This window comes from Microbacterium sp. NPDC096154 (assembly GCF_040302945.1).
In the GTDB taxonomy this organism is placed as follows: domain Bacteria; phylum Actinomycetota; class Actinomycetes; order Actinomycetales; family Microbacteriaceae; genus Microbacterium.
Window position 1 is genome coordinate 1 of the sequence record NZ_JBEOSM010000006.1, and the last position, 226,381, is coordinate 226,381.

The window sequence follows — 226,381 nt, forward strand, 5'->3', positions numbered from 1 at the left end:
CGACCGCTACGTCATCCCGCGCCTCATCCGCGAGGGGCACTGGACGCGCGACGAGGTCCTCTCGTGGCGAGCGCGGCGAAGGTATTCAGCACTCCCGGTCCCGGCACGACCGTGAAGACCCCGATCCCGCCGCCCACGCGCGCGAAGCCGTCGGCCATGTACGCGGCGGACTGCTCGTGGCGCGTCACCACGAAGCGCATGGGCGAGGCCGACCTTCCGAGTGCGTCGACGATGCCGTAGATCTGCAGCCCCGGGATGCCGAAGACCGTGTCGACGCCTTCCCGGGCCAGCTGACCGACGAGAGCGTCCGCGCCGGTCGGGCGCGCCTGCGGGTCGTCGCCCGCAGGGACACGGCCCGATGGAACGCCGCCTGGTTCGATGCCGCCCGGATCGATGTGGCCCGGTTCGATGCCGGAGTATGGGGTCACTGCTGTCCTCTCTCTGTACCTTCGGACCTGTGCCGTCGGGGTCTGTACCTTCGGACCTGTGCCGTCGTGCGACGGGGGTGTTCGCGTCCGGGCTCGCCTGAGCTCAGTGCCCGGCGGGAGTCACGATCCAGTACGCGCGGGCGACGTCCCCCGCTGCATGTGCGACCCGGTGCGGCACCTCGCTGCGGAACGTGATGGAGTCACCCGCCTCGAGCAGGTGGCGTTCGTCGCCCAGCTCGACGAGCATCGCGCCCTGCTGCACGATGAGAACCTCGTCGCTGGGGCCGTGCGCGAACGGCTCCTCGCCGGTCGACCCGCCGGGCGCGAACTCGACCTGCAGCACCTCGATGCTCTCCAGCAGACGCGGTGTGACGATCTGCTTGGTCGCGTCGTCCCCGAACGGCACGGTGGCACGCGCGTCCGCCCGGATCACGCGACCGCTGCCGTCCTCGCCACCGTGGAAGAGCTCGGTGAACCCCACGCCGAGAGCGTCCGTGATCAGGCGAAGCGAGCGCACGCTCGCCGCCGACATGCCGCGCTCGAACTGGCTCAGGAAGCTCTCCGACAGCCCCGTCGCCTCGGCGACGGCACGCAGCGTGATGCCCCGCTGCGTGCGGAACCGCCGGATCACGGGGCCCGGCTCTCGGTCGTTCGTCATGCACACTCCCGGTGGGGCCGCCGCCCGCCCACCGGATCGGTCGGTGCCTGGCGTTCTGGACGTGTCTGCTGTCTTCAGTGAATATTCACACAAGTCCTTCGCGCGCGCTACGGCCCGGGGCGCGGGAGCGCCACCGCCGGGCGCGGCGTGCCGCGGTCCCGGCCGCGTCGATGCCGATTCGAGACGATCCCGCCGGCCGCGACACTGACAGGGTGAGAGACGAGAGGAGCCCGCCCGGGCTCCGAGATCCAGGGCGAGGTGGGATGAGCGACGTCAGCGACGCGGCGCTGGTCGCGCGAGCGGCCGACGGGAGCGAGCACGCGTTCCGCCAGCTGTATCGCCGCCATGCCCGGCCGGTCTTCTGGATCGCCCACGGCCTGCTGCGTTCGGTGGCGGACGCGGAGGACGTGACGCAGGAGACGTTCGTGGTCGCGTGGCGCAAGCTGCCGGGGCTGGAGCTGGCGGGCGAGTCGCTGCTGCCGTGGCTCGCGACGATCTGCCGGTTCCAGGCGGCCAATCGGCTGCGCTCACGCCGCCGCGCCGAGACGGACGAGCTCGACGAGCACGCCCCCGATGGGGTCGACGTCGCGCAGCAGGTGATCGACGCCGACCTGGTCGATCGCATCCTGCGCGCCGTCGCGGGGCTCAGCCCGCTCGACCAGCGCATCTTCCGCCTCTGCGTGGGCGAGGGATACGCGTATCAGGCCGCGGCCGACGAACTGGGCGTCGCCCACGGCGTCGTGCGCAATCGTCTCTCCCGGATCCGCTCGAGACTGCGGATCGTCGCCCGGGACGACGAGGTGTGGGAGGAAGCGCGATGAGCGCGGATGACAGCAGGATCGAGTCGCTGCCGGATGTTCCGGAGGCGACGCTCGAGAGCATCGAGGCGCGCGTGTTCGACGCGATCGCGGCCGATCGGGCATCGCGCTCCGCCGCCGCACACCGCCGTCGCCGACTGTGGTCGACCGTGGCGGTCGCTGCGGCGATCCTGGCTGTCGCGGCCGTGATCTCGCCCTCGGTGCTGCAGGGGCTCGGCGGCGGGAGCGGCTCGACATCGGTCGGCGCCGCAGAGTCGAGCGCGGTAGCGCCCGACGCGGCCCCCGACGGGGCGGCCGATCGAGGCGCCGGCGCGGATGCCGGATGGGACGCACTGGCCGACGGCCCGACCTCCGGCAGCGCCGAGGCAGGGGTCGGGTCCGAAGCGGAGGGCTCCGACGAGGCGGCGCTGGCCGAGCGCGAGGTGATCCGCACCGGAACGGCGAGCGTCGTGGTCGATGACGCGGCGTCGGCGGCCGACGCCATCGTGCGGCTCGCGGGCGAGCACGCGGGATGGGTCGAGCAGCTCTCGATCGGCGCCGACGGCGCGCTCAGCCCCCTGGAGCGGACGGGCGACGCGGTCCCCGTCCCCGTGCCGCACGACGGCGGGTACGTGGCCATCCGCGTCCCTGCGGATGCCCTCGACGCCGTGATGGGCCGCCTCGCCGACATCGGCGAGGTCACGAGCACGCGGGTGGCGACGCAGGACGTCACGGCGCAGGCCGTCGATCTGCGGGCACGCATCGACGCCGCGCGGGCGTCGGTCGAGCGGCTCACCGAGCTGCTCGCTGCCTCGGGCAGCGTCGGCGAGCTGGTGAACGTCGAGGGCACCCTGTCGGAGCGCCAAGCGGATCTGGAATCGCTCGAACGCCAGCTCGAGTCGCTCGAGGGACAGATCGCCATGTCGACGCTCTCGATCTCGCTGCTCAGCGACGCGCCGCGCGTGGAGCCCGATCCGGCGGGCTTCGGCGACGGCCTCACGGCGGGCTGGAACGGGCTGCTCGCCACGCTGAACGGCGTCGTGGTCGGCGTGGGATTCCTGCTGCCCTGGCTCGGCGTCCTCGGCCTGACGTGGCTGATCGTGTGGGCGGTGAGACGCGCGGCGCGCCGGCGCAGAGCCGCTGAGGAGTGACCGCCTCTCGGGCCCACCGCGCCCCGCCGCAGGACGCACCCCCGGGCGGGCGACCTATCCTGATATGCCGGGTCCTCTCGGCGATGGATGCTCCTCCCCCCTCTTCGCGCATCCACACCGCCTCGGGCCCGCTGTCGCACGACCGACCGCCGATCCGAGGAGCACCCGTGGCCCCGTCTCATCCGTACGCATCGAAGCCCTGGCTGTCGGCCTATGCGGAGGGCGTGCCCGCCGACATCGATGAGGTGTCGCAGACGCTCGTCGACATGCTGGATGCGAGCGTGGCGCGATTCGGCGGCAAGCCGGCTCTCGAGTTCTTCGGCGCGGTGACGTCGTATCGCGACCTCGGCGCCGCGGTCGAGCGTGTGGCGGAGGGCCTGCGTCGGCAGGGAGTCGGTCCGGGCGACCGCGTGGCGATCATCCTGCCGAACTGTCCCCAGCACGTCGTGGCCTTCTACGCGACGCTGCGACTGGGGGCGATCGTGGTCGAGCACAACCCGCTGTACACGTCCGACGAGCTGCGCCGGCAGTTCGAGGACCACGGCGCGCGTCACGCGATCGCGTGGGACAAGGTGGCCGACACCGTGGCCGCGCTCCCGGCCGACGTGCGCCCCGGCGTGATCGTCGCCGTCGATCTGACCGAGGCGCTGCCTCTGGCGAAGCGCATCGCGCTCGCACTGCCCGTGGCGAAGGCGCGCGAGGCCCGCTCCAAGCTCACCGCACGCCCCGCCGCCGCGGGTGTGCTCCCGTGGCGGGCCCTCGCCCGGGCGGGACGACTGCCCGGCTCGACGCCCGCTCCGACGGTGCGGGACGTCGCGCTGCTGCAGTACACCAGCGGCACCACCGGCGCCCCCAAGGGCGCGATCCTCACGCACCGCAATCTGCGCGCAAACGCGATGCAGGGCGAAGCATGGGTGCCCGGACTGCGCCCGGGCGATGAGACCTTCTACGGCGTGCTGCCGCTTTTCCACGCCTACGGCCTCACGCTGTGCCTGACCTTCGCCATTGCGATCGGCGCGAGGCTCGTGCTGTTCCCGACGTTCGACCTGGGGCTCGTCGAGGACGCGGCCCGCAAGAGCCCGCCGACCTTCCTGCCGGCCGTGCCGCCGATCTACGACCAGTTGGCGCGAGCGGCCTCCCAGGGCCGCCTCGACCTGTCGACCGTGCGGTACTCGATCTCGGGGGCGATGAGTCTGCCCCTCGCCACGGTGGAGAGGTGGGAGAAGCTCACCGGAGGCCTGCTCATCGAGGGCTACGGCATGACCGAGGCCTCCCCGGTCGCCCTCGGCAACCCGTTCGGTCCCAAGCGCCGCCCCGGCGCGGTGGGGGTGCCCTTCCCGAGCACCGAGATCCGTGTCGTCGACCCCGAAGACCCGTCGGCCGACGTGCCGGTGGGCGAACGGGGCGAACTGCTCGTGCGCGGCCCGCAGGTGTTCCAGGGGTACTGGAAGCGCCCCGAGGAGACGGCTGCGACGCTGCTGCCGGGCGGCTGGCTGCGCACCGGCGACATCGTGACGGTCTCGGGCGACGGCTTCGTCACGATCGTCGACCGCCTCAAGGAGATCATCATCACGGGCGGTTTCAACGTGACGCCGAGCGAGATCGAGCAGACGCTCGAGGCGCACCCCGACGTCGCCGAGGCGGCCGTCGTCGCCGTGCCCCGAGGCGATGGCACAGAGGCGGTCGCCGCAGCGGTCGTGCTGAACGACGGCGCACTCCTCGACGTCGCGGCCCTGCGCGAGCACTGCCGCGCCACGCTGGCGGACTACAAGATCCCGCGGCGCTTCGTCGAGATGGACGACCTTCCGCGCTCGCTCATCGGCAAGGTGCTGCGGCGGGAGGTGCGCGCGCGCATCCTGGGGGGCCGCGCGAAGGGCTGACGTGCGCCGCACCGCCGGCGTTTCACGGCGGGCGCCCGCCGGGGCGCCCCGCCGTGAAACCACAAAAGCCGAGGCCCGGATCTTTCGATCCGGGCCTCGGCTGAATGTGACCCCAGCGGGATTCGAACCCGCGTTACCGGCGTGAGAGGCCAGCGTACTAGGCCGCTATACGATGGGGCCGTGCTGTGAGATCCTTTCCGGATCTCCGTTCCCGTTTCCGGCAACTCAAAGAGTATGACACGACATCCGGGCGGTGAACAAATCGGGGCGCCATCGCGACGCATCCCGCGCGTGTCGCACCCCGACGCCCGCAGGATGGGGCCGATCCGCTCGACGGAAGCCCGCGGATGGTTGACTCGAGCCATGCGCATCACGAAGCACGAACATGCCGCACTCCGCGTCGACGCCGAGGGCCGCACGCTGCTCATCGACCCGGGATCGTTCACGTCGCCGCTCTCCGACCTTCACACGCTCGACGCGATCGTCATCACCCACGAGCACGCCGACCACTGGACGCCCGAGCAGCTCGCGCGCATCTTCACCGCGGCGCCGGATGTGCCGATCTACACGACCGCCGCGGTCGCGACGGCGATCGAGGACCACCTGCCCGCCGTGGTGCTGCCGGGCGACGTGATCGAGGTCGGGCCGTTCACGCTGCGCTTCTTCGGCGGCGCGCACGAGCAGATCCACTCGAGCCTCCCGATCGTCGATAACGTCGGCGTCCTCGTCAACGACGAGCTCTACTACCCCGGCGATTCGTACGCCGTGCCGGAGGGCGTCGCGGTGGGCACGCTGGCCGTGCCTGTCGGCGGGCCCTGGCTGCGCCTGGGGGACGCGATGGACTTCGTGCTCGATGTGAAGCCCACACGCGCGTTCGGCACGCACGACATGACGCTGTCGGTGACGGGCCGCCGGATGCACCTCAGCCGGCTGCAGTGGGCGACCGAGCAGAACGGCGGCTCGTTCCATCCGCTCGATCCCGGGGACAGCCTCGAGATCTGACGGCTAGGCCGTCGGCGTCGGCTGCACGGGCTCGGCGATGCTCACATGCACCACGTCGCCCACGAGCTCGAGTCGGATGACCGTGCCGTCGGGCAGCCCGCCCATGGACTCGGACGTGAAGGGATAGCCTCCCCCGAGCCCGCTTCCCACGACGAACACGTCGAGGATCGGCGTCAGCGGATCCGGCACGCAGAACGCGTTGACGTAGTCGCGTGGGCGGTTCAGCACGCCGATGCCCAGGCACCGCTGCCCCTCGCCCTGGTCCCACGACCGCACGTCGATGCTCTCGTAGGAAGCGTGCAGACGCGCATCGCGGGGCGCCCAGTCGACCGCCTCCCGATCCTCGCTCACGACCTCGAGCCGGATCTGGTCCATCCCTCGCCCGCCTGGTGCGGACAGCGCCAAGACCGTGGCCAGGCCGCCGGCGAGCAGCGCTCCGGCCGTGAGGCCGGCCACGGCCCAGCGCCAGGGCGTCGTGCGACCATCCGTGCCGGACGGCTCACGCCCCTCATCCGGCACGGCCGCGGCCTGCACGCCCTCCCCTGCGGCCACGGCGTGAGGCTCGTCCGCAGGCCGCGGCGTCGCCGGCACGCCCACGACTCCCGCCACGGCGGGCGCCCCGTGCGCGGACGGGGCTGCCCCCGGCGCCGCCTGTCCCCGCGCCGCCTCCCCGCGCGCCGCCTCCTCCAGCGCCTGCAGTCGTGCGAAGCCCGCCGCATCGAGGTCGGCGTGCGGACCGTAGGCACGCCGACGCAGCTCGGCGAGCTCGGTGACGTCGTGCACGCGCTCATTCAAGCAGGCGCCGGGGCGCCGCGCCGGAGGCCGTGCGGCCGGCGGCTCCCAGGGAGTGGCGGATGCGAGACCGGATCGTTCCCGGCGAACGAGCGCCTGAACCGTAGGATCGCGACATGATCTCCAGCACCGTGCGCGCGACGGCGGCGCACGATGCGGCGACCACGGGCTCACACCGGCGCACGCCCGACGCGCGCACGCGCTCGATCTGGCTCACGCAGCTGGCACTCGCGGCCAGCGTCGTCGTGACGTCCCTGGTGGTGCAGGCGCTCACACCGGGTCGCATCACCAGCTGGACGTTCACCACCGGCGTGGCGGTCATCCTGGGCATCACCATGGTCGCTCTGGCGTCGCCGTGGCGGCGCCTGTCGCGAGACGTCGTGCTGGTGATCCCGCTCGTCGATCTCGTCGGCATCGGCCTGATGGCGGCGGCCGACGACCTGCGCCTCAGCTTCCTGTGGGTGTTCCCCGTCACCTGGCTGGCGACGCACTTCTCGCTGGGGGCCCTCGCGTCGGGGCTGTCGATGATCGTGGCCATCATGCTCGCGGACGCGACGCTGTCGGGCGGCAGCGACACGGTCGCGCTGCGCGTGACCATCGTGACGCTGTGCCTGACGTTCATCGGCCTCACGGCGCATGCGACGGCGCGGCAGACCCGCGCCTTCAAGCGCCTGCTGCGCGGCCAGACGGCGCGCATGCAGAACACGCTCGAGCGGGTCAGCGAGCAGGAGCGCAGCGTCTCCCTCATGCTGAACGCCATCGACGTCGGCATCGTGCGCCTGTCGGCGCACGGCGAGCTGCTCGCGGTGAACGACACGTACGCGCGGCTGTACGGCATCGATCCGGGCGACCCTTCCCATCCCGCGCGCGCCGTCGAGTACTTCGAGCGCGAGGGACGCGCTCTGCCCGAGCAGGCCCGGCCGCTCGTGCGCGCCGCGGCGGGCGAGGCGTTCGACGACGAACGCGTGTGGCTGTTCGACGCAGCGGGCAACTGGCGAGCCCTGTCGGTCGCTTCCCGCCTGGTCGACGGCGGCGAGACCGAACCGCCGTCGCGCATCCTGATCGTGCACGACGTGACGGCGCTGATCGAGTCGGAGCGGGCGCGGCAGCAGATCGCGTCGGTCGTGTCGCACGAACTGCGCAATCCCCTCACGGCCGTCATCGGCCACGCCGAGCTGGGTCTCGAGCAGTACGGCGTGCCGACCGCGATCCGCCGCAAGTTCGAGACGATCCATCGGGCGGGCGAGCGGATGGAGCGGATGCTCGCCGAGGTGCTGCAACGGCCGGCGGGACCGGCTCCCGACCGCGAGAAGGCTGCGGTCGACCTGCGTTCGATCGTCGAGAGCTCGCTCGAGTCGTTCGCCCCGGCCGCCGCCGCGCGCGGCGTCGACGTGCGACTGGAGGCGCCGGTCCCGCTGCCGGTCGCAGGTGACGGGTTCCGGCTGCGCCAGGTGATCGACAACCTCGTCAGCAACGCGATCAAGTACACGCCGCGCGACGGCCTCGTACGCGTCGTGTGCGGGGTCGACGGCGACCGCGCGACCGTCGAGCTCTCCGACACGGGCATCGGCATCGCGCCCGAGGATCTCCCCCACGTGTTCGACCCGTACTTCCGCGCCGGCACCGCACTGGAGAGCCGAGCCCCCGGCACGGGCCTGGGCATGGGCATCGCCCGCGAGATCGTCTCAGCGCACGAAGGCACCCTCGAGGTCGCGAGCGACCTCGGCACCGGCACCACCGTGACCCTGTGCTTGCCCGCGTCGAAGGTGGAGGCCCCCGCATGACGACCGTCTACACCGACTTCGGCCTCCCCCAGATCACCACGGCGACCCTGGCGTTCGTCCTGATGGTCTCGCTCGGGTTCCTGCCGCGGCCCACGCGGTCGACCCTCTTGTGGTCTCTGGCCTTCCTGGTCGCGCTCGTGTGCGCGTCACTGACGACCGCCGCGGCGCAGCTGGACCTCGAGACGCTGCGACGCGCGACGCTCGGCGCGATGCTCTCGCCGTGCGTCCTGATCTGGTCGGGCCTGCGCGCATGGCGCGGGGTGCGGCCGCATTCGTGGCTCATCATCCCGGTGGGCGGGCTGTCGGCCATCGTCCTGGCGACCGTTCCCGACGGCGATCCGTTCGCCATCGCCTTCCGCCTGGTGTATCTCGCAGCGGGCGTCTTCCCCGCCTTGACGGTGATCGAGCTGACCCGCATCCCGGAACGGCGGCAGCGGATGCTCATCCCGCTCATCGTCGTCTCGATCGCGTTCGTGCTGATCGCCGTCGTGAACACGATCGTGCTGCTGCTGCCGGCGCATGGATCGCAGGACCTCACCCTCACGCGCAACGTGAACACGGTCGGGATGATCGTCAACGTCGTCGCATCGCTCGTGACGCTGCTGTGGCTCGCCCAGCGGTCGGCATCGCACGAGCGGCACGACCCCGCCCACTGGTACCACTTCTCCATCGTCGCGCAGGACCGGCTCTCGCGCGCACGAGAACACGGCGAGCGTTCCTGGTCCCTGCTGAGCGTGCGGCTCGACGACACCGCGGATCTGCGCCAGGCGTGGGGCGAGACGGCCTTCGACGACCTCGCCGAGGCGTTCGAGCGTCGCGTGCGCCGGGCCTTTCCCGCCGAAGCGGACATCGGCCACCGCGCGCCCGGATGGCTCGTGGTGCTCGTGCCCCGGGCGACCGAGGTGCTGCGCGAACAGGTGCGCGGGCTGCTGCAAGACGTCGTGTCGATGGACAGCGATGCCGGCGCCACGGTGCAGCTCTCGGCGAGCGTCGGCTGGGCGTCGGTCTCCGACGCCGGGTACAACCTCGACCGGCTCGTCCGCGCGGCCGACGGCGCGCTCGAGGTCGCCGCGGCATCCGGCGGCGACCGCTGGGAGCGCGTCTCCGCCTGAGACCGCCCCGGCGCTCCGCTCTTTCCGCGAGTTGTCCCCTCTTACCGACACCTCGCGGCAAGCGTCGACCCCGTTTCCGCGAGTTGTCCCCTCTTGCCGACACTCGCGGCAAGCACCGGCTCTCAACGCGCCCGGCGCTGCATGCTCGCTCGTGGAGCGGGGCCCGTCAACCCTCTTCCTCGCGCTCCCGCGCGGGCACAGGCTCAAGCCCCAGCCCGTCCGTGACGCTCATGAGGAGTACCGATGTCCAGCAGTGAGATGAAGAACATGGTTCAGACCGAGATGGCGACGACCTCCCGCCTGAACCCCGTGGCGATGCTCCGGCGATGGGGGGTGCGCAGCAGCCACGCCTACCTCGGAGCCTTCCTCTCGATCGGCCTGTCGGTCGTGTCGTGGCTCCTGTCGCAGGGCAAGGACAACCCCCGCTCGCAGTCCGACCGCTGGGGCCTCTTCGTCGGCGAGTGGGCGCCGACGCTGTTCGCGCTCGGGGTCGCTCTCAAGCTCGAGGAGGAGTGAGGCTTCGCCGGCACGACGTCGGCCGCCAGTCGGCGTCCGCCCGTGGCGGGAGACGTACTGGCAATCCGCGCCGCGAACGAGAAAACCCCCGCAGGAGCGGGGGTTTTCTTCAAGCTGGGGTACCTGGACTCGAACCAAGAACAACTGAACCAGAATCAGCCGTGTTGCCAATTACACCATACCCCAAGAGGCATCCGGCCGAAGCCGTACCGAGGGTCTAGCTTACCCGACGACTCGGGAGCGGCCAAACCGGACGCCGCACCATGGCGTGTCGCGTCAGCCGGCGAGCTTCTCGACCAGCGCCTGGAGGCGGCGGATCGACGCCTCCTTGCCCAGCAGCTCCATGGACTCGAACAGCGGGGGCGAGACGCGGCGACCCGAGATCGCGACGCGCGGCGGGCCGTAGGCCACGCGCGGCTTGAGCCCGAGCCCGTCGATCAGGGCGGCCGACATCGCGCCCTGGATCTCGGCGGCACGGAACCCGTCCGCCGGCACCGGCTGCAGAGCCGCGATGCACGCGTTCAGCACCTCGGCGGCATTGTCGGGCAGGCCCGCGATCGCGTCGTCGTCGTAGGCGACCTCGTCGACGAAGAGGAAGCCGAGCAGGCCTGGCGCGTCGCCCAGCAGCGGCAGGCGCTCCTGGATGAGCGGCGCGGCGGCCGAGATCAGGGCCTTCTGCTCGTCGGTCGGGTTCTCCCCCACCACACCGGCCGTGATCAGGTACGGCGTGATGCGGGCGGCGAAGTCCTCCGGCTCGAGCATCCGGATGTGGTCGCCGTTGATCGACTCGGCCTTCTTCTGATCGAAGCGGGCCGGGTTCGGGTTGACATCGGCGATATCGAACGCCGCGACGAACTCGTCGAGCGAGAACACGTCGCGGTCGGGGCCGATCGACCAGCCGAGCAGCGCCAGGTAGTTGAGCAGGCCCTCGTGGATGAAGCCCTTCTCGCGCTGCAGGAAGAGGTCGGCGCGTGGATCGCGCTTCGACAGCTTCTTGGTGCCGTCGCCCAGCACGAGCGGCATGTGACCGAAGCGCGGGATGAAGGTCGTGATGCCCGCGTCGATCAGCGCACGATACAGGACCAGCTGGCGCGCGGTGGACGGCATCAGGTCCTCGCCGCGCAGCACGTGCGTGATGCCCATGAGCGCGTCGTCGACCGGGTTCACGAACGTGTACAGCGGCACGCCGTTCGGGCGCACGATCACGTAGTCCGGGAACGAGCCGGCCGGGAACGTCACCTCGCCGCGGATCAAGTCGACATAGGTCAGATCCTCGTCGGGCACGCGCAGGCGCAGCGCGGGCTGGCGCCCCTCGGCGCGGAAAGCGGCCTTCTGCTCGTCGGTCAGGTCGCGGTCGTGGTTGTCGTAGCCGAGCTGCTTGGCGCGCCCGTTGGCCTCGTTGCGGGCGTCGATCTCCTCCGCCGTCGAGAAGCTCTCGTACACGGCGCCGCTCGCGATCAGCTTGTCGAGCACCTCGCGGTAGATGTCGTGGCGCTGCGACTGGCGGTACGGCGCGTGCGGGCCGCCGACCTCGACGCCCTCGTCCCAGTCGATGTGCAGCCAGCGCAGCGCATCGAGCAGCTGCTGGTAGCTCTCCTCGCTGTCGCGCGCGGCGTCGGTGTCCTCGATGCGGAAGACGAGCTTGCCGCCGTGATGGCGCGCGTACGCCCAGTTGAACAGGGCGGTGCGGACGAGGCCGACGTGCGGAAGGCCGGTGGGCGACGGGCAGAACCGCACGCGCACATCGGCGCCGGTCGCGGTCGTGGTGCGGGGATCGGGTGCAGAAGACATCGGATCCAGCTTAGTTCCCGCGCCTGCGCACCACCCGCGCTCGTCTCGCGGGACGCCTCACCGGCGGCCCAGCGGAGACAGGACGATGGTGGCGAGGACGAGGGCCAGGGCGAGCAGCGCGAGCGTGCCGTAGCCGGCCCACCCGAGCACCAGGCCCGCCAGCACCGCGCCGAGCGCGGCCGATGCCGTCATCGTGGTGTCGCTCAAGCCCTGGCGCCGCGGGCGCTGGGCGACCGGCGTGCTCTCGGTGAGCAGCGCCGAGCCGGCGACCGTCGCGGCGCTCCACCCCAAGCCCAGGAGGAACAGTGCCACGACCACCGCCGCCTGCACCGTGGGCCACAGCGCCGCCGTCAGCAGCGCGGCCACCAGCAGCCCCTGGCCCACGAGCACCGTCGGGACGCGGCCGATCCTGTCGGCGAGATAGCCGAACAAGGGCGAGGCGCCGTACATCCCGAGCACGTGCAGCGCGATCGTCGTGCCGACGAGCAGCGTGACGCTCGTCGAGGCCGCCCCGTCACCGCCATGGGCGGCGTGCCCCGCAGCCGCACCGACGGCGAGGTGAGACAGGTGCACGGGGGTCATGGCCATCACGGACGCCATCACGACGTGCGACGCGGCGACCGCGAAGATCGCGTAGCGCGCCGCGACGGGCCGATCGGCCTCCGTGATCGCAGGCCCGGACGACGCCGCCGCACGGGCGAGGCGCTGCGCGAGCGTCAGGGGGTCAGGCCGCAGCGCGACCAGGTAGAGCGTCAGCGCCGCCAGCTGCGCGATGATCGAGAACAGATAGGCGCCGGTCAGCGGCGGCATGCCCACGACCGCGCCGAGCGCCTCACCGGGCGTCAGGAGCAGCGGTCCGAGGACGCCGCCGACCGTCGTCGCCCACACCACGGCGCCGAGGTCGCGACCGCGCCGCTGCGGCACTGCGAGATCGGTCGCGGCGAAGCGAGACTGCAGGTTGCCGGCGTTGCCCGCGCCGATCAGCACGACCCCGACGAGCAGCAGCGGGAACGACCGGATGGCCGCAGCCGTGATCACCGTGGCGATGCCGACGAGGGCGAAGAGGTTGCCGAGCGTGAGCGCGAAACGCCGGCCACGCGCGCCGGCCAGTCGCGCGAGCGGGATGGCGCACAGAGCGGCCCCCAGCGTCACCGACGCCGTGGCGAAGCCCGACAGCGACTCCTGTCCGGAAAGATCGGCGGCCAGGAGCGCCCCCAGCGACACCGTCGCGCCGAACGCCACGCCGCCGAGCACCTGACCGGCCGCCAGCACTCGCACGGTGCGCGCCTGGATGCGGGCGACCTCCTGGATGCCCGGCTCCGCGACGGAGCCCGCGGCGCCTGTCATGTCAGGCCACGAGAGCGTCGCGAGCGGTGTTGCGCAGCACGCCCAGGCCGGGGATCTCGACCTCGACCGTGTCGCCCGCCTGGAACGGCCCGACGCCCGCGGGCGTGCCCGTGAGCAGGACATCGCCCGGCAGCAGCGTGAACGCGGCCGAGGCGTACTCGATCAGGAAGGGGATGTCGAAGATCATGTCGGTGAACGGCGCCTGCTGGCGCACCTCGCCGTTGAGGCGCGTGATGACCTCGCCCCTCGTGTAGTCGAAGTCGGTCTCGATCACAGGGCCGAGCGGGCAGAACGTGTCGAAGCCCTTGGCGCGCGCCCACTGTCCGTCGGGCTTCTGCAGGTCGCGGGCCGTCACATCGTTCGCGGCCGTGTAGCCGAAGACGTAGTCGAGCGCGTTCTCGGCCTTGACGTTCTTGGCGATGCGGCCGATCACGACGGCCAGCTCGCCCTCCCACTGCGTGTCCTGCGTCTGGGGCGGGCGCACGATCGTGTCACCCGGGCCGATGACCGCGGTGTTGGGCTTGAAGAACAGCATGGGCTGCTGCGGCACGTCGTTGCCCAGCTCGGCGGCGTGGTCGCGGTAGTTGCGACCGACGCACACCACCTTCGACCGCGGGATGACCGGCGCCAGGAGCGCCGCATCCGCGAGGGGCACCCGCTCGCCCGTGGTCTCGAATCCCGCGAACATCGGGTCGCCCGCCAGCACCACCAGATCGGTGTCGTCGAGGATGCCGAAACGGATGGTGTCGTTGTGGCTGAACCGGGCGATCTTCACCCGCCCAGCCTAGCCACGTGCAGGGGGCGGTTCCCCTTCTCGGGGAACCGCCCCCTGCACGTGCGACGCGAGACGAAGGACGGGGAGCGGCTCAGTCGAGCTTGTGCAGCCAGCCGCGCGTGTCCTCTCGGCGGCCGTACTGGATGTCGGTGAGCTCCTCGCGCAGCGACAGCGCGAGCTCGCCGACGGGCTGCTCGTCCTCGAACCCGGCGCCCTTCAGCGCTCCGATGGGCGTGATCACGGCGGCGGTGCCGCAGGCGAACACCTCGGTGATGTCGCCCGAGGCGACGCCCTCGCGCCACTCGGCGAGCGACACCGGTCGCTGCTCGACGGTCAGCCCGCGGTCACGCGCGAGCTCGAGGATCGAGTTTCGCGTGATGCCGTCCAGGATGCTGTCGGATGCCGGCGTGACGAGCGTGCCGTCCTTCTTCACGAACAGCACGTTCATGCCGCCGAGCTCCTCGATGTTGCCGTCCGAGTCGAGGAAGACCACCTGGTCGCAGCCGTTCTCGTAGGCCTCCGACTGCGGCAGCAGGCTCGCGGCGTAGTTGCCGCCGGTCTTGGCCGCACCCGTGCCGCCCTTCGCGGCGCGCTGGTACGACTCCGACAGCCAGATCTTGACCGGCTTCACGCCGCCCGTGAAGTACGAGCCGGCGGGGCTGGCGATCACGTAGTACGCCACCTTGTTGGCCGGGCGCACGCCCAGGAACGCCTCCTTGGCGAACATGAACGGGCGCAGGTACAGGCTCTGGTCCTCGCCGGACGGCACCCACGCGCCGTCGACGGCGATCAGCTCGTGCAGCGACTGGATGAAGTACTCCACCGGCAGCTCGGGCAGGGCCAGACGGCGGGCGCTGCGCTGCAGGCGCAGGGCGTTCTGCTCGGGGCGGAACGTGTAGATGCCGCCGTCGGCGTGCCGATACGCCTTGATGCCCTCGAAGATCTCCTGCCCGTAGTGCAGCACGGCGGCCGCCGGGTCGAGGCTGATCGGACCGTAGGGCTGCACGCGCGGGCGGTGCCAGCCGCCCTTGGACGACCAGCAGATGTCGACCGTGTGGTCGGTGAAGTGCGTGCCGAAGCCCGGGTTCGCGAGGATCTGCTCGCGCTCGGCGGGCGACTTCGCGGCGAGGTTCTTCGTGACCGCGAACTCGAGCGGGGCGAGCGCGGCGTCGGTCTGGGCGAGGGTGGTGTCGGTCATGGAGAGTCCTGTCTTCGGGCGCGTGCGCCCAGGTTACGCCTGCAGTCGGGCGGCGATCGCGTCGCCGATCTGCGTGGTGGTGCGGGGCTGGGAATCCCGCTCGCTGATGTCGTCCTCGATCGCGCGCGTCACGCGATCCGCCTCTTCGCGCAGCCCGAGGTGATCGAGCAGCAGGGCGATGGAGCCGATGGCGGCCGTGGGGTCGGCCGTGCCGGTGCCCGCGATGTCGGGCGCCGATCCGTGCACGGGCTCGAACATCGAGGGGAAGGCGCCGTCGGGGTTGATGTTCCCCGAGGCGGCGAGGCCGATGCCACCGGTGACGGCGCCGGCCAGGTCGGTCAGGATGTCGCCGAAGAGGTTGTCGGTGACGATCACGTCGAAGCGAGAGGGGTTCGTGACCAGGAAGATCGTTGCCGCGTCGACGTGCAGGTAGTCTACGGCGACCTCGGGATGGCCAATCGCCACTTCCTGGACCACTCGGTGCCACAGTGCTCCGGCGTTCACGAGCACGTTGGTCTTGTGCACGAGCGTGAGCCGCTTCGAGCGGCGCTCCGCGAGCTCGAACGCGTAGCGGACGACGCGCTCGACGCCGTAGGCGGTGTTCACGCTCGTCTCGTTCGCGATCTCGTGCGGGGTGCCGCGCCGGATGGATCCGCCGTTGCCCACGTAGGGTCCCTCCGTGCCCTCGCGCACGACCACGAAGTCGACGTCGCCGGGAGCCGCGAGAGGACCGGGCTGACCCGGGTACAGCTTCGAGGGTCGCAGGTTGACGTAGTGGTCCAGCTCGAAGCGCAGCTTCAGCAGCAGGCCCCGCTCGATGTTGGCGTCCTTCAGGCGCGGGTCGCCCGGCACTCCGCCGACGGCGCCCAGCAGGATGGCGTCGTGCGCCTTGATCGCGTCGAGATCGTCGTCGGTCAGCGTGTCGCCCGTCTCCAGGTACCGCGCCGCTCCGAGTGAGAACCGCGTCTTGTCGAACGTCACCTCAGAACCGGCGGTCGCGGCGTCGAGCGCCTTCTCCGCCTCGGCGATGACCTCGGGACCGATCCCATCGCCGGGGATGACCGCCAGCTTCACGACACGCGACATCGACTCTCCTTCTGCTCGGGTGGGTGCCCGCGCACGGGCCCGATTCGGGCGCGAGAGGCGTCAGCGCTGCGCGGCCTCCCGGCGTCTGTCCAGCGTAGTGGCCGCCACGACCGCGGCGATCACCACGAGGGCCGCGCCGATCAGCGAGGTCACCACGACTCCCCCGTCGAACGCCTCGGCCGCCGCACGGCGCAGAGCGTCTCCCACCGCGCCGCCCGTGCGGTCGGCGGCGCCCATGGCCCCGGCGAGCGTCTCGCGCGCCGCGGCGGCCGCCTGCGCGCCGAGCCCGTCGGGCAGCACGAGCACCGAGCGGTACCACCAGGTGAGCACCCCGCCCAGGATGGACGTGCCTAGCACCGCCCCGAGCTCGTAGGCCGTCTCGGACACCGCGCTCGCGGCACCGGCCTTCTCCGCGGGCGAGTTGGTCAGCACGAGCTCGGTCGCCACGGTCTCGGCCGCGCCGATGCCCATCCCGAGCACGGTGAACGCCGCGATGAGCAGACCCAGGTCGTGGGCCCCTCCCCACGCGATGAGCAGATAGCCCGCGAGCGAGAACGCCAGCGCACCGGGCACCACCGCCGACGCCCGCAGGCGCCGGGCGATCGGGACGACGCCGATGCCCGCGACGATCATCGCGACCATCCCGGGCACCAGCACGAATCCCGATTCCATGGGGCTCAGGCCGACGACGAGCTGCAGGTGCTGCGCGCCGAAGTAGAGGAAACCGACCAGCGCCGTGACGCTGAGCAGGTTGACCAGGATCGCCCCTGTGAACCCGGCACGGCGGAACAGCGCCATGTCGAGCATCGGCACCTCGAGCCGCAGCTGTCGGCGCACGAACAGCCATCCGAATGCCGCGCCGATCGCGAAGAGCGCGAGCGCGGTGTGCCCGAAGCCCGCCACCGCGATCTCCTTGATGCCGTAGACGACAGGCACCATGGTGGCCATCGACAGCAGCACGCTGCGGATGTCCACGGGCCCTGGTCGCGGGTCGCGGCTCTCGGGCACGACGAGCGGAACCAGGATGAGCATGGGCACCAGCACGGGGATGGCCAGCAGGAACACCGCACCCCACCAGAAGTGCTCGAGGATGAGCCCGCCCACGATGGGGCCCAGCGCCGCACCGGCCGAGAACATCGCCGCCCACACGGCCAGGGCCAGGCGTCGTTCGTCGCGATCGAGGAAGATGCTGCGCAGCAGCGACAGGGTCGAGGGCATCAGCAGCGCCCCGAACACGCCGAGCAGCGCGCGGGCCGCGATCAGCAGCTCGGCGCTCGGCGCGAAGGCCGCGAGCACCGAGACGGCCGCGAATCCCAGCGAGCCCAGCAGCAGCATGCGGCGCCGCCCGAATCGGTCACCCAGCGATCCGGCGGTGACGAGAAGCCCCGCCAGCACCAGCGAGTACGCGTCGATGATCCACAGCTGCTGCACGCTCGTGGGCGCCAGGTCCGCCGAGATCCCTGGGAGGGCGAAGCTCAGCACGGTGTTGTCCACCGAGACCAGCAGCACCGGCAGCATGAGCGCGCACAGCGCGGTCCAACCGCGCCATCCGGCCTTCCGGACGGTGCTCTGCTGACTGATCGTCTGTGACATCGTGTGCCTCGCTCTCCGCCGGTTACTATACCGTCCAGTTGGTGCAGTAACTGGGGACCACCCGAGCAGCGCCCATGAGAGGCTGGTGCACATGAGCCGCCCCCCGCACGCCCGCGAGAAGGTGCTCGACGCGTTCGAGCGACTGCTCATCGACGAGGGTGAGCGCGCCGCAACGCTCGAGGCGGTGGCCCGCGAAGCGGGCGTGTCAAAGGGCGGGCTGCTGTATCACTTCGGTTCGAGAGAGGCACTCGAGGAGGGCATGTTCGCCCGCCTGCGCACCCTCGCCGATGCCGACATCACGGCCGTGCGCACCGCGCCGCAGGGCGCCATCGCCTACTACCTCGAGACCTCCGGCGATGTGGGCCTCCCGCTCGACCGCGCCATCACCGCGGTGGGCAGGCTCGCGCACGGCGGCAGCTCGGCGGCGTCCGCCGAGCTCGCCCGGGTGCGCGGACTGTGGGCCGACGCGCTGCGCCCGCACGTGCGCGATCAGGCCGGCCTGGACCTCGTGATGCTCGTGAGCGACGGCATCTACGTCAACTCCGCCCTCATGAACGACGTGCCGGGCCCCGTGCCACGGGGCGCCGAGCTCACCGCGCTCATCCGGCTGATCGAGTCGGCCGCACGCGACTGACGGCACCGCGCACGCGGAAGCGCCCGGATCCCACACGGATCCGGGCGCGTCCGGCCACGGCGGCGGGGCGTCAGGCCTCGCTGATCTCGATCTGCGTCACCAGCGTCGCCTCGATCTCGGCGCCGATCTGCTCGAGCACGTCCTCGGGCACGCGCTGGTCGACCGTCACGATGCTGAGCGCCAGACCGGCCTGCTCACGCGCGACCTGCATGCCCTCGATGTTGATGCCCGCGGCGCCGAACTTCGCGCCGTAGATCGCGACGATGCCGGGCGCGTCCTTGTAGATCAGCACGACGTGGTGCTTCTCGATGGGCACCTCGATCTCGTAGCCGTTGATGCCCACGATCTTCTGCACCATGCGGGTGCCGGCGAGCGTGCCCGAGACGCTGAGCGTGCTGCCGTCGGCGAGCGTGCCCCGCAGCGTCGTGACGTTGCGGTACTCGGGGCTCTCGGTCTCGACCGTCATGCGGGTCTCGATGCCGCGCTGCTCGGCGAACAGCGGCGCGTTGACGTACGAGACGTTCTCGCTCACCACGTTCGTCAGGATGCCCTTGAGCGCGGCCAGGCGGTAGACGCTGACGTCGTACGCGGCGAGCTCGCCCCGCACGTCGATGTCGAGGCTGGTGACGGCGGCCTTCGCCAGCCCGCTGAACACCTGGCCGAGCTTCTCGACCAGGGCGATGCCCGGGCGCACGAAGGGGTCGATCACGCCCCCCGCCACATTGACCGCGTCGGGCACGAGGTCGCCCTCGAGCGCGAGCTTGACCGACTTCGCGACCGAGACGCCCGCCTTCTCCTGCGCCTCCTCGGTCGACGCGCCGAGGTGCGGGGTGGCCACCACATTCGGCAGGGCCGTCAGGCGCGTGTCGGCCGGCGGCTCGCTCGAGAACACGTCGAGGCCGGCGCCCGCGATCTCGCCGTCCTTGAGCGCCTGCTCGAGCGCGGCCTCGTCGATCAGCCCGCCGCGCGCGACGTTGACCACGTACGCCGTCGGCTTCATGCGCTGCAGCTGCGGCGTCGAGATCATCCCCGTGGTCTCGGGGGTCTTCGGCATGTGGATCGTGATGAAGTCGCTCTGCTCGAGCACCTCGTCGAGCGTGCCCAGCTCGACGCCCAGCTGCTGCGCGCGCTGGGGGGTGACGTAGGGGTCGTAGGCGACCACGCGCATCCCGAACGCCTGCATGCGCGCCGCGACGAGCGCGCCGATGCGGCCGAGCCCGATCACGCCGAGGGTCTTCTCGAACAGCTCCACGCCGGTGTAGGCGCTGCGCTTCCACTCCCCCGCCGCGATCGACGCCTTGGCGGCCGGGATGCGGCGGGCGAGGCTCAGGATGTGGCCGCACGTGAGCTCGGCGGCCGAGATGATGTTCGACGTCGGCGCATTGACGACCATGACGCCGGCCGTCGTGGCCGCCTTGATGTCGACGTTGTCGAGGCCGACGCCGGCACGGGCGATCACCTTGAGCTGCGGCGCGCGTCCGATGGCCTCCTCGTCCATCCTGGTGGCCGAGCGGATCAGCACGGCCTCGGCGTCGGCGAGCGCGTCGAACAGCGCGGGACGATCGGTTCCATCCACCGTGCGGATGTCGAAGTCGGGGCCCAGCGCCTCGATCGTTGCGGGAGAGAGTTCTTCGGCGATGAGGACGACGGGCTTCGGCACGGATGGATCCTTCGGGGTGTGCGCGTGGGGATTGCGCGGGTGTGTTGGGGCTCCGTCGCGCCACGCCGTTGGAGCGCGATCGTGATCGCCACTCTATCGGAGGCCCCGGTCCGGTCTGGACGGGCAGGTGTCCGGGGAGGGCCCCGACGAGCGCTCCTCATCCCCCGTCCGGCCCATCGCCCGGGCCCGGGTGTCGGTCAGCCGAGCATGCGCTCGGGCGTGACATACGACAGCACATCCAGCCAGAACACGGCCACCAGCGAGAGGCCGGCGAGCAGGAAGAGAGTCAGGGCGGTCGCGCCGCGGCGCCACCCGAGGGAAGCCGCCAGCGCGAACACCGCGATGGGGATCGCGATGGCCAGCACCCAGACGACCCAGCCCATCGCCGACAGCGACAGCCCTGCCGTGCCGGCGGCCTGGATCCACTGCACGAGGTAGCTGATCGCGGTCCAGACGGCGTACGCGTACAGCAGGCCGAAGACGCCCGCGATGGTCGCGCTGAGCCAGGTGGGCGTCCGGGGACGACGCTCGGGGGCATCCTGTCGCGCCTCGTCGGCGCCGACGCTCTCGGCGCTCATGGGCTCCTCGCCGCTCACTGTCCCACCGCCCCCAGCATCACGAACGGCCAGGGCACGAGCAGCAGCACGCCGAGCACGAGGCCGACGACGCGCCGCCAGGTGGGCTTGCCGCGCGTCGCGTACAGCGTCACTCCGAACCAGATGGCCGGCGCCAGCGCAGCGAGCCACAGAGCCGCCTCGCTCATCGCGTCGGCGACCCCCACGCCGCCCGTGACATGGTCGCGCACCCGCGATCCGGCCAGCACCCACCCGACGATGTACAGGGCGTAGACCCCGGCGAGCACGCCGAAGGTCACGAGTGCCACGTTGCCGAGCGAGCCGGCTCCGTCGCCCGATGCGTCCTCCCGCGCGGCCCCGCCAGCCCGCGTCGCGTCATCCGGACCTGGGTCATGCTGGGGCGCGTCGTCCCGGGTCGCGTCGTCCTGGGTCGCGACGGAGCGGCTTCCACGGCCCACCGGGCGCCAGCCGCGCGGCAGCGCCCCGGCGGGCGCGTCCCCCGCGCGCGAGTCGGCCCGCTCATCGAGGGTCGGGTCGTCGTCGCCGTCCCAGGTCAGTGCGTCGTCGTCACCGGATGCCATCGCCTGCCGCCCTCGTGAGAGCTCAGTCCTCGACCTTGCGCTTGCGCCACCGGATGCCGGCGTTGATGAGACCGTCGAGGTCGCCGTCGAACACCGAGGCCGGGTTGCCGACCTCGTAGCCCGTGCGCAGATCCTTGACGAGCTGCTGCCCGTAGAGGAAGTACGAGCGCATCTGGTCGCCCCAGCTCGCCGTGATCGTGCCCGCGAGCTCCTTCTTCTTCGCGGCCTCCTCCTCCTTCTGCAGCAGCAGAAGTCGGGTCTGCAGCACGCGCATGGCCGCCGCGCGGTTCTGGATCTGCGACTTCTCGTTCTGCATCGACACGACGATGCCGGTCGGAAGGTGCGTCAGGCGCACGGCCGAGTCGGTGGTGTTCACCGACTGCCCGCCGGGGCCCGACGAGCGGAAGACGTCGACGCGCAGGTCGCTCTCGGGGATCTCGACCTCCTGCGCCTCCTCCATGATCGGGATGACCTCGACCGCGGCGAAGCTCGTCTGGCGCTTGTCGGCCGAGCCGAAGGGGCTGATGCGCGCGAGCCGGTGAGTGCCGGCCTCGACCGACAGGGTGCCGTAGGCGTACGGCGCGTCGATCTCGAAGGTGGCCGACTTGATGCCGGCGCCCTCGGCATACGACGTGTCGAGAACCTTCACGGGGTACTTGTTGCGCTCGGCATAGCGCAGATACATGCGCATGAGCATCTCGGCGAAGTCCGTGGCGTCGTCGCCGCCCGCCCCCGAACGGATCGTCACGACCGCACCGCGGTTGTCGTACTCGCCGTCGAGGAGCGTCTTGACCTCCAGATCCCCGATGACCTTCTCGAGGTCGGCGATCTCCTTGCGGGCCTCGGCGACCGAGTCCTCATCGCCCATCTCGTTGGCGAGCTCGACGAGCACCTCGAGGTCGTCGAGGCGCCGCTCGACGGCCTCCACGCGCGTCAGGGAGGCCTGGGCGTGACTGAGCGCGCTGGTCACCTTCTGCGCGTTGGCGGTGTCGTCCCACAGCCCGGGAGCCGCCGCCTCCTCTTCGAGGCGCGCGATCTCGGCGCGCAGCGAATCGACGTCGACCACCTCTCGGATGTTCGCGAACGTGGTGCGCAGCGCCTGGATCTCGGCGGAAGGATCGTATTCAAGCATGACGCTCCAGCCTATCGCGGCGAGGTGTCCCCGCGCGCGGGCTCGACGCGCGAGGGCTCCGGAGTAGCGTTGTCGCGATGACGAGCGACAGCGAACCCGCACGCGGCGCAGCCGCGGAGGCGATCCGGCGCTACGCCCCCATGGTCTACGGGCCGACGGCCCTGTACTCGCTCGGACAGGGCGCCATCCTGCCGCTGCTGCCGGTGATCGCGCGCGAGTTCGGCGCCGATCTCGCGACCGCCGCGCTGGTCACCGCGATGATCGTGGTGGGCCAGCTGTGCGGCAACCTCCCGGCGGGGTGGCTGGTGTCGCGGCTGGGCGAGCGCTACACGATGACCACCGCGGCCGCAGTGTCGCTCATAGGCATTGCCGGCATGCTGCTGTCACGGCATCTCGGCGTGCTCATGCTCTCGGTCTTCCTGATCGGCATGTGCGCGGCGGCGTTCGCGCTCGCGCGGCACACCTTCATGACGACGCGCGTCCCGGTCGCGTATCGCGCCCGTTCCCTCTCGCTGCTCGGAGGATCGTTCCGCCTGGGCTCGTTCACCGGACCGTTCGTGTCGGCGGGCCTGCTCGCCCTGTTCGGGCGGGAGCAGGCGAGCATCTGGTTCTTCGGCGCGTGCCTCGTCGTGGTCGGACTGCTGGTGACGTTCGGGCCCGATCCGGAGGAGAAGGCGGCCGCCGCCGAGCGCGCCGCGGCGCGGCGCGGCGAGGCGCGCACGCGGGGCGACGACGAGGAGGCCATCGAACCCGAGGACACGGGCGAGGCGGTCACCGGCTCGATCCCCACCCACGAGCGCGTCGGGATGTTCCGCACCATCTGGCAGCACCGCCGCGTGCTCTCGCGCCTGGGCGTGGCGGCCGCCTCGCTGTCGTTCGTGCGCGCCTCGCGCCCGGCGGTGCTGCCGCTGTGGGGCCTCTCGATCGGTCTCGACTCGTCCTCGATCGCGCTCGTCGTGGGCATCGCGGGGGCCCTCGAGTTCGCGCTGTTCTATGCGAGCGGTCAGGTGATGGACCGCTTCGGGCGCCTGTGGGCCGCGGTGCCGTCGCTCATCCTGATGGGCGGCGCGCTGATCGCGCTCGCCTTCACCCACGACCTGTCGTCCGCCTCCATGTGGTTCGGCGTGTTCGCGCTCGTGATCGCGGTCGGCAACGGACTCTCCAGCGGCATCCTCCTCACGCTCGCCGCTGACGTGGCACCCAAGCGCGAGCCCGCCGCGTTCCTCGGCGCGTGGCGCACGATGACAGACGCGGGCGGCGCGATCAGCCCCCTGATCGTGTCGGGGCTCACGGCCGTCGTGTCGCTGTCGGTGGCGACCGGCACCATCGGCGTCGTGGGGCTGCTCGGGGCGCTGGCGTTCGTGCGCTGGGTGCCGCGCTTCGTGCCGCCGCCGAACCGCGGCTGACGGCTCGGCGGCCTCGCCGCCCGTTCCCTCGCACAGCGGCATTCCCTTGCGCGCGCGGGCATTCGTGCCCCTAAGCTCGTGCCCAGTGCGTCCTGAGAGGAGCCACGTGGACGACGCCCCTGCGGTCGGCGCCGCACGCCCCCGCCGACGTGGATCGGCCGACGCGATGCTGGCCGCCGGCTTCGCGGCGCTGTTCACCGGCGCGGCGTTCCTGGGCCGCGCCACCGTGCTGGCAGACAGCGGCATCAGCATGGTGTGGCCCGCCGCCGCCGTGTCGGTGCTGTGGGTCGTCGCGCGCGCCGGGGGCCGGATGATCGTGCTCGACTACGCGCTCATGGCCGTGATCACGGCCGTCGTCGTGGCCGTGACCGGCGGCGCGCCCTGGGCCGCGGTGATGGGCGGCGTCGCGGCCGTCGTGCAGGCGTCGGTCTGCGCAGCCATCCTGCGCGCACGCTGTCCGCAGGTCTGGGCGGGACGGGCCACGGTGCCGCTGACCCGCCGGGAGCTGTGGTGGTTCTACGGCGCGGCCGCCTTCGGCCCTCTCATCTCGTCGCCGCTCGTCGAGCTCGAGCCGCTGATGCGCGGGGCGGGCTGGCACTGGGACGTCGAGCTGCTCTGGACGGCCCGCAATGCCGGCGCGATCGTCGTGCTCGTGCCGCTCGGTCTCATGATCGGCGCGTGGCTGCGCAAGCGCGTCGAAGGACGAAGCCGGCGCGCGTTCGGCGCGATCGGATGGGCGGCGCACTCGCATCCCGCCGAGTGGATCGCGGTGCTGGTGCTGTCGCCCGTCGGGCACGTGCTCTGGTTCACGGGGATGCGCGAGTTCGCCCTGGTCTTCCCGCTGCTGACGCTGACGTGCTGGGCCGGTGCACGCCTGCCCACGGGGCTGGTGATCCTCCACGGGGTGCTGGTCTCGTTCCTCACGATCCACGTCACCTCCACTGGACAGGGCCCCTTCAGCGGCGTCGGCGATCCCACCGTGGAGATCGCGGTGGCGCAGCTGTACGCGACGCTGTTCTGCGGCATCGGGCTGGCCCTCGCGCTGGCCCGCGACGAGCGCGAGCTGCTCACGGTCGAGGTGCAGGCGGCACGAGACGAGGCCGAGGCGCAGGCGGCGCTGTTCGGGACGATCGTCGACACGATGGCCGAGGGCGTCCGGGTGGTCGACCGCGAGGGACGCGTCGTGGTGCGCAACCCCGCCGCGTCGCGGCTGCTTCTGGGATCGCGCGCCGCGGCCGCCGCGGAGGGCATGGGTGACGATCTCGGGGGCCTGCGTCAGCTCGATGGCACTCCGCTCGCGCCGCAGGATGTGCCGTACCGGCGCGCGCTGGCAGGGCAGGATGTCGCGGATCTTCCGCTGCTCGTGCGCCCCGCATCGGGAGACGAGCGCATCGTCTCGTTCACGACCGCGCGACTTCCCGAGAACGCGGGCGGCGGCGTCGTGACCGTGCTGCGCGATGTCACCGTGGAGCGGCAGGAGCTGCATCGCGCCGCCCAGGTGCAGGCGGGGCTGCTGCCCACCGAGGTGCCGCACCTGCCCGGCTACGAGCTGGCTGCGCGCTTCGTGCCCGCCGGATCGGTCGGCGGCGACTTCTATGACTGGTACGGGCTCGACCACGGCGTCGTGCTGACGCTGGCCGACGTGATGGGCAAGGGCACGGGCGCCGCGATCCTGGCCGCGACCACGCGCTCGCTGCTGCGGGCGCACGGGACGACCCCTGACGTCGCGCGCACCCTGACCGAGACCGAGGCCGGCATGACCCGCGACCTCGACAACTCCAGCGCGTTCGTCACGGTGTTCCGCGCGTTCCTGCATGCCCCCACGGGGCACGTGGCGTACTCCGATGCCGGTCACGGCCTCTCGGCGGTGCTTCCCCTCGACGCCGCACCGCGGCGTCTGCAGGCGAACGGCCTGCCCCTGGGCATCGCGCCGGACGAGCGCACGGCCGAGAGCGACCGTCTGGACCCGGGCGACATCCTGCTGGTGGTGAGCGACGGCGTGCTGGACGCGCTGGGCGGCTCGCTCGACGACCTGCGCCGGGCCTGGGAGGTCGCCGGCCGCGCCGGATCGGCCGCCGAGGCGGTCGCCGCCGTCGTGGACCTGGCGCTGGCCGGCGAGCCGGACGACGACCTGACGGTGCTCGCGCTCCGGCGCGACCCGGCCTGACGGCCGGCGCGGCGGACGCGGCGGACGCGGCTGACGCGGCGGCCCGTCAGTCGAGCGCGTTGCGGCTCGTGGCGGTCGAGCGCAACGGCACCCCCTCTGGCACGAACGGCGAGAAGATCGGAGGATGCCACGCTGCGGCCACGGTCACCCGCGCGGACGATCCTTCTGCCGAACCCACGGCGACCAGCACGGCATGCCCGGGCATCGCGTCGACGACGGCCTGCGCCTGCTCGTGCGCCCGGGCGTCATCGAGCCGCGCGCGGGCGACATCGCCGTCGAGCACGAGCTCGAAACCGTCCGACGCGGCGAGCGCGGCCGCGTCGGCGAGCCCGTCGAGACGCTTCTGCGCGAGGTAGAGGGAGGTGGCGTCGGCGCACAGCAGGATGACCGCGATCGCGAGCACGGCGTAGCCGAGCACGAGCGGCAGGATGCTGCCGTGGTCATCGTGGAGGAGCGGCGCGCCCCGGGGCGGGTCGATCATCTCGACTCCCAGTACCGCGAGACCTTCTGCACGGACGTCGCCTGAACGGGCACGCTCGTGAGACGGTCGAGCCCGAGCACGGGCGGCATGAGCGGCAGCGGCACGCGCGCGGTCACGTCGACGACCACGGTGGCGCCCGGAGCGGGGCAGGTGGCCGATGCCGGCACGCACGAGACCTCGACCTGGAATCGCCCGATCCCGTACTCGCGCGTCACCGAAGCGAGCACGGCATCGGGATCTGCCGCGGCCGGTCCGCTCGCGATGGCGCGCGCCGCGAAGCGCGCCCCTGCCTCCACGCCGAGGGCGTGCGCCTGGATCTGCGCCAGGGCCAGCACGAGATAGACGAGCGGCACCAGCATCACCGTGCCTGTGACGAGGAACTCAAGCGCGGCCGAGCCCTCCTCGTCGCGCCGTCCGCGGGGAAGCAGGTCACGGCAGAGTCTCGAGCGGGGCACTCGCGCTCACCTCCATGGCCGCCGGGATGCCGGCGAGGCCGGCCACCGGCAACGGCGTGCGCACGCTGACCGTGACCGACGGCACGCCCGCCGTGCTGGTGCGCGTCGCCCGCACATCCTCTGCGTACGCGGCCCCGACGGTCCGCGTGATGACCTCGCGTGCGCGATCGGCCCCGCGCTGAAGCATGGAGTCGGCGAGCGCCGCGTGGTGTGCTCCCTCCACGGCGGCGTCGTGCACCACGTTGCGCACGTACACCGCGAGACCGAACTGCAGCACCGAGAGCGTCAGGAGGGTCAGCAGCCCGCCCACGAGCACGAACTCCGCGGGACTCGATCCGCGCTCGCCGTGCCAGGCGCGCGACCAGCGAGCCGCGTGGTCCACGGGCGTCTCGCTCACATCCCGCTGACGCGCGAGATCGCCTGCTCGAACAGACCGGAGAGGGCCGGCCCCGCAAGGGCCCAGATCAGCACGACCAGGCCCGCTGTCATCAAAGTGATCAATACCCAGCCCGGCACGTCGCCACGGTCGTCGTCGACCAGCTCTCCCCATGCCGTGCGAGCGGGGCCGGGGGTCAGGATGTGTCGCATGTGTGTTCCTCTCTCGATGCGATGGATGTCGGTGGGGCCGCCGGGGTGGATGATCACCCGATGCCGAGCCGCAGCATGAACACTCCGGGGAAGACGGCGAAGATCACGCTCAGGGGCAGCAGGCCGAACACGAGCGGCAATAGCATGGCGTTAAGGTACCTTCATGGAATGCGTCATATACGCCCGCATCAGCCTGGACCGCACGGGTGAGGGGCTGGGCGTTGCCCGGCAGGAGCAGGAGTGCCGCGCGCTGGCCAAGCAGCTAGACATGACGGTTACCCACGTCTACACAGACAACGACATCAGTGCCACCAGCGGTAAGGTGCGGCCCGCCTTCGAGGACATGCTTGCCGCCCGTCCCCCGGCGATCATCACCTGGCATCAAGACCGGCTGCTGCGCCTTACCCGCGACCTGGAACGGGTGATCGAGCTCAACGTGCCGGTCTACACCGTGACGGCGGGCACCCTCGACCTGACCACACCAGCAGGGCGGGCCGTGGCGCGCACCGTGGCCGCATGGAGTCAGTACGAGGGCGAACAGAAGGCCACGCGGCAGGTCGCAGCCAACCGACAGCGCGCCGCCAAGGGTGCGCCCGCACCGAGCGTCGGCTACGGCTACCAGCGAGGGCCGGGCGGGCTTGAGGTCGTAGACAAGGAGGCCGCGGTCATCCGCGAGGTCACCGCGCGGCTGCTCGATGGTGAGTCGCTGCGCAGTATCGCCGCCGACCTGAACCGGCGTGGCGTGGAGTCGCCCCGTCGCACGGCGGGCGCTGGCCTGTGGAGCGGCACGACGCTGCGGCAGATGATCCTCCGCGAGTCGCTGGCCGGGCTGCGCCGCTACCGTGGACAAGTCATCGGTGAAGGCGACTGGCCGCCGATCATCAGCCGTGACGAGCACGAACGGATTGTGGCCATGCTGAACGACCCCAGCCGGAAGGGGCAGTACACAGGCCGCGCGCCCGTGCACCTGCTATCCGGCCTGGCGATCTGCGGCAAGTGCGGCGGCAAGATGAAGCGGTTCCCCGGCAGGATGACCAAGACGAAGAGCGGGGCCAAGCGGCAGCCGGCGAGCTACGCATGCGTGGAGTGCTACGGGGTGCGCCGCAAGCAGTCAGACGTGGACGCTGTGGTCGAGGGCAATCTGGTGGGCCGGGGCACCGTCCTGGGCCGGTTGCAGATGCCCGACGCTGCGGGGTTGTTCACGCGAGGCAACCCGGCTGCCGTGCAGGACGCCCGCGACAGCATCGAGGCCATTGACGCCCGGCTGGCCAACGCTGCCGACATGTACGCCACGGGTGACATTGACGCCGCCCAGCTTGCGCGCATTACCGAGCGGCTGCGGGCCGACCGCGCTGCTGCCACGGCCACGATGGAGGCCGCGCTACCGGCTGCCGTGCCCGCCGACCTGATCGGCCCCAACGCGCGCCAGGTGTGGGACGGCCTGAGCATGGACACGAAGCGCGCCGTGCTGGCCGAGTTGGTGACGGTGACCATCCTGCCCAGCGGCAGCGGCAAGGACTTCGACCCCGACACGGTGCGCGTCGACTGGATCACGCCCGCGTAGCCCCGTGCACCCCGGCAGCCTGGGGTCGGTGCGGCTGGCTCTGAGCGGACGCTGAGACGCCTAACGCCCCCACCCCGGCCCTGGGTACTTGCCCCGGCACCCCAACGCGCCTGAGAGCCAAACACGCCGCGGAACCGGGATTTGGCCCCCAACTCCACGGGCTGGCATAATAGTGCACATGCAATCCAAAGTCAAGCTGGTCTGCGAGGGCGTCGGGGGCCACACACACAGCCCCCGCACCGTGGCGCAGTTCCGCCATGACGGCGACGGTTGGGCGCGCGTTCACAACGAGGGGCCGATGGACCCCCTGCTGTTTGAGCCGACCGGCGAGGTGGTCACGCGACACAGCATCAAGTGCGACCGGTGCTCGTACGACGGGTACTTCAAGCCGGAGCGCCTGTATCCTCTGCTTGACGAGGCACGCACGCGAGGCTGGATGCCAGTCCCCCGCTAACGGGCCACGCACAACTTCACAACACGGGTTCTCACGCCGCGCATGACGCGGATGGGGGTCTAACCAGGAGCTTCTCAACGGGAGTTCATCAACCGGCACGCCGCTGCGCGCGCTTCCCCCGTTGAGGAGCTTTTCCGTTGGCTACTCCCGAACTCCCTACCGTGCCCCAAGCGCTGTCCGACATCATGGTCGGGACACGCAAGAACGACCCCGAGCGTGAAGCCAAGGGCCGTCGCGACCTGGCCGAAGCGAAGATCGCTGAGGCGATCCAGCGCAACGTGGCCAAGGCACCGCCGCTGACCCCCCGCCAGATCAAGCGCCTGACCGCGCTGCTGCGGACGGCTCAGCCCGCGCCGTCCCCCATCACCCCTCCTGTCGCGGCCCGGAAGGGGACTGGGGGTGGCCGGCGATGAGCCGCCGCTGGGTCCAGGAGGACTACCCGAGCAAGCTGTGGCTCTCGGAGTCCGAGGCGATGGAAGTGCTCAGCGGTGGCCCTAAGCCTCGATGGTTCCATCCGTGGGCTGAGCATGCTCGGGTCGCGCCCCGCCGCGCGCCGCACCCGTGGGGGTACATCCACATCCACGGCGAGTGGGGCTCCGCACCCGTGTGGGAGCTGGTGGGCTACTGGTCACGCGAAGACCTCGCGTGGGGGCTGGAATCGCTCTTCAGGCCGCTGCACGGGCACGGCAGTCACGAATGGTACGTGCGCGACGTGAGCGGCTGGCTCAATGATCACGAGTGCCACGGGGTGTTCTACTGGCTCCCCACCGACCCGCGCGTGCTGCGGCTGCCGCTGGGGGTGACCCGGTGACCCGCATGCTGCGCGCCGCGCTTGACCTGGCCGAAGCCGGGTGGGCCGTGCTGCCGCTCAACGGCAAGACGCCGACCACGGGCCACACGCCCCACGGCCACCTGGACGCCACGACCGACCCGAAGCGCATCCGCGAGTGGTGGGCTGACGGTAACTGGAACATCGGCGCCCCGGTGCCTGAGAACCTGCTGGCCCTGGATATCGACCCGCGTAACGACGGCAGCCTGGAAGCCCTGGAGCAGCGCGCCGGGGTGAAGCTGCCCGACACGCTGGAGGTCATCAGCGGGCGTCGCGACGGCGGTCGGCACCTGTACTACCTGCGCCCGTTCCGGCAGCCGTACCGGGGCAACGTACCGCCCGGCATCGACGTCAAGATCAACGGCTACATGGTCATGCCGCCCAGCGTGCACCCGGACAGCCGCAAGCCCTACGAGTGGGTCTATCGCGAGGTCGCTCACCTGCCGCGCCAGGTCGCCGCGCTGATGTTGCCCCGCACGCGGGTCACGCGCCGCGACCCCAGCGCCACCGATGCCATTGCGCTGGCAGCGTTCGTCCGCACGCTGCGACCTGGCGAGCGTCACGACGGGTTGCATTGGGCTGCGCGCCGTGCCCATGAGGCCGGGGTGGATCAGCGCGGGCTGGACCGGCTCATCGACGCCGCCGAGGACATCGGCATGGACCCCCGCGAGGCCCGCCGCGTGGTCGAGTCGGCCGGGAGGGACAACGCATGACGGCCCGCGAGAAGCCCGTGCCCGTGGTGCCCGATACCGATGGGCTGCTGCCCGAGGCAGAGCAGAAGGCGATGGAGTACGCACGCATCCGCGATGAGCGCACCCTGTTCTACCGGGCCGACCGCGAGGCCCGCGCCCTGGTGGACAAGGAGACAGAACTCGAGGCCGAGTGGGCGGGCTTGCAGCGCGGGCTGACCCCTGACGACGCCAGCGGCGGCTTCCGCCTGATGACCCTGTCCAAGCTGCGCGCCCGGCCCAAGCCCGCGTGGCTGATCGACGGCCTGATCGCGCAGAGCTCCGTCTGCGTCATCGGCGGCGTCACCAACGTGGGGAAGACGTTCGTCAGCGTCGACCTGACGGCGCACATCGCGCTCGGCAAGGAGTGGGAGGGGCGCAACGTCGTCCAGGGCCGTGTGGCCTACCTGATCGCCGAGGGGGCCGAGTGGTTCCCCGACCGCGTGGCCGCGTGGGAGCAGCACAACGGACACGCCGTGCCCGAGAGCGAGTACCTGGTGCACGACGGCCAGGGCTTCCTCCTGCTGGACCCGGCAGCCGTGGCTGACATGTGCGTGACGGTCGCCCGCAACGAGATCGACGTGGTCGTGATCGACACGCTGAGCCAGCTCGGCGGCCTGACGAACGAGAACGACAACTCGCAGATGGCTGCCGCGGTGAAGGCCGCTGTGCGCATCCGGCGGGCGCGCCCCGGCTGCACGGTGATCATCGTTCACCACGCCAATGCTCAGGGGCTGCTGCGCGGGGCGAAGGCGCTGTGGGCCGACGTGGACACGGTGCTGATGGTGGCAGCCGCCAAGGGCGCGAAGGGCACCACGCCCGAAGGCACGTTCGCCCTGAGCACTGAGTACGACCGCGGCGGCAAGCAGCGCAACGCGGCGCAGGTGACGATCCCCGGCTGGCACCTGGAGGACGTCGGCCCGTCGAAGGTAGCCGTGAGGTTGGCCATGCCGCACGACCCCTATCAGGAGCGCATCTTGGCCGTGCTGGCTGACGGCGAGTGGCACGGCGCTGCGGACTTCAAGAAGGACTGGGACGACCCGAGCGGCGCATGGTCGCAGCGGCGCTACCGCACCGCGATGAGCAAGCTCGCCGGCCTCATCGAGGAACAGGGCGAAACCCGGAACAAGCAGTACCGCCGGAAGGAAGTGGCATAGGTGTTCTGGCCGTCCGTTACCGCCTCAGCGACCGAATGCGGCACCCCCGAAAACCGCGTAATTCCAGGGCTAAACACCCTGCGACCAAATGATTCGGCCCCACACGGCACACACCCTTGGGTGCCAGTGCGACCAAATCGAGCACTGGCCGAATGCCAGGGGTGTGAGTGCAAGGAAGTGCATGCGCTGCCTTCACGGCTGTACGGCGATTCACAGCAGCACGCAGGGGGACGTCCATGACGCCTGACGCCGCGTGGGACGCGCTGAACGCTGCGCTGCTGCGGTACGCGCCGCCGTGCACGGGCCATGCAGTGTTCACCGCCGACCAGCGCACCGCGCTTGAGCGGGCCGTGTGCTCATCAATCTGTGCGCGCTGCCCCATCGCTGACCTCTGCGCCGCGTATGCCACGGCAGCCAAGCCCGACTCCGGCTTCTGGGCCGGTACCGATCGCAGCTCGAAGCACAAGCGGGCGACCAAGACCACCGCGCCGGGCGGTTCCCGGCAGACATCGAACGAAGGAAACGCATCATGAGCAAGATCACCCTCGCCGCCCTCGAGTCGAGCTTTGGCCCGAAGAGGGACAGCTTCAAGGCCGCCGCCGCACAGGTGAAGGAGGAGCACCGCGCCGCCCTGAAGGCGATCAAGGAAGACCCGATGACCAGCGACCTGGCCAAGCGCGGCAAGGTCGACGCACTGAGGGCCGAGACGCGGAACAAGCTCGACAGCATCAAGGCCGACCAGGTGGCCTACGAGAACGGGCTGAAGTCCACCCTGGAGAAGCAGCTCCGCGGCAACCAGCCGATGGATGCCAGCAGCATCATGCTGCGGCGCGACGCCGGCGACCGCGTGCGCAAGATCATCGACCAGCAGGAGGCGGTGGAAGTGCTCAACGACGCCATCGCCAACGGCGACGAGACGCTGGCCCACGCCATCGGCATCCGCGCCTCCAACACGGGCATGTCCGGCGTGGTCGAGACGTGGAAGGCCGCGTACCCGGAGACGGCCGACACGGCGGCAGCGCTCGCCTTCGTCGAGGCGAACACCAGCGGCGCGGCCTACAACCTGGCCAACCAGATCACCTACGCCGACCCGGTCGAGTGATCTGCCACTGACGGGGGCGGGGGTTTCTTTCCTCCTTTCTTCGACCCGCCCCAAGTGCTGGGAGTGGTTACCCAGCGCCCAGAGGCTCCCTCGCAGCTTGCTAGGGGGCCTCTGGCATGCCTGGCGGCTGCCCGCCCGCTAGGCCGCTGAGACGGCTCTCAGAGCCAGCCGCAGACGGTTATGCAGCGCGGCAGCCGCTTACCGGCAGCCTCGCCAGCTCATCAGATTGCTCAGTCCAACACGCCGATATTCAACAGAGTGTTGCCTAAAGGGTGCCCTTCGGGCTACTGTGCCCACATTCGAACTGACGTTCGAATCGCCCACAACGTCAAGGAGAACCCGATGTTCACTCGCACCATCCGCGCCACCGGCGAGAAGCTGACCGTTGCCCGCCCCGAGGAGGTCAACGCTGACCCCGAGGGCGGCAACTGGGTCACGCTCTGCGAAGACCACAAGACCATCGCCTACGCCGCCACGCAGTCCGCTGCCTACTACACGCACGGCGCTGGCTTCTGCGACGGCTGCCGCGCTGCCCAGCAGTCCACCGCCAAGGCGTCGGTGAAGAAGCCGAGCGACGCCACGGTGCACGAGGCGACCCCCAACGCGGTCAACGGCTGCACCTGCGGCAAGCGGTTCAAGAGCAAGAGCGCCCTCAGCCGGCACTTCGGCACGGCTGACAAGGCCAGCGCATGAACGCCCTGCGCCGCCAGCAGGAGGCCATTCAGCAGCTCGCCCGGGACGAGTGGCCCGCCATGATCGTCACCACCACCGACCACCCCGGCATCGCCAACTGCCAGCAGTGCGGCAGCTTCTTGGGCGAGGGCACCGTGCGCATTCAGCAGCGCACCAGCCCCAAGCGCGCCCGCACCGTGGCGTGGTACTGCCCGAGCTGCGCCCGGTACCTGGGCTACACGTGGTGACCACGATGATCGGCTACCTGCGCGTCAGCACCGAGGAACAGGCCACCAGTGGCCTCGGGCTCGAAGCCCAGCGCGACACCATCCAGCGGTACGCCGAGGCCCACGGGTGGGACCTGCTCTGGTACGAGGATGCGGGCCTCAGCGCCAAGTCGTTAAACCGTCCCCAGCTACAGGCTGCGCTTGACCGGCTCGGGGCCGCTCCCAAGCGCCGCGATGTGGACGGAATCGTGGTGGCCAAGCTCGACCGCCTGAGCCGTTCCGTCGCGGACTTCGCAAGCGTGCTGGAGCTGGCACGCGCCCGCCGCTGGGCGCTGGTCGCTATCGACCTGGGTGTGGACACCTCCACCCCGACCGGCGAGCTGGTGGCCAATGTGATGATGTCCGTCGCGCAGTGGGAGCGCCGCGTGATCGGCGAGCGCACTTCGGCAGCAATGCAAGCGGCCAAGCGCGCAGGGAAGCACATGGGCCGAGTCTCCGCGCTCCCCCAGGCCGCCGCCGACCGCCTCCTGGCCCTGCGGACCACGTGCACCCTGCGCGCCACAGCGGATGCGCTCAACGCGGAGGGCTTCACTACGGCTACCGGCGCGGCATGGACCACGAACGCCGTGGCAAAGGCGCAGCAGCGCCTCTCAGCTCATCAAAGAACCGAAGCGGCACTCGCCGCATGATCGCTATGGTGACTATGAGTCACGGAATCGAAGGAGCAGCACAGATGTCCCACACCGCCAAGCTCAGCACGGCGCTCGCTACCATCGCCCTTGTCACAATGGCGCTGGCCGGGTGCACCGCCACCGCAGCGCCCACGTCCGCCGATCAGACCCCCAGGGCCTCCACTGCTGCGGCTGCCACCGATACCGAGCCGACTCCCAAGGCAACCCCCAAGGACACTCCCACGCCGACGCCGACACCGACGCCGACCGCGACAGGATGCCCCACGGCCAAGATCAGCTTCCCGACGCCCGATTCAGCGGAGCTGGTGGGCGATATCACCGACACCGGTGTCCGCGAGTACGCCGTTGGACAGCCGACACTGAACGCCGATGGGCAGATCATCTCGTACACCGTTCAGGCCGGCGACGCGCTCGAGGCGATCGCGGCCCGGTTCTGCATAGATGCAAACTCGTTCGGCACGTACAACAAGGTGACCTATTGGGCGATGCAGCCGGGCGACGTGCTTGTACTCCGTCCGGACCCTGAGGCCGCCTGGGCACCCCAGACGCTCGACGAAGCGGCTGCCGTGTCCTGCAAGGCCGGGTACAAGAACGGCATCGACATGAGCGACAGCCCGGGCCGCGTCAAGGGCTGGATCGCGGACTTCGGCGCGAGGGCTGGCGCGAACGGCACCGTCAGCCGCAACGCCGACGACGAGATCGAGAGCTACACCGTCGCAGCCGGGGACAACCTCACCGCGGTCGCTGACCGCTTCTGCTTCGACACCGAGTCCCTGGCCGCCTACAACGAAACCGGCCCGAACCTCACCGTTGGCGACGTCCTGGTGCTGCGCCCGCCGTTCGAGGACTGACCCCACCACCACCTGAAGGGCGCTCTCCCCAAGCCGGATGGGGGGCCCTTCAGGCGTCTCCCTGCGTAGTGACAGGCCCGGGGCGCCCCGCACTCATAGCCGGGCGTGATGAACGACCTGGAGAGGCGGAGGGAGCTGCGGCGCATCGTCACAGCGCGGGAGGAGCAGAGCCTCAGCTTCTGCCACATCGCTGACGGCTGACGCCTGACGGGGTGCTGTCGTCTACGGGACTGCCCCGCGGGCAGGAGTCCACCGTGCGCCCCGCGTACACGCCAGCCACAGCTGCCCGGACGACCTGATATACATCCCGCTCAGCAACCTTAGTCACTGAGCGGACACCTACGCGAATCGGGTCAGGATACCCGCGATCGTCATTCCATCAGAGGCGAGGGCGGTCTCGTCCCCACTACGCATGTACAGGTCTTTGTCGACGTAGGAGGGAGCGGTTTGCGCCGGGACGGCTATCGTGATGACGCCGAGACCGTAGTATTCGTGATAGCTCATGCTCGACAGCACCGCATCCTTGAGCGGGTTGGACAGTTTCGAGTTCTTGATAGCGTTCTTCCATCGCGCGAAATAGACCTCGGCGCTCTCGCCCAGAATGTGCATTTCACGTCGAACGCCTACCACGGATCGATGCCCAACTACACGTGCTTTCATACCATCTAGCGACTCGATCTTCTTCGTATCAGCCGCCTTGTCGCTAACACCGATCAGGATCAGCCCGTTTCTGCCCGGCCCGTTGTTGGCGATCGCACAGATCGTCTTGACGATCTTATCGAAGATCTTCGTCTGGACAACCCTGGCGGGCCCAAGGCTGAGCAACCCCTGCTTGAGTTCGTAGTCGGGCAACTCGATCTCAGATCTACGGATCGCCGCATCGATGTCCGCAACCGACTGGTTATTGTAGACGCCGGACAGATCGCTGTCCGCGATGTGCGAACTCAGCAGCCCCTTGACAGAGTTTACGTTCTTGCGACGCTCATCGATGGTGGTGCTCCCGCGACCAGTGTCGATCCGGCTGTCAAGTTTGGTCATCGCTCCCTTTAGCCCGTCGTAGTCGATAATCCGCTTCTTTTCGCCAATAAGGACTTCGTGAAAGGCGATGATCACAGTTGCGAAGATTGCTGGGAAAGCGTTGTTAGTTCGCTTGCTGAAGAAGATATCGCGAAGCTTGGTGGGAGAACCGGCAGCAGCAACCTTCAGAAGCTCATCAATGCAGTACTTGATTTCGTCCGCCAGTCGGTCGTCACCGTGCACGTTGAGCGCAGCATCGATACGTGCGTTCTCGGCGCTGCCCTTCTCGTAGACGCTGTCCAGCGCGTCCTTCGATCGCTCGATCAGCGTGCCCCCCACGATGCAGGCCGCCATGTCAGCAATGCACTGCTCATCCATGCTGTCGCGCAGGTCAGTTGAGCGAAGAACACCTTGTGTGACCCAGAAGACTTCGTCCGCGCGGACGTCGTAGCCATGTTTCGTCTTGGGAAGGTCAATGCTGATTGACGGCATCTTGGAGAGGTCAAGGCTGTCGCTCGAAGCATCGCCGCGGAGCACGCATGCAAGCTCGCGAACCAGCGTTGAGAAGCGATCTTGAACCCCTGCCTGACGGCGCTCCTGGTCGCTCAGCCGATGCCCGTACGTGTTGATGCGACCAAACACGTCGTTGATTTCGTCCTCGCTTGACCCGCGCATAATCGACACCGCGAGCGTGTAGTCCAGAATTGTTCCTACTTCGCGCGCGCCGATGACGTCTTTGCTGCCATTCACCTCAAAGCGCCCTTCGTCGGCGCGTTCCTTCGCCGTTGGGAACTGCGGCACGTCAAAGTACCTGCCGTCGAGCGTCGGGAATGCCGTCTCGATGAACGAGACGACGCTGTAGAGACGCTGCAGCCCGTCAATGATCTCGTAGCCCCCGTCCGCCTGTTCCGCGAGAAGAACCGCGGGGATCGGGTACTTCTTCATCAGCGACTCGATGAGGCGCTGCTTCTCTTCGAGAGTCCAAACCAACTTCCGCTGATAGCGGCGGTTGACCGTCAGCTTCCCCTCCGCGTACCAGCCGTAGAGGGACTGGATTGACTTCGGCTGCGAGTCGAGTTCTGCCATGCCTCCCAATGTGCCAGATCTCGGTACAGATTGGTGGCTGGTCCGGCAGAAACGTGCCGCTACACCTTGTGCCGGAGGTCGGAGCCTCCAGTCCGCGTGCTGTTCTTACGCCAGAAGGTCAGACGCGGGCACGCCAAGCGTCTGCGCGAGGCGGTAGATGATATCGAGCGTGGGGTTCCTCCGGCCACGCTCGATGCCCGACACGTAGGTGCGGTCGAGCTCCGCGCGGTGGGCGAAGTCTTCCTGCGACCAGCCGTGCTCGTTCCTGAGTTCGCGCACGCGTGCACCGAAAGCGGCGCGATGGGGAGGAATGGGCACCTCTCCACGCTCTGGCTAAGCTGACAATGAGTCCACGGACTATGAGTCACATGATCGAAGGAGCAGCACGCATGTCCCAGCAGCCCTCCCCTCCCGCAGCCGCACCGAAGAAGGCGTGGTACCTCAAGTGGTGGGTCTGCCTCATCGCGGCGTTCCTCGTCGCGGGTGGAATCAGCGCTATCGTCAACCCGACCGGCACCGGCAGCCCACAGACAACGGCCCAGCCGACGCAGGCGGCTCCCGCGGTGTCAGCCGCGTCCGAGACTCCGGCCGAGGTTGCGCCGCTCGATTTGGGAGCATTCCTGGCCGAGTCGGGCGTCACCTTCGACAGCGTCTCGTTGTCTGCCGGTAAGGCGTACATCTACGTGCCGACCGAGACAACCAACGAGCTGGCTCAGCAGATTGCCGAAGAAGCGATGCTGTACCTCTGTGATCACGCCGCGCAGGCCGGCGACAACTTCCCGGCGGCGAACCGGGTGGAAGTATCTGATGGCGTCAGCCCGCTGACGTCCGGCTACAGCGCCGCCGAACATCCCTCGGGGTTCGCGACCGATGACGTGTGCCGGGGCTGAGAGCTGCTTTGTCAAGCCATCTGAGCATCTACGCCCAGAAGGGGTGCATGGGCTGCAAGTCGTGTGAAGGCGGAGGGTCGCATATCGGCCGCATGGCCGTGATCTGGGCGATTGCGCTCTGTACCGTAGGGCTTGGGCTCGTCTATCTGCCGTTCTACAAGAAGTGCCAATACTGCGGGCACAACGTCTGGTGGAACAGACACTACGGGCCAGATATACGTCAGGCGGCGCAGACGTCTGCCGTCCTCGGTACTTGAACGGCCGGAACGAAGAGCGAGGTCCGCTCGCCGCGGTTTGGCCAGTCTGGACTTACGGTCGCCCGCCTAGTCGTCGTTCGGCAAATACCACCCGTGCTCGCGATGCCTGGTGGTTGCGTCCGGGTTCTCGCGCTCGTAGGCCTCATTCGCACGGCGCGTCATCTCACCGTCGTAGCGGTGCAGTTCATCGTAGAGTTTCGACGCCTCATCGACATCACCGCTAGACACGTAACGTTGCCGCACCGCCTCGCGCTCATCTTCGAGCTCAGTGTCCGACAGCGGGCGGAGGCTACCCAAGCCGCGCGCGATGGAGTCGAAGATGCCCATGCCTGCGATGCTGTCACGGTGGGTTGAAGAAAGCAAGAAGGTACCCCTATCCCATTGCGTGCGGCAGGAGCATCAGGATCTCCTTTCGCCCTGCGGCCTCGATCAAGCCGCGCTTGGCGTCCTCGCGGGCATCGGCGGCCTGGGCCTCGAGAGCCTGGGCGAGCGGGGCGCCGCTGTCCAGCGCCGCGACGATGTGCTCGACCGTGCGCGAAAGGGCGTCGACGTGCAGGCGGCGCGACATCGCGGTGAGCGCATGGGGCAGGCTCGAGCCGGTACCCACCTCCAGCACGACGATGCGCAGCTCCATGGTGAGCTCGCCCGATCCCACCGCGCCGACCCGGCGAAGGCTGTCGAGGATCCCCTCGCCCGCGGCGAGGCACAGGGCCAGGAACTCCAGCACCGTCGGCAGCTCGTCGGAGATGCGGGCGCAGCGTGCCCTCGCCCGACTCGCCAGGAGCAGATCACACGTCACGGCGGCGCCGGCGCCGCCGATGACGGGGAGCAGCAGCACGGGCCCCGTGAACGAGCCGAGCAGCGCGAGCACCACGACTGCGAGGGCGCCGGTCGCGACACCCGCGACGCCCCAGGCCAGCTGTCGCGCCCGATAGACCGTCGGATCGGGCTGATGCCCCGCCTGTGCGAGCCGTGTCGCGAGGGCATCGGACGTTCCCACCACGGCCTCGCCCCATTCCGCGACCCGGCGCACGGCCGTCGACCAGTGGAAGCTCCCCGCGCTGCCCACGCGGGCGATGAGCTCCCATGCGGTGGTGCCTGCCGGATCCGTGACGTCCCGGATATGCGGAGCGATCCGCCGCGAGAGCGACGCTGCGCCGACGCGCGGCAGCAGCACGAGCAACAGACAGATCCCCGCGCCGAGGGCGCCGCCCAGCAGTACCGCAAGGGCCGCGTCGTTCGCCCACGTCATGCGAACCACCGCCGAGGCTCAGGCAGCCGTCCGATGCGGATCATGACGCGGTAGGAGACGAACGACACCGCCGCTCCCCCGACGATGAGCACCACGCCCTCGGGGCTCGAGTATGCCTCGGCACCCTCGGGCCGCAGGGCGAGCAGAGCGAGGATCGCCCACGGGGCCACCACACCGAGCACGGCGGCCCCCTTGGTCCACGATTGCCGGGACTCCACCTCGGCCCGCAACGCGGCGTCGGCGCGCACCGAAGCCGACAGGGCGCGGAGCACGGGAACGAGCTCGGTGCCGCCGACCTGGCGCGCCATCCGGACGGTCTCGACGATGCGGTCGGCCATCGGGTCGGCCAGCGCAGACTTCAGTCGACCCGCACTGGCGTCGAAATGTCCCGACGCGCTCATGTCGCGCTCGAAGCGCACGAATGCGGGCCGCAGTGCGGGCGGGGCCGACACCGCCAGGCTCGAGATCGCGTCAGGCAGCGACATACCGGCCCGCACGGATGCGATCAGCAGATCGCACACATCGGGCCACAGCGCGCGACGTGCCCGGATGAGCCGGGAGCGTCGGGCGCGCAGCCAGATGACGGGGGCCGACGCGCCCGCGACGAGAGAGAGCGCGGCCAGCGCCGCTACGCCGGTCCCGAGCCATGCGACCGCCGAGCACAGCAGTGCGCAGACGGCGCAGGCGACGAGGACTACGCGCTCCGGGACATGCGAGAAGCCCGCCGATGCGAGGAGCCGCGCGAGCGCGCCCGCCCGCGCGATGGGCTTCTGCCGCACGGACCGCGGCGGCCAGAGCCAGGGCGAGCCGGCCAGCAGCAGCCCCGCGCCGAGCAGGGCGCCCCAGAGCACCGTCACGCGACCACGCCCGCGGCGCGATACAGCGAGGTGACCTCGGGCAGTTCGCCCGCGATCCGTCCCGTGGGCGCCACAATCTCGGCGACCCGCCGAGATCCGTCTGCTGTCCGCTCGCAATGGACGACGAGGTGCACGCTCGTGGCCACGGCGTGCAGCACGAAACCGCGGTCGATGTTCCGGCCGGCGAGCAGCGGCAGCGCGGCGAGTCGCCCCAGAGCGTCGGTCGCGGAGTTGGCGTGGATGGTGGCGGCGCCTGGCACGCCCGTGTTGAGTGCGAGCAGCAGGTCGAGCGCCTCGGCGTCCCGCACCTCGCCCACGACCAGACGATCCGGTCGCATTCGCAGCGCCTCCTTGACGAGACGGCGCAGCGTGACCTCGCCCGTGCCCTCGAGGCTCGGCTGCCGCCCCTGCAGGGCCACGAGGTCGGGCGCCTCGACCCCCAGCTCGAATGTCTCCTCCACCGTGATGATGCGGTGGGCGGCGGGACTCGCCGCGACGAGCGCGCCGAGCATGGTGGTCTTGCCCGCGTGCGTCGCCCCCGAGACCAGAACGTTGCGTCCGTCGCGCATGGACGCTCGGAGCAGCTCGGCTGCCGCGTCCGTGAGCGATCCGAGGGCAACGAGCCGGTCGAGCGAGCGGTAGCCCGACACGAACTTCCGGATGTTCACGGCCCAGTGCGTGCGCGCGATGCCGCCGATCACCACGTGCAGCCGCGATCCATCCGGGAGTGACGCGTCCACGAAAGGCTGCGACAGGTCGACACGCCGGCCCGTCGAGTGCAGCATGCGCTCGACCAGGTCGCGCACCGTGGCGCCCGCGAGCTGCAGCGGCAGGCGCTCCGACACGCCGTTGCGCGCCACGAAGACGCGGTCCGGTGCGTTGATCCACAGCTCCTCGACCTCGGGATCGTCGAGGTACGGCTGCAGCGGGCCGTATCCCGTGACTTCGGCCAGCACCTCGCGCACGTGAGCAGCCTCGTCATCGAGGGGCGTCGTGCCGCGCGCGAGCGCGACGTCGTTGTGGAGCCGCACCTCCGCGCGCGCGATGCGCACGACCTCGTCGGGATCGAGAGAGGGATCCGTGAGCTCGGCCCGAAGGCGCTCTCGCACGCGCTCCAGCAGGGACGTGCTCGCCGGGCGTCGGTCGGGATGCAGCTGAGTCACCCGGTCATGATGACAAGCGCCGGCTGGCGGGCCCGGAAGTTATCCACAGCGCGGCGGCAGGCCCGGAACCCGGACCCCGCCGCCGTCGCTACCGGTCCTCTCCGGCCGCGCGGGCGCCGTCCGCCGTCGTGCCCTCGCGCGGTCCCTCGTCCTGCGCGCCACCGACCGCGGCCCGTCGGCGACGCGACACCACGAGCAGCGCGACGCCGCCCAGCAGCACGACGGCCGCGATGCCGATGACCCACGCCGAGATCACCGTGCCGGTCGCCGCCAGCGGCGGGGCGGGCACGACCTCGTGAACCGTCTCGCAGTCGTCGCCGCATGCGCCGACGCCCGGTCCGCCCGGCGGCGTCGGCTGGCCCGGCTCACCGGGAGGCAGCGGCTGCACCGCATTGCGGATCGTCAGCGTGTCCTCCCCCGCGGGGATCTCGACGTCGCGATCGACGACGACCGTGTACGACAGCGTCGCCGTCTGCCCCGGCTCGAGATCGGGCACCTGCCAGGTCAGCACCATGCCGTCGAGCGTCGCACCCTCCGGCAGGTCGCCCACGAGCGTCGCATGGGGCAGCACCTGAGACAGGTCGTCCGAGGCCTGCGCGTAGTCGACCAGGTGATCCGAGACGTTCGTCACGGTGAGCGTGTAGGTGATCTCCGAGCCGGCGACCACGGTCGATCCGGATGCCGGATCGGCGCTCTTGCCGATCGTCCAGGCGATCGAGTCGTCGATGATCAGCGTCGACGCCCGTGCAGTGTTGTCGTCGGGGTCAACATCGAAGCCGTCGTGTGTCACCTCGCCCGTGACGGTCAGGACGTCGCCCGGTGATCCGGTGGCGGTGCCGACGATGCGGTACACGACCTCCTGCCCAGGCTGCAGCGCGCCGATCTCGCAGATGAGCGACCCGATCACGCAGTTGGCGACCGCGGTGGAGCCGTCGGGCGCCTCCACCAGCACGCCGCTGTAGTCGGTGATGCCCTCGGGCAGCTCGAACACCGCGACGGTGTTCTCGGTGGCATCGGGACCGTCGTTGCGCACGACCGCGGTGAACTCCGCCTCCTGCCCGGACTCGCGCACCGGGGTCACGCTCGTCAGCGCGATGCCCACGTCCGCCTGGATCAGCGGAGTCTGCGCGACGGCGCAGGCGCGCACCTCGTTGTCTCCGGCGTCGGGATCGAGCGATCCCGAGCCGACGAGCGCCTCGTTGCAGAACTCCTCACCCTCCAGCCCGATGTCGAGACGGAACGTCACGAGCGCCGATGCCGAGGCGCCCGGCTCGAGCGTGCCGACCAGGCAGCGCACGACCCGATTGTCCTCGTCGTCCTCGGGCGCGAGGCACGCGCTCCCGCCCTCGACGGTCGCCGACACGTACGTCGCCCCCGCCGGAACGGCGTCGGAGATCACCGTGTTCTCGGCGACGGACGGCCCGTCGTTGGTGACGGTCAGCCGCCACGTCGCCTCCGTGCCGGCCTGCAGGGGATCGGGCTCGACGACCGTCTTCTCGACGCGCGTGTCCGACACGTGCTGCACGTAGAGGTCGATGCTCGCGGCGTTGTTCGCGGTGTCGGACTCCGTCGTGGTCGTCGACTTCCGCGCCTGCGCCGTGTAGACGCCGTCGGGCAGGTCGTCGGGCAGCGCCATATCCACCCAGAACTCGCGGGCGGCACCCGGCTCGAGCACGTTCTCCTCGGGCGTCGCCGCGCTCAGCCGGCAGGTCAGCCGCCACCGCTGCTCGAGGTCAGAGCCTCCCACGTTCTCCGCGACGCACTCGTGGTCGGGCACCTCGTACCAGGACTCCCCGGCGGGAGCGAAGCCCTGCGGCAGGTCGAGCACGAGCGTCGGCTCGACCGCCACCGACGGACCGTTGTTCGTCGCCGCCCCGGTGAAACGCACCGTGCTGCCGGCAGCCGGGGTGGACGTCGTCGACGTGAGGGTCACGGCGACGTCCGCCAGCACGTCGATCGCGACCGTGGCGGAGGCCCGGTTGTTCTCGGGCGTCGGATCGCAGATCGGACGCTCGACCACTCCCTCGGCGATGCAGTTCTCCTCGGCGGCCCCCGGCGTCGCCGCCGCCTCGGGTCCGCACAGGCGGTCCTCGACCGCACCGGAACCGGCGCACGAGAGCACCACCGCGCTGTTCGTCACCTCGCGCGGCTCGTCGTACGGCGACGTCGTGGCGACCACGCGCGCCGATGCCGATTCACCGGGCGCCAGCGCATAGCCGTCGTCGCCGCTGCCGGGGCCTGGGCACTGGATGCGCTGGCCCTCGAGCTGCTCGCCCGTGTCCGGATCCTCGTAGGTGTGCGTGCCCGTGACCTCGCAGCCGGGCGAGGCCGCGGGGTCGAGCGTCAGACCGGCCGGAAGGTCGTCCTGGATCACCGCCTTCTCGAACGCCGACGGGCCCGAGTTCAGGATGGTCAGCGAGAACCCGATCGACGAGCCGGCGAACACGGTCGCCTGGTCGGCGACCTTGAACAGCTGCATGTCGGCGCGCTCGACGACCTCGGTCGTCGCCGTGTCCTGCACCGGCAGGTCGTCCGCCTCGCCGTCGGCCGCCGCGTCGCCGTCGTTCGGCGTGCTCGTGGTGACGACCGCGGTGTTGTCGATCGTGTCGCCGCCCTCGAGGTCGACGTCGGTGGTGCCGTTGATCCGGATGCGCGTGACCGGTCCTGCGGAATCCGACGGGCCGGCCGAGCCGCTGATCGATCCGATCGTGCACTCCACGGTCTGGCGGCCCGCCGTGGGGGTGTCGGGCAGGATCTCGCAGGTGCCCTGCGTCGCGGACGCGGAGGTGGCGGTCAGCCCCGCGGGAAGTTCGTCGCGCACGACGACGTCGTGGGCGTCCGCCCACCAGTACCCGTCCGACGCCGCCCGGCGCACGTCGAACTGGTACGAGAACGCGGTTCCCGCCGCCCAGCGGCCGTTCACGTCCTCGACGGGAGCGCCGTCACCGTCGACGTTGCCTGTGTCGTCCAGCGCGATCTTGTCGACCAGCAGGCGCGTCACGCCCTCGACGATGCCGACGGGCTCCTCGTCGGCGTTGTTCGCGGCGTTGGTCTCGGGCGTGGCCGTCGAGACCGTCGCCTGGAGATCCCCGCGTCGCCCCGGCACGCCGTCGGCGGGCACAGCGATGTACACCGCGAACTCGACGGCCGCATCGGCTCCGGGTGCCAGGGCGGTGAGCTGCCCGTCGGGGCCGCGCACACTGCCGTCGCCGTTCACGTTGCGCAGCAGGCACGTGATCTCGCCGTCGGTCAGCTCGCAGGCGTCGTCGCCTTCGACGTACACGCCGTTCCAATACGCGATCAGCTGCAGGTCCGACGTCGACGCGACGCCCAGCTCGTCGAGCGTCGTCGCGAGGCGCACGCGCACGTCCCGAGCGACGGCGGGGCCGTTGTTCGCAATGGTCATGGTCAGCGACGACACCGAGCCCACCGGCAGCGCGTGCGTCTCGGGATCGTCCGGGTCAGGCGGCACCACGTACGGCTGCTCCGGCGTCGCGGCATCCGGCCCCTCCGGCGGCGGGGCGAACTCCCGCACCTGCATGTTCGTGACCGTGACGTCGGCGACCGCTCGCACCGGCGCCGTCACGGTCGACGCGTTGTTCGCGTCGACCGGATCGATCGTGCCGCCGCCGTCGCGCACCGTGCCGGTGTTCGCGATCACGGTGCCGTCCTCGACATCCGGCGCCACGGTGACCCGTGCGAAGACGATGATCTCATCGCCGACCGCCAGCACGCCGTTCGCGACGCACTCGATCGCGCGCGAGCCCGGGTCGTAGTCGCAGGTCGCGCCGGTGCTCCAGATCGCACCCGGGTCACCGGCGTCCACGAGCAGCCCATCCGGCAGCACGTCGGTGATGATCGGGCTCGCGGCGGCATCCGGGCCCGCATTGCTCACCGAGAGCCGGATGACCGCGTCCTCGCCCGCGGCCAGCTCGTCCACGGGCACGAACGGTCCCGCACCGGCGAGTTCGCCGTACTCCTTCACGATCGCCAGATCCGCCTGCGGGCCGCCTGAGAGAATGGACGTCGCGGTGTTGTTGCCGTCGTTGGTGTCGCGATCCAGGGCCGGGTCATCCTGCTCGTAGACGTTCGCGACCTGCGCGAGCGGATCCGGGACGCCCGTCGCGCCGCTCGGCACGACGACCGTCAGCCGCACGGTGACGGTGTCGCCCACCGCGATGTCGCCGAGGTCGCAGCCCCAGGCGTGAGGCGACGCCTCGGCGGCGTCCCACCCTCCGTCGCATGTGCCGGACGAGACGGCGGCCGAGACGAAGTCGAAGACGGCGGGCACCTCGTCGTCGAGTCGCACGTCACGCGCGATCGAGGGACCGGTGTTCGTCACATCCATGACGTACGTGATGGGCACGCCTGGGGTGGGCACGCGGGTCTGCGGGTCGCCGTCGGCGTCCTCCGCTCTCTTGGCCACGGCCAGGTCGACCGCCGCCGTGACCTCGACCTGGGCTGTGGCGGTGTTGTCGCCGGGGTTGCGGTCGCCGGGGTAGGGAGCCGCTGCGGCGTTCTCGAGCACCGCGCCGGGAGCGACGTCCGAGCCCACCGTGCCGTACACGGTGATGACCACCGTGGCGCCGGCCTGCCCTTCGGCGGGTCCAGCGTTGAGGCCCTCGACCTCGCACGTCACGGTCTGCCCGTCGATCGCGCACGACCCGCGCGACGGCACGGCCGACGTGGCCGTGATCCCCGCCGGCAGAGTGTCGACGATCTCCACCCGGCCCGCGTGCGATGGACCGAAGTTCGTGGCGCTGATCACGAAGCGCACCGCTCCGCCCGCGGTCGCCGTCGGCGCGACGGCATTCTTCGTCACCCGGATGTCCACGCTCGGCGTGCCGATGCCGCCGGTCACGCTCGCCGAGTTGTCCGAGGGATCGGGATCCGGGGTCTGCGAGGCCACCGTCGCCGTGTTCTCGAACTGGCCGGGAGCGGATGCACCGGCCGACAGATTGGCCACGACGGTGACGACCGCCGTCGCTCCGGGCGCGAGCTCCGCGAGGGAGCAGGTCACCGTGCTGGAGCCCTGCAGCGCCCCGCACGTGACGCCCTCGGTCGTCGAAGACGCCGAGACCAGCGACAGCACCCCCTGGCTGGACTGCGGCACCGCGTCGTTGATGGTCACCGCCCGCGCCGTCGATGGCCCGTCGTTGCGCACGGTCAGCGTGTAGGTGACGTCGCGTCCCGGCACCACCGTGGCGGCGTCGGCCGTCTTCTCGATCGACAGATCCGCCTGCTGGGTCGCCTGCACGCTGGCGGCGGCCAGGTTGTTGGCGGGGTCGACGTCCTGCTCGGCAGCCCTCACCTGGGCCACGTTGGTGAACTGGGCCGCCGTGGAGGTCGCCGAGCTGACGGCGCGCAGCGTGATCGTCACGCTCTCCCCGTCTGCCAGGTCGCCGATCGTGCAGCGGAACGGGCGTCCCGCCGCCGGAACGGGGCACGCGAGCCCCTCGCGAGAGGTCGTCGCCGATGTGAAGCGCAGCCCCGCGGGAGTCGGGTCGTCGACGACCACGCCGGTGGCGTCCGACGGCCCCGCATTGCGCACGGTGAGCGTCGACACGACCTCATCGCCTGCGACCACCGGATCGGGCGACATCGACTTCTCGATCGAGACGTCGACCTGGTCGACCACGCCGATGGGATTGGAGGTCACCGGGTAGCCCGCGACATCGCCCAGATCCTGGACGGTGTAGTCGAGCGGCGCGACATTCGTGATCGTCTCACCCGCCGCGGATGGCAGCACGCGCGCCTGGAAGGTGTACTGCGCCGACTGGCCCGGATTGATGGTGCCGCCCTGTGTCGCACCGGCGCCCTGGCCGAGGCGGACGCGAACGGTGCGGTCGCTCGCGATGTACTCTCCTCGATCGTCGCCGGCGGAATCGCTCAGGCTCAGCGGGAGCCCCGGCGTGCCGGGGTTCGCCTGCAGCACAAGGGATCCCGGCACGTATTCGAGCCCGTCGGGAAGCGGATCCGACGACACCGATCCCAGCGAGGCGCCGGCGCCGGTGTTGTTGTATCGCACGGTGTACTGGATGACGTCACCCGGCTGAGCGGGCGCATTTCCGCTGAGATTCACCGCGGTCTTCGACGACGACGTGAAATCGGGCGCCCACAGGTTGATCGACGTCGCGACCATTCCGAGGTGATATCCATCGCCACTGGTCGCGAAAGACACACGCGCCGTGGTCGCCCCATTCGGTATCGATCCGTTGGCGCCGAGGTTCTTGATGTCGTAGCCGAGGTTGTTGACGTAGTTGGGCGTGCGCGTCGTGACGTTTGCGCCGTTGTAGCCGATCGCCGAATCGAAGAAATTCGAGCCCGGAGAGAGCGCCGTGGCGAGCTGCGTGTTGTTGAGCTTCATGTAATCGCCGGTCGTGCCGCGGTCGCCCTCGTACGCGATCGCCGACACGTTGACGTTCACGGTGCCCGTGGTCGGCGCTTTGAAGCCCGAGATCGTGAAGCTCTTCTCGCCGGTGAACGACGCGTTCGCCTCCTGGAAGCCGTCGAACACGGTGATGTTGCGCATCGGCTCGCTGGGGTGCGAGTACACGACGGCGAGGCCCCAGCCGGCGAAGAACCCGCCTCCACGCGTGCCCGTCGTGCCTTCGACGTTGCCGCCCCAGTAGTCGCCCGCGCCACCGGCGCGTACGAGCGACGTGACGTCGGCGAAGCGCTGGTATGCCGCCAGGGTGTCGCTGGAGGCGTAGTTGGGGCCGAACTGCGCGTCGCCTGCGGTGCTCGCGTTCACTGTGGTGTAGGCGTCGGAACCGGGAACCCGCAGCGACATCTGATTGATGCGCGACGCGCTGCCGGCGGTTCCCGTGCCCCAATTCGGGTTCTGTGCGAGCGAGGCGCCCCAGTACAGGCCCGCGAACAGGATGGTCGAGCCCGCCGGGATGTTCAGCCGCGACATCGACGAGTTCCTCGTGGCGGCGCTGTTGTCGGCGTCGATGAACACCATCTGCTTGTCGTTGTTGTTCGCCGCGGATCCTGTGACGGTGCCGTTGCGCATGCCGGCGCAGTTGGACACGGTCGAGGCGCACGTCATCAGGCTGTTGCCGATCGTGATGAGATTGCCGTTCGCGTTCACCGAATAGCGAGACGTGAACGGCACCTGGTCGGCCGCGCCGGCGGTCGTGGCCGGGACGACGAGCGCCACCGCAGCCAGCAGCAGCACCGCGATCCCACCGATGGCGGACTTCAGCCATGAGCGCTTCCTACCCATCGCCCGCTCGCGTCCCACCCGGCCGCTCCCGTCCCCGGCTCAGCCGGATCGCACCCCACTGCCGGCGACATCGAGGCCTTTCCGGCATGCGAACATTCCGCGTGCCCCGTTCCTAGCAGACATGTGCGCCGCCCTGGTAGACCTCCCCCGAGACGTTCTCCTGATCGTCACCGATATCCCGAGAGACCTCGACAGCCCCCGGGATCGCCGCGCGGACGTCAGTAGACTGATCGCGCGCGGGAGTGGTGAAACTGGCAGACACGCAGGATTTAGGTTCCTGTGCCTCACGGCGTGTGGGTTCAAGTCCCACCTTCCGCACCAGGGAGCCCCCGCCCTGACACAGCAGCTGAAACCGAAGACGGGATCACCGGTGCACCCCTCTGCCCTCATTCCCTGGCTGGACCCGCAGGCGATCATCGAGACCGCGGGGCCATGGGCGCTGCTGGTCGTGTGCCTGATCGTGTTCTCCGAGACGGGTCTGCTCGTCGGCTTCCTGCTGCCGGGCGACACGCTGCTGATCATCTCGGGCCTCTTGACCCACACGAACGATGTCTTCGGCGTGAACATCTGGGTCGCGAGCGGCCTCATCGCTCTCGCCGCCTTCCTCGGCGGCGAGGTGGGGTATCTCATCGGCCACAAGGGCGGCCCGTCGGTGTTCGAGCGGCGGGAGTCGGGGCTGTTCAGCACGAAGAATGTGGAGCGCACCAACGCGTTCTTCGAGCGATTCGGCGGCATCACGATCGTGCTCGCGCGCTTCGTGCCCGTCGTGCGCACCTTCGCGCCCGTGGCTGCCGGCGTGGGGCACATGCCGTGGCGGCGCTATTCGCTGTACAACCTCATCGGCGCCGTGCTGTGGGGCTTCGGCCTCACGATGCTGGGCTACGTGATCGCGTACATCCCGCTCGTGCGCGACCTCGTGACGGAGTACATCGACCTCATCCTGATCGTCGCGGTCGCGGGCACCGCGCTCGTGACGCTGTGGCACTATCTCGCCGAGCGCCGCAAGGCACAGCGCATCGCGACACCGCCGCCCGTGGAGGAGCTGGTGCTCGAGCGCGAGGTGTTCGAGCGCGGCGCCGACATCGACGGCGACGGCACTCCCGACATCAGGCTGTGAGGCCGGCCCACCCGCTCGGCTAGGACGCCTTCTTCGACGACCGCTTGCTCTTCGACTTCTTCGTCGTCTTGTCGTCCGAGGCGGCGTCGTCCGCCGCTTCGTCCCGGTCGGAGGACGACGCGTCCTTGCCGCGTGACGCCCGCGAGCGCTCGACGCTGGCGCGCAGCGCGGCCATCAGGTCGATGACCTCGCCGCCCTCCTCCTCCTGCTCGCCGAACGTGGCGTCGGTGTCGATCGCGTCGCCCTTCTCGAGCTTCGCCTGGATCAGCGTGCGCAGCTCCTTCTGGTACTCGTCGACGAACTGATCCGGGTCGAAATCGCTCGAGAAGCTCTCGACGAGGCTCGCGGACAGCTCGAGCTCCTTCTCGGAGATCCGCACCGACTCCTTGAGCGCCGGGAAGGCGGCCTCCCGCACCTCGTCCGACCAGAGCAGCGTCTGCAGCATCAGCACATCGCCCCGCACCCGCAGCGCGGCGAGGCGCGTCTTCTGCCGCAGCGAGAAGCGCACGATCGCGGTGCGATCGGTCTGCTCGAGAGTGCGTCGCAGCAGCACGTAGGCCTTCGGCGACGCGGAGTCGGGCTCGAGGTAGTACGACTTGTCGTACGTGATGGGGTCGACCTGATCGCTCGGCACGAACTCGACCACGTCGATCTCACGGCTGCGCTCGGAGGGCAGCGACTTGAGGTCGTCGTCGGTCAGCACCACCGTGCGGTCGCCGTCGTCGTAGGCGCGATCGATGTCGGAGTAGGCGATCACCTGCCCGCACACTTCGCACCGCCGCTGGTACCGGATGCGCCCGCCGTCGGCGTTGTGCACCTGGTGCAGGCTCACATCGTGGTCCTCGGTCGCGGCGTAGACCTTGACCGGCACGTTGACGAGCCCGAAGGTGAGCGCGCCCTTCCAGATCGATCGCATGCCCCTCAGTGAACACCTGTCACACCCGTCACTGCCAGGGGGTTGATTTCAGAGGCGATCGGGCGCTTAGCCTGGGCCCATGGCTGGCGAGCAGACGGTGCGGATCGCGGGGCGCCGCCTGCGCGTGACGAACCTCGACAAGGTTCTCTACCCCGCCACGGGCACCACCAAGGGCGAGGTGATCGACTACGTGACCCGCATCGCCCCGGTGCTGCTGCCCCACGTCGCCGGTCGTCCGGTGACGCGGAAGCGCTGGGTCGAGGGCGTCGGCACCGCGGACGCCCCGCTTCCCTCGTTCTTCGCGAAGGATCTCGAGCGCGGCGCCCCCGACTGGATCCCCCGGCAGAGCATCCAGCACTCCACGGGGCCGAAGGCGTACCCCCTCGTGGACGAAGTCGCGACGCTGGTCTACCTGGCGCAGGTGGCGAGCCTCGAGCTGCACGTGCCGCAGTGGCGGTTCGCGCCGGACGGCTCACCGGGCGCCCCCGACCGTCTGGTGCTCGACCTCGATCCGGGCCCCGGCATGGGCTTGCCCGAGTGCGCCGAGGTCGCGCGGCTGGCGCGCGCCATCCTGACCGACATGGGGCTCGATCCCCTGCCCGTCACGAGCGGCAGCAAGGGCATCCACCTGTACGCGCGATTGGCCGGCACGCAGACGAGCGCGCAGGTGTCGGCCGTCGCGAAGGCCCTCGCACAGGCATTGGAGGCCGATCATCCCGACCTGGTCGTGAGCTCGATGAGCAAGGCCGTCCGGCCGGGACGGGTGCTGGTCGACTGGAGCCAGAACAACGGCAAGAAGACGACCATCGCGCCCTACTCTCTGCGCGGCCGCGTGCAGCCGTGGGTCGCCGCCCCCCGCACGTGGGACGAGCTGGACGACCCGGGTCTGCGTCACCTGCGGTTCGACGAGGTGCTCGAGCGCGTGCAGCGGATGGGCGACCCTCTCGCGCCGATCGACGCCCCCGACCCCGACGCCGCCCTGGCACGCTACGTCGCCAAGCGTGACGCGGCGAAGACACCCGAGCCGATGGGCGGGTCGCTCGACCCGACGGACGGCGGTGCCCCCCGCTTCGTGATCCAGCGGCACGAGGCGCGCCGGCTGCACTTCGACCTGCGGCTCGAACGCGACGGGGTGCTCGCCAGCTGGGCCGTGCCCAAGGGCGTGCCCGAGACCACCGGCCGCAACCACCTCGCGGTGCAGACCGAGGACCATCCGCTCGCCTACGCGACGTTCGAGGGCGACATCCCGAAAGGCGAGTACGGCGCGGGCCACATGGACATCTGGGATACCGGCACGTACGACCTCGAGAAGTGGCGCGACGACGAGGTGATCTTCACGCTGCACGGCCGACCGGATGGCCCGCTCGCGACGGGCGTGCGCCTCGTGCTCATCCGCACGAACGGCCAGGGTGAGAAATCGCAGTGGCTGCTGCATCGGATGAAAGAGCAGCACGGGACGGACACGCGGCCCCCCGCCCCGCCGAGCGAGCCGCGGGCCGTCGCCGAAGCCGAGGCCGCTCCCTTGCCTGCCGCATCCCCCGCGCCCCCGCCAGCGGGTCCGGAACAGTCGAGCCCGACGGAGGCCCCGCCGCCCTCGCCCATGCTCGCCGCACACGTCACACCGGCGCTGGCCCGCGCAATGGGCGGCGGCGCGTGGGCCGAGATGAAGTGGGACGGCGTGCGGGCACTGGGCGTGTGGGGAGACGGGCGACTGCGGCTGTACGCCCGCAGCGGCACGGACATCACCGACCGCTACCCCGAGCTCACGGCCCCGGGAGCCGCGGCGTTCGCGGCCGAGGACGCCGTGGTCGACGGCGAGATCGTCGCGCTGGACGCGCGGGGGCGCCCGAGCTTCTCGCTGCTGCAGAACCGGATGCACCTGACCAAGCAGGGCGAGATCGCGGCAGAGACCCGGCGCACGCCCGCCCGGCTCTACCTGTTCGACGCGCTCGCGGCGGATGGCGCCGACCTTACGCGCCGCCCCCTCGCCGAGCGACGCGAGGTGCTCGAGCGCATCGCGCGCGCCGCGGGCGCGGCGATCGACGTGCCCCCGGTCTTCGACGACATCGATGTCGCGCTCGCCATCGCGCGCGAGCACGATCTCGAGGGCGTCGTCGCCAAAGACCCCGACTCCCTCTACCGCGCCGGCCGCTCCGACCGCTGGATGAAGCTCAAGCTCACACGCACGCAGGAGGTGGTGATCGCCGGCATCCGGCCCGGCCGCGGCGGACGGGAGGGCACGATCGGCTCACTGCTGCTCGGCGTGCCCGACGAGGACGGCTTCCGGTACGTGGGTCGCGTCGGCACGGGCTTCAGCGAGCGCGCGCTGCGACGCCTCTGGGATCAGCTCGAGCCGCTGCGTACCGACGAGAACCCCCTGCACGGCGTGCCGCGGCCCGACACGCGCGACGCGCTCTGGGTACGGCCCGAGCTGGTGGGCGAGGTCGAGTTCGCGGAGTGGACTCCCGGCGGCAACCTCCGGCAGCCGCGCTGGCGAGGCCTGCGAGCCGACAAGTCGCCGGCCGACGTCGTGCGGGAGGACTGACGCACGCGCCCTGTCAGCGGTGGGCGTTGTGACGGTCCTCGTGCCCGACGGCCTCGAACTGGAAGGTCGAGTGGGCCACATCGAAGTGATCGGCGAGGCACTCCTGCAGGTTCGTGAGCAGCGCTGCCGCCCCGCCGCCGTCCAGCACCTCACGATCCACGACCACGTGCGCCGTGAACACCGGGGCGCCGCGCGTCAGCTGCCACACATGCACATCGTGGACGTCCCGCACGCCCGGTGCGCCGAGGATGTGCGCGCGGATGTCCGCCACGGCCGTTCCCCTCGGCGCCGACTCGGCGAGCACCGAGAACACCTCGCGCAGCAGCCCGATCGCACGCGGCACGATGAACACGGCGATCGCCAGCGACGCGATCGCATCGGCGCGCGTCCATCCCGTCAGCAGGATGACCGCGGAGGCGACGATCACCGCGACCGACCCCAGCAGGTCGCCCAGCACCTCGAGGTACGCGCCGCGCACGTTCATGCTCTGCTTCTGGGCATGACGCAGCAGCCATGCGGCCACGAGGTTGGCGACCAGACCCGCCGCCGCGACCGCGAGCATCCAGCCACCCGCGATCTCCGCCTCGGCTTCCGCGGAGAGCCGGCCGACCGCCTCGACCGCGATCCAGACGCACAGCACGATGAGCACCACACCGTTGACCAGCGCGCCGAGCACCTCGGCGCGCTGGTAGCCGTACGTGCGCCGTTCGTCGGCCGGTCGCGCCGCCACGGTGCTCGCGAAGAGCGCGACCACGAGCGCCGCGGCATCGGTCATCATGTGGGCCGCATCGGCCAGCAGCGCGAGCGACCCGGTCAGGATGGCTCCGGCCACCTGCACGGCGAACACGGCGGCGGTGAGCGCGAGCGACACGGCCAGCGGGCGACGGTGAGCGCCTGACGAGAGTCCGCGTGCATGGTCGTGCATGCCCACAGGCTACGTCCGGGGAGTCGCCGCCCCAGGCCCTTTCGCGCTGTCGGGAACGAGACCCGTTCTCACTCCCGGGCTCCGTCCGTGCCGAGGCGACGGCCGCGCCGGCCATAGGATCGGATCTCGTGTCGCTCTCGCTCTGGTTCGCGCTGCTCGGTGCGGGCGTCGTCATCTCGCTGACGCCGGGAGCGGGTGCCGTCAACACCATGGCGAACTCGATCGCATCGGGATGGCGCCGCGCGATCTGGGGCATCCTGGGCCAGCAGGCGGCCCTGCTGGTGCACATCGCGATCGTCGCCGCGGGCCTTGGCGCCCTCGTGGCCGCCTCCCCCGTGCTGTTCGAGATCATCCGCTACGCGGGCGCCGGGTACCTCGTCTTCCTCGGCGTGCGGCAGTTCCTGGCACGGCCCACGGTGGTCGAGGACGACGGGGTGGTGGCCGTGCCTCGGCGCGAGGGCGCCTGGTCCATGTTCCGGCGCGGCCTGCTCGTGAACCTCACCAACCCCAAGGCGATCGTGTTCTTCGTCGCGTTCGTGCCGCAGTTCATCCGCCCCGGCCAGCCCCTGCCGCTGCAGTACGCCGTGCTCGCCGCGACCGTGGTGGCGATCGACATCGTCGTGATGTGGGGCTTCTTCGCCGTGGCCGCCCGTGGACTCGCACGCCTCACCGCGACTTCGTCCGGCCAGCGGCTGCTGAATCGCATCTTCGGCTCGCTGTTCGTGCTGGTCGGCGTTCTGCTCGCGGTCGTGCACTGACGCTGCGAGCGACGACCCCCTGTCAGAGAGCCGCGAGCAGCGGCTGCAGCGCCACGAACGCGCGAGCCCGGTGCGAGACCGCGTTCTTCTCCTCGGCGGTGAGCTGCGCGACCGTGCGCTCGGGCCCATCCGGCGCGCGGCCATCCTGCTCCGCGGGGATGAAGATCGGGTCGTAGCCGAAGCCGCCCGCGCCGCGCGCGGCGGTGGCGAGGCGTCCCGGCCAGATGCCCTCGACGGTGTGCTCCGCGCCGGCGGGCGTGACGAGCGCGATGGTCGAGTTGTAGTGCGCGCCGCGATGCGGATCCCGGATGTCGGAGAGCTGATCGAGCAGCAGCGCGAGGTTCGCGTGGTCGTCCTTCGCGTGGCCGGCCCAGTACGCCGAGAAGACGCCCGGCGATCCGCCCAGCACGTCGACGCAGATGCCCGAGTCGTCGGCCAGCGCCGGCAAGCCGGTGTGTGCGGCAGCCGTCCGTGCCTTGATCAGCGCGTTCTCGGCGAACGTCGTGCCGTCCTCGATCGGCTCGGGCCCGTCATAGGACACGACCTCCAGGTCGGGGCGCACGCGCGCGACGATGCCCTGGAACTCGGCGACCTTGTGGGCATTGTGCGTGGCCAGCACGATGTGCACGGTCAGGCCCCCGCGGGCTCGTCGAGCGCGGCGAGCTGGTGCACGCGCAGGTCGGCGGCGCCCGCGACGGCCAGCTCGAGCAGCGCGTCGAGCTCGGCCTTGTCGAACGGCGCGCCCTCGGCGGTGCCCTGCACCTCGACGAACAGGCCGCGCCCCGTGACGACGACGTTCATGTCGGTCTCGGCGCGCACATCCTCGACGTAGGCGAGATCGAGCATGGGCTCGCCGTCGATGATGCCGACCGACACGGCGGATACGGAGTCTCGCAGCACCTGAGCCTTCTGCGCGATGAACTTCTTCTCGCGCCCCCACTCGATCGCGTCGGCGAGCGCCACGTACGCACCCGTGATGGCGGCCGTGCGCGTGCCCCCGTCGGCCTGCAGCACGTCGCAGTCGATCACGATCGTGTTCTCACCCAGCGCCTTGGTGTCGACCACGGCGCGCAGGGCCCGTCCGATCAGGCGCGAGATCTCGTGCGTGCGGCCGCCGACACGTCCCTTGACGCTCTCGCGATCGTTGCGCGAGTTCGTGGCGCGAGGCAGCATCGCGTACTCGGCCGTGACCCAGCCCTTGCCCTTGCCGGTCAGCCAGCGCGGCACGCCGTTGGTGAACGACGCCGTGCACAGCACCTTGGTTCCGCCGAAGCTGATCAGCGCCGATCCCTCGGCCTGGCTGCTCCAGCCGCGCTCGATCGTGATGGGTCGCAGCTGGGCGGGGGTGCGCCCGTCGGCACGCGTCGTGGTCATGGGTCCTCTTCCGTCGATCGGATGTGTCGAGTGTCGATGGATGTGTCGGGCGTCGATGGATGTGCCGTCGCGTCAGAGCGCGCTCAGGTCGATGGCGCCGGTGCGCACCAGGCGCACGTCGCGCACCTCGCGGCCGAGCAGGCGGTTGGCGAGCGCGATGAAGTCGGCCGTCGCCGCCCCGGTCGCCTCGTACTCGTGACGCGGCGATGCGTCGGGACCGGCGAGCAGGTCGCGGCTCACCAGCTGACGGTAGACGTCCTTCGCGGTCTCGGAGTCGCTCGAGACGAGCGAGACATCCGGCCCCATGACGTAGCTGATCGCGCCCTTCAGGAAGGGGTAATGCGTGCAGCCGAGCACCAGCGTGTCCACGCCCGCCTCGCGCAGCGGCGCCAGGTACTCCTCTGCGGCGGCGAGAACCTGCGGCGAGTCCGTGTCGCCGGCCTCGACGAACTCCACGAAGCGCGGGCACGCGGCGGTGAAGACCTCGATGCCGGGGTTCACCTCCAGCATGTCCTGGTAGGCACCCGAGCCGATCGTGCCCACCGTGCCGATCACGCCGATCCGGCCGTTGCGGGTCGTCGACATCGCGGTGCGGACGGCGGGACCGATCACCTCGACGACCGGCACGGAATAGCGCTCGCGTGCGTCGCGGAGCATGGCGGCGGACGCGGTGTTGCAGGCGATCACCAGCATCTTCACGCCCTGGTCGACCAACGTGTCGAGCACCTCGAGCGCGTAGCGGCGCACGTCGGCGATGGGCTTGGGACCGTACGGCGAGTGCGCGGTGTCGCCGATGTAGAGCAGCGACTCACGCGGCAGCTGGTCACCGATCGCCCGCGCGACCGTGAGCCCGCCGACCCCCGAGTCGAAGATGCCGATCGGCGCGTCGTTCATGATGTCCCAGCGTACCCGCCGAGCCGTCGGGCCCGGAGGTGTCGCGCGTGGCAGCCCGCCGATCACGGCCCCACTAGTCTTGCTCCCATGCGCGCCTCGACGGCTCTGATGACCGACCGCTACGAGCTCACGATGCTGGATGCCGCTCTGCGCGACGGCACGGCGCACCGCCACTGCGTGTTCGAGCTGTTCGCCCGCCGCCTCTCGGGCGGCCGGCGATTCGGTGTCGTGGGCGGCACGGGCCGGCTGCTCGAGCTGCTGCGCGACTTCCGCTTCGCCGACGACGAACTGCGGTTCCTGCGCGACGAGAGCGTCGTCAGCGCCGAGGCCGTCGCCTATCTCGAGAACTACCGGTTCGGCGGCTCCATCACGGGCTACCGCGAGGGCGAGCTCTACTTCCCGGGTTCTCCGATCCTCACGGTGGAGGGCAGCTTCGCGGACGCGGTGATCCTCGAGACCCTCGCCCTCAGCGTGCTGAACCACGACTCGGCCGTGGCGACCGCGGCGTCGCGCATGAGCATCGCCGCAGGCGATCGCCCGCTGGCCGAGATGGGATCGCGCCGCGCGGGCGAGTCCTCGGCCGTGTCCGCGGCGCGCGCGGCCTACATCGCCGGCTTCGACGCGACCAGCAACCTCGAAGCGGGCCGACGCTGGGGCATCCCGACCATGGGCACCGCCGCGCACTCGTGGACCCTGCTGCACGACAGCGAGGCCGACGCCTTCCGCGCCCAGGTCGATGCGCTCGGCACCGACACGACGCTGCTGATCGACACCTACGACATCGAGCAGGGCGTCAAGACGGCGATCGACGTCGCCGGTACATCCCTCGGCGGCGTGCGCATCGACTCGGGCGACCTGCCCACCGTGGCGGCCACCGTGCGCGCGCAGCTCGATTCGCTCGGAGCGACGAACACCCGGATCACCGTCACGAGCGATCTCGACGAATTCGCGATCGCCGCGCTGGCGGCATCCCCGGTGGACGCCTACGGCGTGGGCACGTCGGTCGTCACCGGATCGGGGTACCCGACCGCGAGCATGGTCTACAAGCTCGTCGCACGCCAGGACGACGCGGGCGGATGGGTCGCGGTGGCCAAGAGCGCCGAGGGCAAGGGCTCCCAGGGCGGGCGCAAGACCGCGTTCCGCAGCCTCGAGAACGGCGTCGCCACGCAGGAGCTGGTCGTCGTCTCAGACGGGTTCGAGTCGCTCGCCGACCCCTCGCAGCACCCGGACGCGCGACCGCTGCAGGTGCCGCTCGTCATCGGGGGCGAGCCGGTTGCGGATTATGAGGGAACCCGAGGCGTCGCTGCCGCGCGCGAGCACCACCTCCGCGTGCGCGAGGAGCTGCCGCTCCGGGCGCTTGCTCTCAGCCGCTCGGACCCGGCGATCCCGACCGTCTACCGCGACGCCGCCGACGCGTGAGCCCGGGTCACGAGTTCAGCGACTCGTAGATCTCCTTGCAGGTGGGGCACACCGGGAATTTCTCGGGATCACGGCCCGGCGTCCACTTCTTGCCGCACAGCGCGCGCACGGGCTTGCCGGTGAGCGCCGACTCGAGGATCTTCTCCTTCTTGACGTAGTGCGAGAAGCGCTCGTGGTCGCCCGGTTCGATGTTCTCCTCTTCGAGGAGCTTCTCGAGCTCGCGGTCGAGCAGCGCGGTGCCGCCGTCTCCAGGGGTGTCGAGGGGGGTGCTCATGCGCCCGAGTCTAGCCGCGCACGAGGGGGACGGCAGGGGCGCACGGGAGACGGAAGGCGGGTCAGGTCGTGCTCGCGAAGGCCATGGTCCGGTCTTGGCGACGCTCGAAGAGCCACGACCCGATCGCCACGCACGCCAGCAGCACGCCGATCCCGATGCCGAGCCCCGTCCACATCGTCGTCACGGCGTGCTCGACCCCTTCGGTCACGGTCGACCATCCCAGCCAGAGGGCCGGCGCGCTGAGGGCGATCGCGCCGATCATCACCACCGCCTGGGCGGCGACGCCGGTCGAGTCGGATCGCTGGGGCTGCTGGAACGGGCTGTCGCCGGGGCGCGACACCGCGTAGGGGGCGAGCACCGACGCGATGCTCGACAGGCCCAGGCCTGTGAGGAACAGGCACGCGGCCACACCCGCGATCGCCGGCAGCACGGCCCAGCGGCCGTACACGGCGGTCGCGATCGGGATCGCAATGGCCAGCACAGGCACGGCGATCACGGTCACGGGCACGAGGCGCCCGACCCGGTCCGCCAGTCCGCGCACCCCGCTCGCGATGTGCATCCACACGGCGCTCGAGTCGTATGCCACGTCGTTGTGCGGCAGCCATCCGAAGAACAGCGCCATGATGGGCACCGGCACGAGCGCCACGACGGGCGCCGGCACGCCCGCGATGAGCAGCGGCACGGCGGGCAGGAGGCCGGCGATCGGGATGATGGCGATGTTGACGAGGTATCGACTGTCGCGCAGCCAGTACACGAGCCCCCGCGCCGCGATCGCTCCCCCGGGCGTGCCCGGCACGAGTGCGAACCAGCCGAGGCCGCCTCGGCCCCGCGCCTCGGCGGGGTTGTCGATCGTCGTCAGCGCGCGCTCCACGACGCGACGCCACCCGAACGCGGCGAGCGCCAGCGTGCCGACCGCGACGAGCGCTGCGAACCATGCGGCGCGTCCGTCGTCCAGAGCCAGGGCGCCTGGGAAGGCGGCGGCGGCTCCGAGAGGCGTGACAGCGAGCACCTCGGCCGCCGTGGCGAGCGCGCTCGGCACGCGTCCGCGCCACTCGAGCGACGACAGGAAGACGATGACCGGCACCAGCACCACGAGGATGCCGAGCACGAACAGCCCCGAGAGCTCGCGCGTGCGGCGCGTGCGCAGCACGGCCGAGCCGAACGCCATGCTCAGGCGCGCGAGCAGCACGCACGTGGCCGCATGCAGGACGGCGGCGAGCACGCTCACGATCGCGGGCACGCCGTGCGCGGCCCACACGATCGCTGCGGAGATGTCGAAGGCGAGCACGGCGATCGCCGGCACGCTGATGAAGCCCGCCCCGGCGAGAATCCACGCGAGGGGGCTGGGCTGCATCCCGAGCACGCCGAAGCGCCGGGGATCCAGGGGGTCGACCGCCCCCGCGACCACGGGTCCCGCGGCGAACGTCAAGGTGACGGCCGACCCGGCCAAGACCAGGAGCGCGAACGCGACGGGTGCCGGCGTCTCGACCAGCGTGAGCGTGCCCGCGCAGGCCAGTGCCGCGATCGCACCCAGAACCAGCAGCCCCGCCGCGCGCGAGATCGCGTGCGACGCGGTGCCCCGCAGCGCACCGACCAGCAGATCGAACCTCAGTCGGAGAATGTATGCAGCCACTCGAGGCCCTCCATGCTGCTGACCTCGCCCGACAGCTCGACGAAGCGCTGCTCGAGCGTGAGCTCGCCGCGCACCTCCTCGACGGTGCCCTCGGCGAGCACCTGGCCGGCGACGATCACGGCCACTCGCGTGCACACGCGCTCGATCAGGTCCATGCCATGGCTCGACAGCAGCACCGTGCCCCCGTGTGCGACATACGCGCTGAGGATGTCGAGGATGTTCGCCGACGACACCGGATCGACCGCTTCGAACGGCTCGTCGAGCACGAGCAGGCGCGGCGAGTGGATCATGGCCCCCGCGAGCATGACCTTCTTCGTCATGCCGGCGGAGTAGTCGGACACGACGCGGCCGAGCGCCTCGGTCAGGTCGAACGCCCGGGCGAGGTCGGCCGTGCGCTGTGCCACGACGTCGGGTTTCAGCCCCCGCAGCACGCCGAAGTAGTAGAGCAGCTGTCGCCCCGTGAGACGGTCGAAGGTGCGCAGCCGGTCGGGCAGCACGCCCATCAGCGCCTTCGCCGCGCGCGGATCGGCGGCCAGGTCGACGCCAGCGACCGTGATCTCGCCCCGGTCGGGCCGCAGGAGCCCGGCGATCATCGACATCGTGGTGGTCTTGCCGGCGCCATTGGGGCCCACGAGTCCGTAGAACGATCCGGCGGGCACGGTCAGGTCGATGCCCGCCACCGCGGTCGTGCCGCCGTACGCGCGGGAGACGCCGTGCAGCACCAGCGCGGGAACCGGGTCGGGCCGCGGGCTCACGGGGGCCGCCGGCGCGGCGGCGACCTCCGGCTCCTCCCCGGACACGGCGTCTGGGGCGACGGCGCCTGGAGAGACAGCGCCTGGAGAGACAGCATCTGAGGACGCAGGCGCCTCCTCGACGCCGACCTCGGCTGCGGACGCTGCCGCTGACGCGGGTTCCGCTGCCGGGACGTCCTCGACCGCGGCCGCCTCGACCGGCGCCTCCTCGACAGGCGCCTCCTCGACCGGGGCCGCCGTGACGGGGGCGTCCTCGATGACCGCCTCTTCTCGCCGGGCCGGTTCGGCTTCCACCGGCACCGGGCCGACCGTGGACGCGTCGGCGGCCGACGCGTCCACGCGAGACCCACCGGCCGGGGCGGGCTGCGGCACGGCCGTCCTGCCGGAGGCGTTGCGCGCGGCCGAGGTCTTGGTTCCGCTGCGGGGCCTCGCCCCCGATGTCACGGAGCCCTTCGCCTCCGACTTGCCCTTCGCCGCCGATTTGCGCGGCACGGCGGGCTTGCGCGGCGCGGCGGGCTTGCGGGCGGGACCCTCCTTCGCCGCCTCGTCCGAGGCGATCGACTCCTTGGGCGCGGGGTTCTTCGGAGCAGGGCGCTTGGTGGCCGGGCGCTTGCTCTTCGGCCGCTCGGCGGGACGCTTCTTCTGAGACGCTCCTTCGGGCGCGGCGACGGTCCCCTCCCGCGAAGTCGGCGGGGCGGCGTCATCCAGTGGCGAGGAGGTCACCGCTTCACCGTAGCAACCGGTTCCGACGCTGCAGGCGGCCGCGCCCGGGATGTGCCCGATCCGTGACGCACGACAAGAATCGCCGGTCAGACGGCATCTCTGCCCGTTCCCAGGCATCCATCGCTAGCATGGGGAGGCACATCGGGGTGACCGATCGGTGAACCGATCGCGAACACAGCACTTCAGGGAGCGCAACACATGTCTTTCCGCATCGTCATCCTTGCCGCGGGCATGGGCTCGCGGCTGGGTCGCGCGCTGCCCAAGCCTCTGACCGAGCTCAACGACGGCCGGTCGATCATGCAGCAGCAGCGTGACAACATCCACGCGGCCTTCGGTCCGGATGCCCGCATCACCACCGTCGTGGGCTACCGTGCCGAGACGATCATCGACGCGTTCCCCGACGCCACCTACGTGCACAACGAGCGGTACGACCAGACCAACACGTCGAAGAGCCTCCTGCGCGCGCTCCAGGCCACGGGCAAGAAGGGCGTGCTCTGGATGAACGGCGACGTGGTCTTCGACCCGCGCGTGCTGGGCCGAGCCATCTCGCTCATCGAGGCGGACCGCTCGTTCGTGACCGTGAACACCGCCAAGGTCAGCGACGAAGAGGTCAAGTACACGATCGACGCCGAGGGACACATCGCCGAGCTGTCGAAGACAGTCGTGGGCGGCATCGGCGAGGCTGTCGGCATCAACTACATCTCGCGCGCCGACAAGCCGGCGTTCATGCGTCACCTCGCACGCGTCGATGACCAGGACTACTTCGAGCGAGGCCTCGAGCTGGCCATCCAGCACGATGGCGTGAAGCTGCGGCCCATGGACATCTCCGACCTGTATGCGGTCGAGGTCGACACGGCCGACGACCTCGTCCACGCCAACGAATACGTCTGACGCGGGCCCTCGGCCTCCTTTCACACCGACGCCCTAGGATCGCCGCGTGTCAGCCAAGGTCCACAAGATCCATTCGCTGCCCGCCGACGCCCCCTGGAAGGGCGGCCTCCCGCCCGCGGGACACGAGGAGCACCCTTTTCTGGTGCGCGTGCTCGACCGCGTCATCCGGGTGCAGCGCCCTGCCGTGGTCGCGCACATCCGCTCCATTCGGCTGCGACACCCTGAGGCGACCGCGGATGAGATCGTCCGCATCCTGGAGAGACGGTATCTGGCGGCCGTGACGACCGGCGGTGCCGCCGTCGGCGCGACGGCCGTCGTGCCGGGCGTCGGCACGGCCGTGACCCTGGGCCTGGCCGGCGCGGAGACCGTGGGCTTCCTCGAGGCGACGGCGCTGTTCGCCCAGTCGCTCGCAGAGGTGCACGGCATCGCGATCGAATCGCCCGACCGGGCGCGTGCTCTCGTGCTGACGCTGATGCTGGGCGACGAGGGCGTGAACCTCGTGCGGCAGCTCGCCGGTCAGGCGGCGGGGGCGGGCACGCGCTCCGCCTACTGGGGAGAGCTCGTCACCAAGACGCTGCCCCGCGCCACGGTGGGTCCGCTGCTCGACCGCCTCAAGACATCGTTCATCCATCACTTCGCCCGGCGCGGCGGCGCGTCGGTGATCGGCAAGGCGATGCCGTTCGGCGTGGGGGCGGCGATCGGCGGCGCAGGAAACCACATCTTGGGCCGACGTGTCCTGGCCGCCTCGCGCAAGGCCTTCGGCGGCGCTCCGGCCGCACTGCCCGCCGAGCTCGAGCCGCTGCCGGGCGCCGAGCGGCTCGAGCACAGCGCGCTGCGCGGCGTGAAGAGGATCGGGTCGGTCGTGGGCAGAGGGATCCCCCGCCGCTCGTCCCCAGCGCGCAAGTCCCTCGATTCCTCCACAGATTCGCCGCCCGACCACTCCTGAAGGCTTCCGGGGTCCCCGCCCCCTCGTAGCTTCGCCCCATGCTGCGAGCCCTCCACCACACCGAACCGCCTGCCCCTCTCGCATACCGCGTTCCGTGGCATGTGGGTCGCGACGACGCCGCCCATCCCCTGCTCGTCAACGCGGGCGCCGAATCGGCGGAGTACGTGCGCGTGCACATCGCCGATGGCCCGCTCTTCGTCGAGGCCGAGCCGTGGGGTCACATGCGAGCCGGAGAATCCCGCGAGCTGTGCCTGTGTGCGTGCGATCTGGATGACACGACGATCACCGTCACGTGGTTCCGCCCGGGCGACGACCGGGAGTGGGCGTGGGCCTTCGTGGTCTGATCCGACCGCATCCCCAGCCGTGGGGCCGGCCGATCAGTACTCGAGGGCTCCGTTGCCGGCGAAGTAGCGGCGACGGGTCTGGGTGTCGCGGGTGCTGTGACCGTAGGGCCGACGAGTGGCGGGCATGTCCTCCGGCACCAGATCCTCGACGAGGTACGACAGGGGCACCTCCAGCGCGACCGCGATCTGCATGAGACTCAGCAGCGTGGGGTTGCCATGTCCCCGTTCGATTCGCTGCAGGTGGCGCACGTCGAGGTCCGCGCAGTCGGCGAGCGTGGGGCGGCTCAGGCACGCTTTGCGTCGCAGTTCGCCGATGCGCTCACCGACCTTGGCAGCGGCGGGAGAATGCGGATCGACCAGGCGCACCGGAGAGGTCGGTTCTGTCATGCCGTTCATCGTGCGTGATATGTCGTTATACCAGTTAGGGCACATCTGCCCACCCGCGCGTCATAGGCTCGATGAGTGACGATCCTCCTTACCGCACTGCTGCTCGCGAACGCCGTCTTCAACACACTTGTGTGGCCCGCGTTCTACCGACGCGTAGCCCAAGATCCCCGCGCCCGCGATGAGACCGGTCGGCGGACGCGCTTCCTCACGGTGCATGCCGTGCTGATCGGCATCGCGCTGCTGCTCGCGGTCGCATCGGCAGCCACAGGCATCGCCGCACTCACACGCGCCTGACCCGCCCCGACCCACCCATCGGGCATCCGAATCCAGGATGTCGGATGTACGAACTAGCGTTCGAAGCCAGATCGACTTCTTCGAACATCAGTTCTACTCTTGAGGGATGGGGATGGCACTTCACGAGACCGCCTCCCGCTGGGGGGCCAGGGCTTCCGAAGCCGGCGCACCGGAGACGCGGACGCCGGCGACTCACACGCTGGCAGAGGTGCAGCGCCTGCGTACGCAGATCACTCGCATGCAGCGCCGCAGCGCACAGGTCGACGCGATGCCCGTGCACCCCGCGCTCGCCCCTCTGTTCCCGGAGGGCGGGCTGCGCCCCGGAGCGGTCTACAGCCTCGACACGGCCACAAGCCTGCTGCTGGCCCTGCTGTCGGCCCCGTCGCGTGCGGGATCCTGGTGCGCGGCCATCGGGATGCCTGAGCTGGCCGCGGAGGCCGCCGAGAGCTACGGCGTCGATCTGGAGCGCTTCGCTCTCGTTCCCGAGCCCGGTGACCGCTGGCTCCCCGTCACCTCGGCGGTCGCCGAGGTGTTCCCCGTCGTCGCCGTGCGCCCTCCTCGGGCGGCACGCGACGGCGACACCGCCCGCATCGGAGCCAAGCTGCGCGACCGCGGCGGGGTGCTGCTCGTGCAGGGCGCGTGGCCTCAGGCCGAGGCGACGCTGCGCCTCCACGACCCCGCATGGAGCGGTCTCGGCCAGGGACACGGCCTGCTGGCCGCGCGCGAGGTGACCGTCTCGGCGATCGGCCGCCGTTTCCCTGTGCCTCGCTCGGTGCGGGTGCAGCTGCCCGGTCCCCTCGGCGCCCCGGCGGTCGCAACCGATACCGCCACGCAACGCCCCACCTGGCGCCCAGTGGGACGTCTCGATCGGCTCGGGGCGGTGGCGGGATGATCCTGCCTCCCGATCGGGTCTCTCCGAGCCATGTTCCCCCGACCAGAGTCATCGTCCTCTGGCTGCCCGACTGGCCGATCACCGCGTTGCTGCACAACGAGGCACGGGCCGCGCTGCGTGCGAGCGACGGCGATGCAGCGGACGGGTCGGCCGACGCTCCGGTGGCGATCATGCACGCGAATCGGGTCGTCGCCTGCTCGGCTTCCGCGCGCCGCGAAGGCGTGCGCCGCGGTCAGCGTCGGCGCGACGCCCAGGGCGCGTGCCCCCGGCTGCGGCTGGTACCGGCCGATCCGGGGCGCGACGAGCGCGCGTTCCATCCGATCCTGTCGCGCATCGAGCAGCTCACGCCGGGCGTGCAGCCCCTGCGGCCCGGCCTGTGCGCCGTGCGTGCCCGCGGTCCCGCGCGCTACTACGGCGGCGAGGAGCAGGCAGCGAACGCACTGCTCGACGAGCTGGCCGCCTGCGGCATTCCCGACGCGCGCGCCGGCGTGGCCGACGGGCTGTTCACCGCCGAGCAGGCAGCGCGGCTGATGGGTCCGGGGGCGGTCCGGGTCATCCCCCGCGAGGCGTCCGCGGCATTCCTGTCACCCCTGACGATCGCTGCCGTGAACGACGACGAGATCGTCGCCCTGCTCGCGCGTCTGGGCGTGCAGACCCTCGGCGACTTCGCCTCTCTCGACCTCGCGGCGGTGCGCGACCGGCTGGGTGAACACGGCGCCCGGCTGCACGCGCTGGCCGGCGGCGCCGACTCGCGCCCCGTGGTGCCGCGTGTCCCCCCACCCGAGCTGGCGCGTGAGATCGAGTTCGAGCCTCCCCTCGAGCTCGCCGATCAGGTGGCGTTCGCCGTGCGCACCACGGCCGACGACGTGATCGCCGGCCTCCACGAAGCCGGGCTGGTGTGCACCGAGGTGCGTATCACCCTGCTCGACGATCGCGGCGGACGCAGCGAGCGCGTATGGCTGCATCCCACCTGCTTCGATGCGCCCGCGCTCGTCGACCGGGTGCGCTGGCAGCTGCAGGCCACTCTCGAGAGCCCGGATGCGCCCTTCGGCGGTGAGAACGGCGGCGTGAGCCTCGTGCGCCTCGAGCCAGAAGCGGTCGACGACACCGCGCATCATCAGCCCGCGCTCGTCGGGCAGGGCCCCGACGAGCGCCTGCACCACGCGATGTCACGCGTGCAGGCCATGCTCGGTCACCGAGGCGTCGTCACCCCGCTGCTTGCGGGCGGCCGTTGGCTCAGCGAGCGTGAGCGACGCGTGCCCTGGGGCGACGCCGAGCGCCCCGCCCAGCCGCGCGACCTGCCGTGGCCCGGCAGTCTTCCGTCGCCGCTGCCCAGCGAAGTGTTCCGCGCACGCCGGTCCGCGGCCGTGCTGACAGCCGATGGTGCCCCCGTCGCGGTCGACGAGCGGGGTGGGATCACCGCGCCGCCTGCGGTGCTCGACGGTCGCCCGATCGAAGCCTGGGCAGGTCCCTGGCCGGTGATCGAGCGGCAGTGGGACGCCGAGCGCGCGCGCCGCGCCCACCGGTTCCAGATGGTCGACGCCGATCAGACCGCGTGGCTGCTCGTGCTGGAGGACGACCGCTGGTGGATCGAAGGACGGTACTCATGACCCTCCTCGACGACGAACGGCGGTGCGGCTGATGGGCTGGCAGAACCCGCCCGTCCCCTGGTCCGAGCTGGAGCGGGCCCTCAGCGGTCGTCGTCCCGACGCGCGTCCGGCGGGTGCCGAAGGCGGCGACAGCCCGGCGTGGAGCCGCAAGCGCGGGGCGTACGAGGCGCCGCCCATTCGGCGCCCCGAGAACCCCGTGCCCTACGCCGAGCTGCACGCGCACTCGTCGTTCTCCTTCCTCGACGGAGCATCGTCTCCCGAGGAACTCGTCGAGGAGGCCGAGCGCCTCGGGCTGCACGCCCTCGCGATCACGGATCACGACGGCTTCTACGGCCTGGTGCGCTTCGCCGAGGCAGCCGAGGAGACCGCGGTGAAGACCGTGTTCGGGGCTGAGCTGTCGCTCGGACTGCCCGCGCCGCAGAACGGCGTGCCCGACCCGGCCGGAGAGCATCTGCTGGCACTCGCACGCGGCGAGGAGGGGTACCGACGTCTCGCCGGGGCCCTCACCCATGGCCAGCTGCGGGGTGCGGAGAAGGGGCGTCCGTTCTATGACCTCGACGAGCTGGCGCAGCAGGCAGACGGGCAGTGGGTGATCCTCACGGGATGCCGCAAGGGAGCCGTGCGGCGCGCGCTGGCCGGCTCCCCGGCGCGCGCGCCCGTGGAGGCAGCCGCCGCCCTCGACCGCCTCGTCGACCTGTTCGGTCCGGATGCGGTGCAGGTCGAGCTCACCGACCACGGTGATCCGCTCGACTCGCGGCGCAACGACGTGCTCGCAGCCCTCGCCGCTGAGCGAGGCCTGCCGGTTCTCGCCACGAACAACGCGCACTACGCCTCACCCGACAAGGCCCGACTGGCGGCTGCAGTCGCGGCGGTGCGATCGACTCGGAGCATGGCCGAACTCGACGGCTGGCTGCCCTCGCACGCCTCCGCCCATCTGCGCAGCGGAGCAGAGATGGCCGCGCGCTTCGCGCGCTACCCCGGAGCCGTCGCGCGCACGGTCGAACTCGCCGACGAACTGGCGTTCCCTTTGCGGCGCATGCGTCCGGCGCTTCCCAAGCAGGAGGTGCCGGCCGGTCACACCCCGATGTCCTATCTGCGCAAGCTGGTCTGGGATGCGGCGCCGCGCCTCTACCCCGACCTGAGCGATGACGATCGCACACGCATCGAGAAGGAGCTCACGGTCATCGAGCAGAAGGATTTCCCGGGCTACTTCCTGATCGTGCACGACATCGTCGCCGAGGCCCGGCGCCGCGGCATCCTGTGTCAGGGCCGTGGTTCGGCCGCCAACAGCGCGGTCTGCTACCTGCTCGGCATCACGGCAGTCGACGCGATCGCGTACGACCTGCCGTTCGAGCGCTTCCTGTCGACCCTGCGCGACGAGGAGCCCGACATCGACGTCGACTTCGACTCCGACCGCCGCGAGGAGATCATCCAATGGGTCTACGAGCGCTACGGCCGCGAGAACGCGGCCCAGGTCGCCAACGTCATCCAGTACCGCCCGAAGAACGCGGTGCGCGACATGGCCCGCGCACTCGGCTTCTCGCCCGGGCAGCAGGATGCCTGGTCTCGGCAGGTCGAGGGATGGGGCGCGGGCCTCGAGACCGGCCCGGATCACGACATCCCGGATCAGGTGATCGAATACGCGTCGGAGCTGCTCAAGGCGCCGCGGCACCTGGGGATCCACTCGGGCGGCATGGTGCTCACCGAGCGTCCCGTCGGTGAGGTCGTGCCGATCGAGCATGCGCGCATGCCCGGCCGCACGGTCATCCAGTGGGACAAGGACGACGCCGCGTGGATGGGGCTGGTGAAGTTCGACCTGCTGGGGCTGGGCATGCTCGCCGCTCTGCAGCACTGCTTCGACCTCATCCGCGACTCGACGGGCGAGGAATGGGCGCTCGCCACCCTGCCGAAGGAAGAGGCGGCGGTCTACGACATGCTGTGCCGGGCCGACTCGATCGGAGTGTTCCAGGTCGAGTCACGCGCGCAGATGGGCCTGCTGCCGCGCCTGCAGCCGCGCCGGTTCTACGACCTCGTGATCCAGATCGCCCTCATCCGACCCGGTCCGATTCAGGGCGGCGCGGTGCATCCCTTCGTGCGGCGCAAGATGGGCGACGAACCCGTGACATACGACCATCCCAAGCTCGAGCCGGTGCTTGCCCGCACCCTGGGCATCCCGGTGTTCCAGGAGCAGCTGATGCAGATGGCGATGGCGGTCGGCGAGTGCTCGGGCGAGGATGCCGATCTGCTGCGCCGCGCGATGGGCTCGAAGCGCGGCAAGGAGAAGATCGACCGGCTGCGCGACAAGCTCTACGCAGGCATGGCCGAGAACGGCATCACGGGCGACCTCGCCGATGGCATCTACGCGCGTATCCAGGCATTCGCGAACTTCGGCTTCGCCGAGTCGCATTCGCTGTCGTTCGCGCTGCTGGTCTATGCGTCATCGTGGATCAAGCTGCACTACCCGGCCGCGTTCCTTGCAGGGCTGCTGCGCGCGCAGCCGATGGGCTTCTACTCCCCCGCCTCTCTCACCGCCGATGCGCGGCGCCACGGCGTCGAGGTGCGCCGGCCGGATCTCAACCGCTCGTCGGCGACCGAGACGCTCGAGCCGCTCGCCGACGGGGGCGGCAGCATGACCGGGCAGGATGACTGCCTGACCCGCGTGCATCCGGAGCCGGGTCCGTTCGACCGGGAGGCTCCCGACGAATCGGCCGCGCACCGCCGTGACGGGGCCTTCGCCGTGCGGCTGGGCTTGGCGGCGGTGACCGGCATCGGCACGGAGACGGCCGAGCGGATCGTCGCCGAGCGCGACCGCGGCGGCCCGTACCGCGACCTGCACGAGCTGGTTCGGCGCACCGGCATCACGCAGAAGCACCTCGAATCCCTCGCGACGGCGGGTGCGTTCGAGTGCCTCGGGCTGTCGCGTCGGGAGGCGATCTGGCTCGCCGGATCGGCCGCGCAGGACCGCCCAGAGTTCCTGCCGCACACGGTCAGCCCCGTCGGCGTGGACGGCGTGCAGCCTCCGCTGTTCGCCGATCCCACCAGCTACGAGCAGCTCGCCGCCGACCTGTGGGCCACCGGAGTCTCGACCACGGATCACCCGCTCGCCCATTTCCGGGAGGCGCTCGACCGCCGCGGCGTGCTGCCCTCCGAACGGCTGCGCTCACATGAGACCGGCCGTCGCGTCGAGGTCGCAGGTCTCGTCACCCACCGCCAGCGGCCCGCCACCGCGTCGGGTGTGACGTTCCTCAACCTCGAAGACGAGCACGGCCTGGTGAACGTGATCTGCTCGGTCGGTGTCTGGAACCGTTATCGCCGCGTCGTGCGCGACAGTCCCGCTCTCATCGCCCGCGGCATCCTGGAGCGCTCCCCCGAGGGCGTCACCAACATCGTCGCCGATGCCTTCGAAGATCTCCGCGTCGGCGTCAAGCACGCCGCCCGCGACTTCCACTGACGGCGGACAGGGTTCGGATAAGCAGCCCCAGCGGCCTTCGCTGCCACCCCTTCGCCAGGAGATCTCGGCTTCTCAGGGCCCGACCCCTGCCTCCGCTCCTGAAGAGCCGAGATCTCCTGACAACCCGCGCGCGAGGACCACACGCAGCGTCGCCGGTTCGGCGATCTGGGACACTGAACCTCGTGACCTCGCGCCTCATGCTGCTCGACACCGCCTCGCTCTACTTCCGGGCCTTCTACGGCGTGCCCGACACGGTGCGTTCGGCCGACGGCACATCCGTCAACGCCGTGCGCGGCCTGCTCGACATCATCGCGAAGCTCGTCACGACCTACCGCCCGACCCACCTGGTGGCGTGCTGGGATGACGACTGGCGCCCGCAGTGGCGCGTCGACCTCATCCCGACGTACAAGGCGCACCGCGTGGTCGAGACCGTCGCGTCGGCACCGGATGTCGAGGAGGTGCCGGATCCGCTTCAGGCGCAGATCCCGCTCATCCGCGAGGCCCTGGCCACGCTCGGCATCGCGACGGTCGGCGCCGCCGCGCACGAGGCCGACGACGTGATCGGCACGCTGGCGACGTCATCCGAGCATCCGGTCGACATCGTCACCGGCGACCGAGATCTGTTCCAACTGATCGACGACGCCCGACACGTGCGCGTGATCTACACCGCGCGCGGCATGAGCAACCTCGAGATCGTCACCGACGAGGTCGTGTTCGCCAAGTACGGCGTGCATGCGGCCCAGTACGCGGACTACGCCACCCTGCGCGGCGACGCATCGGACGGCCTCCCCGGCGTGAAGGGCGTGGGCGAGAAGACCGCGGCGGCGCTGCTCGCAACGCACGGCGATCTCGCGGCGATCCGAGCGGCGGCCGAGACCGGCGACGGCATGTCGGCGGGCGTGCGCACCAAACTCGCGGCCGCTGCCGATTACCTGGACGTCGCCCCGCGCGTGGTCCAGGTGGCGACCGGTCTCGACCTCGGCCCGATCGACGCCGCGCTGCCCCGGCTCGACGACGTGGCCGGCGAACGCGCACGCGAATTCGCCGGTCGCTGGAGCCTGGGCACGTCGATGGATCGCGTACTCGCCGCGCTCGCCTGAGCTCCGGGACGCACCGACACGCAGCCCAGCGGTGCCGGCTGGTTCAGCGCCGCACGCGCGCGACGGCCGCGAGCAGGCAGACCGCGAATCCCACTGTCAGGGCCACGATCGCGGCCTGCGGCACCGCCCATCCACCGGTCGCGTCGTGCAGCAGGCCGATCACCGGAGCGCTCGCCGCTCCCGCGACGTACGCCCCGCCCTGCACGACCGCCGACATCGTCGCCGTCTCGGTGGGGCTGCGCGAGACGTCGACCATCGCCGTGAAGATGACGACGAACCCACCCGCGTGCGCGATGCCGCCGAACACGACCCACAGCACGAAGAGCTGCGGCGCAAGCAGCATGCCGCCCGCGAACGCCAGCCAGCACGCCGCGATCAGCATCGCGGGAACCACCAGCGGCAGTCGCCGCGCGAGCGCGGGCACGATGAACGGGCCGATGATCGCGACGCCCTGGAACAGCGACGCCAGCGCGCCGGCCGCGGCGGCATCCGCGCCGGTGAGGTCTCCGAGTATCGCCGGGAGCCACGTCGACATCCCGTAGTACGCCGCGGTCTGGCACGCGAAGGTCGCCAGCAGCAGCCACACGATGGGCTGGCGGAGCACGCGCCGTGACTGCTCCGCCGGGATGACGGGCACGGTCGCGGTCGTGATCTCGAGCTCGACGGCGCTCGGACCCGCCGCACGCACCCCGGCAGCATGACGACGCCACAGATGCAGGCCCCATAGCGCGAGCCCCAGCACGGTCAGGGAGATCCACAGCAGCAGCGCCAGCGGCCATCCCGTGACCTCGGCGATCGCCGCCGTGGTCAGCGTCGTGACGAGCGACCCGGCGTTCAGCGCCGCCGTATACGCCGCCGTGACGGTCGAGACCGCATGCGGCGGCACGTCGCGTCCGATGATCACCGGCACCACGACGTTTCCGACCGTGATCCCCACACCGATCACCGCCATCCCGACCAGCATCCAGCCGTATCCCGGCAGAGCGCGGATCAGCGTGCCCGCCGCGACCGCGACGAGGCACGACAGCAATGCGAGCTCCAGCCCGGCACGCCGGATGACGAGCGCTGCGAGCGGGGTGAACGCCGCGAACATCAAGACGGGCAGGGTCGTCAGCAGCGAGACCGTGGCGGCATCCAGCGCGTGGTCGCGCGCGATGTCGCGCAGCACGGGCGTGACGGCCAGGATCGGCGCCCGCAGGCTGAGCGCCGCCACCAGCACGCCCGCGACGACGAGCCATGGAAAAGCGCGGCGCGCGGTCGTCACGCGCCCCACGCCCACGCCCGCAGCCGCCCGAGCGGCCATGTCGTCACGATGCGCTCGGGAGGCACGCCCGCGCGCTCGGCTCGCTCGGCGCCGTGGTCGAGCAGCGACAGCTGCCCCGGAGCGTGCGCGTCGGAGTCGATCGAGAACAGGCACCCGATCTCGAGCGCGAGGGCGAGCAGGTCGTCCGGCGGATCCTCCCGTTCGGGACGCGAGTTGATCTCGACCGCGACCGAGTGCTCCGCGCACGCCTCGAACACGGCCCTCGCGTCGAAGCTCGATGGCGGTCGCGTGCCGCGCGATCCTGACACCAGTCGGCCGGTGACATGCCCCAGCACCGTCACACGCGGGTTCGACACGGCCGCCACCAGGCGCCGCGTCATGGCGCCGGCCTCCATGCGGAGCTCCGAGTGCGCCGACGCGACCACGATGTCGAGCTCGTCCAGCAGCTCGGGCTCCTGATCGAGCGATCCGTCGCTCAGGATGTCCACCTCGATGCCGCTGAGCAGCGTGAAGTCCTCGCTCTGGAACCCGGCCACGACCTCGAGCTGGTCCCGGAGACGCTCGGGCGAGAGCCCGCGTGCCACCTTCAGCCGCGGCGAGTGGTCGGTGAGCGCCAGATACTCGTGCCCCATGCCACGGGCGGCCGCCACCATGGCGTCGATCGGCGTCGTCCCATCGGACCACTCGCTGTGCGAATGCAGGTCGCCGCGCAGAAGCGTCCGCAGCTCCGAGCCGCGGATGCCGCCCATCCGCTCGCGCAGGTCGTGCAGATATCGGGGCACGCCACCGGCCAGTGCCTCTGCGATCACCGCGAAGCTCGAGTCGCCGATGCCCTTCGTGCGCCGTACCTGCTCGGGGTCGCGACGCGCGTCCTCATCGAGGGCGGCCAGCGATGCCGCGGCCGTGCGAAACGCCTTGGCCTTGAACTTCGATGCCCGCTCGCGCTCGAGCAGGAAGGCGATCTCGTTCAGCGCCTCGATCGGATCCATCGCAACCGCCCTCCTTCTCGAAGCCCGCGCACGTCCGGCGCGTCCGATCCGTTCGGATCAGGATGACGGCAGCTGCGCGCTGAGCTCCTGCGACGCCGCCACCCACTGGTCGAGCTTGGCGCTCGCGCGGCCGTCGTCGATCGCCGCGGCGGCCTCGCCGAGCGCGTCGACGAGGCGCTCGACCATCCCTCGCTGCATCTGGGTCGGGTCCTGCGACAGCCGGTACGCCACGATGCCGGCGGCGGCGTTGAGCAGCACGATGTCACGCACCGGCCCCTGCTCACCCGCCAGGGTCCGGCGCAGAACGTCGGCGTTGTGGTCGGGCGTGCCGCCGAGCAGGTCCTCCAGCTGCGCAGTGGGCAGGCCGACGTCGCGCGGATGGATGTCGAATTCGTGCACGTCTCCGCGCGAGATCTCCCAGATGCGGCTGTAGCCGGTGGTGGTCAGCTCGTCCAACCCGTCCTCGCCACGGAAGACGAGCGCGGTGGCACCACGCGTGCGGAACACGCCTGTGATGAGCGGGACGATGTCGGGGTTCGCGACGCCCACAGCGTTGGCCTCCGCGCGCGCGGGGTTGACCAGCGGGCCCAGGAAGTTGAACACGGTGGGCACGCCCAGCTCAGCACGGGTGGGACCCGCGTGACGGAATCCCGGATGGAACGCCGCGGCCCAGGCGAAGGTGATACCCGCGCGGTCGAGCACCCGGGCCACCGCGTCCGCCGGCAGCCGCAGGTCGATGCCGAGCGCGCTCAGCACGTCCGACGATCCGGACTGCGAGCTGGCGGCCTTGTTGCCGTGCTTCACCACCGGCACGCCCGTCGCGGCGATGACGATCGACGCGGTCGAGGAGATGTTGACCGTGCCCACCCGATCGCCGCCGGTGCCCACGATGTCGAGGACGTTGGGGTCCACATCGAGGGGAACGGCGGCCTCGAGGATCGCGTCGCGGAACCCGATGATCTCCTCGACCGATTCGCCCTTGGCCCGCAGGGCCAGCAGGAACCCTCCGAGCTGCGCCGGCGTCGCCTGCCCCTGCATGACCTGCCGCATGGCCCACGTGGCCTCCGACACGCTGAGGTTCGTGCGTGAGAGAACAGTGGTCAGCACTTCGGGCCAGGTCGGTTGCGCCATACGCCGATCCTAGCTAGGGCGTATTGACGGCGTTCTCCTGCCTGCGTCACAGGCCCCTCTTAGGCGCACCTAACTTCGACGCGATGTCGAAGTTGCCAAAACCACGCCGCCGGATCGGCAATAATGGACGGGTGACGACCCCAGCGACGTATGCCCCGGCTCCCAGAACAGTCAAGCGACCCGACCCTGTCGCCGTCGGCACGATTGTCTGGCTCGGCAGCGAAGTCATGTTCTTCGCCGGCCTGTTCGCCATCTACTTCACGCTGCGCAGCACCTCGCCGGAGCTGTGGGCGAACCGCACGGAGCTCCTCAACGTGCCGTTCGCGCTGGTGAACACGATCATCCTGGTGCTCTCGAGCGTCACCTGCCAGATGGGCGTGTTCGCAGCCGAGGGCCTCAAGTTCAAGAGCCCGCTGCTGCAGAAGCTGGTCGGCTGGGGCGTCGTGCCCTGGTTCTGGGTGTCGTTCGCGCTCGGCGCGGTGTTCGTCTCGGGCCAGGTGTGGGAGTACGCCACCCTGGTGCACGAGGGCATGCCCATCAGCGCCGACTCGTACGCCTCGGCGTTCTACCTCACGACGGGCTTCCACGCCCTGCACGTGACGGGTGGCCTCGTCGCGTTCCTCCTGACCATCGGCCGCTTCTACGCGGTCAAGCGCCCCCGTCACAAGGAAGCCGTCACCGCCATCGTCGTGTCCTACTACTGGCACTTCGTCGATGTCGTGTGGATCGCGCTGTTCCTCGTCATCTACTTCCTCAAGTAAGAGCGGAGCTACATCACCCTTATGGCACGAGAGAAGAAGCGCCGCTCGAACGGCCGTCGCTCCCCCCTGGCTGCCGCTGCCCTCATCGGCATCGGCCTGCTCATCACCGGTGGCGTCTACGCCGGGGCGTCGGCGGCCGTCGCCGCGACCAGCGAGACCAGCGCCGCCACGACCACGCTGACCGCCGATGACGGCGAGAAGCTGTTCCAGGCCAACTGCGCCACCTGCCACGGCCTCGACCTGCAGGGCACCGACGCGGGCCCGTCGCTGTACGGCGTCGGCGCGCTGGCGGTCGAGTTCCAGGTCTCCACGGGACGCATGCCCATGCAGCGCCAGGATGTCCAGGCCCCGCAGAAGCCGGTGCAGTTCACCGAGGAGCAGATCCTCGCGATGGCGGAGTACGTGCAGTCCGTGGCCCCCGGCCCCGACTTCCCTGCGGACCACCTGCTCGACGGAGAGGGCGACGTCGCCCGCGGTGCGGAGCTGTTCCGCATCAACTGCGCCATGTGCCACAACGTCGCCGCCGCCGGCGGCGCCCTGACCGAGGGCAAGTACGCGCCGGACATCATGGACACGAGCGCTCAGCACATCTACGCGGCGATGGTCACGGGCCCGCAGAACATGCCGGTCTTCAACGACATGAACCTCACGCCCGAGGACAAGCGCGACATCATCTCAGCCCTGCTCTATCAGCAGAACACGCCTGCTCCCGGCGGCTTCACGATCGGTTCGCTCGGCCCCGTGTCGGAGGGTCTGTTCGTGTGGATCTTCGGCATCGGTGCGCTGATCGCGATCACCGTGTGGATCACCGCGAAGTCCAACTGATCTCGGCGAACTGAGCATGGCGAACGAAGAAGACGTGACAAGGAGCACCATGGCGCACGAGAGCGACACGCACGCGGTGGAGGCGTACAAGCCTTCCCCCGGGCTCGCCGTTTCGGTGTCCGACCCCGTGCAGAACCCCGGTCTGCCGCCGCACCGCGTGCGGATGACCGACAAGGACCCGAAGGCCGAGAAGGCCGCGAACCGCACGGTCTACACCCTGTTCTACCTGTCGGTCGCGGCCAGCATCTGGGCGGTCGCCGCCTACATGCTGTTCCCGATCGAGGACGGCTCGATGGTCTCGATCCGGAACAACAACCTGTGGGTCGGTCTGGGCATCGCGTTCGCGCTGCTCGCGATCGGCGTCGGCGCCATCCACTGGTCGAAGGCGCTGATGAACGACCGGGAGTACGTCGAGGAGCGCCACTCCACGCGCGGCAGCGAGGAGACCCGTCAGGCCACGATCGAAGCGTTCGCGATCGCGAACGAGGAGTCGGGCTTCGGCCGGCGCAAGATGATCCGCAACTCGCTGTTCGCAGCGGTGGCGGCCTCGATCATCCCCGGCATCACGCTCTTCCGCGGTCTCGCGCCGCATTCGACGCCCGAGGACCCCACGGCCGGCGACCCCGTCGCGCTGCTGAACCACACCATGTGGAAGGAGGGCGAGCGCCTCGCGCTCGATCCCGAGGGCACGCCCATCAAGGCCTCCGACGTCACGATCGGCTCGGCCTTCCACGTGATCCCCGAGTCGCTCGCGAGCGTCAGCCACCACGACGGCTACCTCGAGGAGAAGGCCAAGGCCATCGTCCTTCTCATGCGCCTGCTCCCCGAGCAGCTCAAGGAGGAGGAGGACCGCAAGGACTGGTCGTACAACGGCATCGTCGCGTACTCCAAGGTCTGCACGCATGTCGGCTGCCCGGTCGCGCTGTACGAGCAGCAGACGCACCACCTGCTGTGCCCCTGCCACCAGTCGCAGTTCGACGTCACCGAGCACGCCAAGGTCATCTTCGGCCCGGCCGCGCGCCCGCTGCCGCAGCTGCCGATCGCCGTCGACGATGAGGGCTACCTCGTCGCGCAGAGCGACTTCACCGAGCCCGTGGGCCCGAGCTTCTGGGAGCGTCACTGATGAGCACCACCACTGCCCCTGAGAAGACCGACGCCCCGCTCGGCGGCAAGTTCGTCGGCGCCGCGGCGAACTACATCGATGAGCGCACGAGCATGTCGGGCTTCATCAAGGCCCTCGGCCGCAAGGTCTTCCCCGACCACTGGTCGTTCATGCTCGGCGAGATCGCGCTGTGGTCGTTCGTCGTCGTGCTGCTGTCCGGCACCTTCCTGACGTTCTTCTTCCAGGCCTCCATGGTCGAGACGCACTACACCGGCGCGTACGAGCCCATGCGCGGCATCGCGATGTCGTCGGCGCTGGAGTCGACCCTGCGCATCTCGTTCGACCTGCGCGGCGGCCTGCTCGTGCGTCAGATCCACCACTGGGCGGCTCTGGTGTTCGTGGCCGGTATCGGCGTGCACATGCTCCGCGTGTTCTTCACCGGCGCGTTCCGCAAGCCGCGCGAGCTCAACTGGGTGATCGGCTTCGTGCTGTTCATCCTGGTCATGGGCGAGGGCTTCACCGGCTACTCGCTGCCGGACGACCTGCTCTCGGGCAACGGCCTGCGCATCATCGACGGCATGATCAAGGGCTTCCCGATCATCGGCACGTGGACCTCGTTCCTGCTGTTCGGCGGCGAGTTCCCGGGCGACGACATCGTCGGCCGCCTCTACACGCTGCACATCCTGATCCTGCCGCTGCTCGTGATCGCCCTTGTCGCGGTTCACCTGCTGCTCATGATCGTGAACAAGCACACGCAGTTCGCGGCTCCGGGCCGCACGAACGGCAACGTCGTCGGCTATCCGATGATGCCGGTCTACATGGCCAAGATGGGCGGCTTCTTCTTCATCGTCTTCGGTGCCATCGTGCTGATCGCCGCGCTCGTCCAGATCAACCCGATCTGGAACTACGGCCCCTACGACCCGTCCCCCGTCTCGGCCGGCACGCAGCCCGACTGGTACATCGGCTTCGCCGACGGCGCACTGCGTCTGGCCCCGTCGAACTGGGACATCCAGCTGGGCAACTTCACCCTGTCGATGGGCATCCTGGCCCCGGTTCTCGTGCTCGGCGTCTTCATCGTGCTCGTCGCCATCTACCCCTTCATCGAGGCGTGGATCACCGGCGACAAGCGTGAGCACCACATCGCGCAGCGTCCGCGGAACGCGGCCACCCGCACCGCGATCGGTGCGGCCGGCGTCGTGTTCTACGCCGTGCTGTGGGCCGCGGCCTCGTCCGACATCATCGCGACCCACTTCATGCTCACGATGGAGGGCGTGATCCGCTTCCTGCAGATCTCGCTGATCGTGCTGCCGATCATCGCGTACTTCTTCACGAAGCGCATCTGCATCGCGCTGCAGAAGAAGGACCGCGAGATCGCGCTCCACGGCTACGAGTCGGGCCGCATCGTCCGGATGCCCGGCGGCGAGTACCGCGAGGTGCACCGCCCGGTCGACGCGTACGAGCGCTGGAAGCTCATCGACGTCGAGAGCTACGCTCCCCTCGTGCTGCGTCCGAACAACCAGGGCAAGATCCCGTTCGGCGAGAAGCTCCGCGCCGGGTTCTCGCGCTGGTTCTTCGAGGACCGCTTGGCCCCGCTCACGCAGTCCGAGCTCGATGCGGCAGTGGAGCACCAGCACCACGCACTGCACGAGTACGGCCCGAGCCCGCGCGAGCTCGAGTCGGGTCACGACTCGCACTGAGCCCGTACGACGATGCCCCCGGTCTTCGGACCGGGGGCGTCGTCGTTTGCGGCTCGCGTGCGCCGTGTACAGGCCGGATGTGAAAGCTCTGCTTGCCCTCCTCGGCCCAGTGGCCGCACACGGCTCTGCGCGCGCCTGCGAGACATCCCAGGCGCCCCATCTCCCGCACAGGGCGGAAGTGACGGACGACGGGTCACGTGATGCCTGACGCGTGCTTCCGACGCACACGGCGCCAGGACCCTGCCCTGTGTAGCCGGAGCGCGGCGTGTGCCGCCGACCGACGGTGCCGAACAGCGCGTCCGCGGTCACGGCGACCCCATCAGCCTGAGCTGCGGCGCGGAGTCGGCGAACTCCGCTCCACGTCCGCATCGATCGCGAGGAGAAGGCATCGGTCGCGATCACGCCCGACAGGCCGCTCCAGCGAACGCAGCCGTCGCCATTGCTATCGCTCCGTCGGATGACACTTTCCACGCCCGGATGACGGCGCCTCCGCCCACGAGGGGCCGCAGCCGAGGGCCACGAAGCACGGGCGATTACTGGGCAGCGTACACACATGACAGAGCTATCGTGTCGTCGAGCAGTAGGAGAAAGTGCGCAGTTTGGACCGTGCCTTCACGCCCGCGCCCTCAGGCCCGCGCCCTCAGGCCCGCGCCCTCATGCCCTTCCACCGATGAGAAACGGCGATGCGGCTGTGCGGTCCCAGCCTGAGCGGAGCGCCGATGATCTCTCTTTGACTGTGCGCTCGCTTCTGTCGAAGCGATCCGGCTGATATCGGGCGTACACGGCTGCGGCCTCGCAGAGATGTGCGGGCGGCACCTCGCTTCTCCTGTCCCGCCCGGCTCGCGCCCGCACGGTGCCCGGCTCGCGCCCGCACGGCGCCCGGCTCGCGCCCGCACGGTGCCCGGCTCGCGACGGCGTCGGCGATGCCGCAACGCGAAGCGGCCCCGGGACCGAAGTCCCGGGGCCGCCTGCAGCGCGATGCGTCAGCGCGCGAAGTAACCGCGGTAGTACTCGTACACCCAGCCGACGATCGCGACCACGAACAGTCCGAGCGCAAGCGGCAGCAGGAAGTGCGCGGTCGCCAGACCCACGATCGCGATGGCGGCCGAACCGGCCAGCACCAGCGGCCACCAGGACCACGGGCTGAACTCGCCGAGCTCTGCGTCGCCGTCATCGATGTCGGCATCGTCGCGGTCTTCCGGCAAAGCCGTACCGTGCTGGCCCTTGTGCACCAGCTGGATGTAGAACGCGACCATCGCCGACATGAAGATGCCGAAGGCGAGAGCGGTCGAGCCTGCCCACTCGATGGCCTGCGGCCACGGCACGGTGGGGTTGGCAACGATGTTCCAGACGGTGTACACGATGGCCATCAGGGCGAAGAAGCCCGAGAGAAGCCACCAGATGCCGATGTTGGAGCGCATTACTTGACCTTTCCGTCCGCAGCGTCGACCACGGGGGCATCCGGCGCATCCTTCGCCGGACCGATGCCGACGGGGATGCCGGCCTCGGGGTGGTTCAGGTCGAACGCGGGACGCTCGCTGCGAATGCGCGGGATCGACGTGAAGTTGTGCCGCGGCGGCGGGCACGACGTGGCCCACTCCAGCGAGCCGCCGTAGCCCCACGGGTCGTTCACGGTGATCTTCGGAGCGGTGCGCGCCGTGATCCACACGTTCAGGAAGAACGGCAGCAGCGAAGCGCCGAGGATGATCGCACCGACCGTCGAGAGCTGGTTCTGCCACGTCCAGCCGTCAGCGTACGAGTAGTCCGCGTACCGGCGCACCATGCCGTCGACGCCCAGCCAGTGCTGGATGAGGAACGTCATGTGGAAGCCGATGAACAGCATCCAGAAGTGCACATAGCCCAGGCGCTCGTTGAGCATCCGCCCCGTCCACTTCGGCCACCAGAAGTAGAAGCCGGCGAACATCGCGAACACGACCGTGCCGAACACGACGTAGTGGAAGTGCGCCACCACGAAGTACGAGTCCGACAGGTGGAAGTCGAGCGGCGGCGACGACAGGATGATGCCGGTCAGGCCACCGAAGACGAACGAGACCAGGAAGCCCAGCGCGAACACCATGGGCGTCTCGTACGTGATCGAGCCGCGCCACATCGTGCCGATCCAGTTGAAGATCTTCACACCGGTCGGAACCGCGATGAGCATGGTCATCAGCGCGAAGAACGGCAGCAGCACAGCGCCGGTGACGTACATGTGGTGCGCCCACACGGCCACCGACAGGGCGGCGATCGCGATGGTCGCGTACACGAGCGTCTTGTAGCCGAAGATCGGCTTGCGGCTGAAGACGGGGAAGATCTCCGAGACGATGCCGAAGAACGGCAGCGCGATGATGTAGACCTCGGGGTGTCCGAAGAACCAGAACAGGTGCTGCCACAGCAGCACGCCGCCGTTGGCGGGGCTGTAGATCTCCGCGCCGAGCACACGGTCGGCCGCGGCCGCGAAGATCGCGGCGGCGAGCACGGGGAACGCCACCAGGATCAGGAGGCTCGTGATGAGCGTGTTCCAGGTGAAGATCGGCATGCGCCACATCGTGAGGCCGGGGGCGCGCATCGTGATGATCGTCGTGATGAAGTTCACGGCGCCGAGGATGGTGCCGAAGCCGGAAAGGCCGAGGCCGAGCATCCAGAGGTTGCCGCCCACACCCGGCGAGAAGGTCGCATTGGCGAGCGGCTGGTAGGCGAACCAGCCGAACGACGCCGCACCCGAGGGCGTGAGGAAGCCTGCGACGGCGATGCTGGAGCCGAACAGGAAGAGCCAGAAGGCGAAGGCGTTCAGACGCGGGAAGGCCACGTCAGGGGCGCCGAGCTGGAGAGGCAGGATCGCGTTCGCGAAGCCCGCGAACAGCGGCGTCGCGAACATCAGCAGCATGATCGTGCCGTGCATCGTGAACAGCTGGTTGTACTGCTCCTTGGTCGGCAGGATCTGCATGCCGGGAGCGAACAGCTCGGCGCGGATGATCAGCGCCATCACGCCACCGATCGCGAAGAAGAGCACCGACGCGATCAGGTACATGTAGCCGATGGTCTTGTGGTCGGTGGAGGTGATCCACTTGACCACGATGTTGCCCTTCTGCTCGGTGCGCGATGCGCTGAGCAGAGCGGCCTGACGCGGCGGGAGCGTGGTGCGGTGCTCCTCGAGTGTCGTCGCCATGATCAGTGGCCCTCTTCCTCGTGTTCGGTGGTGTCGGGACCGCCCCCGGTCGTGCCCGGGGCGTTCGACAGGCGGTCGTAGGCGTCGTCGATGTCGCCCGTGTTGCCGGCGGTCTCGAGCTCGGCCAGGTAGTCCTGGTACTCGGCCTGGCTGACGACCTCGACGTTGAACAGCATCATCGAGTGGTACTCGCCGCAGAGCTCGGCGCACTTTCCGGCGTAGCTGCCCTCTCGCGTCGGGATGAAGGACCAGGTGTTGTCGCGCCCCTGATACATGTCCTTCTTGTAGAGGAAGTCGATGATCCAGAACGAGTGGATGACGTCGCGCGACTCGAGGTGGATGGTGACCTTCTGGTCGACGGGCAGCACCAGCGTCGGCAGCTGCGACTGATCGATGTCGCCCTCGTCGTCGGGCTGAGCCTGGATGCCCATGGTCCAGACGGCGTCGGAGTTGTCCTCCGCCTCGCCGTTGTACTGGAAGTCCCACGCCCACTGCTTGGCGATCGCGGTGATCTCGACGTCGGGGTCATCCCACTGCGTCTCGATCTCGGCCTGGTCACGGGCCGTGAAGGCGAACAGGCCGAGCACCAGGATGAGCGGCACCGTCGTGAAGAAGATCTCGATCGGCATGTTGTAGCGCAGCTGCACGGGCAGGCCGGTCTGTCCCTTGCGGCGGCGGTACACGACCATCGCCCAGAGCATCAGGCCCCACGTGATCACGCCGACGGCGAGCAGCACGATCCACGAGCTGGTCCAGAGCGAGGCGACCCGCTCGACCTGGTTGGTGACGGGGACGCCGTCGCCCTCCTCGAAACCGGGGAGGTATCCGTGGAGCTCGGTGGCGGTGCACCCGGCAAGGGCCACGGCTGTGGCGGCGGCGACCGGGATCGCGGCCCAGCGGAGACGGCGTTTCGACGGCACGAATTCACCTTTCGAACGTGGATGAGGCATCTGCCAGTCTAGGGCAACCTCTCACCCGGTTCAGGACAACCGCCCAGCCAGAGGCGTGTCCTTCACGGCGGTCCCAGACACGACGAAGAGCCCCATACCACAAGGGCTGGGACTCTTCGTCGTGCGGCTCAGCGGCGGGCGCGCACGCCCCACCGCCACCGCCCGAGACGGGTCAGTGGAAGCTGTCGCCGCAGGCGCAGCTGCCCGACGCGTTGGGGTTGTCGATCGTGAAGCCCTGCTCCGAGATCGTGTCCTTGAAGTCGATCGTCGCGCCGTCGAGGTACGGCACCGACATGTTGTCGACGATGACCTCGACCCCGTCGAAGTCGACGGTCTCGTCGCCCTCGAGATAGCGCTCGTCGAAGTAGAGCTGGTAGATCAGGCCCGAGCAGCCGCCCGGCTGAACCGCGACGCGCAGGCGCAGGTCGTCGCGACCCTCCTGCTCGAGAAGGTTCTTCACCTTGGTCGCGGCGGCGTCCGTGAGGCTCACCCCGTGAGCGCGCGTGTCGGCGACGGGCGTGTCGGCGATGGTCGTGTCGGTCATGACGCTCCTTACGGGTGCGGTCGGTTGCGTCGATTCTACCGCCGGGCGCGGCGGATGGATCCGACCTTCTCAGCCTCCGGGTTCACAGCGTGCGGGCGTTCATGCGACCGAGCAGCAGCGTCTCGGCGCGCACCGCGTTGCGGAACGTCTCGAGATGCAGCGACTCGTTCGGGCTGTGCGCGCGCGAGTGCGGGTCCTCGACGCCGGTGACCAGGATCTGCGCGCCCGGGAACTCGCGCACGAGGTCGGCGATGAACGGGATCGAGCCTCCCACCCCGAGGTCTACGGGGTCCTTTCCATAGCCATCGCGCATCGCGTCGCGCGCCTCCGACACGGCCCATCCGCTCGTGTCCACGAGGAACCCGTCGCCGAGGTCGATATCGCTGAACGTCAGCTCCGCTCCGAACGGTGCGCGAGCGCGCAGGTGCGCCTCGATCGCGGCGAACGCGCTCTGCGCATCCTGTCCCGGCGCGACGCGGGCGCTCACGACCGCGGTCACCTCGGGCGACAGCGTGTTCGACGCCGCCGCGACGCTCGTGAAGTCGATGCCCGTCACGGTGATCGAGGGCTTGTTCCAGATGCGCGACAGGATGCTGCCCGTGCCGATCGGCTCGACGCCGTCGGGCAGACCGGCCTCGTCGCGCAGGGTCTCCTCGGTGTACGCAGGGGTCTCCGCGTCGCGCGCGGTCAGGCCCTCCACCGCGACAGCGCCCCGGTCGTCCCACAGGGTCGACAACAGCTTGATGGTCGCGAGCATCGCGTCGGGCACCGCTCCGCCGAACATCCCGGAGTGCGAGGCGTGCTCCAATGTGCGCACCGTGAGGTGGAACTTCGCGTTGCCGCGCAGCGAGACCGTGACGGCCGGCGTCTCCGAGTCCCAGTTGCCCGAGTCGGCGACCACGATCACGTCGCTGCGCATCGCCTCGGCGTTGTCGGAGAGGAATCGCGCGAACGACCGCGAGCCGAACTCCTCCTCGCCCTCGATGAACAGCACGATGCCCAGGTCGAGGTCGTCGCCGCAGACCTCGCGGAGCGCGCGCAGCGACGCGATGTGCGCCATCACGCCCGCCTTGTCGTCGGCGGCCCCGCGCCCGTACAGCCGCCCATCCCGCACCGTCGGCTCGAAGGGCGGCGTCTCCCAGAGCGACTCGTCTCCCGGCGGCTGCACGTCGTGGTGGGCGTACAGCATGACGGTGGGGCGCCCGTTTCGTGCCGCGCGCGTGGCGAGGATCGCCGGCTGGCCCTGCTCGTCCGTGCCCGGGATCTGCGCAGTCAGCACCCGCACCTCGTCGAAGACGCCCGTGCCCTCGGCCAGCTGCGCGATCGTGCGGGCGCTGATGCGCAGCTGCTCCTGGTCGAACGCGGGCCACGCGATGCCCGGGATCCGCACCAGCCGCCCGAGGTCCGCGAGCGCGGCGGGAATGCCGCCCTCCGCGGCGTCCAAGAGCGTGCCGTCGATCGAATCCGCATCCACAGGAGGTACCGAAGTCATGCGGGTAATCTTAGGTCGATCCCCCTTTCACCGATCCGAGGTGCATTGACGTGAGCAAGACCCCCGCCGTGAACGACGGCGCCTCCAAGGGCACGATTCTGAACGGCGAGGTCGTCGGCGACGGCGCCGCGGCCTCCGGCAAGGGACGTCCCACGCCGTCGCGCGCCGAGCGCGAGGCTGCCCGCAAGCGCCCCCTCGTGGCCAACACCAAGGAGGCCAAGGCCCGCGCCCGCGCGGAGCTGCGGGAGAAGCAGGACCGCGCCCGCATCGGCATGGCGAACGGCGAGGAGCGCTACCTTCCGCTGCGCGACAAGGGTCCGCAGAAGCGCTTCGCGCGCGACTACACCGACGCCGGATGGCACCTGGGCGAGTTCCTCATGCCCGCGATGATCCTGGTGATCATCGCCACGTTCATCCCGCTTCAGTTCTTCCAGTACTGGTCGTTCGTGGCGCTGTGGATCTTCATCTTCGTCGTCGTCGGCGACATGATCATCCTGTCCACGACGGTGAAGCGGAAGGCCGCCGCGAAGTTCGGCAAGGACAAGCTCGAGCGCGGTCTGGGCTGGTACTCCGCGATGCGCTCGGTGCAGATGCGCTTCATGCGCCTGCCGAAGCCGCAGGTCAAGCGCGGCCAGTACCCGGTCTGATCCTCTGACGAGAAAGGCGCCCCGGTCGGATGACCGTGGGCGCCTTTCTCATGTCGTCACCGGGCGAATGTCGTCACCAGGCCGATGTCGTCACCAGGCCGATGTCGTCACCGGGCGGTGCGGAAGCGCTCAGAGCGGATGCGTGCGAGTCCGTCGTTGATCTGCTTCGCCCAGAGGGGGCCACGGTAGAGGAACGCCGTATAGCCCTGGACGAGCGTCGCGCCGTTGTCGAGGCGCTCCTGCACCTCGTCGGCGGTCTCGACGCCCCCCACCGAGATGACGCAGAAGTCATCGGGCACTGCTCCTCGCACGACACGCAGCACCTCGAGCGAACGCTGCTTGAGCGGAGCGCCCGACAGGCCGCCCGCGCCCATCGCCTCGACGGTCGCGGAGTCGGTCGCCAGGCCCTCGCGGGCGATCGTGGTGTTGGTCGCGATGAGCCCGGCGAGGCCCTCCTGCACCGCGATGCGGGCGATGGCCCGGACCTCGTCGTCGGAGAGGTCCGGCGCGATCTTGACCAGCAGCGGGGTGTCCCCCGCGGCGTCTCGCACCGCGCGCAGCAGCGGAGCGAGCGTCTCGACCTCCTGCAGACCGCGCAGGCCCGGCGTGTTCGGCGACGACACGTTGACCGCGAGGTAGTCGGCGAGCGGGGCGAGCATCCGAGCGCTCGCGACGTAATCCGCCGTGGCGTCCGCGACGTCGACCACGCGGCTCTTGCCGATGTTCGCTCCGACCACCGCGCCGCGTCGTCGCAGGCGCGCGAGGCGTCGGGCCGCCGCTTCGGCGCCCCGGTTGTTGAAGCCCATGCGGTTGATGACCGCGCGATCGGCGATCAGACGGAACAGCCGCGGTTTGGGGTTGCCATCCTGCGGGATCGCGGTGACCGTGCCGATCTCGACGTGGCCGAAGCCGAGCGCATCCAGGCCTCGCACGCCGACCGCGTTCTTGTCGAAGCCCGCCGCGACTCCGAACGGCGACGGGAAGATCCGCCCCAGTGCTTCCACGGCGAGCTCGGGTGCCGGGCGCGTCGCGCGACGCACGATCGAGGCGACCGGTGCGACCCCCGCGAGGCGGATCACGGCCATGGCCATGTGGTGGGCGGTTTCCGGATCGAAGCGCGCCAGCACGTGGCGGAAGAGAAGGGGATACATCCCCCTCAGGTTATCGCTCGTCGGCCGGGACATCCCTCGGGGCGTCCGCGAGGGCGGCGCGTGCGTGATCGGCGCGCAGCTCGGCGATGGACGCCTCGAAGTCCTCCAGCGATTCGAACGCCTGGTACACGCTCGCGAACCGCAGGTACGCCACCTCATCGAGCTCGCGCAGCGGCCCGAGGATGGCCAGCCCGATCTCGTTGGCGTCGATCTGGCTGAGGCCGGTCTGGCGCACCGCCTCCTCGACGCGCTGCGCCAGGATCGCGAGATCGGCGTCCGTCACCGGGCGCCCCTGACACGCCTTGCGCACGCCGGAGATCACCTTGTCGCGGCTGAACGGCTCGACCGCGCCGGAGCGCTTGATCACGTTGAGGCTCGCGGTCTCGATCGTCGAGAACCGCCCCCCGCACTCAGGACACTGACGACGCCGGCGGATCGACAGCCCGTCGTCGCTCGTGCGGGAGTCGATGACACGGGAGTCGCCGTGACGGCAGAAGGGGCAGTGCATAACGCGACAGCCTACGCGCCGACGCCTGGGAGGTCGGGGGCCGCGTCGTCGTCCGCGAAGCGGGCGACGACCGCCTCGCCGTGCGCGGGCAGCGCCTCCGCCTCGGCCAGGGCCACGATGCCATCGCGCACCCGCGCGAGGGCGTCGCGGTCGTACTCGATGACCTGCTGCGGGCGCAGGAAGGTGTGGGAGCCGAGCCCCGCGGCATAGCGGGCCTGTCCCCCGGTCGGAAGGACGTGGTTCGATCCGGCGAGATAATCGCCCAGGCTCACCGGCGCGTAGGACCCCACGAAGATCGCGCCGGCGCTGGTGCACCGCTCAGCCGATCCCGCGGCGTCGGCGACGTGGATCTCGAGGTGCTCGGGCGCGTACGCGTTGCTGAACGCCTCTGCGGCCGCCAGGTCGTCGACCAGGACGATCGCCGACTGCTCCCCCGCGAGCGCCGTGGCCACCCGCTCGTGGTGGCGCGTCGCAGCGGCCACCCGCTCGACCTCTTCACGGACGGCCTCGGCGAGCGTCGCGGACGCGGTCACCAGCACGGCAGAGGCCTGCTCGTCATGCTCAGCCTGGCTCACGAGGTCGTAGGCGACGAGGCGGGCGTCGGCGGTGTCGTCGGCGATGATCAGGATCTCGGTCGCCCCGGCCTCGGCATCGGTCCCGACGACGCCCGCAACCGCGCGCTTGGCCGCGGCGACGAAGTTGTTGCCGGGGCCCGAGACGACGTCCACGGGCTCGAGACCGAGCGTGGCCACTCCGTGCGCCAGCGCGCCGATCGCGCCGGCGCCGCCCATCGCGTAGACCTCGTCGACACCGAGCAGCGCGGCCGCGGCCAGGATGGTGGGGTGCACGCGACCGCCGTGATCGCGCTGCGGGGGCGACGCGAGAGCGACGCTGCCGACCCCGGCGACCTGCGCGGGAACCACGTTCATCACGACGCTGGAGGGATACACCGCCTTCCCGCCCGGCACGTAGACGCCGACGCGGGAGACCGGCTGCCAGCGCTGCGTCACCCGGGCACCCGTGCCGAGCTCCGTCACGCGCGGAGCGGGCACCTGGGCGGCCGAGGCTTCGCGCACGCGCCGGATGGCCTCCTCGAGCGCGGCGCGCACGCGCGAATCCAGCGACGCGAGAGCCTCATCGATCTGCTCCGCCGGCACGCGGACGGCGTGCCCCGACACGCCGTCGAAGCGCTCGGCCTGCTCGCGCAGTGCCTGCTCGCCGCGCGCACGCACATCGTCGACGATCTCGGCCGCGACGTGGAGCGCCGTCGCTCGCGCCTCGGATGCTCGAGGGACGACGGCGAGCAGTTCCGAGACCTGAAGCGAGCGGCCGCGGAGATCGATGGTGCGCATCCCTCTATTGTGTCAGCCGCGCGTGCCGCGTCCGGTCGGGCCGCGTCCGCTCGGGCCGCGTCCGCTCGGGCGGCGTCTGCTCGGGCCGCGCCGGTCAGCCGCGCGTGATGCCGGAGGTGTCGCGCAGGAAACCGATGCGACCGTCGTCGTGACGTACCACGTACACGTCGCCTCGGTCCTCCACCACGAGGGCCCACGCCGTCGGCCCGATGCGGAACATCGGCGTGCCGTAGGCGTCGACCACGTCGCGCTCCTCGGGGACGAGCGCCCAGAACGCCTGCTGCGCCGGCATCGGCTCGGTCGGCCCGTCGCCGTGCGTTTCCGGTTCGTCGGACGGTTCCCCGGCGGCAGGCAGGTCTTGCTCGCCGTCGAAGCGCTGCTCGGGGGGCGCGACTTCGCGTGTCTGCTCGTCGTGGACGGGGTTCGGTGCCTGGATCGGGTGCACGGAGGTCGCGACGTCATCGTCCGCCGCCGCCCCGGGCGCACCCTCGGGTGACGGCGCCTGCGGCGGGGCCTCGTACGCGGAGGACTGGCCATACGGGGCGCCCGGATCGCCGTAGCCCGGCATGGACTGACCGTGGGGCTGCTGGCCGTACTGGCCGTAGGGAGCCTGCCCGTAAGGGGTCTGGCCGTAAGGCTGCTGGCCATAAGCCTGCTGCCCATAAGGGGACTGGCCATAAGGCGCCTGGCCGTAAGGCGCGTGGCCGTACGGGGACTGACCGTAAGGCGGCTGGCCGTAGGGGCCCTGCCCATAGGGGGGCAGGCCGTGCTGCGGGATGGGCATCGCCCCCGCGCCTGCGTCGCGCTGCTGCGGGCCACGCGGGCGTGCCGCCACGGGTCGCGGGTCGCGCGCCGCCGGCTGGGCCGCGGCCTCGGGGCGACCGGTGAAGTCCTCCTTGAACGGCGCCACGAAGGGCGCCAGCACGGTGAAGAACACGCCTGCCGCCGTCAACAGCAGAAGCAGCCACGGCACCGCGGAGATGTTGAAGCCGCCGGGCACCCGGAGGCTCGCCACTCCGTACCCGACGGTGCTGAGCCACATCACCGCGGCGACCGAGTACGCCACCGAGGCGAACTGATCGACCGAGAGCGACCCGATGCGCGTCAGCGGCCGGGACGCGACACGTCGCGCGAAGATCAGAGCGCCCGCCACGACGGGCAACGCCACCGCCAGCACCCAGTCGAGCGAGGCCGACCAGATGGGAGCGTAGCCGCGCTCGTACAGCGAGAAGAACGACAGCAGCAGCACCAGGGCGGAGATCCCGACCAGGACGAGCTCGCGCACGGTGAACGGGCCCACGCCGGCCTGGGACGTGCCCGAATGGGGGTTCGACGCGTCTGCGCGCGACGAGGCGGGCTCCCCTTCGCGGGGCTGCCCGGAGGCGCCCGCTTCAGAGCGCTCGGGAGCGGGGTGGCTCCCGGAGGCAGCAGGCTGCTCCGGAGCGGGATGCGGCTGGTCGGTCACGCTCATCCTCTCGGCGTTCAGGGCGCGGATGCCGTCGATCCTAGTCGCGGCGCGACGCCTGCTCGCGGGGCAGTTCAGCCCACGGCAGGTGTGGTCGAAGCGGGCCTCACCCCAGGCACTGCGGGCCGAGAAGCGACTTGAGGTCGCCGAAGAGATCGGCCGTGATCTGCACGTGCATGGGCACCTCGAAGACCTTCGCCGTCCGCCCACGGTGCATCTTGAGCCGCACCTCGGTGTCACCGCTGTGTCGGCGCAGCACGTCGGCGAGGTCCTGAACGACCTGCTCGGTGGCACGCTGCTCGGGCAGCACGAGTGTGAGCGGCCCCGCCTCGTCGAACGAGCCCACGTCGGGGGCGAACGCCGACTGCGCGTGCAGGTTCATGCCGTCGTCGCGACGCGACACCCGTCCCCGCACCACGAGGATCGCATCCTGCTGCAGGATCGGCTGGAACTCGGTGTAGGTCTTGCCCATGAACATGACCGTGACCTCGCCCTCGAAGTCCTCGATCGTGATCATGCCGTACGGGTTTCCGCTGGACTTCGCGACGCGGTGCTGGGCGCTCGTCACGAGCCCCGCGACCGTGACCTGGTCGCCGTCCTGCAGGTCCTCCGACGCGAGGAGGGCGCTGATGGTGATCGTGCGGTGCTTCGCGAGGGGCACCTCGAGCCCGGCGAGCGGATGGTCGGACACGTACAGGCCGAGCATCTCGCGCTCGAAGCCGAGCTTGTCCTTCTTCGTCCATTCCGGGCGCTCGGGAACCTTCTGCACGGCCTGCGGCTCATCCCACAGGCTGTCGAAGTCGAACCCGATCGCGCCGCCGGCGGCGTTGCGCTTGTCGGTGACCGCGACCTCGACGGCACTCTCATGGATCTCCATGAGAGCCCGGCGGGTGGCGCCCATCGAGTCGAACGCTCCGGCCTTGATCAACGACTCCACGGTGCGCTTGTTGGCGACGTGCAGCGGCACGCGCGCGAGGAAGTCGTGGAAGGACGCGTAGGGGCCTTCCTCTCGCGCCGACACGATCCCGTCGACGACATTGGAGCCCACGTTGCGCACGGCCCCGAGTCCGAAGCGGATGTCCTCCCCCACAGCGGCGAAGAAGTTGATCGACTCCGAGACGTCGGGCGGCAGAACGCGGATGCCCATTCGGCGGCACTCGTTGAGGTAGAGCGCCATCTTGTCCTTCGAGTCGCCCACGCTGGTCAGCAGCGCGGCCATGTACTCCGCTGGATAGTGCGCCTTCAGGTACGCGGTCCAGTACGACACCAGGCCGTACGCCGCAGAGTGCGCCTTGTTGAACGCGTAGTCCGAGAACGGCAGCAGGATGTCCCACAGCGCCTTGATGGCGCCCTCGCCGAAGCCGCGCTCCTTCATGCCGCCGGAGAAGCCCTCGTACTGCTTGTCGAGCTCGGACTTCTTCTTCTTTCCCATCGCGCGGCGGAGGATGTCGGCCTGTCCGAGGCTGAAGCCCGCCACCTTCTGCGCGATGGCCATGACCTGCTCCTGATAGATGATCAGGCCGTAGGTCGTGTCGAGGATGTCGCGCAGCGGCTCCTCCAGCTCCGGATGGATCGGAGTGATCGGCTGCAATCCGTTCTTGCGCAGCGCATAGTTGGTGTGCGAGTTCGCACCCATGGGACCTGGCCGGTACAGCGCGATGACGGCCGAGATGTCCTCGAAGTTGTCGGGCTTCATGAGCCGCAGCAGCGACCGCATCGGCCCGCCATCGAGCTGGAACACGCCCAGCGTGTCGCCCCGCGCGAGCAGATCGTATGCTGCCCGGTCGTCGAGCTGGAGCTTCTCGAGGTCCAGTTCCTCGCCCCGGTTCATCCGGATGTTGTCCAGCGCGTCCGAGATGATCGTCAGGTTGCGCAGGCCCAGGAAGTCCATCTTGATCAGGCCCAGCGACTCGCAGGCCGGATAGTCGAACTGCGTGACGATCTGGCCGTCCTGCTCACGGCGCATGATCGGGATGATGTCGAGCAGCGGCTCGCTCGACATGATCACGCCGGCGGCGTGCACCCCCCACTGGCGCTTCAGGCCCTCGAGGCCCACCGCGCGGTCATAGACCGTCTTCGCCTCGGGGTCGGTCTCGATCAGCGAGCGGAACTCGCTGGCCTCCTTGTAGCGGGGGTGCTCGGGGTTGAACATGCCGTCGAGGGGCATGTCCTTGCCCATCACGGCGGGGGGCATGGCTTTGGTCAGCCGCTCGCCCATTGAGAAGGGGAAGCCGAGCACGCGGCCCGCGTCCTTGAGTGCCTGCTTCGACTTGATCGTGCCGTAGGTCACGATCTGCGCCACGCGCTCTGAGCCGTACTTGCGGGTGACGTATTCGATCACCTCGCCACGGCGGCGGTCGTCGAAGTCGACGTCGAAGTCGGGCATCGAGACGCGGTCGGGGTTCAGGAAGCGCTCGAAGATCAGGCCGTGCTCGAGCGGGTCGAGGTCGGTGATGCGCATCGCGTAGGCCACCATCGAGCCGGCACCCGAGCCGCGACCCGGCCCCACGCGGATGCCGTTGTCCTTGGCCCAGTTGATGAAGTCGGCGACGACGAGGAAGTAGCCCGGGAAGCCCATCTGCAGGATGATGCCGGTCTCGTACTCGGCCTGCTTGCGCACCTTGTCGGGGATCCCGGCCGGGTACCGGTAGTGGAGGCCCTTCTCCACCTCCTTGATGAGCCAGCTGTCCTCCGTCTCACCATCCGGCACGGGGAAGCGCGGCATGTAGTTGGCCGAGGTGTTGAACTCGACCTCGCACCGCTCGGCGATCAGCAGCGTGTTGTCGCAGGCCTCGGGATGGTCGCGGAACAGCTGTCGCATCTCCTGCGCCGTCTTGACGTAATAGCCGTCGCCGTCGAACTTGAAGCGGTTCGGGTCATCCAGCGTCGACCCCGACTGCACGCACAGCAGCGCCGCGTGCGCGTCGGCCTCGTGCTGGTGGGTGTAGTGGGAGTCGTTGGTCGCGACCAGCGGGATGCCGAGATCCTTCGAGATGCGCAGCAGGTCGGTCATGACCCGGCGCTCGATCGACAGGCCGTGGTCCATGATCTCGGCGAAGTAGTTCTCCTTGCCGAAGATGTCCTGGAACTCGGCCGCTGCCGCGCGCGCGGCCTCGTACTGGCCGAGCCGCAGCCGCGTCTGGATCTCGCCCGACGGACATCCGGTCGTGGCGATCAGCCCCTTGCCGTACGTCTGCAGCAGCTCACGGTCCATGCGGGGCTTGAAGTAGTACCCCTCCATGCTCGACAGCGAGCTGAGGCGGAACAGGTTGTGCATGCCCTCGGTGGTCTGGCTCCACATCGTCATGTGGGTGTAGGCGCCCGATCCCGAGACGTCGTCGCTCTTCTGATCCGGCGATCCCCACTGCACGCGGGACTTGTCGCTGCGGTGCGTGCCCGGCGTCACGTATGCCTCGAGGCCGATGATGGGCTTGATTCCCGAAGCCTGCGCGGCCTTGTAGAACTCGAACGCCGCGAACGTGTTGCCGTGATCCGTCACGGCGATCGCCGGCATGCCGTAATCGGCCGCCGCCTGCGTCATCGCCCCGATCTTGGCCGCCCCGTCGAGCATCGAGTACTCGCTGTGCACGTGCAGGTGGACGAAGGAATCGGAGGCCATGGAACGAGTCTAGGTCGGGGGTCGGACACCCGGCCCGGCGCCTGCGGGCGTCGGCCTCCGAGCCTCGAGAATTCATCCCCGCGCCGAGAATCCGCGCGTGCGTGGATTCTCGGCGCAGGGATGAATTGTCGCGTCAGGACGCGCGGCGCCGGCCGGGCGTGTCGCACTCAGGCGGTCGGCGCCGCCCGATGGTCGATGCGGGCGGTGAGGCCGTCGACGCGCGCCACGGCGTCGTCGAGCGCCGCGACGGATGTCCAGAGGTCCGGATGGGCGGCGCGCACGTCGTCGAGGGAGAGACCCGCCGAGCGCAGCGTCGCGAGGTCGTAGCTGAGGTTCGTGCGGGCGCTGGCGAGCGCTGCGCGCAGCGCCGCCGCGGCCACCGCGACGTCGGCGACCAGCGCGGCGTCGCCCTCGGCGGCCAGAGTCTCGAGATCCGGGATCGCCGCACGCGCACGCTCCCCCAGGAGGGCCGAGGAGCGCGCGGCCTCGAGCGATGCCTCGCTGATGGCCGCGCTCCGGCCGTCATCGTCGCGACGGAAGGCGGCGCCGAAGGCCGCGGATGCCGCCGCATCCGCGTCGGCGGCGTCCAGCGCCGCCTCCCGCAGCTCGCGCGCTCGCACCAGGATGCCGTCGGCCTCGCTGTAGCCGGCGACCATCGACATCAGCCCCGCCGCGATCGCGAGCATCACCCCCGCCGCGGCACCGCCGCCCGGATCGCCGTTGGCTTCCGCCAGTCCGGCGGTCCAGCGCTCGATCGTCGCATCGCGCGTCGTCGTCTTCTCCCCCATGCCGCCATCCTGACGACTCCCAGGGCCGACAGGACCGGGGTTGACACGGCTACCGCAGATCGCGGCGCATCAGAACACGGGGGAAGCCTCCGGAGACGGACTCGGTGTCCGCGGCCTTGACGAATCCCGCGGCTTCGAAAAGCGAGCGGAAGCCCACGAACGCCATCGTGAGATCCACTCTCGCTCCGCGGTTGTCGACCGGATACCCCTCGATCGCCGGCGCACCGCGTTCACGTGCGAACGCCACCGCGCCGTCCAGCAGGGCCGGCAGAACGCCCGTGCCCCGATGGCCCGGACGCACCCGGAAGCACCACACGCTCCACACCGGCAGCTCATCGACCTGCGGAATCCGACGACTCCGCGCGAACTGCGTGTCGGCTCGCGGGGCGACGCCCGCCCATCCCACGGGTTCGTCTCCGTCATACGCCAGCACGCCGGGCGGAAGGTCGGATTCGCACATCCGACGCACGAACTCACCGCGCTCTGCCCCGCGAAGGGACGAATTGACCTTCGCCGGCACGCGATGGCTCAGGCACCAGCAGACATTCGCGTCCGGACGCTTCGGACCAACGAGGGCACGCACGTCCTCGAAATCCGTCGCCGCCTGCACCTGGATGCCCATGGGGTCAGCGTGCCACGACGCTCCGACATCCGGTACGTCCGTCCGTCACTCGCCGCGCAGCACCGCCAGCGCATGCGCGAGGTCGGCGGGATAGTCCGAGGTGAACGTGACCCAGTCACCGCTCGCCGGGTGCGCGAACGACAGCTCGTGCGCGTGGAGCCACTGGCGGGTGAGACCCAGGCGGGCCGACATCGTCGGGTCGGCGCCATACAGCGGATCGCCGACGCAGGGGTGGCGATGCGCGGCCATGTGCACCCGGATCTGATGCGTGCGGCCGGTCTCCAGATGGATCTCGAGGAGCGACGCCCCGGGGAACGCCTCGATCGTCTCGTAGTGCGTGATCGAATCCTTGCCGTCGGCCGTCACGGCGAACTTCCACGAGTGGCTCGGGTGCCGGCCGATCGGCGCGTCGATCGTGCCGACGAGCGGGTCCGGGTGCCCCTGAACCACGGCGTGGTAAATCTTGTCGACCGTGCGCTCCTTGAAGGCGCGCTTGAGCACGGTGTACGCCTGCTCGGTCTTCGCCACCACCATCAAGCCGCTCGTGCCCACGTCGAGCCGGTGCACGACGCCCTGCCGTTCCGCGGCGCCGCTCGTCGCGACGCGCACGCCTGCGGCCGCGAGCGCTCCCAGGACCGTGGGCCCCTCCCACCCCAGCGACGGGTGCGCGGCGACGCCCGAGGGCTTGTCGACGACCACGATGTGGTCGTCCTGGTACGCGATGCCGAGATCCGGAACCTCGACCGCGACCACCCGCGGCTCCTCCTTGGGCTGCCACTCGACATCGAGCCAGGCACCGCCGTGCACACGGTCCGACTTGCCGACCGGCACGCCGTCGAGCTGCACGCCGCCGGCTTCGGCCACCTCTGCTGCGAACGTACGCGAGAAACCGAGCATCTTCGCCAGAGCGGCATCGACGCGTGAGCCGTCGAGGCCGTCGGGCACGGGGAGGCGCCGCGACTGCATCAGTCCTCCCGGGCGGCGTCAGCGGCCACAGCCTCGGCGGGCTTGCGCCCCGTGCCGTCGAGGGCCACGCCGAACAGAGTCAGCGCCGCGATCGTGATCATGCTGCAGACGATGAAGATGTCGGCGACGTTGTAGATCGCCGGCATCATCCACGGCGTCGAGATGAAGTCCACCACGTGGCCGATGGCGAAGCCCGGCTCGCGGAACAGTCGGTCGGTCAGGTTGCCCAGCACGCCGCCGAGCAGCAGCCCGAGGACGACCGCCCAGACGCGCGAGCGCACCCGTGTCACGGTGACCCAGACGATCACGCAGGCGACGACTGCCAGCGCGATCGTGAACACCCAGGTCACGCCTTCGCCGATCGAGAACGCGGCGCCCGGGTTCAGCACGAGATACCACTGCAGCACCTCGCCGAGCGCGGGTACGGGGGTCTGCCACTCCAGTGAGCTGAGCGCGAGATGCTTGGCGAACTGGTCGGCGGCCAGCACCACCACCGCGAGAATCGCGATCGTGGTGCTGGCCGCCGCCTTGCGCAGAGGAACGCGGTCGGTCAAGACCGGCTCAGAGGCCGATCGCCGACACCGGCGTGTCGCCCGACGTCGAACCGGACACGTCGAGGTCCTTGAGCTTCGACTCGAAGTAGCTGCGCATCTGGGCGCGATAGTCGCGCTCGAACTGGCGCAGTTCGGTGATGCGGCCCTCGAGCGTCGTGCGCTCCCGCTCGTAGCGCTCGTTGAGCTCGCGCTGACGGGTCTCGGCCTCGCCGATGATGCGGTCGGCCTCGGCCTTGGCCTCGTCGACCAGCTGCTCCGCCATCTGCTTGCCCTCGGCGACGTGCTCGTCGTGCAGGCGCTGCGCGCGCTCGATGATGCTCGCGGCGCTCGATGCCGTGGACGAGACGTCGGCGGCAGGCGCGGCCGGAGTGGGCTCCGGAGCCGGCGCAGGGGTGGGAGCCTCGACCGGCGCCGCCTCGACGGGCGCCTCGACCGGAGCGGGAGCCGCCGCCTCGGCGGGAGCGAGCTCGCCCGACTCGTACTTGGCGAGCTTGGCCTTCAGCTCGTTGTTCTCCTCGATCGTCTTGCGCCACTCGACGACGATCTCGTCGAGGAAGTCGTCGACCTCGTCGGGGTCGAAGCCCTCCTTGAACCGGACGTGCTGGAACTGCTTCGTGACGACGTCATCCGGCGTCAATGCCATGGGTGGCTCCTCTTCCGTTGGGTATCTGTGGCTGTGGGCCGTGCCCGCGCACTTCTCCGGATGCAAGCATAACCGTCGCTCCCGGCGACGCCGAGAGCGAGTGCGCCGCTCAGAAGGCGGTCAGAGTGCGCGTGATCGACAGCAGCACGAAGCACACCAGCATCGTGAGCGCGAACGCGAAGTCGATCGCGATCCCGCCGATCCGCAGCGGCGGGATGAACCGCCGGAAGAATCGGATGGGCGGGTCCGTGAGCGTGTACGTCACCTCGGCGACGATGAGCAGCGCCCCCTTGGGGCGCCACTCGCGGTTGAACATCGGGATGTACTCGAGGACGAGCCTCGCGAACAGGACGACGATGTAGAGCAGGACGACGAGATTGAGGATCGAGGCGATCAGCCCGATGACTCCCACGACCAGGCGCTGCGGATGTGTCAGGCCTGCGCGAAGGCAGCGGCCTCGGGGTCGGCGTGCGCGATGCCGCCGTCGCCCGACACGGCGATGTTCTCGGGCGAGAGCAGGAACACCTTGCTGGTGACGCGCTCGATGCGGCCGTAGAGGCCGAGCGAGAGCCCGCTCGCGAAGTCGATCAGCCGGCGCGCGTCGGCGTCGCTCATCTGCGAGAGGTTGATGATGACCGGGATGCCGTCGCGGAAGTGCTCGGCGATCATCTGCGCGTCGCGGTACTGCTTGGGGTGCACCGTGACGATCTCGTTCACGGCAGCCGCCGCGGGCTGACGGACGACGGCCGGACGACGCAGCGGAGTGACCGGCGCCGGCTTGACGTCGTCGTGCTGCGACTCGTCACGCTGCGCGCGCTGAGACTGCTCCTGCACATCCTCGTACTCCTCCTCGTCGGCAAGGCCGAGGTAGACCATCGTCTTCTTGAGCGGGTTCGCCATGGCGTCCTCCGTTGTCTGCTCGCCTGTGGCCAGTCGTCGTATTCCGAGGCTAAGCCCGGGGTGGGCGGGGGCCCGTGATTGCGGACCCGATCCGCAGGTGTGTCGCGCCGCAGGCGATCGCCTCGGCGAAGTCTCCGGTCATGCCGGCCGAGATCCACGTGGCCTGGGAGCTGACAGTGCGCACGCTGTCGGCACAGCCGGCGAGACGCTCGAACGCCGCCGCCGGTTCCTCGTCGAGCGGTGCCACGGCCATGACGCCGCGCAGACGCAGGGTCGACGCGGCCGCGATACGCTCCGCCAGCGCGACCACACCGCCAGGCGCGATGCCGCCGCGGCCGGGGTCGCTCGTCAGATTGACCTGCACCAGCACGTCGAGCATGGCATCGCCCGGCTCGGCCGCCGCGTCGAGCGCGTCGACCAGTCGCTCTCGATCGACCGAGTGCACCACGCCCGCCGCTCGGCGGATGGCGCGCGCCTTGTTGGTCTGCGCCTGCCCGATGAAGTGCCACGTGAGATCGCCGAGGTCGGACGTCTCCGCGGTCTTGACGCTGAGCTCCTGCTGCCGGTTCTCGCCGACGTGCCGCACGCCGAGCGCGTGCAGCTCGCGCACGAGCGACGCCGGATGAAACTTCGTCACGACGATGCGGGTCAGCGATGCCGCATCGCGTCCGGCCGCGCGCGCGGCCTCGCCGATGCGGGCGTCGACATCGGCGAGGCGCGCCGCGAGGTCTGTCATCCCCTGCTTCAGGCCTTACTTGAGGAAGTCGGGGATGTCGAGATCGTCGTCGCCGAACGCGGAGTCGAAGCCCGTGTCGGGCAGAACGGGGGTCTGCGCCGCGACGGAGACGGGCTCGCGCGACGGCTGCTCGTCCTTCTTCTGCTCGTCCGCCGAGGTGACGCTGCTCGACCCGACGCCCGGCAGCGTGGGCATGGGCGCACGTCCCGCCATGGCGGGCACGTCGAGGCGGGCCTGGGGCTCGCCGCCGTCGAAGCCGGCGGCGATCACCGTGACGCGCACCTCGTCACCCAGCGTGTCATCGATCACCGTGCCGAAGATGATGTTGGCCTCGGGGTGCGCGGCCTCCTTGACCAGCTGCGCGGCGTCGTTGATCTCGAAGATGCCGAGGTTCGAACCGCCCTGGATCGAGAGCAGCACGCCGTGGGCGCCTTCGATCGACGCCTCGAGCAGCGGCGATTCGACCGCCAGCTCGGCGGCCTTGATCGCACGGTCCGCGCCGCGCGCGGAGCCGATGCCCATGAGCGCCGATCCCGCGCCCTGCATGACCGACTTGACGTCGGCGAAGTCGAGGTTGATCAGACCGGGGGTCGTGATCAGGTCGGTGATGCCCTGCACACCGGCGAGCAGCACCTGGTCGGCCGTGGCGAACGCCTCCACCATCGAGATGCCGCGGTCGCTGATCTCGAGGAGACGGTCGTTCGGCACGACGATGAGCGTGTCGACCTCTTCCTTCAGGGTCGCGACGCCGGCCTCGGCCTGGCTCTGACGACGACGGCCCTCGAACGAGAACGGCTTGGTGACGACGCCGATGGTCAGCGCGCCGATCGACTTCGCGATGCGGGCCACCACCGGCGCGCCGCCCGTGCCGGTACCGCCGCCCTCGCCCGCGGTCACGAACACCATGTCGGCGCCCGCGAGCGCCTGCTCGATCTCCTCGGCGTGGTCCTCCGCCGCCCGACGGCCCACCTCCGGGTCGGCGCCGGCGCCCAGTCCACGCGTGAGCTCACGGCCCACGTCGAGCTTGACGTCGGCGTCGCTCATCAGCAGCGCCTGGGCGTCGGTGTTGACGGCGATGAACTCGACTCCGCGGAGACCGAGCTCGATCATGCGGTTGACGGCGTTGACGCCACCGCCGCCGACGCCGACGACCTTGATCACGGCGAGGTAGTTCTGGTTCTGGCTCATGCCGGCCTCCGTTTTGCGTGCGAACCCTGGTCTCACCCGAGCCTCGAACCTTCACGTTCTACGTGAGAGTTAAAGTATTGCCCGGTATGCAATTCCTTCCATGAAGGTATGCGCGAGGGCCGCGCATGCAGGGATTGGCCGTGGGCGTGTCGCGAGTCGGCCCGTGCGGATGCGCGAGGCGATCAGCGGACGATGATCGCACCGGGCGACGACACGTCGTAGAACGCGTGGCCGTCCGGCGCCGCCAGCAGGGCGATCGCCTTGTTCGCGGAGTCGTCGGCACTGCCCCACATGACCTCGGTGCCGTCGTGCAGCACGAGGGTCACGTCATCCTGTGTGGTCGCACGCGCCTTCGCCACGAGTCCGTGCACGTCGGCGGGCATGGCACGCAGCACCTGCCCGACCGCTGCGAACGCCGGGGCGGCCAGGCCGCCCTTCGCCTCGATCACGGGCTGGCCCTCGGGCTGCTCTTCGCTCGTGGAGAGCGCGACGCCGGCCGCGTCGACCACGGTGAAGCCGGCGTCCGAGCGCACGACGCCGATCGGCGTGCGCTCGACGATGCGCACCACGAGGTCATGCGGCGGACGAGCCTCCAGCGCGTAGGTCTCGATCAGGGGGAAGCCGACCAGCGCCGCCTTGACCTCGCTGTGATCCACGAGCGGCAGCGGGCGGCCGAGCTGGCTCGACAGCGCCTGCTGCACTGCGCCATCGTCCAGGGTCTCAGTACCCACCACGGCGATGCGCTGCACAGCGAACAGCGGGCTGTACGCCGCACCGACGCTGCCGAGCACCAGCAATACAAGCGCCGACAGCGACACGATCCAGATCGTGCGGCGCCGACGGGAGCGCGCCGTGAAGCGCCGGATCTCCGACCGCAGCGCACGACGCCGCGCGCGGGCCGCGCGCCAGACGACGGCCCATCCTGCTCCACGTTGCGAGGCGTCGGCTTCGTCGGCGTCCGCGCCGTCTTCGGCGCGCGGAGCGGGCTGCACCGCGGGATCCGCGCCGACCTCGCGGCGTCGGAACGGCATGAGCGGTGCGCGGCGGCGCGGCTCATCGTGGATCGGCGCGAGGCCCGGCGGATCTCCCGCCTGCTCCTGCTCGCGAGCAGGAAGCGGCCCCGGACGCCTCACGGTGCCTCGCTGCGCTCGCTCAGCGCATCGCCTTCGCCCTGGCTTCCGCCCACGGTGCTCGGCGATCCCGCGCGCAGCGACTCGAGCACCTGCGGGATGATCTGGTACACGTTGCCGCAGCCCAGCGTGATGACGTAGTCGCCATCGCGCGCCACCGAGGCGGTGTAGTCTGCCGCCTCCTGCCAGTCGGCGACGAAGTGCACGCGGCCGGCATCGTCGAACGCGGTGCTCACCAGCTCGCCGGTGACACCGGGAATGGGATCCTCCCGCGCCCCGTAGACGTCGAGCACGACCGTGTGGTCGGCGAACTCCTCCAGCACATGGGCGAACTCCGTCGCCATGAGCTGCGTGCGCGAGTACGTGTGCGGCTGATGCAGCGCGATGATCCGCCCGTCGCCGACCACCGTGCGCGCGGCCGCCAGCGCCGCCGCCACCTCGGTCGGATGATGGGCGTAGTCGTCGTAGACGCGGACCCCCCGCTCCGCGCCGTGCAGCTCGAACCGTCGCTGGGTGCCGGCGAACCCTGCACTCACGGCCTCGAGCGCGGATTCGAGGTCGTGGCCGAGCGAGACGAGCACGGCGACGGCACCGGCGGCGTTGATCGCGTTGTGCGCCCCCGGCACGGCGAGGCGTGCCGAGGCGGTGCGATCCCCGTGGGTCAGGGTGAACGAAACGGGCCCGTCGGTCACGATGTCGGAGATCCGAACGTCGGCGTCCTCCGCCTGACCGAACGTCACGACGTTGTCGTGACTCAGGCCCGCAGCGACCCGCCGGGCGCCCTCGTCATCGGAAGAGATCACGACCGCCTCGCGCGCGGCATCCGCGAAGCGCACGAACGCCTGGTCGAAGGCCTCGTGGGAGCCGTAGTGGTCGAGATGGTCGGCGTCGACGTTGGTGATCAGCACGATCGACGTGTCATAGAGCAGGAACGAGCCGTCGGACTCGTCCGCCTCGATGACGAAGAGGTCGTCGGAGCCGGTGCCGCTCGAGACCCCCAGCCCGGCGATCACGCCGCCGTTGACGAAGCTCGGCTGAACCCCCAGGCCGCGCAGACCCGTGACGATCATGCCGGTCGATGTGGTCTTGCCGTGCGCACCGGCGACGGCCACGAGACGGCGTCCGCCGATCAGCCAGTGCAGCGCCTGCGAACGGTGGATGATGGGCAGGCCGCGCTCTCTCGCGAGCAGGTACTCCGGGTTCTCGGGCCAGATCGCGCCCGTGAACACGACCGTGTCGGCGTCGCCCAGGTTGGCGGCGTCGTGCCCGACATGCACGGTTGCGCCCAGCGCCTCCAGATCGCGAAGGTTCTGGCTGTCCGAGCGGTCGGACCCCGACACCTTCACCCCCGCCGCCAGGAACATGCGGGCGAGCCCGGACATGCCGGAGCCGCCGATGCCGATGAAGTGCGCGGCGCCGATGTGGTCGGGGATCGGGGTGCTCAGGTCGGGTCTGATCATGTCGGGTCAAGTGTAGGTCGGGGCGCCGACAGCGAGCCCCCGGCGCGCGGAGTCGACGGCGCGCCGGCACCGGCCCGCCGAGACGCAGGCGGCGGTCAGGACGTGCGACCGAGCGCCCGGTCGATCATCGCGATCACGTTCTCTGTGCCGTGACGCGTGCCCGTGGCCTCGGCGGCGGCGGCCATCGCCGCGATCCGGCCTTCGTCGCGCAGCAGCGGGAGCACGTCGGATCGCACGCGGTCCGCCGTGAACGCGGCATCGTCGATCAGGATGGCCGCTCCCGCCGCGATCGACGAGGACGCGTTGAGCCGCTGCTCGCCGTTGCCCACGGCGTACGGCACGTACACGGCGGGGATGCCGAGGGCCGCGATCTCGCTCACGGTCGACGCGCCGGAGCGAGAGACGATCAGGTCGGCCACCGCGAACGCGAGATCCATCCGGTCGACGTAGCGGCGCACGGCGTAGCCCGCCACGCCCGGATCCTCGAGGTCGGAGCGCTCACCCGTGATGTGCAGCAGCTGCCAGCCGGCATCCAGGACGTCCCGCCACGCTCCCGCCAGCGCCTCGTTGATGCGCAGCGCGCCGAGCGATCCGCCGAAGGCCAGCAGGGTCTTCTTCGCCGGGTCGAGCCCGAAATGCGCAGCGGCCTCAGGACGCAGAGCGGCGCGATCCATGCCGACGATCTCGGGACGCAGCGGCATCCCGACGACCTCGCCGTGTCGAAGCGGAGTGCCCGCGAAGGCCACCCCGACCCCGGCTGCCCGACGGGCTCCCAGCACGTTCGCGAGCCCGGGACGGGCATTGGCCTCGTGCACCACGATCGGCACCCCCTCGCGCCGCGCGGCCACGTACGCCGGCGCGGCGGCGTAGCCGCCGAAGCCCACCACCACGTCGACGCCGCGATCCCGGATGTACCCGCGCACGCGTCCGACGGCGCGCTGGAACCGCACGGGGAAGGCCGCGGCCTGGCGATCGGGGCGGCGCGGGAAGGGCACCTTGTCGACGATCAGCAGTTCGTATCCGCGTTCCGGCACGAGACGCGACTCGAGGCCCTCCTGCGTGCCGAGCACCAGCACGGCGGCGCGGGGGTCACGTCGGCGAAGCCCGTCGGCGACGGCGAGCAGGGGGTTCACATGTCCGGCAGTGCCTCCGCCGGCGAGCAGATACGTCGTCACTTGTTCTTTCTCCCCGTGCGGGGCCGACTCGTCGTCGCGGGCGGTGCCGGCGGCGTCGTGCGGCGCGGGATGGTCTGGGTGCCCTCGCTCTTCGCGCGGCGACCAGCGGCAGCCTTACGAGCGGCACCTGCCGGCGCGCGCGCCGGCAGCGAGCGGCTGAAGGCCAGCAGCACACCACAGGCGGCGAGCACTGACACCAACGAGCTGCCGCCCGCAGACATGAACGGCAGTGGCACGCCGAGCACCGGGAACACCCGCAGCACGACGCCGATGTTGATGAGCGCCTGGCCGAGGATCCAGACGATGATGCCACCCGAGGCGACTTTCACGAACAGGTCGTCCGATCCTCGGATCACGCGGAACGCGCCGACGGCCAGCACGCCGAACAGCGCCAGCACGACCACGCAGCCGATGAGGCCGACTTCCTCGCCCACGATCGCGAAGATGTAGTCGTCGCCGATGGCCGGCAGCCAGCTGTACTTCTCGGTCGAGTTGCCGAGCCCCACCCCGAACACGCCGCCGCTCGCGAGCCCCCAGATGCCGTGGAGCGGCTGGTAGCACTCGTCGTGGTAGTCGCAGTTCGGGTCGATGAAGCTCATGATGCGCTGCATGCGGTTCGGGCTCTTGACGGCGAGCAGGAGCACAGCGACGGCCCCGACCACCACGAGCGGAACGAAGAATCGCAGGCGCACTCCCCCGAAGAACAGCGTTCCGAGCAGGATCAGCACGAGCACCATCGACGTGCCGAGGTCGGATCCTGCGAGCACCGTCAGGATCGCCAGTCCCGCGACGGGAACGATCGGCACGTAGACGTGCATCATCCTGGTCAGCAGGTCGCGCTTGCGGTAGACGATCGCCGCGACCCAGATCGCGAGCGCGAGCTTGAGCAGCTCGGACGGCTGCGCAGAGAACCCGCCGATGTTGATCCAGTTGCGGTTGCCGCCCGACTCGAAGCCCAGGGGCGTGAAGACCAGCAGCTGCACGAGCACGGCGACGATCAGCAGCACCCACGCGATGCGCCGGAAGAAGCGCACGGGCAGCCGGCTCGCGGCGAACATGACGGCCACACCGAGCAGAGCGAAGATCGCCTGCTGCATCCCGTCGTTGTACGGGCTCTTGCCCGCGCTCAGCGATGTCGCTGTGGTCGCGGACGTGACCATGACGATGCCGAAGCCCGTCAGCAGCAGCGCGCTCGACGCCACCAGCAGGAACTCGAGCGGCACGGGGGCGAACACGCGCCCCAGCGAGACGCGGGCCGTCAGAGCGCCCGACGAGCCGCCCGGGTCCCGTCCATCAGCGCCCATCGGGGGTCGCGTCGTCGTCGTGCTCACGCTGCGCTCCCCCTTCGATCCAATCCCTCACCGCGGCGGCGAATCGCGAGCCGCGGTCGTCGTAGCCCGTGAACTGGTCGAACGACGCGGCAGCGGGCGCCAGCAGCACCACGTCGCCCTCTCGCGCGACCCCGGCCGCCAGCTCGACGGCCCGGCCCATGACGTTCTCAGTCTGTGCGTGGTCGACCTCGAAGACCGGCACCCCCGGGGCGTGTCGCGCGAACGCCGCGACGACCTCGGCGCGGTCGACGCCGATCACGATCGCGGCACGGCTGGCGGGTCCACGCTGGGCCACGAGCTCGGCGATGTCCACGCCCTTCAGCTGGCCGCCCACGATCCACACCGCACCCGGGTAGGCGGCCAGCGACGACGCCGCCGCGTGCGGATTGGTGGCCTTGGAGTCGTCCACCCAGGTCACGCCGCGGTGCCTGGCGACGACCTCGATGCGGTGCGGGTCGAGGCGGAAGCCCTCCAGGGCGGTCCGCACCGCGACGGGGGGCACGTCGAGCGACCGGGCGAGCGCGGCGGCCGCCAGGATGTTCGCCACGATGTGCGGCGCCGCGAGTCCCCGCTCCGCGAGCGCCTCCACCGTGGTGAGCTCGAGCGCCGAGGTGCGGCGCTCCTCGAGGAACGCGCGGTCGACGAGGATGCCCTCGATGACGCCGAGATCGCTCGGGCCCGGGACCCCCAGGTCGAAGCCGATCGCGCGCGCGCCCTCCACGACATCCGCGTCCTCGACCATGTGCATGGTCTGCTCGTCGGCTTTGTTGTAGACCGCGGCGACCTTCGTGTGGCGGTACACGACCGCCTTCGCGTCGCGGTACGCCTCGAACGAGCCGTGCCACAGCAGGTGGTCGTCCGCGAGGTTCAGGCACACGGCGGCGTGCGGCACGGGCGAGCCCGGTCCGTCGTTCAACCCGAGGTACCAGAGCTGGTGGCTGGAGAGCTCGACCACCAGCACGTCGAAACCCGCCGGATCGCGCACGGCGTCGAGGATCGGCACGCCGATGTTGCCGCACGGCGCGGCGCGCAGGCCGCCCTCGACCAGCATGGTGGCCGCGAGGCGCGTGGTCGTGGTCTTGCCGTTCGTGCCGGTGATGAGCACCCACTCGGCCGGCGTGCCGTCGGGCCGCAGCACCTTGTCGCGCACGCGCCAGGCGAGCTCGATGTCGCCCCAGAGCGGGATGCCGCTCTCGCGCGCCCACGACACCACCGCGTGCGACGGCGGGAAGCCGGGCGACGCCACCACGACCTCGGGGGCGAACTCGCGCAGCTCATCCGGTACGCGCGACAGGTCGCCCTGCCACAGGCGCGCGCCGATCACGGGCACGAGCTTGGCGTGCTCCTCGGCTGCCGTCTCGGTGACCACCAGCACGTCCGCGCCCAGCTCGGTCAGCGTGTCCGCGACCGAGAACCCCGTCGCCGCAAGGCCGAGCACCGCGACCCGCAGGCCCTTCCAGTCGGCGTTCCAGCTGGTCAGCCCGTTGAGGCGATCCGTCATGTGCGAGAGAGCCATTCCACGTAGAAGAGACCGATGCCGCTGACCGACAGCAGGCCGGCGATGATCCAGAACCGCGCGACGATCGTGACCTCGGGCCAGCCGCGCATCTCGAAGTGATGGTGGATCGGGCTCATCAGGAACAGCCGTTTGCCGCGCGTGGCCTTGAAGTACAGACGCTGCAGGATGACCGATCCCGACGAGATCACGAACAGGCCGGCGATCAGGATGCCGAGCAGCTCGGTGCGGGTGAGGACCGCCATCGCGGTCACCACGCCGCCGATGGCCATCGACCCCACGTCGCCCATGAACACCTGCGCCTTGGGCGCGTTCCACCACAGGAAGCCCACGAGGCCGCCGACGAGTGCCGCCGACACGATCGCGAGGTCCAGCGGATCGCGCGTGCTGTAGCAGGCGCCCAGCAGCTCGGGCTCGAGGACGACGCGCGTGCAGGCCTGGTTGAACTGCCAGAACGCGATGAGGCTGTACGCGCCCACCACGAACACGCCCGCGCCGGCGGCCAGCCCGTCGAGTCCGTCGGTCAGGTTCACGCTGTTCGAGAAGCCGGTGCCCAGCAGCGACAACCACGCCAGGTACAGCAACCAGCCCAGCACGGGGCCGAGCGCCATGAACGACAGCACGGGGATGTCGCGGAACAGCGACACGAATCCCGTGCCGGGCGACTCTCCGTAGGCGTTCTCGAAGTTGAGGGCCGCGATGCCGAAGGGCACGACGGCGATGACCTGGCCGGCGATCTTGCGCCAGCCGCTGAGCCCGTCGTAGTGGTTCTGCTTGACCTTCAAGAAGTCGTCGATGAATCCGACCGCGCCGAACGACAGCATCAGCCAGATCACGAGCCAGCCGGACGGCGTGGGCGGGTTGCCCCCGGCGAAGCACCCGATCAGGTAGCCGATCACCGTGCCGACGATGAAGATCGTGCCGCCCATCGTGGGAGTGCCGCGCTTGACCTCGTGGTCGGGAGCGAGCATCTTGGCGCTTGCCACGCGGATCGGCTGCGCCCAGCCCCAGCGGCGGAACAGCCGCAGGAACACGGGCGTGAGGAAGAGCGAGAATGACAGCGAGATCGCCGCTGCGGTCAGGAGTGATCTCACGAGAACGATTCTCCCAGACGATCGCCGAGGAACCGGAGCCCGGCCGAGTTCGACGACTTCACGAGCACCCGGTCGCCGTCGCGGAGTTCGCCCTTCAGGTACTCGAAGGCTTCCTCGGCGTCGGCGAAGAACACGGCCTCGTCGCTCCAGGAGCCCTCCGCGACGGCCGCGAGGTACAGACTGCGCGCCTCCTGCCCCACGACGACGATGCGCGGGATGCGCAGGCGCACGGCGAGCAGACCGATCTTGGCGTGCTCCTCGTGCGCGTACTCCCCCAGCTCGCTCATGGCGCCCAGCACGGCCACCATGCGCTCGCCCGGGCCGGTGATCTGCGCGAGCGTGCGCAGGGCGGCCGCCATCGAGTCGGGGCTGGCGTTGTACGCGTCGTTGATGATGCGCACACGGTCGGAGCCCATCACCTGCATGCGCCAGCGCTCGGCCAGCTCGACGGTTCCGATGCGCTCCACGGCCGCGTGCGGCGAGACGCCGAGCGCGGTGGCGGCGGCGATCGCCGCCAGAGCGTTCTTGACATGGTGCGCCCCGAGAACCTGCAGATGCAGGGGCAGCGTGCGCCCGTCGATCGACACGGTCGCGTCGGTGCCCGACGCCGTGACGCGCAGGTCGGACGAGCGCACCCCCGCGGCATCGGCCTCGCCGAACCATCGCACGGCGAGCCCGCGCTCCTGCGCGATCGCCGACATCCCGGCCACGCGAGGATCGTCGGCGTTCAGCACCGCGACACCGCCCGGCCGCACCGCGGCGACGAGCTCCGACTTGGCCTTCACCGTCGCCTCGATGCCTCCGAAGCCGCCCGCATGGGCCATTCCGACCATCAGGACCACGCCCACGTCCGGCGTGACGAGCCCTGCCAGGCGCGCGATCTGCCCGTGCGCGTCGGCGCCGAACTCGCACACCAGGTACCGCGTGTCGTGTGTCACGCGCAGCATCGTCAACGGCGCGCCGACGGCGTTGTTGTATGACCCGACCGGTGCGACCGTCGCGCCCTCGGGACGCAGGATGGTCGCGAGCATGTTCTTCGTGGTCGTCTTGCCGTTGGATCCCGTGATGCCGACGATCTGCAGCTCCCCGCCCGCGCGCACGCGGGCGACGACCTCGCGCGCCAGGTCTGCGATGGCGAGCAGGACATCCGGCACGACGATCTGCGTGACGGGCTCGTCGACGGCCCGTTCGACGAGCGCGAGCACGGCCCCGGCCTCGACCGCCTTGCCGACGAACAGGTGTCCGTCGGTGGCCTCGCCCGGCTTGGCGACGAAGATGGCGCCCGGCGTCATGTTGCGCGAATCGGTGTCGACGGCCCCGGACACGACGGTCTCGGGCGTGTCCGCGCCGTGCAGGCGCAGCTCGCCGCCGACGACGTCGGCGATCTCCGACAGCGAGAGCGCGATCATGCGCGGTCCTCCGTCATGCGCGCGATGATGCGCGTCGCGATCGTGCGAGACGCGACCGTGCGGGACGCGATCGTGAAAGGGGTGCCGGTCATGCGGACGTGTACCTCCGTGACGCGCACGCGCCCGTCGTGCCGACGGCGGGCGCGCATCACTTGAACTTGGGGAGCAGGGTCTCGGGCTCCGTGGGCCCCGGCATGACGCGATATTCCTTCATCACGTGGTTCATCGCCTTCTGCAGGGCGGGCGCCGTGGCCGCAGACGAGGTTACCCGCTTCGGTTCGTCGAGAGTAATCATGACGACGTACTGCGGATCGTCGGCGGGCGCGAAGCCGACGATGCTCGTGAAGTACAGGCCGGCCTTGTAGCCGCCGTTCCCGTTCGTCTTCTGCGCCGTGCCGGTCTTCGCCGCGATGCTGTAGCCGGGCACCTTGATCTGCTCGGCGACGGGCCCCTGGAAGCCGACGTTCTCGAGCATCAGGCGCACCTGCTCGGCCGTGTCCTCGCTGATGATGCGCTCCGGCTCGCCCTTCTCGGCCTCGCGCACCTCGCCGTCGGGCGTCGTGCACGACGCGATCAGGCTCAGCGGCACCTTGACGCCGCCGTTCGCGATGGTCTGATAGGCGCTGATGACCTGGGGCACGGTGGCGGTGAAGCCCTGGCCGAAGGTCGTGGCGTAGTGGGTCTGGTTGTCCCAGGTGTCGGGTGAGCGGATCCAGCCGCTCTCCTCGCCGTAGAACCCGACGACCGGCCCGCCGCCGATGCCGAAGCGCTTGAGCCACTCGTAGCGCTTCTCGTCGGGCAGCAGCTCGCCGAACTTCGACAGCGCGACATTGGACGAGTCGATCAGCGCGCCGGCCAACGTATAGGTGTACTGGCCGTGCGGGAACGAGTCGCCGATGCGCGCCCCGTTCGGGAACTCCTCGAATCCCCTCGCCGTCGTCGTGGTCATGGGCGTCGCGACGCCCTCCTCGAGCAGCATCGACGCCGTGATCGGCTTGAAGGTCGACCCCGGCTCGAAGACCGTTCCGAAGATGAGCGAACCGCGGTAGTCGGGATCGGTGGCCGCGACGTCGTTGGGGTCCATGGAGGGGTACTGCGCGGCCGCCCGGATCTCGCCGGTGTGCACGTCGACCACGGTCACCGTGCCCGCCACGGCGCGCTGGTTCTGGGTCTCCTCGGCGATCATCTGCTCCATGTACCACTGCAGATCCGAGTCGATGGTCAGCTGCACCTCACCGCCGTCGACCGCCGGGGTGACCTTCTCCGATCCGGGGATCCGGATGCCGTTCGCGCCGCCGCGGACGAAGGTCTCCTTGCCGTCCTTCGCCTCGAGGCACGAGTCCTCGATCCGCTCGATGCCCGCGAGCGCCTCGCCGTCGCTCGATTCGAAGCCGATCAGGTTGCCGGCCACGGCCCCGTTCGGATAGGCCCGTGACGGCTGCGACGTGTAGGTGAGGTACGGCACCTCGAGATCGCGCAGCGCCTGGTATTGGGCCGTGGACACGCTCTGCGCCAATTGCGCCCACTGCGACTCGGGCTCGTTCGCCCGCTTGTTGGCCACGATCTGCATGATCTCCGCGGCGTCCATGCCGAGGATCTGCGCGATCAGCGACGCCTGCTCGTCCCAGGTCTGCACGTACTCCGTGCCGTCATCCGCCGTGCGCTCGATGTCGCCGACCAGGGTGGGGTCGATCGCCACGTCGTAACGCATCGTCGTGCTCGCCATCACGACGCCCTCGGCGTCGACGATGGGCCCCCGGGCGCCGTACAGCGTCTCGCTGCCCGTCATGTTGCCCGTGCTGATCGAGTCCGCGACGTGCTCCTCCGCGTGCACCACCTGGATGTCGACCAGTCGCACGACGAAGCCGCTCAGCACGATCAGCACGGCGGACGCCGCGATCATCGTGCGGCGACGCGATGAGCGCTTCGCGATCGGATTCATCGGACTCCCCTGCTTCGGTCGTCGGGTCGAGGGTGCGGATGGCGGGTGTGCGGGTGGCCGGTGTGCGGAGGGTGGATACGCGGATGGCGGAGCCGGGAAGGCCGGAGTCGTCAGCGGGTGGTCGGACTCGGAAGGCCCTCGGTGAGCGCCGGCGGAAGCGCGGGCTCGGGTTCGGCCTTCTCGGCAGCGGGCTTCTTCTCGGCCTTCTTGCCATCGAGCGTGGCGTCCGGGTCGGTCGTGAGGGGACGCTTGTCCAGCAGCGCGTTGGCGACGGCGCCCCGACGGGCGGCGTCGACGGTCGACGCCGTGCCGGCCGCCGCGCCCTCGCCGATGATCCGGCCGTCGCTGAGCCGGAGGAAGCTCGGCGAGGCGTCGATGACCATGCCGAGTGCGGCGGCGTTGGCCGCGAGGTACTGGGGCGAGCTGAGGCCCGCGACCTCGTCCCGCAGCTCCTGCGCCTGCAGGGTCGCCGTGCGGCGCTCCTGATCGAGGGCCGCGATCTCATACGACGTCTGAGTCGTGAGCACTGACAGGCTCATCTGCGCCACGGCGATCGCCACGGCACCGGCGAAGGCCACGACCGCGTAGCCGAGCTTCGGCCGTCGTCGCGGCGAGGGCGTCGGCAGAGCGTGCAGCCGCCGGCGCGGGGCGCGCGCCGGTTCCGGTCGGGGCTCAGGGACGACGGCGGGCAGCGCCGTGTTCGCGAGACTCATGCCGCCTCCCTCACTCTTTCGATCGCGCGCAGGCGCACGGGCTTGGCCCGGGGGTTGCGCGCCGCTTCCTCGTCGCTCGCCAGCTCGGCCCCCTTGACCAGCAGACGGAACTGCGGCGCATGCTCGGGCAGCTCGAACGGCAGCCCCGCGGGCGCCGTGGACGTCGTCGCCTCGGCGAAGAGCCGCTTCACGAAGCGGTCCTCGAGCGACTGGTACGACAGCACGACGAGCCGGCCGCCGACGGCGAGCGTGGCGAGCGCGGCGGGGATCGCCCGCTCGAGCGCGGCGAGCTCCCCGTTCACCTCGATGCGCAGCGCCTGGAACACGCGCTTGGCGGGATGACCGGCGTTCTTCAGCGCCCCCGGAGTGGCCGCCTGCAGGATGTCGACGAGCTGCCCGGATCGCGTGATCGCGCCGGTCTGTCGCGCCGCGATGATCGCTCGCGCATATCGGCCTGCGAGCTTCTCCTCGCCGTATCGCTCGAAGATGCGGCGCAGGTCGCCCTCGCCGTAGGTCGCCACGACGTCCGCGGCGGTCATACCCTGCGTCGGATCCATCCGCATGTCGAGCGGGGCGTCCTGCGCGTACGCGAAGCCGCGCTCCGCCTCGTCGAGCTGCAGAGACGAGACACCCAGGTCGTACAGGATCGCGTCCGCGTGGTCGTGTCCGGATGCCGCAAGCGCTTCGGCGATGCCGTCGTACACGGTGTGGACCAGCGAGATGCGGTCGGCGAACGGAGCCAGGCGCTCCCCGGCGATCCGCAGTGCATCGGGGTCGCGGTCGAGACCCACCTGGCGGATCTCGGGGAAGCGCTCGAGGAACGCCTCCGAGTGCCCGCCCATGCCGAGGGTGCCGTCGACGTAGACGGCGCTTCTGCCGCCGGCCGTGGCCTGCTGCAGGGCCGGACCGAGCAGCTCGACGCAGCGGTCGAGCATGACGGGGATGTGGATGTCGCGCAGGTTCATGATGCGTCGGGGCCGTCGATGCGGTGATCCGAGAGGCGCTCCCCCGGCTCCGATCCCCATCCGCTCGACCTGGCACCGGGGAAGTGCGCCAGGGCCGCGGGTGGGGGTCGCAACCGGGGGGTCGACTCAGAACAGTCCCGGGATCACCTCCTGCTCCATCTCCGAGTAGCTCTCTTCGTTGCTCTCCAGATACGCGTTCCATGCCGCCGCGTCCCAGATCTCCGCGTGTGCTCCGACTCCCGTCACGACGAGTTCCTTCTCGAGCCCGGCGTACGTGCGCAGGTGCTGCGGGATCGTGATCCGGTTCTGGCCGTCAGGGGTCTCGGCGCTCGCTCCGGACAGGAACATGCGCAGGAAGTCACGCGCCTGCTTGTTGCTGAGCGGGGCTTGACGGACCCGCTCGTGGACCTGTTCGAACTCAGCCGTGCTGAACACGTACAGGCATCGCTCCTGACCTCGGGTGACCACGACGCCGCCCGCGAGCTCCTCCCGGAACTTCGCGGGGAGGATGACGCGGCCTTTGTCGTCGAGCTTGGGGGTATGAGTGCCCAACAGCATCAGCCTTCACCCCCTTCGTCCGGCCAATCCCGAGGATGCCCCCACTTTACTCCACTTCTCTCCACTGTCTAGGGCTCAACCGATATACCTGACTCGATGTTCGGCGCGTGTCCCGCGAAATCTCACGGACGTATCGGGTGGAGCGCGGTGGAGGAGATTCCTCGACTTCCTCAGCCGGGACCCGACTCACCGGCGGATCCGGACACGAAAAAAGCGCCGACCCGAAGGTCGACGCTCTTGTGGGAAGAAGTGGAGGGCTAGCCGTCGCCGTTCTGCCGGCGATCCCAGCGCTCGTTCATGCGGTCCATGAAGCTCGCCTGGCGCGACGCACCCGAGGGTGTGGCGCTGCGGCCCTGACGCGGAGCGGCGGCGCCCCCCTTGACCGGCGTCACGGCGAGGACGACGCCCCCCACCATGGCGGCGAAGCCCGCGACGCCGAGGATGAGACCGAGGGGAAGGTTGGTGCGCCACAGTGCGATCCCAGCGATCACAGCACCCAGGCCGGCCAGCACGAGGACCGCGCCGATGATGAGATTGCGATAGCTCAGCACCTGAGCGCCAGCGGGCGCGCTCACGACATCTGCGTCGTTCTGCATGAGATGGCGTTCCATCTCGTCCAGCAGACGCTGCTCCTGCTCGGAGAGTGGCATCGTGTCCCCCTTGGGTGTGGCTGGGCTCCAGTCTAGCTTCGAGCCGGAGAACTAGGCTAGGCCCGTGGCGCCCTCCGTACCCCTGGTCGAAGCGATCTCCCAGCGACTCGATAGCTTCACGTCGCTTCGACTCGCGGAGGCCGAGGAGCTGGGCTCTGAAGCCCTGCTCTTCACCCGTCAGGCAGCGGCCAGCCTGCGCGGCGGCAAGCGCCTGCGGGCCCGGTTCTGCTGGTGGGGCTGGCGCGGCTCTCGAGGGGCCGACCCGGCCGACGCGCCCGACACGGGCGCCGTGATCGGCGCATGCGCCGCACTCGAGGTCTTCCAGGCCGCCGCCCTCGTGCACGACGACCTGATCGACAACTCCGACACCCGACGCGGCAATCCGTCGGCGCATCGAGCCCTGCAGGCCAGTCATCGCGACGCCGGATGGGCGGGGGACGGCGAGGCGTTCGGCCGGTCGGGATCGGTGCTGCTGGGGGATCTGCTGGTGGCGTGGAGCGACGATCTGCTCGAGGAGTCGCTGGCAGCGCTGCCCGATCCCGCTGCGGCGCACTCGGCCCGGACGGAATACGCGCGCATGCGCCGCGACGTGACCGTCGGGCAGTTCCTCGATATCGCCGAGGAGTCGGCCTGGAGCACGGCCGAGGACGACGCCCATGCCGAGCGCGCCCTGCGCGTCGCATCGTACAAGTCGGCCCGGTACAGCGTGCAGCAGCCGCTCGTGATCGGCGCAGCCCTCGCGGGTGCGGATGCCGCGCAGCTCGAGACGCTGCGCGCGTTCGGGCATCCCCTGGGCATGGCGTTCCAGCTGCGCGACGACGTGCTCGGCGTGTTCGGCGACGAGGCGGTGACCGGCAAGCCCGCAGGAGACGACCTGCGCGAAGGCAAGCGCACCGCGTTGGTCGCGTTCGCGCGCACCGCGGCGGCACCGGCGGAGCGAGCCAGGATCGACTCCCTGCTCGGAGATCCGGCGCTCGACGCCGACGACGTCGCGGAGCTGCGTGAGACCATCCGGTCATCCGGCGCACTGGCGCGTGTGGAGGAACTGATCTCGGGCTACGCGGCTGAGGCCGAGCGTGCGCTCGCCCAGGCGCGGCTCGACGGCGAGGCCGAGAGCGAGCTGCGAGCGCTGGCCCGCGCCGCGATCGAGCGCAGGTCCTGACGGGTCTTCACCCCACGCCCGCGAACCGCGGCTCAGGCGAGCGTCTGCGCGACGCGGCGCACCTCCGCCTTGCGGCCGGAGCGCAGCGCCTCGATCGGCGCCATCCCGATGGTCTCCTCGGGGCTCAGCAGCCAGTCGATGGCCTCGTCGTCGCTGAAGCCGGCGTCCTGGAGCACGATCACGGTGCCGCGCAGCGACGACAGCACGCTGCCGTCGAGAAAGAAGACGGAGGGGATCCTGAACACCCCATCGCGTCGAGAGCCCACGAGCGCCCGTTCGTCGAGCAGACGCCGCACGCGCCCAGGCGTCTCCCCCAGCAGCTCGGCCACGTCGGGGATCGCCAGCCAATCCGTCTTCACCGCTGCGGCGGCGTCCTGCGGGGTCTGGTTCTCGGAGTGCGAGTCGTGCGCGGTCACCCAGCCACTATCTCATCCGTGCGCCGCCGCGGGCATCCGCGCGCCGCGGGCGCACCCGATGCCCGCGACGACCGGACCCCTCCTGTCACACCCGTAACATCTGTTACTTGCATCTCTTTGGCACCGGTGGCAACGCAAGCCACTTCCGATACCACTGGTTGACACGATTTCACTTCCATGACACGGTTTCTGGAGCCGAGATTTCGGCAGAAATCCACTCCGAGGGGAACACCCGTGCACCGACGCCTTCCCGCACGCGCCAGCCACGCCCGCGCCAACCAGCCGATGCGCTCGCTGCTCACCACCGTCCCGGTGGCGATCGCGGGGTCGATCGCGCTGTCGCTCGGCGCGACGCCCGCGGCGGCGGCCGAGGTGAAGATGCGCGACGGCCTGCGCGAGGGACAGGCCCCGACCGACGCCTTCGGAGCGGTGCGCGGGGCAAACGCGATCGCCGCGGCGCCGACCCCCCGGGTCGAGGCGTCGGTGCGCAGCGCGGCGCGCCCGACGACGCATGTCGTCCAGCCCGGCGACACCGTCACGCGCATCGCGATCCGGGCGGGACTGCGGACCGTCGACGTGCTGACGTGGAACAACCTCAGCTGGTCGAGCACGATCTACCCGGGGCAGGTGCTGCGCCTGGTTCCCGGCGCCTCGCGCACCGCGGCCGCCGCAGCCCCGGCGTCGGCCCCCACGCCGTCCGCAGCGGTGTACACCGTCAAGGCGGGCGACACCGTGTGGGGCATCGCGCACCGCAACGGCACGACCGTGGAGGCGGTGCTGCGCGCCAACGGGCTCAGCTCCTCCGCTCTGATCTACCCCGGACAGAAGCTCACGCTCTCCGGCTCGGCCGCCAAGCCCGCCGCGGCATCAGCGGCCCCCGCGGGCACGTCGGCTCCGGCGACGAAGCCGGCGGCACCGGCCGCCTCGACCGCCGGCACCTACACGGTCAAGGCCGGCGACACCGTATGGGGCATCGCGCAGAAGCATGGCACCACTGTCGCCGCCGTCATCAAGGCCAATGGGCTCGACTCGGTGGCCACGATCTTCCCAGGACAGAAGCTCAAGCTCTCCGGCACCTCCACGGCCAAGCCGGCTCCCGCGTCCGTCGCAGCACCGGCCCCGGCCCCTGCGTCCGCTCCGGCATCGGTCGGCGGGAAGACGCATGAGGTCAGGGCCGGCGACACGCTCTGGGCCATCGCCAACAAGAACGGCATCAGCGTGGCGACGATCCTCAAGGCGAACGGCCTCTCCGAGGGCGCGATCATCTACCCCGGCCAGAAGCTGAAGCTCACCGCCGCCGCTCCGGCGCCCGCTGCCGCCCCGGCCGCCGCGCAGGAGGACCCGCGCATCCAGCGCTCGGCCGTCCTCGACGCGCAGCAGACCGAGAACGCGCGCCTCATCATCCAGGTGGGGCGTGAGATCGGCGCCTCAGACCGCGCGATCGCGATCGCGCTGGCGACCGCCATGGTCGAGTCGGGCATCCGCAACCTGAACTATGGCGACCGCGACTCCCTGGGCATGTTCCAGCAGCGACCGAGCGCGGGCTGGGGCACGCCCGAGCAGATCCGCGACCGCGTGCGGTCGACGCGCGTCTTCTTCGGCGGGGCGCAGAACCCGAACCGCGGCAAGACCCGCGGCCTGTACGACATCAAGGGCTGGGAGAAGATGGCGTTCACCGACGCCGCCCAGGCGGTGCAGATCTCGGCGTTCCCCAACCGGTACGGCCAGTGGGAGACCGCGGCGTACGGCTGGCTCAAGCAGCTGGGCTGATCCGCGCCGCCAGTCGCGCGGGTGCGCCGTTGCCGGGCTCTCAGGGGCCCCGAACGTAGAATTCACACGTGAGCACGAGTCAGCAGGTCGATCCCCTCATCGGGCGGCTTGTCGACGGTCGCTACCGCGTGCGCGCCCGCATCGCGCGAGGCGGGATGGCAACGGTCTACGTCGCGACCGACCTGCGGCTCGAGCGTCGCGTCGCCCTCAAGGTGATGCACGGTCACCTCAGCGACGACTCCGTGTTCCAGAGCCGTTTCATCCAGGAGGCGCGTTCGGCGGCGCGCCTCTCCGACCCTCATGTGGTCAACGTCTTCGACCAGGGCCAGGACGGCGAGCTCGCCTATCTGGTGATGGAGTACCTGCCGGGCATCACGCTGCGTGAGCTGCTCAAGGAGCAGCGCCGGCTGACCGTCACCCAGACCATCACCATCATGGACGCCGTGCTGTCCGGCCTCGCCGCCGCGCACCGCGCCGGTCTGATCCATCGCGACGTCAAGCCGGAGAACGTGCTGCTGGCGGAGGACGGCCGCATCAAGATCGGCGACTTCGGACTGGCACGCGCGTCGTCCGCGAACACCGCGACCGGTGCGCAGCTGCTCGGCACGATCGCGTATCTCGCGCCCGAGCTCGTGACGCGCGGCACGGCCGACGCCCGCAGCGACATCTACGCCCTCGGCATCCTGCTGTACGAGATGCTCGCCGGCGAGCAGCCGTACAAGGGCGAGCAGCCGATGCAGATCGCGTTCCAGCACGCGACCGAGTCCGTGCCGCGACCGAGCGTGAAGAACCCGGGTGTGCCCGAGCAGCTCGACGAGCTGGTGCTCTGGGCGACGGAGAAGGATCCCGACGAGCGTCCCGCTGACGCGCAGGAGATGCTGGACCGCCTGCACGAGATCGAGCGGGAGCTCGGGATCTCTCCCCTGCCGACGCGGGCTTCTCCCGGCTTCGAGACGCGCGTGCTGCCCGCCGAGACCGCGACGGGCGGGGCGACCAAGGTGCTGCCCGGCCTGCTTCCGACCACGGGCGAGATCACGGGAGAGATCGACCAGACCGGGCCGGCCGATCCTCCGGACAACGCGTCGCTCCTGCGCAGACGCATGGACGAGCGCCGCCGTCGCGGTGGCCTCCTGCTGACCCTCGTGCTGCTGCTCGCGGCCGCGGCCGGCGCGGTCGGGTGGTGGTTCGGCTCGGGGCCGGGCTCGCAGGTGACCGTTCCGGACGTGGCGGGCATGACCTTCGCCGAGGCGCGGGAGCAGCTCGCGGGCGCGGAGCTCGTCGCTGTGGAGACGTCCGACGACAGTCCGCACGTGCCGGCGGGGCAGACCATCCGCACCGACCCGGAGATCGGCGCGGCCGTCGACAAGGGCAGCGAGGTCGCCGTCGTGATCTCCACCGGTCCGGCGGAGGCCACGCTGGGCTCGTTCGAGGGCATGACGCTGGACGAGGCGAAGCAGGTCCTGGACGAGGTCTTCATCGCGTATGACGATGCGCAGAACCTGCTGCTCTACACCGACGCGCCGGCCGACCAGGTCATCGGTCTGGACATCCTCCCCCAGGGGACCGAGGAGCGCGTCGAGTGCTTCACCGGCTGCACGGTGCACGAGGGCGACGCAGCGGACTTCATCGTCTCGCTCGGCCCGCTGCCCGACGTCGCGGGAAAGCCGACCGACGAGGCGCGGCAGCTGCTGGAGGATGCACGGCTCGACGTGACGGTCGCCGAGGAGTACACGGCCGACGTCCCCGCCGAGACGGTCGTGCGCATCGAGCCGCGCGCCGAGGAGGGACACTGGCGGCCCGGTGACGCCATCACGATCGTGAGCTCGCTCGGACCTCTGCCCGACGTCGCCGGCAGGCCCATCGGCGAGGCGCAGCAGATCCTCTCGGATGCCGGGCTCGCCGTGACCCTGGCCGATGACTACAGCGACTCGGTGCCCGCCGATCACGCCATCGGGCTCGCACCGCGCGGCACCGAGGGCAACTGGCGTCCCGGCGACGCGGCGACCCTCGTCCGGTCGCTCGGCCCGATGCCCACCGTTCCGAACGTCGTCGGGATGCACCGGGACGAGGCGGTTTCCACCATCCGCGACGCGGGCTTCGAGGTCGCCTATGACGACCGCTACGACAATGTGCGCAACGACTGCGTGACCGCGCAGGGCACGGACCCCGCGGCCGACCAGCGTCGGGCTCCCGGAACCGTCGTGACGGTCACGTTCACTGTGCCGTTCTTCGACTTCGGCTGCTTCGCGGGCTGAGCCTGGAGCCCGGCCCGAGGGCGTGCCGGCCGACCGAGGCGCGGCCGACCGGTCGTGGCGGGCGACGACTAGCGCTTCTCGAGCTCCTCGGCCACGAGGAACGCGAGCTCGAGCGACTGCATGTGGTTCAGGCGCGGGTCGCACAGCGACTCGTAGCGGGTCGCGAGCGTGGCCTCATCGATCTGCTCGGAGCCGCCGAGGCACTCGGTCACGTCGTCGCCCGTGAGCTCGACGTGGATGCCGCCCGGGTACGTGCCGACCGCTCGATGCGCCTCGAAGAACCCGCGCACCTCGTCGACCACATCGTCGAAGCGACGCGTCTTGTAGCCGGTGGGTGTGGTGATGCCGTTGCCGTGCATGGGGTCGGTGACCCACAGGGGCAGGGCGCCGGACTCCTTGACGGCCTCCAGCAGCGGAGGCAGCGCGTCGCGGATCTTCCCCGCGCCCATGCGCGTGATGAAGGTGAGGCGTCCAGGCTCGCGCTCGGGGTCGAGCTTGTCGATCAGCGCCAGGGCAGTCTCCGGCGTCGTGGTGGGGCCCAGCTTGACGCCGATGGGGTTGCGGATGCGCGAGAAGTAGTCGACGTGCGCGCCGTCGAGGTCCCGCGTGCGCTCCCCGATCCACAGGAAGTGCGCCGACGTGTTGTACGGGGTGTCGGTGCGCGAGTCGATGCGGGTCAGGGGGCGCTCGTAGTCCATCAGCAGGCCCTCGTGTCCCGTGTAGAACTCGACGCGGCGCAGCTCGTCGAAGTCGGCGCCCGCCGCCTCCATGAACTTGATCGCACGGTCGATCTCGCCCGCGAGGCCCTCGTAGCGCTGGTTGGCGGGGTTCTCGGCGAAGCCCTTGTTCCATGAGTGCACCTCGCGCAGGTCGGCGAAGCCTCCCTGCGTGAACGCCCGGATCAGGTTCAGCGTCGACGCGGCCGTGTGGTAGCCCTTGAGCAGACGCTCCGGGTCGGGTCGGCGCGACGCCGCTGTGAAGTCGTAGCCGTTGACGATGTCGCCGCGGTACGCCGGCAGCGTGACATCGCCCCGGGTCTCGGTGTCGCTCGACCGCGGCTTGGCGAACTGGCCCGCCATCCTGCCCATCTTGATCACGGGCATGGACGCCCCGTAGGTCAGCACGACCGCCATCTGCAGGAGCGTCTTGACCCGATTGCGGATCTTGTCGGCCGTGGCTCCGGCGAACGTCTCGGCGCAGTCGCCGCCCTGCAGCAGAAACGCCTGGCCCGCCGCCGCCTGCGCGAGACGGGCCTTCAGGCTGTCGACCTCGCCCGCGAACACGAGCGGGGGCTGCTGGGCGAGCTCGGCCGAGACGCGCTCGACCTCCGAATAGTCCGACCACTCCGGCTGCTGCTTGATCGGAAGCGATCGCCAGGCGTCCAGAGCGTCGGTGTGCTGCATCCTTCGATGCTAATGCCGCCGGAGAGGCGCTCGAGACCGTGTGTCAGTCCGCTACGACGGCCGGTTCCTCCGCGATCGCCTCGACCGGCGCCGGCTCGCTCTGCGCTGCGCGCCGCTTCTTCACCGAAGAGGCGTAGACGTCGCTGTACCGCTGCTGACCCAGCTGCTGCAGCGCGATCATGATCTCGTCGGTGACCGAGCGCAGGATGTAGCGATCGTTCTCCATGCCCTCGTAGCGGGTGAAGTCGAGCGGCTCTCCGATCACGATGCCGACGCGTACGACGCGCGGGATGGTCGTGCCGATCGGCATCATGGTGTCGGTGTCGACCATGACGACGGGAACGACCGGCACCTTGGCCTCGAGGGCCATGCGCGCGATCCCCGTGCGACCGCGGTACAGCAGGCCGTCCGGGCTGCGCGTGCCCTCGGGGTAGATGCCGAGCAGGCTCCCCCGGCCCAGCACCTGGAGCGCGGTGTTGAGGGCGGCCTCCGACGCGGAGCCGCCCGATCGGTCGATCGGGATCTGTCCCGTGCCCTTCATGAACCACTTGGTGGCCCAGCCCTTCAGCCCCCTGCCCGTGAAGTACTCCGCCTTCGCGAGGAAGGTCATCGGGCGCTCGATGACGAGCGGCAGGAAGATCGAGTCGGAGACCGACAGGTGGTTGCTGGCCAGGATGGCGGGCCCCGTGGCCGGAATGTTCTCGGCGCCGACGATCCAGGGACGGAAGATCGCCTTCGCGATCGGCCCGACCACGATGTACTTCATCAGCCAGTAGAACACCTTGAGATTCTAGGGGGCGTCTAGAATCGATCGAAGCCGTCCCCCGTCCCAGAATCCTGGGATACCACTTCCGGTACCGAAGGAGCTGCCGTGATCGAGTACTCGACCCCCGCGATCGTCCCCGCCGACCCCGATGCCAACATCGCCGACCTGCTTGTCGAGCGTGCCCGCACCACCCCGGACCGGGTGATCTTCGGCATTCCTGAGGGCGATGGCTGGCGCGACGTCACGGCCGGGGAATTCGAGCGGCAGGTGATCGCGCTGGCCAAGGGATTCGTCGCGGCCGGCCTGCAGCCGGGCGAGAAGATCGGCTTCCTCGCCAAGACGACGTACGAGTGGACGCTCGTCGACTTCGCCCTGCACTACGCCGGCATCGTGATGGTGCCCGTCTACGAGACCAGCTCCCCCTCGCAGATCCAGTGGATCCTCTCCGATTCGGGCGCCGTGGCGCTGCTGACGGAGACCGCCGCGCACTTCGAGAGCTTCCAGTCGGTCCGAGACGAGCTGCCCCTGGTGCGGGCGACCTGGCGCATGGACGAGGGCGCGCTCGCTTCGCTTGCCGAACAGGGCGCAGCGGTCGACGACGCCGAGATCGAGCGTCGGCGCCGGATCGCGAAGTCGTCGGACATCGCGACGCTCATCTACACCTCGGGCTCCACGGGACGACCCAAGGGCTGCGTCCTCACCCATGGCAACTTCGTCGAGCTGACCCGCAACGCCGCGGAGTCGCTGCGCGACATCGTGTACCGCCCGGACGCGTCGACCATCCTGTTCATCACCACGGCCCACGTCTTCGCGCGCTTCATGTCGGTGCTGTACATCCACGCCGGCGTGCGCACCGGCCACGAGCCCAACACGAAGAACCTCATCAACGTGCTGGGCACGTTCAAGCCCACACTGCTCCTCGCGGTGCCGCGCGTGTTCGAGAAGGTCTACAACGCGGCCGAGCAGAAGGCCGAGACGGGTGGCAAGGGGCGGATCTTCCGCGCCGCCGCGGCAGCCGCGATCGAGCGTTCTCGTCGTCAGCAGGAGGGCGAGAAGGTCGGCCTCGCGCTCGAACTGAAGTTCAAGCTGTTCGACAAGCTCGTGTTCTCGAAGATGCGCGCCCTGATGGGCGGCAAGGTCGAGTACGCCGTCTCGGGATCCGCTCCCCTGGGTCCGCGCCTCGGCCACTTCTTCCGCAGCCTCGGCATCACGATCATGGAGGGTTACGGCCTCACCGAGACCACGGCGCCGGCCACGGTGAACCTTCCCGACAGGATCAAGGTCGGAACGGTCGGCCCCGCGCTTCCGGGCGTGAGCGTCCGCGTCGCGGACGACGGCGAGATCCAGGTCAAGGGCATCAACGTGTTCCGCGAGTACTGGAAGAACCCGGAGGCGACGGCAGAGGCCTTCGACGGCGAGTGGTTCCGCACGGGCGACCTCGGCTCGTTCGACGACGACGGGTACCTCACGATCACTGGCCGCAAGAAGGAGATCATCGTCACGGCCGGCGGCAAGAACGTCGCCCCCGCTGCGCTCGAGGATCCGATCCGCGCCAACCCGATCGTCGCCCAGGTCGTGGTCGTCGGCGACCAGAAGCCCTTCATCTCGGCGCTTGTGACGCTCGACCCCGAGATGCTGCCGGCGTGGCTGGCGACCCACGGCGAGAGCCCCGATCTCACGCTCGAGCAGGCGGCGAAGAACGCCACCGTGCGCGCCGAGGTGCAGCGCGCGATCGACGACGCGAACACGCGGGTGTCGCGCGCGGAGTCGATCCGCAAGTTCGCGATCCTCGGCACCGAGTGGACCGAGGCCACGGGCCACCTCACGCCCAAGATGTCGATCAAGCGCGCCGAGATCATGAAGGACTTTGCGCACGAGATCAGCGCCCTCTACGCGGGGGACAACGCGACGACGAACCTGTCGGTCGCGGGCTGAGAGCGGAACGAGGCGGCCCCTGGCAGGGACGGCTCTCGCCGGTCGCTCTCACCGACTGTGCCCACGACGAAGGCCCCGGATCACTCCGGGGCCTTCGTCGTTCTCGTCTAGTGCAGGTGCGGGTGCGCCGATCAGAACCAGTCGCTCTCGCGCACGGCGCGCATCGCCTTCGCGCGCTCATCCTTCGAGAGTCGCTGCAGGTACACCATGCCGTCGAGGTGGTCGGTCTCGTGCTGCAGCATCTGCGCCATGAGCCCCTCCCCCTCCAGCACGACCTTCTGGCCTTCCAGGTCGATGCCCTCCACGCGCGCGTAGGGGTGGCGCAGCGCGTCATGCCAGAGCCCGGGAACCGACAGGCACCCTTCGCCCGTGGGCTCGGGTTCACCGCGCACCTCGACCACGCGCGGGTTCAGGACGTACCCGATGCGGCCGTCGATGTTGTAGCTGAACGCCCGCAGTCCCACGCCGATCTGCGGGGCGGCGACCCCGGCACGGCCTGGGAGGGCCACCGAGTCGAGAAGGTCCTGCACCAGCGCGTGCGTGCCCTCGTCGATGGTCTCGATCTCCGCGCAGGGCGTGCGCAGCACCGGGTCGCCGTAGAGCCGGATCTCCCGGACGGTCACGCGACTCGGCCCTCTCGCAGGCCGTCGACCACGCGGGCCGCGAGGTCGCGTGCCGCGACGCGCGTCGCGGGCTGGAGGTCGCGGTAGACGATCGCGCTGCCCGTGCCGAGTGCCGGGTCGTACGGCAGGTGCACCACCGAGCGGACACGACTGCCGAAGTGCACGTCGAGCTCGCTCAGGCGCACCATCGGCGTGCCGGGCGTCTGCTGGTTGAGCACGACGATGGCGTTGCGGGCGAGCTCCTCGTAGCCGTTGGACTCGAGCCAGGTGATCGTCTCGGACGCGAGCCGCACCTCGTCGAGGTTGAGCCCGGACACGATGATCAGCTGGTCGGCATGGGCGAGCGTGGCGCCCATGACCGAGTGGATGATGCCCGTGCCCGTGTCGGTGAGCACGAGCGAGTAGTAGTGCTCGGCGACCTCGGCCACCTTGCGATAGTCCTGCTCGCCGAACGCCTCGGCGATCCGCGGATCGGGGTCGGACGCCAGCACGTCCAGACGCGTCTCATCGCGTGCCACGAAGCGCGAGATGTCATTGAAGCCTCGGATGTCGCCCGCCTTGTGCACCAGGTCGCGCACGGTCTTGTCGGCGCGCTTGCCGATGCGGTCGGCGAGCGTGCCGCGGTCGGGGTTGGCATCGATCGCAATCACGCGGTCATCGCGACCGTCGGCGAGCGCCATGCCGAGAAGCGTCGTCACGGTGGTCTTTCCCACGCCGCCCTTGCGGCTGAGCACGGGCACGAAACGGGTCTCCCCCGACAGCGGAGCGGCGACGCGGGCCTCGAGCGCCTTGCGAGCGCGCACGGCACGGCTGTCACCGAGGTTGATCCGGCCTCCGGTGAGTCCGTAGACGAACTCGCTCCACCCGCCCTCGGGTGCGGGCTTGGATACCCGGTGGGGATCGAGCACGCGATCGGCGGTGAGCAGATCGCTGGATTCGCGCTCGGCGTTCTTGCCGAGGTCCTCCAGGCGTCGCGCGGTCATCGTGGTGGCTCCTGTCGTCTGCGTCGTCTGCTGCGCTTCCCCCTCACCGGCCGCGGTCCGCGCGGCGGCGGACTCCTCGGCCCAGGTGCGGGCATGCGACATGCCGCGAGGGTGAGCGGTCGCGGTGTCAGGTGCCGCGACCTCAGCGGTCTCCCGCTCCGCGCCCGCCCGGCGCTCGTCCGCGGCGTCGGCCGCAGGCGTCTTGCTGTGCTCCGCGGCGAGCTCGGCGGCGGCGGCGCTCCAGCCGTCGACCTCCTGTCGGGGCTCGTCATGCCCGGGACGCGGGCGCGCGTCGGACAGCGGCTCGTCCCGCGGCGTGTCGTCCTGCCGTGTGTCGTCCTGCGCGACCTCCTCCTGCGGGAGCTCGTCCTGCGGGACGTCCTCCCCCGCGACCTCCTCCTGCGGGAGCTCGTCCTGCGGGACGTCCTCCCCCGCGACCTCCTCCTGCGGGAGCTCGTCCTGCGGGAGCTCGTCCTGCGGGATGTCCTCGCGCGCGCTGTCCTCCTGCGCGGCTTCCTCCTGGACGGTTTCCTCCCGCGCTCGCTCTTCCTGCACGTCGTCATCGGGCTGTTCGCGGGCGAGCTGGTCCTGGGGGTCGTCCTGGGCGACATCGTCCGCGCCGTCGCCCTGACCGGAGTCTTCGGCCTCGGGCGCCGCGTCCGCGGACTCTTCTCCCTGCGGCACGTTCTCCTCGGCCGTGCGGTCGTCGCGGTGGTCGGGCACCACGACGACGTCGATGACCTCGTCCTCGGAGATCGGCTCGCCCGCGTCGGCCCGCTCCGCCACGTGCTCGCGAACGGCTTCCACCACCTCGTCGACGATCTCGCCGGTGATGGCGCGCTCGTCTCCGTCGTCCGGTGCCTCCACCGCCTCCTCGACGGCGCGCTCGATCTGCTCGGCGGGCAGCTCGATGACGATGGCACCTGTGCGCAGGTCCCCGGGCGCGATCTCGTCGTCGACGACCTCGTCGTCCGGCTCCTCCATCACCTGCGGCAGCACCACGCGCACCTGGGCGGTGTGCGGGCTCAGGATGCCGATGGACGTCGTGTCGAGACCGGCCTCTGCCAGGACGCCGTGATCGTCGTCCTCCGCCGGCACGTCGTCATGGTCGGTCGTGATCTTGTTCACCAATGCGGCTTCACTCCAAGGGGCAGTGCCCACCGGAGCGAGCCCCTCCCGCCCCGGCGCCCGGCGTTTCGGGCGTCCCCCAGGTTACTGGCCGGTGCTGACGACGACCAAAAGGTCGCCGGCGTCGACCTGCTGGGTCGGCGCGATCGCGAGCCGCTCGATCACCCCGCCGTGGGCGGTGGTGATCGCCGCCTCCATCTTCATCGCCTCGATCGAGGCGACCGCCTGGCCGGCCTCGACCGTGTCTCCGACGGCGACCTTGAGCGTCACGACGCCCGAGAAGGGCGCAGCGACCTGGCCCGGCTTGGACGTGTCGGCCTTCTCCGCCGCGTGCACCTCGACGTCGATGCGCCGGTCGCGCGCCGCCACCGGGCGCAGCTGCCCGTTCAGCGTCGCCATGACGGAGCGGATGCCCTTCTCGTCGGGCTCGCCGATCGCCTCCAGCCCCACGTAGAGCTGCACGCCACGCTCGATCTCGACCAGGTGCTCGCCGCCCTGCTCGAGACCGTACAGGTAGTCCGCGGTGTCGAGCACCGACAGATCGCCGTACGCCTCGCGCGCCTCCTCGAAGGCCTTCGTGGGCTGCGGGAACAGCAGACGGTTCAGCGTCGCGCGCCGCGTCGCGGCGTCGCCGGCGAGGGCGGCTTCGTCCTCGTCGGCGAGCGGCGCGAGCGTCGGCTTGGCGTCGCGCCCGGCGAGCACCTTGCTGCGGAACGGCTCGGGCCATCCGCCGGGCAGATCGCCCAGCTCGCCCGCCATGAAGCCCACCACCGAATCCGGCACATCGTACGCACGGGGGTTCTCGGCGAAGTCGGCCGGGTCGGCCTTCACCGCTGCCAGGTGCAGCGCGAGGTCGCCCACCACCTTGGAGGAGGGCGTCACCTTCGGCACGCGCCCCAGGATCTCGTTCGCGGCCGCGTACATGTCCTCGATCAGCTCGAAGTCGTCGGCGAGCCCCAGCGCGATGGCCTGCTGACGCAGGTTCGACAGCTGCCCGCCGGGGATCTCGTGCTTGTAGACGCGACCCGTGGGTCCCGCGAGGCCCGACTCGAACGGCTTGTACAGATGACGCACGGCCTCCCAGTACGGCTCGAGGTCCGACACGGCCTGCAGATCGATGCCGGTGTCACGGTCGGTGTGCGCCAGGGCCGCGACGAGCGCGGACAGCGACGGCTGGCTCGTCGTGCCCGCCATGGGCGCGGACGCCGCATCGACGGCGTCGGCGCCGGCGGCGCTCGCGGCGAGCAGCGTCGCGAGCTGACCGCCCGGCGTGTCGTGGGTGTGCACGTGCACCGGCAGGTCGAAGTTCTCGCGGAACGCCGCGACGAGCTTCGCGGCGGCGGCCGGACGCAGCAGACCCGCCATGTCCTTGATCGCCAGGATGTGCGCTCCCGCATCGACGATCTGCTCGGCCAGACGCAGGTAGTAGTCGAGCGTGTAGAGGTCTTCGCCGGGGTTCAGGAGGTCTCCCGTGTAGCAGACGGCCACCTCGGCTACCGCGGTGCCGGTGGAGAGCACCGCGTCGACCGCGGGCCGCATCTGCGAGACGTCGTTGAGCGCGTCGAAGATGCGGAAGATGTCGATGCCGCTGGCCGCAGCCTCGCGGACGAACGCGTCGGTCACCTGAGTGGGGTACGGCGTGTAGCCGACCGTGTTCCGACCCCGCAGCAGCATCTGGATCGCGACGTTCGGCAGGGCCTCGCGCAGCTTGTCGAGGCGCTCCCACGGGTCCTCGGCGAGGAAGCGCAGCGCGACGTCATAGGTGGCCCCTCCCCAGGCCTCGACCGACAGCAGCTGGGGGGTCAGGCGAGCCACGTGCGGCGCCACGGCGACGAGGTCGCGTGTGCGCACGCGGGTCGCGAGCAGCGACTGGTGCGCGTCGCGGAAGGTGGTCTCGGTCACGGCGAGCGCCGTCTGCTCGCGGAGCGCACGGGCGAAGCCGGCGGGACCGAGCTCCTGCAGCCGCTGACGCGAGCCGGCCGGAGCCGGGCTCGCGAGATCGACGGCCGGCAGCTTCTCGACGGGGGCGATCGTCATGGGGTTGTCGCCGTGCGGCTTGTTCACGGTGACATCCACGAGCCAGTTCAGGATCTTCGAGCCGCGGTCCTTGGACACCCGTCCGGACAGCAGCTCCGGGCGCTCGTCGATGAACGACGTCGACAGATCACCCGCGACGAACGCGGGATCCTCCAGCACTGCCTGCAGGAACGGGATGTTGGTCGAGACGCCGCGGATGCGGAACTCCGCGAGGGCACGACGGGCCCGGGCGACGGCCGCGCCGAAGTCGCGGCCGCGGACGCTGAGCTTCGCGAGCATCGAATCGAAGTGAGGGCTGATCTGCGCACCCGCGGCGGTCGTGCCGCCATCCAGGCGGATGCCCGCTCCGCCCGGCGAACGATAGGTCGTGATCTTGCCGGTGTCGGGACGGAAGCCCTGCGCCGGGTCCTCGGTGGTGATACGGCACTGCAGCGCGGCTCCGCGCAGACGGATCGAGCCCTGCTCGAGGTCGAGCTCGGCGAGTGTCTGCCCTGCCGCGATGCGCATCTGCGACTGCACCAGGTCGACGTCGGTCACCTCCTCGGTGACCGTGTGCTCCACCTGGATCCGGGGGTTCATCTCGATGAAGACGACCTCGCCCGCCCGCTCCCCCGCGGTCTCGAGCAGGAACTCGACGGTTCCCGCGTTCTCGTAGCCGATCGACTCGGCGAACGCCACGGCGTAGCGATGCAGGTCGGCGCGGATCGCGTCGTCGAGGTTGGGCGCCGGTGCGATCTCGATCACCTTCTGGTGGCGCCGCTGCACCGAGCAGTCGCGCTCGAACAGGTGCACGGTGGCACCCGTCTTGTCGGCGAGCACCTGCACCTCTACGTGACGAGGCCGCAGCACGGCCTGCTCCAGGAACATGCGCGGATCCCCGAAGGCGCTCTGCGCCTCGCGCATCGCCTCCGCCAGAGCCGGCGCCAGCTCGGCCTTCGTCTCCACGCGGCGCATGCCGCGCCCGCCGCCGCCGGCCACGGCCTTCGCGAAGAGCGGGAAGCCGATCGCGTCGGACTGCGCCACCAGCGCATCGACGTCGTCGGAGGCCTCCGTCGATCGCAGCACCGGCACGCCGGCCTTGATCGCATGCTCCTTGGCCGTGACCTTGTTGCCGGCCATCTCGAGCACGTGAGATGGCGGACCGATGAACGTGATGCCCGCCGCCGCCGCTTTCGCTGCGAGTTCGGGGTTCTCGGAGAGGAACCCGTATCCCGGGTAGATCGCGTCGGCGCCCGATTCCACGGCGACGCGGATGATCTCGTCGACGTCGAGGTAGGCCCGCACGGGGTGGCCCTCTTCCCCGATGCGATACGCCTCGTCCGCCTTCAGCCTGTGCAGCGAATGGCGGTCCTCATGGGGGAAGACCGCGACCGTGCGCGCCCCCAGTTCGTAGGCGGCCCGGAACGCCCGGATCGCGATCTCACCACGGTTGGCCACGAGGATCTTGGAGAACATGCACACCCTTCGGGAGATGCTCCCGCGATGGATCTCAGACGCTGGGAGCCGCAGACGTGGTTCTCAGCATAGGGCGTTGTAACGTTGGGGATTGTGCACGTACTCAGCGTCAGTTCCCTCAAGGGAGGCGTCGGGAAGACGACCGTGACCCTCGGTCTCGCCTCCGCCGCCTTCGCACGCTCGCTGCGCACGCTCGTGGTCGATCTCGACCCGCAGGCGGACGTCTCGACCGGTCTGGATGTGCAGATCGCGGGGCGCCTGAACGTGTCGGACGTCCTGACGAGCCCCAAGGAGAAGATCGTCCGTCAGGCGATCACCTCGAGCGGCTGGACGCGCGTGCACGACGGCACGATCGACGTGATGCTCGGCAGCCCCTCGGCCATCAACTTCGACGGCCCGCACCCCACGGTCGCGGACGTCTGGAAGCTCGAAGAGGCCCTGGCCGCGATCGAGTCGGAATACGACCTCGTTCTCATCGACTGCCCGCCCTCGCTGAACGCCCTCACCCGCACGGCATGGGCGGCGAGCGACCGCGTGATGGTCGTGACCGAGCCCGGCCTGTTCTCGGTCGCCGCTGCCGACCGCGCGCTGCGCGCGATCGAGGAGATCCGCCGTGGTCTCTCCCCTCGCCTTCAGCCGCTCGGAATCGTGGTGAATCGCGTGCGCCCGCAGTCGGTCGAGCACCAGTTCCGCATCAAGGAGCTGCGCGACATGTTCGGGCCCCTCGTGCTCGAGCCCCAGCTGCCCGAGCGCACATCGCTGCAGCAGGCGCAGGGCGCCGCGAAGCCGCTGCACGTGTGGCCCGGCGAGTCGGCGCAGGAGCTTGCGGCCGACTTCGATGCACTCCTCGACCGCATCATGCGCGCGGGCCGCATCATCGACCCCGCTGAAGAGACCGCCGACTGAGCCCTCACTCCAGTCATCCGCCCGGTTCCGCGCCTGCGTGAACGTCGAGCGAGGCGCGGAGCACCACCCGCCTGGAGCGAGAAACGTCGGCGGCGAAGGAGCACGGCGGCAGCGCAACGGGCCGCCTGCGGTCCCGCAGCGCGAAGAGGAGACTACGCCGAGCGCTTGGCGCGGCGAGCGGCCAGCTCGTCGACGTGGTCGGGCGACGTCGCCTCGAAGTCGACCAGCGTGGCCTCCACCTCGTGCAGAACCTTGCCGACCGCGATGCCGAACACGCCCTGCCCACGGCTGACGAGGTCGATGACCTCGTCGTTCGAGGTGCAGAGATAGACCGAGGCGCCGTCGCTCATCAGCGTCGTGCCTGCGAGGTCGCGGATGCCCGCCGCGCGGAGCTGCTCGACCGCGGTGCGGATCTGCTGCAGCGAGATGCCCGTGTCGAGCAGGCGCTTCACGAGCTTGAGCACCAGGATGTCGCGGAAGCCGTACAGTCGCTGCGAGCCGGACCCGCTCGCATTGCGGACCGTGGGCTCAACGAGCTCCGTGCGAGCCCAGTAGTCGAGCTGGCGGTAGGTGATGCCGGCAGCGCGGGCGGCGACCGCGCCACGGTACCCCATGTCGGGGTCGAGATCCGGCAGTCCGTCGGTGAAGAGGAGATCGGTCATGCCGCGACCGGTGGGATCGTCAGCGTTCATTTCGTCCTCCTCGAGGGGCTCGGTCTCTTCCACCGTATGGGAGCCCCGGCGCACCGGCAACGACATCCGCGCGGGGCCGGGGGCGTGTCGCGCGAGCGTTACACAACGTTGACCTTCAACTGCAGCTTCAATGTCGATCCGGTCAGTCGAGGAGGCGCGCGAGGGCGTCCTTGACCAGGATCGACCGCACCTCGTCGAGACGCGCGGCCAGTTCGGGAGCGAGCTCGCTGGCCCTGGCCCGGGAGCCGGCATCCGGTCGCCGCAGCAGCGCGGACAGGGCGGACTCGACCAGGGCCACCTCGCGCTCGGCGCTCTGGCGCATGCCGCGCACGTGGCGCGGCTCGATGCCGTGACGGTCGAGCGCCACGAGCGCCCGCAGGAGCGCCAGGGCCTGATCGTCATAGGAGTCGCTGGCCTTGAGCAGTCCGGTGCTGACGGCGTCGTTGAGCAGCTGCGGCGCGGCTCCGGCGGCGCTCAGCAGCTCCTGGCGCGTGTGCCGACGGACCGCTGGATGGATCGAGGGCGGCGCCTGGGGGGTCGCCGGCGCACGACCTGCGTCGACGTCGTCGAGATAGTCGCGGATGACCGAGAGCGGCAGGTAGTGGTCGCGCTGCAAGGTGAGCGCGAGTCGCAGGCGGTCGAGGTCGGCCGACGAGAACTTGCGGTAGCCGGAGGGCGTGCGCTGCGGCGCGACGATGCCTTGGACCTCGAGGAAGCGCAGCTTGCTCGAGGTGAGGGCCGGGAACTCGGGCGTGAGCTTCGCGAGCACCTGACCGATGCTCAGCAGGCCCGGGGACGACTTCCGGGCGGAGGAAGCAGGTTGACGGGCGGCAGCAGCCGCCATCAGGCGCCCTGCCCCGATCCGCCCTGCCCCGCGCCGGCCTGACGGTCCAGCGGGGAGATGAAGAAGTTGAGGCGGAACTTGCCGATGCGCACCTCGGCGCCGTTGCGCAGCTCGGCACGGTCGACGCGCTCGCCGTTGACGTAGGTGCCGTTCAGCGAGCGCTGGTCGACGATCTCGAACGCGGTGCGATGGCGCGTGATCTCGGCGTGACGACGCGAGACGGTGACGTCATCGAGGAAGATGTCGGCCTCGGGGTGACGGCCGGCCGTCGTCACGTCGGTGTCGAGCAGATAGCGGGCCCCCGCCGTCGGTCCCGAACGCACCAGCAGCAGCGCCGATCCGGACGGCAGCGCGGCGATCGCATCCCGCTCGGTCGCGGTCAGCTCGCCGGCGAACGGCACGAACGACAGATCGGAGTCGTGTCCGAATGTCTGGGTAGAGTCGCCGGAACCGTCGTAGCCGAACCGCGTGGTGTCGCCATCGCGGTGAATCGGCGCTCCGAACTCGTTCTGTGACACGGCGTCCCTCCTTTCGGACCAGCCTAGCCGATCGCCCATCCACACTCCGATAAAAGCCGGGCGGATCACAAGTCGGCCATGAAACCCCTCCCCCGCTCCTCGGCGACGGACAGGACGTCCGGGGTAGCGTGGCGGCATGCCCGCCCCCCGCTCCTCACACCTCCACCGCCTGCTCACGCTCGGCGTCTGCGCGCTGGCCGCGCTGCTCGGGCCCCTCGTGGTCGCCTCTCCCGCTGCCGCGCACGACCAGCTCACGAGCGCGGACCCGTCGGCGGACTCGACGGTCGAGGTCATGCCGGACACCCTGACCCTGACGTTCTCGGATGCACTCATCTCGCTGAACGGCGACGAGACCGTCGTCGAGGTCGTCTCGCCGTCGGGCGCGGACGCGGCCGACGGGCGACCGGAGGTCGAGGGCGCGATCGTGCGCCAGGCACTCGCCTCGATCGGGGAGCCGGGCCGTTACACCGTGACGTGGCGGGTCGTCTCGAGCGATGGGCATCCGACATCCGGAACCTTCGGATTCGACGTCGCGAACGCCAGTGCGACCGGCGGGGCCGTGGCACCCGAGAACGATGAGACCGCGACGGCCCCGCCGCCCCGGAAGAACGCGACGCCGACGCCGGCCGCGTCGAGCCCGTCCCCCTCGGTCGAGACGCCCCCCGCCTCGACCGACGCCCCGTCGGACGCCGCGGCAGCGCCGGTGCTGCCGTGGATCATGCTCGGCATCACCGCCGCCGCCGTGGTCGGGGTCGTCGCAGCACTGCTCGTGTCGCGTCGCCGCGGTGGACCCGCCCGGGGCGAAGGCGGCGGCCGCGATGACGACCCTGCCGGGCGATAGGCTGGGGACATGGCTCATTACGACGTCGTCATCCTCGGCGCGGGTCCCGGCGGTTACGTCGCGGCCGTGCGCAGCGCTCAGCTCGGCCTCAATGTCGCGATCATCGAAGAGAAGTACTGGGGCGGCGTCTGCCTCAACGTCGGGTGCATCCCGTCGAAGGCGCTGCTGAAGAACGCGGAGATCGCGCACACCTTCACCCACAAGGCCGACCTGTTCGGCATCTCGGGTGACGTGCACTTCGACTTCGGCGCGGCGTTCGACCGCAGCCGGAAGGTCGCGGAGACCCACGTCAAGGGCATCCACTTCCTGATGAAGAAGAACAAGGTCACCGAGTACGAGGGGCGCGGCACCTTCACCGGGCCCAAGGCCATCTCGGTCGCCAAGGCCGACGGCTCCACCGAGGAGGTCACGTTCGACAACGTGATCATCGCGACCGGCTCGAAGGTGCGCCTGCTGCCGGGCGTCCAGCTCAGCGACAACGTGGTGACCTACGAGGAGCAGATCCTCACGCGCGAGCTCCCCGAGTCGATCGTCATCGTCGGCGCGGGCGCGATCGGCATGGAGTTCGCCTATGTGATGTCGAACTACGGCGTGAAGGTCACGATCGTCGAGTTCCTCGACCGCGCCCTTCCGAACGAGGACGTCGAGGTCTCCAAGGAGATCCAGAAGCAGTACAAGAAGTACGGCATCGACATCCTGACGTCGACCGCGGTGAAGAGCGTCACCGACAACGGCGACTCGGTGCACGTCACGTATGAGACGCGCGACGGCCAGGCCGGCGAGATCACCGCCGGCAAGGTGCTGATGTCGGTCGGGTTCGCGCCGAACGTCGAGGGCTTCGGCCTCGACAAGACGGGCGTCACGCTCACGGACCGCGGCGCGATCGAGATCGACGACCACATGCGCACGAACGTCGAGGGCATCTACGCCATCGGCGACGTGACCGCGAAGCTGCAGCTCGCCCACGTGGCCGAGGCGCAGGCCGTGGTCGCCGCCGAGACCATCGGCAAGGCGGAGACCCAGACCCTCGGCGACTACCGCATGATGCCGCGGGCGACGTTCTGCTCGCCGCAGGTCGCCAGCTTCGGCCTCACGGAGGAGCAGGCGCGTGCCGAGGGCCGCGAGATCAAGGTCGCGAAGTTCCCCTTCAGCGCCAACGGCAAGGCGAACGGCCTCGGCGAGCCCGTCGGCTTCGTCAAGCTGATCGCCGACGCGGAGCACCTCGAGCTGCTGGGCGCCCACATGATCGGCCCCGACGTCTCGGAGCTGCTGCCCGAGCTCACGCTGGCCCAGAAGTGGGACCTCACGGCACTCGAGGCCGCGCGCAACGTCCACACGCACCCGACTCTCTCGGAGACGCTGCAGGAGGGCTTCCACGGGCTCCTCGGTCACTTCATCAACATGTGACCGTCCGCCCCACGACAGAGTGAAAGCCCCCGGGATCTCCCGGGGGCTTTCACTCTGTCGTGGGCCGTGAGCCGGAATCAGTGGCCGAGCGCGCGAGCCAGCTTCGAGGCCGAGCTCGCGGCGCGTGCCCCGGCAGCGAACGCCGCATCGGCGACAGCGGCGAAGAACGCCTCGCGCCACCCCGCGTCCTCAGCGGCGGCGGGACCGAGCTCGATCTCCCACTCGTGCCACTCTCGCTGGAACGCGGGTTCCGCATCCGCACCCGCGCGCAGATTCCACGTGCGCACGTGGTCGTCGACGAACTCCGCCAGGACGCCACCGCCGGCGTCGAGCAGTGCGTAGGCGGTGCGGTCGTTCACGATGCGCGCAAGGGGAAGCAGGGCATCCGCCGTCACGGGCGCGAGCTCCTCTCGCACCGCGGCGGGCACGTCATCCGACTCGCCGAGCGGCCAGCCGAGCTCGGTGCGTCCGCCGTCGATCAGCGGCCCCTTGATGTGCCAGCCGGCATCCGGTCCTCCCGTGCGGCGGCGCAGTGCGATGCCCGCACGGGCCAGCGCCAGATCGGACGTGTCGAGGTAGAGCGCGTCGAGGTGACGAGGCTCTCCCGGCGTCACCGAGGCGACACCGGGCACATCCGCCCAGTCGGGCACCGGCGTGCCGGCGTCGACGTCGAACTTGCGCTCGACCTCGACGCTGCGGCTCGGACGGCCGGGGTCCGGACGTTCCTGGCCCGCGGCGTCTGCGCTCACGCGCCCGGGTGGTGGTCGTCGCCCGGGATGTACCCCTGCTCCTCCTCCGCGAAGCGGAAGGGCACCTCGGTCGGGCCATCGGCGTCGCCTGTGTTCGCCGCCTCGCCTGCGCGGTCGTACACCAGCTGCGCGTCGGAGAACGGCAGGATCAGCTGGTCGAGGTCGGGGGATTCGAGGGGCAGAACCTGTCCGTCAAGCGGTCCGCCGTGCAGTCGTGCGAGTGCCATGACCCCAACCTACTCGCCGCTCGAATCGCCGCGACCCCCTTGCGCGTTCGCCTCGCGTACGGCACGCAGATCCTGCTCGCGTTCCTGCTCCGCCAGCTCGCGCGCCTGCTCGAGCTCATCGACGGCGGCCTGCACGGCCCGCTCCGCTCGGCGCGCACGGCGCTGGGCGAAGGTCTCGGCCGCGAAGCGCGCGCCCACCCTGTCGTACTCCTCCTCGACGCCCGTGATGATGTAGGCCGAGGCGATCAGCAGCACCTGCGCCGACAGGTTCACCCACAGCAGGAGAGCGATCAGCGACGCGAACGACGCGAGCAGCGGGTTCGAGGTCGCTCCCCCGACGAACAGGCCCGACAGCTGCTGGAGCACGACGAGCGCGATGCCGCCGAGCAGCGCGCCGCTCCACACGGACCGCCTGCCGGGCCGCAGCCCGGACAGCATCCGGAACATGATGGCGATCACCACGGTGTCGAGGGCGAGCGTGACGATCACCGCCAGGAGGCGCGTCACGACCTCCGCCGCGGCGGACTGCTCGGCCCCGAACCAGCCGAGCACCGCGCCGACGAAAGCGGAGCCGAGGATGTTCGTGACCGCGGCGGCCAGGAGCAGGCCGCCCAGGATCACCGCGAACAGCAGGTCACGCAGGATCAGCAGCACCGGATTGACGGGCGCATGCGTCGTGCTCGCCATGATCCGGATAGCCTCGCGCAGCGCGCCGACCGCACCGATCGCCGCGACGAGCAGACCGATCAGCGACACGATGCCGGTGAGGGTGAAGCTCACGGGCTGCTCCTGCAGCGTGTCGGGCTTGATGACGCCCTCCTCGCCGACGAGGCCGGGGATCACGTCGTCGACCGCTTCGATCAGCGCCTGCCACAGCTCGGGGCGGCCTGACAGCCAGATCGCCGCGATCGAGAACCCGAGCAGCACGGCCGCGAAGATCGAGAACAGCGCACGGTAGGTGACCGCGGAGGCGAGGAGCGCGCCTTTCTGCTCGGAGTAGAGAAGGAACGCGCGCACCGGCTTGCGGGCCAGCGCCCACGCGATCAGCACCTTCAGCTGCGCCATGATCCGAGCCATGCGCCTCAGGCTAGCCAAGCCCGCGACGTGGTCGCACGCGCGTGGCCCCGGCGGCTCACGACGCTCAGGTCAGCAGAACGCCGGCCCACGCCCCCACGAGCATGAAAGGCCCGAAGGCGATATGGGTATCGCGGCTCGCGCGGCCTGCCGCCATCAGCGCGAGAGCGCATACGGCGGCGAGCACGAAGGCCGCCGCGGCGCCGACCGCGAGAGTCGCCCAACCGTGCCACGCGAGGAACATTCCGACCGGTGCCGCGAGCTTGACGTCGCCGCCGCCCAGGCCTGCGGGCGCGGCCGCACGCAGCAGCAGGTACAGCAGGAACAGCGCGACGCCGCCCGCCGCGGCTCGTCCCGCGCGCGCGAGGTCGCCGTCGAGCGCGCCTGCGGCGGCGTAGAACAGGGCGAGCGCCGCCCCGGAGGGAAGGACGATCACGTCGGGCAGCCGATGCTCGAGCACATCGACGCGGATCAGCACCAGCCCGACCACGAGGAAGCCGGCGTGTGCCAGCGCCGTGAGCGCGTATGCGATGTGTGCGGGCGTCATCGAGTCCCTCCCCGCACGAGGCTAGGGAGCCCGCCGCGACGGGTGCGCATGCCCGTGGATAAGCGAGTGCCCGGGCTGTGTCAGAGCTCGAGCACGTCGAGCTGCACCGTGACGGCGCCGCCCTCGACGATGCCCTCGGCGTCGCGCACCGCGCGCTTCAGGGGCAGCCAGTACGTGTCGCCGCCGGGGAAGATCGACGTGCGGAACACGGTCTCGCCGATGCGCGCCTCGACCCGCAGCGATCCGAACCCTCGCGGCGGAGCCGGCATCTCGCGCAGGTCGCGCGAGATCTCCTCCGGAACGTGCACGAAGTACCACGCCTCGGCCCGTGCGTCCCAGCGCCAGACCTCGGCCTCGAACTCGATCCGCACCACCATGGGGGAACTCTGCCACGGATCCCTCCGCCAGAGGGCGGACGGGAGCGAGCAGGGTCGGCGGACTACTCGCCCACGCGGTTGCGCATGCGCATGGCGCGCTCGGCCTCGCGCTTGTCCTGCCGCTCACGCAGGGTCTGGCGCTTGTCGTACTCCTTCTTGCCCTTGGCGACGCCGATCTCGATCTTGGCGCGCCCGTTGAGGAAGTACAGCTTGAGCGGCACGAGCGTGTAGCCGCCGGCCGAGACCGCGTGGCTCAGCTTGACGATCTCGTCCTTGTTCAGCAGCAGCTTGCGGATGCGCTTGGACGAGTGGTTGGTCCAGCTGCCCTGCGAGTACTCGGGGATGTGCACCGCGTCGAGGAACGCCTCGCCGCCGTTGATGTAGGCGTATCCGTCGGAGAGGTTCGCGCGCCCCTGTCGCAGCGACTTCACCTCGGTGCCGGTGAGCACCAAGCCGGCCTCGTATGTCTTCTCGATCGTGTACTCGTGGCGCGCGCGACGGTTGGTCGCGACGATCTTCTCGCCCTGCTCCTTCGGCATGTGCTCACCTCCTGTGTGCGTGGGACAGCCGTCCAGCTTACCGCGTCGGGCGCCTCAGGGGCATCCGCGGTCGAGGACCTGTGTGGTCAGGCCCGCAGCCAGCGGCGGATGGCGAAGCCCGCCGACAGGGCCGCGAGCACCACGCCGATGGCCACCACGACGGGCACGACCAGCAGGGCGTCGCCCATCCCGACCCACGGGATGGTGCCCATGCGCTGCACGAGATAGCCCTCGACGCCGAACTTGACGCCCACGAGCACCGCACCGCTGGCGAGCAGGGAGCCGATCAACGCCGCCACGACGCCCTCGAGCACGAACGGCGTCTGGATGAACCGGTTCGAGGCGCCGACCAGCCGCATGATGCCCACCTCGCGACGACGGGCGAAGGCCGACAGCCGGATGGTGGTGGCGATCAGCAGCACAGCCGAGACGAGCATGAGGCCCGCGACACCCACCGCGATGTACGTCGCGATGGTCAGGGCCGAGAACAGCGGCTCCAGATACTCGAGCTGGTCCGTGATCTGCTCGACGCCCTCCACGCCGTTGAACGCCTCGACGATCACGTCGGAGCGCGTGGGGTCGAGCAGGGTGACATGGAAGACCGCGCTGGTCTGCTGCTCGGTGAAGAGCGTCGCGTAGTCGGGCAGGTTCTCCACCAGGGCGGCATAGGCCTCGGCCGGCGTCTCGTACGACAGCTCCTGGATCAGCGGCGACAGCGTCTGGCCCTGCAGCTCGGCCCGCACGGCCGCGGTCTGCTCCTCGGTGGCCACGCCGCCGGTGCAGGTGTCGGTGTTCGAGATCGACGAGCACATGTACACGTCGACCTGCGCACGGTCCTGGAAGTAGTCGCGCATGGTGGCGATCTGCGCCTGCATCAGGATGGCGGCGCCCACGAACGTGAGCGAGACGAACGTGACCAGCACGACCGAGACGACCATCGACGCGTTGCGCCGCAGACCGGTCAGCACCTCCGAGAGGATGAGCCCCAGCCTCATGACGTCGGCCCCACTTCGTCGTCGTCGCGCGAGCGAAGGCCGAGGCGGTCGGCCATGCCGAGCTCCTCCACGTCGATGTCCGGCACGGGCACGATGCCCGTGCGCGGCGGCGGTTCCTCGGACGCGCGGGTCACCGGAGGCTCGGATGCCGTCGGCCGCTCCACCCGAGCCGCCGCGGACGCCGCTGCGTCCGCGGTCGGTGCGGAATCGGCGGTGGGGGCGGCGACCGGCGCAGGAGCTGCCGTCGCGGGCGTGTCCTGCGGCTGCACGTCCTCGGCCCGATCGTGCTGCGAGTCATCGGCGAGCAGGTCGGCGAACAGCTCCTCCTGCGCCGCCTCGACGGCCTCCGGGGCGGGGGCCGCGTCGGCGAGCACCGGATCGACCGGCACAGTGCCGGTGACCTCGCGCTGCAGCTCGAGCACCGCGGTCAGGGCTGCGACCGCAGCCGCGCCGCGCTCGACCTGAGGTTCGAGCTTCTTGATGCCCGAGCGATCGCCGTAGCCGCCATGGCGCTCATCGCGCACGAGACGGCCGCCCTTGAGCTCGATCACGCGGCGCTGCATCTGGTCGACGAACGTCGCCTCGTGCGTCGCGCACAGGATGGTCGTACCCGACGCATTGATGCGCTCGAGCAGCATCATGATGTCGACCGACGTGCCCGGGTCGAGGTTTCCGGTCGGCTCGTCGGCGAGCAGCACCTGCGGACGGTTGACGAGAGCGCGCGCGATCGCCACGCGCTGCTGCTCACCGCCCGAGAGCTCGTGCGGGAAGCGCTTGGCCTTGTCGGCCAGGCCGACGAGCTCCAGCGTCTCCGGCACCGCCTGCTTGATGAATGCGCGCGACGAGCCGATCACCTGCAGCGTGAAGGCCACGTTCTGGAACACGGTCTTGGAGGGCAGCAGGCGGAAGTCCTGGAACACGGAACCGATGTGACGGCGGAAGTAGGGCGTGCGCCGGTGCGACAGGGTCTTCGTGTCGCGTCCGAGCACGACGACGCGCCCGTCGCTCGGGGTGTCCTCCCGCAGGATGAGCCGCAGGCAGGAGGATTTGCCGGATCCCGACGCGCCCACGAGGAAGACGAACTCCCCGCGCTGCACCTCGAAGTCGACATCATCGAGGGCCGGCCTGGCGGTCCCCCGGTATCGCTTGGTGACGTGTTCGAACCGGATCATGGCGTACCGAGCCTAAGCACGGGGGCACGGATGCCTCGCAGCGACACCCGCGCGCGCCACACCCCGACCCGCCTCTCAGCTGCGGAGGGCGAGGACGAACGGAAGCACGGCCGAGGCGCCGCCGCGACGCAGCTCGCGCGCCGCCAGCGTGAGCGTCCAGCGGCTGTCGGCGAGGTCGTCCACCAGCAGCACCGGCCCATCGGGCACGGCGAGATGCGCGACGTCGAACGCCCCATGCAGGGACGCGACGCGGAACGCGCTGTTGCCGCCCGGGCCCCGTGACGGCGCACCGGGCTCGGCACCGAGCGCGCCGAGGTACGGCAGACGCCCGATGCCGGCCAGCCCGCGCGCGAGTGACTCCACCAGCCGTGGCCGCGTGCGCGACGGCACGGACACGACGGCGACGGGCCGCTGCTCCCACCCCCAGTCGGCGAGCACACGCACGCAGGCCTCGAGCAGGCGGGGCGGAACGTCCTGATCGGGCGCGCCCGCCGCGAACAGCTCGCGCAGCGCGCCGCCCCACCCGAGGTCGGTGAGTCGCGCCAGCGCTCGCCCCTCGTGCGCCTGCTCGGCGGGAGGAATGCGACCCGACAGCGGCACGTCGAGCCGACCCAGCCCGGAGGGCCACTGCCTGCGGGGCTCGATCGGCACGCCGACGCGGTCGAGTGCGGCAGCCACCTGCGTCGCGGCGCCCGCACCGAGATCGGCGGAGAGCCACGGGCCCGCGCAGTTGTCGCACCGTCCGCACGGCTCCGCTGTCGCATCGTCGAGGCGCCGCTGCAGGAACTCCATACGGCAGCCCGTCGTGGTCTGGTAGGCGAGCATGTCGTCCTGCTCGGCGCGCCGCGCTTCGGCGATGCGGCGGTAGCGCTCGGCGTCGTATGTCCAAGCAGCCCCCGTCGCGACCCAGCCGCCTCGCTCCCGCCGTACGGCCCCGTCGACGTCGAGCACCTTCAAGAGCAGCTCGAGCGGCGTGCGCCGGATGTCGACGATCGCCTCGAGGGCGGGGGTCGACACCGGCCCTTGCGCGGCCGAGAGCGCAGCGATCACACGCTCCGCACGCTCCTGATCCGGCATCGACGCCGTCGCGAAGTAGTGCCAGATGTCGCGGTCTTCCGCCCCGGGAAGCAAGACGACGTCGGCGGACTCCGTGGCGCGCCCCGCGCGGCCCACCTGCTGGTAGTACGCGACCGGCGACGACGGGGCCCCGAGGTGCAGCACGAACCCGAGGTCGGGCTTGTCGAAGCCCATGCCGAGCGCGCTGGTGGCGACCAGAGCCTTGACCTCGTTGCGCTTGAGCATCGCCTCGGATTCCGCGCGCTCGTCGGCGTCGCTCTGCCCCGTGTACGCGCGCACGGCGTGCCCGTGCTGGCTGAGCAGTCGCGCGGTATCGACCGCGGCGGCGACCGTGAGCGTGTAGATGATGCCGGACCCCGGCAGGTCGCCGAGGTGGCTGAGAAGCCAGGCGAGACGTGCCGTCGCATCGGGCAGGCGCAGGACTCCCAGCCGCAGCGACGTGCGCGCGAGCGGACCGCGGATCGTGGTGACCTCCTCCGATCCGAGCTGCTCGACGACATCCGCCACGACACGGCTGTTCGCGGTGGCGGTCGTCGCGAGCACCGGCACCGTCGGCGGCATCTGCGCGATGAGGTCGCGCAGGCGCCGGTAGTCCGGCCGGAAATCGTGGCCCCAGTCGCTGATGCAGTGCGCCTCGTCGACCACCAGCATGCCGATGCGCCGCACGAGCGCGGGCAGCTGCTCGTCGCGGAACGAGGGGTTGTTCAGTCGCTCGGGCGAGACGAGCAGCACGTCGACCTCGTCGGCGTCGAGACGCGCGAGCACCTCGGACCACTCGTGTGCGTTGGTCGAGTTGATCGCCACCGCCCTCACGCCGGCACGCGCCGCCGCCTCCACCTGATCGCGCATCAGCGCGATGAGCGGCGACACGAGCACCGTGGGCCCCGCGCCGCGATCGCGCAGCAGCCGCGTGGCGACGAAGTACACCGCGGACTTGCCCCAGCCCGTGCGCTGGACGACGAGGGCACGCCGCCGCTCCCCCACGAGCGCCGCGATGGCCTCGTACTGCCCCTCGTGGAACACGGCGTCGTCACGCCCCACCAGGCGCCGGAGGGCGGCAAGCGCCTCGGCGCGGAGTCCGTCGCCGGTCGGATCGTCACCTCGGGGCTCGTCGGTCATGTCGCCCAGCCTCGCAGCGGCCTCCGACATCACCGGGACTCCCGCATGTCCTCCAGCTCCATGCCCTTCGTCTCGCGCACCTTCCACAGCACGAAGACGAACGATGCGGCCGCGCACAGCGCGTAGAAGCCGTACGCGAACGTCAAGCCGATCTCGCTCAGCACCGGGAACGTGGTCGAGATCGCGAAGTTCGCGACCCACTGCGCGGCCGCGGCGACGGCCAGCGCGCTGGCGCGGATGCGGTTGGGGAACATCTCACCGAGGAGCACCCAGACGATCGGCCCCCACGTCGCGCCGAAGCCCACGACGAACAGGTTCGCCCCGATGAGCGCGACGATCGACCACGGCGCCTCGAGCTCGGCAGTCGTCGCGCCGTTCTCGGTGACGAGCTCGGCGAACGAGAACGCGAACGCCATCGCCGCCAGGGCGACGGTCATGATGACCGAGCCGACCAGCAGCATCCGGCGACGTCCGACGCGGTCGACGAGGATCACGGCGACGATGGTCACGACGATGTTCGTCACCGACGTGATGACCGAGGTGAGCAGCGCGCTCGACTCGTCGAAGCCGACCGAGCGCCACAGCGTGGTCGAGTAGTAGAAGATCACGTTGATGCCGACGAACTGCTGGAAGACCGACAGCAGGATGCCCACCCACACGATCGGCTTGAGCCCCAGCGCCGGACCCAGGATGTCACGCAGCGACTCGCGCTTCTCGGACTCGAGCGAGTCGCGGATCTGCTGGATCTTGAGGTTCACGTCCTGCGATCCCGAGAAGTCCAGCAGCACCTGAGAGGCGCGGTCGTAGTCGCCGCGCAGCACGAGGTAGCGCGGCGACTCGGGCAGGCGCAGCGACATGACGCCGTACACGACCGCCGGGATGGCCTCGATCATGAACATCCAGCGCCAGGCGGGAAGGCCCAGCCACAGCACCTCGGCGGCGCCGCCGGAGATGCCCGCCAGCAGCGCATTGGACAGCAGCGCGGCGAAGATGCCCAGCACGATCGCGAGCTGCTGCAGCGAGCCGAGGCGACCCCGGATGTGCGCGGGCGACACCTCGGCGATGTAGGCCGGGGCGATCACCGAGGCGGCGCCGACGCCCAGGCCGCCGACCACACGCCAGATCGTGAGGTCCACCACGCCGAACGCGATGCCGGATCCGATCGCCGAGATGAGGAACAGCGTCGCGGCCACGAGCATGACGGGCACGCGGCCCCACCGGTTGGCCATCGCCCCCGCGAACCAGGCGCCGACCGCGCAGCCGAGCAGGGCGCTCGAGACCGCGAAGCCCTTCAGGGTCGCGTCGAGCGCGAAGTCGCCGGCCAAGGCGTCGACCGCGCCATTGATCACCGCGGTGTCGAAGCCGAACAGGAACCCGCCCAGCGCCGCCGCGATCGCGATTCCCGTCACCCGGGCGTTCACGCGCCTGTATGCCTTCTCCGTCATGGATTCGAGCCTAGGCGCGGCCCGCCGGGCACCGGCCCACCCGCCTTGGAACGGTAAGATCCGCGCGGGCCCTCACCCGGTGACCCGGTGAGCCGGTGAGCCGGTGAGCCGGTGGCAGACTGGAGCGCGATGGAGACGATGCCCGGCGCGGCCCACCGTGCGCGGCCCGCCCAGGGCCCCCGCCCGCCGTTCCGCGGCGTCACGCGGCGCGCGTTCGCCGATGCCGCCGCGCGCGCCGGCATCGCGCTGGACGATGCGCAGCACGATGCCGTCTCGCGCATCCTCTCCCCCGCACGGGCCCACCTGTACCTGCACGGACCCGCAGGTCGCGGCAAGACATGGCTCATGGACACCGCGTACGGAGCGGCCCGCACGCGGCGCAAGCGGCGGCTGCACTTCCACGACTTCTTCCCGGCGCTGCACGCGGCGATCTTCCGGCACCGCCACGATCTCGAGGCCGCGCTGGACGAGCTCCTGGAATCGGAGGACGGCCGCCCCGTCGAGCTGCTGTGCTTCGACGAGTTCCACGTGCACGACGTCGCCGACGGGGTGCTCGTGCGGCGCCTGCTCGACGCGCTGTTCGCACGCGGGACCGCCATGGTGGTCACCTCGAACTACGCGCCCGAGCAGCTCCTGCCGCATCCCCTGTTCCATGGCACGTTCGAACCGGCGATCGCCGATATCCGGCGGCGGTTCGACGTGATCCGCGTGGACGGCGGTCGGGACCACCGTGAGCGGTCGACACGCACGGCGCACGGCTTCGCACGCGGGGTCTGGATCGCCGGGTCGCGGGAGCCCGCCGCCGTGACAGAGACGACGGTGCGCTGCGGCGAGCGCGATGTGACCGTGCGGGGGGTGGACGCCGACATCCTGCACGCCACGTTCGCGGACCTGTGCGAGCGTCCGCTCGGCGCCGCGGACTACGCACGGCTGGCGGAACTGCGCCCGTCGTGGCGCGTCACGGAAGTGCCGCCGCTGGACGAGCTCACGGGGTCCGCGGCGCAGCGGCTCGCCAACCTCGTCGACATCGCGGCCGATCGCGGCGTGCGCATCGAGTTCCATGCCGCCGGACGGTTCGAGCGCCTCGCCGACGCCCCGGTCCCGCCGCTCGATCTGCCGCGCACCCTGAGCCGGCTGCGGTCGCTGCGGCAAGAGGAGCGGCCGTGAGGCCCCGGGCCGGTCGCCTCGTCACGATCGAGTCGCTGACGGAGCTCGAGCGGCGCCTCGCGGCCGGCGCACGCCGGCTGACCGGATGGCGCCTGGTGGGGCTGGACCTCCGGCGGCACTCGGACCGGCTGGCCGAGTGCGACACGACGCGCACGACCTTCGCGGGCTGCACCTTCGCCCCGGGAGACGAGCGGATGCACGCCGCACGCGGAGCGCTCATCCTGCCGTCCGTGGCGGCGGCGCCGGTCGATCCGCATCGGGACAGCCTCTACACGGCCGACGAGCTGTACGACTCCCCCGACTACGCCGCCAGCCTGGACGGCCGGGCGTACGCGTGGGCCCAGCAGCTCGAGAAGCAGCAGGCGCAGAGCGCCGCGCCCGGCCGTCTCCGGGCGGCGGGCGCACCCTCCGAGCGGGATGTCGCGGGCGGACGGCTGGGCCTCGCCCTGCACGACGACGGCATCGACTTCGCGCTGGCGGAGTGGATCCGCGGCCGCCGACTGGTGGGCGTCATGGGCGGGCATCAGATGAAGCGCGGCGACACCGACTACGCGGGAGCGGCCCGCATGGGACGGCTGCTGGCGTCCGGCGCGGCCGGTGAGGGGTTGACCGTCGCGACGGGCGGCGGCCCCGGCGCCATGGAGGCCGCGAACCTCGGAGCCCGACTCGCCGCGGGCGATGCCGCCGCGCTCGACGCCGCGCTGGAGACGCTCGCCGCCGCGCCGTCCTACCACCCGTCGGTCGACGCCTGGATCGCCGCCGCGCGCGCCGTACTCGCCGACACCGCGGGCATCCGGCCGACCGAGACGCTCGGCGTGCCGACCTGGCACTACGGCCACGAGCCCCCCAACCTGTTCGCCACCGCGATCGCGAAGTACTTCCGAAACGCTCTGCGCGAGGCGATCCTGCTGCAGGTGTGCGGCAGCGGCATCGTGTTCCTGCCCGGGGCGGGTGGAACGGTGCAGGAGATCTTCCAGGACGCCTGCGAGAACTATTACGCGACGGAGGACGCGATCGCGCCGATGGTGCTGGTGGACCGCCGGCACTGGACCGAGACGCTGCCGGCCTGGCCCCTGCTGCGAGCGCTCGCGAAGGGCCGCCCGATGGAGGCGCACATCCACCTGGTCGACACGGTCGACGAGGCCGCCGCGATCATCGTGGGCGGCCGCGCGTGAGCTTCGCGGCCCCCGCGCCGTCGTGGCGCATGTGGCTGATGTGGGGCATCGGCGTGCTGGGCTACGTGCTGTCGATCACCAACCGCACGTCGCTGGCCGCCGTCGGGGTGGACGCCGCGCACCGGTTCGGCGCCGACGCATCGACCCTGTCGATGTTCGCGGTGCTGCAGCTCGCGGTGTACGGCTTCATGCAGATCCCGGTGGGCATCTGGCTGGATCGCTGGGGCGCCCGGCCCCTGATGGCGATCGGCATGGTGCTCATGGCCGTCGGCCAGATCGTCATGGCACTGTCGCCGACGCTGGGGGTGGCGATCGCGGCCCGGATGCTGCTCGGCGCGGGCGACGCCGCGATCTTCCCCGGGGTGCTGCGGCTCATCGCGACGTGGTTCCCCGCGCAGCGCGGCTCGCTCATGATGCAGCTCACGGGCATCCTGGGCCAGCTCGGCCAGGTGGCGGCACTCGTGCCGCTGCCGCTCCTTCTGCATGCGACCGCGTGGGAGGTGGCGTTCGGCGCCCTCGCCGGCGGGGCTGCGCTGTTCGCCGTGCTCATCGCGGCCGTCGTGCGCAACCACCCGCCGCAGCTGCCGGCGGATGTCTCGGTCGACACCGACACCGGAGCGATCACGGTCGTGACCAGCGCGATCGACACACGGCAGGGCATCCGGGCGGTGTGGGAGAGCCCGGGCACCCGGCTGGCGTTCTGGACGCACTTCACGTCGCCGTTCGCGGGCACCGCCTTCGTGATGCTGTGGGGCATGCCGTTCCTCACCGCCGGCGAGGGCCTGGCCACGGGCCAGGCCGCGCTCGTCACCTCGCTCTACGTCGTCGCCGGCATCGTGCTGGGGCCGCTCGTCGGCGCGCTGTCGGCGCGGCATCCGGATCGCCGTTCGCGCCTGCTCGTGCTGCCTGCCGTGGCGGCCCAGCTCGGCACCTGGCTGGTCGTGCTGCTGTGGCCGGCGCCCGTGCCCCTGTGGCTGCTCGTGCTGCTCGTGATCGCGCTCGCCTCGGGCGGCCCTGCCTCGATGGTGGCGTTCGACTTCGCCCGCGCCCACAACCCCGCACATCGGCTGAGCACCGCGACGGGCGTGACGAACGTCGGCGGCTTCCTGGCAGGGCTGACGGCCATCCTGCTCATCGGCATCGCGCTGGACGTGCAGGGCGCGTCGACGCCGGATCTGTACACCGACGAGGCGTTCCGCTGGGCGTTCGCGACGCAGATCCCGCTGTGGCTGCTGGGCGCGGGGATGATCCTGCGCGAGCGGCGGCGGATCCTGGAGCGATCGGGCTGACGACCGCGGCAGGCGTGGCGGCCGCGGGATCTCCCCTGGCCTCCCGGGACCGGACGCAGCACGACCATGCTGACCCGACGATGCCGACCCGACGATGCTGACCCGACGATGCTGACGCGACGATGCTGACGCGACGATGCTGACGCGACGAGTGCGCCCCGCGTGGCACCATGGGCGCGTGACCGCACCGGGCTCCGCTCCGCTCCACCACCGCCCGCGCCCCATGACCGGCCGCGACCCCCGCGAGCCGCACCGCGCGGCGACTCCTCTCGAACTGCTCTACGACCTGACGTTCGTGGTCGCGTTCAGCCAGGCCGGATCGCAGGCGGCGCACCTGCTGGAGCAGGGACGGTACGCCGCGGCGCTCGCGGGATTCGCGTTCGCCATGTTCGCCGTGAGCTGGGCCTGGATCAACTATTCGTGGCTGGCGTCGGCGTTCGACAACGACGACGTGGTGTTCCGGATCGCGACGCTCGTGCAGATGGTGGGCGTGATCATCCTGGCCATGGGTCTGCCGCAGGTGTTCCACTCGATCGCCGAAGGACATCATCTCGACAACAGCGGCGCCGTCGCCGGCTACGTCGTGATGCGGATCGCGCAGATCCTGCTCTGGGTGCGCGTGGCGAGGCACGATCCGGCTCACCGGCGCACGGCCGCCCGCTACGCGGGAGCGATCGCCCTCGTGCAGGTCGGATGGATCGTGCAGATCTTCGTCGATCCGCCGCTGGGGATCGCCATGGCGCTGTTCGCGGTGTTCGCGATCGCCGAGATGCTGGTGCCGCTGTTCGCCGAGCGCCGCGGCCACAGCACGCCGTGGCACGCGCACCACATCGCCGAGCGGTACGGCCTCCTGACGATCATCACGCTGGGCGAGGTCGTGCTGGGCACGGTGCTGTCGGTCTCGGCGGTCGTCGAGGACGAGGGATGGTCGATCGCCGCAGGCGTCGTGGCGTTCGGCGGCACGGCTCTCGCCTTCGCGTTGTGGTGGGTGTACTTCCTCATGCCGTCGGGAGCGGTGCTGGCCGTGCGGCGGGATCGCTCGTTCGCGTGGGGATACGGGCACATCGCGCTGTTCGCGGGCCTTGCGGGCACCGGCGCGGGGCTGCATGTGGCGGCGACCGTGATCCGGCACGAGGCGCACATCGACGCGGTCGCGGCGCTGCTGACGATCGTCGTGCCGGTCGGACTGTTCATCGTGGGCCTGTTCACCGTCTACACCGTGCTGCTGGCGCGCTTCGACCCGTTCCATGTGGTGCTGACAGCGGGATCCGTCGCCGCGCTGATCGCCTCGCTGATCGCGGTGGCGGCCGGCGCCTCGCTCAGTGCGGGGATCGCGATCGTCGCCCTGGCGCCGGCGGTCGTGATCGTCGGATACGAGACCATCGGGCACCGGCACCAGGCCGAGGCGCTGACCCGGCTGGGAGCATAGCGCCGCGGGATGTCCCGCGCCCCCGGGTGCGGATGTCGGATGCGGCTGTCAGCATCGAGATATGACTCCGCAGACGCACGCGCACCGAGCCCTCTCCGGCTCACGGCAGGGCATCGTGCCGCCGTTCCTGCTCAGCCGGATCGCCCGTCTCGACGAGAGCGCGTTCGGCCACGCACCCGAGGCGGCGCGTCGCACGCTCGGCCTCGACGCCCCGTTCCGCGAGCATCGGCGACGCGAGCCCGAGGGCGAGCAGCCCGGCGGCGCGGAGTCCGGCCACCACGAGCAGTCCGCGCCGGGGCTCATCCGGCCGTCGCTGCCCTCTCGGACGCAGACGGTCGCGGGGTCCACACAACCGGGTGAGCCCGACCGCCTGATCTTCGACGCCCAGGGCCTCGAGGACCTGCCCGGCACCGAGGTGCGGGCGGAGGGCGAGCCGGAGACCGGCGACGTCGCCGTCACGCAGGCGTACGACGGCCTCGGCGACACGTACGCGCTGTTCTGGGAGGCGTTCGCCCGCGACTCCATCGATGGCGCGGGCATGCGGCTCGACGCCACCGTGCACTTCGGCGAGCGCTACGACAACGCGTTCTGGGATGGCGCGCGGATGGTGTTCGGCGACGGCGACGGCGAGATCTTCCGCGGGTTCACCGGATCGGTCAGCATCATCGGCCACGAACTGGCGCACGGCGTGACGGAGCGCACCGCGAACCTCGTCTACCAGGGTCAGTCGGGCGCGCTGAACGAGCACGTGTCCGACGTGTTCGGCGTGCTGGTCGAGCAGCGGCTGCGAGGCGACACCGCCCAGGAGGCCACGTGGCTCGTCGGGGCCGGCATCTTCACCGACCAGGTGCAGGGCGAGGCCATCCGCTCGATGCGTGCGCCGGGAACGGCGTACGACGATCCGCTGCTGGGCAAGGACCCCCAGCCCGCGCACATGCGCGACTACGTCGAGACCACCGACGACAACGGCGGGGTGCACATCAACTCGGGCATCCCCAACCGCGCCTTCGTGGTGCTGGCCGAGGCCCTGGGCCGGCACGCATGGGAACGCGCCGGGCGCATCTGGTACGAGACGCTCACCGGCGGCCGCATCACGGCGACCGCGACGTTCGCCCAGTTCGCGACCGCCACCGGCGTCGTGGCGGCGGAGCTCTTCGGCGACGATTCGGACGAGGCTCGTGCCGTCGCGGCCGCATGGGACAGCGTCGGCGTGGCGCCCGGCCGGGTGCGGGAGAAGATGCGACGGGACTAGCCTTGCGGCCATGAAGGTGGTCGTGACCCGGTCGGGCGGCTTCGCCGGCATCCGCGTCACGTGGGAGGTGCGCATCGAAGCGCAGCCCGACCGGCACGAATGGCGCGAGCTCGTCGATTCGATGCCATGGGACGACGCACCCACCGAGCCGCCGGGAGAACCCGACCGCTACATCTACCGCATCACGTGCGACCGCCACGAGGCCGTGTTGCCCGAGCGGCGCCTGGAGGGTCCGTGGCGCGTGCTGGTCGACCGTGTACGGGAGCGCTCACGCCGGGATCGGCAGTCGAGCGAGGTCGCGCCGGGCCCCGGTCCCGGCAACGCGCCCGACGCGCCCGACGCGCCCGACGCGCCCGACGCGCCCGCTTAGCGCACCGGGTCCGGATCGACGCCGTCGGTCGCGAGGAGGTCCTTCTCGACCGTGCCGCCGTAGCCCTCCTTCTGCGGGTCGCCGTGCAGGCCACCCGACAGGGCGTACTCCTCCTCCGGCGAGAGCACGAGGTTGTGCCGGCCCCAGACGCCGAATCCGATCAGGATCACGACGTACACGACCACGATCGCGACGATCGCGGGCTGGAACGTGGGGTTGAGCAGGAAGCCCACGAAGATCAGCGCCGCGATGACCGCGGCCGCGACGGCCCCCGGAACGCCCCACGGGCTGCGGTAGGGACGCGATGCGTTCGGGAACTTCCGGCGCAGGATCACGAACGCGACCATCTGCATGAGGTAGGCCAGCACGGCACCCCACACCGCGATGTTCAGCACGATCGCGCCCGCCACGGCGCCCGCCCCCTCCTCGTCGATCGCCGTGAGCACGTCGATGACGACCAGCGCGACGAAGCCGATCACGGCGCCCGCGATCAGCGCGACCCAGGGGGTCTGCGTGCGGCCGGTGAGCGAGAGGAACCGCGGGTAGTAGCCCGCGCGCGACAGCGAGTACATGTTGCGGCCGTAGGCGAACATGATGCCCTGCAGCGACGCCAGCAGGCCGATCAGTGCCAGCAGCGCGAAGACGCCCACCAGCGCGTCTGCGCCCTCTCCGACGATCGCGCGGAATCCGTCGAGCAGCGGCTCGCCGGCCACGCCCGTCGCCTGCGCCCCGATGACGCCCGTGTTGAGGAACAGCACGAGCAGACCCGTCACGATCAGCGTCGCCCGCGCGATGAGGCCCGCCCGCGGGATGTCGCGCACCGGGTCGTGCGCTTCCTCCGCCGCGAGGGGAAGCTCCTCGATGCCGAGGAAGAACCACATCGCGAAGGGCAGGGCGAACAGGATGGGCAGCACCCCGTGCGGCAGGAACGCCGACTGTCCCTCATCCGGCGCGATGTCCCACAGGGCGTCCCATGAGAACTGACCGGAGAAGATCGCCATGGCGCTGAACGCGAGCAGGATCGCGATCGCGATGATCGACACGACGATCGCGAAGCGGAACGAGAGGTTCGCCCCGGCGGCATTGATCGCGATGAACGCGACGTACAGGATGACCCACCACACCCACAGCGGCAGCGAGAACCCGAACAGGTTGCTCGTGACGCCGTCCGCATATCCCGCCGAGAAGTAGACGATCACGGCGGTGGTCGCGACGTACTCGATCGTCTCGGCGAGCCCCGTCACGAGGCCTCCCCACGGCCCCATGGCCGCGCGCGAGAACGAATAGGCGCCACCGGTGTGCGGCATCGCCGAGGCCATCTCGCCGATCGAGAAGATCAGGCCGTAGTACATGACGATGAGGATCGCGAAGGCGATCAGCATGCCGCCGAAGCCCGCGAAGTCGATGCCGAAGTTCCACCCCGAGAAATCGCCCGAGATGACGGCGGCGACCGCGAGCCCCCAGAGGCCCCACACCCCGGCGGTGCGCTTGAGCTGCCGCTTGCGGTAATAGCCCTCGTCGGCGGACGTGTAGGTGACGCCGGAGACCTTGAGCGTGTCCTTGGCCATGGGTTCGGGTTCCTTTCCGAGCGGCGCGAAGCCGGGTGGCCAGCACTATAGGGCCGGGAATGGTCGGGGCGCTATGCCTTTTTCGTCGCGCCGGGCAGCCTTAACGCGGGGGAAACATGCCGAAGGCCCGGGGGCACGCCGCGCGCGGACGGAGCCGGGTCACTGTGGTTCAATGGTCGGCAATTCACGCCATTGACCGAGGATGATCGGAGCCTCCGGATGACCCCACCCACCGGATTCCTGACGCCCGACCAGCTCAAGGACGCGATCGACGCCGACGCGATCGACACGGTCATCGTCGCCTTCACGGACATGCAGGGGCGCCTCATCGGCAAACGGGTGAGCGCCCGCCTGTTCCTGGATGACGTGATGGAGCACGGGGCGGAATGCTGCAACTACCTGCTCTCGGTGGACGTCGAGAACAACACCGTGGCGGGCTACGCGATGTCGAGCTGGGAGCGCGGCTACGGCGACATGGCCATGATTCCCGACCTCGCCACGCTGCGCGCCGCCCCGTGGCTGCACAGGACCGCGCTGGTCACCGCGGATCTGCAGTGGCTCGACGGCTCGCCCGTCGAGGAGTCGCCCCGGCGCATCCTGCAGCGTCAGATCGAGCGCCTGGCCGAGCGCGGCTTCGTGCCGTACGCGGGCACCGAGCTCGAGTTCCTGGTCTTCGACGACACGTACCGCGAGGCGTGGGCCAAGCGCTATCACGGGCTGACGGCCGCGACCGACTACAACATCGACTACGCCCTGCTGGCCTCCACCCGCATGGAGCCGCTGCTGCACGACATCCGGCGCGCGATGGATGGCGCCGGCATGTACTGCGAGGGCGTCAAGGGCGAGTGCAACCTCGGCCAGCAGGAGATCGCGTTCCGCTACACCGATGCGCTCGCGACGTGCGACAACCACTCGGTCTACAAGAACGGCGCGAAGGAGATCGCCGACGCGCACGGCAAGGCCCTGACCTTCATGGCGAAGTTCGACGAGCGCGAGGGCAACAGCTGCCACATCCACTTCAGTCTGCGCTCCCAGGCCGGCGACGCCGTCTTCGCAGACGACACGGATCCTCTCGGGATGTCGGGCCTCATGCGGCGCTTCCTGGCCGGTCAGCTCGCCGGCATGCGCGAGCTGACGCTGTTCTCGGCGCCCAACATCAACTCGTACAAGCGCTATGCGCCCGGCTCCTTCGCGCCCACGGCGATCGCATGGGGTCTCGACAACCGCACCTGTGCCCTGCGCGTGGTGGGGCGGGGACACGGCCTGCGGTTCGAGAACCGGGTGCCGGGCGGCGACGTCAACCAGTACCTCGCGGTCGCCGCGATCATCGCGGCCGGTCTGCACGGCGTCGACCACGAGCTGCCGCTCGACGAGCCGTTCGCCGGCAACGCGTACGACGCGGACGTGCCGACCGTGCCGGGGACGCTCGGCGAGGCCGCGGGCCTGTTCGCCGACTCGGCGCTGGCCCGAGAGGCGTTCGGCGACGCCGTCGTGGAGCACTACCTCAACAACGCCCGCGTGGAGCTGCGCGCGTTCGAGTCGGCCGTGACGGACTGGGAGCGGGTGCGTGGCTTCGAACGTCTCTGACTCGTCGGCGACGGCGCCGCGCGACGTGCCCCGGGTCGCGCGGGATGCCGCCGAGGGACGGCCTCCCATCATCGGCATCACGACCTACCTGCAGCGCGCCCAGACCGGCGTGTGGGACGTGGAGGCGGCCTTCCTGCCGCGCGTCTACTTGGACGGCGTCATCGCGGCCGGCGGCGTTCCCGTGCTTCTGCCGCCGCAGCCGCTCGGTCCGGGCGTGATCGACACGGCGCTCGCGCGTCTCGACGGCCTCGTGGTCTCCGGGGGCGTCGACGTGGATCCGGCGCGTTACGGCGCCGCCCCGCACCCCCGCACGGATACGCCGAACCGCCTGCGCGACGACTGGGAGTTCGCGCTGCTCGATCGCGCCCTCGAGGTCGACCTGCCGTTCCTCGCCATCTGCCGCGGCATGCAGGTGCTCAACGTGCTGCGCGGCGGCACGCTGCACCAGCACCTGCCGGACGTCGTCGGCGACGACCGCTACCAGCGGGGCGGTGGGCGCTTCTCGCGCGTCGACGTGCGGGTGACGCCCGGATCGCGCCTCTCGGGGCTCGTGGGTCCTTCCGTGCACGCCGCCGTCTACCACCACCAGGCGATCGACCGCCCCGGCGACGGCCTGGTGGTGACAGCCCGGTCGGAGGACGACGTCGTCGAGGCGGTCGAGATCCCGGATGCCGCGCACGCCCTGGCCGTGCAGTGGCACCCCGAAGAGGATGCGGACGACCGACGCCTGTTCCAGAGCCTCATCGACGCCGCCCGCGCATGGAACGGAGCCCGCGTATGACGCAGCAGATCCTGAACCCCGCCGACGAGACGGTCGTCGCGACCGTCGAGCACACCACGCCGGAGCAGACCGACGCGGCGATCGAGCGCGCCGCCGTGGCGCAGCGCGACTGGGCCGCCGTGGCCCCGGCCGATCGTGCCCGCCTGCTGCGGCGCTTCGCCGACGCGGTCGACGGCGCGACCGAGGAGCTGGCGCAGCTCGAGGTGCGCAACTCGGGGCATCCGATCGCCCAGGCGCGCTGGGAGGCGGGACACGTGCGCGACGTGCTCGAGTACTACTCGGCCGCGCCCGAGCGACTGTTCGGCCGCCAGATCCCCGTGGCAGGCGGCCTCGACGTGACATTCCACGAGCCGCTCGGCGTGGTCGGCGTGATCACGCCGTGGAACTTCCCCATGACGATCGCATCGTGGGGCTTCGCTCCCGCCCTCGCGGCCGGCAACGCGGTCGTGCTCAAGCCGGCCGAGTGGACCCCGTTGACCTCGCTGCGACTGGGCGAGCTCGCGCTCGAGGCGGGTCTGCCCGAGGGCCTGCTGCAGGTGCTGCCCGGCAACGGCTCGGTCGTGGGCGAGAGATTCGTGACGCATCCGCTCGTGCGCAAGATCGCCTTCACGGGATCGACCGCGACGGGCAAGCGGATCATGGCCGGCGCCGCCGAGCAGGTCAAGCGCGTGACGCTCGAGCTCGGTGGCAAGAGCGCCAACATCGTCTTCGCCGACGCCGACATCGACAAGGCCGCCGCGACCGCGCCGTACGGCGTGTTCGAGAACGCGGGCCAGGACTGCTGCGCGCGCAGCCGCATCCTGGTGCAGCGCAGCGTGTACGAGCGGTTCATGGAGCTGCTCGAGCCGGCTGTGCAGGGAGTCTCCGTGGGCGACCCGTCGCTGGAGTCGACCGAGATGGGACCGCTGGTGTCGCGCCCGCACCTCGACAAGGTTCGCTCGTATGTGCCGGATGACGCCGACGTCGCCTTCCGCGGCGCGGCGCCGACCGGGCCGGGCTTCTGGTTCGCGCCGACCGTGCTCACGCCCGCCCGCGACGCGCGCGCGGCGACCGAGGAGATCTTCGGCCCCGTGGTGTCGGTGTTCCCGTTCGACGACGAGCACGACGCCATCCGGTTCGCCAACAGCGGCGAGTACGGCCTGAGCGGATCGATCTGGACCCGCGACGTGGGCCGCGCGGTGCGCGTGTCGCGGGCGATCGAGTCGGGCAACCTCTCGGTCAACTCGCACTCGTCGGTGCGGTATTCGACGCCGTTCGGCGGCTTCAAGCAATCGGGGCTCGGCCGTGAGCTCGGACCGGATGCGCCGCTCGCCTTCACCGAGACCAAGAACGTCTTCCTCGCGGTCGACTGACCGACCCCGCCACCGCGACCCTTCCCATCCCGTCCCACCACAGAAAGCACCCTCATGAGCGTGACCCCCATCGATCTCACCCAGCGGCTCGCGGGCCGCGTCGCCGTCATCACGGGCGGCGCGTCGGGCATCGGACTCGCGACCGCCCACCGCCTCGCCGCCGAGGGCGCGAAGGTCGTCATCGGCGACGTCGATCCCACGGCGGGCGAGGACGCGGCGGCCGCGATCGACGGCCTGTTCGTGAAGGTCGATGTGACTCAGAAGGAACAGGTCGACCACCTGTTCGACACCGCCGCGGCCGAGTTCGGCTCGGTCGACATCGCGTTCAACAACGCCGGCATCTCGCCGGCCGACGACGACTCGATCGAGACCACCGAGCTGCCGGCGTGGGAGCGCGTGCAGGACGTCAATCTGAAGTCCGTCTACCTGTGCTCCCGCGCGGCACTGCGCCACATGGTGCCCCAGCGGCGCGGATCCATCATCAACACGGCGTCGTTCGTGGCGGTGCTCGGATCGGCGACCTCGCAGATCTCGTACACGGCGTCGAAGGGCGGCGTGCTGGCGATGTCGCGCGAGCTCGGCGTGCAGTTCGCGCGACAGGGCATCCGCGTCAACGCGCTGTGCCCGGGGCCTGTGAACACTCCCCTGCTGCAGGACCTCTTCGCCAAGGACCCGGAACGGGCACAGCGCCGCCTCGTGCACGTTCCGGTCGGCCGCTTCGCCGAGCCGAAGGAGCTGGCCGCCGCCGTGGCGTTCCTCGCCTCGGACGACGCGAGCTTCATCACCGGATCGACGTTCCTGGTCGACGGCGGGATCTCCTCGGCATACGTCACGCCGCTCTGAACGGACGGGACGAGCGGATGACGGACGCCCCGGACGACGGCGAGCTGCTGAGCTCGCAGCTGCTGCTGCGTCCGCTGCGCACGGCGAACGCGTTCGAGGAGACCGTGCAGCGGCTGCTTCAGACGATCCGTCTGGGACTCGCGGCGCCCGGCACGCGCCTGCCCGCCGAGCGCGACCTCGCGGCACGGCTGGACGTGAGCCGCGACACGCTGCGCGACGCGCTCGCCGCCCTCGCGGGCGCGGGGTACGTCGTGGTGCGGCGCGGGCGCACGGGCGGCACGTTCGTCGCGGAGCGTCCGCCGCGCACCCCCCTCGGGGCGGAAGGCCGCCCGGTCGACGACGAGGCGCCGTCGGCCGGCGCGGTCGAGGAAGTGCTCGCGATGCGCGCCGTGCTGGAGGTCGGCGTGACTCGACGGGTCGCTCAGCGCGACCTCGCGGCCGACGATCGCGACCGGCTGTGGCAGGCGTTCGAAGCGTGCCGCGAGGCGGAGCCGGCGGACTACCGTGTCGCCGACTCGCGCCTGCACCTGCTGCTGGCCGAGCTGCTCGGCGCACCGCAGGTCGTCGCCCTCATGGCCGACTCGCGGATGCGGGTGAACGAGCTCCTCGACCGCATCCCCGTGCTCGCCCCGAACATCGCGCACTCCAACGATCAGCACGAACGCATCGTGTCGGCCATCCTGCGCGGCAAGCCCGATGAGGCCGCGAGCGCGATGGCCGAGCACGTCGCCGGATCCGAAGCGCTGCTGCGCGGCTTCTTCGGCTGACGACGGCCCGGCCGGGCGATGCGCCCGCGCTACTCGGCGCGGTCGGGCTCGACCAGCACGCGCGTCAGCACCGGGCGCGTCGCGCGCAGCGCGAGCCAGACGATCGCGATGCCGAGCGCGAAGCACACGGCGATCACGAGCACCGACAGCGGCGCGGCGACGATGGCGATGCCCACCACCGGCAGCACCAGAACCCCGCCCACGAGCGCCGACACCGCGACCGTGAACAGCAGGGGCGCCATGGTGGAGCGCGTGCGCGCCGCCTCCATCACCTCACGCGGCATGCCGATGCGATCGAGCCCGACGTGCAGCGCCCGGCGGTCGAGGATCGCGGCGGCCTGGTTCACGCCGACCGAGCACGCGACCATGACGAACGACACCACGAGCGTCAGCAGCACGCCGGTCTGGATGTCGCCCGTCAGCACCGCCATCGCGGGATCGTCATAGGTGGCGGCCATGGCCATCCCGGATCCGCCGACGACCGCGACGAACGATGTCATCGCGACGCCGCCCACCTGGCGCCATGCCGCCTTGGGCGACTCCAGCACGGTGCGCGCCGCGATGAGCCGCGCCGCGGTCGTGGCCCGGCGCACCTGCACGCGGGCGAACACTCCGATGGCCCACGGGCCGATGAGGTTGAGCACCGCGATGCCCGCCCCCAGCACCCCGGCGATCAGGAACACCACCATGAGTCCCGGCACGAGGCCGGGGATGTTGAGGGCGACGAAGCCGCCCGCCACCACGATCACCGCCACGACCGCGCGCAGCCAGTGCAGACGCGGCGCATCCGTGCGTGCGCGCACACCCAACGGCGAGACGATCACCTGACGCAGCCCCACCGCCGCGCTGATGGCCGCCAGCACCGCGACGCCGGCCACGACCGCACAGAGCGCAGGGACGCCGGTCCACAGCGCGGCCGCGCCGATCGGCGCCCCACCGAACGGCACGAGGCCGACGAGCGGGATGAGCAGCAGGTACAGCAGAATGCCGCCGAACGCGCCGGTCACCGCGATCGCGGTCGACTCGAGGACGGTCATCGCGGAGACCGTGGCGGACGTGGCCCCGAGCAGGCGCAGGGTGGCCAGGCGGTCGTCCCGGCGGCGCGCGGACAGACGCGCCGCGGCGCCGCCGAGCGCGACGAGCGGCACGGCGAGCACACTCAGCGCGAGCACGCTGAGCAGCTGATACATCCCCGCGTTGGGGTCGATGTCGGGCGTCCAGCTCCAGAACATCAGCACGCCCCCCAGCACCACGAGCATCAGTGCGGTCGTCACGGCGAACGCGACGACGGGCAGCGCCAGCGTCGCGAGGCTCTGCGCGCTCGGGCGCGCGAGCATCCAGGTCAGGCGGGCGACCGGCGCGCGGCCGGACGCGGGCGCGAGGGCGACGGGAGCCGCGACCGCGCTCATCGGGCGGCCTGCGCGACGATCGCGTCGGCCACGATCCGGCCGTCCTGCATGCGGACCGTGCGGGTGCAGCGTGCCGCCACCTGCGGGTCGTGCGTGACCACCACGAGCGCGTGGCCCTGAGCCAGGGTCGAGTCGAGCAGGGCGGTCATCACGTCGGCCGATGTGGCGGAGTCGAGGGCGCCGGTCGGCTCGTCGGCGAACAGGATGCGCGCGCCGGTCGCCTGCGCCCGAGCGATCGCGACGCGCTGCGCCTGGCCGCCCGACAGCTGCCCGATGCGACGCGTCTCCATGCCCGCCAGGCCGAGGGCCGCGAGCCACTGGGCCGCATGGGCCTCGGCGGCGTGGCGCGCGTGGCCGGTGAGCAGCAGGGGCAGCGCGACGTTCTCCACGGCCGTGAGCTCCGGGATCAGCAGGCCCTGCTGGAACACGAACCCGAACTCCTCGCGGCGCAGGCGCGACCGCTCGCGCTCGCCCAGCTCATCCACGCGGACCGATCCCGTCCGGCTCGCGAGCGTGACGGTGCCCGCATCGGGCGGCAGGATGCCCGCGAGCACGTGCAGCAGCGTCGTCTTGCCCGAGCCGGACGCCCCCATGATGGCGACGGCCTCTCCCGTGCGCACGACGAGCGAGACGCCGTCGAGCGCGCGGGTCGGGCCGTAGGCCTTGGTCAGGCCGGAGGCGGACAGAAGGGGCGCAGGGGCAGGGGAAGTCATGCTCCCAGCCTGGCGATCATGACGCCCACGGACATCCCCCAGGAGTCGGTCCGCGTCATCCTGCGGATGTAGATCACGCGCTACCGGCTCGCTCTCACCCGCAGGTCCCGCGCGAGGTGGTCGCGCTGCTCGATCACGAGGCGGCGCAGCGACGCCGGGGCGTCGGCGTTGCCGGCGAGCCACGCGTCGACGGGCTCCAGCGAGTCGGTCGACGGGAACAGACCCGTCACCAGGCGCCGCGCGATCTCGATGCTGCGCTCGGACCACGCGTCCCGGATGCGCGTGAAGTACTCCTCGTCGAAACGCGCGATAAGGTGGCGCGCGTCTCCGGCCCGGAAGCCGGCGATCGTCGCGTCGAGGTGGTCGTTGGTGAGAGTGCGGTCGTTCCAGGCGGCGTCCCACGCCGCGGCGCGCACCTCGGCCACCGGCCGCGCGGCGCGGACGCGGATCCACGCGGTGCGCCCCGTCGCCGTGTCGTCGCGCGCCAGCTCGGCATCGGCGTCGACCTCGCCCGCGTGGCCCGTCGCGGCGAGCGCTGCCAGCAGCGACCAGCGCAGGTCGGCGTCGAGCGCCAGTCCCTCGGGCACCGGCCGGGAACCGTCGAGCATCGCGGCGATCTCACCCGCGCGCGCGTCGTCGAAGGCGGCTGCCCCGGCGAGCGCGCGCGCCCACGACAGCTGCGCGCCGCTCCCGGGAGCGGCCGCGTGCGTCTGCTCCCACGCCGTGTCGAGCCAGGCGCGACGCTCGGCCTCGCGCTCACCCTCGCGCACGTAGTGGCCGATCGCGAACGCGGCGTTGGCCGTCGCCGCAGCGAGGAGCCCCACGTTGGTCTCGGACGGCGCGTGTCGCCGCACGACGGCGAGGTAGCGGCGCGCGGGCATCTCGCCGTCCCGCGTCGCGTTCCACAGCGCCGACCACACGAGCCCCCGCGCCAGCGCGTCATCGAGCGTCGACAGCGCCTGCTCGACCGCGTCGAGCGAACGGGCGTCGAGACGCGCCTTCGCGTACGTCAGATCGGCGTCGTTGATCAGGATGAGATCGGCGTCCGGGAGCGACACATCCGTTCGCTCCGTCTCGATGTCGACGTCCACGAGCTCGGTGCGCCGCAGGCGCCCCTCGCCCAGCACGTAGCAGCCGACCGCGAGCCGGTGCGGGCGGGGATCCGTCTGCACCAGCACCCCGCTCTCGCGGTCATACGACAGCGTGGACATCCCGGTGGTCTCCAGCCAGGCGCGCGACCAGTTGCGCATGTCCCGGCCCGACGCCGCCTCGAGCTGCACCAGGAGGTCGTCGAGGGTCGTGTTCCCGTAGGCGTGGGCCTGGAAATAGCGGCGAGCCGCCTCGAAGAAGGCCTCGTGGCCCACGTAGGCGACCAGCTGCTTCAGTACCGAGGCGCCCTTGGCGTACGTGATGCCGTCGAAGTTCAGCTTCGCGGCCTCGAGATCGGCGATGTCGGCCACGATCGGATGCGTCGTGGGCAGCTGATCCTGCTGGTACGCCCACGCCTTGCGGCGCGCGGCGAACGACACCCACGCGTCTGTGAAGCGGGTCGCGGCGGCCGAGGCGTGCGCGCCCATGTAGTCGGCGAACGACTCCTTGAGCCACAGGTCGTCCCACCACCGCATCGTGACGAGGTCGCCGAACCACATGTGCGCCATCTCGTGCAGGATCGTGTTCGCCCGGCCCTCGTGCTGCGCCTCGGTCGACGCACCGCGGAACACGTACGCCTCCGTGAACGTCACGAGTCCCGGGTTCTCCATCGCGCCCAGGTTGTACTCGGGCACGAACACCTGGTCGTACGTCGACCACGGGTACGGGAAGCCGAACGCCTCGTCGAAGAAGTCCAGGCCCCGCCGCGTGATGTCGAGGATCTCGTCCGCCTCGAAATGCGCGGCGAGCGACGCGCGGCAGTACGCGCCCAGCGGGATGCGCTGCTCGCCCCCGTCGGGGCCGATCTTCGACCACTCCCCCACGACGCGGTGGTACGGGCCGGCCGCGACGGCCGTGATGTAGCTGGAGAGAGGCAGCGTGGGCGCGAACTCTACCGTCTGGACGCCGCCGGACTCGTCCGCGCGCACCGGCGCCTGGTTCGACAGCACGTGCCATCCGGCGGGAGCCGTCACCACGAACGTGTACCGCGCCTTCATGTCGGGCTGCTCGAAGCACGGCATGACCCGGCGCGCGTCGGCCGGCTCGTACTGCGTGTAGAGGTAGGTCTCGCCGTCGGCCGGGTCGCGGAACCGGTGCAGCCCCTCGCCCGAGCGGCTGTATGCCGCCACCGCCTGCACGACGACCTCGTTGGGGGCGCCCTCGGGCGAGGCGGCGAGGCCGGCGATCCGGATGCGCGCACCGTCCCACGCGACATCCTGGTCGGCGCCGTTGACGACAACGCGCCGCACCGACTCGCCCAGGAAGTCGACCCAGGTCTCCTCGACCGCGGCGTCGAAGCGCAGCGTCGCCGTGGTGAGGAAGCCGGGCGTGCGCTCATCCGGCGCCCCGGACAGATCGAGCTCGACGCGGATGTCGCGGAGCGAGATCGCCGCGGATCGCGCGGCCGTCTCCTCCCTCGTGAGGTTTGCGGCGGCGTTCGCTGAGGTCATCCGTCCATCATCTCAGCGGCTCGCCCCCACTCCCGCGGGTGGACGCGCCGCCGTACCCGCCGCCTCTGCGGTCGTCAACCCACTTCGGCTGCGCCGGGGGGTCGACCTACGGTCGGGCACACCAGGCGATGCGGAAGACCGCCGCCGAGGACCGATGCCGAAGACGACGCCGAAGGGAGAACGACCATGAGCGACGCGCAACGAGGCAACACGACGCACGGACCCGAGATGGACGAGGAGCTCGAGCGCGAGACGCGGGGCATGGTGCAGGGTCACGCGTCAGCGCCGCACGCGGAGCCCTTCCGCGAGTCGGAGCCGCTGCCCGACGACACCGACGACCCGGAAGCCGAGCAGGCCTTCCGCCACGACGCGCCCCGCGGCGCCGAGCACCCCGACGACCCCATCGCCGACGCGCAGACCGATGCCGAGGGCGATGCCGACGACGAGGAGGACGACACGGATGCCTGACACGATTCCCGACACCGGACACGACCTCGCCGCGCTGCTGAACCGGCCCGGCCCCTGGACCACCGTCTACACCGACGGACACGGCGCGCGCCCGCAGGCCGAGGAGGAGGCACGGCGGCGTGCCGTGACCGATCCCCTGCGCGACGCGGGGGCGCCCGAGGAGGACGTCGCAGCCGTGGCCGCTGCGCTCGACGGCGGCGAGGGTCTGCCGAGCCCGTCGGTGCGCATCCTGTGGGTGCAGCACGGCGAGGTCGCGCTCGACGAGTCCTTCGTCGGCTCGCGTCTCGGGCCGGAGCACCTCGCGCACGGGCCGGTGCCGCCCATCCTGCCGCTGCTGCGGCACCGCACGGGCGTGGTGCCCTACCTTCTGGTCGAGACCGCGCGCGAGGGCGCGCGTCTGAGCCTGCGTGAGGCGAACCGCGGAGGCGACGGCGAGACCTCGGAGATCGAGGGGCGCACCGACAGCCTCAACAAGGTGCAGGCCGGCGGCTGGTCGCACCGCCGCTACCAGCAGCACTCTCAGGAGATCTGGGAGCAGAACCAGGCCGAGGTCGCCGAGGCCGTCGACCGGATCGTGCGCGAGCAGCGTCCGCGCTTCGTGGTGGTCGCGGGCGATGTGCGGGCCCGCCAGCTGCTGCTCGAGCGCCTCGCCACGGCGTCGCGCGACCTGGTGCTGGAGGTCGAGGTGCACACGAAGGCCGAAGGCTCCGACGACGCCGCGCTCGAGCGCGCCGTCGCCGAGGCGGTCGACAGCGGCCTCGACGGGGCCATCCAGCGCACGCGCGATCGCGCGGCCGAGAACCACGGCGCGGCCGGCGCGCGCGGCGTCGGCGAGGTCATCGACGCACTGCAGCAGGCACGCGTCGACACGCTGCTGCTCGACGCGCGGTTCGTGCAGGAGGGCGACGACGGCGAGTCGCTCGCGGCGCTCGCGAACGAGCCCTGGGTCGCGCGAGGCGAGCTGAACGACCTGCCCGCCGAGTCGCTGGGCTACGTGCCGGCGGCCGAGGCACTGGCGCGCGCGGCGGTGCTCAGCGGCGCACGGGTGCTGGTGGTCGAGGAGGAGCTCGAGGACGGCGAGGCCCGCGATGGACGCCCGGCGGCGGAGCCCGTGGCGGCGCTGCGGTGGGCGGAAGGCGGTTGACGCGCGCATGACGGCACACGCGCGGGTGGGAGTCTCGGGCTGGCGCTACGCCGGCTGGCGTGGCGACTTCTACCCGCGCGGCCTCGTGCAGCGGCGCGAGCTGGAGTACATCGGCCAGCACATGTCCAGCGCCGAGATCAACGGGTCGTTCTACTCCTTGCAGCGGCCGACGAGCTACGTGCGGTGGCGCGACAGCGTGCCGGACCGCTTCGTGTTCGCCGTGAAGGGGCCGCGCTACGTCACGCACATGCTGCGGCTGCGCAGTGCGGGCACGGCCCTGGCGAACTTCTTCGCCTCGGGACCGCTCGCACTGGGCGCCAAGCTCGGGCCCATCCTGTGGCAGCTGCCGGCGCGGCACCCGTTCGAACCGGAGGTGCTCGACGCGTTCCTGGCGTCGCTGCCGCGCACCACGGGTGAGGCGCTCGAGATCGCGCGCGGACACGACAGTCGCTTCGAGGGCCGCACGTGGCTCGAGATCGACGCCGACCGCCCGCTGCGTCACTCGATCGAGCCGCGCTCGGCGACGTTCGCCGACCCCGACTTCGCCGCGCTGCTGCGTGAGCGCGACGTGTCGCTCACCATCGCCGACACGGCCGACACGTTCCCGATGTTCGACGAGATCACGTCCGACCACGTCTATGTGCGCCTGCACGGCTCGCGCGAGCTCTACGCCAGCGGCTACACGGGCGACGAGCTCGACGACTGGGCGCGGCGCATCCGGTCGTGGACCGACGGATCCGGCTGCCCCGACGGCGTGCCGCGTGACGTGTACGTGTACTTCGACAACGACGCCCGCGGCCGCGCGCCGCACGACGCGGTTGCGCTCGAGAGCCGGCTCACCGGCGTCGCGATCGGCTGAGCGCTGCCGCGGCCGGCCATCCCCACCGGCGAGAACCCGCGACCCGTGGCGCACGCGGCCGTCGAGGCGGCCCTGCCTGCGCACGCTGACTAGCGCCGGGCGCACTCGCTAGCGTCGCCGACGGCAGTGAATGCGCCCGACGCTAGTCGACGAGGAAGAGGCCGGGGCGCCGTTACGGTGGAAGGCGTGCCGGATGCCCTTCTCGACTCGTACACGATCGCCACCGACGGAGCCTGCCAGGGGAACCCCGGGCCCACCGGATGGGCATGGGTCGGCGAGGACGGGCAGTGGGCGGCCGGAGCCATCCGGCAGGGCACCAACAACATCGGCGAGCTCACTGCGCTGCTGCGCGGCATCGTCGACAACGCGCACGTGCGGCACCTGACCGTACAGGCCGACTCGATGTACGCGATCAACACGTACGTCTCGTGGATGGACGGGCACAAGCGGCGCGGCTGGCGCACCTCCGCCAAGCAGCCGGTCAAGAACGTCGACATCCTCGAGGCGCTGATCGCCGCGCGCGACGCGCGCCGCGCGGCGGGGCTCCCGGATGTCGTGCTCGAGCACGTGAAGGGGCACGCGGAACACCGCCTCAACAGCTGGGCGGATGAGCGCGCGGTGCGTGCCGCCAGGCACGCCGCCACAGGTCTCGAGGGCTCGTGGGAGTCGCGGGCGGGGCATCCTGCCGTCGACGTCACCGCCGCTCCGGCGGCGAGCGCGGCGGACAAGCCCCGGCGCCGGTGACGTCGACGGAATGCGTTCCCGGGGTGAGCGGTTGAAGCCGGATGTGACCCCGTCCACCCGCACCGCCTCGGTCGTCGTGATCGGCGCCGGGCAGGCCGGGCTGTCCGCCGCCTATCACCTGCGCCGCCGGGGCTTCTCGAGTGCGCTGTCGCCGCGCGGGTCGGCCCGCACGTACGTCGTGCTCGACGCGAACCCTGCGGCCGGCGGGGCGTGGCAGCACCGCTGGGAGTCGCTGCGGGTGGCCACGCTCAACCGGATCTTCGATCTGCCCGGCCTTCCCCAGCCCGACATGGACCCCGGGGAGCCGAGCCGCGACGCCGTGCCGCGCTACTTCGCCGCATTCGAGGAGCGGTACGCGCTGCCCGTCCTGCGGCCCGTTCGCGTCGAGTCCGTCGACTATGCCGACGACGAGGAGGACGGCGATCTGCTCGTGCACACCGACCACGGGGCGTGGCGCACGCGCGCCGTGATCAACGCGACGGGCACGTGGGACAACCCCGTGCACCCCGTGTACCCGGGGCAGGAGACGTTCCGCGGCCGCCAGCTGCACACGCGCGACTACGGTCGGCTCGAGGACTTCGCGCCCGTCGCCGATACTCCCCAGCGGGTGGCGATCGTGGGCGGCGGCGTCTCGGCAGTGCAGCAGCTCGAGGAGATCTCGCGCGTCGCGCAGACGTTCTGGTACACCCGCCGGGAGCCGGTGTTCACGGAGGGCGAGTTCGACACCGAGACCGGGCGCACCACGATCGAGAAGGTCGTCGCCGACGTCGAGGCGGGACGACCCACCGGCAGCGTCGTCGGGTACACGGGCCTCGGCTGGACGCCGTACGCCCGCGCGGCGCGTGACCGCGGCGTGCTGATCCGCCGCCCGATGTTCGTCTCGATCGAGTCCGACGGCGTGCGCGAGGCCGACGGGTCGTTCACGCCGCTCGACGCCATCCTGTGGGCGACGGGCTTCAAGGCCTCGCTGCGGCACCTCGACCCGCTGTACCTGCGCAACGCGCTGGGCGGCATCACCATGCGGGGCACGCAGGTGCGCGGGGAGCCGCGCGTGCACCTGATCGGCTTCGGCCCGTCGCAGTCGACCGTGGGCGCCAACCGCGCCGGTCGTGAGGCGGTCGCGGCGCTGGTGCGGTACCTCGACGAGGGGTATGCCGAGGACGACAGCGAAGTCGCGGTCTGAGAGGACGCCATGCCCACACCCCTGTCTGCACCGCTCCCGTCCGTGACCGACGACGACCTCGCCGACCTGCGCCACCGCCTGCGCCGCACGCGCTGGCCGCAACCCTGGCCGGTATCCGGATGGGACGCGGGAACCGACCCGGACGTGCTGCGGCGGATGGTCGCGTACTGGGCCGACGGGTTCGACTGGCGCGCTCAGGAGGAGCGCATCCGGGCCCTTCCCTGGTTCACGCAGGATGCCGCGGGCACGCCGATCGGATATCTGCGGTTCGACGCGGTCGCGCCCGGCGGCTCCTCCTGTGGCCTGCCGATCGTGCTGACCAACGGCTGGCCGAGCAGCGCGCTCGAGCTCGTGCCGCTCGCCCGGCTGCTGGCCGCCGCCGGTCATACCGCGATCGTGCCGGCGCTGCCCGGGTTCCCGTTCTCGCCGCAGCGGACCGCCCACGAGCAGCAGACGCACGAGCTGTGGCACGAGCTGATGACGAGCCTCGGTTTCGCGCGCTACGCAGCCCACGGCGGCGACCTCGGCGCGGGGATCACGTCGCGGCTCGCGCAGGCGCATCCGGATGCGGTCGCCGCGATCCACCTGCTGGCGGTGGCGGCGCCTGCGACGTGGGACGACGCGTCGCTGACGGACGCCGAGCGAGCGCACGTGGCGTCGGTGGAGACATGGGTGGCGCAGGAGGGCGCGTACCAGCACCAGCAGCAGACGCGCCCGCTGACGCTCGCACCGGCGCTGTCCGACTCCCCGGCCGGCCTGCTGTCGTGGATCCTCGAGAAGCACCGCGCGTGGAGCGACCGTACGAGCCACCCTGAGGGCGACATCTCGGCCGTGTTCGACGACGATCACCTCCTGACCCTCGCGTCGCTGTACTGGTTCACGAACACGATCGGCTCGTCGCTGCGGCCGTACTGGGAGTACGCCGTGGGCATCACTCCGCGCGTCTCGCGCGTGGACGTTCCGACCGCGGTCGCGGTCTTCCCTCACGACCTCGCGCAGCCACCACGCGAGTGGGCCGAGCGCACCTACCGCGTCGAGCGCTACACGGTCATGCCGCGGGGCGGCCACTTCGCGCCCCACGAGGCCCCCGAGCCGCTGGCGGCGGACATCGTGGAGTTCCTGCGCGAGCGGCGCTGACCCGATCGTCAGGGGATCCCGCGTACTCAGGAGCGGGATGCCCCGTCATCCCCTGAGAAGGCGGGATCACCGGGGCGGGCGAGCTGCCGCAGGAACGCAGCGAGCCGCTCCCCCGCGGCGGCCAGCGTGCCGTCGTTGACGATCTCCAGGTCTACGGGGACGTCGGGCGCCGGTTTCCGGTCCAGCCGTGCGGCGACCTCCGCGGCGCTCTCGCGGCCGCGGGCGGCGATCCGCGCCCGGCGCAGATCGTCAGGCGCCGTCACCCGCACCGAGAAGGCGCGTCCGAAGCGCTCGGGCATCAGGGCGAGCACCGATCGCGAGAGATTGCCGACGACCACCGCACCGGCGCGCACCTGCTCCACGGCGGCGGCCGGGATGCCGTAGGCCAGGCCGTGAGCGCGCCAGGACAGGACGAACGCGCCGGCGGCCTCGAGCCGCGCGAACCGCGCCTCCGACGCGTACTCGCTGTCCTCCGCCGGTCCCGGCGGCCGGGTGATCACACGGCGCGCGAACACGACCGCGCACCCCTCGAGGCGGGCGCGAGCCTCCCGGATCGCCGCGTCCTTCCCCGATCCGGACGGGCCCACGACCCCGACGAACGCGCCCATCACCCCGGCTGCTCCCGCCCGGTCGCAGATCGACCGCCGCCGGCCGCGGGCGCGTCGCCGAACGGATGCACGGAGTGCACCTCGAAGCGTGCCCCCGGCCGGGGCTCGACGAAGAGGGCGATCGAGCGCAGGGGCACGTCCACCCCCGCGACACCGTCGAAGTGCGCGTCGAGGGCGGCGTCGACCGCCGTCTCGCGCTCGGCGGGGACGGGATCGGTCAGCGTGATGTGGAACCGGAACTCATCGAACACGAACGGATATCCCCACCGCGCGTACAGCTCGCGCTGCCGCGGGGGCAGCGTCTCCGGGCGGCGGCGGCGGACCTCCTGCACGTTGGGCGCCGCTCGGAACCGGTCGAAGTCGCGCATGATGTCGGCGGCGAGGGCATCGATGTCGCCGTGGTCGCCATCCGGCACCAGGGCCCGGAAGTCCGCCACCCGGCGTGGACGCGGCGACCGGATGACGACCGCCGCGCGCCGGGCTGCGAAGGCCCGTGCCGCCGCCTCCAGCTCGTCGGGCGTGCGCCCCGGCGCCAGCCGGAAGGGCGCGCGCAACGTGCCGTGGAGCCCATAGCGCCGCGCGTCGACCGTGAGGTCACGGAACTCCTCGCGCGCGAGCCAGGCCTCCGCGACGTCCCGCAGACGCACGGCCTCGGCCGCGTCCGACGCGCCGAGCGCCCCCGGCAGCGCGTACACCGCATAGCGTGTCATCCTGCCGCCTCTCGCCCCGTCGCGCCGGCGCGGCGGTTGTCGTGATCACCCCGCGCGGATCTCGATTCGACCATGGCGCCGACGCAGACCGCCAGGGCTTGCGGCGGCGCGATGCTCGCTGGCATACACCCGGTCGCCTGGGCGGCCCCGCCCTCGCACGTCCGCCACCCCTCGACGCGACGGCGGGAGTCGAACCCGCAACGGCTGACGGCATGACCCGCGCCCCGGGACCACCCGGATCGCCGCGATGCCCCCACGCTACGTCGACGCCGGCGCGCCGTGCGCGGGTATGACGCAGCGTGACGTGCTCCGCCGGGATGCGCTTCCCGCGCCGACGCGGCTGCCGACGCGCCGCTGTCGAGGAGGCGCTGTCGAGGAGGCGCTGTCGAGGAGGCGCTGTCGAGGAGGCGCTCACCGCGAGGGCGCGATCCCGATGCGCGCATTGCGCAGATGCTCGTAGACGACGGTCGTGCGCACATCCGCGATCTCGTCGCGCTCGGTCAGCCGGTCGATCACGAAGGCGTAGAGCGCGTCGTTGTCCGCCACAGCCACGTGGATGACGAAGTCCACATCACCGCTCACGACGAACACGCCCAGCGTCTCAGGCAGCGCCGACGCCCAGTCCCTGAACGCCTCGATCACCTCGCGTGACGGCGGGCGCACGCGCACCGAGATCAGCGCCTGCACGCCCCGCCCCACGCTTCCGAGGTCGATGTCCAGGCTGGCGCCCCGGATGATTCCGCGACGCCGCAGCGCTCGCGTGCGGTCGAGCGCCGTGGTGGGCGAGACGCCGACGCGCGCAGCCACCTCGCGGTTGGTCATCCGCGCATTCGTCTGGAGAGCACCCAGGATCGCCGTATCAAGTTCGTCCAGATCAGCCATACCCACCTCTGCTTCGTACTTCATACGTGCCCAGCGCGAGCGTCGCGCATTGCTGGCTACATTATGGGCGTTCCCACCGCACGTTCCACGCACCCCAGGAGAAGACACATGCCCACGCTGATCGGCTTCACCCCAGACGAGATCGACACCGGCGCGCCCACACGGGCTGCGCGCCTGAAGTGGGTGGTGGTGGTCGATGCCTCTCTCCCGCCCGGGCGGGTCGCCAACGCGACCGCCTGCGTCGGCGCGGCAACCGGTGCGGCCGTGACCGGCCTGCTGGGGCCGGACGCGATCGACGCGGACGGGTCGCGTCACGCCGGCCTGCCGTGGATCGGGTGCACGATCCTCGCCGCCGATTCGACTCAGCTCGCGATCATCCGCGCTCGCGCCGCGGCATCCGATGGCGTATACGTCGCAGACATGCCCGCCCACGCCCAGCTCACCCGGGTCTATGACGAGTACCTGGATGCCGCCGCCGCGCGGGCACCCGAAGATCTGGGCTATCTCGCCGTCGGTCTGGTCGGGCCCCGCAACCGCGTCGACCGGATCGTCGGCCGCCTGCCGCTGCTGAGCTGAATCGGCGGCGCCGACGTGCTCCGCGGCCTGCGCCTCAGCAGCGACGGGCTACGGCCGCGGCCCGCGCTTGCCCGCGAGCACCGCGCCCTCCCGGGACATGACGACGGCGACCAGGCCGATCACCAGCACGGCGATCCAGAACACCGCGACGCCCATCAGCCCCGCGGCTGCCATGAGCGCGGTGGCGATCATCGGAGTGAAGCCCGCGCCCAGGGTCGAGGCTCCCTGATAGGCCAGCGACGCGCCGGTGTAGCGCACGGCCGGGGGGAACTGCTCGGAGATGTACGCGCCGATCGGGCCGGCCAGGATGCCCTGGATCACGCCGTTGCCGACGATCACCGCCAGCGCGAAGCCCCATGCCGTGCCGTTGTGCAGCAGCACGAGCGCGGGGTAGGCCCACAGCACGCCGAGCACGCCACCGGCGACCAGCACCGTGCGGCGGCCGAGCCGGTCGGAGACCCGGGCTGCGGCGAACGCCACGACGATGGTCACCACGGCCGCGAGGCCCTTGATGTTGAGCACGGCCTCGCGAGCGACGCCCTCGTTGGCCGCCTGCGTGACGCCCCATGTGGTGAGGATGCCCTGGCATGCGTAGAAGCCGAGCGAGGCGACGAGCGTGAGGATGACGACGCGGGGGTGGTCGAACAGCACCTTCGTGATGGGCAGCCGCTGCTTCTCGGCGCGCTGTGCAGCCTCCTCCTCGAGGCGCTGGAACACGGGCGACTCGGCCACCTTCAGGCGGATGACCATGCCGATCAGGATCAGCACGATCGAGAACAGGAACGGGATGCGCCAGCCCCACACCAGGAACTGATCGCCCGTCGCGAACGAGACGCCCGACACGACGAACGTCGCGAGCAGGCCGCCCGCCGGGCCGCCGGCGTTGGCGAACGCCGCGGCGAAACCGCGCTTCTCGGCCGGCGCGTGCTCGAGCGCCATGAGGGTCGCTCCTCCCCACTCGCCGCCCACCGAGATGCCCTGCACGATGCGCAGCAGGATGAGCAGGATCGGCGCCCATACGCCGATGAGCGCGGGCGTCGGCAGCAGGCCGATCGCGACGGTGGCGAAGCCCATCATCAGCATGGAGACCACGAGCATCTGCTTGCGGCTGAGCACGTCGCCGAAGTGACCGAACACGATGCCGCCCAGGGGACGAGCCAGGTAGCCGACCGCGAAGGTCGCGAACGCAGACAGCTGCCCGATCGCCGGCGGCATGCCGTCGAAGAACACGCTCGCAAAGATCAGCGACGCCGCGGTCGCGTACAGGATGAAGTCGTAGTACTCGACGATGCTGCCGATCATCGACGAGGCGAGCACGCGCCGCAGGTCCCTGCTGTTGAGAGACTCGCTCCGGCCATCCTGACCGGCGATGCCCATCAGGTGCCACTTGGTGTTCAGCGAGACCGCCGCGTCCTCCGGCGAGCCCGCCTGGGTCTGGCTGGGACGCGTCGTCGGAGTCTCTGTCTGCTCTGCCACGAAACAACCTCTTCACCGTCGAAGATCCGCCTGGAACGCGGATGCGCCGTCAGGGCGCGTCGGCCACTATACCTACAGATTGCGCATTTCCGAAGTCAGAAAATATTCTGTTCGGCCTGCTGGTGGGCGCCGTCGGCCTGCGCCCGATGCTACGGTGACCACATGGAGATCGGGACCTTCGCCGTCTAGCCCGCCCGGACAGACCCGGGCGCCGTGCTCATCCGCCGCCCCCGAAAGGTCTCTCCATGCACGTCTCCTCCGCCATCGCGTTCCGCGACCTCGCCTATCACTGGCCCGACGGCAGCGCCGCCCTCGACGGCCTGAATGGAACCCTCCCCATCGGGTCCACCGGCCTGGTCGGCCCCAACGGCGTCGGCAAGTCCACGTTGCTGAAGCTGATCGCCGGCATCCTGTCACCCACGCGAGGCCGCGTGGAGACATCCGGTGACGTCGGCTATCTGCCGCAGACCCTCACGCTCGCGCACACGGCGACGATCGCAGACCTGCTGGGCATCGCACCGGTCCTCCGGGCCCTGCGCGCGATCGAGGCCGGCGACGTCGACGTGCGCTGGTTCGACGCGGTCGGCGACGACTGGGACATCGAGGCGCGCGCCGATGAGGCCCTGCAGGGCGTCGGCTTCCGCGCCGCCGACCTCGACCGACGCGTCGACGAGCTGTCCGGCGGCGAGGCGATGCTGGTGGCCATCACGGGACTGCGCCTGCGGCGCACTCCCATCACCCTGCTCGACGAGCCGACCAACAACCTCGACCGTCCCACGCGAGCACGGCTCGCCGACATGGTCGACGCCTGGCCCGGAACGCTCGTCGTCGTCAGCCACGACCTCGAGCTGCTGGAGCGGATGGAGCACACCGCCGAGCTGCGCACGACCGGACTCGGCCAGGCCTCACGTGGCACGGGCGCCCGGCTGGAGCTGTTCGGCGGGCCGTACGGCGCGTTCCGCGCATTCGTCGAACAGGAGCAGTCCGCCGCCGCGCAGGCCGCGCGGACCGCGCAGCAGGCGCTGAAGGTCGAGAAGCGCCAGCGCGTGGCGGCCGAGGCGAAGCTCGCCGCCCGTGCTCGGGCGGGACGGAGGGCGGCCGAGAACATGCCGAAGATCCTCGCCGGCGCCCGCGCGCGCAAGGCGCAGGAGACGGCCGGCGCGCTGCGCGGCACGCTCGACGAGAAGGTCCAGGCAGCGCAGGCCGCCCTGGACGCCGCCGATTCCCGTGTGAGGGAAGAGGAGCACATCCATCTCGCGCTGCCCGACCCGGATGTGCCCCGCGGCCGGAGGATCGCGGAGCTGAGCGACGGCTTCCGCACGATCACGATCCGGGGCCCGGAGCGCGTCGCGGTGGTGGGCCCCAACGGCGTGGGGAAGACCACGCTGCTCGAGCACCTCGTCTCGGGCTCCACACCCGAGCCCGGACGGCTGGGCGGCAGGATGCTCACCTCACGCGTCGGCTACCTGCGGCAGCGTCTCGACGACCTCGACGACGCGCGCTCGGCGGTCGACAACGTGCGCGATGTCGCGCCCGCCACGGCGCCCGGGGACATCCGGAACCAGCTCGCCCGCCTGCTGCTGCGCGGCAGCGCGCTCGAGCGCCCGGTCGGCACCCTGTCAGGCGGCGAGCGCTTCCGCGTGGCGCTCGCGAGGCTGCTGCTCGCGGATCCTCCGACCCAGCTGCTCATCCTCGACGAGCCGACCAACAACCTCGACATCGCGAGCGTCGCGCAGCTCGCCGAAGCCCTGGAGGCGTACCGCGGCGCCCTGCTGATCGTGAGCCACGACCACGCCTTCCTCCGCCGTCTCGGCATCGACCTCGTTGTCGGCATCGAGCCAGGAGGCCGCCTCGCCGAAAGCGCTCAGCTGGACGCGTGACTGCCGAGCCGGCGCGGCTGCACGCGTGAGCCGCCGAATACACACCAATGTTCGTGTGCACTCGGGCCGCTCTGTCTGGCCGAGACCACACGTACATTGGAGTGCACTCGAGGTGGCTGAGACGCGAACGGCGGGCCGCTCCCCCAGGGAAACGGCCCGCCGGTGTGCGGGCTGAGCGAGCGCGCCGCTCGATCCGAGAAAGGACCGTCAGCGCGTGGCGCCCGCGCGGCGCTTGTTGTAGATGTCGAACGCGACGGCGATGAGCAGCACGAGGCCCTTGACGATCGGCTGCACCGACTGCGGCACGCCCATGAGCGACATGCCGTTCGACATCACGGCCATCACGAGACCGCCGACGAGGGCGCCGGTGACGCGGCCGATGCCGCCCGTGGTCGAGGCGCCGCCGATGAAGCAGGCAGCGATCACGTCGAGCTCGAAGCTGTTGCCCATACCCGGCTGGGCGCCGTTGGAGCGCGCCGAGAACATCGCGGCGGCGATGCCGGTGAGCAGGCCCATGTGCACGAACAGCCAGAAGTTGACCTTGCGCACGTTGACGCCCGACAGCTGCGCGGCCGAGAGGTTGCCACCCACGGCGTAGACGTGGCGGCCGAACACTGTGCGGTTGGTGATCAGCTGGTACACGAGGATGAGCACGCCGAGCACGATCAGCACCAGCGGGAAGCCGCGGTTGAACGCGAGCGCCCATGCGAACGCCATCGCCACGACCGCCACGGCCACGAGCTTCGCGATGAACAGCGGCATCGACTCGACCTTCTGGTTGTAGCCGATGCGCGCGCGACGGCTGCGCACCTGGGTCACGACGAAACCGGCGACGGCCACGACGCCGATGAGCAGCGTGAAGATGTCGACCGTCTGCGGCTGCGCCAGCAGGCCCGAGCCCTGGCCCACCGTGATCTCGCCGAACAGGCCGCGGGAGAAGCCGGTGGCGATCGTCTTGTACTCGGCGGGGAACGGCGACAGCGACACGTTCTCGAGCACGACCCACGTGAGACCGCGGAACAGCAGCATGCCCGCCAGGGTCACGATGAACGCCGGGATGCCGACGAACGCGACCCAGAAGCCGTGCCATGCGCCGACCAGCAGACCGACCACGACCGCGGCGAGCAGACCCACCCACCACGGCATGCCCGCCTTGATGACGAGCACGGCCGACACGGCCGACGCGAACGCGAGCACCGAGCCGACCGACAGGTCGATGTGGCCGGCGACGATCACCATGATCATGCCGAGCGCCATGATCAGGATGTGCGCGTTCTGCAGCACGAGGTTCGTGACGTTCTCCGGCGCGAGCAGCGTGCCGCCCGTCAGGAAGGTGAACAGCACCACGATCGCCACGAAGGCGATGTAGATGCCGGACGTCCGGAGGTTGCGGGTGAACAGGTCTTTGGTCTCAGCCAGGACATTGCTCATTTCGACTCACTCCGTTCGCTGCGCTCACTGCGCTCGCTCAATGCACCGCATGCCATCACGCGGCCTCCTTCTGGTTCTTCTCGATGGTCATGAGGCTCATCAGGCTCTCCTGCGTCGCCTCGGCGACCGGGAGCTGGCCCGTGATGCGGCCGTACGCGAGCGTGTAGATGCGGTCGCACATGCCGAGAAGCTCAGGCAGCTCGCTCGACACGACGATGATGGCCTTCCCGGCGGCGGCCAGGGCGTTGATGATCTCGTAGATCTCGTACTTCGCACCGACGTCGATGCCGCGGGTGGGCTCATCCAGGATGAGCACCTCCGGGTCGGAGAACAGCCACTTCGACAGCACGACCTTCTGCTGGTTGCCGCCCGACAGGTTGCCCACGGTCTGCATGACGGTCGGCGTCTTGATGTTCATGTCGCGGCGGTACTCCTCGGAGACCTTGATCTCCTCGTTGCCGTTCACGAAGCTCGCCTTGTTGCTGATCTTGCCGAGCGCCGCCGCCGTGATGTTGGTGCGGATGTCGGTGATCAGGTTGAGACCGTAGTGCTTGCGGTCCTCCGACACGTACGCGAGACCGTTCGCGATGGCCTCCTGCACGGTGCGGGCCTTGATCTCCTTGCCGTGCAGGTGCATCCGGCCCGAGATGTCGCGGCCGTACGACTGGCCGAACAGGCTCATCATGAACTCGGTGCGCCCGGCCCCCATCAGGCCCGCGATGCCGACGATCTCGCCCGCGCGCACCGAGATGGACGCGTCGTCGACCACGATGCGGCCGGCCTGCGTCGGGTGGTGCACGGTCCAGTTCTCGACGCGGAAGATCTCGTCGCCGATCTGCGGGGTGCGGTCGGGGAAGCGCTGGTCGAGCGATCGACCCACCATGCCGCGGATGATGCGGTCCTGCGTGGCATCCGGCCCGTGCATGTCGATCGTCTCGATCGACTCGCCGTCGCGGATGATCGTGGTCGAGTCCGCGATCGCCTCGATCTCACCGAGCTTGTGGCTGATGATGATGCACGTGATGCCCTGATCGCGCAGCTCGCGCAGCAGGCCGAGCAGGTGCTCCGAGTCGTTGTCGTTGAGCGCCGCGGTCGGCTCGTCGAGGATCAGCAGCTTGACGTCCTTGGTCATCGCCTTGGCGATCTCGATCAGCTGCTGCTTGCCGACGCCGAGCTGCCCCACGGCCGTGGTCGGGTTCTCGTCGAGACCCACGCGCCGCATGAACTCCGCGGCCTCGTGGTTGGCCTTGTTCCAGTCGATCAGGCCGCCGCGCACGCGCTCGTTGCCCAGGAAAATGTTCTCGGCCACCGACAGGTGCGGCACCAGCGCGAGCTCCTGGTGGATGATGACGATGCCGCGCTCTTCCGAGTCGCGAATCGAGGAGAACGCCATCTCCTCGCCGTCGAAGAGGATGTCGCCGCCGTACGAGCCGTGCGGGTACACCCCCGACAGCACCTTCATCAGGGTCGACTTGCCGGCGCCGTTCTCGCCGCAGATGGCGTGTATCTCGCCGCGCGCGACGCTCAGGTTGACGCCCTTGAGCACCTTCACGCCCGGGAAGTCCTTTGTGATGTTCCGCATCTCGAGGATCGCGCTCGACATCGCTGCTCCAGTCTCTTTTCCGCGCTGCTGTTCTTCGCGCTGAGGCGGGGACCCGCGGGTCCCTCGCTCCCCGTGCGCTCAGGGGTGTGCCCGCCGGGCCGGCGCGTGCGCGCGACCCGGCGGGCATCATCCTGCGAGAGTCGGGATTACTCCGCGACGCCCGACGCGACCTCGTCCTCGGTCCAGTAGCCCGAGTCGACGAGGAGCGACGTGATGTTGTCCTTCACGACGATGTCCGACTCCAGGAGGTACGACGGCACGACCTTCACGCCGTTGTCGTACGTCTCGGTGTCGTTGGCCTCGGGCTCGGTGCCCTCGGCGTACGCCGTGGCGGCCTCGACGGCCTGGGTGGCGAGCTTGCGCGTGTCCTTGAAGATCGTCGCGAACTGCACGCCGTCGTTGATGTACTTCACCGACGCGATCTCGGCGTCCTGGCCGGTGACCACCGGCAGGCCCTCCTCGATGGTCTTGCCGTAGCCGGCGTTCTGCAGCGCGGTGATGATGCCGCGCGAGATGCCGTCGTAGGGCGCGAGCACGCCGTCGAGCTGACCCGAGCCGCCGTTGTACGTCGAGGTGAGCAGGTCCTCCATGCGCTTCTGGGCGGTGGCGCCGTCCCAGCGCAGGGTCGAGACCTGGTCCATCGAGGTCTGGCCCGAGCCGACCGTCAGGCGGCCGTCCTCGAGGTAGGGCTTGAGGGTGTCCATGGCGCCGTTGAAGAAGAAGCCCGTGTTGTTGTCGTCGGGCGATCCGGCGAACAGCTCGATGATCTTCTTGTCGGTCAGGCCGGTGTCCTCGTAGTTCTCGTCGAGGTAGCCGAGGCCGCGCAGCAGCGACTGCGCCTGCTGCACGCCGACGGTGTAGTTGTCGAACGTGACGTAGAAGTTGACGTCCTCGGTGCCGTTGATCAGGCGGTCGTAGGCGATGACCGGGATGCCCTTGTCGGCGGCCGACTCGAGCTGGCTGGCGAGGGCCGTGCCGTCGATCGAGGCGACGATCAGGATATCGGCGCCCTTCGTGATCATCTGCTCGATCTGCTGCTGCTGGGTGGGGATGTCGTCGTTGGCGTACTGCAGGTCGACCGAGTAACCGGCCTCCTCCAGCTGGTCCTTGACCGAGTTGCCGTCGGCGATCCAGCGCTCCGAGGTCTCGGTGGGCATCGCGACGCCGACCGTGACGTCCTCAGCGGCGGGCTCGCCGCCGTCGCCGGCAGGAGCCGAGTTGCCCGCGCAGCCCGCGAGACCGAGGGCCAGGGCGACCGCGCCCGTCGTGGTGATGAACCGCAGAGCAGTCCGCTTCATTGCTGTGCCTCTCTCTTCTTCGAGAACCGGGTCAGGGCACCCGGCAGTGTGTACATGTTAGCGCTCACATACGTGATGTGCACGTTCACACGCGAAAGGCACTCTAACCCCGGTCGGGCATGGTCCCGCGTTCGCTGTCGCGGGCAGGCGACGTCGGGAGCGAGCACGCCGTGACACGGACGGTACATCCGGGTCATAGCCACGAGCTGGCGACGAGAATGGTCGTGCCGGAATCTATCTGGCGACCTGTTCCAGATCCAGCGGTCAGGCGCGAGCGAGACGCAGCATCGACCAGGAGACCGGCGGCAGCACCGCGGTGAGCTGCTCCCCCGACACGGTCGCGGTCTCGTTCGGACGCGGCAGGACCGACGCGGCGTCATCGGCGGTCGCCGACCACGTGTGGTCGGGATTCGAGAGGCTCACGGCCTCCACCAGCCGCAGCTGCCCCAGGCCCCGCAGCGCGGTGCGGAGCTCGAGGTCATCCCCGGTCGATCGATTCACCGCGAAGACGACCACGTCACCGGACGCCGCATCGTGCGTGACGACCGCGTCGAGCGCGGGAACCCGGCCGTACTTCGCGGTGTCGTACTCGGGTGCAGACAGAGCGAGCCGCAGCACCTCTCCCTTCGCGTGGCGCGCGGTCAGGGCGAACGGGTGGAAGGTCGTCTGGCGCCATGAGCGACCGCCCGGCTCGGTCATGATCGGCGCGATCACATTGACCAGTTGAGCGAGCGACGCCGCGTGCACCCGGTCGGTGTGACGCAGCAGCGAGATCAGCAGGTTGCCCACCACCACCGCATCGGCGACGTTGTAGCGGTCCTCGAGCAGCACGGGGGCGACCGGCCAGTCGTCGCCCTCGGGCACCTTCGACTCCGCACGCTTCTGGTACCAGACGTTCCACTCGTCGAACGAGATCGCGATGCGCTTGTCGTGCTTGCCCGCCGCCCGCACGGCGTCGGCCGTGGCCACCACCGACTCGATGAAGTGGTCCATGTTCACGGCCGATGCCAGGAAGGACGCGAGGTCGCCGTCCTCCTCGTAGTAGTAGACATGCGCCGAGACGTAGTCGACGTGCTCGTACGACTCTGCGAGCACGACGCGCTCCCAGTCGCCGAACGTGGGCATCTCCGAGGAGGACGACCCGCACGCCACGAGCTCGAGGCCGGGATCCACCATCCGCATCGCGCGCGCCGTCTCGGCGGCCAGCCGACCGTACTCCTCGGCCGTCTTGTGGCCGATCTGCCACGGCCCGTCCATCTCGTTGCCGAGGCACCACATCCGGATGCCGTGCGGCTCGTCCGACCCGTTGGCCCGGCGGAGGTTCGCGAAGTGCGTGTCGGCCGTGCCGTTGCAGTACTCGAGCAGGTCGAGCGCATCCTGCACGCCGCGGGTGCCGAGATTGACCGCCATCATCGGCTCGACGCCCGCTTTGCGGCACCAGCGCACGAACTCGTCGACGCCGACCCAGTTCGGCTCGGTCGAGTGCCAGGCGAGGTCGAGCCGGCGCGGGCGCTGCTCGACCGGGCCCACCCCGTCCTCCCAGCGGTAGCCCGAGACGAAGTTGCCGCCCGGATAGCGCACGGTGGTGACGCCCAGCTCTCGCGCCAGCTCGATCACGTCCCCGCGGAAGCCATCGGCATCCGCCGTCGGGTGGCCGGGGTCGTGGATGCCCGTGTAGACACAGCGACCCAGATGCTCGACGAAGGAGCCGAAGGTGCGCGGGCGCACCGGCCCGACGACGAAGGCGGGATCGACCGTGACGGAAGCGGTCAGCATGGCGAGATGTCCTTTCGGTGGGGCGGGAGGGTCGGGGGGGCGCGGGGGGGTGCGGGGGCCCCGCGCGGGTGGGGGGGGGGGTAGGGGAGAGGGGGGTGGTTGGTAATAGTGGTTATTGTGGTGTGTTGTTTGGGGGGGTGGGTGGGGGTGTTGGTGGGGGGGGGGGGGGGGGGGGGGGGGGGGGGGGGGGGGGGGGGGGGCGACGCGGAGGAGAGCGTCGCCCCGACTCGTGTGCGCTCGGCGGCTCAGCCGAGCTCGTTCTCGAGGTCGGCCTGCGCCTGCTTCAGGAGCTCCGGCGCGGGCACCTTGTTCTCGAAGGCCTCGTTGAGCGTCACCGTGCGGAAGACGTTGTCTACCGACGGCCAGTTCGGCGACGAGAACGACTCCCAGTGCCCGATGCCATCCTTGACCTCGTTCAGCACGTCGAACAGGTTGGTCTGGAAGTACTTGTTGAACTTGTTCTCGGGATCGTGGGTGACGGCCTGGTCCTCCCACACCGACATGTTCACCGGGTCGAAGCCGAGCTCCTTCCAGACCGCGACGTTGGCCTCGGGCGAGAGCTTCGCGAACGCGAGCCAGTCAGCTGCGAACTCGGCGACGGGCGACGCACCGATCACGGCCGTGCCCGTGCCGCCACCGCCGATGGTCTTCACCGCGGCGTCGGCCGGAGCCGGTGCCGGGGCGATCGCGACCTTCCCGGCCAGGTCGGGCATGTAGTCCACGAAACGCGACGTGTACCAGGCCGGATAGACGACCGCGGCGAAGTCTCCGTTGTTGATCGCGCCGTACGCCTGCTCGTCGTCCGGACTGCCTCCGGGGATGGTCGAGATGGCCCCGGCTTCCTGCATCTCCTGCAGCATCGAGATGGTCTCGACGGCCTCGGGGCTGTCGACCTGCGGGTTGCCGTCCGCGTCCAGCCACTGACCGCCGAGCTGCGCCGTGATGAGCGGCTCGACGAAGGTGACGGCCGTCTCGGCGATGCCGAAGGCCTTGCCGGTCGCCTCGTTGTACTTCTGGCCGGCGGCCTGGAAGTCGTCCCAGGTCTTGATCGTCGTGTAGTCGATGTCCGCGCTCTCGAGCAGCTCGGTGTTGTAGAACGACACGAACGCGCCGACGTGGGTGGGGAACGCGTAGATCGACCCGTCCTTCGAGTAGAGGTCGAGACGCGCCTGCACGATGTCGGCGACATACGGCTCGGCCACCTCCGTGAGGTCGACGAGCGGCGGGTTCTCGCCGCGCACGAAGTTGGCGAACTTGTTCACCTCGATGTCCACGACGTCGGGAAGCCCCTTGCCGGCGTTGAGGGCGAGCTGCAGCTTGTTGTGCATCTCCTCATAGGGGTAGACCGTGATCTTCAGGTCGATGGCCTTGTCGGGGTTCTCCTCGTTCCAGGCCTCGGCCATCGCCTCGTAGTACGCGGCATGCACCTCGGCGAACACCCACATGTCGACGACGGTCGAGCCGTCCTCGTTGACGGTGGCCTCGTCTCCGCCTCCGCCGCCGCTGCATCCGGCCAGTACCCCGCCCGCGAGGGCGAGCACCGCCGCCATGGGGATGATCCTTCGTGCGTTCATGATGATCTCCTTTGATCGTGCTGTGTGAGGGAAAGCGGACGTGGAGGGGAACTGGGCGTGAGGAAGACAAGAGCGAAGGTGCTCAGCCCTTGACCGCGCCGGCCGTCATGCCCTCGATGAAGTAGCGCTGGAAGGCCAGGAAGAGCAGCAGGATCGGAACGAGCGAGAAGAAGGCGCCGACGATCAGCAGGTCATAGTTGTTGCCGTGGGGCGTCAGCAGCGCGTTGAGTCCGATCGGCAGGATGAACTTGTCGGAGCTGCGCAGCACGAGCAGCGGCCACAGGAAGTTGTTCCAGCAGAGCATGCCGTTGAGGATGGCCATCGCCGCGATCGCCGGCTTGGCGATCGGCAGCACGAGGCGGAAGAAGATGCCGAACTCGCTCACACCGTCGACGCGGCCGGCCTCCACCAGCTCGTAGGGCACGCCGAGGAAGTACTGCCGGAAGAAGAAGATCGTCATGGCGTGGGCGAGGAACGGCAGGAAGATCACGATGAACGTGTCGGCCAGATCGAAGTCGTTGACCTGCATGTACAGCGGCAGCATCATCATCTCGAACGGCACGGTCATCACGATCAGCACAGCGATGAAGACCGCCTGCTTGCCGCGGAAGTCGTACATCGCGAGGCCGTACGAGACGAACGAGCTCACCAGCAGCGTCAGCACGACCTGCACGGCCGTCAGCCACAGGCTGTTCCAGAACCAGAGAAAGTAATCGCCCGACTCCGTGAAGAGGATGCGGTAGCTGTCGAGGTCGAACGACGCCACGTCGACCGCGAAGCTCACGCCGCTGCGGAGGAGCGATCCGCCGTCCTGGAACGTGCCGAGGAAGATCGCGATGATCGGGATCAGGGCGACCAGCGCGATGACGACGAGGAACGCCGACTGGATGAGCCCCGCCCATCGCTGCGCCGGAGGAAGCGGCGGCGCCTGCCCATCGATCACCGGGATGTTCGCGCGCGTCTCGCTCACCGCGCCGCCTCCTTCCGGAACGCTCCCGCGAGGGTGAGCTGCGTGACGTTGATGACGAGCACGACGGCGAGCAGCACGACTCCCACGGCCGATGCGAAGCCCATGTCGTTCTGCTGGATGCCCTGGCGGTACAGATACCCGACGATGGTCAGGCCCTGGTTGTTCGGCGACTGGTTGCCGGCGTACAGCATGAAGCTCTCGGTGAACATCGCGAGGCCGCCGTAGATGCTGATGGTGACCACGTAGACGATCGTCGGCTTGAGGTTGGGCACGGTGATGTGCAGGAACTGCTGGACGCGCCCCGCTCCGTCGAGCGCCGCAGCCTCGTAGTACTCGCGGGGGATCGATTGCATCCCGGCGAGGAAGTACATGGTGTTCACGCCCGTCCATCGCCACAGCGCCAGCGCGAGCAGCACGATCAGTCCCGGGATGTCCTCGCGCAGCCACCGCACGGGATCGATGCCGACGAACTGCAGCACCTGGTTGATCATGGCCGTCTCGCTCTCCGAGAACATGAGGCGGAAGACCAGACCGGCGACGACGATCGACGTCAGAGCGGGGACGAACAGCGACGCCTTGAACAGGTTCTTGATGCGGTCGCTTCCGATCTTGGAGTTGATGATCGAGGCGAGCACCAGCGGGATCGGAATGAGCAGGACCAGCGTGAGCACATGTAGCGGAAGCTGTTGCCGACTGCCTGCCAGAAGACGCGGTCGCCCAGCATCCGCTCGTAGTTGCGCAGCCCGATGAAGCTCGCCTGACCGTAGAGCAGCTCCTGGAAGCTCATGACGAACGAGCGCCCGATCGGCACGGCCCAGAACACGAGCAGGGTGATGACGAACGGCAGCACGAACAGGTAGGGCGCGGCCTTCTTCGAGTACAGCAGTCGCTTCATCGCGTTTCCTCGGTGCGTGGTGACGACGATGTCACCGCTCCTGTTTTACATCGATGTAAATAGCCGCGCAAGCGGTACCCGGCCGGGTGACTCACCCGCGGCGCCGGGGGCGCTCAGCGCGCGGTCGACTCGCGCGCGACGAGCTCGAAGTCGGCCACGACGGTCTGCGGAACCGCGGACTCCCCCTCGATGCGACGCACCAGCAGATCGACCGCGACCCGCGCGATCTGCTCGCGTCCCGGCGCGATCGATGTGAGCGGCGGCTCGGCGTAGCGCGCCTCCTCCAGGTCGTCGAATCCCACGACGCAGACATCGTGCGGCACGTGCACGCCCCGCGCGCGCAGCACGTGCAGCGCTCCAAGAGCGAGAGCGTCGTTCATGGCAAAGACGCCGTCGACGGCTGTACCGGCGTCGAGCAGCCGGCTCATCGCCGCCGCCCCCGTGGAGCGCACCCAGCGGCCGGCCTCTCCGACGAGGCTCGGATCGGGCTCCAGTCCGGCCTCTGCGAGAGCGTCGAGATATCCCGCATACCGCAGCGCCGCAGATCCCATCCGCTCCCCCTCGTGCGCGCCGATCACCGCGATGCGGCGGCATCCGCGCTCGATGAGGTGACGCGTCGCTGCTCGTGCCGCCTCGCGATTGGCCATCGTCACGTGGTCCACGCCGGCGTGGAAGACCCGTTCTCCGAGCAGCACCAGCGGATAGTCGACCTGGAAGGGCGCAAGGTCGTCGGGATCCATCGTCATGGGCGAGAACAGCAGCCCGTCCGTCTGCTGCCGCTGGGTGCTGCGCAGCACTTCGAGCTCGTGCTCGCCCGTGTATCCCGTCTGCTCGATGAGCAGCACGAGCCCGCGCTGCTCGGCGGCGCGCATGCAGGAGTCGGCGAGCTCGGCGAAGTACGGATTGCGCAGCTCGGGGATGCCGAGGCCGATCATGCCGGTGCGTCCGCGACGCAGGTTGCGGCCGGAGACGTTGACGCGGTATCCGAGGGCGCGGATGGCGTCCTCGACCCGCGAACGCGTCTCAGGACGGATGTGCGGGAAGCCGTTGACGACATTCGAGACCGTCTTCACCGACACTCCCGCCCGGGTGGCGACGTCGCGCATCGTCACCGGCATGCGTCCTCGCCTTCACAGCGCCGCGGTCGCGGAGCTTGAGCGCATTCTAAGCACACGCGCGGACGGCCCCGTGTCGGCCGGGGCGACGTCCGCTCGCTTCAGCGGGTGAGGATGAGAGCGTCGCCCTGGCCGCCGCCGCCGCACAGCGCGACAGCCGCGGTACCCGCACCCCGGCGCGCGAGCTCGTGCACGGCGTGCACCACCAGACGCGCGCCCGAGGCGCCGATCGGATGGCCGAGGGCGATGCCGCCGCCGTGCGGGTTGACCACGGCTGCGTCGAGGCCGAGCTCGGCCTGCGACTGGGCGACCACCGCACCGAACGCCTCGTTGATCTCCACCAGGTCGAGGTCGGCGGGCGCGATGCCCTGCTTGTCGCACGCGCGGCGGATGGCCTGTGCGGGCTGGGCCTGGAGGGAGTTGTCGGGCCCTGCCGTCTGCCCGGAGGCGCCGACTGCGACCAGCACGGGCCAGCCCTGCTCGGTCGCGTGCGCCCGCGTCGTCAGCACGACCGCGGCCGCGCCGTCGGAGATCTGCGACGCATTGCCGGCCGTGATCGTGCCGCCCTCGGCGAACGCCGGGCGCAGCCCGGCGAGCGTCTCGACCGTCGTGTCCGGCCGCACGCCCTCGTCGCGTGTCAGCATGACCGGCTCGCCCTTGCGCTGGGGCACCTCCACCGGAACGATCTCGGCGTCGAACACGCCCTGGGCCTTCGCCGCCGCCGCGCGTCGGTGCGACATCGCCGCGACCTCGTCCTGCTGGGCGCGCGTGAGCCCGAATCGGGCGTTGTGCCGCTCGGTGGATGCGCCCATGCTCTCGCGGTCGAACGCGTCGGTGAGGCCGTCGTGCGCCATGTGGTCGAGCACCTCGATCGACCCGTAGGAGTAGCCCGCACGCGATGCCGGCAGCAGGTGCGGAGCCTGGGTCATCGACTCCATGCCGCCCGCGACGACGACCTTCGCGTCGCCGACCGCGATCATCCGCGCCGCGTCGATCACGGCCGTCAGGCCCGACAGGCACACCTTGTTGACCGAGTGCGCCGGCACATCCCATGCGAGGCCCGCCCCGATGGCCGCCTGACGGGCCGGGTTCTGACCCGAGCCGGCGGAGAGCACCTGACCCAGGATGACCGCGTCCACCTGCGCCGGGTCGATGTCGCCGCGCTCAAGCGCGCCGCGAATCGCGAAGGCGCCGAGCTGGGGCGCCGAGAACGGCGCCAGCTGGCCCTTGAGGCGGCCCTGGGGCGTGCGGGCGGCGGCGACGATGACGACGTCGGATGCGGTCATGCGGTTCTCTCCTCTGCGGCGGGACGGCGGCCGGACGCGGCCGGACGGCTCATCCATCCTGCCCGCTGTCAACGACCAAGCAGGCCCCGGACATCCGGAGCCCGCTTCGTGGATCGCGTGAGAACACACGCACTTTGGTGTGCACTCGGCCGGGCGCCCCGGATGCGCGCGAGTCCACACGCACTTTGGTGTGCACTCGGCCGGGGCCGCGCGGCCTACAGTCCCTGCGCCAGGCGGTGGTACGCGGCGTTCCAGCGCACCTGGTCGCGGAAGCCGCGGCGCGTGGTGTGCTCGTCGATCACGAGCAGCTCGCAGCGCGCGATGTCGGCGAACACCTCGAACGCCTCGACGCCCGCCGCCGTCGACAGCACCGTGTGATGCGCGCCGCCCGCGGTGAGCCACGCCTCCGCCGAGACCTCGAACGACGGGCGCGGCTGCCACACCGCGCGGGCGACCGGCAGGTGCGGCAACGGCGCCGGCGGCGTCACGACGTCCACCACGTTGGCCGTGAGGCGGAAGCGGTCGCGCATGTCGGCGAGCGAGACGACCACGGCACCCTCGGTCGCATCGGCGTCGAACACCATGCGCACCGGGTCCTCCTTGCCGCCGATGCCCAGCGGGTGGATCTCGACGCGCGGCGTAGCGGTGGTGAGGGTCGGACAGATCTCGAGCATGTGCGCACCGAGGATCAGCTCGCTGCCGGGCGTCAGGTCGTACGTGTAGTCCTCCATGAGCGACGCACCGCCCGGCAGGCCCTCGCCCATGACCTTCGCGGCGCGCACCAGCACGGCGGTCTTCCAGTCGCCCTCGGCGCCGAAGCCGTAGCCCTTCGCCATCAGCCGCTGCACGGCGATGCCGGGCAGCTGGCGCAGGTCGCCGAGATCCTCGAAGTTGGTCGTGAACGCCTTGGCGCCCACCTCGGTGAGGAAGGTCTCGAGCGCGATCTCCTGGCTCGCGGCATAGCGCAGCGACTCGTGTCGGTCGCCGCCCTTGCGCAGCTCGGGCACCACGTCGTACAGGTCCTCGTACTCGGCCACGAGCGCGTCGATCGCCGACTCTTCGACGGCCTCCACCGCGGCCACGAGGTCGTTCACGCCCCACGTGTTGACCGAGACGCCGAAGCGCAGCTCGGCCTCGGTCTTGTCGCCCTCGGTCACCGCCACGTTGCGCATGTTGTCGCCGAAGCGCACGAGCGTGAGCTCGTGCGTGGCGGCCCAGCCCGCGGCGCCGCGGATCCAGGTTCCGACTCGGCGCTGCACGGCCGGGTTCGACACGTGGCCGACGACCGTGGTGCGGGCCACGCCGAGGCGCGCGGCCAGGTACGCGTACTCGCGGTCGCCGTGCGCGGCCTGGTTGAGGTTCATGAAGTCGAAGTCGATGCTGTCCCACGGCAGCTCGACGTTGGCCTGCGTGTGCAGGTGCAGCAGCGGCTTGCGCAGCGCATCGAGGCCTGCGATCCACATCTTCGCCGGGCTGAACGTGTGCATCCACGTGATGACCCCGAGCACACGGTCGTCGGAGTTGGCGTCGAGCATCGCGCGGCGGATGGAGGCGGCGTCCTTCAGCACAGGCTTCCAGACGATCGTCGCGGGCACGTCGGCCGACGCGTCGAGCGCACGTGCCACCTCCTGCGACTGCTCGGCCACCTGTCGCAGCGTCTCCTCGCCGTAGAGATCCTGCGATCCGGTGAAGAACCAGATCTCGCGGTCGGCATAGGGCTTCGTCATCGATGTGTTCCTTTCGCGAGGCCCGCGTCAGCGCTGGCCGTAGACGTTCTGGTAGCGGTCGTAGAGGCTGTCGATCGCGTCCTGCGGGATCGGCAGCGGCTCGCCCAGCTGGCGCGAGATGTGCACGGTGCGGGCGACCTCCTCGAGCAGAACGGCCGCCTTGACGGCCGACTTCGCGTCGCGGCCGATTGTGAACGGCCCGTGGTTCTGCATCAGGACGGCGGGGCTGCGGTGGTCGCGCAGGGTCTCGACGATGCCGCGGCCGATCGAGTCGTCGCCGATGATCGCGAACGGGCCCACCGGGATCGGGCCGCCGAACTCGTCGGCCATCATGGTGAGCACGCACGGGATCTCCTCGCCGCGCGCCGCCCATGCCGCGGCGTAGGTCGAGTGGGTGTGCACCACTCCCCCGACGTGTGCCATGTGGCGGTACACGTATGCGTGCGCCGCGGTGTCGGACGACGGGTTCCGCGTGCCCTCGACCAGGTTGCCGTCGAGGTCGCACACGACGATCGCGGCGGCATCCAGATCGTCGTACGAGACGCCCGACGGCTTGATCACGAACAGGTCGGGATGCCCGTCCTGGCCGGGCACGCGCTCGGACACGTTGCCGGCCGTCCACACCACGAGCTCCCAGCGGGGCAGCTCGGCGTGCAGGTCGGCGACGCGCGCCTTGGCCGCCTCGACGGCGGCGCGCATCTCGATCGGGATGTCGCGGGTCATCAGGATCTCCTGGGTCGGTGGTGCGATTTCGGGTCGGGTGCGGATCAGCGGAGGGCGTCGACGGCGGCGCGTTCGGCGGCCAGGCCCGCGGCCCAGTCATCGAGCCAGCGCGCGTAGCCCGCGACCGCGTCGGCGGTCGGCGCGACGGTCACGGCCTCGGCCCCGGCGAACATCTCCCCGGCCAGCCAGGTCGCGAGCGACCGCTCGTCTCCGGCCGCGGCGGCCATCCGGTACGCGCCGAGCACCGCCATGCCCCACGCGCCGCCCTCCCCGGCGGTCTCGGCGACCACGACGGGGGCGCCGATCGCTTCGGCGAGCAGGCGCTGGGCCACGCCCGCGGTACGGAAGACGCCGCCGTGGGCGTACATCGCGTCGATCGCGACGTCCTCCTCCTCCAGCGTGCGCATGCCGAGCGCGAGGGTGGCGAATACCGCGCGCACCTGCGCGCGCATGAAGCCGGCGAGGGTGAGTCGCGAGCCCGGGGTGCGCACGAACAGCGGACGCCCCTCGGGCAGCTCGGCGATCGGCTCGCCCGACAGGTGGTTGTACGCGAAGAGCCCCTCGTCCGCGCCCTCGGTCAGTGCGCCGGCGAGAAGAGCCGAGAAGACGTCGTCCCGAGACGCGGTCGCCCCGAGAGCCGCCGCGAACTCGCCGAACACACCGGCCCACGAGCCGAGCTCGCTCGCGCCGTTGTTGCAGTGCACCATCGCGACGGGATCGCCCGCGGGGGTCGTGACGATGTCGATGTCGGGATAGGGACGAGACAGCGCCCGCTCCAGCACGACCATCGCGAAGATGCTCGTGCCGGCACTGACGTTGCCGGTGCGCGGGGTGACGGCGTTCGTCGCGACCATCCCCGTGCCCGCGTCGCCCTCGGGCGGACACGCTGCGGCTCCGGCCCGGAGCGTGCCCGACGGATCGAGCACCGCGGCGCCCTCTTGGGTCAGCCGGCCGGCGTCCGCGCCCGCGGGCAGCACGGCGGGAAGCAGCTCAGCCAGTCGGAGGTGCTCGGCGCCCGCGGCGCGGAGGCGGTCGTCGGCGATCGTCAGCAGATGGGCGTCATAGTCGCCCGTGGCCGGGTCGATGGGGAACATCCCCGACGCGTCACCCACTCCCAGCACCCGTCGGCCCGTCAGAAGCTCGTGCACGTGGCCGGCCAGCGTGTTCAGGTGCGCGATGCGCGCGACGTGCGGCTCGCCGTCGAGCACGGCCTGCAGCACGTGGGCGACCGACCAGCGCAGCGGGATGGTGCAGCCGAGAGCCTCGGACAGCTCGGTCGCCGCGCGCTCCGTGTTGACGTTTCGCCAGGTGCGGAACGGCACGAGCAGCTCACCGGCGCTGTCGAACGCGAGGTAGCCGTGCATCATCGCCGAGACGCCGACGGCTCCGACGGTCGCCGGCCGCACGCCGTGGCGGCGCTCGGCGTCGGCCGCCAGCTCGGCGTAGGCCGCCCGCAGGCCGCCGCGCACGGCGTCAAGCGAATAGGTCCACAACCCGTCGACGAGCTCGTTCTCCCACTCGTGGCCACCGGCGGCGAGGGTGGTGCCGTCGAGCCCGATCAGGCATGCCTTGATGCGCGTCGACCCCAGCTCGATGCCGAGCGACGTGCGTCCGGCCTCGATGTCGGCGGCGACCGCCGCGCGGTCGTCATCCTGCGCTGCGTCGGGATGCACCATCGCACTGCTCCGTTTCCGGCGGGCGTCGTCACCCGCGTCCGTCTTCGTGGCTTCGGGCCGTCGGGCCCGGTCCGAGTATATGTTAGCGCTCACATACCGCCGCGGACGAGGGGATCTCGACGTGCCGCGGAGCGTCTCAGGCGCGCGGAGCGGCGGTGCTCTCGCGTACGACGAGCTCGGGCGGGATCACGCCGACCACGCCGCCCTCCCCGCCGTCCGGCGCCGACCAGTGGTCGAGCAGGGCGTGCATCGCGGCTTCCCCGAGCGCCGCGAACGGCTGGCGCACCGTTGTCAGCGCGGGCACGAGATACCCGCTGCCGTCGATGTCGTCGAAGCCCACGACCGCGACGTCGTCGGGAACGCGCACGCCGTGCTCCCAGAAGGCGCGCAGCAGCCCCATCGTCTGATAGTCGTTGCCCGCGAACAGCGCGGTCGGCCCCGTGCCGGACGCGATCTCCGGAGCGAGCGCGCGCCCCACCTCGTAGCCCTCGCGCGCCGACCAGCCGCCCGCGGGAATCACGCGCGGCTCGAGACCGCGCGCCGTCATCGCCGCCACGTACGCATCGGCGCGCTGGTCGGCGTCGTACCAGCCGGACGGTCCCGCGACGTGCACGATGCGGGTGTGCCCCAGTGCGAGCAGGTGCTCGGTCGCGAGCGTGCCCCCCAGCGCCTGATCGACCTGCACATACCGGATCCGCGAATCGGGCGGGATGTCGCCGCGCGCTGCCACGGCGACCACGGGCACACCGGGCGCGAGATCGTCGATCAGGCGCATGACCTCCTGCTGCGCCGCCACGACCAGCACGCCGTCGACGCCCTGGTTGATGAGCTGGTCCGTCAGCGAGCGGACGGTCTCAGGGTCGTAGCCGGTGAGCGAGGCAACCGAGACGAAGTATCCCTCGGTGCGCGCCGCCGCCTCGATCGCCAGCACCGTGCTGGCCGGACCGAAGTGGGTGGTGCCGGTGGTCAGGATGCCAACGGTCGCCGTGCGCGCCGTCACGAGGGTGCGGGCCGCCTGGTTGGGACGGTATCCGAGCTCCTCGATCGCCAGCATGACGCGATCGCGCGTCGCCGGTCGAACATACGCATGGCCGTTCAGCACGCGTGAGACGGTCTGGTGCGACACGCCCGCTCGCGCGGCGACGTCCGCCATGGACGGCGGGCGGGTGGCGGGCATGGGGCTCCTGACGGTGGGCGGCGCGGCTTCGACGCCAGCGCCACGGGGGCTTCGCGACGTCGCGGATCCCAGCGTATCCGTCCGCCTACCGCGGATACGGCAGCTCGCCCCGCTCGAGCATCGCGACGAGCTTGGCGATGCGGTTCGCGCGGCTGGCGGCACTCGGCGCTGTCATGACGCGGTGCAGCACGGCGTAGCGGTTCTGCGCGTCCAGCCCGGGGAACGCCTCCGCCGCCGCCGGGGAGGCGGCGAGCGCCGCGGCGAGGTCGTCCGGCATCCGCGCCGTCGCGGGTCCGGCGTAGGCCCGCTCCCATCGTCCGTCCGCCTGCGCCCGGTCGATCTCGGCCTGCCCGCGCGGGCGCATGCGCCCGTCCGCCGACAGTCGCTCGACGAGACCGATGTTGCGCTGCGACCACAGCGACGCGCGCCTGCGCGGCGTGAACCGCTGGAGGAAGACGTGGGCATCCAGGCTGCGCTTCTGCCCGTCGATCCACCCGCTGCACAGCGCCTCGTCCAGCGCCTGCGCATACGTGAGCGAGGTGGGTGATGTGGTGCCCTTCTTGGCGAGCACCAGCCAGACGCCGTCGGAGGAGTCCTCGTGCTCGTCGAGCCACGCGCGCCACGCTGCCGCGTCGGGCACCACGAGCCTCTCCGGTGCGGCGTCCTGCGTCGGTGAGCCTGCTGCCATGCGCTCACCCTACGAGCAGCCGCCGACACGGACCCGCCGCGCGCGCTAACCCACGCGTCGCGATCGGTCAATCCGGGCGCTTCCCCGCCCGGCCGCGACTAGCGTCCATCGGGAACGACGACCTCGACGGAGGTGCGGGATGAAACGGGTGTCGCTGGAATCGAGCGTGATCGCCACGGCGGGTTATGACCCGGGAACGGCCGTGCTCGAGCTGGAGTTCACCACGGGCGAGGTGTACCGCTACTACGCGGTGCCGCCGTCGATCCATCGTGCGCTGATGGCGGCACGCAGCGCCGGCGGGTTCTTCGCGGAGCGCATCCGCGACGTGTACCCCACCGAGCTCCTGCGCTCGTGATTCAGCCCACGCGTTCGGCCACCGGCTCGGGTTCGGGCGGCGCGGCAGCCGCGCGACGGATGCTGACGGAGACCACTGCGGCGACGATGCACAGACCCGCCGCCGCGAACCACGCGACGGTGTAGTGCCCGGTCGCGTCGCGCACCATGCCCGCGAGCACGGTCGCCACGCCCGCCCCGAGCTGGTGGCTCGCGAACACCCACCCGAACACCAGCGGACCGCGGTCGCCGAACACCTCCCGGCACAGCGCGATGGTCGGCGGCACCGTGGCGACCCAGTCGAGCCCGTAGAACACGATGAAGAACCACATCGGCGGATGCACGTCGCTGGAGAGCAGGAACGGCAGGAACAGCAGGCTCACTCCCCGACCCGCGTAGTAGACGCCGAGCAGGATGCGCGGGTTCACGCGGTCGGTGAGCCAGCCCGAGAGCACGGTGCCGACGATGTCGAAGACGCCCACGGTGGCGAGCAGCCCGGCCGCGACGGGCTCGGTCATGCCATGGTCGTGCGCCGCGGGGATGAAGTGCGCCCCGATCAGCCCGTTGGTCGACGCCCCGCAGACCGCGAAGCCCGCCGCGAGCGCCCAGAAGGTGCGGTGGCGGGCCGCGTCCCGCAGCGCCTGCACGGCGAGCAGCGCCGGGTTGACCCGCGAACGCTGCGGCGGCGCGGGCGGGTTGGCCGCATCCGCCCCGTAGGGCAGCACGCCGATGCGCTGCGGCGAGTCGTGCAGGAACCACGCCACCAGGGGCACGACGACCAACGCGCCGGCGGCGACCACCATGCTGGCCTCGCGCCAGCCGACCTCGGTCGCCAGCCAGGCGGTCGGGGGCAGGAACACCAGCTGCCCCGTGGCGCTGCCGGCGCTGAGCACGCCCGACACGGCACCGCGGTGTCGCACGAACCAGCGCTGCGTGACGGTCGCGGCGAACACCATCGCCATCGAGCCGGTGCCGATGCCGATCAGGCAGCCCCACGTCAGCCACAGGATGAACGGCGATGTGGCGAGCGTGCCGAGCACGGCACCGGTGGCCACGAGCACGAGCGCCAGGACGGTGACCCGCTTGATGCCGAAGCGGTCCATGAGGGCCGCGGCGAACGGCGCGGTCAGCCCGAACAGCACGATGTTGATGCCGATCGCGATCGACAGGTCGGTACGGCTGAAGCCGAGCTCGGTCTCGATGGGCACCATGAACACGCTGGGCGCCGCGCGGAAGCCCGCCGCGCCCACGAGCGCGAGGAAGGCCACGATCGCGACCATCCACGCAGGATGCAGACGGCGGGAGCGGCCCGGGGTCGCCGGGTGTGAGGTCACTCCCCTATCCTGACGCCCCCGCCTCCGACCGGGCGCGTCCCATCGGCCAGACGTGGCAGGGATCCTGCCGATGGCCGAGGCCCTCCTCCGCCGGTGACGCCTCAGGCCCGCCCGAACTGCGCCGAGGCGGGGCAGTCGAACGGGTCGCGCGCGGCGAGCCCCACGCGGTTGAGGTAGTCGATGACGATCCCGTACGAGCGCCACAGGGTGGTCTCGGTGTAGGGCACGTCGAGCGTGGCGCAGTAGTCGCGCACGATCTCGCGAGCCTTCGCGAGGTGCGGACGCGGCATGTTCGGGAACAGGTGGTGCTCGACCTGGTAGTTCAGCCCGCCCATGAGCACGGTGGCCCACCAGCCGCCCGACACATTGCGCGACGTGCGCACCTGCTTCGAGAAGAAGTCGAGCTTGGCGTCGTGGGCGATGATCGGCATCCCCTTGTGGTTCGGGGCGAAGGAGGCACCCATGTACACGCCGAAGACGGCGAGCTGCACGCCCACGAACGCGAACGCCATGCCCGCCGGCAGCAGGAGGAACACAGGCACGAGCACGACGGCGAAGCGCAGCGCGATGAGCGCGAGTTCCAGCCATCGACCCTTGACCGGGCCGCGCGAGAGGAGGTGCCTGAGCCCCAGCACGTGCAGGTTGAGCCCCTCGAGCGTGAGAAGCGGGAAGAACAGCCATCCCTGCCGGCGCGTGATCATGCGCACCAGGCCCCGCGACTTCGCGGCGTCCTCCTCGAGGAACGACACGGTGTCCACCTCGATGTCCGGGTCCTTGCCCACCCGGTTGGGGTTGCCGTGGTGGCGCGTGTGCTTCGCGTCCCACCACGACAGGCTGATGCCGACGACGCCGGCGGCCAGGATGCGCGCGAGCCGCAGGTTCGCCGGCCCGCTGGCCAGGATCTGTCGGTGCGCGGCTTCGTGGGCGAGGAAGGCGACCTGGGTGAACAGGATGCCCAGCGCGCCGGCCATCAGCAGCTGGAACCAGCTGTCGCCGAGCAGGATGAACCCCGTGATCACGCCTCCGAAGCCGAGCGCCAGCGCTATTCCGACGACGAGGTAGAACCACTCTGTCCGCCGCAGCAGCCCGGTCTCCCGGACGACCTGCGATACCTGGGTGTAGGCCCGCGTCAGCGGCGGGAACGTCTCGGTGCCGGCGTACGTCTGCCGGATCGGGCCGAGGCGGCTGGGCTGCTCATTGGTGAGCGCGGCGGAGAGGGTGGAAGAGATGGACGAGCCTCCGTCGTCGATCGGTGCGGCCGCCGCTGCCCAGGGCAGGAGGACCTCGGAGCCAAAGGCGGTCGCCGATCGCTGGCCCTCACGCTACAGGCGCCCGCATACGATCCGGGGCATACGGAGCGGATCCACAGGGGCCGCCCCGCTCAGCGGGGTGGCCGCAGCCGCCGCGAGCGCCGCCCGCGGGAGCGACCCCGCGGTGCTCCCCCGCGGACGGCGGCGGGACGCACGGCATGCAGCAGCGCCGCGCGGGCCTCGCGCTGGCTGCGGAACACGCCGAGGCGCTGTGCGTGCGCGCCATGCAGCACGTGGACGCCGTCGGAGACCGAGATGAAACCGGCGAACTCGTCGTGCAGCGTCGCGACGAACACGTCGTCGTCAGCCTGCTTCCACAGCAGGGGCGCGTCGCCGGTGGCGACGTCCGGACGGGCATCCGCGGGATCAGAAGGGGCGCTCACGGCCGCATAGGCGGTATGGACAGGGGCAGGGGGAACAGCAGACAGAGACAACAGACATCGATTCATCGGTGCGACGCGCCGTCGTCGGCACATCGCGAAGCAGTGCACGCACGAGCGATCTGCGCTCGGCGGGTGGATCGCGGCTCGCGATCGAGAGGGCGTCCTCGACGGCCGGGAGCCCGGTGAGAAGCGGGCGTCGGAATGACCGGCGTCGAAACGCGACCCCTCAGTCTACCCCACAGCTGGCGCGCGGTGCGGCCGCGACCTGGTCAGCCGCCCTGCCCCAGCCGTCGCACCATGCGCCAGCAGTTGCCCTGGTCGGTGCGCTCCCACGTGAACTCGTCGAGCACGGCCTCGGCGAGCGCCAGGCCGCGGCCGCCTTCGGCCTCCTCGTCGGGCATCCCGATGTGCATCTCGGCGGCGAACTCCTGCCCCGTGTCGAGCAGGTCGGCCTCGATCGCGTCCTCGCCCACACGCACCACGAAGCGCCAGCGCACCTCGCCCTCGGGGCGACCGTGCTCGACGACGTTGTTGGCGATCTCCACGACCGCCGTCTCGAAGAGCATCAGATCCATGGGGGCGATGTGCGGGTGATCCTGCCCCACCCTCTCGAGGAGGGCGTGCACCCTGTCGAGCTCGGCAGGCACCGCGAAGCCGACGAGCTCGTACCCGCCCTCACCAGCCACGCGCGGCCTCCTCGGTCGTGTCGTACGGCGCCAGGATGCGATCGAGGTTCGTGAGCTTCAGCACGGCCCGCACCTGCTCCCCCGCTGCGGCGATGCGCACGTCACCGCCCGCCTGGCGTGCGCTCTTCAGACCGCCGATCAGCGAGCCCAGCCCCGACGAGTCGATGAACTCGACGCTCGACAGGTCGACGACCACCTTCGGCCGTCCCGCCGCGACCAGCTCGTCGATCCGCGCCTTGAGCGGCGGCGCCGCCACCAGGTTCAGCTTTCCCTGGGGCGCGAGCACGGTGTACGCGCGATAGCTCTGCTCCTGGAACTCCATCAGATCTCCTGCTTTCGGGGGTCGAGAGCACCGGCATCCGGCTCGGGCTCGGGTTCGGGCTGGGGCGGCTGGTACAGCGCCGCGCGGACGATGACGCTCATTACGACCAGGTCGTAGGCGATCCAGGCGACGTTGACCCCGACCCCCAGTGCGGTCACGGGCTCGCCGAGCGTGACGTCGGCCGCGCCCGGGATCAGCAGCAGCAGGATGCCGCAGATGGCCGCCAGCACGAGCGCGATCATGAACGCCAGCTGCGGCCAGATCAGCCGCCAGGGGAAGCGCGCGGCGCGGGCCGGCCGCCGCTTCTCGGTCACCGCGAACGTGAGCGGCCGGCCGAACCACACGTTCGCCGCGGCCGTCACGGTCGCCGTGACCCAGACGGGGAACAGCGCCAGCGTGTACTGCTGCCCGCGCCACGTCTTCACGCCGTAGCCGACGAGGAAGAACAGCAGCTGGTTGAGCACGAAGTACGGCACGAAGTACGACAGGAACGTGGTGCCCCACGCCTGCACCGGCAGGATGCCCATGGTCAGGTACAGGATCGGCGCGGTCAGGAACGCGAGCGCGGCGAAGCCGGTCAGATAGCTCCACATGGTCGCGAAGTAGCTCATCCGCTGACCGAACCTGAGGCCCTTCAGCGTGAGGGGGTTGCGCTGCAGCAGCACCTGCATCGTGCCCTGCGCCCAGCGCAGGCGCTGGGTGAGCATCGTGCGCAGGTCCTCGGGCGCGAGACCCTTCGCGAGGATCTCGTGGTGGTACACCGACTTCCAGCCGAGCGAGTGGAGCATCATGCACGTCTCCATGTCCTCGGTCACCGAGATCGACTGGACCGGCATGACCGGGAGCGCCTCGTCGGCACGGTCGACGTCGATCGCGCGGAACAGCTCCGACACCTGGCCGATCGCGCCCAACGGCGACCAGTCCCGGTCGGCCAGACGATCGAGCGCGTCCTCGTCGAGTGCGAGCCCGAGCGCGTTCGACTGCTCGTCGCCGGTTTCGAGCAGCCCCATCTCAGCGAGGTCGGCGTGGATGAGCGCGAGGTCGCTGGCCACCATCGAGCGGCTCGACTCCTTGACCGCCGCCTGGAAGTCCCAGCTGACCAGCTGCACGGGCTCGCCCGCGTCGATGCGCCGCAGCGCGTCGACCGCGGCGTCGTGCAGCCGGGCGGTGGCCATCGCGGCGATCGGATCGGCGCTGGCGCCCTTGTCGCGCTGCGCCCGGGCGAGGATGCGGCGCGAGGCGACGAGCGCGGCCCGCACGGCCTTCTCGGTCTCGCGCACATAGCCGACGATGCCCAGCTGCATGAGCGCCTCGCGCCGGAGGATGGCGTTGGAGCCGCAGAAGAAGGCGGCGTTCCAGCCGTCCTTGCCCTGCTGCACGGGCCCGTAGAACAGCGGCGCCTGACTGCCGAGCGGATCGGCCTCGGTCACGTTGCTGAACCACTGCGGCGTCTGCACCAGCGCGACCTCGGGGTCGCGGAACCACCCGAGCGTGCGATCCAGGATCTCCGGCTCGGGGATCTGGTCCGCGTCCAGGATCAGCAGGAACTCGCCCGACGTCTGGAACAGCGCGTTGTTGAGATTGCCGGCCTTGGCGTGGCGGGCCTTGCCCGCCCACTCGGCCGTGCGTGTGATGTAGCCCACCCCGAGCTGCTCCGCGGCGGCCCTCATCTCGGGTCGCGCGCCGTCGTCGAGGATCCACGTCGAGTGCGGGTGCCGGATGCGCTTGGCCGCGCGCGCGGTCGCGAGCACGAGCTCGATCGGCTCGTTGTAGGTCGTGATGAAGACGTCGACCGTCGCGTCGACCGGGGGCTCGGGAGCCGGTCCCCGCCGTTTCATCTTCCAGATGGTGATCGCGAACAGGTAGCCGTCGATGAGCGCATACGTCTCGGCGAGCACGAGCGGGATCGCGATCCACCAGTACGCCATGTTGAGCGACCAGCCCCAGCGCCAGAACACGTAGGCGGTGCCGGCGAGCAGGCTGAGCACGGCGACCACCCGGATGAGCAGCAGCCGGGTGTGACTCATCGGCTTCGCGGTGCCCGGGGCGGCGGGGTCGGTCATCCGGAGGTCTCCTTCCGTCGCACGGCGATCGCGGTGAGGTCGTCGGACGAGCCCTCGGCCGCCGCGAAGTCGATGATCCGCCGCACGATCTCGGCGGCCGGCAGCTCGGGGTCGCCGCCGAGCGCCTGCACGGCTTCGAGACCCGCATCCAGGTCGCGGAACACGTCGTAGATGCCGTCGCTGACCACGATCGCCGTCTCGTCCATGGCGAGGTGGACCGTGTCGGCGGCGAACGACTGCGCGACGGGCACGCCGAGCGGCACGTTCTCCTGCACCAGGCGCCGGATCCCGCGCGGCGACACGATGGCGGCGAGCCCGTGGCCGGCGTCGACGTAGCGCAGCGTGCCGTCGCCGGGGTTCAGGCGCCCCGCCCACAGGGTCACGAACCGGCCGTTGACCTCGAGGTCGTCCGCGGTCGAGGCGGCGGTGCGCGAGACGGCCTCCGCGAGGGGCACGTAGCGCGAGTGGGTGCGCAGCACGGCGCGGATCTCGGCCGCGATCAGCGAGGCAGACAGCCCCTTGCCCATGACATCGGCGAGCACGAACTGCAGCCGGTCGGGAGTCGGCGGCGCGCCGACGACCTGCCAGTCGAAGAAGTCGCCGCCTGCGGCCCGCGCCTGCTGCACGCGCCCGGCGATCTCCACGCCCGCGAGCCGTGGGGCTTCGCCGGGCAGCAGCATCGCCTGCACATCGCCCGCACGCAGCATCTCGGCCTCGACCGCGATCTCGCGCTCGACCACGCCCGCCAGGTCGACGAGCATGTCGCGCTGTGCAGGGCTCAGCTGACGGGGCACGAGGTCGAGGATGCAGAGCGACCCCACCCGCTGTCCCGAGGTCGAGCGCAGCGGCACTCCCGCATAGAACCGCACGCGCGGAGGACCCGCGACGATGGGGTTGTCGGCGAAGCGCTGGTCTTCGCGCAGGTCGCGCACCTCGAGCACGCCATCCTGCAGCACGGTATGGCGGCAGATCGACTGCGCGAGCGGGTGCGGACCCCGTGGGGCGCCGACCGCGGCGACCGTGAACTGCTCGGTCTGCCCCACGAGGTTCAGGGCCGCGATGGGCACCCGGAAGAACGCCTGCGCGAGCCGGATGATCCGGTCGAAGCGGTCGCCGCCGGCGGCCGCGAGCCGCTCGGCCTCGTGGGCCGCGAGGGGACTCACCCGATGTCCCCGGCGGACGCGGGCCCCGATGCGCGCCCGGCCACTGCGCCGTCCATCGCTGCGCCGTCGATCGCTGCGCCGTCGCTCGCTGCGCCGTCGCTCGCTGCGCCGTCGACGGACGTGCCCGGCGCCCGCATCGCCCCATCCCGCCTGCTCACGGTGGCTACCCTATCCGGGGCATGAATGCCCTGATCGGGGCTTGCGCTCGTCGGGCTCGGCGCACAAGGCTGTCCTCCTTCACGCCCGCGTGGGCCCCGGACCGGTCATTCCCATCTGGTGGTCGCCCCTGGCCGGACGCCGTCTCGCGGTCAGGCACACTGGCAGGATGCATGCCCGCCGAGCCGCCGCCTCGCTCGCATCCGTCGCCATCGCCGCCGGGCTGGTGTCCGGATGCTCGGCGCCGGCGCCGTCCCCGCAGGAGCCCGCGGTCGATCCTGCCGATCAGGCCGCGTGCGCCGTCGCGGCACTCGGCGCCACCCCGGGCATCCGCTTCGGCGTCAACCTCGACTGGGGCGCCCAGACCGTCGCCGAGTACGCCGAGCTGCTCGGAGAGGCGCCGGCCGACGTCGTCTCGTTCTCGCCCGTGCCGTGGAACGACCAGGAGAGGCAGTGGGTGATCGAGGCCGCCCACCAGGCCGCGGGCAGCGGCTCCGCGCATCTGCTCACGCTCGAGCCCCAGGAGGGGCTGCGGGCCGTCACCGACGAGGTGATCGCCGACATCGTCGCGGCGCTGAAGCAGATCACCGCGCTCGGCGTGCCGGTGGTGGTGCGGTTCGCGCACGAGATGAACGGGTCGTGGTACGCGTGGGGTCAGCAGCCGGCGCTGTATGTCGAGACCTACCGGCGGGTGGCCGAGGCCGTGCATGGCGAGGTGCCCGGAGCCGCGATGATGTGGGCGCCGAACTACGGCGGCGGCTACCCGTTCGCGGGCGGCGCCTACGCCGCGCGGGCCGGCACGCCCGACGCGGAGGCGCTCGACCTCGACGCCGACGGCTCCGTCACCGGGGCCGACGACCCGTACGCGCCCTACTACCCGGGCGACGAGTACGTCGACTGGGTCGGGATGTCGCTGTACCACTGGGGCTCGGCGCATCCGTGGGGCGAGAACGAGATGCCCGAGGACGGCAAGTTCGCGGCGCAGCTGACCGGCGCGTACCGCGGCCTCGATGGCGACGAGACGGCGGTGCCCGACTTCTACGCCGAATACGGCGAGCGCCGCGCGAAGCCCGTGGCGATCCCCGAGACGGCGGCGCTGGTGATCGAGCGGGGCGACCCGGACGGCGAACGGGCGATCCAGCGCGCGTGGTGGCGGCAGGTGCTGTCGGCCGAGACGGCCGACCGGTTCCCGATGCTCCGGATGGTCAACTGGTTCGAGTGGGTCAAGCACGAGCCCGAGGTCGACGAGATCGTGCATTGGTCGGTGCTCGCCGCCCCCACGACGCGGGAGCAGTTCCTGGCGGATCTGCCGCACGACCTGCGCTTCGGCCCTGTCGGCTGCGCCGACTGAGCCCGCCGCCGCGCGTCGGCGGGTCGATGCGGCGCTCCGTGCCAGGCTGAGGCCATGGACCTCGACCGGGTGCATCCCGAACTCCGGCGGATGGCGCGCCGAGCGCCGCGCATGAACGTGCAGAGCACGATCTCGCGTCGCGTCGCGCGCTTGGCCACACGCCGCCTGCTCCCGGCCGCGAAGGTGCCGGGCGTTGCCATCCGCGATGTGGTCGACGGCGCCGCGCGCCTGCGCCTGTACACGCCGGACCGCCCGTCGGGCGCGGCGATGGTGTGGGTGCACGGCGGCGGCATGGTGATCGGGGGGCCACGTCAGGACGACCGCCTCTGCGCCGAGACCGCCGCGGAGCTGGGCGTCGTGGTGGCCTCCGTCGACTACAGGATGGCTCCCGAGCACCCGTTCCCCCTCCCCCAGCAGGACTGCCTGGCCGTCTGGACGTGGCTCCAGGCGCACGCCGCTCCCCTGGGCGTCGACCCGACGCGCGTGGCGGTCGCCGGCGCGAGCGCGGGCGGGGGCCTGGCGGCGTCGGCCGTGAACGCCCTGCGGGACGCCGCCGCGAAGGGGGCCTCACGCCTCGTGGAGCCGGCCGCACAGTGGCTGCTCTATCCCATGCTGGATGACCGCACCGCGGCGCGCATCGACCTCGACGCGGTCGACCACTTCGTGTGGAACAACGCCGCCAACCGCTTCGGCTGGACCGCGCTGCTGCTCGGAACGGCCCGGCCGGGCGACGACGCCGTGCCCGCCGCGGCTGCCCCCGCGCGACGCACGCACCTGGCCGGTCTGCCGCCCACCTGGATCGGCGTCGGGGACATCGATCTGTTCCACGACGAGGACGTCGCCTACGCCGAGCGTCTGAACGAGGCCGGCGTGGCGGTCACGCTCGACGTGGTGCCGGGCGCGCCGCACGGGTTCGAGACGCTCGGCGCGGAGGCGGCCGTCGTGCGGGAGTTCGTGGCGCGCGGCCGCGCCTGGCTGGCCGACGCCCTCGCCTGATCGGGCACCCGCGCTACTCGGTGTCGATCAGCTCGAGCAGCTCCTTGGCGGCCTTGGCGATCTCGTCGTGGTCGTACTGGGCGGCGCGCGACTCCAGAGAGATCACGGCGCACCGGTGCACCTTGTCGTAGTCGCCGAAGGGGAACTCGTACCGCGCCTTGGTCTCCTCGTTCGCCTCCGTGTCGATGCCGAGGTGCCAGTCGGCATACTCCTCCCAGCCGTGCTTCTCACGCCAGGCCGTCTCCTTCTTGGCCGGCAGCGCGTGCTCGCTCCAGTCGTCGCGTTCGTCGCGCACGACCTTGCCGTCGCGCACCAGGTCCTTGGCGTGCCGCAGGGCGGCCTCGTTCAGCTTCACGGTCATCCGGACTCCTCCTCCGTCGTCGGGATGTCCCGTTGTACGCCGGTGCGCGGCGTCGCGCACGGCCCTTGACGGAGCTGCGAGCGCGTCCCATCCTGCTCCCGGTGCCGGGCGCCGAGGAGCCGAAGCCTATCCCGGGTTCCCGGCCCGCGACCAGCCTCGCCGCCTCCCTCGACGCGCGGCGATATCCGGCCTAGCCTGCAAGCGAACTCCCCCGAACGACTCCACGAAAGGGGCTGAGATGACTGACGTCTCCTCCCAGGGACCCGCTCCGAGCGAAGAGGACCGACCGGTCCTCACCAATCGACAGGGACATCCCGTCTACGACAACCAGAATCAGCGCACGGTCGGCGCGCGCGGGCCGGCGACGCTCGAGAACTACCAGTTCCTCGAGAAGATCAGCCACTTCGACCGCGAGCGCATCCCCGAGCGCGTCGTCCATGCGCGCGGCGCCGTCGCGTTCGGCCACTTCGAGGCCACCGGCATGTGGGGCGACGAGCCGATCTCGAAGTACACGCGCGCGTGCGTGTTCGCCGAGCCGGGCAAGAAGACCGACCTGGCCATCCGCTTCTCGACCGTGATCGGCGGCCGCGACTCGTCGGAGGCGGCGCGTGACCCGCGCGGCTTCGCCGTGAAGTTCTACACCGAAGAGGGCAACTGGGACCTGGTGGGCAACAACCTCGCCGTGTTCTTCATCCGCGACGCCATCAAGTTCCCGGATGTCATCCACGCGCTCAAGCCCGACCCCATCACGTTCCGACAGGAGCCGGCGCGCATCTTCGACTTCATGTCGCAGACGCCCGAGGCGATGCACATGCTGGTCAACCTGTTCAGCCCGCGGGGCATCCCGGCCAACTACCGCACGATGCAGGGCTTCGGCGTCAACACCTACAAGTGGGTCAACGCCGAGGGCGAGACGCACCTGGTGAAGTATCACTGGATCCCGCGCGCGGGCGTCAAGAGCCTGACCGAGAAGGACGCCGCCAACATCCAGGCGACCGACCTCGGCCATGCATCGAAGGACCTGTACGAGCACATCGAGCGCGGCGACTACCCCCAGTGGGACCTGTACGTGCAGCTGATGAGCGACGACGAGCACCCCGAGCTCGACTGGGACCCGCTCGACGACACCAAGGTGTGGCCTGAGAACGAGTTCGAGCCCAAGCTGGTCGGCACCATGACCCTGACCCGCAACGTGTCGGATCACCACAACGAGAACGAGCAGATCTCCTTCGGCACGGGCGTGCTGATCGACGGGCTCGACTTCTCCGACGACAAGATGCTGGTGGGTCGCACCTTCTCGTACTCCGACACGCAGCGCTACCGCGTCGGTCCGAACTACCTGCAGCTGCCGGTGAACGCGCCGAAGAACGCGCGCGTGGCCACCAACCAGCGCGGCGGCCAGATGTCGTACGGCGTCGACCTCGGCGAGGGCCAGAACCCGCACGTCAACTACGAGCCGTCGATCACCGGTGGACTGCGCGAGGCGCAGTACCCGACGCACGACGAGCAGGGCCCCGAGATCACGGGGCGTCTGACGCGCAAGCGCATCCCGCGCACGAACGACTACCTGCAGGCGGGCCAGCGCTACCAGCTGATGGAGCAGTGGGAGAAGGACGACCTGGTCGCCAACTTCGTCGAGCTCATCGGGCAGGCCGCACGCCCCGTGCAGGAGCGCATGGTGTGGCACTTCCTGATGGTCGACGACGAGCTGGGCCTTCGCGTGGGCGAGGGGCTCGGCATCGGCGTCGACGACGTCAAGGACCTGCCGCCGCTGCAGAGCCAGACGCTGAACGACGAGGAGATGCAGCGCCTGGCGAACCTGGGCAGCAACGGCCCGCGCGACGTCACGGGGCTGAAGATGACGCACGTCGTTCCCAACGAGCACGTGGTCGTCGAGCGCTGACGTCGCTTCGCAGAGATCGGGCCCCCTTCCCATCCGGGAAGGGGGCCCGATCCGTGTGACGCGGTGCCCGGGAGGCGACGTCAGCGGCCGAAGCCCACCTTGTCGACCTTCCGGTGGTAGCGCATGCCGGCGAGACCGCCCAGGATGGCGCCGCCCAGGCTGACCAGCAGGGCGCCCACCGCAGTGATGATGCCCGCGGTCGTGAGCTCGCCCTCGTTGAAGGGCAGACGCGGGAACGTGTTGACGTTCGCGAGGATGTTCCACTGCGCGCCCGCGATGGCCGTGATGATCGCGACCACGATGGCGACGATGATGGCCCACAGCCACACGGCGACGCCCTGCTTGAGTCCGCTGAACCGGGCCATCCGGCCGGCGACATAGCCACCGCAGTAGTACGCGATGAACAGGATGACGAGCACGGCGATCGCGCCGACGATGCCGATCGTGTCCGCGTTCTGCGTCGCCTGATCGGCGGCCTGGTCGGGGTCGACCTGCGCGCCGAGGCCGACCGCGGCGCCCGCCCCCGCGACGAGCGCGGTGAGCAGCACGGTCATGCCCATGGCGCACAGCCAGCCGAAGAAGGCCGAGCCGAACTTCATGCCGCCGTACTCCTCCTTCTCGCGCGCCACGACCTGCTCGCGCACCGAACGCTCGGCGCCCGGGACGATGCCGGCTGCCCCCGCGGCGCCGTGGCGACGGTCGTCGTCGCCATCGCGATCCCGATCCCGGTCCCGGTCCCTGTCCCGGTCCCGGTCCCAATCCCGGTGGCTGTCGTCGGCATCCCCGCGACGGCGATCGTCGTCAGGGCGGTCGTCGTGTCTGCTGTCTCGCGTGGTGCGGTCGTCCGCGTCGCGCACGTCGTATGCGCGCGTCGGTTCGTCGCTGCCGCGACCGGCATCCCCATCGCCGTAGGTGTACTGGTTGTGCTCGGGCGGCCGACGGTCTCCCGTCCCCGTCGCCCCGCCGCCAGCGGCCGCGCCGGTGACGGCACCCGCACCGCCGGTCCCGGCGCCGCGGTCGGCGATCCGGTCCTCCCTGATGTAGGTGTGTCCGGCGTCGTCACGGATGACGTCAGGGGCGCGCTCGCCCGCGTCGCCGTCGTCCCGCCGCGGATCCGATGAGTTCGTGGGAGTGCTCATGGCTGTGCTCCTTTCGAGGTCACCCGGAGGTGTTCGCGTTCCAGTGAACGAGCATCCGGAGCCGCACCACAGGGCATTGCGCTTGCGCGCCCCGCACGCTATGGGCGCTCGCCGGCCTCACCCGTCAGCCGCTGGTCAGGACGACGAGCTCACGGGTCGCACGTGTCATCGCCACGTAGCGGTCGACGGCGCCTTCGATCGCCATCCCGCCGCCGAAGCGATGCGGGTCCACGAGCACCACCAGATCGAATTCCAAGCCCTTCGCCGCGACGGGCGAGAGCCCCGTGATGCGGCCGGACCCCCCGGACCCCCGGGGGGCGAACCCCTCGTCGCCGATCACGCATGCGACGCCCTCCGCGTTCGCGGCGAGCCAGGCCCCGAGAATGTCGTCGCGCTCGCGCGCGTGCCCATGGCGCACCGGGATGCCGGTCCTCCGGATGGAGACCGGCACGTTGGCGTCCGGAAGCACGGCCCGGATCACCGGCTCGGCCTCCGCCATGACCTCCTCGGGCGTGCGATAGTTCACGGTGAGCCGCGTCAGTGTCACATCGCGCAGGCCCGCTGCCGTGAGCCGCTCCTCCCAGGCCTCGGCGAACCCGTGCCGCGCCTGCGCTCGATCCCCCACCACCGTGAAGCTGCGCGAGGGATTGCGCCGCAGGAGCATCTGCCAGTCGGCGGCGGTCAGCTCCTGCGCCTCGTCCACGACGATGTGCGCGAACGGCCCCGCCAGATCATCGCTCCGCGGTGTGCGCACGGCGGGAGTCGCGAGCGTGCGGCGCAGGTCCTGTCCGCGGAGCATCGACATGACGCGCATGTCGGAGTCATCCGCCGCCATCAGGTCGGCGACCACGTCGTTCATCCGGGCGCGCTCGGCGGCCGCCTCGGCCTCGGCCCGCCGCCGCCGGACCGACGCCTCCGGGTCCCCCACACGCATCCGCGCCGCGTCGAGCAACGGCAGGTCCGAGAGCGTCCAGGGCGCGTCCGCGGGCCGCTGCAGCAGCGCGAGTTCGTCCTGCGCGAGCCAGGGCGCGCACCGCTGTCGCAGCACCGGGTCGCTCCACAGGGCGCGCACGAGAGCGACCGGGTCCAGCAGCGGCCAGGCCGTGTCGAACGTCGCTCGCAGACTCTCGCTGTCCCCGAGCGCGCGATGGACCGCGTCGTCGCCGTCGTCCTTGATCAGCCCGTAGGCGTCGAACTGCTCGTCAGCGTCCACGCCTCCCGCGCGCTCGCCGTCCCCCGGCCACGCAGCGCTCTCGGCGCGGCGCTCGTCGTCCCATGCCGTCGTGCCCGCGTCGCCCCATCCCTCGTCACCCCATCCCCCTTCGCCCCATCGGTCGTCCGGCGCGGAGCCGTCCCATCCGTCATCGGCGGTCGGCGCCGTGCGCATGCGATCGGCGAGGATGCCGAGCAGTGCGTCCCACGCCTGCTCGCGCGCTTCGTTGTGGGAGGCGGCGGGGTCCATGGCGCCGAACGCCTCGGCCCAGTCGGCGGCGGATACGCGCAGGTCGCCCCATGCCGTCTCTCCGACCATCCCCTGCGCCGGCGGGCGTTCGCGCAGGCGCACGGCCGCATCGACGGCATCCGACAGGGCGGGCGAGGCCTTCAGCCGAGCGACCCGGGGGTCGCTCTCCTCACCGGCCGCGACGCCCTCCGGCACGAGGTCGGCGAGGGTCGCCATCCGCACCCCCTCCTCGCCCAGCCCCGGCAGCACATCGGCCACGTAGTCGGTGTAGGCGCGCGACGGGCCGACGAACAGCACGCCGCCGCGGCCGTCCCGCAGGCGCGGATCGGCGTACAGCAGGTACGCGGCACGGTGCAGCGCCACGACCGTCTTGCCGGTGCCGGGTCCGCCGTCGACGACGAGCGTGCCGTGGGATCCGGCGCGGATGATCGCATCCTGATCGGACTGGATCGTGCCGAGCACGTCGCGCATGCGCGGCGACCGGGTGGTGCCCAGGCTCGCGAGGAACGCCGAGTGGTCGTCGAGCGCCGCGGTCGCCGACAGCGCCTCGCGCGTGAACGCCTCGTCCCAGTAGTCGACGATGCGTCCACCGCTCCATCGGTAGCGTCGGCGTGTGACGAGCCCCATGGGATCGGCGTGCGTCGCGCCGAAGAACGGCTCGGCGGCGGGTGCCCGCCAGTCGACCAGCAGCTGCTCGCCGTCCTCGTCGGTGAGAGCGACACGTCCGATGTACAGCACGCCGTGTGCGCTCACGATGCGGCCCAGGCACAGGTCGAGCCCGAAGCGCCGCAGCACCCGCAGCCGGGCCGTGAGGCGATGGATCTCGAGGTCGCGGTCGAGGGCGGCCTGCCCGTGCCCGGCGGGCGCGCGGCGCTGGGCGTCGAGCCGTGCCTCGAGTGCGGCGATCTGACGCTCGAGGCTCCAGCCGATGCGCGCGAACTGCGCGACGTCGTCGGTGATCAGGGCCGGGTCGGCCTTGGCGGGATGGGCGTCGAGCGAGAACGGAATGGGGTGCGGCAAGGAGGCTCCTACGGGCGGGGTGAACGCGCCATTCTGCCCCGCGACCGGGGCCTTGCGGCAAGAGGGGTGTCCCCGCGTATCCTGGAGATGCGGGAGGATCTCGTCGTTCTCCGGCACCCTGCGCATCGATTCTGAGAGCGTCCGGCTTCGGATGCGCAACCCCCTTCGTCGCGTCGATCGCCGCGCCTAGCGTGGTCCGAAATCGACCGCAGACAGAAGGAGTGATGGTCATGGCGAACCAGCCCGACAGCCCGGTCCGCGACGTGAACTACAACCTGATCGCGCTGCTGGAGGCGTCGCTCAAGAACGCCTGGCAGATGGAGCAATACATCCAGGATGCCGAGCGTGAGGGCGACACGGAGCTGGCCGAGTGGTTCCGCAAGGTGCAGCACAACAGCATCAAGGCGGGCGAGCAGGGCAAGCAGCTGCTCATGCAGCGCCTCAGCCGCGACGCCGGCTGACGCCCGACCGTCGAGGCCCGGCCGGGGCGGCCCGGGCGGGCCTCGCCGTGCCGCGTGGCCCTCGTAGGATGACGGTCATGCCCGTCTTCGATCACCTCGGAATCACCGTCGACGATGTCCCCCGCGGTATCGCGCAGTTCGACCCGATCATGCAGGCGCTCGGCTTCGAGCGGACCGATGGCGACGGATCCGTCTCGTGGTGGAAGGACGGCGAGACCGAGCTCATCCTGATGCCGCCGCGCGAGGAGGGCACCGGCCCGCACGTGCACGGTCGTGTCGGCTGGCAGCACCTGGCGTTCGCGGTCGACTCGCGCGCCGAGGTGGATCGCTTCCACGACACCGCCCTCCAGGCGGGGTGGACTGTGGTGCGCGACCCCAAGGAGTACCCGCGGTTCACCGACCGCTACTACGCCTCCTTCGTCGAGAACGCCGACGGCATCCGCATCGAGTTCATGCACAACCCGCCGCGCGAGTCCGCGGGCTGAACCGCCCCCGGCGTGCCCCGACCCCGGCGGGCGTGCCCCGCCCCGCCCCGCCCCGCCGAGTGCACACCAATGTGCGTGTGTACTCGGGCCACAGCCCCCGGATCCTCGGCCCCGCGGGCGTGCCCCGGGCTCCGCGCGAGTACACACCAATGTGCGTGTGCACTCGGGCCACTGCCCCCGGACCCTCGGCCCCGGCGGGCGTGCTCCGGGCTCCGGGCTCCGGGCTCGGGGCTCGGGCTCGGGGCTCGGGGCTCGGGGCTCGGGGCTCGGGGCTGGGGGCTGGGGGCTGGGGGCTGGGGGCTGGGGCGAGTACACACCAATGTGCGTGTGTATTCGGGCCGCAGGCTCAGCCGATGAGCTCGGCGGCGCGGCGCAGGTCGGCAACGAGTCCGTCGGTCGCCCTCTGTCGGTCGCCGTGGTCGCGCAGCCGCAGGATGCTCGACGGATGCGACGTGACGACCGTCGGTGTGGCGGATGGATCAGCCGACTCGAGCACCATGCCGCGCACCTCGCCGATCTTGACGGCCGTTCCCAGGACAGAGCGCGCGGCCGTCGCGCCCAGCGCAACGATCACGCTGGGCCGCACGAGCGCGATCTCGGCTTCGAGCCAAGGCCGGCACGCGGTCACATGACCGACCGCGGGCTTCTCGTGGATGCGTCGCTTGCCGCGGCGTTCGAAGCGGAAGTGCTTGACGGCATTCGTGCGGTAGACCTGCTCCCCGTCGACGCCGGCGGCCGCGAGGGCCTCATCGAGAACATGCCCCGCTGGCCCGACGAACGGCTCGCCCTCGAGATCCTCCCGGTCGCCCGGCTGCTCTCCGACGAGCATCATCCGCGCGTCGCCCGCGCCCCGCGAGAACACGACCTGCGTGGCATCCCGCCACAGCTCACACCCGCGGCACTCCTCGGCGGCACCGCGCAGCTCGTCCAACGCGGCGCCTTCGGGCACCCAGTGCTCGGCGCCCGGCCGCTCCCCGTCCTCCGCCATGGGGCCATCGTGTCGCGCGCGATCCCGGCGCGCGAGTGGCTTGACTTCGTCTCGGCAGAAACGACAGAGGGCCCCGCCTCACGGCAAGACCCTCTGCATTCGGTCGGGCTGACAGGATTTGAACCTGCGACCCCTTGACCCCCAGGCGTCCAAACGGCTTCGGCCTGCCCGGATTCCGCGTGATTCCGGGCGTCAGATCATGCAGAACACGTCACGGGATGCATGGATTGCATGATTCTGGTCCCCTTCTGGTCCCCCTCGTAGGCAAGCTCAGTTCGCGGCCAGAGCCGCGAGAGGCGCTACGGCGGCGTGGAACCTGTTGCCCACGAGCAGCACGACGATCTTGTGTCTGGCTCTGGAGAAGACCACGTAGAGGAGCCGACTTGTTGTGGGGAACGGTTCTGATTCGTAGCCCATGAAGTCTCCCTCCCGCAACACCACGACGGTTGCGTCGGCCTCGCGTCCCTTCGTCTGGTAGAGGTTCATTAGTTGAACCTCTCGCGGGCTCAGCGCCGAGTCCGTGAGCGCCGCGTAACTCGCCTCACGAGCTTCCGCACAGATCGCTGCAACCATCTGACGGTCATCGCGGGCGCTGCTCGTGCGTGCCGCTCGCGCGTACATCACCGAGAGCAGGGTTGCTGCTTGCTGCCAGGCGCCCGACTTCTGCGGTAGCCCGAGCGCGTCGTGTGCCGTCGCCGCTACCTCGATTACCTCCCGAATGGACCCCGCCTCGGAGAGACGCTCTCGAAGAGCGCTCAGGCGAGCTTGCAGGGTCGTGGGGCCTGAACCGTTCATCACCTGGTACGCGATGGGGGGCGCCTTCTGCCCACGTTGCGCGCTCGTCAGGAACACGGCTATCGCTTCGAGAACAATTCCCCAGGTGCCATCGCCGGTGTGGAATCGCGCCATCGCAGTCTGGGCGTCGAGGGCGGCGGCGAGCGCGTCACTGAGACCGGCAACTTCATGTTCGATCCCGTCGGCTTCAAGTGCATCCGAGAGAGCCGCGAGCATGTCGTTATGGTGCGTGAATACTGCCACGCCCATATCTTTCGCGGCTAACTCGCTAACGACCCGTGCGACGTGACTGGTCTCGTCGGAGAGTGGTATTCCGTCTTGGATGACCAGTCTTTCGTCCTGGATGGCGGCCGCGATGGCCTCTGAGTCGAACAGGCGTCCCCTGATGGCGTTGGCGACGGCCGGGATGATCCCGGAGGGGTCTCGGAAGGAGGTTTCTGGCAGCAGGATGGTGTTCTCTGTCCCAGCGGCCGAGCAGGCTTCATCGATGCGCTCCACTCTGACGCCGTCTTCGGCGAGGAACGTGTAGATGCACTGGTTCGGGTCGCCGAGCAGTATCAGCCTGCTGTCGCGGGCAATCAGCTGAAGGAGGTCTTGCTGCGCATCGCCGGTGTCCTGAAATTCGTCGACGATTACGAGGCCCCATCGGGTGCGAAGGTGTTCTGCGACAGCAGGTGCGGCCTGAGCGATTTCGAGTGTGAGCGGGATGAGCCTGCTGTATCCGATCTCGTGCTGGGCCAGCCCGAGCTTCTCGCGAGCGGGGCTGACGAGGACGGCGTCGCCGTGTCCGACCAGATTCCCGAATCTCCGGACCACGGAGAACGCGAGCGAGTGGAACGTCATGATGTCCACCTGGGAGCCTCGGCGGCCGAGAATCTCGTTTGCGCGGGAGGCTATGCGCGCCACCGAGGAACGAGAGAACGAGAGGAACAGGACCCGATCGTGGGGTTCGCTTTCTGCTACTCGTTCAAGATGGGCGTGAGCTGCGGCGAGCGCGCTGGTCGTCTTTCCGACACCCGCTCCGCCGAGCACGACAGTGAGTTCGGCCTGCGTCGCTACGACTCGCTGCTGCTCCGGGTTCTGCGGGGCGAATGTCATGGTAGATCAGGGATGTCGATGCGTCCGAGCGTATCGCCGCAGACTGCTTCGATCGCGGACCGCGCGATCGGCGGCTGTCGTGTCAGTGCGTGAGCCCAGGCTGCCCCTAGCCCCTGTTTCTTGATCACTTTCGTCGCGATGAGGTGGTCCGCGATGTCGTCGTCGCCGAGATCGGGTGGCAGGGCGGGCATGCCGAAGTCTTCCAGGGTCTCGACCGTCTCTCGGAGCTGATCTCCGGGTACGCCGCGGATGAGTGCGGCCTCCACGGCGGTGCGAGTGGGAAGCACGACGAGTTGTTCGATCATTCCTGCAAGGACTCCGACTGCTGGATCTTCGTGTCCTGGCTTGTCATTGTCGACGATCGCTCGGACGTGGAATCCGAGTTCAAGGGCGATCTCGGCAATGGCTGGGAGCCGGGTAACTCCTCCGTCTGACCCTGGCGGGGCGACCAGGCGGATGCCGTTAGCGGGGAGGCTGTGGTGCGGTTCGTTCGTCTTCCGGAAGAGCCGCGACGCGAGCGCGCCGTACCCCTCGACATCGAGCGGCCCCTCCAGGAGGACAACGGTTCTCGCGCTCAGCGCTGCGAGAAGCTGCTCCAGGATGAGCCTCCGGTTGACTCGGCCCGTCTTGTCCGTGACTGCAGAGAGCTGGTGCTGTCGTCTCTCGCCGTGGCTGACCGTGAGCCGAACCAGCTCACCGGGATCGAATGCTCGTACTACCTCAGGACGGCGCGTTGTGAGGATCGCTTGCCCTGCCGTTACGTGGATGAGCCGCGCCATGTGTTCAGATGACGATGCGTCAAGGCGATCTCCGAAGTCATCGCCGATGATGACGACGCCTGATTGTGCATCTCGCGCGGCTGCGATGGCTTCAGCGGCCGAGAGCACACTCTCGAGAGTCGACCCCTGGGAACGGACGGGAAGGGCCCCGGCCGCACCCATCGAGATCGCTGGTTGAAGCGCTCTGAGGAGGGCAGCCATAGAACCGTCATCCGCCAGAAAACTGATGTCGGCGGAGTCATCGATACCGAAGAGAGTCTGCGGTCCGGAATCAATGACCTTATCCAGAACGCTAGTGACCACCTCCGTCTCAGAGAACGACCCGGTTGCAGCATGGACGGCCGAATCCAGATCGGTGAGGGCGCTGTCCAGGCCACCAGGATCGGCATCAGCAAGGAGTGCTCTCAGGACTCCCTCTGCCCGCAGCTGGAGAGCCGGCGCGCTGTCAACGAACTGGACAGGCAGAGACTCACGCTCGATCCGGCTCGCCTTCTTGAACACACCGGCAGCGGGATCACTTCGCGCCGGGTAATCGACCCAGTGCTCGCCGGTGTCCGTATCGAGGTCATATCGTGCGCGATAGCACAGACGTACGCCCAGAACCGCGTCGCCCGCGTTGCTTGGCGTGGCGATCTCCCCGGTTGCCCGGTCGAACGTTTCCAGATTCTCGCTGAGAAGAGTTTCGAGGTCCTCCCCGAGGTCGAGGAGAGTCACCTCTACCTCCGTCAAGGACTCTTCATCGCCGTCAGCAGGTCGGTAGACGTCGAGAGGATTCACGCGGGACCGAGTACTGCGGGCGTCGAGAACCCGGCGCAGGGCCTCGACGATGTCAGTGCGGCCCGCCTGCGGCTCACCTGCAAGCACCATGTTCTCTGGCACCACGAGCGCTGCATGGCGATAACCCCGGAAACGTCCGATACGGATGCGCGCGACCCTCATTGGCTACTCCTTGCATACCCCCCGATGCAAGCTGAGCGCTCGGCTCGCAACGGGACGATGAGCGTGAATCAACGGACCTTCTCCCGCTCGGAACCGGCGGCTCCCATGCCTATCGTCCCACGGACTGTGGTCAGTACCAGGCGGCGACGCACCATGGCCGTCCCGTGAAGACACGCGACGACAGGTTCCGTACAAGCGTCCGAAGTGGCAGCTCGGCCTCGTTTCCGTCTGGTTCCGCAGTTCACGCGACCACGCGGCGTCGCCGGCAGGCTGCATGGTTTGCATGACCGTGGTCCCGTGCCTGGGCGCCTGCCCGCGTCGAGAACTGTCACGGCGTCACGGGCGCCTATGGCAACCAGTTCGTGCGTTCGCGCGTCAGAGGAGCTTCGGTTGATGCGCCTCGACGTGTCTCAGCCCGATCGCGAAACAGCGCGGCTACAGTTAGGACTGAACGACAGCTCTCGTCCGTTCGGCACCGAGGGCGTAGATCGCCGGACGGATCATCGAGACGAGGCTGGACATGGCTTACGAGCAGCTACCCATCGTGGAGGTCGAGCTGAGCCGGCTCCTGCTCGACCTGGAGAACTACCGCATCCCGACTCGTCGCGACGATGAAGCCGGAGCCTTGAAGTATCTGTTCGCTTCCGAGGACGTCCTCGGCGCGGCGCGGCTGATCCTTCGCGACGGCTACTTCGACAACGAGGTGCCGATCGTGATCGCGGCGGAGTCACGGGACGAGCCGCCTTCGTACATCGTCCTGGAAGGCAACCGGCGCGTCAGCGCACTCAAGGCTCTCTACGACCCGACGATCGTGCCTGGTCACGAAGCCGAGGTTCGCTCACTGCTCAAGCGGTACGCAGTCGAGGCAGAAAACCTCCCCGAGCGAATCCGCGTGATCGTGGCGCCTGATCGCGCGACCGCCGCCCCGCACGTTGCCCGACTGCACACTGGCATCTCCAAGAAGCGGTGGAGCCGCGACCAACAAGCAACCTTCTACTACTCACTCGTGGACGACCAGACGACTGTGGAGGACGTCAAGGCGCAGTACCCCGATGTCGAGGTCGCAAGGTTCATGAAGATGGCTGTGATGCGACGCTTCCTTGCCGCTGCGCCATTCTCCGATCACACCCTCCGGCAGTACGCCGCCAGCGACGACTTGGCGATGTCGGCCTTTGAGTACGCGTACCGAAGTAAGGACATCGCGGCTGCGATCGGGGTGGAGTTCGATAGAGACGGCATGTTGCTTCCTCGGTCCTCAACTCCCGAAAAGATCGCGTCGAAACTTCCAAAGAAGAAGCTCGGTGCATTGGAGTATCTAGTCGGGGAGTTTCGCGCTGGAAGGCTCAACACCCGCTCTCCGGAGCTCAAGAAGCGTGATGACGCCTACCAGCCGTTCGTGGACCGTCTCAACCGTGTACCCACTACAGCAACGCCGACACCATCACCCGCCGCGCCCGCACCACCGACTCCGCCTGGACCGTCGCAAGGTGTCAGCCACGGAATGCCTCCAAGCGGTCCCGGTAGCGCGACCGGCGGGGCAACGCCACCCCAGCCTGAGCCTCCGAGCGGAGCAGGAAGCCGTGGACCGAACCATCCAGACACAAAGGACACGCTCGATCTGTCTGGCCTCGACTACGAGAACGCACCACTGAACCTCAAACTGCGCTACTTCGAGCTACGACGGATCAACCTGGGAAACTTGCCTATCGCGTCCGCGATCCTATTGCGCTCTGTTCTCGAAGCCACCATCAAGGTCCATTTCGAGGGCTCTGCAACGCCCGCGACAGGCGAGTTGAGTGCGGTTTTCAAAGTGGTCGCGCAAACCTATGGCTCGGAGAAGACTCTCAAATCGACCATCGGCGCCATACAGTCGGGAAACGCCCACAAACATGGCTCTATCCAGTGGTTCAATCTCATCGCGCACAGCGCAGATGCGTCAGTGACCGCAGAGGACGTTCGGCAGGCGTGGAAGGTGGTCAATCCGCTGCTCAGGCGCTTGTTGCGTCCGCCATTACAGTCTGCCCCTGCAACGCCTTGACCACACCGGCGACCGCGGGCGATGCAACGAGCAGTTCTTCGGCCTGCCCCGGATACCGCGCGGAGTAGGTCAGTTCCAAGCGGCATTGGAAGTGCTCGCGATACAGCTTCTCAATCAGTGGAGCCGTGTCATACGTCATGAGCCAGTGCGCCTTCTCCACCGTATTGACGATCGCCGCGAGGGCTGTGTGATCGCGCCCGTCGAACGCGTTGAGGTAGAGCTGAGACCCCGCCTGAACATAGGGCGGATCGATGTACATAAATGCTCGATCGTCCTGAGCGTAACGCTGGATCACTGTCCTGCCGTCAAGGTCTGAGACCGTGATCTGATCGGCCAAGCCTCCGATCGCAGTCAATCGTTCGATGAGCGTTTCGCGATTGAAGCGGGCGTCAATCTTGTATCTCCCTTCCTGCCGCTGACCGCCGATAACTCCGGCATTCAGAATCCCTGAACGATTGGTCCTGTTCAGAAAGAAGAAGGCGAACCCGAGGCGGAGTGAATCTCGCTCATCGCGCGATCTGTATATCTCTCGCTGCTTCTGCCATTCAGCGATCGTAAGTGGGACGGACGCAACCATTTCAACGAAGCTGGCATTGTCTCCGACCGCAGATTTCCAGAAGGCGTACACCGCAGGGTCAATGTCGTTGATAACCAGTTCTTCGACAATGCCCTCACGGAGCAACGCAATCCCAGCTCCCACGCCACCGGCATATGGCTCGATATAACGTGCGCGCTCGACCCTGAGAGCATCGATGATGTCGCCAAAGAAGCCAGCGAGCGCCGCCTTTCCTCCCGGATAGCGGAGCGGCGAGAGCGTTCCGTACCGACGTGACGCGACAACCCGCAGCGTGTCACTCATCAGGACTCCTTCCCCGCTCGATGCGCGGCGACTCGACAGCGAGCCGAGCAGAAGCGCGCATCACCTCGCCCGAGGAACGCCTGATCGCAACGCTCGCAGTTACGCCACGCCTTACGGCGACGTAGCCGCTCATGACGCAGCGCTCGATCAACGTCAGTGAGGCCCGCGTCGCTCAGGCTCGTGAAGTCCTGCATGTAACGGATACTACTCGTAACGACATCACAGAGCCATCGACACGCCGAATCGATGCGGTACACCGTGAAGGGACGCGCCAACCGAATGCGACTGTGTCGTGGTCAGTGCCCTATGGCGCGGTGGGCTCGCCTGCGCGTCACCGCGAGGACGGCACCGGTTGCCGTTCGCGACGCTCCCCCGCACGGACACTTATGAGCTGGATCAGACTGACGGGGCCGATCCAAAGGAACTTGAAGGCGTTCCAGACGAACACCAGGACCAGCAGGTAGAGCCAACCGGGACCCCCGTCGTTGATGATCGTGGTGCAGATCGCCGCGGCGTAGAAGTAGACCCCGGCGAGCAGCATCGCGGGGACGCCCCACTTCAGGCCGCGCCGTGTGCGGATCGCGTTGAGCAGCAGGTTCGTGGGTGCGTAGCGGAGTACGCCATAGCCTCGTGCGCTGAGCGCCACGGACGTCCGGAGCATTGCAGGCCTCTTTCCTCGTCATAGCGCGACGGTGTTCCGTCGTGGAGGCGGCTATGAACCGAGTGCCCGCGAAGGGCCGTCCCGAAGGACCCGCATAGTTTGCTGAACCTGCCTCGCTACCGAGTTTACGACTGTCCTATGGCAGAGGGAACCCCATCGGCAGGCGGGCGTGTACCTCGTCGGTGACCTTGGAGCGAGAGGACACCGATCATGGCCACGTTGGCGGAGCAGGTGCAGGGTGAGCGGATGGCGCGGGTCGCGTTGTCGATGATCGCCGAGCCGAACGACCCGATCACGGGGTACGTCCTGGCCCGTCACGGCGGGGTCGAGACGCTGCGGCTGATCGAGTCCGACGACGAAGTGCCCGGCCTGGCACGCGCCGACACACTGATGTGGCGCGAACGACTGACGGCGCGGGTCACGCCCGGCCTGCTGGATCAGATGGCTCAGGCGGAGCGGCATGGATTCGGCACGCTCATCCCCGCCGACAAGGAATGGCCCGCCGGCCTGAACGACCTGAGCGATCGTGCGCCGTACCTGCTGTGGACTCGCGGTGCGGTCTCGTTCTTGATGACGGCGCTGAGCGATCGGGCCACGATCACGGGCGCTCGCGCTGCGACCGCCTATGGAGAGCAGGTCGCGGGCGAGCTGGCGGCGGGTCTTGCCGATGAGGAACGGGTCGTCGTCTCCGGTGGCGCCTATGGGATCGAAGGGGCCGCGCACAAGAGCGTGCTTGCCGCGAGCGGTCAGACGATCGCCGTTCTGGCCGGCGGGTTGGACCGCCCCTACCCGGCCGGGCACAGCGAGCTGCTGAATCGCATTGGGGATGTCGGCTTGCTGGTGAGCGAGCTGCCGCCGGGAGCCGCACCGACCAGACACAGGTTCCTGGCCCGCAACCGCCTGCTGGCGGCGCTCTCGGGTGCGACCGTGATCCCCGAGGCCGGTCCTCGGTCCGGGTCGATGACCACTGTCATCGCCGCACGCGAACTCAGCCGGGGCGTCGGTGCGGTGCCCGGCCCGGTGACCAGCGTCGCGAGCGCGGGGCCGAACGAACTCATCAAGCAAGGCTTCGCCTCGCTCGTCACCCAGCCCAGCGACGTGATCGACCTACTCGACGCCGACAGAACCCCGGACCGGACTGTGACGCGGCCCGAGGTCGGACGCGAGTTCGGGCACCGGCACCCGTCGCCGGGCACGCCGGGGCGCTCTCTCTGACGGCCGCCCTCGCTGGACGGGTTCACAAGCTCGGTGCGGGGCGTGATGTGGTCGCTGGCCGCACCGCATCAGCCGTCGTGCCTTCGTGAGCGATCGCCTGGGCGCGGTTGAGGGCGGCGCGGGCGCGGATGGCGTCGATCTTCTGGCTGGTGCTCTCCGGCGTCGGGCCGAGCGGGGTCCGGTCGTCGGTGATGCCGTAGCGGTCGCGGTAGGCGGCGACGGTGCGAGCGGCACGCCACCACGCCGCCTTCTGCTTGTCGCCCCTCGGAGCCGCGCCGAGGTCGGCCGTCCACGGCTCCTCATCGGTGAGGTAGCCGCGGAGCACGGCGTCGGCGCGGCCTTCGATCAGCTCGCGGCGCTCGTCCAGGGCTCGCCGCATGTCGTCTGCCATCTGCCCGCCGGCGTGCGGGATCAGTCCGACGATCAGCCTCGGGGCCTTGCGGGTGCGGCCTGATCCGGCGGGCCGGGCGGTGGCGCGTGCCACGCGGGCGTGCAGGACGGAGGCGATGTCATCGGCATCGTCCAGACTCCGCGCGGCGACCAGCCGCGGGAGCAGCGCGTCGAGGTCGTGGTGGTTGGCCTCGGCGTGACGCAGCTCGGCCGACAGCGCGCCGTAGGCGTCGGAGCCGAGCACGTCTTCGATCTGCTCGGCGGTGATCCCGGACGCGGCGAGCAAGGTCGCCCAGCGGTCGTGCTGGGCGGCTTGCGCGATCGTGTCGTACTCGGCCGCGAGCTGCGCGATCGAGCCCCAGCGGTCCTGCTCGGCAGCGACCGTCTCGTGCGCAGACAGCTCGGCGCCGATGTGCTGCAACACGCCGTAGAGGATCGAGCGAGCGGTGACGTTCGGGTTGTCTCCGGGATGCGGCACCGCGTGTTCTGCGTCCTCTCGGTCGACGGTGACATAGGCGTGGTTGCTGTGGGCGCCGCGGGTCATGGAGACGTAGAAGTTCTCCCGCGTCGTGGTGGCGGTGACGACCGCGTGCGCGGTGTCGGTGGTGACGCCCTGGGCGCGGTGCGCGGTGATCGCGTAGCCGAGGTCCAGGTGCTCGGCCACATAGTCGGCCGGCAGGACGATCCCGCCGCCGAACCTGCGCCCGGCCGGGCGGATGCTGACCGACCCGTCCTCGCGAACTCCGGTGACGGTCCAGCGGGAGCCGTTGCGGACCCAGGTTCGGCCGTTGCGGAGCCGCCGGTCGTTCTCGCGGGTGATGACCAGATCGCCCTCGGAGACCGCGGTGCCGTCGCGCAGCGGCAGTTCGCGGGTCGGGTTTACGGTGCCGTCGATGATCCGATCCGCCCGCGCTCTGGCGTTCAGCTCGGTGACGGTCGCGTGGGTCTCGGTCACCAGGATCGACGCCCGCCCGGCAGCAAGATCGGCCCGCCATTCTGTGTAGGCGGCGTCGATCATCGCTTCCTCGTCGCCGCCGGTGATCCGGCCGTGCTCGATCAGGGCGTCGATCGCCTCGGCACGGCCGTGGCGTAGCTGGAGCGAGGTGGTCTTCTCCCATTCGTTGGTGAAGCGGTGCAGATCGGTCAGCTCGGGGGCGTCATCGCGGGCGTGCACGAGCATGGCGAAACTGCCGCCGGCGCCGGGTGATTGGAGCTGGCCCCAGTCGCCGACCAGGAGGACTTTCGCGCCGGCCTTCTCGGCTTCGTGGGTGAGCCGATCCAACGACATCGTGCCGGCCAGGCTCGCCTCGTCGATGATGACGAGCTGCCCGGCCGTGAACGTAGTCCCGTACATGAGGTGGTTCTGCCACCACTTCGCCGTGTTCTCCGTGGCGATGCCGAGGTCATCGGCGAGGACCTGCGCGGCGACCGCCGAGGGGGCGAGCCCGATCACCGACCCTGTGCCGTGCTCCTTCTCCCACGCCCTGCGGAGCCCGTTCATCGCCGTCGTCTTCCCGGCCCCAGCCGGGCCGACCAGCACGTCCACGACCCGACCGGAGACCGCGATCGCGGCAAGGGCCGCGGCCTGATCCTCGCCGAGCACCCGGCCGCGTGCGTCGGGCTTGCGGGCGATCCTCTCAACCGTCTCCAACGGCACCACCGGCCCGGCCGTTGTGGCGGCACGCGCCAGGAGTCGGTCTTCGGCGGCCAGCAGGACTTCGGATGAGAACAGGGTCGAGGCGTGCGGCCGGAACCGAGAGGTGCCGTCCACGCGGCGGAACTGCAACGGGCTGGACGCCAGCTCCGGCGGCGTCAGCCGCAGCGAAGCGTGCTCGGCGGCATCGACCACGAGCCCGGTGATCGCCTCCCGGTCCTGGATGCTGGCGAACCGCCACCCCATCAACTGCCGGGATGCTTCGGCATGCAGGTTCCAGCGGGTCCAGGTCGAACGCTTCTCGCCCACCGTCTCCATCACGGTCTGCCCGACCTCGCGCACCACATCCAGCGGCACGTCGTCGGCGCGCAGCACCCGCCGCGGTGCGTCTGCGGTGGATGCGGTGAACGTGCGCGCCCAGCCGTTCGCGTCCCGGCGCAGCACCCGGCCGGCGCGCTGCCGCCACTCGGCGGTGAGGTCGGCCAGCGACCGGACCTGCTTCTCCGGCCTCGTGGCGAGCGTCGCCTGCGCCCGAAGTTTCAGCACCGTTCGCGCGGAGGGCTGCCTGCCGTGCTTGGCGACGTACCCGGCGATGAGGCGGTCTTTCTCGGCCTCGATGTGTCGGGACCGGGTGGAGAACTCGGTCACCAGCTCGTCGGGCACGCCCTCGATTTCCCATGCCGGGTTCCGGTCCCTGCCCCGTTCGCGTGCTTCCCATTCGACGCCGAGGACGCGGGTGAGCTGGTCGGCCAGCGCGGCGTTGTAGAGCTCGGAGACTGCGACGACCACGGAGTGCATCGGCCGGCCGGCGAGGGTCCGCCAGCGGCCGTCCTGCACGGTCAGGACCTTGTTGCTGACGACGACGTGGGTGTGCAACTGCGGGTCGCCCGCACGGCTGTCGTAGTGATCGAATGCCGCGGCCACGACACCGGCGACGTCGACGTGCGCAACCGCGCCGTCCGGCCCGGTTGCACCGACGCGGGTTGCGGCAACCTCGCGTTCGAGGAACGCAACCAGCTCTGCAACCGCCGCATGATGGGCGTCCGCGATCAGGGCTTGGGTGCCGGCGTCCGCGACCGCCCAGATCGTGGAGACTGACTTGGGCACGCTGAATGTGAAGTCGTAACCGGCTACTGCGCGGCGGGTGCCGCGCTCGGCTTCCTCCGCCTCGATCGCGGCCACTTCCTGCGCTCGAGTCGCCGGCCCCAACTCGGGGTCGAGGGCGTCGACGCGCTGCTTGATCCGCTCGGTGATCGACGCGAACTGCTGGTAGGCGCGGCCCAGCGGCTCGCCCGTGATCGGGTCATGGCCCATCCCGACCAACAGCGCGAGCTGAGCTTCAGAGACCTGCCCTCCCTCGACCAGGTCGCCGTGCCCGAGACGACCCAGCCCCGAGCCCATCCAGAAGCCCGGCGGCGTGCCCGCCTCCGCGTAGTAGCGGGTCAGCGGCGTGCTCAGGCTCCGGTCGCCGTCGCCCGCGGCGATGGACTTCAACAGGTACTTGTATCCATCGCCCGCGCTCATCACGCGCATCGAAACCGTCACCTCGGCTGCTCCTTCCGGCCGCGCTCGGAGAGCAGGTGAGCCCGCGAGACCGGTCGCATCAGATGCGACAAAGCCCGAAACGGCCTCGTCTGAAAGACGTGTGATGGCTCGGTGGGCCGGCGAACGAGAGCTGGCGGCGCCGCCTGAGTCACGGATTCCGAAGTACGCGGGGGTGGTGCGCCGCGCGCGGGTCACGGCATCGGCGACGAGGCAAGCGGTGGCGGTTCGAGTGGTCGCGCACCTGGTCGCTGACCAGCCCGGTGGTGACCTCATGCGTGAAGTCCGACCGGGATCACCCGTCAACCGGAGCCCTCATGCACGACCCTCACGACCGGACTCGCCCACTCAGGGTCGGATCACTGTTCTCCGGGTACGGCGGTCTCGACCTCGCCGTCGAACACGCCTTGGATGGCGAGACGATCTGGTTCTCCGAGAACAACGAACACGTCTCCCGCATCTTCGCCCACCACTGACCCGACGCCCCCAACCTGGGCGACATCACCACCATCGACTGGCGCACCGTCGAGCCGGTCGATGTTCTCTGTGGAGGCTTCCCCTGCCAGGACGTCTCGACCGTGGGCAAGCGCGCCGGCCTCGCGCCCGGCACCCGCTCCGGGCTCTGGTCGTACATGGCCGCCGCGATCGACGCGCTGCAACCCCAGCTCGTCGTCATCGAGAACGTGCGCGGCCTGCTGTCCTCACCCGCCGTCCGCGCACCCCTAGAAGAAGACGACGATGCGCAAAGCAATCCCGACCACGCAACCCCCGGCGATGCAGCCCTTCGCGAAGTGGAACCCGACCCGTGGGGTCTGGGAGACCTCGCAGCTCGACCTCTCCGGGCAGTCGGCGCCGTACTCGGCGATCTGGCCGACCTGCGGTATGACACGCAATGGATCGGCCTACCAGCGTCCCTTGTCGGCGCTCCTCATCCCAGGCTTCGCGTCTTCATCCTCGCCCGCAGCCGGGGCACTGTTCAGGACGCCGCTCGCCACGGACTCGACTCGTGGCGGCGAGTCACTGGAACAGGTGAGGGCGAGGCGGGGGACGATCGCGCTCTCGCATCAGATCATCGACCTCGCGCTAAACGGGCCGGCTGGCTTGCAGAGCAAGAGCAGCGAACCCGAGATGCTGTGGTTCCTGATCGAGGACATCTTCGCCGCTGGGGACGCTACGCCCGCGCCATCGCCCGATGGGAGGATGTGACAGGACGAATCGCGCCAGCGCTGCTAGACAGGACTAGGGCGTGTTGCTAAATGGTGGTCTGAGGCGCGTCGGCGATCCTTGAGGTGTGTCGCGAGATGTCATCACGGACGAGGTTTGGGAGCTGATCCAGGACGTGTTCCCGCCTGTGCGGACGCGAGGCCGCCCACCTGTCGATCGTCGCACGGTGGTCGAGGCAACCGCGTGGCGGTTCCGGACCGGCTCAGCCTGGCGAGACCTGCCCGAGCGATTCGGGAACTGGAACACGATCTACAAGAACTTCCGCCGATGGGCGGAGGCGGGCGTGTGGGAAGACCTGCTCGCCCATGTCCAGAAGCGCGCGTCTCTTGCGGGCGAGATCGACTGGGTCGTGTCGGTGGACTCCTCGATCGCGCGCGTGCATCAGCATGGCGCGACACTGCCGCGGACCACAGGGGGCCGTGTCGAATTACACGTTGTCGGGACCGGAGCCGCCTGATCACGCGATCGGCCGGTCACGAGGCGGTTTGACGACGAAGATCCACCTCGTCTGCGACGGCCAGGCCCGGGCTCTCGCGTTCGTGCTCACCGGCGGGCAGATCGCGGACACGAGCATGTTCGGCTGCGTGCTCGACGAGATCCACGTCCCCGGTCGCGGCCGGCCGCGCCGGCGTCCTGACCGTGTGCTCGCGGACAAGGGGTATCCGTCGAAGAAGAACCGCGCCTGGCTGCGCGAGCGCGGCATCAAGACCACGATCCCCGAGCGCGACGACCAGATCGCGCACCGTCGCAAGAAGCAGGGCAGGCCGATCGACTTCGGCGACGAGCAGCAGAAGCGCTACAAGGGTCGCAACGTGATCGAGCGGTGCTTCAGCTTCGTCAAGCAGTGGCGAGGGCTCGCGTCCCGATACGACAAGACCGCCCGTTCATACGCAGCCGGGCTCTGCCTGTCCGCGGCCCTCCAATGGATTTAGCAACACGGCCTAGTACTACAGTCGCGTTTATGGCGTGTGTCCGCGGCGTAGATAATGGTGTCGTCGGGCGGTGTGTTGGTGTTTTCGGCGCCAGCGTGACCGG

The 226,381-nt window shown here is 70.4% G+C and carries 201 protein-coding genes, 3 tRNA genes and 1 pseudogene; 77 read left to right on the forward strand and 128 right to left on the reverse strand.

Translation table 11 applies throughout. From position 1 onward, the window contains the following. Positions 1 to 23: 23 nt before the first annotated feature. Entirely contained in the window at positions 24 to 428 is a 405-nt protein-coding gene (locus ABTW64_RS09545; RefSeq protein ID WP_350621715.1) for a thiamine pyrophosphate-binding protein, read from the reverse strand. A 103-nt stretch (positions 429 to 531) separates the two neighbouring features. Beyond that, on the reverse strand, positions 532 to 1,086 hold the full coding sequence (locus ABTW64_RS09550) for a helix-turn-helix domain-containing protein (protein WP_350621718.1): 555 nt from the start codon (positions 1,084 to 1,086) through the stop codon (positions 532 to 534). A 263-nt stretch (positions 1,087 to 1,349) separates the two neighbouring features. On the opposite strand from ABTW64_RS09550, the gene ABTW64_RS09555 reads away from it, so the two are divergent. From ABTW64_RS09555 to ABTW64_RS09565, 3 genes are all read left to right on the forward strand, one after another. Next, positions 1,350 to 1,907: an RNA polymerase sigma factor gene (locus tag ABTW64_RS09555; RefSeq protein ID WP_350621720.1), complete on the forward strand. Its 558-nt coding sequence runs from the start codon at positions 1,350 to 1,352 to the stop codon at positions 1,905 to 1,907. Then, a complete protein-coding gene (locus ABTW64_RS09560; protein ID WP_350621722.1) occupies positions 1,904 to 3,034 on the forward strand; it encodes a DUF4349 domain-containing protein in 1,131 nt (376 codons plus the stop codon). The genes ABTW64_RS09555 and ABTW64_RS09560 overlap by 4 nt, the downstream gene beginning before the upstream one ends. Positions 3,035 to 3,117: 83 nt before the next feature. Beyond that, positions 3,118 to 4,914, forward strand: a complete 1,797-nt coding sequence (locus tag ABTW64_RS09565) for a long-chain-fatty-acid--CoA ligase (protein WP_502892319.1) — start codon at positions 3,118 to 3,120, stop codon at positions 4,912 to 4,914. A 107-nt stretch (positions 4,915 to 5,021) separates the two neighbouring features. On the opposite strand, the gene ABTW64_RS09570 is transcribed toward ABTW64_RS09565, so the two are convergent. After that, positions 5,022 to 5,094 (reverse strand) — tRNA-Glu (locus tag ABTW64_RS09570). Positions 5,095 to 5,277: 183 nt separating this feature from the next. Here ABTW64_RS09570 and ABTW64_RS09575 point away from each other — a divergent pair. After that, entirely contained in the window at positions 5,278 to 5,916 is a 639-nt protein-coding gene (locus tag ABTW64_RS09575; RefSeq protein WP_350621727.1) for an MBL fold metallo-hydrolase, read from the forward strand. A gap of 3 nt (positions 5,917 to 5,919) precedes the next feature. Here ABTW64_RS09575 and ABTW64_RS09580 read toward each other — a convergent pair whose 3' ends face one another. Further along, positions 5,920 to 6,699 carry a hypothetical protein gene (locus tag ABTW64_RS09580; RefSeq protein WP_350621729.1) on the reverse strand — a complete coding sequence of 260 codons (780 nt, stop codon included), beginning with the start codon at positions 6,697 to 6,699 and terminating at the stop codon, positions 5,920 to 5,922. A gap of 125 nt (positions 6,700 to 6,824) precedes the next feature. Between ABTW64_RS09580 and ABTW64_RS09585 the strand changes: the two genes are divergently transcribed. The 3 genes from ABTW64_RS09585 (at position 6,825) to ABTW64_RS09595 (ending at position 10,120) form a co-directional block, all read left to right on the forward strand. Then, a complete protein-coding gene (locus ABTW64_RS09585) occupies positions 6,825 to 8,492 on the forward strand; it encodes a sensor histidine kinase (protein ID WP_350621731.1) in 1,668 nt (555 codons plus the stop codon). Continuing rightward, positions 8,489 to 9,604: a GGDEF domain-containing protein gene (locus ABTW64_RS09590; protein ID WP_350621733.1), complete on the forward strand. Its 1,116-nt coding sequence runs from the start codon at positions 8,489 to 8,491 to the stop codon at positions 9,602 to 9,604. The genes ABTW64_RS09585 and ABTW64_RS09590 overlap by 4 nt, the downstream gene beginning before the upstream one ends. Before the next feature lie 243 nt (positions 9,605 to 9,847). Beyond that, positions 9,848 to 10,120 (forward strand): hypothetical protein, encoded by a 273-nt coding sequence (locus ABTW64_RS09595; RefSeq protein ID WP_350621736.1) that lies wholly within the window; start codon positions 9,848 to 9,850, stop codon positions 10,118 to 10,120. A 114-nt stretch (positions 10,121 to 10,234) separates the two neighbouring features. Here the strand turns inward: ABTW64_RS09595 and ABTW64_RS09600 are convergent. The 7 genes from ABTW64_RS09600 to ABTW64_RS09630 all read right to left on the reverse strand — a co-directional run bounded on the left by ABTW64_RS09600 (position 10,235) and on the right by ABTW64_RS09630 (position 17,910). After that, positions 10,235 to 10,306, reverse strand: a tRNA-Gln gene (locus ABTW64_RS09600). Between the two features lie 90 nt (positions 10,307 to 10,396). Next, the gene (gltX, locus tag ABTW64_RS09605) at positions 10,397 to 11,911 is read right to left on the reverse strand and encodes a glutamate--tRNA ligase (RefSeq protein WP_350621739.1); all 1,515 of its coding nucleotides are present in this window, start codon (positions 11,909 to 11,911) and stop codon (positions 10,397 to 10,399) included. Between the two features lie 57 nt (positions 11,912 to 11,968). Then, entirely contained in the window at positions 11,969 to 13,258 is a 1,290-nt protein-coding gene (locus ABTW64_RS09610) for an MFS transporter (protein ID WP_350621742.1), read from the reverse strand. A 1-nt stretch (position 13,259) separates the two neighbouring features. Then, entirely contained in the window at positions 13,260 to 14,033 is a 774-nt protein-coding gene (locus ABTW64_RS09615; RefSeq protein ID WP_350621745.1) for a fumarylacetoacetate hydrolase family protein, read from the reverse strand. A gap of 91 nt (positions 14,034 to 14,124) precedes the next feature. Next, positions 14,125 to 15,231, reverse strand: coding sequence for a branched-chain amino acid aminotransferase (locus ABTW64_RS09620; RefSeq protein WP_350621747.1), 1,107 nt, complete (start codon positions 15,229 to 15,231; stop codon positions 14,125 to 14,127). Between the two features lie 33 nt (positions 15,232 to 15,264). Next, complete coding sequence (locus ABTW64_RS09625; protein WP_350621749.1) at positions 15,265 to 16,317, reverse strand: 3-isopropylmalate dehydrogenase; 1,053 nt, start codon at positions 16,315 to 16,317, stop codon at positions 15,265 to 15,267. Between the two features lie 60 nt (positions 16,318 to 16,377). Next, entirely contained in the window at positions 16,378 to 17,910 is a 1,533-nt protein-coding gene (locus ABTW64_RS09630) for an MFS transporter (protein ID WP_350621751.1), read from the reverse strand. A 91-nt stretch (positions 17,911 to 18,001) separates the two neighbouring features. Between ABTW64_RS09630 and ABTW64_RS09635 the strand changes: the two genes are divergently transcribed. Continuing rightward, positions 18,002 to 18,544 carry a TetR/AcrR family transcriptional regulator gene (locus ABTW64_RS09635; RefSeq protein ID WP_350621753.1) on the forward strand — a complete coding sequence of 181 codons (543 nt, stop codon included), beginning with the start codon at positions 18,002 to 18,004 and terminating at the stop codon, positions 18,542 to 18,544. A gap of 70 nt (positions 18,545 to 18,614) precedes the next feature. On the opposite strand, the gene serA is transcribed toward ABTW64_RS09635, so the two are convergent. The 4 genes from serA to prfB all read right to left on the reverse strand — a co-directional run bounded on the left by serA (position 18,615) and on the right by prfB (position 22,492). Further along, a complete protein-coding gene (gene serA / locus ABTW64_RS09640) occupies positions 18,615 to 20,204 on the reverse strand; it encodes a phosphoglycerate dehydrogenase (RefSeq protein ID WP_350621755.1) in 1,590 nt (529 codons plus the stop codon). A gap of 197 nt (positions 20,205 to 20,401) precedes the next feature. Next, positions 20,402 to 20,782, reverse strand: coding sequence for a bacitracin resistance protein (locus ABTW64_RS09645; RefSeq protein ID WP_350621757.1), 381 nt, complete (start codon positions 20,780 to 20,782; stop codon positions 20,402 to 20,404). Positions 20,783 to 20,796: 14 nt separating this feature from the next. After that, complete coding sequence (locus ABTW64_RS09650) at positions 20,797 to 21,360, reverse strand: DNA polymerase III subunit gamma/tau (RefSeq protein ID WP_350621760.1); 564 nt, start codon at positions 21,358 to 21,360, stop codon at positions 20,797 to 20,799. A gap of 22 nt (positions 21,361 to 21,382) precedes the next feature. Next, the gene (gene prfB / locus ABTW64_RS09655) at positions 21,383 to 22,492 is read right to left on the reverse strand and encodes a peptide chain release factor 2 (RefSeq protein ID WP_350621762.1); all 1,110 of its coding nucleotides are present in this window, start codon (positions 22,490 to 22,492) and stop codon (positions 21,383 to 21,385) included. Positions 22,493 to 22,569: 77 nt separating this feature from the next. Here prfB and ABTW64_RS09660 point away from each other — a divergent pair, with 77 nt between their 5' ends. Then, on the forward strand, positions 22,570 to 23,898 hold the full coding sequence (locus ABTW64_RS09660) for an MFS transporter (protein ID WP_350621765.1): 1,329 nt from the start codon (positions 22,570 to 22,572) through the stop codon (positions 23,896 to 23,898). 106 nt (positions 23,899 to 24,004) lie between these two features. Continuing rightward, complete coding sequence (locus ABTW64_RS09665; RefSeq protein ID WP_350621767.1) at positions 24,005 to 26,065, forward strand: SpoIIE family protein phosphatase; 2,061 nt, start codon at positions 24,005 to 24,007, stop codon at positions 26,063 to 26,065. Positions 26,066 to 26,111: 46 nt separating this feature from the next. Here ABTW64_RS09665 and ABTW64_RS09670 read toward each other — a convergent pair whose 3' ends face one another. The 4 genes from ABTW64_RS09670 to ABTW64_RS09685 are packed head-to-tail and all read right to left on the reverse strand — an operon-like array spanning position 26,112 to position 27,589. After that, positions 26,112 to 26,546 (reverse strand): pilus assembly protein TadG-related protein, encoded by a 435-nt coding sequence (locus ABTW64_RS09670; protein ID WP_350621770.1) that lies wholly within the window; start codon positions 26,544 to 26,546, stop codon positions 26,112 to 26,114. After that, positions 26,543 to 27,001, reverse strand: a complete 459-nt coding sequence (locus ABTW64_RS09675) for a TadE/TadG family type IV pilus assembly protein (protein WP_350621773.1) — start codon at positions 26,999 to 27,001, stop codon at positions 26,543 to 26,545. Before ABTW64_RS09675 ends, ABTW64_RS09670 begins: the two co-directional genes overlap by 4 nt. Beyond that, complete coding sequence (locus ABTW64_RS09680) at positions 26,976 to 27,398, reverse strand: TadE/TadG family type IV pilus assembly protein (RefSeq protein ID WP_350621775.1); 423 nt, start codon at positions 27,396 to 27,398, stop codon at positions 26,976 to 26,978. Before ABTW64_RS09680 ends, ABTW64_RS09675 begins: the two co-directional genes overlap by 26 nt. Next, on the reverse strand, positions 27,395 to 27,589 hold the full coding sequence (locus ABTW64_RS09685) for a hypothetical protein (protein WP_350621777.1): 195 nt from the start codon (positions 27,587 to 27,589) through the stop codon (positions 27,395 to 27,397). The genes ABTW64_RS09680 and ABTW64_RS09685 overlap by 4 nt, the downstream gene beginning before the upstream one ends. A gap of 163 nt (positions 27,590 to 27,752) precedes the next feature. On the opposite strand from ABTW64_RS09685, the gene ABTW64_RS09690 reads away from it, so the two are divergent. From ABTW64_RS09690 to ABTW64_RS09740, 11 genes are all read left to right on the forward strand, one after another. Further along, the gene (locus ABTW64_RS09690) at positions 27,753 to 29,153 is read left to right on the forward strand and encodes a recombinase family protein (protein ID WP_350621779.1); all 1,401 of its coding nucleotides are present in this window, start codon (positions 27,753 to 27,755) and stop codon (positions 29,151 to 29,153) included. A 615-nt stretch (positions 29,154 to 29,768) separates the two neighbouring features. Continuing rightward, positions 29,769 to 30,020, forward strand: a complete 252-nt coding sequence (locus ABTW64_RS09695; protein WP_350621782.1) for a hypothetical protein — start codon at positions 29,769 to 29,771, stop codon at positions 30,018 to 30,020. After that, positions 30,017 to 30,418 (forward strand): hypothetical protein, encoded by a 402-nt coding sequence (locus ABTW64_RS09700; RefSeq protein ID WP_350621784.1) that lies wholly within the window; start codon positions 30,017 to 30,019, stop codon positions 30,416 to 30,418. The genes ABTW64_RS09695 and ABTW64_RS09700 overlap by 4 nt, the downstream gene beginning before the upstream one ends. Before the next feature lie 5 nt (positions 30,419 to 30,423). Further along, a complete protein-coding gene (locus ABTW64_RS09705) occupies positions 30,424 to 31,149 on the forward strand; it encodes a bifunctional DNA primase/polymerase (protein WP_350622114.1) in 726 nt (241 codons plus the stop codon). Further along, positions 31,146 to 32,321, forward strand: coding sequence for an AAA family ATPase (locus tag ABTW64_RS09710; RefSeq protein ID WP_350621786.1), 1,176 nt, complete (start codon positions 31,146 to 31,148; stop codon positions 32,319 to 32,321). Before ABTW64_RS09705 ends, ABTW64_RS09710 begins: the two co-directional genes overlap by 4 nt. Before the next feature lie 236 nt (positions 32,322 to 32,557). Beyond that, positions 32,558 to 32,854, forward strand: a complete 297-nt coding sequence (locus tag ABTW64_RS09715; RefSeq protein ID WP_350621789.1) for a WhiB family transcriptional regulator — start codon at positions 32,558 to 32,560, stop codon at positions 32,852 to 32,854. Continuing rightward, on the forward strand, positions 32,851 to 33,423 hold the full coding sequence (locus ABTW64_RS09720; protein WP_350621791.1) for a hypothetical protein: 573 nt from the start codon (positions 32,851 to 32,853) through the stop codon (positions 33,421 to 33,423). The genes ABTW64_RS09715 and ABTW64_RS09720 overlap by 4 nt, the downstream gene beginning before the upstream one ends. Positions 33,424 to 33,765: 342 nt before the next feature. Further along, positions 33,766 to 34,116 carry a hypothetical protein gene (locus ABTW64_RS09725; RefSeq protein ID WP_350621794.1) on the forward strand — a complete coding sequence of 117 codons (351 nt, stop codon included), beginning with the start codon at positions 33,766 to 33,768 and terminating at the stop codon, positions 34,114 to 34,116. Then, a complete protein-coding gene (locus ABTW64_RS09730) occupies positions 34,113 to 34,343 on the forward strand; it encodes a hypothetical protein (protein WP_350621797.1) in 231 nt (76 codons plus the stop codon). The genes ABTW64_RS09725 and ABTW64_RS09730 overlap by 4 nt, the downstream gene beginning before the upstream one ends. A gap of 5 nt (positions 34,344 to 34,348) precedes the next feature. Further along, positions 34,349 to 35,011, forward strand: a complete 663-nt coding sequence (locus ABTW64_RS09735) for a recombinase family protein (RefSeq protein WP_350622116.1) — start codon at positions 34,349 to 34,351, stop codon at positions 35,009 to 35,011. A gap of 44 nt (positions 35,012 to 35,055) precedes the next feature. Then, complete coding sequence (locus tag ABTW64_RS09740; RefSeq protein WP_350621800.1) at positions 35,056 to 35,865, forward strand: LysM peptidoglycan-binding domain-containing protein; 810 nt, start codon at positions 35,056 to 35,058, stop codon at positions 35,863 to 35,865. 339 nt (positions 35,866 to 36,204) lie between these two features. Here ABTW64_RS09740 and ABTW64_RS09745 read toward each other — a convergent pair whose 3' ends face one another. Next, positions 36,205 to 37,968 carry a GmrSD restriction endonuclease domain-containing protein gene (locus ABTW64_RS09745; protein ID WP_350621802.1) on the reverse strand — a complete coding sequence of 588 codons (1,764 nt, stop codon included), beginning with the start codon at positions 37,966 to 37,968 and terminating at the stop codon, positions 36,205 to 36,207. A 105-nt stretch (positions 37,969 to 38,073) separates the two neighbouring features. Then, positions 38,074 to 38,286: a helix-turn-helix domain-containing protein gene (locus tag ABTW64_RS09750; RefSeq protein ID WP_350621805.1), complete on the reverse strand. Its 213-nt coding sequence runs from the start codon at positions 38,284 to 38,286 to the stop codon at positions 38,074 to 38,076. Positions 38,287 to 38,357: 71 nt separating this feature from the next. Between ABTW64_RS09750 and ABTW64_RS09755 the strand changes: the two genes are divergently transcribed. Further along, positions 38,358 to 38,858 (forward strand): hypothetical protein, encoded by a 501-nt coding sequence (locus ABTW64_RS09755; protein WP_350621808.1) that lies wholly within the window; start codon positions 38,358 to 38,360, stop codon positions 38,856 to 38,858. A 323-nt stretch (positions 38,859 to 39,181) separates the two neighbouring features. On the opposite strand, the gene ABTW64_RS09760 is transcribed toward ABTW64_RS09755, so the two are convergent. From ABTW64_RS09760 to ABTW64_RS09780, 5 genes are all read right to left on the reverse strand, one after another. Then, on the reverse strand, positions 39,182 to 39,442 hold the full coding sequence (locus ABTW64_RS09760) for a hypothetical protein (RefSeq protein ID WP_350621811.1): 261 nt from the start codon (positions 39,440 to 39,442) through the stop codon (positions 39,182 to 39,184). Positions 39,443 to 39,488: 46 nt separating this feature from the next. Further along, on the reverse strand, positions 39,489 to 40,367 hold the full coding sequence (locus ABTW64_RS09765; RefSeq protein ID WP_350621813.1) for a type II secretion system F family protein: 879 nt from the start codon (positions 40,365 to 40,367) through the stop codon (positions 39,489 to 39,491). Continuing rightward, entirely contained in the window at positions 40,364 to 41,224 is an 861-nt protein-coding gene (locus ABTW64_RS09770; protein ID WP_350621816.1) for a type II secretion system F family protein, read from the reverse strand. Before ABTW64_RS09770 ends, ABTW64_RS09765 begins: the two co-directional genes overlap by 4 nt. Continuing rightward, positions 41,221 to 42,387 carry a TadA family conjugal transfer-associated ATPase gene (locus ABTW64_RS09775; RefSeq protein WP_350621818.1) on the reverse strand — a complete coding sequence of 389 codons (1,167 nt, stop codon included), beginning with the start codon at positions 42,385 to 42,387 and terminating at the stop codon, positions 41,221 to 41,223. The genes ABTW64_RS09770 and ABTW64_RS09775 overlap by 4 nt, the downstream gene beginning before the upstream one ends. Before the next feature lie 88 nt (positions 42,388 to 42,475). Beyond that, entirely contained in the window at positions 42,476 to 49,618 is a 7,143-nt protein-coding gene (locus tag ABTW64_RS09780; RefSeq protein WP_350621821.1) for a DUF7927 domain-containing protein, read from the reverse strand. Between the two features lie 236 nt (positions 49,619 to 49,854). Between ABTW64_RS09780 and ABTW64_RS09785 the strand changes: the two genes are divergently transcribed. After that, positions 49,855 to 49,939 (forward strand) — tRNA-Leu (locus ABTW64_RS09785). 49 nt (positions 49,940 to 49,988) lie between these two features. Then, entirely contained in the window at positions 49,989 to 50,735 is a 747-nt protein-coding gene (locus ABTW64_RS09790; protein ID WP_350621824.1) for a DedA family protein, read from the forward strand. Positions 50,736 to 50,754: 19 nt separating this feature from the next. On the opposite strand, the gene ku is transcribed toward ABTW64_RS09790, so the two are convergent. Then, entirely contained in the window at positions 50,755 to 51,651 is an 897-nt protein-coding gene (gene ku, locus ABTW64_RS09795; RefSeq protein ID WP_350621826.1) for a non-homologous end joining protein Ku, read from the reverse strand. 79 nt (positions 51,652 to 51,730) lie between these two features. Here ku and ABTW64_RS09800 point away from each other — a divergent pair, with 79 nt between their 5' ends. Next, positions 51,731 to 54,196 carry an ATP-dependent DNA ligase gene (locus ABTW64_RS09800; RefSeq protein ID WP_350621829.1) on the forward strand — a complete coding sequence of 822 codons (2,466 nt, stop codon included), beginning with the start codon at positions 51,731 to 51,733 and terminating at the stop codon, positions 54,194 to 54,196. 13 nt (positions 54,197 to 54,209) lie between these two features. Here the strand turns inward: ABTW64_RS09800 and ABTW64_RS09805 are convergent, their stop codons facing one another. Further along, positions 54,210 to 55,121 (reverse strand): cation diffusion facilitator family transporter, encoded by a 912-nt coding sequence (locus tag ABTW64_RS09805; protein ID WP_350621832.1) that lies wholly within the window; start codon positions 55,119 to 55,121, stop codon positions 54,210 to 54,212. Positions 55,122 to 55,249: 128 nt separating this feature from the next. Here ABTW64_RS09805 and ABTW64_RS09810 point away from each other — a divergent pair, with 128 nt between their 5' ends. Continuing rightward, positions 55,250 to 55,879: a LysE family transporter gene (locus tag ABTW64_RS09810; RefSeq protein ID WP_350621835.1), complete on the forward strand. Its 630-nt coding sequence runs from the start codon at positions 55,250 to 55,252 to the stop codon at positions 55,877 to 55,879. A 22-nt stretch (positions 55,880 to 55,901) separates the two neighbouring features. Here the strand turns inward: ABTW64_RS09810 and rdgB are convergent, their stop codons facing one another. The 3 genes from rdgB to murI all read right to left on the reverse strand — a co-directional run bounded on the left by rdgB (position 55,902) and on the right by murI (position 58,147). Continuing rightward, the gene (rdgB, locus tag ABTW64_RS09815) at positions 55,902 to 56,513 is read right to left on the reverse strand and encodes an RdgB/HAM1 family non-canonical purine NTP pyrophosphatase (protein ID WP_502892323.1); all 612 of its coding nucleotides are present in this window, start codon (positions 56,511 to 56,513) and stop codon (positions 55,902 to 55,904) included. Continuing rightward, positions 56,510 to 57,253, reverse strand: coding sequence for a ribonuclease PH (rph, locus tag ABTW64_RS09820; RefSeq protein ID WP_350621841.1), 744 nt, complete (start codon positions 57,251 to 57,253; stop codon positions 56,510 to 56,512). The genes rdgB and rph overlap by 4 nt, the downstream gene beginning before the upstream one ends. Positions 57,254 to 57,325: 72 nt before the next feature. Then, complete coding sequence (murI, locus tag ABTW64_RS09825) at positions 57,326 to 58,147, reverse strand: glutamate racemase (protein WP_350621844.1); 822 nt, start codon at positions 58,145 to 58,147, stop codon at positions 57,326 to 57,328. An 87-nt stretch (positions 58,148 to 58,234) separates the two neighbouring features. Between murI and ABTW64_RS09830 the strand changes: the two genes are divergently transcribed. Next, complete coding sequence (locus ABTW64_RS09830) at positions 58,235 to 59,566, forward strand: nicotinate phosphoribosyltransferase (protein WP_350621847.1); 1,332 nt, start codon at positions 58,235 to 58,237, stop codon at positions 59,564 to 59,566. A gap of 7 nt (positions 59,567 to 59,573) precedes the next feature. Here ABTW64_RS09830 and ABTW64_RS09835 read toward each other — a convergent pair whose 3' ends face one another. The 3 genes from ABTW64_RS09835 to ABTW64_RS09845 all read right to left on the reverse strand — a co-directional run bounded on the left by ABTW64_RS09835 (position 59,574) and on the right by ABTW64_RS09845 (position 62,948). Next, positions 59,574 to 59,840: a DUF3039 domain-containing protein gene (locus tag ABTW64_RS09835; RefSeq protein ID WP_055991854.1), complete on the reverse strand. Its 267-nt coding sequence runs from the start codon at positions 59,838 to 59,840 to the stop codon at positions 59,574 to 59,576. A gap of 61 nt (positions 59,841 to 59,901) precedes the next feature. Further along, complete coding sequence (locus tag ABTW64_RS09840) at positions 59,902 to 61,473, reverse strand: hypothetical protein (protein WP_350621851.1); 1,572 nt, start codon at positions 61,471 to 61,473, stop codon at positions 59,902 to 59,904. Continuing rightward, complete coding sequence (locus ABTW64_RS09845; protein ID WP_350621854.1) at positions 61,449 to 62,948, reverse strand: ATP-binding cassette domain-containing protein; 1,500 nt, start codon at positions 62,946 to 62,948, stop codon at positions 61,449 to 61,451. The genes ABTW64_RS09840 and ABTW64_RS09845 overlap by 25 nt, the downstream gene beginning before the upstream one ends. 198 nt (positions 62,949 to 63,146) lie before the next feature. Between ABTW64_RS09845 and ABTW64_RS09850 the strand changes: the two genes are divergently transcribed. From ABTW64_RS09850 to ABTW64_RS09860, 3 genes are read left to right on the forward strand one after another with little or no spacing between them, the layout of a single operon-like run. Beyond that, complete coding sequence (locus ABTW64_RS09850; protein ID WP_350621856.1) at positions 63,147 to 63,839, forward strand: phosphocholine cytidylyltransferase family protein; 693 nt, start codon at positions 63,147 to 63,149, stop codon at positions 63,837 to 63,839. Positions 63,840 to 63,885: 46 nt separating this feature from the next. Then, complete coding sequence (locus ABTW64_RS09855; RefSeq protein ID WP_350621858.1) at positions 63,886 to 64,785, forward strand: hypothetical protein; 900 nt, start codon at positions 63,886 to 63,888, stop codon at positions 64,783 to 64,785. Between the two features lie 38 nt (positions 64,786 to 64,823). Further along, entirely contained in the window at positions 64,824 to 65,129 is a 306-nt protein-coding gene (locus tag ABTW64_RS09860) for a hypothetical protein (protein WP_350621860.1), read from the forward strand. Between the two features lie 33 nt (positions 65,130 to 65,162). Here ABTW64_RS09860 and ABTW64_RS09865 read toward each other — a convergent pair whose 3' ends face one another. Continuing rightward, positions 65,163 to 65,516 carry a helix-turn-helix domain-containing protein gene (locus ABTW64_RS09865; protein WP_350621862.1) on the reverse strand — a complete coding sequence of 118 codons (354 nt, stop codon included), beginning with the start codon at positions 65,514 to 65,516 and terminating at the stop codon, positions 65,163 to 65,165. A gap of 75 nt (positions 65,517 to 65,591) precedes the next feature. Here ABTW64_RS09865 and ABTW64_RS09870 point away from each other — a divergent pair, with 75 nt between their 5' ends. From ABTW64_RS09870 to ABTW64_RS09890, 5 genes are all read left to right on the forward strand, one after another. Further along, a complete protein-coding gene (locus tag ABTW64_RS09870; RefSeq protein WP_350621864.1) occupies positions 65,592 to 65,810 on the forward strand; it encodes an SCO4848 family membrane protein in 219 nt (72 codons plus the stop codon). Positions 65,811 to 66,018: 208 nt separating this feature from the next. Beyond that, positions 66,019 to 66,702 (forward strand): DnaE2-dependent mutagenesis accessory factor ImuA', encoded by a 684-nt coding sequence (imuA', locus tag ABTW64_RS09875; protein ID WP_350621866.1) that lies wholly within the window; start codon positions 66,019 to 66,021, stop codon positions 66,700 to 66,702. Beyond that, positions 66,699 to 68,312, forward strand: coding sequence for a DNA polymerase Y family protein (locus ABTW64_RS09880; RefSeq protein ID WP_350621868.1), 1,614 nt, complete (start codon positions 66,699 to 66,701; stop codon positions 68,310 to 68,312). Before imuA' ends, ABTW64_RS09880 begins: the two co-directional genes overlap by 4 nt. Positions 68,313 to 68,343: 31 nt before the next feature. Beyond that, positions 68,344 to 71,763 carry an error-prone DNA polymerase gene (locus ABTW64_RS09885; RefSeq protein WP_350621870.1) on the forward strand — a complete coding sequence of 1,140 codons (3,420 nt, stop codon included), beginning with the start codon at positions 68,344 to 68,346 and terminating at the stop codon, positions 71,761 to 71,763. A 182-nt stretch (positions 71,764 to 71,945) separates the two neighbouring features. Continuing rightward, complete coding sequence (locus ABTW64_RS09890; protein ID WP_350621872.1) at positions 71,946 to 72,863, forward strand: 5'-3' exonuclease; 918 nt, start codon at positions 71,946 to 71,948, stop codon at positions 72,861 to 72,863. 43 nt (positions 72,864 to 72,906) lie between these two features. Here ABTW64_RS09890 and ABTW64_RS09895 read toward each other — a convergent pair whose 3' ends face one another. The 3 genes from ABTW64_RS09895 to trpD are packed head-to-tail and all read right to left on the reverse strand — an operon-like array spanning position 72,907 to position 76,247. Next, positions 72,907 to 74,166, reverse strand: coding sequence for an MFS transporter (locus ABTW64_RS09895; protein WP_350621874.1), 1,260 nt, complete (start codon positions 74,164 to 74,166; stop codon positions 72,907 to 72,909). Further along, a complete protein-coding gene (locus ABTW64_RS09900) occupies positions 74,124 to 75,116 on the reverse strand; it encodes a PHP domain-containing protein (RefSeq protein ID WP_350621876.1) in 993 nt (330 codons plus the stop codon). The genes ABTW64_RS09895 and ABTW64_RS09900 overlap by 43 nt, the downstream gene beginning before the upstream one ends. A gap of 57 nt (positions 75,117 to 75,173) precedes the next feature. Continuing rightward, on the reverse strand, positions 75,174 to 76,247 hold the full coding sequence (gene trpD / locus ABTW64_RS09905) for an anthranilate phosphoribosyltransferase (RefSeq protein WP_350621878.1): 1,074 nt from the start codon (positions 76,245 to 76,247) through the stop codon (positions 75,174 to 75,176). A gap of 83 nt (positions 76,248 to 76,330) precedes the next feature. On the opposite strand from trpD, the gene ctaE reads away from it, so the two are divergent. From ctaE to qcrB, 4 genes are read left to right on the forward strand one after another with little or no spacing between them, the layout of a single operon-like run. Beyond that, positions 76,331 to 77,008 (forward strand): aa3-type cytochrome oxidase subunit III, encoded by a 678-nt coding sequence (ctaE, locus tag ABTW64_RS09910; protein WP_350621880.1) that lies wholly within the window; start codon positions 76,331 to 76,333, stop codon positions 77,006 to 77,008. A 21-nt stretch (positions 77,009 to 77,029) separates the two neighbouring features. Further along, positions 77,030 to 77,833, forward strand: coding sequence for a cytochrome bc1 complex diheme cytochrome c subunit (qcrC, locus tag ABTW64_RS09915; protein ID WP_350621882.1), 804 nt, complete (start codon positions 77,030 to 77,032; stop codon positions 77,831 to 77,833). 49 nt (positions 77,834 to 77,882) lie between these two features. Beyond that, positions 77,883 to 78,956: a cytochrome bc1 complex Rieske iron-sulfur subunit gene (gene qcrA, locus ABTW64_RS09920; protein ID WP_350621884.1), complete on the forward strand. Its 1,074-nt coding sequence runs from the start codon at positions 77,883 to 77,885 to the stop codon at positions 78,954 to 78,956. Further along, entirely contained in the window at positions 78,956 to 80,632 is a 1,677-nt protein-coding gene (gene qcrB / locus ABTW64_RS09925; RefSeq protein ID WP_350621886.1) for a cytochrome bc1 complex cytochrome b subunit, read from the forward strand. The genes qcrA and qcrB overlap by 1 nt, the downstream gene beginning before the upstream one ends. 983 nt (positions 80,633 to 81,615) lie before the next feature. Here qcrB and ctaF read toward each other — a convergent pair. The 5 genes from ctaF to ABTW64_RS09950 all read right to left on the reverse strand — a co-directional run bounded on the left by ctaF (position 81,616) and on the right by ABTW64_RS09950 (position 86,784). Further along, positions 81,616 to 82,053 carry an aa3-type cytochrome oxidase subunit IV gene (gene ctaF / locus ABTW64_RS09930; protein WP_350621888.1) on the reverse strand — a complete coding sequence of 146 codons (438 nt, stop codon included), beginning with the start codon at positions 82,051 to 82,053 and terminating at the stop codon, positions 81,616 to 81,618. After that, a complete protein-coding gene (gene ctaD, locus ABTW64_RS09935) occupies positions 82,053 to 83,798 on the reverse strand; it encodes an aa3-type cytochrome oxidase subunit I (RefSeq protein ID WP_350621890.1) in 1,746 nt (581 codons plus the stop codon). Before ctaD ends, ctaF begins: the two co-directional genes overlap by 1 nt. 2 nt (positions 83,799 to 83,800) lie before the next feature. After that, positions 83,801 to 84,718 (reverse strand): aa3-type cytochrome oxidase subunit II, encoded by a 918-nt coding sequence (gene ctaC, locus ABTW64_RS09940; protein WP_350621892.1) that lies wholly within the window; start codon positions 84,716 to 84,718, stop codon positions 83,801 to 83,803. 202 nt (positions 84,719 to 84,920) lie between these two features. Beyond that, positions 84,921 to 85,292 (reverse strand): iron-sulfur cluster insertion protein ErpA, encoded by a 372-nt coding sequence (gene erpA, locus ABTW64_RS09945; RefSeq protein ID WP_350621894.1) that lies wholly within the window; start codon positions 85,290 to 85,292, stop codon positions 84,921 to 84,923. Between the two features lie 82 nt (positions 85,293 to 85,374). Further along, on the reverse strand, positions 85,375 to 86,784 hold the full coding sequence (locus ABTW64_RS09950) for a dipeptidase (RefSeq protein WP_350621896.1): 1,410 nt from the start codon (positions 86,782 to 86,784) through the stop codon (positions 85,375 to 85,377). 50 nt (positions 86,785 to 86,834) lie between these two features. Between ABTW64_RS09950 and ABTW64_RS09955 the strand changes: the two genes are divergently transcribed. Then, entirely contained in the window at positions 86,835 to 87,431 is a 597-nt protein-coding gene (locus ABTW64_RS09955; protein ID WP_502892320.1) for a DUF3043 domain-containing protein, read from the forward strand. A gap of 107 nt (positions 87,432 to 87,538) precedes the next feature. On the opposite strand, the gene ABTW64_RS09960 is transcribed toward ABTW64_RS09955, so the two are convergent. From ABTW64_RS09960 to ABTW64_RS10085, 26 genes are all read right to left on the reverse strand, one after another. Beyond that, the gene (locus tag ABTW64_RS09960; protein ID WP_350621898.1) at positions 87,539 to 88,582 is read right to left on the reverse strand and encodes a quinone-dependent dihydroorotate dehydrogenase; all 1,044 of its coding nucleotides are present in this window, start codon (positions 88,580 to 88,582) and stop codon (positions 87,539 to 87,541) included. 10 nt (positions 88,583 to 88,592) lie between these two features. Continuing rightward, positions 88,593 to 89,090 carry a transcriptional regulator NrdR gene (nrdR, locus tag ABTW64_RS09965; RefSeq protein WP_350621900.1) on the reverse strand — a complete coding sequence of 166 codons (498 nt, stop codon included), beginning with the start codon at positions 89,088 to 89,090 and terminating at the stop codon, positions 88,593 to 88,595. Positions 89,091 to 89,101: 11 nt separating this feature from the next. Then, positions 89,102 to 90,442 carry a histidinol dehydrogenase gene (hisD, locus tag ABTW64_RS09970; RefSeq protein ID WP_350621902.1) on the reverse strand — a complete coding sequence of 447 codons (1,341 nt, stop codon included), beginning with the start codon at positions 90,440 to 90,442 and terminating at the stop codon, positions 89,102 to 89,104. 94 nt (positions 90,443 to 90,536) lie between these two features. After that, positions 90,537 to 91,907: a hypothetical protein gene (locus tag ABTW64_RS09975; RefSeq protein WP_350621904.1), complete on the reverse strand. Its 1,371-nt coding sequence runs from the start codon at positions 91,905 to 91,907 to the stop codon at positions 90,537 to 90,539. A 106-nt stretch (positions 91,908 to 92,013) separates the two neighbouring features. Continuing rightward, positions 92,014 to 95,526, reverse strand: coding sequence for a DNA polymerase III subunit alpha (dnaE, locus tag ABTW64_RS09980; RefSeq protein WP_350621906.1), 3,513 nt, complete (start codon positions 95,524 to 95,526; stop codon positions 92,014 to 92,016). A 167-nt stretch (positions 95,527 to 95,693) separates the two neighbouring features. Next, on the reverse strand, positions 95,694 to 96,314 hold the full coding sequence (locus ABTW64_RS09985) for a cyclodeaminase/cyclohydrolase family protein (protein ID WP_350621908.1): 621 nt from the start codon (positions 96,312 to 96,314) through the stop codon (positions 95,694 to 95,696). Between the two features lie 49 nt (positions 96,315 to 96,363). Next, a complete protein-coding gene (locus ABTW64_RS09990) occupies positions 96,364 to 96,936 on the reverse strand; it encodes a GNAT family N-acetyltransferase (protein WP_350621910.1) in 573 nt (190 codons plus the stop codon). 45 nt (positions 96,937 to 96,981) lie between these two features. Next, a complete protein-coding gene (locus tag ABTW64_RS09995) occupies positions 96,982 to 97,902 on the reverse strand; it encodes an RluA family pseudouridine synthase (protein WP_350621913.1) in 921 nt (306 codons plus the stop codon). Beyond that, on the reverse strand, positions 97,902 to 98,456 hold the full coding sequence (lspA, locus tag ABTW64_RS10000; protein WP_350621915.1) for a signal peptidase II: 555 nt from the start codon (positions 98,454 to 98,456) through the stop codon (positions 97,902 to 97,904). Before lspA ends, ABTW64_RS09995 begins: the two co-directional genes overlap by 1 nt. Positions 98,457 to 98,463: 7 nt before the next feature. Next, positions 98,464 to 99,099: a DivIVA domain-containing protein gene (locus ABTW64_RS10005; protein WP_350621917.1), complete on the reverse strand. Its 636-nt coding sequence runs from the start codon at positions 99,097 to 99,099 to the stop codon at positions 98,464 to 98,466. Positions 99,100 to 99,208: 109 nt separating this feature from the next. Further along, a complete protein-coding gene (locus tag ABTW64_RS10010) occupies positions 99,209 to 99,511 on the reverse strand; it encodes a YggT family protein (protein WP_350621919.1) in 303 nt (100 codons plus the stop codon). A gap of 20 nt (positions 99,512 to 99,531) precedes the next feature. Next, on the reverse strand, positions 99,532 to 99,999 hold the full coding sequence (locus tag ABTW64_RS10015; protein WP_350621921.1) for a cell division protein SepF: 468 nt from the start codon (positions 99,997 to 99,999) through the stop codon (positions 99,532 to 99,534). Positions 100,000 to 100,048: 49 nt separating this feature from the next. Then, on the reverse strand, positions 100,049 to 100,735 hold the full coding sequence (locus ABTW64_RS10020) for a YggS family pyridoxal phosphate-dependent enzyme (protein ID WP_350621923.1): 687 nt from the start codon (positions 100,733 to 100,735) through the stop codon (positions 100,049 to 100,051). Positions 100,736 to 100,750: 15 nt separating this feature from the next. Further along, positions 100,751 to 101,923 carry a cell division protein FtsZ gene (ftsZ, locus tag ABTW64_RS10025; RefSeq protein ID WP_350621925.1) on the reverse strand — a complete coding sequence of 391 codons (1,173 nt, stop codon included), beginning with the start codon at positions 101,921 to 101,923 and terminating at the stop codon, positions 100,751 to 100,753. Positions 101,924 to 102,105: 182 nt separating this feature from the next. Next, a complete protein-coding gene (locus ABTW64_RS10030; protein ID WP_350621927.1) occupies positions 102,106 to 103,056 on the reverse strand; it encodes a cell division protein FtsQ/DivIB in 951 nt (316 codons plus the stop codon). Beyond that, positions 103,053 to 104,513: a UDP-N-acetylmuramate--L-alanine ligase gene (murC, locus tag ABTW64_RS10035; protein ID WP_350621929.1), complete on the reverse strand. Its 1,461-nt coding sequence runs from the start codon at positions 104,511 to 104,513 to the stop codon at positions 103,053 to 103,055. Before murC ends, ABTW64_RS10030 begins: the two co-directional genes overlap by 4 nt. 95 nt (positions 104,514 to 104,608) lie before the next feature. Continuing rightward, positions 104,609 to 105,688, reverse strand: a complete 1,080-nt coding sequence (locus tag ABTW64_RS10040; protein WP_350621931.1) for a UDP-N-acetylglucosamine--N-acetylmuramyl-(pentapeptide) pyrophosphoryl-undecaprenol N-acetylglucosamine transferase — start codon at positions 105,686 to 105,688, stop codon at positions 104,609 to 104,611. Then, positions 105,685 to 106,992 (reverse strand): putative lipid II flippase FtsW, encoded by a 1,308-nt coding sequence (gene ftsW / locus ABTW64_RS10045; RefSeq protein WP_502892324.1) that lies wholly within the window; start codon positions 106,990 to 106,992, stop codon positions 105,685 to 105,687. Before ftsW ends, ABTW64_RS10040 begins: the two co-directional genes overlap by 4 nt. Then, positions 106,982 to 108,520 carry a UDP-N-acetylmuramoyl-L-alanine--D-glutamate ligase gene (gene murD, locus ABTW64_RS10050; protein WP_350622120.1) on the reverse strand — a complete coding sequence of 513 codons (1,539 nt, stop codon included), beginning with the start codon at positions 108,518 to 108,520 and terminating at the stop codon, positions 106,982 to 106,984. Before murD ends, ftsW begins: the two co-directional genes overlap by 11 nt. Further along, entirely contained in the window at positions 108,517 to 109,629 is a 1,113-nt protein-coding gene (gene mraY, locus ABTW64_RS10055; protein WP_350621935.1) for a phospho-N-acetylmuramoyl-pentapeptide-transferase, read from the reverse strand. Before mraY ends, murD begins: the two co-directional genes overlap by 4 nt. Then, entirely contained in the window at positions 109,626 to 111,038 is a 1,413-nt protein-coding gene (locus ABTW64_RS10060) for a UDP-N-acetylmuramoyl-tripeptide--D-alanyl-D-alanine ligase (RefSeq protein WP_350621937.1), read from the reverse strand. The genes mraY and ABTW64_RS10060 overlap by 4 nt, the downstream gene beginning before the upstream one ends. A 148-nt stretch (positions 111,039 to 111,186) precedes the next feature. Beyond that, complete coding sequence (locus ABTW64_RS10065; protein WP_350621939.1) at positions 111,187 to 112,980, reverse strand: peptidoglycan D,D-transpeptidase FtsI family protein; 1,794 nt, start codon at positions 112,978 to 112,980, stop codon at positions 111,187 to 111,189. A gap of 110 nt (positions 112,981 to 113,090) precedes the next feature. Next, positions 113,091 to 113,693 carry a cell division protein FtsL gene (gene ftsL, locus ABTW64_RS10070; RefSeq protein WP_350621941.1) on the reverse strand — a complete coding sequence of 201 codons (603 nt, stop codon included), beginning with the start codon at positions 113,691 to 113,693 and terminating at the stop codon, positions 113,091 to 113,093. Further along, the gene (rsmH, locus tag ABTW64_RS10075; RefSeq protein WP_350621942.1) at positions 113,690 to 114,658 is read right to left on the reverse strand and encodes a 16S rRNA (cytosine(1402)-N(4))-methyltransferase RsmH; all 969 of its coding nucleotides are present in this window, start codon (positions 114,656 to 114,658) and stop codon (positions 113,690 to 113,692) included. The genes ftsL and rsmH overlap by 4 nt, the downstream gene beginning before the upstream one ends. Before the next feature lie 126 nt (positions 114,659 to 114,784). Further along, complete coding sequence (mraZ, locus tag ABTW64_RS10080) at positions 114,785 to 115,216, reverse strand: division/cell wall cluster transcriptional repressor MraZ (RefSeq protein ID WP_055991719.1); 432 nt, start codon at positions 115,214 to 115,216, stop codon at positions 114,785 to 114,787. Between the two features lie 257 nt (positions 115,217 to 115,473). Further along, positions 115,474 to 115,866 (reverse strand): SCO2097 family morphological protein, encoded by a 393-nt coding sequence (locus ABTW64_RS10085; RefSeq protein WP_350621944.1) that lies wholly within the window; start codon positions 115,864 to 115,866, stop codon positions 115,474 to 115,476. Positions 115,867 to 115,930: 64 nt separating this feature from the next. On the opposite strand from ABTW64_RS10085, the gene ABTW64_RS10090 reads away from it, so the two are divergent. Beyond that, positions 115,931 to 117,028 carry a polyprenyl synthetase family protein gene (locus ABTW64_RS10090; RefSeq protein WP_350621946.1) on the forward strand — a complete coding sequence of 366 codons (1,098 nt, stop codon included), beginning with the start codon at positions 115,931 to 115,933 and terminating at the stop codon, positions 117,026 to 117,028. 32 nt (positions 117,029 to 117,060) lie between these two features. Here ABTW64_RS10090 and ABTW64_RS10095 read toward each other — a convergent pair whose 3' ends face one another. Beyond that, the gene (locus ABTW64_RS10095) at positions 117,061 to 117,387 is read right to left on the reverse strand and encodes an Rv2175c family DNA-binding protein (protein ID WP_350622122.1); all 327 of its coding nucleotides are present in this window, start codon (positions 117,385 to 117,387) and stop codon (positions 117,061 to 117,063) included. 291 nt (positions 117,388 to 117,678) lie between these two features. Between ABTW64_RS10095 and ABTW64_RS10100 the strand changes: the two genes are divergently transcribed. Both ABTW64_RS10100 and pknB read left to right on the forward strand, forming a co-directional pair. Continuing rightward, entirely contained in the window at positions 117,679 to 119,214 is a 1,536-nt protein-coding gene (locus ABTW64_RS10100; protein WP_350621948.1) for a LysM peptidoglycan-binding domain-containing protein, read from the forward strand. A 68-nt stretch (positions 119,215 to 119,282) separates the two neighbouring features. Then, positions 119,283 to 121,469 carry a Stk1 family PASTA domain-containing Ser/Thr kinase gene (pknB, locus tag ABTW64_RS10105; RefSeq protein WP_350621949.1) on the forward strand — a complete coding sequence of 729 codons (2,187 nt, stop codon included), beginning with the start codon at positions 119,283 to 119,285 and terminating at the stop codon, positions 121,467 to 121,469. Positions 121,470 to 121,537: 68 nt separating this feature from the next. Here the strand turns inward: pknB and ABTW64_RS10110 are convergent, their stop codons facing one another. Both ABTW64_RS10110 and ABTW64_RS10115 read right to left on the reverse strand, forming a co-directional pair. Then, complete coding sequence (locus ABTW64_RS10110; RefSeq protein ID WP_350621950.1) at positions 121,538 to 122,872, reverse strand: class II 3-deoxy-7-phosphoheptulonate synthase; 1,335 nt, start codon at positions 122,870 to 122,872, stop codon at positions 121,538 to 121,540. 43 nt (positions 122,873 to 122,915) lie between these two features. Beyond that, complete coding sequence (locus ABTW64_RS10115) at positions 122,916 to 123,653, reverse strand: lysophospholipid acyltransferase family protein (RefSeq protein ID WP_350621952.1); 738 nt, start codon at positions 123,651 to 123,653, stop codon at positions 122,916 to 122,918. A 90-nt stretch (positions 123,654 to 123,743) separates the two neighbouring features. On the opposite strand from ABTW64_RS10115, the gene ABTW64_RS10120 reads away from it, so the two are divergent. Then, entirely contained in the window at positions 123,744 to 125,573 is a 1,830-nt protein-coding gene (locus ABTW64_RS10120) for an AMP-dependent synthetase/ligase (protein WP_350621954.1), read from the forward strand. Between the two features lie 131 nt (positions 125,574 to 125,704). On the opposite strand, the gene ABTW64_RS10125 is transcribed toward ABTW64_RS10120, so the two are convergent. The 3 genes from ABTW64_RS10125 to ABTW64_RS10135 all read right to left on the reverse strand — a co-directional run bounded on the left by ABTW64_RS10125 (position 125,705) and on the right by ABTW64_RS10135 (position 131,799). Beyond that, complete coding sequence (locus ABTW64_RS10125; protein ID WP_350621956.1) at positions 125,705 to 126,196, reverse strand: peptide deformylase; 492 nt, start codon at positions 126,194 to 126,196, stop codon at positions 125,705 to 125,707. Continuing rightward, entirely contained in the window at positions 126,193 to 128,307 is a 2,115-nt protein-coding gene (locus ABTW64_RS10130; protein ID WP_350621958.1) for a nucleotide-binding protein, read from the reverse strand. Before ABTW64_RS10130 ends, ABTW64_RS10125 begins: the two co-directional genes overlap by 4 nt. 84 nt (positions 128,308 to 128,391) lie before the next feature. Beyond that, positions 128,392 to 131,799: a pyruvate carboxylase gene (locus ABTW64_RS10135; RefSeq protein WP_350621960.1), complete on the reverse strand. Its 3,408-nt coding sequence runs from the start codon at positions 131,797 to 131,799 to the stop codon at positions 128,392 to 128,394. Positions 131,800 to 131,892: 93 nt separating this feature from the next. Here ABTW64_RS10135 and ABTW64_RS10140 point away from each other — a divergent pair, with 93 nt between their 5' ends. Further along, positions 131,893 to 132,705, forward strand: coding sequence for a ParA family protein (locus ABTW64_RS10140; RefSeq protein WP_350621962.1), 813 nt, complete (start codon positions 131,893 to 131,895; stop codon positions 132,703 to 132,705). A gap of 152 nt (positions 132,706 to 132,857) precedes the next feature. On the opposite strand, the gene ABTW64_RS10145 is transcribed toward ABTW64_RS10140, so the two are convergent. From ABTW64_RS10145 to ABTW64_RS10155, 3 genes are all read right to left on the reverse strand, one after another. Beyond that, positions 132,858 to 133,397, reverse strand: coding sequence for a MerR family transcriptional regulator (locus tag ABTW64_RS10145; protein WP_350621964.1), 540 nt, complete (start codon positions 133,395 to 133,397; stop codon positions 132,858 to 132,860). Positions 133,398 to 133,539: 142 nt separating this feature from the next. Beyond that, positions 133,540 to 134,241, reverse strand: coding sequence for a transcriptional regulator FtsR (gene ftsR, locus ABTW64_RS10150; protein ID WP_350621966.1), 702 nt, complete (start codon positions 134,239 to 134,241; stop codon positions 133,540 to 133,542). Then, positions 134,241 to 134,759: an FHA domain-containing protein gene (locus ABTW64_RS10155; protein WP_502892321.1), complete on the reverse strand. Its 519-nt coding sequence runs from the start codon at positions 134,757 to 134,759 to the stop codon at positions 134,241 to 134,243. The genes ftsR and ABTW64_RS10155 overlap by 1 nt, the downstream gene beginning before the upstream one ends. Positions 134,760 to 134,895: 136 nt before the next feature. On the opposite strand from ABTW64_RS10155, the gene ABTW64_RS10160 reads away from it, so the two are divergent. Continuing rightward, entirely contained in the window at positions 134,896 to 135,600 is a 705-nt protein-coding gene (locus tag ABTW64_RS10160; RefSeq protein WP_350621968.1) for a copper resistance CopC family protein, read from the forward strand. A gap of 9 nt (positions 135,601 to 135,609) precedes the next feature. Continuing rightward, positions 135,610 to 137,007: a dihydrolipoyl dehydrogenase gene (gene lpdA, locus ABTW64_RS10165; protein WP_350621970.1), complete on the forward strand. Its 1,398-nt coding sequence runs from the start codon at positions 135,610 to 135,612 to the stop codon at positions 137,005 to 137,007. A 77-nt stretch (positions 137,008 to 137,084) separates the two neighbouring features. On the opposite strand, the gene ABTW64_RS10170 is transcribed toward lpdA, so the two are convergent. The 10 genes from ABTW64_RS10170 to ABTW64_RS10215 all read right to left on the reverse strand — a co-directional run bounded on the left by ABTW64_RS10170 (position 137,085) and on the right by ABTW64_RS10215 (position 146,328). Beyond that, on the reverse strand, positions 137,085 to 137,756 hold the full coding sequence (locus tag ABTW64_RS10170) for a CYTH domain-containing protein (protein ID WP_350621972.1): 672 nt from the start codon (positions 137,754 to 137,756) through the stop codon (positions 137,085 to 137,087). Beyond that, a complete protein-coding gene (locus ABTW64_RS10175) occupies positions 137,753 to 137,983 on the reverse strand; it encodes a response regulator (protein ID WP_350621974.1) in 231 nt (76 codons plus the stop codon). Before ABTW64_RS10175 ends, ABTW64_RS10170 begins: the two co-directional genes overlap by 4 nt. Positions 137,984 to 137,992: 9 nt before the next feature. Further along, complete coding sequence (locus tag ABTW64_RS10180) at positions 137,993 to 139,060, reverse strand: YihY/virulence factor BrkB family protein (protein WP_350621976.1); 1,068 nt, start codon at positions 139,058 to 139,060, stop codon at positions 137,993 to 137,995. A gap of 64 nt (positions 139,061 to 139,124) precedes the next feature. Beyond that, positions 139,125 to 139,604: a prepilin peptidase gene (locus tag ABTW64_RS10185; RefSeq protein ID WP_350621978.1), complete on the reverse strand. Its 480-nt coding sequence runs from the start codon at positions 139,602 to 139,604 to the stop codon at positions 139,125 to 139,127. Positions 139,605 to 139,684: 80 nt separating this feature from the next. Then, a complete protein-coding gene (locus tag ABTW64_RS10190; protein WP_350621980.1) occupies positions 139,685 to 139,981 on the reverse strand; it encodes a DUF1905 domain-containing protein in 297 nt (98 codons plus the stop codon). A gap of 62 nt (positions 139,982 to 140,043) precedes the next feature. Beyond that, on the reverse strand, positions 140,044 to 140,520 hold the full coding sequence (gene smpB, locus ABTW64_RS10195) for an SsrA-binding protein SmpB (protein ID WP_350621982.1): 477 nt from the start codon (positions 140,518 to 140,520) through the stop codon (positions 140,044 to 140,046). Positions 140,521 to 140,606: 86 nt separating this feature from the next. Next, the gene (gene ftsX / locus ABTW64_RS10200) at positions 140,607 to 141,515 is read right to left on the reverse strand and encodes a permease-like cell division protein FtsX (protein WP_350621984.1); all 909 of its coding nucleotides are present in this window, start codon (positions 141,513 to 141,515) and stop codon (positions 140,607 to 140,609) included. Next, positions 141,512 to 142,687, reverse strand: coding sequence for a cell division ATP-binding protein FtsE (ftsE, locus tag ABTW64_RS10205; RefSeq protein ID WP_350621986.1), 1,176 nt, complete (start codon positions 142,685 to 142,687; stop codon positions 141,512 to 141,514). The genes ftsX and ftsE overlap by 4 nt, the downstream gene beginning before the upstream one ends. Positions 142,688 to 142,762: 75 nt before the next feature. Next, positions 142,763 to 144,883, reverse strand: a complete 2,121-nt coding sequence (locus ABTW64_RS10210; RefSeq protein WP_350621988.1) for a RecQ family ATP-dependent DNA helicase — start codon at positions 144,881 to 144,883, stop codon at positions 142,763 to 142,765. Positions 144,884 to 144,912: 29 nt separating this feature from the next. Further along, positions 144,913 to 146,328 carry a sugar porter family MFS transporter gene (locus ABTW64_RS10215; RefSeq protein WP_350621990.1) on the reverse strand — a complete coding sequence of 472 codons (1,416 nt, stop codon included), beginning with the start codon at positions 146,326 to 146,328 and terminating at the stop codon, positions 144,913 to 144,915. 129 nt (positions 146,329 to 146,457) lie between these two features. On the opposite strand from ABTW64_RS10215, the gene zapE reads away from it, so the two are divergent. The 6 genes from zapE (at position 146,458) to ABTW64_RS10245 (ending at position 153,010) form a co-directional block, all read left to right on the forward strand. Beyond that, positions 146,458 to 147,495 (forward strand): cell division protein ZapE, encoded by a 1,038-nt coding sequence (gene zapE / locus ABTW64_RS10220; protein WP_350621992.1) that lies wholly within the window; start codon positions 146,458 to 146,460, stop codon positions 147,493 to 147,495. Further along, on the forward strand, positions 147,492 to 148,670 hold the full coding sequence (locus tag ABTW64_RS10225) for an LOG family protein (RefSeq protein ID WP_350621994.1): 1,179 nt from the start codon (positions 147,492 to 147,494) through the stop codon (positions 148,668 to 148,670). Before zapE ends, ABTW64_RS10225 begins: the two co-directional genes overlap by 4 nt. A gap of 29 nt (positions 148,671 to 148,699) precedes the next feature. Next, positions 148,700 to 149,959: an MFS transporter gene (locus ABTW64_RS10230; protein ID WP_350622126.1), complete on the forward strand. Its 1,260-nt coding sequence runs from the start codon at positions 148,700 to 148,702 to the stop codon at positions 149,957 to 149,959. Positions 149,960 to 150,137: 178 nt separating this feature from the next. Continuing rightward, the gene (locus tag ABTW64_RS10235) at positions 150,138 to 151,388 is read left to right on the forward strand and encodes a low temperature requirement protein A (protein WP_350621996.1); all 1,251 of its coding nucleotides are present in this window, start codon (positions 150,138 to 150,140) and stop codon (positions 151,386 to 151,388) included. 61 nt (positions 151,389 to 151,449) lie between these two features. Next, positions 151,450 to 152,640 carry a M4 family metallopeptidase gene (locus tag ABTW64_RS10240; protein WP_350621998.1) on the forward strand — a complete coding sequence of 397 codons (1,191 nt, stop codon included), beginning with the start codon at positions 151,450 to 151,452 and terminating at the stop codon, positions 152,638 to 152,640. 10 nt (positions 152,641 to 152,650) lie between these two features. Then, the gene (locus ABTW64_RS10245) at positions 152,651 to 153,010 is read left to right on the forward strand and encodes a protealysin inhibitor emfourin (protein ID WP_350622000.1); all 360 of its coding nucleotides are present in this window, start codon (positions 152,651 to 152,653) and stop codon (positions 153,008 to 153,010) included. On the opposite strand, the gene ABTW64_RS10250 is transcribed toward ABTW64_RS10245, so the two are convergent. Continuing rightward, positions 153,007 to 154,578: an amino acid permease gene (locus ABTW64_RS10250; protein WP_350622002.1), complete on the reverse strand. Its 1,572-nt coding sequence runs from the start codon at positions 154,576 to 154,578 to the stop codon at positions 153,007 to 153,009. The two genes, ABTW64_RS10245 and ABTW64_RS10250, sit on opposite strands and share 4 nt — an antisense overlap. Before the next feature lie 219 nt (positions 154,579 to 154,797). Between ABTW64_RS10250 and ABTW64_RS10255 the strand changes: the two genes are divergently transcribed. Genes ABTW64_RS10255 through ABTW64_RS10275 form a run of 5 tightly spaced genes read left to right on the forward strand, consistent with a single transcriptional unit; the run spans position 154,798 to position 159,908 of the window. Further along, on the forward strand, positions 154,798 to 156,165 hold the full coding sequence (locus ABTW64_RS10255; RefSeq protein WP_350622004.1) for a glutamine synthetase family protein: 1,368 nt from the start codon (positions 154,798 to 154,800) through the stop codon (positions 156,163 to 156,165). Further along, positions 156,146 to 156,946 (forward strand): gamma-glutamyl-gamma-aminobutyrate hydrolase family protein, encoded by an 801-nt coding sequence (locus tag ABTW64_RS10260; RefSeq protein WP_350622006.1) that lies wholly within the window; start codon positions 156,146 to 156,148, stop codon positions 156,944 to 156,946. The genes ABTW64_RS10255 and ABTW64_RS10260 overlap by 20 nt, the downstream gene beginning before the upstream one ends. Continuing rightward, on the forward strand, positions 156,943 to 158,298 hold the full coding sequence (locus ABTW64_RS10265; protein WP_350622008.1) for an aldehyde dehydrogenase family protein: 1,356 nt from the start codon (positions 156,943 to 156,945) through the stop codon (positions 158,296 to 158,298). The genes ABTW64_RS10260 and ABTW64_RS10265 overlap by 4 nt, the downstream gene beginning before the upstream one ends. A 54-nt stretch (positions 158,299 to 158,352) precedes the next feature. Then, complete coding sequence (locus ABTW64_RS10270; protein ID WP_350622010.1) at positions 158,353 to 159,141, forward strand: 3-oxoacyl-ACP reductase; 789 nt, start codon at positions 158,353 to 158,355, stop codon at positions 159,139 to 159,141. A gap of 17 nt (positions 159,142 to 159,158) precedes the next feature. After that, complete coding sequence (locus ABTW64_RS10275; protein ID WP_350622012.1) at positions 159,159 to 159,908, forward strand: FadR/GntR family transcriptional regulator; 750 nt, start codon at positions 159,159 to 159,161, stop codon at positions 159,906 to 159,908. 29 nt (positions 159,909 to 159,937) lie between these two features. On the opposite strand, the gene ABTW64_RS10280 is transcribed toward ABTW64_RS10275, so the two are convergent. The 3 genes from ABTW64_RS10280 to pepN all read right to left on the reverse strand — a co-directional run bounded on the left by ABTW64_RS10280 (position 159,938) and on the right by pepN (position 164,630). Then, entirely contained in the window at positions 159,938 to 161,317 is a 1,380-nt protein-coding gene (locus tag ABTW64_RS10280; RefSeq protein WP_350622014.1) for a permease, read from the reverse strand. Next, positions 161,314 to 162,030 carry an ABC transporter ATP-binding protein gene (locus ABTW64_RS10285; RefSeq protein WP_350622016.1) on the reverse strand — a complete coding sequence of 239 codons (717 nt, stop codon included), beginning with the start codon at positions 162,028 to 162,030 and terminating at the stop codon, positions 161,314 to 161,316. The genes ABTW64_RS10280 and ABTW64_RS10285 overlap by 4 nt, the downstream gene beginning before the upstream one ends. A gap of 80 nt (positions 162,031 to 162,110) precedes the next feature. After that, entirely contained in the window at positions 162,111 to 164,630 is a 2,520-nt protein-coding gene (gene pepN, locus ABTW64_RS10290; protein WP_350622018.1) for an aminopeptidase N, read from the reverse strand. A gap of 186 nt (positions 164,631 to 164,816) precedes the next feature. On the opposite strand from pepN, the gene ABTW64_RS10295 reads away from it, so the two are divergent. The 6 genes from ABTW64_RS10295 to ABTW64_RS10320 all read left to right on the forward strand — a co-directional run bounded on the left by ABTW64_RS10295 (position 164,817) and on the right by ABTW64_RS10320 (position 170,165). Beyond that, positions 164,817 to 165,098: a hypothetical protein gene (locus ABTW64_RS10295; protein ID WP_350622020.1), complete on the forward strand. Its 282-nt coding sequence runs from the start codon at positions 164,817 to 164,819 to the stop codon at positions 165,096 to 165,098. Continuing rightward, complete coding sequence (locus ABTW64_RS10300; protein ID WP_350622022.1) at positions 165,091 to 166,242, forward strand: baeRF2 domain-containing protein; 1,152 nt, start codon at positions 165,091 to 165,093, stop codon at positions 166,240 to 166,242. The genes ABTW64_RS10295 and ABTW64_RS10300 overlap by 8 nt, the downstream gene beginning before the upstream one ends. Before the next feature lie 7 nt (positions 166,243 to 166,249). After that, positions 166,250 to 167,101, forward strand: a complete 852-nt coding sequence (locus tag ABTW64_RS10305) for a DUF72 domain-containing protein (protein WP_350622024.1) — start codon at positions 166,250 to 166,252, stop codon at positions 167,099 to 167,101. Between the two features lie 186 nt (positions 167,102 to 167,287). After that, positions 167,288 to 167,845: a ribonuclease H family protein gene (locus ABTW64_RS10310; protein ID WP_350622026.1), complete on the forward strand. Its 558-nt coding sequence runs from the start codon at positions 167,288 to 167,290 to the stop codon at positions 167,843 to 167,845. A gap of 10 nt (positions 167,846 to 167,855) precedes the next feature. Beyond that, positions 167,856 to 169,028, forward strand: a complete 1,173-nt coding sequence (locus tag ABTW64_RS10315; RefSeq protein ID WP_502892322.1) for an NAD(P)-binding domain-containing protein — start codon at positions 167,856 to 167,858, stop codon at positions 169,026 to 169,028. Positions 169,029 to 169,070: 42 nt separating this feature from the next. Continuing rightward, a complete protein-coding gene (locus ABTW64_RS10320; protein WP_350622030.1) occupies positions 169,071 to 170,165 on the forward strand; it encodes an epoxide hydrolase family protein in 1,095 nt (364 codons plus the stop codon). 26 nt (positions 170,166 to 170,191) lie between these two features. Here ABTW64_RS10320 and ABTW64_RS10325 read toward each other — a convergent pair whose 3' ends face one another. From ABTW64_RS10325 to ABTW64_RS10335, 3 genes are all read right to left on the reverse strand, one after another. Next, positions 170,192 to 170,773 carry a ribose 1,5-bisphosphate phosphokinase PhnN gene (locus ABTW64_RS10325; RefSeq protein WP_350622032.1) on the reverse strand — a complete coding sequence of 194 codons (582 nt, stop codon included), beginning with the start codon at positions 170,771 to 170,773 and terminating at the stop codon, positions 170,192 to 170,194. After that, complete coding sequence (locus ABTW64_RS10330; RefSeq protein ID WP_350622034.1) at positions 170,773 to 171,483, reverse strand: DUF1045 domain-containing protein; 711 nt, start codon at positions 171,481 to 171,483, stop codon at positions 170,773 to 170,775. Before ABTW64_RS10330 ends, ABTW64_RS10325 begins: the two co-directional genes overlap by 1 nt. A gap of 411 nt (positions 171,484 to 171,894) precedes the next feature. Further along, complete coding sequence (locus tag ABTW64_RS10335; protein WP_350622036.1) at positions 171,895 to 172,365, reverse strand: Lrp/AsnC family transcriptional regulator; 471 nt, start codon at positions 172,363 to 172,365, stop codon at positions 171,895 to 171,897. A gap of 108 nt (positions 172,366 to 172,473) precedes the next feature. Between ABTW64_RS10335 and ABTW64_RS10340 the strand changes: the two genes are divergently transcribed. Next, complete coding sequence (locus ABTW64_RS10340) at positions 172,474 to 172,941, forward strand: DUF2000 domain-containing protein (RefSeq protein WP_350622038.1); 468 nt, start codon at positions 172,474 to 172,476, stop codon at positions 172,939 to 172,941. A 48-nt stretch (positions 172,942 to 172,989) separates the two neighbouring features. Here the strand turns inward: ABTW64_RS10340 and ABTW64_RS10345 are convergent, their stop codons facing one another. Further along, positions 172,990 to 174,417, reverse strand: a complete 1,428-nt coding sequence (locus tag ABTW64_RS10345; RefSeq protein ID WP_350622040.1) for an MFS transporter — start codon at positions 174,415 to 174,417, stop codon at positions 172,990 to 172,992. 245 nt (positions 174,418 to 174,662) lie between these two features. Here ABTW64_RS10345 and ABTW64_RS10350 point away from each other — a divergent pair, with 245 nt between their 5' ends. Further along, on the forward strand, positions 174,663 to 176,297 hold the full coding sequence (locus ABTW64_RS10350) for an ABC-F family ATP-binding cassette domain-containing protein (RefSeq protein ID WP_350622042.1): 1,635 nt from the start codon (positions 174,663 to 174,665) through the stop codon (positions 176,295 to 176,297). A gap of 207 nt (positions 176,298 to 176,504) precedes the next feature. Here the strand turns inward: ABTW64_RS10350 and mmsB are convergent, their stop codons facing one another. The 15 genes from mmsB to ABTW64_RS10425 form a co-directional block, all read right to left on the reverse strand. Continuing rightward, positions 176,505 to 177,728, reverse strand: coding sequence for a multiple monosaccharide ABC transporter permease (gene mmsB, locus ABTW64_RS10355; protein ID WP_350622044.1), 1,224 nt, complete (start codon positions 177,726 to 177,728; stop codon positions 176,505 to 176,507). 55 nt (positions 177,729 to 177,783) lie between these two features. Beyond that, entirely contained in the window at positions 177,784 to 179,331 is a 1,548-nt protein-coding gene (gene mmsA, locus ABTW64_RS10360; protein ID WP_350622046.1) for a multiple monosaccharide ABC transporter ATP-binding protein, read from the reverse strand. Positions 179,332 to 179,477: 146 nt separating this feature from the next. Continuing rightward, on the reverse strand, positions 179,478 to 180,629 hold the full coding sequence (chvE, locus tag ABTW64_RS10365; RefSeq protein WP_350622048.1) for a multiple monosaccharide ABC transporter substrate-binding protein: 1,152 nt from the start codon (positions 180,627 to 180,629) through the stop codon (positions 179,478 to 179,480). A 264-nt stretch (positions 180,630 to 180,893) separates the two neighbouring features. Beyond that, positions 180,894 to 182,405: an arabinosylfuranosidase ArfA gene (gene arfA, locus ABTW64_RS10370; RefSeq protein WP_350622050.1), complete on the reverse strand. Its 1,512-nt coding sequence runs from the start codon at positions 182,403 to 182,405 to the stop codon at positions 180,894 to 180,896. A gap of 245 nt (positions 182,406 to 182,650) precedes the next feature. Further along, positions 182,651 to 183,979, reverse strand: coding sequence for an ABC transporter substrate-binding protein (locus tag ABTW64_RS10375; protein WP_350622052.1), 1,329 nt, complete (start codon positions 183,977 to 183,979; stop codon positions 182,651 to 182,653). 82 nt (positions 183,980 to 184,061) lie between these two features. Next, positions 184,062 to 184,949 carry a carbohydrate ABC transporter permease gene (locus tag ABTW64_RS10380; protein WP_350622054.1) on the reverse strand — a complete coding sequence of 296 codons (888 nt, stop codon included), beginning with the start codon at positions 184,947 to 184,949 and terminating at the stop codon, positions 184,062 to 184,064. Continuing rightward, positions 184,946 to 185,584: a carbohydrate ABC transporter permease gene (locus ABTW64_RS10385; protein ID WP_350622056.1), complete on the reverse strand. Its 639-nt coding sequence runs from the start codon at positions 185,582 to 185,584 to the stop codon at positions 184,946 to 184,948. The genes ABTW64_RS10380 and ABTW64_RS10385 overlap by 4 nt, the downstream gene beginning before the upstream one ends. Beyond that, a complete protein-coding gene (locus ABTW64_RS10390; protein WP_350622058.1) occupies positions 185,500 to 185,844 on the reverse strand; it encodes a carbohydrate ABC transporter permease in 345 nt (114 codons plus the stop codon). The genes ABTW64_RS10385 and ABTW64_RS10390 overlap by 85 nt, the downstream gene beginning before the upstream one ends. A 113-nt stretch (positions 185,845 to 185,957) precedes the next feature. Beyond that, entirely contained in the window at positions 185,958 to 186,962 is a 1,005-nt protein-coding gene (locus ABTW64_RS10395; RefSeq protein ID WP_350622060.1) for a LacI family DNA-binding transcriptional regulator, read from the reverse strand. 98 nt (positions 186,963 to 187,060) lie between these two features. Next, positions 187,061 to 188,245: an acetyl-CoA C-acetyltransferase gene (locus tag ABTW64_RS10400; RefSeq protein WP_350622062.1), complete on the reverse strand. Its 1,185-nt coding sequence runs from the start codon at positions 188,243 to 188,245 to the stop codon at positions 187,061 to 187,063. Positions 188,246 to 188,460: 215 nt separating this feature from the next. Next, the gene (araA, locus tag ABTW64_RS10405; RefSeq protein ID WP_350622064.1) at positions 188,461 to 189,972 is read right to left on the reverse strand and encodes an L-arabinose isomerase; all 1,512 of its coding nucleotides are present in this window, start codon (positions 189,970 to 189,972) and stop codon (positions 188,461 to 188,463) included. Between the two features lie 27 nt (positions 189,973 to 189,999). Next, positions 190,000 to 190,695, reverse strand: a complete 696-nt coding sequence (locus ABTW64_RS10410; RefSeq protein WP_350622066.1) for an L-ribulose-5-phosphate 4-epimerase — start codon at positions 190,693 to 190,695, stop codon at positions 190,000 to 190,002. 44 nt (positions 190,696 to 190,739) lie between these two features. Continuing rightward, positions 190,740 to 192,371 (reverse strand): FGGY-family carbohydrate kinase, encoded by a 1,632-nt coding sequence (locus ABTW64_RS10415; RefSeq protein ID WP_350622068.1) that lies wholly within the window; start codon positions 192,369 to 192,371, stop codon positions 190,740 to 190,742. Positions 192,372 to 192,507: 136 nt separating this feature from the next. Then, positions 192,508 to 193,548: a LacI family DNA-binding transcriptional regulator gene (locus ABTW64_RS10420; RefSeq protein ID WP_350622070.1), complete on the reverse strand. Its 1,041-nt coding sequence runs from the start codon at positions 193,546 to 193,548 to the stop codon at positions 192,508 to 192,510. Positions 193,549 to 193,633: 85 nt separating this feature from the next. Beyond that, entirely contained in the window at positions 193,634 to 194,236 is a 603-nt protein-coding gene (locus ABTW64_RS10425) for a YdeI/OmpD-associated family protein (RefSeq protein WP_350622072.1), read from the reverse strand. A gap of 139 nt (positions 194,237 to 194,375) precedes the next feature. Here ABTW64_RS10425 and ABTW64_RS10430 point away from each other — a divergent pair, with 139 nt between their 5' ends. After that, complete coding sequence (locus tag ABTW64_RS10430; protein ID WP_350622074.1) at positions 194,376 to 194,591, forward strand: KTSC domain-containing protein; 216 nt, start codon at positions 194,376 to 194,378, stop codon at positions 194,589 to 194,591. 1 nt (position 194,592) lies between these two features. On the opposite strand, the gene ABTW64_RS10435 is transcribed toward ABTW64_RS10430, so the two are convergent. The 8 genes from ABTW64_RS10435 to ABTW64_RS10470 all read right to left on the reverse strand — a co-directional run bounded on the left by ABTW64_RS10435 (position 194,593) and on the right by ABTW64_RS10470 (position 201,988). Continuing rightward, entirely contained in the window at positions 194,593 to 195,849 is a 1,257-nt protein-coding gene (locus ABTW64_RS10435; protein WP_350622128.1) for an MFS transporter, read from the reverse strand. Positions 195,850 to 196,004: 155 nt separating this feature from the next. Beyond that, positions 196,005 to 197,132 (reverse strand): fatty acid desaturase family protein, encoded by a 1,128-nt coding sequence (locus tag ABTW64_RS10440; RefSeq protein ID WP_350622130.1) that lies wholly within the window; start codon positions 197,130 to 197,132, stop codon positions 196,005 to 196,007. Positions 197,133 to 197,284: 152 nt separating this feature from the next. Beyond that, a complete protein-coding gene (locus ABTW64_RS10445) occupies positions 197,285 to 197,596 on the reverse strand; it encodes a hypothetical protein (RefSeq protein ID WP_350622076.1) in 312 nt (103 codons plus the stop codon). Between the two features lie 269 nt (positions 197,597 to 197,865). Next, a complete protein-coding gene (locus ABTW64_RS10450; RefSeq protein WP_350622078.1) occupies positions 197,866 to 198,282 on the reverse strand; it encodes an ATP-binding protein in 417 nt (138 codons plus the stop codon). Beyond that, a complete protein-coding gene (locus ABTW64_RS10455) occupies positions 198,272 to 198,604 on the reverse strand; it encodes an STAS domain-containing protein (protein WP_350622080.1) in 333 nt (110 codons plus the stop codon). The genes ABTW64_RS10450 and ABTW64_RS10455 overlap by 11 nt, the downstream gene beginning before the upstream one ends. After that, entirely contained in the window at positions 198,604 to 200,631 is a 2,028-nt protein-coding gene (locus tag ABTW64_RS10460; protein WP_502892325.1) for a glycosyltransferase, read from the reverse strand. The genes ABTW64_RS10455 and ABTW64_RS10460 overlap by 1 nt, the downstream gene beginning before the upstream one ends. A 32-nt stretch (positions 200,632 to 200,663) precedes the next feature. Continuing rightward, on the reverse strand, positions 200,664 to 201,830 hold the full coding sequence (locus ABTW64_RS10465) for a PP2C family protein-serine/threonine phosphatase (protein WP_350622084.1): 1,167 nt from the start codon (positions 201,828 to 201,830) through the stop codon (positions 200,664 to 200,666). Next, a complete protein-coding gene (locus tag ABTW64_RS10470) occupies positions 201,827 to 201,988 on the reverse strand; it encodes a hypothetical protein (protein WP_350622086.1) in 162 nt (53 codons plus the stop codon). Before ABTW64_RS10470 ends, ABTW64_RS10465 begins: the two co-directional genes overlap by 4 nt. Positions 201,989 to 202,155: 167 nt before the next feature. On the opposite strand from ABTW64_RS10470, the gene ABTW64_RS10475 reads away from it, so the two are divergent. Then, on the forward strand, positions 202,156 to 203,337 hold the full coding sequence (locus ABTW64_RS10475) for a glycoside hydrolase family 26 protein (protein WP_350622088.1): 1,182 nt from the start codon (positions 202,156 to 202,158) through the stop codon (positions 203,335 to 203,337). Positions 203,338 to 203,391: 54 nt separating this feature from the next. Further along, positions 203,392 to 204,333, forward strand: coding sequence for an alpha/beta hydrolase (locus tag ABTW64_RS10480; RefSeq protein ID WP_350622090.1), 942 nt, complete (start codon positions 203,392 to 203,394; stop codon positions 204,331 to 204,333). Between the two features lie 13 nt (positions 204,334 to 204,346). Here the strand turns inward: ABTW64_RS10480 and ABTW64_RS10485 are convergent, their stop codons facing one another. Further along, positions 204,347 to 204,694 (reverse strand): hypothetical protein, encoded by a 348-nt coding sequence (locus tag ABTW64_RS10485; RefSeq protein WP_350622092.1) that lies wholly within the window; start codon positions 204,692 to 204,694, stop codon positions 204,347 to 204,349. Between the two features lie 238 nt (positions 204,695 to 204,932). Here ABTW64_RS10485 and ABTW64_RS10490 point away from each other — a divergent pair, with 238 nt between their 5' ends. After that, the gene (locus ABTW64_RS10490; RefSeq protein ID WP_350622094.1) at positions 204,933 to 206,597 is read left to right on the forward strand and encodes a catalase; all 1,665 of its coding nucleotides are present in this window, start codon (positions 204,933 to 204,935) and stop codon (positions 206,595 to 206,597) included. 80 nt (positions 206,598 to 206,677) lie between these two features. Here ABTW64_RS10490 and ABTW64_RS10495 read toward each other — a convergent pair whose 3' ends face one another. Together ABTW64_RS10495 and ABTW64_RS10500 are read right to left on the reverse strand one after the other, a co-directional pair. Further along, entirely contained in the window at positions 206,678 to 207,736 is a 1,059-nt protein-coding gene (locus tag ABTW64_RS10495; RefSeq protein WP_350622096.1) for a hypothetical protein, read from the reverse strand. Positions 207,737 to 207,860: 124 nt separating this feature from the next. Next, positions 207,861 to 210,218 (reverse strand): HelD family protein, encoded by a 2,358-nt coding sequence (locus tag ABTW64_RS10500; protein WP_350622098.1) that lies wholly within the window; start codon positions 210,216 to 210,218, stop codon positions 207,861 to 207,863. A gap of 230 nt (positions 210,219 to 210,448) precedes the next feature. Between ABTW64_RS10500 and ABTW64_RS10505 the strand changes: the two genes are divergently transcribed. Both ABTW64_RS10505 and ABTW64_RS10510 read left to right on the forward strand, forming a co-directional pair. Next, positions 210,449 to 210,679 (forward strand): hypothetical protein, encoded by a 231-nt coding sequence (locus ABTW64_RS10505; RefSeq protein ID WP_350622100.1) that lies wholly within the window; start codon positions 210,449 to 210,451, stop codon positions 210,677 to 210,679. A 77-nt stretch (positions 210,680 to 210,756) separates the two neighbouring features. Further along, the gene (locus tag ABTW64_RS10510; RefSeq protein WP_350622102.1) at positions 210,757 to 211,164 is read left to right on the forward strand and encodes a VOC family protein; all 408 of its coding nucleotides are present in this window, start codon (positions 210,757 to 210,759) and stop codon (positions 211,162 to 211,164) included. A gap of 346 nt (positions 211,165 to 211,510) precedes the next feature. Here the strand turns inward: ABTW64_RS10510 and ABTW64_RS10515 are convergent, their stop codons facing one another. The 3 genes from ABTW64_RS10515 to ABTW64_RS10525 form a co-directional block, all read right to left on the reverse strand. Beyond that, a complete protein-coding gene (locus tag ABTW64_RS10515) occupies positions 211,511 to 212,152 on the reverse strand; it encodes a UdgX family uracil-DNA binding protein (RefSeq protein ID WP_350622104.1) in 642 nt (213 codons plus the stop codon). 270 nt (positions 212,153 to 212,422) lie between these two features. After that, positions 212,423 to 214,045 (reverse strand): UvrD-helicase domain-containing protein, encoded by a 1,623-nt coding sequence (locus tag ABTW64_RS10520; protein ID WP_036542739.1) that lies wholly within the window; start codon positions 214,043 to 214,045, stop codon positions 212,423 to 212,425. Further along, positions 214,042 to 215,763: an OLD family protein gene (locus ABTW64_RS10525; RefSeq protein ID WP_051619731.1), complete on the reverse strand. Its 1,722-nt coding sequence runs from the start codon at positions 215,761 to 215,763 to the stop codon at positions 214,042 to 214,044. The genes ABTW64_RS10520 and ABTW64_RS10525 overlap by 4 nt, the downstream gene beginning before the upstream one ends. A gap of 520 nt (positions 215,764 to 216,283) precedes the next feature. Between ABTW64_RS10525 and ABTW64_RS10530 the strand changes: the two genes are divergently transcribed. Further along, entirely contained in the window at positions 216,284 to 217,801 is a 1,518-nt protein-coding gene (locus tag ABTW64_RS10530) for a hypothetical protein (protein WP_350622107.1), read from the forward strand. On the opposite strand, the gene ABTW64_RS10535 is transcribed toward ABTW64_RS10530, so the two are convergent. Both ABTW64_RS10535 and ABTW64_RS10540 read right to left on the reverse strand, forming a co-directional pair. Beyond that, complete coding sequence (locus ABTW64_RS10535) at positions 217,752 to 218,660, reverse strand: DNA adenine methylase (RefSeq protein ID WP_026529635.1); 909 nt, start codon at positions 218,658 to 218,660, stop codon at positions 217,752 to 217,754. The two genes, ABTW64_RS10530 and ABTW64_RS10535, sit on opposite strands and share 50 nt — an antisense overlap. A 331-nt stretch (positions 218,661 to 218,991) precedes the next feature. Next, a complete protein-coding gene (locus ABTW64_RS10540; RefSeq protein ID WP_026529636.1) occupies positions 218,992 to 219,321 on the reverse strand; it encodes a hypothetical protein in 330 nt (109 codons plus the stop codon). Between the two features lie 210 nt (positions 219,322 to 219,531). Between ABTW64_RS10540 and dprA the strand changes: the two genes are divergently transcribed. Next, entirely contained in the window at positions 219,532 to 220,536 is a 1,005-nt protein-coding gene (dprA, locus tag ABTW64_RS10545) for a DNA-processing protein DprA (protein WP_036542732.1), read from the forward strand. A 22-nt stretch (positions 220,537 to 220,558) separates the two neighbouring features. On the opposite strand, the gene mobF is transcribed toward dprA, so the two are convergent. Then, positions 220,559 to 224,113: a MobF family relaxase gene (gene mobF, locus ABTW64_RS10550; protein ID WP_502892326.1), complete on the reverse strand. Its 3,555-nt coding sequence runs from the start codon at positions 224,111 to 224,113 to the stop codon at positions 220,559 to 220,561. 518 nt (positions 224,114 to 224,631) lie between these two features. Between mobF and ABTW64_RS10555 the strand changes: the two are divergent. The 3 genes and pseudogenes from ABTW64_RS10555 to ABTW64_RS10565 form a co-directional block, all read left to right on the forward strand. Beyond that, positions 224,632 to 224,766, forward strand: a pseudogene (locus tag ABTW64_RS10555) (DNA cytosine methyltransferase); the annotation flags it as partial. A gap of 94 nt (positions 224,767 to 224,860) precedes the next feature. After that, positions 224,861 to 225,328 carry a hypothetical protein gene (locus tag ABTW64_RS10560; RefSeq protein WP_350622110.1) on the forward strand — a complete coding sequence of 156 codons (468 nt, stop codon included), beginning with the start codon at positions 224,861 to 224,863 and terminating at the stop codon, positions 225,326 to 225,328. Between the two features lie 85 nt (positions 225,329 to 225,413). Next, positions 225,414 to 226,278, forward strand: a protein-coding gene (locus tag ABTW64_RS10565) for an IS5 family transposase (RefSeq protein ID WP_350622112.1) whose coding sequence is annotated in 2 segments (ribosomal slippage) — positions 225,414 to 225,758 and positions 225,760 to 226,278 — 864 coding nt in all. Because the reading frame shifts where the segments join, the coding sequence is not laid out codon by codon here. Positions 226,279 to 226,381: the final 103 nt, after the last annotated feature.

Bases quoted from the DNA above. Each gene is read 5' to 3' on its own strand.
- ABTW64_RS09550 (WP_350621718.1), bottom strand. From the start codon at position 1,086: ATGACGAACGACCGAGAGCCGGGCCCCGTGATCCGGCGGTTCCGCACG.
- ABTW64_RS09555 (WP_350621720.1), top strand. From the start codon at position 1,350: ATGAGCGACGTCAGCGACGCGGCGCTGGTCGCGCGAGCGGCCGACGGG.
- ABTW64_RS09560 (WP_350621722.1), top strand. From the start codon at position 1,904: ATGAGCGCGGATGACAGCAGGATCGAGTCGCTGCCGGATGTTCCGGAG.
- ABTW64_RS09565 (WP_502892319.1), top strand. From the start codon at position 3,118: ATGGATGCTCCTCCCCCCTCTTCGCGCATCCACACCGCCTCGGGCCCG.
- ABTW64_RS09575 (WP_350621727.1), top strand. From the start codon at position 5,278: ATGCGCATCACGAAGCACGAACATGCCGCACTCCGCGTCGACGCCGAG.
- ABTW64_RS09585 (WP_350621731.1), top strand. From the start codon at position 6,825: ATGATCTCCAGCACCGTGCGCGCGACGGCGGCGCACGATGCGGCGACC.
- ABTW64_RS09590 (WP_350621733.1), top strand. From the start codon at position 8,489: ATGACGACCGTCTACACCGACTTCGGCCTCCCCCAGATCACCACGGCG.
- ABTW64_RS09595 (WP_350621736.1), top strand. From the start codon at position 9,848: ATGTCCAGCAGTGAGATGAAGAACATGGTTCAGACCGAGATGGCGACG.
- gltX (WP_350621739.1), bottom strand. From the start codon at position 11,911: ATGTCTTCTGCACCCGATCCCCGCACCACGACCGCGACCGGCGCCGAT.
- ABTW64_RS09610 (WP_350621742.1), bottom strand. From the start codon at position 13,258: ATGACAGGCGCCGCGGGCTCCGTCGCGGAGCCGGGCATCCAGGAGGTC.
- ABTW64_RS09620 (WP_350621747.1), bottom strand. From the start codon at position 15,231: ATGACCGACACCACCCTCGCCCAGACCGACGCCGCGCTCGCCCCGCTC.
- ABTW64_RS09625 (WP_350621749.1), bottom strand. From the start codon at position 16,317: ATGTCGCGTGTCGTGAAGCTGGCGGTCATCCCCGGCGATGGGATCGGT.
- ABTW64_RS09630 (WP_350621751.1), bottom strand. From the start codon at position 17,910: ATGTCACAGACGATCAGTCAGCAGAGCACCGTCCGGAAGGCCGGATGG.
- ABTW64_RS09635 (WP_350621753.1), top strand. From the start codon at position 18,002: ATGAGCCGCCCCCCGCACGCCCGCGAGAAGGTGCTCGACGCGTTCGAG.
- ABTW64_RS09645 (WP_350621757.1), bottom strand. From the start codon at position 20,782: ATGAGCGCCGAGAGCGTCGGCGCCGACGAGGCGCGACAGGATGCCCCC.
- ABTW64_RS09650 (WP_350621760.1), bottom strand. From the start codon at position 21,360: ATGGCATCCGGTGACGACGACGCACTGACCTGGGACGGCGACGACGAC.
- prfB (WP_350621762.1), bottom strand. From the start codon at position 22,492: ATGCTTGAATACGATCCTTCCGCCGAGATCCAGGCGCTGCGCACCACG.
- ABTW64_RS09660 (WP_350621765.1), top strand. From the start codon at position 22,570: ATGACGAGCGACAGCGAACCCGCACGCGGCGCAGCCGCGGAGGCGATC.
- ABTW64_RS09670 (WP_350621770.1), bottom strand. From the start codon at position 26,546: ATGATCGACCCGCCCCGGGGCGCGCCGCTCCTCCACGATGACCACGGC.
- ABTW64_RS09685 (WP_350621777.1), bottom strand. From the start codon at position 27,589: ATGCGACACATCCTGACCCCCGGCCCCGCTCGCACGGCATGGGGAGAG.
- ABTW64_RS09690 (WP_350621779.1), top strand. From the start codon at position 27,753: ATGGAATGCGTCATATACGCCCGCATCAGCCTGGACCGCACGGGTGAG.
- ABTW64_RS09700 (WP_350621784.1), top strand. From the start codon at position 30,017: ATGAGCCGCCGCTGGGTCCAGGAGGACTACCCGAGCAAGCTGTGGCTC.
- ABTW64_RS09705 (WP_350622114.1), top strand. From the start codon at position 30,424: ATGCTGCGCGCCGCGCTTGACCTGGCCGAAGCCGGGTGGGCCGTGCTG.
- ABTW64_RS09710 (WP_350621786.1), top strand. From the start codon at position 31,146: ATGACGGCCCGCGAGAAGCCCGTGCCCGTGGTGCCCGATACCGATGGG.
- ABTW64_RS09715 (WP_350621789.1), top strand. From the start codon at position 32,558: ATGACGCCTGACGCCGCGTGGGACGCGCTGAACGCTGCGCTGCTGCGG.
- ABTW64_RS09720 (WP_350621791.1), top strand. From the start codon at position 32,851: ATGAGCAAGATCACCCTCGCCGCCCTCGAGTCGAGCTTTGGCCCGAAG.
- ABTW64_RS09725 (WP_350621794.1), top strand. From the start codon at position 33,766: ATGTTCACTCGCACCATCCGCGCCACCGGCGAGAAGCTGACCGTTGCC.
- ABTW64_RS09730 (WP_350621797.1), top strand. From the start codon at position 34,113: ATGAACGCCCTGCGCCGCCAGCAGGAGGCCATTCAGCAGCTCGCCCGG.
- ABTW64_RS09735 (WP_350622116.1), top strand. From the start codon at position 34,349: ATGATCGGCTACCTGCGCGTCAGCACCGAGGAACAGGCCACCAGTGGC.
- ABTW64_RS09740 (WP_350621800.1), top strand. From the start codon at position 35,056: ATGTCCCACACCGCCAAGCTCAGCACGGCGCTCGCTACCATCGCCCTT.
- ABTW64_RS09745 (WP_350621802.1), bottom strand. From the start codon at position 37,968: ATGGCAGAACTCGACTCGCAGCCGAAGTCAATCCAGTCCCTCTACGGC.
- ABTW64_RS09755 (WP_350621808.1), top strand. From the start codon at position 38,358: ATGTCCCAGCAGCCCTCCCCTCCCGCAGCCGCACCGAAGAAGGCGTGG.
- ABTW64_RS09760 (WP_350621811.1), bottom strand. From the start codon at position 39,442: ATGGGCATCTTCGACTCCATCGCGCGCGGCTTGGGTAGCCTCCGCCCG.
- ABTW64_RS09765 (WP_350621813.1), bottom strand. From the start codon at position 40,367: ATGACGTGGGCGAACGACGCGGCCCTTGCGGTACTGCTGGGCGGCGCC.
- ABTW64_RS09780 (WP_350621821.1), bottom strand. From the start codon at position 49,618: ATGGGTAGGAAGCGCTCATGGCTGAAGTCCGCCATCGGTGGGATCGCG.
- ku (WP_350621826.1), bottom strand. From the start codon at position 51,651: ATGCGATCGATCTGGAAGGGCGCGCTCACCTTCGGGCTCGTCAACGTG.
- ABTW64_RS09800 (WP_350621829.1), top strand. From the start codon at position 51,731: ATGGCTGGCGAGCAGACGGTGCGGATCGCGGGGCGCCGCCTGCGCGTG.
- ABTW64_RS09805 (WP_350621832.1), bottom strand. From the start codon at position 55,121: ATGCACGACCATGCACGCGGACTCTCGTCAGGCGCTCACCGTCGCCCG.
- rph (WP_350621841.1), bottom strand. From the start codon at position 57,253: ATGACCACGACGCGTGCCGACGGGCGCACCCCCGCCCAGCTGCGACCC.
- murI (WP_350621844.1), bottom strand. From the start codon at position 58,147: ATGAACGACGCGCCGATCGGCATCTTCGACTCGGGGGTCGGCGGGCTC.
- ABTW64_RS09830 (WP_350621847.1), top strand. From the start codon at position 58,235: ATGCGCGCCTCGACGGCTCTGATGACCGACCGCTACGAGCTCACGATG.
- ABTW64_RS09835 (WP_055991854.1), bottom strand. From the start codon at position 59,840: ATGAGCACCCCCCTCGACACCCCTGGAGACGGCGGCACCGCGCTGCTC.
- ABTW64_RS09850 (WP_350621856.1), top strand. From the start codon at position 63,147: ATGTCTTTCCGCATCGTCATCCTTGCCGCGGGCATGGGCTCGCGGCTG.
- ABTW64_RS09860 (WP_350621860.1), top strand. From the start codon at position 64,824: ATGCTGCGAGCCCTCCACCACACCGAACCGCCTGCCCCTCTCGCATAC.
- ABTW64_RS09865 (WP_350621862.1), bottom strand. From the start codon at position 65,516: ATGACAGAACCGACCTCTCCGGTGCGCCTGGTCGATCCGCATTCTCCC.
- ABTW64_RS09880 (WP_350621868.1), top strand. From the start codon at position 66,699: ATGATCCTGCCTCCCGATCGGGTCTCTCCGAGCCATGTTCCCCCGACC.
- ABTW64_RS09885 (WP_350621870.1), top strand. From the start codon at position 68,344: ATGGGCTGGCAGAACCCGCCCGTCCCCTGGTCCGAGCTGGAGCGGGCC.
- ABTW64_RS09895 (WP_350621874.1), bottom strand. From the start codon at position 74,166: ATGGCCGCTCGGGCGGCTGCGGGCGTGGGCGTGGGGCGCGTGACGACC.
- ABTW64_RS09900 (WP_350621876.1), bottom strand. From the start codon at position 75,116: ATGGATCCGATCGAGGCGCTGAACGAGATCGCCTTCCTGCTCGAGCGC.
- trpD (WP_350621878.1), bottom strand. From the start codon at position 76,247: ATGGCGCAACCGACCTGGCCCGAAGTGCTGACCACTGTTCTCTCACGC.
- ctaE (WP_350621880.1), top strand. From the start codon at position 76,331: ATGTCGAAGTTGCCAAAACCACGCCGCCGGATCGGCAATAATGGACGG.
- qcrC (WP_350621882.1), top strand. From the start codon at position 77,030: ATGGCACGAGAGAAGAAGCGCCGCTCGAACGGCCGTCGCTCCCCCCTG.
- qcrA (WP_350621884.1), top strand. From the start codon at position 77,883: ATGGCGCACGAGAGCGACACGCACGCGGTGGAGGCGTACAAGCCTTCC.
- qcrB (WP_350621886.1), top strand. From the start codon at position 78,956: ATGAGCACCACCACTGCCCCTGAGAAGACCGACGCCCCGCTCGGCGGC.
- ctaF (WP_350621888.1), bottom strand. From the start codon at position 82,053: ATGCGCTCCAACATCGGCATCTGGTGGCTTCTCTCGGGCTTCTTCGCC.
- ctaD (WP_350621890.1), bottom strand. From the start codon at position 83,798: ATGGCGACGACACTCGAGGAGCACCGCACCACGCTCCCGCCGCGTCAG.
- erpA (WP_350621894.1), bottom strand. From the start codon at position 85,292: ATGACCGACACGACCATCGCCGACACGCCCGTCGCCGACACGCGCGCT.
- ABTW64_RS09950 (WP_350621896.1), bottom strand. From the start codon at position 86,784: ATGACTTCGGTACCTCCTGTGGATGCGGATTCGATCGACGGCACGCTC.
- ABTW64_RS09960 (WP_350621898.1), bottom strand. From the start codon at position 88,582: ATGTATCCCCTTCTCTTCCGCCACGTGCTGGCGCGCTTCGATCCGGAA.
- nrdR (WP_350621900.1), bottom strand. From the start codon at position 89,090: ATGCACTGCCCCTTCTGCCGTCACGGCGACTCCCGTGTCATCGACTCC.
- hisD (WP_350621902.1), bottom strand. From the start codon at position 90,442: ATGCGCACCATCGATCTCCGCGGCCGCTCGCTTCAGGTCTCGGAACTG.
- dnaE (WP_350621906.1), bottom strand. From the start codon at position 95,526: ATGGCCTCCGATTCCTTCGTCCACCTGCACGTGCACAGCGAGTACTCG.
- ABTW64_RS09985 (WP_350621908.1), bottom strand. From the start codon at position 96,314: ATGGGGGAGAAGACGACGACGCGCGATGCGACGATCGAGCGCTGGACC.
- ABTW64_RS09990 (WP_350621910.1), bottom strand. From the start codon at position 96,936: ATGGGCATCCAGGTGCAGGCGGCGACGGATTTCGAGGACGTGCGTGCC.
- ABTW64_RS09995 (WP_350621913.1), bottom strand. From the start codon at position 97,902: ATGCAGTCGCGGCGCCTCCCCGTGCCCGACGGCCTCGACGGCTCACGC.
- ABTW64_RS10005 (WP_350621917.1), bottom strand. From the start codon at position 99,099: ATGGCATTGACGCCGGATGACGTCGTCACGAAGCAGTTCCAGCACGTC.
- ABTW64_RS10015 (WP_350621921.1), bottom strand. From the start codon at position 99,999: ATGGCGAACCCGCTCAAGAAGACGATGGTCTACCTCGGCCTTGCCGAC.
- ABTW64_RS10020 (WP_350621923.1), bottom strand. From the start codon at position 100,735: ATGACAGACCTCGCGGCGCGCCTCGCCGATGTCGACGCCCGCATCGGC.
- ftsZ (WP_350621925.1), bottom strand. From the start codon at position 101,923: ATGAGCCAGAACCAGAACTACCTCGCCGTGATCAAGGTCGTCGGCGTC.
- murC (WP_350621929.1), bottom strand. From the start codon at position 104,513: ATGATCAGACCCGACCTGAGCACCCCGATCCCCGACCACATCGGCGCC.
- ftsW (WP_502892324.1), bottom strand. From the start codon at position 106,992: ATGGGCGCTGATGGACGGGACCCGGGCGGCTCGTCGGGCGCTCTGACG.
- murD (WP_350622120.1), bottom strand. From the start codon at position 108,520: ATGACGGATCGCCTCAACGGGCTGACCAGCTGGAACGCCGACTGGAAG.
- ABTW64_RS10060 (WP_350621937.1), bottom strand. From the start codon at position 111,038: ATGATCGCGCTCTCGCTGTCGGAGATCGCCGACGTCGTCGGCGGCGAG.
- ABTW64_RS10065 (WP_350621939.1), bottom strand. From the start codon at position 112,980: ATGAATCCGATCGCGAAGCGCTCATCGCGTCGCCGCACGATGATCGCG.
- ftsL (WP_350621941.1), bottom strand. From the start codon at position 113,693: ATGAGTCTCGCGAACACGGCGCTGCCCGCCGTCGTCCCTGAGCCCCGA.
- rsmH (WP_350621942.1), bottom strand. From the start codon at position 114,658: ATGAACCTGCGCGACATCCACATCCCCGTCATGCTCGACCGCTGCGTC.
- mraZ (WP_055991719.1), bottom strand. From the start codon at position 115,216: ATGCTGTTGGGCACTCATACCCCCAAGCTCGACGACAAAGGCCGCGTC.
- ABTW64_RS10085 (WP_350621944.1), bottom strand. From the start codon at position 115,866: ATGCCACTCTCCGAGCAGGAGCAGCGTCTGCTGGACGAGATGGAACGC.
- ABTW64_RS10110 (WP_350621950.1), bottom strand. From the start codon at position 122,872: ATGCAGCACACCGACGCTCTGGACGCCTGGCGATCGCTTCCGATCAAG.
- ABTW64_RS10135 (WP_350621960.1), bottom strand. From the start codon at position 131,799: ATGTTCTCCAAGATCCTCGTGGCCAACCGTGGTGAGATCGCGATCCGG.
- ABTW64_RS10145 (WP_350621964.1), bottom strand. From the start codon at position 133,397: ATGAACGCTGACGATCCCACCGGTCGCGGCATGACCGATCTCCTCTTC.
- ftsR (WP_350621966.1), bottom strand. From the start codon at position 134,241: ATGGCGGCTGCTGCCGCCCGTCAACCTGCTTCCTCCGCCCGGAAGTCG.
- ABTW64_RS10160 (WP_350621968.1), top strand. From the start codon at position 134,896: ATGCCCGCCCCCCGCTCCTCACACCTCCACCGCCTGCTCACGCTCGGC.
- lpdA (WP_350621970.1), top strand. From the start codon at position 135,610: ATGGCTCATTACGACGTCGTCATCCTCGGCGCGGGTCCCGGCGGTTAC.
- ABTW64_RS10175 (WP_350621974.1), bottom strand. From the start codon at position 137,983: ATGGCACTCGCACGACTGCACGGCGGACCGCTTGACGGACAGGTTCTG.
- ABTW64_RS10180 (WP_350621976.1), bottom strand. From the start codon at position 139,060: ATGGCTCGGATCATGGCGCAGCTGAAGGTGCTGATCGCGTGGGCGCTG.
- ABTW64_RS10185 (WP_350621978.1), bottom strand. From the start codon at position 139,604: ATGACGCCCGCACACATCGCATACGCGCTCACGGCGCTGGCACACGCC.
- ABTW64_RS10190 (WP_350621980.1), bottom strand. From the start codon at position 139,981: ATGGTGGTGCGGATCGAGTTCGAGGCCGAGGTCTGGCGCTGGGACGCA.
- smpB (WP_350621982.1), bottom strand. From the start codon at position 140,520: ATGCCGAAGGAGCAGGGCGAGAAGATCGTCGCGACCAACCGTCGCGCG.
- ftsX (WP_350621984.1), bottom strand. From the start codon at position 141,515: ATGAGGCTGGGGCTCATCCTCTCGGAGGTGCTGACCGGTCTGCGGCGC.
- ftsE (WP_350621986.1), bottom strand. From the start codon at position 142,687: ATGATCCGGTTCGAACACGTCACCAAGCGATACCGGGGGACCGCCAGG.
- ABTW64_RS10210 (WP_350621988.1), bottom strand. From the start codon at position 144,883: ATGACCGACGAGCCCCGAGGTGACGATCCGACCGGCGACGGACTCCGC.
- ABTW64_RS10215 (WP_350621990.1), bottom strand. From the start codon at position 146,328: ATGACGGAGAAGGCATACAGGCGCGTGAACGCCCGGGTGACGGGAATC.
- zapE (WP_350621992.1), top strand. From the start codon at position 146,458: ATGGAGACGATGCCCGGCGCGGCCCACCGTGCGCGGCCCGCCCAGGGC.
- ABTW64_RS10230 (WP_350622126.1), top strand. From the start codon at position 148,700: ATGTGGCTGATGTGGGGCATCGGCGTGCTGGGCTACGTGCTGTCGATC.
- ABTW64_RS10240 (WP_350621998.1), top strand. From the start codon at position 151,450: ATGACTCCGCAGACGCACGCGCACCGAGCCCTCTCCGGCTCACGGCAG.
- ABTW64_RS10245 (WP_350622000.1), top strand. From the start codon at position 152,651: ATGAAGGTGGTCGTGACCCGGTCGGGCGGCTTCGCCGGCATCCGCGTC.
- ABTW64_RS10250 (WP_350622002.1), bottom strand. From the start codon at position 154,578: ATGGCCAAGGACACGCTCAAGGTCTCCGGCGTCACCTACACGTCCGCC.
- ABTW64_RS10255 (WP_350622004.1), top strand. From the start codon at position 154,798: ATGACCCCACCCACCGGATTCCTGACGCCCGACCAGCTCAAGGACGCG.
- ABTW64_RS10265 (WP_350622008.1), top strand. From the start codon at position 156,943: ATGACGCAGCAGATCCTGAACCCCGCCGACGAGACGGTCGTCGCGACC.
- ABTW64_RS10270 (WP_350622010.1), top strand. From the start codon at position 158,353: ATGAGCGTGACCCCCATCGATCTCACCCAGCGGCTCGCGGGCCGCGTC.
- ABTW64_RS10275 (WP_350622012.1), top strand. From the start codon at position 159,159: ATGACGGACGCCCCGGACGACGGCGAGCTGCTGAGCTCGCAGCTGCTG.
- ABTW64_RS10280 (WP_350622014.1), bottom strand. From the start codon at position 161,317: ATGAGCGCGGTCGCGGCTCCCGTCGCCCTCGCGCCCGCGTCCGGCCGC.
- ABTW64_RS10285 (WP_350622016.1), bottom strand. From the start codon at position 162,030: ATGACTTCCCCTGCCCCTGCGCCCCTTCTGTCCGCCTCCGGCCTGACC.
- pepN (WP_350622018.1), bottom strand. From the start codon at position 164,630: ATGACCTCAGCGAACGCCGCCGCAAACCTCACGAGGGAGGAGACGGCC.
- ABTW64_RS10295 (WP_350622020.1), top strand. From the start codon at position 164,817: ATGAGCGACGCGCAACGAGGCAACACGACGCACGGACCCGAGATGGAC.
- ABTW64_RS10300 (WP_350622022.1), top strand. From the start codon at position 165,091: ATGCCTGACACGATTCCCGACACCGGACACGACCTCGCCGCGCTGCTG.
- ABTW64_RS10305 (WP_350622024.1), top strand. From the start codon at position 166,250: ATGACGGCACACGCGCGGGTGGGAGTCTCGGGCTGGCGCTACGCCGGC.
- ABTW64_RS10315 (WP_502892322.1), top strand. From the start codon at position 167,856: ATGCGTTCCCGGGGTGAGCGGTTGAAGCCGGATGTGACCCCGTCCACC.
- ABTW64_RS10325 (WP_350622032.1), bottom strand. From the start codon at position 170,773: ATGGGCGCGTTCGTCGGGGTCGTGGGCCCGTCCGGATCGGGGAAGGAC.
- ABTW64_RS10330 (WP_350622034.1), bottom strand. From the start codon at position 171,483: ATGACACGCTATGCGGTGTACGCGCTGCCGGGGGCGCTCGGCGCGTCG.
- ABTW64_RS10335 (WP_350622036.1), bottom strand. From the start codon at position 172,365: ATGGCTGATCTGGACGAACTTGATACGGCGATCCTGGGTGCTCTCCAG.
- ABTW64_RS10340 (WP_350622038.1), top strand. From the start codon at position 172,474: ATGCCCACGCTGATCGGCTTCACCCCAGACGAGATCGACACCGGCGCG.
- ABTW64_RS10350 (WP_350622042.1), top strand. From the start codon at position 174,663: ATGCACGTCTCCTCCGCCATCGCGTTCCGCGACCTCGCCTATCACTGG.
- mmsB (WP_350622044.1), bottom strand. From the start codon at position 177,728: ATGAGCAATGTCCTGGCTGAGACCAAAGACCTGTTCACCCGCAACCTC.
- mmsA (WP_350622046.1), bottom strand. From the start codon at position 179,331: ATGTCGAGCGCGATCCTCGAGATGCGGAACATCACAAAGGACTTCCCG.
- chvE (WP_350622048.1), bottom strand. From the start codon at position 180,629: ATGAAGCGGACTGCTCTGCGGTTCATCACCACGACGGGCGCGGTCGCC.
- arfA (WP_350622050.1), bottom strand. From the start codon at position 182,405: ATGCTGACCGCTTCCGTCACGGTCGATCCCGCCTTCGTCGTCGGGCCG.
- ABTW64_RS10375 (WP_350622052.1), bottom strand. From the start codon at position 183,979: ATGAACGCACGAAGGATCATCCCCATGGCGGCGGTGCTCGCCCTCGCG.
- ABTW64_RS10390 (WP_350622058.1), bottom strand. From the start codon at position 185,844: ATGAAGCGACTGCTGTACTCGAAGAAGGCCGCGCCCTACCTGTTCGTG.
- ABTW64_RS10395 (WP_350622060.1), bottom strand. From the start codon at position 186,962: ATGCCGGTGACGATGCGCGACGTCGCCACCCGGGCGGGAGTGTCGGTG.
- ABTW64_RS10400 (WP_350622062.1), bottom strand. From the start codon at position 188,245: ATGACCGCATCCGACGTCGTCATCGTCGCCGCCGCCCGCACGCCCCAG.
- araA (WP_350622064.1), bottom strand. From the start codon at position 189,972: ATGACGAAGCCCTATGCCGACCGCGAGATCTGGTTCTTCACCGGATCG.
- ABTW64_RS10410 (WP_350622066.1), bottom strand. From the start codon at position 190,695: ATGACCCGCGACATCCCGATCGAGATGCGCGCCGCCGTCGAGGCGGCC.
- ABTW64_RS10415 (WP_350622068.1), bottom strand. From the start codon at position 192,371: ATGGTGCATCCCGACGCAGCGCAGGATGACGACCGCGCGGCGGTCGCC.
- ABTW64_RS10420 (WP_350622070.1), bottom strand. From the start codon at position 193,548: ATGCCCGCCACCCGCCCGCCGTCCATGGCGGACGTCGCCGCGCGAGCG.
- ABTW64_RS10425 (WP_350622072.1), bottom strand. From the start codon at position 194,236: ATGGCAGCAGGCTCACCGACGCAGGACGCCGCACCGGAGAGGCTCGTG.
- ABTW64_RS10430 (WP_350622074.1), top strand. From the start codon at position 194,376: ATGAAACGGGTGTCGCTGGAATCGAGCGTGATCGCCACGGCGGGTTAT.
- ABTW64_RS10435 (WP_350622128.1), bottom strand. From the start codon at position 195,849: ATGGTCGCGATCGTGGCCTTCCTCGCGCTCGTGGGCGCGGCGGGCTTC.
- ABTW64_RS10455 (WP_350622080.1), bottom strand. From the start codon at position 198,604: ATGGAGTTCCAGGAGCAGAGCTATCGCGCGTACACCGTGCTCGCGCCC.
- ABTW64_RS10460 (WP_502892325.1), bottom strand. From the start codon at position 200,631: ATGAGTCACACCCGGCTGCTGCTCATCCGGGTGGTCGCCGTGCTCAGC.
- ABTW64_RS10475 (WP_350622088.1), top strand. From the start codon at position 202,156: ATGCATGCCCGCCGAGCCGCCGCCTCGCTCGCATCCGTCGCCATCGCC.
- ABTW64_RS10480 (WP_350622090.1), top strand. From the start codon at position 203,392: ATGGACCTCGACCGGGTGCATCCCGAACTCCGGCGGATGGCGCGCCGA.
- ABTW64_RS10485 (WP_350622092.1), bottom strand. From the start codon at position 204,694: ATGACCGTGAAGCTGAACGAGGCCGCCCTGCGGCACGCCAAGGACCTG.
- ABTW64_RS10490 (WP_350622094.1), top strand. From the start codon at position 204,933: ATGACTGACGTCTCCTCCCAGGGACCCGCTCCGAGCGAAGAGGACCGA.
- ABTW64_RS10495 (WP_350622096.1), bottom strand. From the start codon at position 207,736: ATGAGCACTCCCACGAACTCATCGGATCCGCGGCGGGACGACGGCGAC.
- ABTW64_RS10505 (WP_350622100.1), top strand. From the start codon at position 210,449: ATGGCGAACCAGCCCGACAGCCCGGTCCGCGACGTGAACTACAACCTG.
- ABTW64_RS10510 (WP_350622102.1), top strand. From the start codon at position 210,757: ATGCCCGTCTTCGATCACCTCGGAATCACCGTCGACGATGTCCCCCGC.
- ABTW64_RS10515 (WP_350622104.1), bottom strand. From the start codon at position 212,152: ATGGCGGAGGACGGGGAGCGGCCGGGCGCCGAGCACTGGGTGCCCGAA.
- ABTW64_RS10520 (WP_036542739.1), bottom strand. From the start codon at position 214,045: ATGACATTCGCCCCGCAGAACCCGGAGCAGCAGCGAGTCGTAGCGACG.
- ABTW64_RS10525 (WP_051619731.1), bottom strand. From the start codon at position 215,763: ATGAGGGTCGCGCGCATCCGTATCGGACGTTTCCGGGGTTATCGCCAT.
- ABTW64_RS10530 (WP_350622107.1), top strand. From the start codon at position 216,284: ATGGCTTACGAGCAGCTACCCATCGTGGAGGTCGAGCTGAGCCGGCTC.
- ABTW64_RS10535 (WP_026529635.1), bottom strand. From the start codon at position 218,660: ATGAGTGACACGCTGCGGGTTGTCGCGTCACGTCGGTACGGAACGCTC.
- ABTW64_RS10540 (WP_026529636.1), bottom strand. From the start codon at position 219,321: ATGCTCCGGACGTCCGTGGCGCTCAGCGCACGAGGCTATGGCGTACTC.
- dprA (WP_036542732.1), top strand. From the start codon at position 219,532: ATGGCCACGTTGGCGGAGCAGGTGCAGGGTGAGCGGATGGCGCGGGTC.
- mobF (WP_502892326.1), bottom strand. From the start codon at position 224,113: ATGCGCGTGATGAGCGCGGGCGATGGATACAAGTACCTGTTGAAGTCC.
- ABTW64_RS10560 (WP_350622110.1), top strand. From the start codon at position 224,861: ATGCGCAAAGCAATCCCGACCACGCAACCCCCGGCGATGCAGCCCTTC.